Genomic DNA, 230,686 nt, shown 5'->3' with positions numbered 1-230,686 from the left:
CGGCCCCCGGCGCCCCGGCACCCAGTGCCCCGGCCACGCCGACTCCTGGCGAGCTGGACCAGTCGGCGGGAGCGGATTCCGCCGGCAAGCCGGACAAGCCCGGTAAGCCCGGCCCGGGTACCGGTGCGGGCATGGTCATCGGCGTCCTCGACACCGGCATCTGGCCGGAGAGCGCGTCGTTCGCCAAGAAGATGCCCGCCCCGGCGAACTGGCGCGGCACCTGCCAGACCGGTGTGGCCTTCGTGGCCGAGCACTGCAACGGCAAGATCGTCGGCGCGCGGTACTTCGCCGACTCGTGGCTGGCCTACGGCGGCACGGTGCCCGAGGGCGAGTTCCTCTCCCCCCGCGACCTGTCCGGACACGGCACGCACACCGCCTCCACCGCTGCCGGTCTGCCGCTGCCGAACGTCACGATCGACGGTCGCCGCTTCGGTCCCGTCTCCGGGGTGGCCCCGGACGCCCAGATCGCCGTCTACAAGGTGCTCTGGGGTGGCATGGGCTACGACGCCGACATCATCGCCGGCATCGACGCCGCCGTCGCCGACGGCGTGCAGGTCATCAACTTCTCGATCGGCTCCCAGCTCGGCGACTGGGAGGCCAACACCCCCATCGGTATCGCGTTCCTCAACGCCACGCTGGCCGGGGTCTTCGTGGCGGCGTCGGCGGGCAACACCGGCATCGTGAGCGGGGCGATCAGCAACGCGGCGCCGTGGGTGACCACTGTCGGCGCGGCGGTGACGAAGCTCGACGAGGCGACGGTCAAGCTGGGCGACGGCACGAAGCTCGTCGGCGGTTCGCTGGACGCCCTGCCCGGTGGCGACTCGCTGCCGATGGTCTTCGGTGACCAGGCCGGCTCGCCCGACCTGGGCGCGGTCTACTGCGAGCCCGGCAGCCTCGACCCTGCCAAGATCAAGGGCAAGGTCGTCGCCTGCGCGCTGTCCGACATGTTCGGCTCCGCCGCCGAGATCAAGGCCAAGGGCGGGGCGGCGATGGTGGTGTTCGACCCGGTCGGCAACTACCGGATCAACTCCATCTTCAACTTCCCGGTGGTCTACCTGCCGACCGAGAAGCAGGCCGGTGAACTCTTCAACTACCTGATGCGTCACCCCACCGACGCGACGGCATCGGTGCGCGCCGGCGGTGACGGCTCCAGCGTTCCGGGCCTGCCCAGCGTGGCGGACTTCTCCTCCACCGGCCCGGACAAGGTGACCCTCGGCGTCTTCAAGCCCGACCTGGTCGCGCCGGGATCGAACGTCATCGCGGCGGTCTCGCCGGCCGGCAACTTCGGGCGGAACTACGACGCGTACTCCGGCACCTCGATGGCCTCGCCGTACGTGGCCGGCGCGGCGGCGATCCTGCGCGCCACCCACCCGGACTGGTCACCGGGCACGGTCGCCTCCGCGCTGCGGACCACCGCCACCGACACCGTCGGCACCAGCGACCCGCTGGAGCAGGGCAGCGGCTTCATCAACCTGGCCAAGGCCACCGACCCCGGCCTGGTCATCCAACCGACGGCGAAGGAGCTGGTCACGTTCAGCGAGACGGCTCAGCCCGACGGCAAGGAACTCAACCTGCCGGCCATCTCGCTGCGCGAGTACGACGGCACCCGGCCGGTGAGCGTCACCCGCACCCTGACCAACGTGGGCAAGGCGAAGGAGACCTACCGGTCGTCGGTGTCCGGCCTGCCCGGCATGAAGGTCACCGTGTCCCCGGCATCGGTCACGTTGGCACCCGGAACCTCCGCGACGGTGACCATCACCGTGCGTCGGGGCAGCGCACCCTGGGACCGGTACGTGACCGGGTCGATCACCTGGCAGGGCAAGGCCCACAGCGCCCGGATCCCGGTCGCCGCCCGCCCGTGGGGCATCACCCCCCGGCCGTACGCCGACGACGGCGAGGAGTTCGGCCGGATGACCAACGGTGCGTTCGGCTCGCTGCAGCCCGGCTTCACCGGACCGTTCGCCGGCCGCAGCACCGGATACACGCCGATGCAGCGGACGTCGTACTCGATGCCGGCCGGCGTCTACGGCGGCGTCTTCGACCCGAAGGCCACCGGAGTGAAGAAGGTCGACTTCACAGTGCCGGCGAACTCCGCGGGCATCGTGGTCGAGACCACCACCGACGACCCGAACACGAACCTCGACCTGTACCTGTACAAGGGCGACAAGCTGATCTACAGCAGTGACAGGTACTGGACCAGCACGGAGCAGGCCTACAAGTTCCTGCCCGAGCCGGGGCGCTACACCGCGTACGTGTTCGCGCAGTACCCCGGTGGCCCGGTCGTCGACTTCCAACTCGGGCACGCCGTCATCGGTCGCAACGCCACGTACGCGGGTGCCAAGCTGGAGGCGCCCTCCACCGTGGAGCGCGGCCTGACGTACGGGTTCACGCTGAAGCCGAAGAAGCCGCTGGGCGACGGCGACTTCTGGGCGTACACCGAGTGGAACAGCAACGGCACGGTCATCCCCGGCAACCTCGTCTACACGCAGCGGGGTTCCTGGGAGTAGCCCGTCGTGAACCGTGGGGCGGTGCCGTCGCGCACCGCCCCACGGCCCGGGTCCAGAATCAGAGTGCCAGTCGTTCGACGAAGGCATGCCGCGAGCTGACGTCGCTCAGCGGCAGGGCCGTCAGCTCGTAGCCGAGCTGGGTGTAGGCGGCGACCATCGCGTCGTGGGTGCGTACCGCCTCGGTGAAGTCCTGGTGGCGCTCGTTGTCGTTGGCGTATATCTCCGGCCACGGCGGGGCGATGAAGACGCGCCGGTGGTAGCGGAACTGCCGCGCCGCCGCGAACACATGATCCGGCACCGGCCAGCCGAGCAGCAGGTGGTAGCCGACCAGGTCGGGAATTCCCCGATCGAAGAAGACCGGGCCGGTGTGCCGGCCGGCTTGGCGGTGAGAGCGGATCTCCCAGCTCAGCGTGATCTCGGCGTACAGCCGCGAATCCGCGCCGTGTCGAGCCCGACCGCCGATGCTGAGCTGGTCCTGGATGATCTGCCGGCCCGCCTCCTCGACACAGGCGTGCCCGGCACGCCGAAGACTGTCGAGCAGCGTGGTCTTGCCGGACCCCGGCCCACCCGTGATGACGACGTACCGATCGCTCATGCGGACTCCCGAAAACGGTGGACGAGGAGCTCGCGGCGCAGATCTTGGACAGTTTCCGTTACGCCAGAACGGAAACTGTCCAAGATCTCGGCTGTCGGCTCACCCCCCCCGGGCCCGGAGCGGCGGCGACGGGCGGGGTGGACCCCCGCCCGTCGCCGTCCGACGGTCAGTTGACCGTGATGGTCAGGTTGATCGAGCGGGTTTCCCCGCTCGTGTAGGTGGTGGTCACCCGAGCCGTGAACGTGCCCTTCCGGGGGTAGGTGTGGGCGATCGAGCGCAGCGTCGCCCCGTGCGTGATGGCGCTGTTGTCACCGAAGTCCCACGCGTAGTCGGTGATGCTCTGCCCGGACGGCGCTGCCGCGGTGGCGGTGAACGTGGTGTTCAGTGTCCCGGTGCCGCTGGCCGGGTTCGCGGCCAGGGACAACGACCCGCCCGGTTCCTGTTTGACGCCGGCGCCGTTGAACCGTAGCCAGTCCAATGCGAGCAGGTCAGGGGTGCCGCCGGTCTGGGCGGTGTTGACGAACTTCGCGTACAGGGTGGTGGTGCCGGTCGGCTTGTTGGTCAGCGTGACGGTGGGGGAGACCAGGTTGTCCCACCCGCCGGTGGAGCCGATGGCGGCCGAGCCGATGAGCGTGCCGGTCGGCGAGCCGGTGCGCAGCTCGATGGTGCCGCCGAGGCCGCCGTTGGTCACCCCGAGCGTCACGGAGCCGACGTTACGCAGGTCCACCGGCCCGTACGCGATCCAGTCGTTGTGGTCGACGTCGCCGAGCCGCTTCCCGGCGCGGGCGGTGGCCCGGTCGTTGACGGTGACGCCGGACTGGGCGCTGAAGTGTTCGGCCTCCTTGCTCTTGGGCTGCAACTGCACGCGGGTCGAGCCGGTCAACGCCGGTGCGCCGGTCGTGCCGCCGTCGGTGTACTGCGCGGTGATCAGGGTGTAGAGGTTCTGCCCCGGCCCGTGCCCGTCACCGGCGTCCGCCTCGGTGGAGAGCAGCCCCGAGCAGCCGGTGTAGACGTCCAGCGGGTGCGCGTGCGAGTCGTGGCCGAGCTGCGTCTGCACCGTCACCTTGGTGCAGTCGATCGTGGTGTCCTCCGGGTCGGTGACCGTCACCGCGAACGGGATCTTGTCGCCGAAGTCGAAGAAGCCGCCGTCGGGCACGTTGAGGGTCACCGTGGGTCGGGTGTTGCCGACCACCACGTCGGTGACCGCGGTGGCGGTCAACCCGTTACCGCTGTTGCGGACGGTCAGCCGGGCGGTGTGCTTACCGGCCGTGGGGTACGTGAAGGTCGGGTTGGCGGCGGTCGAGTCGGTGGTGCCGTCGTTGGTGAAGTCCCAGGCGTAGCTGAGGGCGGTGCCGTCACCCGCTGTCGTGCCGGCCGAGGAGAAGCTGACCGTCAACGGCGCGCGTCCGCTGTCCGGGGTGGCGGCGATCTTCGCGGTCGGTGGTCGACCGTTGGCCACGTAGTCGATCCGGTAGATGCCCGCGCCGGCGTTGCTGCCGCCGCGACCGCTGCCGGTGCCTTCGCCGAAGTCGATGACGTAGAGCGAACCGTCCGGGCCGAACTCCGCCTCGAAGGGCTGGATCCAGCTCATCGTGCCGAAGATGCCGTTGATCGACTGGAGGTCGCCGACGGCGGTCGGCCCGAAGCGCGCGTTGCTGAACGTCTGCGCCGTCTTGTGGATCGAGAGCGTCTTGAACCATCTGCGCGTCAGTTCGTAGGTGATCCACTTACCCTCGAAGTACTCCGGGAACTTCGTCGTGCGGGTGTTGGCCGGGTCGTAGTCGTAGACCGGGCCGCTCATCGGCCCGCCACCACCGGTGCCCAGTTCCGGGAACTGGGTGGACGCGGAGTACGCGTACCAGACCAGTGCCGACTTCGCCGCCGGCAGACTGGTCAGGCCGGTGTTGTTGGGGGAGTTGTTGACCGGCGCGGCGCAGTTGAACTTCGCCCCCGAGGTGTTGGTGGCGAAGTTGTAGTCGTTGAACGGGATGTTGTTGCCCACGCAGTACGGCCAACCGTAGTTGCCGGCCGTGGTGATCCGGTTGAACTCGACGGTCCCCTCCGGGCCGCGGTTGGCGTCGGCGGCGCGGGCGTCCGGGCCGTAGTCGGCCACCAGCACCGCGTTGGTCTGCGGCTCGACGGTGATCCGGAACGGGTTGCGCATGCCCATCGCGTAGATCTCCGGCCGGGTCCGCGCGGTGCCGGGGGCGAAGAGGTTGCCGCTGGGCACGGTGTACGTACCGTCGGACTGCGGGGTGATCCGCAGGATCTTGCCGCGCAGGTCGTTGGTGTTGCCGGCGGTGCCCTGGGCGTCCCAGGCGGCGCGGCCGGAGCGCTCGTCGATCGGGGTGTAGCCGCTGGACGCGAACGGGTCGGTGTTGTCGCCGATCGCCGCGTACAGCCGCCCGGCCCCGTCCATCGCCAGCGAGCCGCCCATGTGCGAGTTGGCCCGGCCCTCGCCCCGGTAGGTGGGGATGGTCAGCAGGCGTTTCTCCGAGGAGAGCGCGACGCTGTTGTTGGCGACCGTGAAGCGGGACAGGTTGAGCTGTTTGAGCGTCTTGTCCGACCAGAGCAGGTAGATCCAGCCGTTGCTCGCGAAGTTGCGGTCCAGGGTCATCCCGAGCAGCCCGTCGGACTGGTCGGTCATTGCCGAGGTGTACGCGAAGTCCAGCAGGGTGGTGACCTGGAGGGTGTCCTGATCGACCACCTTCAACGCGCCGGTGCGCTGGATGTAGTAGACCTTCCGGTCCGGGGCGACGGCCAGTTCGAACGGGTCGGCCAGGTTCTCGGTGACCAGACCAACCCGTTCGAAGTTGCTGCTCTTGGTGGCCGAGCAGTCGCCGGCTACCGCGCCGGCGGCCCACTCGATGCCGTAGCGCAGGTGCTCCAGGAAGGTCGCGCTGCTGAACTGCGCGCTGGCGTGCCCACCGGCGGTGAACCAGGACCGGCCGCCGTCGTAGCGCTGACACCAGGAGTACGCGTGGTCGACGCCCTCGTCCAGCCCGTTGATCCCGTCCCGCACCTTGATCTGGGCGAGAGTGTGCACGTTGCCGGTCGGGTTGGTCCGCCAGTTGTACCACTCCTCGCTCTGCTCCCAGAGCTCCGGCAGGTTGCGGGTGGAGGGGTGTGCCCGGTCGAGCACCTTGACGCGGCCGGGGAACGTGCCGCCGGTGGACGAGAAGTCGGGGTGGTAGTCGAAGATCGTGCCGACCAGGCCCTCGTACCACTGCCAGTCACGTTCGCTCGCCGACGCGGCGTGCAGGCCGGCCCAGCCGCCACCGTTGCGGATGAAGGTCTGCAACGCGGCCCGCTGGCTGGCGTTGAGCAGGTCACCCGAGGTCGGCAGCGAGTTGGTGTTGTTGAACACCAGGGCGTCGAAGGTGGCGAGGTTGGCGTCGGTGAACGCGGCGGCGTCGGTGGTGGCGACGACCTCGAAGTTGTGCGCGGTGCCGAGTTGCTGGATGGCGGCGATGCCGGCCGGGATCGAGTCGTGGTAGAAGTTCGTGATCTTGGAAAAGACCAGCACCCGGAAGCGGGGGGCGGCCTCGGCGGGCAGGGCGGTGGTGGTGCTCACCACGGCGATGACGGCGAGCAGGATGAGGCAGAGCGAACGGAGGTTTCGGGGCATGGGGGCGCTCCCTGTTGGACGGTGAGGGGCCGGAAAGCGCTTTCTCGCTGCCCGCATCACGGTACTGACAGCCAGTGACGAGCGTCAATAGCACGGAGGCAAGCGGTTTCCTGGCGCGGGGTCACCGCATCGGAGTTTCTCCCCTACGATCGGTGGCGGTCGACCTGGGGAGGTCACGTGACGACAGCATCGCCTTCGGACCGGATCGACACCAGCGTGGTGCATCCGGCTCGCCGCTACAACTACTGGCTCGGCGGCAAGGACAACTTCGCCGTCGACCGGGAGTCCGGGGACCAGATCGCCGCCGTCTACCCGGGAGTACGCACCCTCGCGCGGGAGAACCGGGCCTTCCTCGGGCGGGCGGTGCGGTTCCTCGCCCGGGAGGCCGGTGTCCGGCAGTTCCTCGACATCGGCACGGGCATCCCGAGCGCCGACAACACCCACGAGGCCGCCCAGTCCGTCGCCCCCGAGTCCCGGGTGGTCTACGTCGACAACGACCCGATGGTGCTGGTCCACGCCCGTGCCCTACTGACCAGCGATCCGTCCGGTGCCACCGCTTACCTCGACGCCGACCTGCGGGACCCGGAGAAGATCCTCGCCGACCCGCACCTGCACGCCACACTGGACCTGTCCCAGCCGGTGGCTCTGGTGCTGATCGCGGTGACGCACTTCCTCACCGACGACGACCGCCCGCACGAGCACGTCGCCCGGTTGCTCGACGCGCTGCCCTCAGGCAGTTGGCTGGCGCTGACCCACTTCACCACCGACCACATCCCCACCGAGATCGTCGAGCGGATGGAAGCCGAGTTCGCCTCCGGCCGGATGAAGCAGGACGCCGTCTCCCGCGACCGCGCCGAGTTCGCCCGCTTCTTCACCGGTCTGGAGCTGGCCGAGCCGGGCATCGTCCCGGTCACCGAGTGGCGCCCGCAGGTGCCACCGGAGCAACGACCACCGCTGGCCGACGCCTCCATCTACGGTGCGGTCGCCCGCAAGCCCTGATCGGGGCCGGGTTCCCCCCGGCGGGGGAGTCGGCACCACCGACGGCGGGAGGCGTCGTCGTGCCGGTCGCGCGAGGGTGCTCCCATGCCTGTTTCCACACGTCGTCAATGGGCGTACGGGGCCCTGGCGTGGTTGATCTTCTTCGTGGTGTCCCACGTGGTCCTGCTGCTCCTCCCCGGTGACGATCCGAGCGCCCACAACCCCGGCGGCACGAGGACCTACACGATCTTCAACCTCGTCCTCATCGCGATGTCGACCGCCGGGGCGGCCGTCCTCGTCGCGACGGTCCGCCCATGGGCGCGACTCCTGCCCCGGTGGTTGATCCTGACGCCGCTGTGGTTCGGGAGCGTCCTGCTCGTCGCCCGGGGCGTTCCGGGGATGGTCGAGAACCTGCTCATGGTGACGGGTGTCCGTCGCGGTGGCTTGGTGGGGGCCCAGGACATCTCCGCCGGTGAGTTCTGGGCCGGTCTCGCCATCAACACCTACGTCTTCTTGGGCGCGGTGTTGCTGGTCGGGGCAACGGTCTCCTACGTCCGCCGCTCGGCGGAGCTGGCGGAGTGATGCGCGAGGGCCGGGTGAACCCACCCATGGCCGACGCGCCCCGGCCCTCAGTGCGGGAACGCGCGGGGGATGCGGGTGATCCGGAGTTCCTCGCGGAGGGCGTGGATGCGCGTCCTGCTCACCGTCCCGCCGGTCGTTCGCGCGGGCGGTGATCTCCACACCCTGACCCACACATACGCCGACCGCAGGTAAGAACGCCGCTTGATCAACGGCTGCTTGATGGCGAACTGCCGGCAGATCGCCCGCATCTGCACCATCGCCTCAGGGGAAAGCTCGTGCTAGCCCTGCACGGTCAAGCGGATCCACCGTCGTAGGTCTACTAGGGATCCGCCGGGCGGCGGATGACGCCACCACGCCTGACACTTAACGTGACTCGACGGCTGCGAAGGGAGGTCCGTGTGGCGCAGCTCAACGCCCGGGAGATCGGCACCGTGATCCGCATATCCATGGTCGCGGCCATCATCGGCACACTGCTGGCCATCTGCACGGTAGGGGCGCTGCTGATACCTCTTTCGGGGGCCGACTTTCCGTCCAGTGGCGTTGCAGTGCACTCGCAGGGCCCGGACCAGCAGAATACCCACATCGAAGTTAAGCCTGAGTCGGAGCAGGACGAGTACATGAGCTCTCTCGTCACCGACCGTGCGGCCCTCTACAACGGCAACGCCTCCGCCCGGCTGCGGCAGCAGGCGGAAGTTGGCGAGTCGTTCCCCATCTCCATGCTTGTGTGTGCACCCAGCAAAGCCCCCTGCTCTAGCGCGCCGCCCACGGACAGCGACCGGCGGCCGGATTCGATCCTTCCGTCTGACATCCGCGATCTGGGCAGCGTGTCGGTGGGTGGCCGGGTGCAGACGGAACTGACCTGGTACGGCGTCGGCGCGACGGTCAGAGCCCTCAGCCCGACGGAGCAAGTCATCGCCGAACCTGGGGATGTCGCCGAGTGGCGGTGGTCAGTGCTGGTCGGCAAGGAGCCAGGGCGGCTGCATTTGCAGATCAGCGTGTCCAGCTTGCGGGGCGACAGTAACGTTTCGCTGTTCCCCACCCGATTCTTTGATCTTGATGTGGAGGTAATGGACACGGTTCGGAACCGCACCGACGTGATCGTGTCCGCCCTGAACAAGTTCGCGGTTGGCGCGGGTACGGGGATAGCGGCGCTCGCCGGCACGATCATCGCCTATTTGTCGTATCGGCGGGCACGCGGCGATCGGGCCGCCACGGAAGGGTCGGGTGTTGATCCGGTCGAGCGGCAGGCGGGCTCTTTTCGGGCGTTGAGGAAGCGGCGCCGCAGACGGAAGCCGGACAGAGGGTAGGGCTTGCGTTCGACACCGCCTGCCACCCTGAGGACCGCCGACGAGGGGAGCATCCCGATGAATGTGACTCAACAGCTCCTCACGGTGGGAGCCGTTCTCGCGGGCGCGGTCCTCTCGTTCCTGGGCACCGGGCTGAACGACCGGGCCCGGTTTCGCCGTGACCACGCGGCGAAGCTGTTCGAGCAGCGTTCCGCGGCCTACGCGGGCTACGGCCGCGCCATCAAGGCCTGTTACCAGTTGTCGAACAGAATCGCCGCAGGCAGGGGTCTGCATGCGCAAACCCCTGCGTTGTCCCCTGAGGACGGCTTGCCGCAGCTCGAAGCGGCCGCGGCCCAGCGGGAGCGCGACTGGGAGCACGTCCTCCTGCTGGGCGATCCCGCGACCGTGGAAGCGGCGCGAACCTGGCACCGGAGCGTTTGGCTCATGGAGTGGTACGCGCACGGTTGGATCGAGGAAGCCGATGCCGACGGCTGGGAGAGGGCGGTGGCCGATGCCAGCCGCGCGCGTACCGAATTCTATGCGGCAGCCCGGCAGAGTCTGAACATTCCGGACGCCAGGTTGACGGATGGCGTCTGGCCGGTCGAGTGGATGATGAGGCGAAAGCCCGCCACGGCTACGGACGTGGCGTCGCCCCGGGGTCACTGACCGGCCGGCGGACCGCTCTCGGCGGGCCGGCGTCGGTGCGCCGGCCCGCCGAGGGGTGTCAGCTTCCGGTGCAGGTGGCGGTGGTGCCGCTGCCGTTTCCGGTGCCCTGGAATCCGAAACTGGTGCCCTGACCGGCGGCCAGGCGTCCGTTGTAGCTCTGGTTCGCGACGGTGACGGTGCCGCTGCTGCCGCTGGCGACGCCGTTCCACAGCGAGGTGACCGCCGCTCCGCTCGGCAGGGTGAGGGTGACCCGCCAGCCGGTGAGGGCGGCGGTGCCGGCGGTGACGCTGACGTTGGCGACGAATCCGCCGTTCCACTGGTCCTGGACGGCGTAGACCGCGGTGCAGGCGCCACCGCTGGGCGGCGGGGTCGTCGGCGGCGGCGTCGTGGGCGGCGGCGTCGTGGGCGGCGGGGTGTCGTCGAGCGTCAGGTTCTTCTGCTGCACGGTCCACTGGGTGCGGCACAGGCCGCAGTTGGGGCCGACGAAGTTGGCACCGGCGGTGCTGTCACCCTTGAGGCGCCACTTGAGGTACAGCGTCGCGACCCGGCCGAACTCGCCGCCGTTGGTCTGGTCGTAGGTGCCGCCGTGCCCGACGTTCAGGTTGCCCATGAAAGCGGGCAGTCCGGCCGGCAGTTTGCCCCAGTCGTCCATGGCGTTCGGGTAGGCGATGTCGCTGGGCCCGCCGACGAAGTAGGCGATCGGCTTGGTCAGCCTCCGGAGCTGGTAGTCGTCGGCGTCGTTCAGCAGGCCGCTGCTGAAGATGCCGGTCGTGGTGACGCGCGGGTCGTTGGAGACGGCGTACGCCTCCAGTCCTCCGCAGGAGAAGCCGGCGACGGCGACCTTCGTGGTGTCGATCTTGTTGTAGTACTTGCTGCCCTGCCGGGAGTTCTCCGCGAAGGCCCAGTCGATGGACTGGGTGAGCATCTGCGACGTGGTGGAGCCGGAGCCGTTCGGGGCGCCGTTGGCGATGGCGAGGAAACCGTGGGAGGCGATCTCGCGCAGGAAGTTGCCCTGGGAGAGGCCGTTGCCGGAGCAGCCGCCGTTGCCCCACACGACGATGGGAAGGCGCTCGGCCGGCAGGGTCTGGGGCCGGAAGATGGTGTGGTTCGCCAGGCCGGCCGAGGTCTCGTAGTCGGCGGGGTAGGGCCCGGAGCCGCCGACCGCCGCACTGGCCGGTGCCACGCCGAGCGCCATCATCAGCGAGGTGACCGGGACGAGGATGGCCGCCAGGGCCACGTAGATCTTCGGTTTCCTTCTCATTCGCCCTCCAGCGGGTGTCGCGGCGGTGCTCCCGACGGCGGCGGTCGTCCGTCTGCGCCACGACCCCTGTGGTCGGCGCCGGCCGCGGGCCGGGTGGAGGTGGGCGGGGTCCACCACCCGGCGATCCGACGGGAGCTGTGTGCAGTTACTATCACCGTCGCAACGATAAGTGTCAATCTGAACGGCTCGAAGCCTGGAAGTGCGTGATCCACGAGGCGGCGTCCGGCCAGTGCGGAGTGGCCACCTCGACCAGACGCGCCTGGGCCGGCGAACCGAGCGCGGAGTGGATGTCCAGGAAGGTCTCCCTGGCCTGCCGGCGAGGCCAGGGCTGCGGCAGCAGATGCTCGGGCAGGTCCGGGTCGATGTCGGCGAACCTGCGCCAGGAGTCCATCGCCGAGGTCCGCGCCACCAGCGCCCCGGCCGGGTCCAGCGTCCCGTCGCGGGCGGCCGTCCGCACTCGCGCGTACCGCTCGACGAAATCCGAGTACGCCGAGGCGAGCGCGGCCAGGTCGTATGCGGAGGCCGGGCCGTGTGGCCCGGACTCCTCGTCGAACCGGACGTGCATGATCGACCATCGCGCGCCGGCCTCGTGGTGCAGCAGGTCGTCCAGCGCCTCCCGCGCCGGTGTGGCGTCGGAGCCCGGACGGATCCACACGCTGTCGTACAGGCCCACGAACCCCAGCGCGCTCAACGACCTGCGGACCGCGTGCCGCAACGCCTGGCCGGAACTCGGGATCGAGAAGGACGCCTGCACCCAGTCACCCGTCCAGCGCGGCGGGTGGGCGCCGAAGGTCAGGAAGTGCCGCATCCGGGAGCGATGCCGGGCGATCGCCCCCGGCGTGAGGTGGTAGACCGGCGGCCGCCCGTTGCCCCGGGTCGCGATCAGACCACGCTTGACCAGCCGGGACAGCGCGGAACGGGCGCTGGCCTCGCTGACTCCGAACTCCCGCAGGATCGCGATGACCGCCGCCGACGGCAGGTGGGCGTCCGAGGAGTCGAGATACTCGCCGAGCACCGTCGCCAGCAGGTGCTGCGGACTGGACCCGACCTGGGCCCGGGGCACCCGGACGTCGTCGGCGCGCTGGTGGACGCTCACCATCCCAGACTGCCTCACCGGGCGGTGACAAGGGGCGGGCGAATGTCCAGTCGCTTCGGGGGCACTATCGTTTCGGCGTGCACATCCGTTTCGACGTACCAGCCGATCCCGCCTATCCCGGCCGGGTGGCCGCCGCGCTCGGCGGTGTCCGGCTGCGCAGGTTCCGCTATATCGGCGCGGTGCTGGCGGCGGTCGGGGTGATCGGTTTCGCCGTCTCGCGGGGCTCCGCGACCGGCGAGCGGCTCACCTCGCTGTGGACGACCCTGGTCCTCGCCGGAGTGCTGTCGATGCTCTTCCTGCCGTGGGTGCGGTGGCGCGCCCGCCGCCGGTCCGGCGGGTACGCCGTCGACGGCTCCTACGACATCACCGACGACAACATCATGATGCGCAGCGGCTCGGAGTCCGGCGGCATCGCCTGGGACGGGGTCACCCGGGTGGAGGACACCCGGGACTTCTGGATCGTGTACGTCGACCGGATGCCGGCGACCGTGATCCCCCGCTGGCTGCTGACCGCCGAGGACGCCGAGACGCTGCGTATCCACCTGACCGAGCGCGGCCTGCTCAAGCCGCGCTGACCCGGTCACTCGTCGCGCGTCGCCGCCCCGACCAGCGCGTCCCGACGGCGCAGCAGCGCCGCCCTCGCCCGGCGCGCCGCCCACAGGTTCACCACCGCCACCACGCCCAGCGTGAGCACGACGGCCAGCAGCGACGGTGCGAGCCGGTGTCGCGGCACGGTGATGACCAACGCGCCGACGGTGAAGACCAGCCACGCGCCGAGGCCGAGCCATCCGGCGACCACCCGGTCCCGGGCGAACAACGAGGTCCTCCGGGTCACCGCCCAGGCGCCGAACACCGCCCAGCACAGCCCGATCGCCACCAGGACCGCGAAGGCCACCGCCGTACGCGGCGGTAACCCGGGCTCGGTGGCCCAGAGCAGGCTGATCAGGGCGCTCCCGGTGAGACCGGCGAGAGCCACGGCCGAGTAACCGACCCGTCGACGCAGCGACAGCGGCGCGTCCAGTCGCGCCAGCACTTCTTCCGGCGTCATGCCTCGTACCCCTTCCGGACCAGCTCGTTGCGTAACAACCTGCGGCCCCGGTTGAGCCGCGACTTGACCGTGCCGACCGGTACGGCGCAGATCTGCGCGCACGCCTCCAGCGACTGATCCTCGAGGTAGAAGAGGAGGAGCAGCTCCCGTTCCCGGGCGGGCAGCGCCGCCAGCGCGCCCGCCAGCGTCTCCCGGTTGACGATCTCCTCCGCCTCGTCGTCGCCCGGCAGGTCGTCGATCGGCTCCGGCTCCGGACGGCTGTACGCATCCCGCAGCCGGTTCATCACCGCCCGGCGGGCGATGGCGAACAGCCACGGAGCGAACCGGTCCGGCTGCCGCAGCTTCGGCAGGCCCCGGAAGACCGCCAACCAGATCTCCTGCACCACGTCGTCGTCGGACCCGCCGAGCATCCGCCCGACGTACCGCTCGACCGCCGGATGCCAGCCCTGCACCAGCTCGGCGAACGCCTCCCGCTCACCGAGCTGACAGCGGACCACCAGCAACTCATCGCTCATCGGCCCTCCTTCGCCTGTTCAGTCGGCGTGAGGGCCCGGCAGGTTCACGTCCGGCCACCACGATCGCAGGGCGCGGCGTCGGCGACCCGGGTGGGACCGCTCGGCGGCGTACCCTCGTCAGGCCAGCGGCACCTGGGCGGACCGGCCGCCGTCGTCGTCGGCCCGGACCCCGACGGGTGCCGTGATCGGAGCGGTGACGATGCGGCTGGGCAGCACCGGCGCGTCCCGACCGGTGCCCCGGTGGCCGTCGCCGCCGCCGGATTCCTCGTGGTAGTCCTGCTCCACGTTCACCGACCAGACGTCGTGTGTACTGCCGGTGGCGATGTTCTCGGCGGTGAGCATCGCGGTGAGCATCGAGTGGTCCTGGTTGTTGTAGCGGTGCATGCCGTTGCGGCCCACCGGGTGCACGTTCGGCACCGCCTCGGCCAGCCAGGCCCGGATCACGTCGACGTTGTGCTGGTAGCGCTCGTCGTACACCGGGTAGGCCTTCGGCATCCGCACGACGTAGCCGGCCTCCACCACGCCGGGTCGGACCAACCCCAACCGCTCCAGCTCCGCGGTCGCGAGGGCCACCAGCTCGGCATCGGGGGTACGCCACATGTCGTCGCCCTCGAACACGAAGTACTCCAGGCCCAGGCAGGTGCGGCCGTCCTTGACCAGGTACGGCGACCAGGAGCCGAAGTTCTGGATCCGGCCCACCCGCACTCCCGGGTCGTGCACGTAGATCCAGTTGTCCGGGAACGAGAACTCCGCCGGCACCACCAGCGCGACGGTCAGGAAGTCGCGGTAGCGCAGGTCGGCGGCGCAGGCCAGCACCTCCGGGGGCGCCGGCGGGCGCATCGCGGCCACCAGCTCCGAGATCGGCATGGACGAGATCACGTGATCCGCCGACTGGGTCCGCTGCCCGCCCGCGCCGTCGACGGTCACGCTGACGGCCCGCCGTCGCTTCGGATCCCGGTGTACGGCGGTGACCCAACTGCCGGTCGACAGGTGACCGCCACGGTTGCGGACCTGCTCGGCGCAGCGCTCCCACATCATGCCCGGCCCGAACTTCGGGTACTGGAACTGCTCGATCAGGCTGGTCACGTCGGTGCGCCGACGGCTGGGCAGCAGGGCGTTGCGGATCGCCGTCGCCAGCGACAGGTTCTTGATCCGCTGCGCGGCCCAGTCGGCCTGCAACCGGTCCGCCGGCATCCCCCAGACCTTCTCGGTGTACGTCTTGAAGAAGATCGAGTACAGCCGCCAGCCGAAGCGGGCCGATACCCAGCCCTCGAAGTGTGACTGGTCCCGTGGTGGACGCAGCCGGGCCCGGGCGTACGAGCCGAGACAGCGGGCGGCCTCCGGCAGCCCCAGGTTGCGCAGCGCGTTCATGGCGCTGAGCGGGTAGTCGAACAACGCGCCCCGGTAGAAGATCCGGCTCATTCGGGGCCGGGTCAGGAAGTCCTCGTCCGGCAGGATCTCGTGCCAGAACGCCTCCACCCGGGGCACCTTCGTGAAGAACCGGTGCCCGCCGATGTCGAACCGCCACCCGTCGCGCTCCACGGTCCGGCTGATCCCGCCGACCACCTCGTCGGCCTCGAAGACCTGGACCGGCAGACCGTGCCGGAGCAGCTCGTACGCTGCCGTGAGCCCGGCCGGCCCCGCACCGATGACCACTGTGCCGTGCTGCTCGCTCATGGTGCCGTGCTCCCTGCCCACCGTCATGGTTGAGGCGCCGCGCGTACCCGTTCTGCGAGGATTGTCACCCTTGTCTGGGTGGTTTTCGCGTCGGCGGGCCGCCCTGGGGCGTACAACGGGAGGGGCGACACCCCCGCGCGGCGGGTGGGCCGGCGGACCGGGGGAGCGGGGCGGATGCACCGGTGGCGAGGCGGCGCGGCCACGCTGGTCGCGGCCGGCCACGGCGCGGCCCGGCTGGCCCGTCGGGTGCCGCCGCCCTGGGCGTACGTGATCAGCCTGTTTCTCGGCGCGAAGCTGCTGCTCACCCTGCTCGGTCTGCTGGTCCTGCACGCCTGGGACGGCATCCCCGGCGCGCCCCCGGCGGACGAGGCGCTGATGTGGGCCCAGCAGCGGGACATCTCCGGGCACCGCTGGATCTCCTTCTGGTTCGCCTGGGATTCGCTGCTCTACCTGCGGCTGAGCGAGCTGCCCCTGACCGAGCCGTGGCGGGACTTCGGCTTCCCCCTGCTGTACCCGTTCCTGGCCCGCCCGGTCGGCGCGCTGCTCGGCGGCGACACCGCGCTCGCCCTGCTGTTGATCAGCAACGTCGCCTTCCTGCTGGCCCTCTGGTACGGCTACCGACTCGCCGAGCTGCTGCTCGGTGACGCGGACTCGGCTCGCCGGTTCACCAGGTACCTGGTGCTGCTGCCGACCGCGTTCCTGTTCCAGGCCGCGCTGACCGAGTCGCTGTTCGTCTGTCTCGCCCTGGCCGCCTTCTACCACGCCGAACGGCGCCGCTGGCTGCTCGTCGGCGTGATCGGCTACTTCCTGGCGATGAGCCGGTCCGTCGGCCTGCTCGTGGCGCTGCCGCTGGCGCTGGTGCTGCTGCGCCAGCACGACTGGCGGCTCGGTCCGCGCGCCCTGCTCGGCTACCTACGGATCGGCTGGCCGCTGCTGCTGCTTCCCGCCGGATGGTTCACCTTCATGGCGTACTGCCGGTGGCGCGGCGGCGACTGGTTCGCCTACCAGCACGCCCAGGAGACCGGGTGGGGGATCCGGGTGCAGAACCCGATCCCGGTGCTGTGGCACGGGCTGGTCGGAGAGCCGCGCGACGCCGCCCGGGTCTGGTTCGCCGTGGCCGTGCTGGTCGTGCTGGCCGCCGGGTTCCGCCGTCGGGAACTGCCCTACCTGGTGTACGGCGTGCTCATGGTGCTGGTGCCGCTGTCGATGGGCCCGGCGGTGTACAAGAGCCTGCTGCGCTACCTGCTCGCCGCGTTCCCGGTGGCGCTGGTGCTGGCCCGCTGGGCCCGCCAGGCCGGTGTCGACGTATGGCTGACCGTGACGCTCGCCGTGGTGCAGGGCGTGCTGTTCGTGCTCTGGCTCAGCTACTGGACCCACATGATCATCTGATGGGCCGAACGCCGGGCAGGCGGTGGTCTTCTGGGCCGGCGTTCCCCGGCGCGGGAGTGCCGTCGCGGGGCCCCGGTGCGGCGCGGACCGACGGGCCTGTGCGAGCCTGCAACCGACGATCTACGCGCACCTGACTGGAGGCCCGGTGTTCGCCCTGCCGCTGACCGAGGATGTCGAGCTGCGCCCGCTGGAGCCGTGGCGGGCCGAGGAGTTCCTCGCCCACATGGACCGCGCCCGCGAACACATCAAGCCCTGGGTGTCGCCGTCCTTCGCCGCCACCGACCTGGCCTCGGCGCGGGCGGTGCTGCAGCGGTACGCCGACCGCTGGGCCGGTGACAGCGGAGGCATGTGGGGGCTGTGGTGGCGGGGCACCCTCGTCGGCGGGGTCATCTTCGTGTCGTTCGACGCGGCCGGCGGCGCCTGCGAGGTCGGCTGCTGGGTGGAGCCGGCGGCCGAGGGCAGGGGCATGGTCGCACCGGCGATCCGCCGGATCGTCGACTGGGCGGTCCGCGAGCGCGGCATCCAGCGGGTGGAGTGGCGGACCAACGCCGACAACACCCGCAGCAAGGCCCTCGCGCGGAGGCTCGGTCTGCGCCTCGACGGCACGCTCCGCCAGCTCCGACCGGGTCCGCACGGCCGGATCGACCTCGAAATCTGGTCGGTGCTGGCCGACGAGTGGCTGTCCGCGGCGAGCGGATCGCCGGCCACCGTCCACTGACGACGGATTTCTGTCGTACCCGGTCGCCACCATGCATTCATGGCCGTCCCCGCGCTCACCCCTCATTCCGACCCGCCGCGTTCCGTGCCGCTGCGTGAGGCGCGCACCCGGTTCAGTCAGCTCGTCGCGCTGGCCGAGCTGACCGACGCGGTCACCGTCGTCACCCGCGACGGCGACCCCCGTCCGGTCGCCGCGATCGTCCCCGCCGCGGCCGCCCGCAGCGGCGCCCAGGCCCGCGCCGACGCCGACCGGCTCGCCGCCGTCACCGCCGGCTGGGCCCGTCGCCTCGACGAGCAGCACCGCCGCAGCAGTCAGCGGCACGCCGCCGAGTTGAGTGCGGTCCGGGCGGCGCTCGCCGAGGCATGGGCCGAGCTGGATCGCCGCGTCATCCCGGGCAGCGACCCCACGCTGGTCCGACTGCGTGCCGCGCACACCGACCTGCTCGCCGGCTGACCGCGTCCCCGCCGCCAGGTGGCGCAGGGATCGGCTCCGTCGCCGGCTACCTGGATCACCGCTTGACGTCGTAGACCAGCTTGAGGATCCCGTTCGGGTAGCTCTCCGACTCCCGCAGCGTCAGCATGTGCTTGTCCCGGTCGGCCCGGCCGAACAGGCTCTTGCCGGCACCGAGCAACACGGGGAAGACGAGCAGGTTGTACTGGTCGATCAGGCCCGCGTCGGACAGCCGCCGAGCCAACTCCGCGCTCCCGTGGATGAAGATCGCACCGCCGTCGCCCTCCTTGAGCGCGGCCACGTCCCCGGTCGAGCGCAGGATCGTGGTCGGCCCCCACCCGTCGACGATGGCGTCCTCGGACAGCGATGTCGACACCACGTACTTGGGCAGCTCCTTGTAGCCGGCGTGGTCCTCCGAGCCGGGCCAGACCGGCGCGAACGCCTCGTAGCTGCGACGGCCGAACATCAACGCCGTGGTGTCGGCGAGCTCCTCGCCCTTCAGCGACCAGGCTTCCGGCACGAACTCGAGGTCCTTGAACACCCACCCGCCGCTGCGGTGCTCCTCTGAAGGCCCGCCACCGGGCGAATCCACGACCCCGTCCAGCGACATGAAACCGGTGTAGACCAGGTTGCGCATCGTGCTGTCTCCTCATGCTCGGGCGAGCTGCCGGGTCCAGACTAGAGGGCGGACGCGATGGCCGTCTTGGACGAAAACGACAGCGGGTCCCACACCGCCGCGGCCGGCTCGTCGTCACTGTGACGTGTTCACGAGCCAGGTGGCCGGCAGCCCGGCGATCAGCCGTTGGCCGGGTAGGCGTGCGTCTCGGCCGCCTTGACCGCCACCCACACCCGCTGACCGGGGACCAGCCGCAGCTGGGCGACGGCGGCCGGCGTGACGTCGGCGGCCACCTCGATCGGCCCGTCCACCTGCACACGCAGGTTGTCGCCGTGCTGTTGGACACCGGCCACGGTTCCCGTCCAGGTGTTGCGCGGGCTGCCCTCCGGACGGCTCGGGTGCAGGGCCACCGCCGCCGGTCGGAACGCCACGAACGCCTCGCCGTCCAACCGGTCCGCGACGGCGAGGGTCAGGTCCGGCGCGACCCGTACCCCGAACCCGTCGGCCCTGCCCCGATAGAGGTTCAGCCCCACGAGCCGCGCGACGTAGTCGGTGCGCGGACGCGCGGTGACGCTCGGCCCGTCGCCCTCCTGGACCACCCGCCCGCCCTCGACGATGACCAGCCGGTCCGCCAACGCGAGGGCGTCCAGCGGATCGTGGGTGACCAGCAGCGTGGCGCCCGGGTGCGCGGACAGGTGGCGGTGCAGTTCGGCACGCGTGTCCAGCCGGGTGCGCGCGTCCAGGGCCGCGAGCGGCTCGTCCAACAGCAACAGCGACGGTACGAGGGCCAACGCTCGCGCCAGCGCCACCCGCTGTGCCTGACCGCCGGAGAGCTGCCGGGGGCGGCGGTGCGCGTGCCCGTCGAGCCCCACCCGGTCGAGCCAGCCACGCGCCGTGGCGCGGGCCGTCCTCCGGTCGACGCCGTGTCGACGCGGCCCGAAAGCCACGTTGTCCAGTGCGCTCAGGTGCGGAAAGAGCAGGTAGTCCTGGAAGACCACACCGATCGATCGGCGTTCGGTGGGCACCCAGTCGCGCGTCGCCGGACGGTCCAGGTCGACGCCGTCGAGCGTGACGTGGCCGTCGGTCAGCGGGTGCAACCCGGCCAGGGCACGCAGCGCGGTGGTCTTACCGGCACCGTTCGGGCCGAGCAGCGCGACGACCTCGCCGGGCGCCACCCGTAACGGCACGTCGAGTCGGAACGTCCCCCGGTCGGCGACGAGCCGGGCGTCGAGCAGCGGGCCGGTCATGCGCTGGTCATCCAGCGGTCGCGCAGCGCGACCAGGATGCCGACCGACACGACGAGCAGCACCAGGCTGAGCACGATCGCGGACTCCAGGTCGGTCTCCAACGCCAGGTAGACGGCGAGTGGCATGGTCTGCGTCCGGCCGGGATAGTTGCCGGCGAAGGTGATGGTGGCGCCGAACTCGCCGAGCGCCCGCGCCCAGCACAGCACCGCGCCGGCGGCCAGCCCGGGTGCCACCAGTGGCAACGTCACATGGGTGAAGGTGGTCCACCGGCTGGCGCCCAGCGTCGCGGCGGCCTCCTCGAAGCGGTGGTCGGCGGCACGGAGCGCCCCCTCCACCGCGATGACGAGGAACGGCATGGCCACGAACGACTCGGCCAGCACGACACCAGCGGTGGTGAAGGGCAGCGTGATGCCGAAGGTGGCGTCGAGCCACCCGCCGAGCAGCCCACGCCGACCGAAGACCAGCAACAACGCCACCCCACCGACCACCGGCGGTAGCACCAGCGGCACGGTGACCAGCGCGCGTACCAGTCGGCGGCCGGGGAAGTCGACCCGGGCCAGCATCCAGGCGAGCGGCACCCCGAGCAGCAGACAGAGGACGGTGGCCAGGGTCGCGGTCTGCACCGACAGCCGAAGAGCGGTCAGCGCGCCCGGCTCGGTGAGCCGCCCCGGCAGAGTCGTCCACGGTGCCCGGACCACCAGCCCGGCCAACGGCAGGACGAGGAAGAGCAGCCCCAGCCCGGCGGGGATCAGCAGCGCCGCCGGCACCCGCCCCCGCCGCCGGGCCGTAGCGTGATCGAGAGGCCGGCTCATGGAGCCTGAAAGCCGGCCGCGACGAGGACCGCCTGCGCCGACGCCGAGCGGACGTACGCGACGAACGCCCGCGCGGCGGTCGAGTTTGGTGCGTCCTTCAGCGCGACGATCAGGTAGTCGTTGACCGCCCGCGCCGACTCGGGGAACTCCACACCGGTCACGTCGGCGCTCGCCGCCCGCGCGTCGGTGCGATAGACCACGGCCGCGTCGACCTCACCGAGCTTCACCTTGGCGAGGGCGCCCTTGACGTCCTGCTCCAGGGTCGCCGGCGTCAGCGCGACACCGGCCGCGTCCAGGGCGGTACGCGCCGCCGCGCCGCAGGGCACCTGCGTGGCGCACACCGCCACCTTCACACCGGGCTTGCCGAGGTCGGCCAGACCGGTGACCCCCTCCGGGTTGCCCCGGGGCACCGCGATGACCAGCTGGTTGCGGGCGAAGATGCTCGGCGCGCCATCGGCGTTGCCGGCCTCGCTGACGGTGGCCATGTTCGCCGGGGCGGCCGAGGCGAACACGTCGGCCGGCGCGCCCTGGTTGATCTGGTTGGCCAGGGCGGAACTGCCGGCGACGTTGAGGGTCACCGTGCTGCCCGGATTGGCGGCCTCGAAGTCCTTCGCGATCCGGGTGAACGACTCGGTCAGCGACGCGGCCGCGAACACCGTGACCGCGCCGACGCCCCGGCCGTCCGCGTCACCGCCCGAGGCCCGGTCACCGCCCGCGCCGCAACCGGCAACCGCCAGTGCCACCAGTACGGCCACCGCCCGCCCCACCACCCGCAGGCGCATCATTCCCGCGCTCATCCGGGGCCTTCCGTGCGCTCATCCGCCGATTTCACTCGGTGGTCCTCCGCCGTGCTCACCCACCGGTCCTGCACCGTGCTCACCCACCGGTCCTGCACCGTGCTCACCGGGTGGCCTTGCCGCGCGCTCATCCGCGAGTGCTCCGCGCGTTCGCCCGGTGGCTCTCCCGCGCGCTCATCCATCGGTCCTTCGACGCGTTCATCCGCCTGCCCTTCCCCTGGTCGGGGTGGGTGCGGTCCGCTCCACCACCACGGTGGTCGACTTGATCACCGCGACCGCCACCGAACCAACGCGCAGGTCGAGTTCGTCGACCGCCTCCCGGCTCATCAACGACACGACGCGAAACGGGCCGGCCTGGATGTCGACCTGGGCCATCACCGTGTCTTTGCGGACGTCGACGACGATGCCGCGCAGCCGGTTGCGGGCGGAGGAGAACTCGGCGCCCGCATCCGGGTCGGCGGCCTGAGCGCGGGCGAACGAGGCCAGGTCGACGCCGTCGATGACGCGGTGGCCGTGTTCGTCGCGCCCGGCCGTCAGCCGCCCGGCGTCCACCCAGCGACGGATCGTGTCGGAGCTGACGCCGAGCAGGTCGGCCGCCTCTCCGATCCGGAAGGTCGTCACCGCCCGACCCTATCGCCCGCACCTGCAAGCGCGAAAGCCCCGAAGGGCCAGCATTCGCGCATGAAATAGCGCTTTGACGACAGCAATTGCGTTCAGCTGCCCAGTCTCGGCGCTCCACCAAGATCGCCCTCGATCCTTGATGTAGTGGTGTCGGCGCGCGGGTGAGGCCCCTACTTCCTGGATGTAGCGCGATCATCGCGCCGCCCACGCCCGCCGCCCGCGCCCGCCGCCCACGCCCGCGCCCGCGCCCGCCGCCCGCCGCCCGCGCCCGCCGCCCGCGCCCGCCGCACGCGCCCACCAAGATCCGCGCAACAACGGTGATGTTGCTGTTTCCCGCGTGTCGGAGGCAGCAACATCCCCGATGTTGTGCGGATCTTGGGCGTGGGGCGTGGGGCGTGGGGCGTGGGGCGTGGGGCGTGGGGCGTGAGGCGTGAGGCGTGAGGCGTGAGGCGTGAGACGTGAGACGTGAGACGTGGGGCGGGCCTTCGCGGGAGGGGCCGCGGCCCCGGAGGCGCGTGGGCGGAACCGGCTCAGACCCGGCGGGGGTGGCCTTTGAGGTGTCGGCCCAGTTCGCGGGCGATCTCCCGGTTGGCGTCCCGCTCGGCCAGCGTCTGCCGCTTGTCGTAGGAGCGTTTGCCCTTCGCCAGGGCGAGCTCGACCTTGGCGTAGCCGTTCTCGAAGTACATGGACAGGGGCACCATGGTCACCCCGCCCTCGCGGACCTTGTCGAGGATCCGGTCGATCTCGGCCCGGTGCAGCAGCAGTTTGCGGTTGCGTCGGGGTGCGTGGTTGGTCCACGTGCCGTACGCGTACTCGGCGATGTGCAGGCCGTACAGCACGATCTCGCCGTCCCGTTCGTGCGCGAACGCGTCCACCAGCGAGGCCCGTCCCTCGCGCAGCGACTTCACCTCGGTCCCGACCAGCACGATGCCCGCCTCGTAGGTGCGCAGCACCTCGTACTCGTGCCGGGCCTTCTTGTTCGAGGCGATCAGCCGACGTTCGGGCTGCTTGGACGGAGTCACCCGGCGACGATAGTCGGAGTCACCCGGCGACGGCATCCGATATCGGCGGTACCGGGCCGGTCGGCTCACTCGTGTGCCGGGTGTCCCCGGCGCAGCCGCCCGATCAGGTCCCGTTCGGCCTCGGTGAACGCCTCCTGCGACTCGCACGGCCAGTGTCCGAGGATCGGGGGCGGCACGCTGTCGCTGGGCGCGGGCACCACGTCGACCGGGTCGACCAGTCGGCGATCCACGGTCGCCGCCGGTCCGGTCAGTTCCTCCGCCCGGCCGGGCCGCTGGGAGGCGAAGATCCAGCCGCCGATCGGGTCGGTGTCGCGCCACAGGTTGAGCCACCGCCAACCGACCCGCTCGCCGATCTCCCGCAACGCCGGGTCGTCGGTGTACGCCGGGAACAGCCGTGAGTACAACCGTCCCAGTGGGGACCCGTAGGTCAGCAGGGCAACCCGGTCGGTGATCCGGGTGGGTAGCTGGAGCACGGTCGCGGCGAGCAGCACCGAACCGTGGCTGTGCCCGGCGAGCAGTACCCCGTGCCCCTGCTCCACCAGGTAGCTGACCCGCTTGGCCAACTCCGGTACGGCCCGTTCGGCGTAGCAGGGCGGGGCGAAGGGGTGCGCGGCCCGGGGCCAGAAGGTGCCCAGGTCCCACAGCACGCCCACGTACCGTCGGAATCCGGCCGTCCGGTAGGCGAAGATGCCGCCGATCACCAGCCCGAGCACGACCGCCGCGATGAGGTAGCTGCCGAACCCGATCAGGAAGTCGACCAGGCTCTCCGGGACTCCGACGTAGCGCTGCGCCTCGTCGCCGGGGAGCAGTTGGAGCAGGCCGAGTACGCTGGTGGACAGGCCGAGCGCCGCCAGGCCGGCGTACACCACCGATAGAGGTTCGAGTCGTTCGGTGAAGCGCGCCCGGGCCACCGCCTGCTCGACGCGGCGGAGTCGGCTCGCCGCCGACGGCGGGGCGTCCGGGAAGTCGGCGGCCACGATCGCCCGCGCGGCCCGCCGGCGTCCGGGTCTGGTCAGCCGGGTGACCAGACCGGCGACCAGCAGGGCGGTCACCATCGCCAAGAAGAAACCGAAAATCGCCCATTTGTACGCCAGGGGAGGGCTGGTTTCCAGGCTGTCCGCCGTGGTTCCGTTGCGGTCGAGCAGGTCCGCGCCCCGGTAGACCAGTTCGGCGGAGAAGGCCACCGCCAGTTCGGCGGCGACGGTGATGAAGACCGGCGCTCCCAACGCGCGGAGCGGCGCCCGTCGTTGCCCGCCACCGCGTCGCCGGAGCACCAGCGCGGCGAGGCTGACCACCAGTACCGTCTGACTGACGAACACCCAGGCCACGATGGCGCTGTAGCCGGGTAGCACGCCGCCCTGCGGCCACGGCGCCGGGCTGATGGCGATGTGCACGATGACCAGGATGGTCAGGCCGCAGGCGAGGGTGCGCAGGGTGCGGAAGAGGGTGTCGACGCGGGGTGACGGACTCGGTCGATCGATGCTCGGCACCATCGTGACCATGACCAGGCAGGTCAGCAGCACCGCCCCGGTGGCGGTCAGGAGTATCGCCATCGTCCACGAGGAGTGCTGGCTGGCCCGCGCGGCCAGCAGACTGCCGTCCAGCGTGGCGAACGCCGCCGCGACGTGGACCGAGCGCAGTCGACCCACCAGTGGGGCGCCGTCCCACTGGCCGACCGCGCTCAACCGGTGCTTAGACACCGGCGTCGACGGGGTCCGGAACGCGTCGAACGAGTGGCTCGGGCGGGAGCCCAGCCGCCACACGAGCCCGATGGCGGCGACCGGCACCAACGCCAGGAGAGCCAGGCGCAGCCCGGTCGGTCGCCCGCCGAGCCAGGACAACCAGCTCCGGCCGGCCAGGCATGCCGGGCTGCCCATGCAGCGCCAGGCGATGAGGTCCAGCGCCACGCCGACGATGGAGAGCACGTAGAGCATGGTGAGCGTGAGGGCGAGCACCCGGCACAGCGCCATGAAGCCGCGCTTCGAAGCGCTGTTCGCCGGACGCATCCACAACGCCACGTTGCAGAGCATGAACGGCAGCAGGAACACCAGCGACAGCGTCCGGACGGCCGTGCCGGACGGCAGGTCGCCCCAGCGGTACGCCTCCAGCGTCACCCCGTCGGTCCCGGTCGAGTCCGGGTAGCCGGGACGCGGTCGGTAGAACCCGCCGCTGCGGTCTCCGGCGACCTGGTGCACGTGCGGTCGGTCCAACACCTGGTCCGCCCCCGCGCCGGAGACGCCGTGCACCCGCAGCTCCACGATCGCGCCCGACGTCGTTCCTCGGGTCGGTGTCGCGTCCGCCATGGGCCCCCCGAAGTGTGCGCGGCAACCGGGCGGATAGCCGGGGTGCGGCCCGCGCGGCTCCCCGGCTTACCCATCCCGAGCCCGGTCAACCGTGCGGCGGACCTCACGCCCTGGTGCGGCGGACCCACGGCAGGTGGTTTCATGGCGCCATGGCGAACCCGGTGATCCTGACCGTCGACGACGATCCCGTGGTGTCCCGGGCGGTGGCCCGGGACGTCCGGCGCCGCTACGGCGACCGCTACCGGGTGCTGCGGGCCTCGTCGGGGCCGGAGGCGTTGGACGCGCTGCGGGAGGTCAAACTGCGCGGCGAGCAGGTGGCGCTGCTGCTGGCCGACCACCGGATGCCGGAGATGACCGGCGTGGAGTTCCTCGAGGCGGCCATGGACATCTTCCCGGCGGCGCGCCGGGTGCTGCTCACCGCGTACGCGGACACCGACGCCGCGATCGAGGCGATCAACGTGGTGGACCTGGACCACTACCTGCTCAAGCCGTGGCATCCGCCGGAGGAGAAGCTGTACCCGGTGGTGGACGGGCTGCTGGAGGCGTGGGCGGCCACCCCGGACGCGGCGAGTGCCGAGATCCGGGTGGTGGGGCACCGGTGGTCGGCGCCGTCGTTCAAGGTCCGCGACTTCCTGGCCCGCAACCTGGTGCCGTACCGCTGGTTGCTGTCCGACGACCCGGAGGGTGTCCGGTTGCTCGACGCGGCCGGGGCCACCGAGGCGGACGTACCCCTGGTGGTGACCCCGGAGGGCAAGGCGTTGATCGCCCCCAGTGAGGCCGAGCTGGCCGCGCTGGCCGGGTTGACCGTGGTGCCGGCGGCCGACTTCTACGACCTGGTGGTGATCGGCGGTGGCCCGGCCGGCCTCGGCTCGGCCGTGTACGGGGCGTCGGAGGGGCTGCGGACCGTGCTCGTCGAGCGGCGGGCGACCGGCGGGCAGGCCGGGCAGAGCAGCCGGATCGAGAACTACCTGGGCTTCCCGGACGGCGTCTCCGGCGCCCAGTTGACCGATCGGGCCCGGCGGCAGGCGGTGAAGTTCGGGGCGGAACTGCTCAGCGCCCGGGAGGTGGTCGGTCTCAGCGAGGCCGGCGGTGCCCGGCTGCTGCGCTTCGGCGACGGCAGCGAGATCGCGGCGCACACCGTGGTGCTGGCCACCGGCGTGTCGTACCGGGTGCTCGACGCACCCGGGTTGGCCGACTTCACCGGTCGGGGGGTGTTCTACGGTGCCGCTGCCACCGAGGCGCCGAGCTGCGTCGAGCAGGACGTCTACATCGTCGGCGGGGCCAACTCCGCCGGGCAGGCGGCGGTGCACTTCTCCCGGTACGCGTCGAGGGTGCACCTGCTGATCCGAGGCGCGGACCTGACCGCCTCGATGTCGCGGTACCTGATCGACCAGTTGGAACGGATCGACCGGATCACCGTGCACCCGCACACCGCCGTGGTCGGCGCGGCCGGGGAGGGGCACCTGGAACGGCTGACCCTCTGCGACACCCGCACCGGGGAGGCCCGTTCGGTCGACACCTCGTGGCTGTTCATCTTCATCGGTGCCGAGCCGCGCACCGAGTGGCTGGACGGGGTGCTGGTCCGCGACGGGCGCGGCTTCATCGTGACCGGTCCGGATCTGCTGGCCGGTGGGCGGCGGCCGGCGGGCTGGTCGTTGTCCCGCGACCCGTACCACCTGGAGACCAGCGTGCCGGGTGTGTTCGCCGCGGGTGACGTGCGGGCCGAGTCGGTCAAGCGGGTCGCCTCGGCCGTCGGCGAGGGCGCGATGGCCGTTTCGCTCGTGCACCGTTACCTGGAGGGCCAATGACCACCGAGTCCGACCGGCTGACACCGGCGCAGCTGCGTACCCTGTTCCTGTTCGAGGCCCTCGACGACGCGCAGCTCGACTGGCTGGCCGAGCACGGCCGGGTCGAGCAGCGCGCCGGGGGCACCCTCGTGTACGCCGAGGGCGAGCCCGCCACCTGTTTCTTCGTCCTGGTGCGCGGGGCGGTGGCGTTGAGTCGTCTGGTGCACGGCGACGACGTGGAGGTCAGCCGGACCGAGCAGCGTGGGGTGTATGGCGGGGCCACCCAGGCGTACCTGGGTGACCAGGTCGACCAGGTCTATCGCAACAGTCTGCGGGCGGTGACCGACGCGGACTTCTTCGTGCTGCCGGCGGAGGACTTCGCGTACGCCCTGCGGTCCTGGTTCCCGATGCCCATGCACCTGTTGGAGGGGCTGTTCTTCGGGATGCGGGACTCGCAGGCGATCGTCGGTGAACGGGAGCGGCTGCTGGCCCTGGGATCGCTGTCGGCGGGGTTGACGCACGAGCTGAACAACCCGGCCGCGGCGGCGGTGCGGGCGACGTCGGTGTTGCGGGACCGGGTCGCCGGGATGCGGCACAAGCTCGCGATGATCGCTGACGGTCGGCTCGACGGCAGCGCTCTGCACGGTCTCGTCTCGTTGCAGGAGGAGGCCGTCGCCCGGGTGGCGACCGCGCCGAAGCTGTCCCCGGTGGCCACCGCGGACGCCGAGGACACCCTCACCGACTGGCTGGAGGACCAGGGGGTCGAGGGTGCCTGGGACCTGGCGCCGATCCTGGTCGGTGGCGGCCTCGACACGGCCTGGCTGACGCAGGTGAAGGCGGCGGTCGGCCCGGCCGACCTGGAGGCGGCGGTGCGCTGGCTCACCTACACCGTCGACACCGAACTGTTGATGCGGGAGATCGGCGACGCGGTGACCCGGATCTCGGGCCTGGTGGGCGCCGCCAAGCAGTATTCGCAGCTGGACCGGGCGCCGCACCGGGTGGTGGACGTGCACGACCTGCTCGACGCCACGTTGGTGATGTTCAAGGGGAAGATCCCCGCCGAGGTCAAGCTGGTCCGCGAGTACGACCGTGGTCTTCCGCCGGTCCCGGCGTACGCGGCCGAGCTGAACCAGGTGTGGACCAACCTGATCGACAACGCGTTGGGCGCGATGGGTGAGAAGGGTGTGTTGACCGTCCGCACCGGACTCGTCGGCGACCTGCTGGCGGTGGAGATCACCGACACCGGACCGGGTATCCCGCCGGAGGTGCGGCCACGGATCTTCGAGCCGTTCTTCACCACCAAGCCGGTGGGGGCGGGCACCGGGTTGGGGCTGGACATCTCGTACCGGATCGTGGTGCACAAGCACCACGGCGACATCCGGGTGGAGACCGAGCCGGGGCGCACCACCTTCCGGGTGCTGCTGCCGATCGCGGAGGGTGCGCCGACCACCTAGAGAACGGTGGATGATCGACTCCACCTCGGCGAGGTGGCGCCGTCGCGCCGCTGTAACGCCCCCACATCGCCGACCTGGAGTCGATCACCCCCGTCGGTCGGGCTCAGACGCGGCCTTCCGCCGTGAGGAAGTCGGCCAGCGCCCGGGTGTGGGTGGAGAACGCCAGCTCGACCGGGTCGGTGAGCACCAGCCACTCGGTCGCCTCCTCGGTCGGCGCCGATGCCGGTAGGTCCTCGGCCCGCTGCTCGGGCAGCACCCCGAAGACCATCATGGTGCCGCCCGCCGGGGCGCCGTGCACCGCGAACAGCCGGGCGTCCTCGGCCGCCGCGACCAGGCCGGTCTCCTCCCGCAGCTCACGGACGAGCGCGTCGGACCACTCCTCGCCGTACTCGATGAAGCCGCCGGGCAGCGCGAGCAGGCCGCGGGCCGGCTCGATGTCCCGGCGGACCACCACCACGCCCAGGCCGTCGGCCGTGCGGACCGGCAGCACCGCGACCGCCACCGGCAGGGGATTGCGCCACACGGTCTCGCCGCAGGCCGCGCAGACCCGGGGCCAACCGGCGGCCGGCGGGTAGGCGGCGCCACAGTAGGAGCAGTGCGAGTACGGCGTGCCGGTCATGCCGCAGCACGCTACCCCGACGACCCCGGAACCTGCCGCGCCGCCGCCCGCGCTCAGACCTCCGGGGTGCCGGTGTAGAAGGCGGTGGTGCGCTCGGCGGCGGCCTTCGCCTCGTCGGCGTCGGTGCCGGCGGCGATGCTGGCCTCACCCCACAGGTGGCTGCTCAGCTCCATGGCCCGTCGCCCCTCGGGGGAGGCGGTCCACTCGGCGGCCTGGTCCGGGGTGATGCCGCTGCCGTCGCCGGCCAGGTGCGCGGCGAGCCCGAGCAGACCCAGGTCCCAGCCGACGCCGACGGCACCCGGCCCGAACTGCGCCCACCGGTCCTGGTCGACGTGCGCGATGTGGTCCAGGTCGAGGCGGGCCCGCTCGTCGCCGACCGCCGTGACGCGCACCTCGATCCAGCTCACCTCGTCGCCGTACTCCCAGGTGGCGGTGAACCGGTGCGGCGGCTCGCAGGTCTCGATGGTGCCGTGGGCGTTGCCCTGCAACTGGTACGTGCCGTGCAGCCGCAGGTCGCCGGAGATCGGCAGGAACCAGCGGGGGATGCGCTCGGCGTTGGTGCAGGCGTCCCACAGGTCGTCGGCCGTCGCCTGGTAGGTCTGGCTGATCGTGGTCACCCGAGCCTCGCCGGCTTCCAGGGTGCGGCTGCCGACCTTCCGCTGGACGGCGTTGATCTGCTCGGTGGCGTCGAACATCAGGTGTTCCTCTCGTCGGGTGGATCGGCGGGCTCGCGCAGCCGACGCTCGCGTCGACCTCGGGCCAGCTCGGTGGCGAGTGCCGCCAGAGGTGGGGCCCAGAACCGGCGGAAGTGCTCCAGCCAGCCGTCGACCTCGCGTAGTGGGCGTGGGTCGACCGCGTACAACCGCCGGGTGCCTTCCGGCCGCACGGTGGCGAAGCCGTTGTCCCGCAACACCTTGAGGTGCTGGGACACGGCGGGTTGGGAGATGCCGAACTCGTCGCCGATCACCGCGCTGACCGCACCGGCGGTCTGCTCGCCGTCGGCGAGCAGCTCCAGGATGCGGCGCCGGACCGGATCGCCCAGCACGTCGAAGGCGTGCACGACGACAGTTGTATCACTGACCGCTTATTTAAGCCAACTCTGATGATCCGATGAGCTTGTCGAGTCGGATCGGCAGCTCCCGGATCCGTACGCCGGTCGCGTGGTGCACCGCGTTGGCGATAGCCGCCGCGGTGCCGACGATGCCGATCTCACCGATGCCCTTCACCCCGGCCGGGTTCAGCTCGTCGTCGCGCTCGTCGAGCCAGTACGCCTCGATGGACTCGACGTCCGCGCAGCCGGTGATGTGGTACGTGGCCAGGTCGTGGTTGACCCAGTCGCCGTACCGCTCGTCGAGCAGCCCCTCCTCGTGCAGCGCCATCGACAGGCCCATCGTCATGCCGCCGATGAGTTGGCTGCGCGCCGTCGTCGGGTTCACCACCCGACCGGCGGCGAACACCCCGAGCATCCGGTTCACGCGTACCTCGCCGGTGTCGGCGTCCACCCGCACCTCGGCGAACTGCGCCCCGTACGCGTACCGGGGGAGCGCGGGTTGCCCGCCCACCTCGTCGGTGGTGTCCGCCTCGGCGGTCACCTCGCCGGGGTCGTCGCGCTGTTTCTCGCGCAGCGCCTGGCAGGCGCGGATGACCGCCCAGCTCCAGCTCGCGGTGCCCATCGATCCGCCGGCCAACGGGGCGGTCGGCAGCTCACTGTCCCCGATCTGGATCTCCACCCGCTCGGGCGGCACCCCGAGCGCGTCGGCGGCCACCTGCCAGATCGCCGTCCGGGCGCCGGTGCCGATGTCGGTGGCGTTGATCCGGACCAGGAAACGTCCGTCGGGTCGGGCGGTGGCGGTGGCCGTCGACGGCCGGGCCCGGGCCGGGTAGCTCGACCCGGCGACCCCGGTGCCGAGCAGCCAGCGCCCGTCGCGGCGGGCGCGGGGCGTCGGGTCCCGGTCGGTCCAGCCGAACCGCTGGGCGCCCTCGCGCAGGCAGGTCACCAGGTTGCGACTGGTGAACGGCCGCCCCTGATCCGGGTCGACAGCGGTGTCGTTGCGGATGCGCAGCTCCACCGGGTCGATGCCGACGGCGACGGCCAACTCGTCCATCGCGGACTCCAGCGCGTACGCGCCCGGGCACTCGCCGGGGGCGCGCATCCAGAACGGCGTGGGCACGTCGAGGCGGACCAGCCGATGCGTGGTGCGGCGGTGCGGCGCGGCGTACATGCTGCGGGTGTAGACGGCGGTCTGCTCGGCGAACTCCCGAATGGTCGAGGTCTGGCTGATCGCGTCGTGGCAGATCGCGGTGAGCCGTCCGTCGGTGTCGGCGGCGAGGCGGACCCGCTGGATGGTGGGGGTGCGGTAGCCGATCGGCCCGAACAGTTGCTGCCGGGTCAACGCCAGCTTGACCGGGCGGTCCACGTGCCGGGCGGCGAGGGCGGCCAACACCACCGCGGCCTTGGCGTACCCCTTGCTGCCGAAGCCGCCACCGACGTGTTCGGCGACGACCCGGATCGACTCCGGGGGCAGCTCGAACAACTCGGCGAGGGTGGCACGGACCGGCGACGCGCCCTGGGTGGAGTCGTGCACCAGCAGCCGTCCGTCGCGCCACTGCGCCGTCGTGGCGTGCGGCTCCATCGGGTTGTTGTGGTACGCCGGCGTCCGGTACGTGGCGTCCACCCGCACCGGGGCGGCCGCGTACCCGGCGTCGAAATCGCCCTCGGTGGTGTCCGTCGGATAGCTGGGGTTGACGTGGTCGGGCTGGTACAGGCCGGGGTGGTCGTCGGTGAGGACGGTGCTGTGCGGGCCGGCGTCGTAGTCGATCCGGACCAACCGAGCGCCCTCGCGGGCCGCCTCCAGGCTGGTGGCCACCACCACGGCGACGTACTGCCCCCGGTAGTGCACGACCGGCTCCTGCAACAGCCACAGCTCCCGCTCCGGGCCCGGCGCGAGCCGGGGCGCGTTGCCGTGGTGCAGCACGGCCAGCACGCCCGGCGACGCCAGCGCCTGGGCCGCGTCGACCCGCGTGATCCGGCCCCGGACCACCGCCGACGGCACCGCCCAGCCGTAGGTGACCCCGTCGACCGGGTACTCCACCGCGTACCGGGCCGCGCCGGTGACCTTCGCCGCGCCCTCCAACCGGGGGTACGCCCGCCCGACCGCCCCGCCGCTCACGACCCCGCCGGGTTCGCCGCCGCTCACGACCCCGCCGGGTTCGCCGCCGCTCACGACGCGGCCAGTTCGGTGAGCGCCCGCACGGTGATGGCCCGGGTCAGCGGCAGCTTGAAACCGTTGTGCCGCAGCGGGCGCGCCTCGGCCAGCTCCGCGTCGGCGGCCCGGGCCGCCAGCTCCGGGGTGAACGGGCGCCCCCGCAGCTCCTCCTCGGCCCGGTACGCCCGCCACGGCCGGTGCGCCACCGCCCCGTACGCCAACCGCACGTCGCGGACCGTGTCGCCGTCGAGGTCCAGCACGGCGGCCACCGAACCGGCGGCGAAGGCGAACGACGCCCGGTCGCGCACCTTGAGGTACGTCGAGCGGCGCGCGGCCGGCAGCGGTGGCAGCCGGACGGCGGTGATCAGCGCGCCCCGGGTGAGGGTGGTCTCCCGCTCCGGATGGGTGCCGGGGGAGCGGTAGAGGGCGGTGATCGGGATGTCGCGGGGGCCGTCGGCCTCGTGCACCTCGACCACCGTGTCGAGGGCGGTCAGCGCCACGGCCAGGTCGGACGGGTGGGTGGCCACGCACTGCTCGGACCAGTCCAGCACCGCCAGGTCGCGGTTCTGGCCGTGCAGGGCGGCGCAGCCGCTGCCCGGTTCCCGTTTGTTGCACGCCTTGCCGGTGTCCTGGAAGTAGACGCAGCGGGTGCGCTGCAACAGGTTTCCGCCGGTGGTGGCCATGTTGCGCAGCTGCCCGGAGGCGGCGGCGAGCAGGGCGCGGGCCAGCACCGGGTAGTCCCGGCGTACCAGCGGGTGGGCCGCGAGGTCGCTGTTGCGCACCGTCGCGCCGACCCGCAGCCCGCCGTCGGGCGACTCCTCGACCGTGTCCAGCGGCAGTCGGGTCACGTCCACCAGCACGTCCGGGCGCTGCACCCCGAGTTTCATCAGGTCCACCAGGTTGGTGCCGCCGCCCAGGTAGGCGGCTTGCGGCTCGGCGGTCAGCACGGCGACCGCGTCGGCCACGTCGGTGGGCCGGTGGTAGCGGAACGTCCTCACGTCGCCGCCGCCGTCTCGCGCACGGCCGCGACGATGTGGGGGTACGCGGCACAGCGGCACAGGTTGCCGGCCATCCGCTCGCGGATCTCCGCGTCGGTCAGCTCGGCCGGTGCACCGAGGTCGTCGGTGACCGCGCTGGGCCACCCCTTGGCCACCTCGTCGAGCATGCCCCGGGCGGAGCAGAGTTGCCCGGGGGTGCAGTAGCCGCACTGGAACGCGTCGTGGGCGACGAACGCGGCCTGCAAATCCGACAGCTCGTCCGGCCCGGCCAGACCTTCGACGGTGAGCACCGACCGGCCGTCCACGGTGACCGCGAAGATCAGGCAGCTCTTCACCCGGCGGCCGTCGAGCAGCACCGTGCAGGAGCCGCACTGGCCGTGGTCGCACCCCTTCTTCGCCCCGGTCAGGCCGAGGTGCTCGCGCAGCGTGTCGAGCAGGGTGGTCCGGTTGTCCACTGTCACCTCGCGCGACGCGCCGTTGACGTCGACCGTCACCCGGGACGAGTGCCGCTCGTCGGTCGTCGTCGTGTTCTCCGGTCCGTCTGGCACCGGGTCAGATTAGCCTTGTCGGCATATGTCGGTGCGAATAACGCAAAGCTCTTCAGGCCGGAGAGGACGACGGTGATCGCCGGACTGCTGCTCGCCGCGGGAGCCGGGCGGCGCTACGGCCGTCCGAAGGCGCTCGTCGAGGTGGACGGCGAGCCGCTGGTGCGGCGCGGGGTCAGGCTGTTGAGCGACGGTGGATGCGCGCCGGTGCACGTGGTGCTCGGCGCGGGCGCCGACGAGGTGCCCGAGCTTCCCGGCGCGGTGCCGGTGCGCCACGACCGCTGGCCCGACGGGCTGGGCTCGTCGCTGCTCCGGGGCCTGGCCTCGCTACCGGCCGACGTGCCGGCCGTGGTCGTGGTCCTCGTCGACCAGCCGCTGCTCAGCCCGGTCGCGGTTCGACGGGTACGCGCGGCGTACACCGTTGAAGGGATCGTGGTCGCCACCTACGGCGGTCGGCCGGGCCACCCGATCCTGCTGGGCCGACCGACCTGGCCGCTGCTGGACAGGTACGCCGTCGGCGACCGGGGTGCGCGTGAGCTGCTCCGCGACCGTCCGGACCTGGTGGTCGAGGTGCCCTGCGACGACGTGGGCGGACCCGTCGACGTGGACACCCCGGCCGACCTGCTCCGGCTGCGCCGCTCAGCGGCGTACGAGCCACCGGGGTAGCCCCTGGCTGGTCACCGCGTGATAGGTGATCATCACGATGACGGCGATCAGACCCAACAGCGGGTTGACGAACCAGCCGAGCAGGCCGCCGATCCCGTACAGGACGAGGCCGGTGACCGGTCGCAGTCGCTGCGCCCGCACGTACCCCGGGCCGACCCGGTTCTCCAGCAGCGCCGGGTGGCGGTGCAGGTAGCCGAAGAACACCAGCCAGGGGGCCGACATCAGCGCCGCCGACAACGCGTACAGGGCGACCGCCGCGCGCTGGTCGTCGATGTCGCCCCGGGTGAACGCGGACGCCAGCACGGCGGTGGGGAAGGGGATGATCACCGCGCCGAAGAGGATGCCCAGGTTGATCCAGCTCAACGCGAGGGTGGTCCGGCGGATCAGCCGCAGCAGCGCGTGGTGGTTGAGCCAGAGCACCCCGATGTAGACGAAGGACACCACGAAGGCGAGGTACGAGGGGCCTTCGTCCAGCAGACCGGTCAGCAGCTCACCCTCGTGGTACTCCGGCACCCGCAGGTCGATGACCAGCAGCGTGATGACGATGGCGAAGACACCGTCGCTGAAGGCGGTCATCCGGTCGGTGCCGGAGACCCGCCCGGTGGGCTCGGGATGGTCGACCTCGTCGGGTGCTGCGGACATTGCCGCAGGCTAGCCACTCGAGGCGGTGGCTCGCGGCGGTTTCGGCCGACCGGAACACGAACGGCCGCCCGGGGTCGCCCCGGGCGGCCGATCACACTGCCGTGTCTCAGGCCACCGGCGTCGCGGTGCCGGTCGCCCGTGCCGTCGCCTGGTGGGCGCGGATCACCTCGGCGTAGCGCAGACCGCTCGCCTTCATCGTCCGCCGCTGGGTGGCGTAGTCCACGTGCACCAACCCGAAGCGCTTGTCGTAGCCGTACGCCCACTCGAAGTTGTCCAGCAGCGACCAGACGAAGTAGCCGTCCAGCGGCACGCCCCGGGCCACCGCCGACGCGCACGCCGCCAGGTGCTGCTCCAGGTGGTCGGTGCGCTCCTTGTCCTCCACGGTGCCGTCCGCGGTGACCTCGTCCGGCCAGGCCGAACCGCTCTCGGTGACGATGATCCGGCCCGGTCGGTACTCCTCGTGCACGTCGACCAGCAGCCGCTCCAGCCCCGCCGGGTACACCTCCCAGCCCATCGCGGTCTCCACCGAGCCGGGCACCGGCACCTGCCGGGCGTACGGCGCCGCTCCGGTCGGGTCGTCGACCACCAACTGACGGAAGTAGTAGTTCACCCCGAGGAAGTCGGTGGGCGTGGCGATCACCGCCAGGTCGTCACCGCGTACCGGCGGCTCGACCCCGTAGGTGGCGATCATGTCGGCGGGGTAGCCGCGCCCGTGGATCGGGTCCAGCCACCACCTGTTGACGTGCCCGTCCGCCCGGCGGGCCGCCGCGACGTCCTCCGGCCGGTCGGTCGCCGCCTCGATCGGGCTGAGGTTGAGCACCAGGCCCACCGAGGCCGGCCGGGCGGCGTTGGCGCGGATCGCCTGGGTGGCGAGGCCGTGCCCGAGCAGCACGTGGTGCGAGGCGTGCACCGCGCGGGTGAGGTCCCGCTCGCCGGGGGCCATCCGCCCCTCCAGGTGCCCGATCCAGCACACGCAGAGCGGCTCGTTGACGGTGTTCCAGTCGGCCACCCGGTCACCGAGGCGGGCGGCCACCACCGCCGCGTACTCGGCGAACGCCTCGGCGGTGGCCCGCTCCGGCCAGCCGCCGCGGTCCTGCAGGGCCTGCGGCAGATCCCAGTGGTACAGCGTGACGAACGGCCGGATCCCGTCGGCGAGCAGCGTGTCGACGAGCCGGTCGTAGAAGTCCAGCCCGGCCGGGTTGACCCGGCCGACGCCCTCGGGCATCACCCGGGGCCAGGCCACCGAGAAACGGTACGCGTCCACGCCGAGCCGACGCAGCAGCGCCACGTCCTCCGGCCACCGGTGGTAGTGGTCGCAGGCCGCCGCGCCGGTGTCGCCGTTGTCGACGTTGCCGGGGGTCGCCGAGAAGGTGTCCCAGATGGACGGCGCCCGGCCGTCGACGTCGACGGCCCCCTCGATCTGGTACGCCGCCGTGGCGACACCCCAGAGGAAATCGGGTGGCAGCTTGGACAGGTCGGGCACGGGATGGTTCTCCTCTGGGATCGGATGACTCACTTGACCGCGCCGGCGGTGAGGCCGGCGACGAAGTACCGCTGCAGGGCCAGGAACCCGACGACGACCGGGATGCTGACCACCAGCGAGGCGGCCATGATCTGGTTCCAGTAGACGTTGAACTGGGTGGAGTAGCCCTGCAGGCCGACGGCCAGGGTGCGGCTGCCCTCGTCGGTCATCACCGACGCGAACAGCACCTCACCCCAGGCGGTCATGAACGCGTACACGGTGACCGCGACGACGCCGGGCACGGCGGCCGGCAGGATGACCTGGAACAGGGTGCGCAGCGGCCCGGCACCGTCGACCTGCGCCGCCTCGTCCAACCCTCGGGGGATCGAGTCGAAGTAGCCGACCAGCATCCAGATCGAGAACGGCAACGAGAACGTCAGGTACGTGATCACCAGGCCGGTACGGCTGGCGTACAGCTCGATGCCCGTGGCGTTGCCCAGGTTGACGTAGATGAGGAACAGCGGCAGCAGGAACAGGATGCCGGGGAACATCTGCGTGGACAGCACCGTCACCGTGAAGACGCCCCGGCCACGGAACCGGTACCGGCTCACCGCGAACGCGGCGAAGATGGCGATCGCCACCGAGCAGACCGCCGCGATGCTCGACACCACCAGGCTGTTCACCAGGTACCGAGCCAGCGGAACGGTGCTCCACATGTCGACGAACGGTTGCAGGGTGGGTCGGCTGGGCCACCAGGTGAAGCCGTTCTGCACGTCCTGCAACGGCTTCGCGGCCGAGGTGACCATCACGTAGAGCGGGATGACGACGAAGAGGGTGAGCAGGGTCAGCACGATGCGCCGACCCCAGCGCTCACCGGCGGTCTCACGCATGGTCGTCCCTCCGACGGTTGGTGATCAGCAGGTACGCGGCCGAGACGATCATCAGGAACAGCAGCAGCGCCACGGACATCGCCGAGCCGGAGCCGAAGTCCCAGGTCTTGAAGGAGCTGCGGTAGATGTGGATGGAGATCAGGTCGGCCTGCTCCGGGGCGGAGCCGCCGAACAGCACGAACGGGGTGTTGAAGTCGTTGAACGTCCACAGGAACAGCACCAGCAGCAGCACCAGGTTCACCGGCCGCAGCATGGGCAGGGTGACCGAGCGCAGCCGACGCCAGAACCCGGCGCCGTCGATCGCGGCGGCCTCGTACAGCTCGCCGGGCACGTTCTGCAGGCCGGCCATCAGGCACAGGAACGCGAACGGCCAGTTGCGCCACACCGACACCACCAGCAGCGACCAGAAGCTGTTGTCGCCGATCAGCCAGAACGGCCGCTCGCCCAGCAGCCCGAGCTGGTCGACGAGGACGTGGTTGACCAGGCCGGTGTCGCGTTGCAGCAGGAAACTCCAGGTGATCACCGCGGCGTAGACCGGCAGGGCGTACGGGGTGAGGAACAGCGCGCGCAGGATCGCCCGCCCCCGGAACGGTCGTTGCAGCACGACCGCCGCCGAGATGCCGAGCAGCCAGGCGAACCCGACCGAGAGCACGCTGTAGGCCAGGGTGATCCAGAACGAGTGCAGCAGTTCCTTGCCGGCGGCGCTGTTCAGGTCGAGCGTCGCCCGGTAGTTCTCCCACCCCACGAAGGGCGCGGTGGACCAGTCGCGGATGTGGAACTGGGTCAGCTCCAGCATGCTCATCCAGACCCCGACGACCATCGGGATCACGTGGATGGCGAGTTCCAGCACGATGGCCGGGGCGAGCAGCAGATACGGCAGGAGCGAGCGGCGCGGGCCGCGGGGCCGGCGGGCCGGCCCTCGTGCCGGTGACCCGGCCCGGGGTTCGCGCCGGGCAGCGTCCGGCGCGGTGGTGCTGGTTGCCATCGGGGTCCTCTCGGAGTCGGTGGCCGTGGTCGGGCTCAGCACCCGACCACGGCCACCGGTGACGCCTGGGTCAGCGCATCTTCTGCTGCGCGTCGGTCAGCTTCGCCTTCACCGATGCCTCGGTGACGGGCTTGCCGCTTGCCGCGTCCGCGAACAGTTCCTTCATCGCGGTGCCGACCAGGGTCTCGAAGGTGCTCTCCTCGGGCACCTGCGGCAGCGGGGCCGCCGTGGTGACCAGGGTCTCCTGGATGGTCTTCTGCTCCGGGGCGCTGAACGCCGGGTCGGCGCCCGCGGTCTTCACCGCCGGCAGCGAGCCGTACGTCTTGTTGAGGATCGTCTGCTCCTCGTCGCTGGTCATGAACTTCACGAAGCTCAGCGCGCCGTCCTTGTTCTTGGTGTGCTTGAAGACCGCCATGTTGATCCCGGCGACCATGCTGTTGACCTTCTTGCCGCCGGCCGGCGGGCTGGCCAGGAACGGCACCGGGGCCACCCCGTACGCGTCGGCGGGCATGTTCTGCGTCTTCAGGTTCGAGCCGGCGGACTGCCAGAGCAGCATCGCGGCCTTGCCGTTGGCGAAGTCGGAGACCGACTGGTTCTGCGCGTACTCCGCGTTGCTCGGGTTGGTGATCTTGTCGGCGGCCATGAAATCGATGTACCGCTTGATCGCCGACACGTTCTGCGGGGTGTCGAAGGTCGGCTTGCCGGCCGAGTCGAACCACTCACCGCCGTACTGCTGGCTGAAGGTGAAGGCGTGGTGCGCGTTCTCCGACGGGTTGGCCCCCTCGATCGCCAGGCCCCACTTGCCGCCGGTGCTCAGCTTCTTGCCGTACTCGACGACCTGTTCCCAGGTGGTCGGCGGCGCGGTGATGCCCGCGTCGGCGAACATCTTCTTGTTGTAGTACAGGCTGTACGCCATGGAGTAGAGCGGCACGGCGGCCGGCGGCTTGCCGGGGGCCCCGGCGGCGGCGAGCGCGGCGGGCACGATCCGGTCCTTGCCGCCGACGGCCTGCAGGGTGGCGTCGTCGAACTCGACGAGCGCGCCGGTGGCCTGCAACGACGCCGACCAGGTGTTGCCGATGTTGACCACGTCCGGGCCCTTGCCGGAGGTGGCGGCCGCGAGCAGCCGGTTGAGCAGGTCCGACCAGGGGACCACCTCGACGGTGACCTTGATCCCGGTCTGCTTCTCGAACTTGTCCAGCTCCGGCTGGAGGATCGTCTTGTCGGCCTCCAGGCTGGCGCCCTGGTTGCTGGCCCAGTAGGTGAGCGTCTTGGGCGACGCTGCGGAGTCGTCGCCGGAGCCGCCGCAGGCGGTCAGCGATGCTGCTGCCAGTACGGCGGCGGTGAATATCCCGAGGTGTCGTCTCGACACGGTCTGCCCTTCCGGTGCGTGGTGGGGGTCCGCCGACCTCCGTCGCCGATAGGGGTCGGGCGACGGGCGGCCGGCTGCGGACAGGGTTCGGGGGTGCGCCGTCGGGGGTCCGTCGGCGTTTCCCGGGAGTTACATCACGGCTTAATTTATGTCGTCATTAAAGTTGTTGGCCGGTGGGTCGTCAAGCACGAGGCGGTTACAGTCGCCTCGAACGGCCGACGGGAACGAGGTGACGAGTGGAGCTGGCGCGTGCCACCAACCGCAGCGTGCGGCTGCGCAACAGGTCCGCCCTGCTGACCAGGCTCTTCCTCGACGGCCCGCTCACGCGGCAGGACCTGGTGCGCAGCACCGGGCTGAGTCAGCCGGCGGTCAGCAACGTGGTGGCCGACCTGATCGACGAGGGGCTCGTCGCCGAGGCCGGGGCCGCCGAGTCCGACGGCGGTCGGCCCAGCATGCTGCTGCGCATCGCACCCCGCTTCGCCTTCCTGGTCGGCGTGGACGTCGGCGAGACCCGGGTCCGGGTGGAGCTGTTCGACTTCGCCATGACCCTGCTGGCCAGCGTCGAATACCCGCTCGACCCGGCGCGTACCGAACCGGACCTGGTCGCCGGGCACGTGCTGGCCGGCATCGACGCGGTGACCGGCACCGCCGGGGTGGCCGCCGCCGACGTGCTCGGCGTCGGCATCGGCGTCTCCGGCGTCGTCGAGCAGGGCACCGAGGCCGTCGTGCACGCCCAGGCCCTCGGCTGGGACCGGGTGCCACTGGAACGGCTGATCGGCGCCGGCACCGACCTGCCGCTGCACATCGACAACGGCGCCAAGACCCTCGGCCAGGCCGAGATGTGGTTCGGCGCCGGTCGGGGGGCCCGGAACGCCGTCTTCGCGCTGGTCGGCTCCGGTGTCGGCGCGTCGGTGGTGACCAACGGGGCCACCTACCGGGGCGCGTCCAGCAGCGCGGGGGAGTGGGGTCACACCACCCTGGTGTACGGCGGGCGGGCCTGCCGGTGTGGCGCGCGCGGCTGCCTGGAGGCGTACGTGGGCGCGGAGGCGATCATCGACCGCTACCGCGAGGCGCGCCGGGGTAGGCCGGTGCCGGGCGAGGACGAGGAGTCCCAGATCGCGGCCCTGGTCGACGCCGCCGCGACCTCCGCCACCGCCCGACGGGTCCTCGACGACACCGCCGGCTACCTCGGGGCCGGGGTCGCCAACCTGATCAACCTGTTCAACCCGGAGCGGGTGGTGCTCGGCGGCTGGGCGGCGATGGCGCTGGGTGACCTGCTCCCGGCCGTCCGGGAGGCCGCCGGCCGGCAGGCGCTGCGCCAGCCGTTCGGCCAGGCGTCGATCGAGCTGTGCCGACTCGGCGTCGACGCGGTGGCGCTCGGCGCGGCCACCCTCCCGATCGCCCGCTTCCTCACCGAGGGCGGCGTCCGCCGCCCCTGACCCACCCACCTTTGGTGATCAAGAGGTTTGCGTCATGCCGAGCCTGATTTCTGACGCAAACCTCTTGATCACCAGCACGGTGTCGGTCCGGCCTGCCGGTCGGGGAGGTGCGGCGGGGGTCGGTGACCGGGGGGTGGGGTCGGGAATTACACAAAAAGAATCCTCGGGATAAATAACGAAGTTATAGATCGATGTCTTGACGCCGTCGCAATCTCGCCGCAACACTCCTACGAGAGCGCTCTCCATCCCGCGGCGTCGCCTCGGCGGCACCATCCCCGGCGCTACGGGCGAGCCTGACCCCCATCCGTGCAGCAGTCCGTAGCCCTCTATCGACAGGCGATGTCATGACATCTCGCGCTACATCCGTACGCCCGCGTCCTCGGGTGGTGCGGCACCTGCTCGCCGGGCTCACCGTGGCCCTGGTCGCGGCGCTCACCCCGACCGGCACCACGGCACCCGCGCAGGCAGCCCCCGTCCTGCTGTCCCAGGGCCGCACGGCCACCGCCTCGTCCACCGAGAACGGTGGAACCCCCGCCGCCGCCGCTGTCGACGGCAACACCGGCACCCGCTGGTCCAGTGCGTTCAGCGACCCACAGTGGCTCCAGGTCGACCTGGGCGCCCGCGCCACCATCACCCAGGTCAACCTGCTCTGGGAGGCCGCCCACGGCCGGGCCTTCCAGCTCCAGACCTCCGACAACGGGTCCACCTGGACCACGATCTACTCGACCACCACCGGCACCGGCGGCACCCAGAACCTCACCGTCTCCGGCGCCGGCCGCTACGTCCGCATGTACGGCACCGTCCGGGGCACCGGCTACGGCTACTCGCTCTGGGAGTTCCAGGTCTACGGCGAGACCGACGGCGGCACCAACGAGCCCCCGGTGACGCCCACCGACCCGTACAACCCCAACCTCGGGTCGAACACGTTCGTCTTTGACCCGAGCACGCCCACGTCGACGATCCAGAGTCGACTGAACACCCTCTTCACCCAGCAGGAGACCAACCAGTTCGGCCCGCAGCGCTACGCGGTGCTCTTCAAGCCCGGCACCTACACCGCCGACGTCAACCTCGGCTTCTTCACCCAGGTCGCCGGCCTCGGGATGAGCCCGGACGACGTCAACCTCAACGGGCACGTCCGCACCGAGGCGTTCTGGTTCGGCGGCAACGCCACCCAGAACTTCTGGCGGGCCGCCGAGAACCTCTCGGTCACCCTGCCCGCCGGGCAGACCGTGGAGCGCTGGGCGGTGTCCCAGGCCGCCCCGTACCGGCGGATGCACCTGCGCGGCGCGCAGAACCAGATCCAGCTCTGGAACGGCGGCGACGGCTGGTCCAGCGGCGGCCTGATGGCGGACACCCGCATCGACGGGCTGGTCGTCTCCGGCTCGCAGCAGCAGTGGTACTCGCGCAACAGCGAGTTCGGCAACGGCTGGACCGGCTCGGTGTGGAACATGGTCTTCCAGGGCGTCACCGGTGCCCCCGCGCCGAGTTTCCCCAACCCGTCGCACACCGTCATCGGCCAGACCCCGCAGGTCCGGGAGAAGCCGTTCCTCTACGTGACGGGCAGCGGTGAGTACCGGGTGTTCGTGCCCGCGCTGCGCACCAACTCCACCGGCACCAGCTGGTACAACAAGACCCCGGCCGGTTCGTCCCTGTCGCTGTCGCAGTTCTTCGTCGTCCAGCCCGGCACCAGCGCCGTCACCATCAACGCGGCTCTCGCCCAGGGCAAGCACCTGCTCTTCACCCCGGGTGTGCACCGCATCACCGAGCCGATCCAGGTCAACCGGGCCGACACGGTGATCCTCGGTCTGGGCCTGGCCACCATCCAGGCCGACAACGGCACCGTGGGCATGCGGGTCGCCGACGTGGACGGCGTCAAGGTCGCCGGCATCATGTTCGAGGCCGGCACCACCAACTCGCCGGTGCTGATGGAGGTCGGGCCGTCCGGTTCGTCCGCCAGCCACGCCTCGAACCCGACCTCGCTGCACGACGTGTTCTTCCGCATCGGAGGCCCACACGTCGGCAAGGCCACCAACACGTTGACGGTCAACAGCGACAACGTGATCGGCGACCACATGTGGCTGTGGCGGGCCGACCATGCCGCCAGTGGCGTGCCCACCGGATGGACGCTGAACACCGCCGACACCGGGCTCACCGTCAACGGCGACAACGTCACCATGTACGGCCTCTTCGTCGAGCACTACCAGAAGTACCAGACCATCTGGAACGGCAACGGTGGCCGGACGTACTTCTACCAGAACGAACTGCCGTACGACCCGCCCAACCAGGCCGCCTGGATGAACGGGTCGACCCGGGGCTACGCCGCGTACAAGGTCGCCGACTCGGTGACCAGTCACCAGGCGTGGGGGCTGGGCAGCTACAGCTACTTCAACGTCAACCCCGCGGTGGTCGAGGAGCGGTCCTTCGAGGTGCCCGTCAACCCGAACGTGCGCTTCACGAACATGGTCACCGTCTCGCTCGGTGGCGTCGGCACCATCAACCGGGTGATCAACAACGCCGGAGGCACCGCGAACGCGGCCAACCAGACGGTGTACCTGACCACCTACCCCTGACCGGGGCGCCCGCGCCGGCCCGGTCGTCTCATCGGACCGGGTCGGCCGGGTGGCACCCAGGGCCGTGCCGGCCCGGTCCCGCCGAGACCGGGCCGGCTACGGTCGTGCCAGCACCTCGGCCGCCGCCCGCTCACCGGCGCGCACCGCGCCCTCCAGGTAGCCGGTCCAGCGGGTCGCGGTCTCGGTGCCCGCCCAGTGCACCCGGCCCACCGGCGTCCGCAGATGCGGCCCGTACGCGCCCCAGGACCCGGGGGTGAGCGCACCGCAGAAGCAGCCCCGCGTCCACTCCTCGGTCGACCAGTCGTACTCGACGAGGTCGACCGGGTCACCGGCGCGTGGCCCGACCACTGCGGCGAACGCCCCCAGCAGGCACCGCCGACGCTGCTCGGGAGACATCCCGCGCAGCACCGCGGCGTCCGAGGCGTAGCTGAACCCGGTCAACACGCCGAGCGGCGAGGTGGGTGTGGAGTTGTCGACCGTCTCGGTGAGCGGACCGGTGGTGCTGGTGGACACCCCGGAGAACCCGTCGGCACGCCAGAACGGCTCCGGGTAGACGGCGTGCACTTTCAGCGCCGAACCCATCGGCATCCGCTGGGTCAACCCGTCGCGCAACGCGGGCAGCGGCGGAGCGTACCGGATCCGGCCCGCCAGAGCCGGAGCCAGCGCGACCACCAGGAAGTCAGCGTTCACGCGGCCGGTGTCGGTCCACGCCGTCACCCCGTCGACGTTCTGTTCGACGGCCCGTACCGGTGCGGCCAACGTCAGCGCCCCCGGCGGCAGAGCGGCGGCCATCCGCTCGGCCAGCGCCGGTGGCCCGCCCACGATCCGGTCCTGCTGCGCGCCGCCCGCCATCCCCAGCAGGGGCCCGGTCCCGCCGGCGCTGCGCAGGTAGAACAGCAGGTGCAACAACGACACCTCGTCCGCGCCGGTGGCCAGCAGCCCGCCGGCGAGCAACCGCCCCAGATAGTCGGCGGTGTCGTCGTCCCCGGCCGTGGCACGCAACCAGCCGCCGAGGATCGTCCGGTCCCACTGTGCGGCCTCCGGGGCCTGCCAGGGCGCGGTCGGGTCCAGCCGGGCGGCGTACTCGTCGAGCAGGCCGAGGACCCGGGCGGCCCGCGCCGGCGGCTCGGCCCGGCGCGCACCGGCCCAGAGCACGGTGGGTGCGCCGAACGCCGCCGACGCGAACGTGGCCAGCCCGTGTTCGGCGACCAGCGCGTACATCCGATGCTGGGTCGGGCCGATCCACTGCGCGCCGAGGTCGAGTTGGGTGACGTCGGGTAGCCAGCGGGTCAACACCCGGCCGCCCACCCGGTCGCGGGCCTCCAGCAGCCGCACCTGGGCGCCGGCACGGCTGAGTGCCAGCGCGGCGGCGAGCCCGGAGAAGCCGGCGCCGACCACGACCACCCGCATGCCGTCGGCCACACCGGGGACTACCCACAACCGCCGCAGGCATGACAACCGGCTGCCTGTCGCGGCTGCTTGCTCCGGTCGGCTGGTTGCTCCGGTCGCGGCCGAGGCTCCGGCTCCGGCTGCGGCCGCCGGCGAACGTACCCCTGTCCTTCGTCCTTTGCTCTGCACCTGCGGAGGCACCACCCGGGCCGGCGCCCCCGTCGCATCCGTGGGTGCAGAGCAAAGGGCACACCACCACCCGGCCGGCCCGGCCGGCCGTGGGCGGCCTGGGCGGTCCGGCGGGCCTGGGCGGTCCGGGCGGTCAGGGTGCCTGGGCAGCCCGCCGGGCCGTCCATCCCGACCGGCCGCCGAGAATTTTCTGCCGGCCTGTCGATCCGGGCCGCTGCCGATCGTGTGGAGGATGAGAGGTCGGTGCGGAGCCGGCCGTCCCCGCGAGGAGGAACGATGACCTTGTACCTGCTCAGCCTTCACCAGCCGCAGGGTGAGCTGCCGCCGGACCCGGAGTTCCTGGCCGGGGTGATGCGCCGGCTCGCCGACTTCCGCGACGAGTTGACGTCCACCGGCTCGTGGGTGTTCGGGCAGGGCCTGCACGGCCCGGAGACCGCCACCGTGCTGCGTGCCCGCGAGGGCGGCGAGGTCCTGGTCACCGACGGGCCGTTCGCCGAGGGCAAGGAGTACCTGGGCGGCATCACCATCATCGACGTGCCGGACCTGGACGTCGCCCTGGAGTGGGGCCGCCGTTACGCGGTGGCCACCACGTTGCCGATCGAGGTCCGCCCCTTCCACGGCGGGGCCGGAGACTGACCGTGCCGGACGTCGAGGCGGTGTTCCGCGCGGAGTACGGGCGCGCGGTCGCCGTCCTGGTTCGCCTCCTCGGCGACATCGACCTCGCCGAGGAGGCCGTCCAGGACGCCTTCGCCATCGCGGTGGCGCGGTGGCCGACGAGTGGCCCGCCGCCCAGCCCGGCCGGTTGGATCATCACCACCGCCCGGAACCGGGCGATCGACCGGCTGCGCCGGGAGGCGTCCCGGGACGACCGGCACGCCCAGGCGTCCCTGTTGTTCGCCGCCGACGGACCCGTCGAGGAGGGACCTGTGCGCGACGACCGGCTCCGGCTGATCTTCACCTGCTGCCATCCGGCGCTCGCCCCGACCGCCCGGGTCGCCCTCACCCTGCGCCTGCTCGGCGGGCTGAGCACCGCCGAGATCGCCCGCGCCTTCCTGGTGCCGGAGCCGACCATGGCGCAGCGGCTGGTCCGCGCCAAGTCGAAGATCCGTCACGCCCGCATCCCGTACCGGGTGCCGCGCGACGCCGACCTGTCCGATCGGCTGCACGGCGTGCTCGCGGTGCTCTATCTGATCTTCAACGAGGGGCACACCGCCAGTGCCGGGCGGCATCTGGTCCGCGCCGAGCTGTGCGTGGAGGCGATCCGACTGACCCGGCTGCTCGTCGAGCTGATGCCGGACGAGCCGGAGGCCCTCGGTCTGCTGGCACTGATGTTGCTCACCGAATCACGCCGTGCCGCGCGGACCACACCCGACGGCGACCTCGTTCCGCTGCCCCGGCAGGACCGTCGCAGGTGGGACGCCGCGTTGATCGCCGAGGGGCAGACGCTGGTCCGCCGCTGCCTACAACGCGACCGGCCCGGGCCGTACCAGATCCAGGCCGCGATCGCCGCCGTGCACAGCGCCGCACCGCGCGCCGCCGACACCGACTGGGGTCAGATCCTTGCGTTGTACGACCACCTGACAGCCGTCGCGCCCAGTGCCGTCGTCGCGTTGAACCGGGCCGTCGCGCTCGCCGAGGTCGCCGGACCGGCGGTGGCGCTGACCGAGGTGGACCGGCTCGACCTGGACGGCTACCACGTACACCATGCGGTTCGGGCCGACCTGCTGGCCCGGCTCGGGCGGGACGCGGAGGCCGTCGACGCGTACCGGACCGCCGTCGCGCTGACCGACAACGCTGCCGAACGGGCCTTCCTCACCGCCCGCGCGACGGCCCTGGCGCCGCACTGACCCGCCCTGGGCGCGCTACTGGCCCGCCGCCGTCGACCGGCGCGTCGGCTGGCCGGGAACGGCCGGCGGGTCGGCGATGACACCGCCCATCACGTCCTCGACGTTGGGCACCTGGGCGAGCTCGCCCAGACCTTCGACGTAGCGCAGCAACCGCAGTTGCATGGCCGCCAGCTCCGCGCGGCACTGCGCGTCGTCCGGCCAGGCCGACTCGGGTTCGTCGGGGTTGGCCTGCTCCCACGCCCTCAGGCGCGGGTGCCAGGTGGCGAGGAACGGCCGAAGCTCGTTGTTGAGCATGGCGATCCCGAGGTGCTCGACCGTCGGGCGACCATTGGTCCGAATGGTCGGCGCCGCCTGGCTCAGCACCTCCCTGGTGATCGCGAACAACTGGTAGAGCGACGTCAACGCCTCCCGGACCAGACCCGTCCCGGTCGCCAGCGGCTGACCGGACACCCGGGTGACCGCCTCCACGAACAGCCGCCAGGCGGTCTGCTTGTTGTCCCGGGTGACCGCGAACCGCAGCTCGCTGAACTGCGGAACCGAGACGGTCACCTCCGCCAGCTGGAAGAACCGCGAGTATGCCGACGCCACCACGGCCGCGACGCCACCCGCCGTCGTACCGCAGAGGGCGAAGAGGGCGGGCCCGGTCAGTCGACTGGCCAGGTACACCGCCAGCCCCACGGCGGCACCCGCCACCAGGCCCAGGGCGATGTGGAACCACCGGGAACCACGCCAACGCATCAGCATTCCTGCATCGTCCCAGACATTCACCACTGTGTGTCGTCGGTGTCCGGTTCGCTCGACGGCGCGGCCACACCTGGCGGGCGCGTTTGCCGGCGGACGCGCCGGGAACCCGTGCGGCCCCGGCCACGGGTCCACCCGTGGCCGCAGTCGGATGGAGGCGGCCATGGCGTACCGTCCGACCGTCGCCGACAGGGTGCCCGACGTCTCCACCCTCACGCTCGGGGTGGAGGAGGAGTTCCTGCTGCTCGACCCGGACACCGGGCGCAACCTGCCGGTGGCCGACCGGGTGCTGGCCGCGCTGCGCGGCCCCGCCCGCGACCAGAGCCGCCAGGAGTTCCGGCACAGCATGGTGGAGATGGTCACGCCGGTCTGCGCCGACCTCAACGAACTGCGCACGCACCTGGTGTCGTTGCGTCACGCCGCCGCCGAGGCGGCCACGGCCGCGGGGGCCCGACTGGTGGCCGTCGGCGCCACCCCCGTGGCCGAACCGCACCTGACGGTGCCCGACCGGCCGCGCTACCACGCGATGTCGCGCCGGTACGGCCCGGTGGCGCACGACCCGGCGGTCTGCGGCTGTCACGTGCACGTCGGCCTGCCCGACCGGGAACTGGCCGTGCAGGTCTGCAACCACCTGCGTACCTGGCTGCCGGTGATCCAGGCGATCACCACCAACTCGCCGTTGCACGACGGGCGCGACACCGGCCACGCCAGCTGGCGGTCGATGCAGCTGGAACGCTGGCCCAGCATCGGTCCGACACCGTACTTCGACTCCGCCGCCGACTACGACCGGACCGTGGACGAGCTGATCGCCGCCGGTGTCATGCTCGACGCCGCGATGGTCTACTGGTACGCGCGGCCGTCGTCGGCGTACCCGACGGTGGAGGTGCGGGTCGGCGACGTCAGCTCGGACGTGGACGACACGGTGCTCGTCGCCGCACTGGTCCGGTCCCTCGTCGCCACCCTCGCCGACGACGTACGCGCCGGGGTGACCGCGCCGCACACCCGGGACTGCCTGGTCGCCGCCGCGCACTGGCGGGCCGCCCACCACGGCCTCGACGGTGAACTGATCGACCTGCGCGCCGGCGGCACCCGACCGGCCTGGGTGCTCGTCGACGAGCTGATGGCGGTGATCGCCCCGGCCCTGCTGCGCCACGGCGACCTCGGCTACGTGTTGGCGCATCTGGCCCGGCTGCGTCGCGACGGGACCGGCGCGGCCCGGCAGCGCCGGGTGCTGGAGCGTACCGGTGACCTGCGCGCCGTGATCGACGATCTGGCCGCCCGCACGGCCGCCGCCTGACGCGACTCAGTGGATGTCGTGCGTCTGCAGCCACAGCTCCAGCAGGCCGAGCTGCCACAGCTTGTTACTGCCGGCCGCCGCCTCGGCCCGGTCCGGCTCGGCGAGCAGGCGTGCCACGTACTCCGGTCGGAACAGCCCTCGGTCGCGCGCGACCGGCGCCTGCAACGCCTCGGCGACCAGCTCCCTCACCGGGCCGTCCACGTTGCGCAACGCCGGCACCGGAAAGTAGCCCTTGCGACGGTCGATCACCTCGGCGGGCAGCACCTGCCGGGCGACCTCCTTGAGGACGCCCTTACCGCCCTGCGCGACCTTGTGCTCCGGCGGGCAGTGCGCGGCCAGGGTGACCAGGTCCTGGTCGAGGAAGGGGGTGCGGACCTCCAGGCCCCACGCCATGCTCATGCTGTCCACCCGTTTGACCGGGTCGTCGGGGAGCATCAGGTGGGTGTCCAGGCGCAGCACGGCGTCCAGTGCGGTCTGCGCGCCCGGCGCGGCGAGGTGCCCGGTGAGCAGTTCCCTACTGGCGTCGTGCTCCAGCGCGTACTCCGCGCCGACGAGGTCGCGCAGCTCGTCGTGGTCGCGGTCGAAGAACGCGGCGGCGAACGTCTCGGCGGCGCTGTGCCGGGGCACCTCGGTGAGCGGCTGGTGGTAGCCGTAACCGGCGAACACCTCGTCGGCGCCCTGCCCGGACTGCGCCACCTTCACGTGCCGCGCCACCTGCTCGGACAGCAGGTGGAACGCGACCACGTCGTGACTGCCCATCGGCTCGGTCATCGCCAGCACGGCCCGTCGTACGGCGGGCACCAGGTCGTCGTCGGCCAGCCGGATCCGGTGGTGGTCGGTGTCGAACGCGCGGGCCACCAGGTCGGAGTAGTGGAACTCGTCGCCGGACTCGCCGTCGCGGCTGTCGAAGCCGATGCTGAACGTTCGCAGGTGCTGCTGGCCGGCCTCGGCGAGGAGCGCCACGATGAGGCTGGAGTCCAGACCACCGGAGAGCAGCACGCCGACCGGCACGTCGGCGACCAGCCGTCGGCGTACCGCCGCGCGCAGCGCGTCCCCGACGGCGGCCCGCCAGTCGGCGGCGTCCATCCCCGCGTCGGCGGGCTCCCGCACGTAGTCGGGCCGCCAGTACACCTCCTCGCGGCTGCGCCCGTCCGCCTCGATCACCCGCAGGGTGGCCGGCGGGAGCTTGCGCACGCCGCGTAGCACCGTCCGGGGCGCGGGCACGATGGAGTGCCAGGACAGGTAGTGGTGCAGGGCCACCGCGTCGATGCCGGTGTCGACGTCGCCGGCGGCCAGCAGCGCGGGTAGGGTGGAGGCGAACCGGAGCCGCCCAGGCGTCTCGGCGAGGTAGAGCGGTTTGATGCCGAGCCGGTCGCGGGCCAGGATCAGCCGCTGCCGGGCCCGGTCCACCAGGCCGATCGCGAACATGCCGACCAGGTGGTCGACGAAACGCTCGCCCCAGTGTGCGTACGCCACCAGGATCACCTCGGTGTCGCTGGTGGATCCGAAGGCGTATCCGGCGTTCTGCAACTCCTCGCGCAGCTGCGGGTAGTTGTAGACGCAGCCGTTGAAGACCAGCGCGAGGCCGAGGTCGTCGCGGACCATCGGCTGCCCGCCCGCGTCGGACAGGTCGATGATGGTCAGTCGGCGGTGCCCGAGGGTCACCCAGCCGTCGGCGAACAGGCCCTCGGCGTCCGGGCCACGGGAGCGCATCGCCTCGGTCATCCGGGTCACCGCCGCCGCGTCGGGCGACCGGCCGTCGAACCGGGCCTCCCCGCTGATCCCGCACATCAGGTGGGACGGTGCTGGTTCAGGGCGGACATGGCCCCTCCTGTCAGGTCTCCCCGACTGGTGGTGGCGGGGCCCGCGGTGGAAACGGGGCCGCTGGCTACCCGGGCGCGCGGGGGACAAACCCCGAGGGCTTGACGCCGTCTCAGCCGCGCAGGGTGCGCAGGATGCGGGCCAGTTCGGCACGGTCGGTGTCGTCGAGGTGTCCGAAGAAGCGGTCGGCCTCGGCCCGGCGGGCGGCCCGGATGGCGGTGCTGACCCGGTTGCCCTCGTCGGTCAGGGCGACAAGTGTGGCTCGCCGGTCGGCCGGATCGGGGCGGCGTTCGACGAGCCCACGGGTCTGCAGGTCGTCGATGACCTCGGTCGCCGAGCGGGGCGCGATGCGCAGGTGCTCGGCGAGGGTTCCGGGGCGTACCTCGCCGTGGCGGCCCAGGACGCCGAGCGCCCGGGACTGGCTGGGGGTGATGTCCCAGGGTGCCAGCGACTCCCGGGTCTGCCGGCGCAAACGGGACGCCACCGCCCAGAACGTCTCGGCAAGGCTGTCGTCAGTGGTGTCCTCGGTCACCGGAATACGGTAGCAGGAGATGTGGTTGTTCCCTCATGTTGAGGTAACCTCAGCATTGTCCTCGACTGAAAGGTGGTTCTCCTTGGAACCCACCCCCATGGGCCGCGACCGCGGCCACCGCACCGTCAGCGCCGACGAGAAGACGCAGGCCCGCCAGGTGTCGCTGCGTCGCATCGGCCGCCTGTTCACCAACCACCGGCCCGCGCTCGCCGCCGTCACCGCGATCATCGTGCTCTCCTCGATCATCGCGATGGCCAGCCCGTTCCTGCTGCGTGCCGTCATCGACCGGGCGCTGCCGCAGGGCGACGTGACCCTGCTGGTCTGGCTGGTCCTCGGCATGGTCGCCGTCGCCGCGGTGACCTCCGCCCTCGGCGTCGTGCAGACCTGGATCTCCACCCAGGTCGGCCAGCAGGTCATGCATCGGCTGCGCACCGACGTCTTCAGCCACCTCCAGCGCCAGTCGCTGGGCTTCTTCACCCGCACCCGCACCGGCGAGGTGCAGTCCCGGATCACCAACGACATCGGCGGCATGCAGTCGGTGGTCACCTCCACCGCGACCGCCGTCGCGGCCAACCTCACCACAGTGGTCGCCACCGCGGTCGCCATGGTCGCCCTCTCCTGGCAGCTCTCCCTCGTCTCGCTCGTGGTGCTGCCGCCCGCCGTCTGGCTGACCCGCCGGGTCGCCCGGATGCGCCGGGAGATCACCGCCCAGCGGCAACGCGAACTCGCCGACCTCAACGTCACCGTCGAGGAAGGGCTCTCGGTCAGCGGTGTGCAGTTGGCCAAGACCCTCGGCACCGGCCCGGCCCTCATCGAGCGGTTCAGCGCCTCCTCGGCCCGGCTGGTCGACCTGGAGCTGCGCAGCGAGCTGGCCGGCCGCTGGCGGATGGCCTCGATGAGCATCATCTTCGCCGCCGTACCGGCGGTCATCTACCTCGCCGCCGGGCTGCCCGGCACCGCCGGGACGCTCAGCATCGGCACCCTGGTCGCCTTCACGGCCCTGCAGGGTGGCCTGTTCCGGCCGCTGATGGGCCTGCTCAACGTGGGCGTCTCACTCACCGCGTCGCTGGCGCTGTTCGCCCGGATCTTCGAGTACCTGGACCTGCCGGTCGACGTGGCCGACCCCGCCGAGCCGGTCCGACTCGACCCCGCCCGGGTGCGCGGTCATCTGCGCCTGGAGGACGTCACCTTCGGCTATCCGGGCAGCGACACCGCAGCCCTCGCCGGGATCAGCCTGGACGTGCCCGCCGGCACCAGCCTCGCCCTGGTCGGCGAGACCGGGTCCGGCAAGAGCACCCTCGCCGGGCTGGTCAGCCGGCTGCACGACCCGACCGCCGGTCGGATCACCGTCGACGGCGTCGACCTGCGGGACCTGCGCCTTGCCGACCTGGCCGCGATCGTCGGCGTGGTCAGCCAGGAGACGTACCTGCTGCACACCACGGTGCGGGAGAACCTGCGTTACGCCCGGCCGGACGCCACCGACGCGGAGATCGAGGACGCCGCCCGCGCGGCCCAGATCCACGACCTGATCGCCGGGCTGCCCGACGGGTACGACACCATGGTCGGCTCCCGCGGTCACCGCTTCTCCGGCGGCGAGAAGCAGCGGCTCGCCATCGCCCGCACGTTGCTGCGCGACCCGCGCATCCTGGTCCTCGACGAGGCCACCAGCGCACTGGACACCGAGACCGAACGGGCCGTGCAACGCGCGTTCGACGTGCTGGCCGAGGGTCGCACCACGATCACCATCGCCCACCGGCTCTCCACCGTCCGCGACGCCGACCAGATCGCGGTGCTCGACCACGGCCGCATCGTCGAGGCCGGCACCCACGACAGCCTGCTGGACCGCAACGGCCGCTACGCCACGCTGGCGGCCTGAGCCTCCCGCTCACAACCGTCTCGAAATAGTCGCTAAACCCGTCTCATTATTCCGCGTCGAGGTGTCGGTAGACGGTGGCGCGCGAGACACCCAACGTCTCGGCGATGGCATCCACCGAGTGGGTGCCCGCCGCGTGCATCCGCCGGGCCGTCTCCACCTGCTCCCGACCGAGCGCCCGTGGTCGTCCCGGCCGTCGTCGGCTCCCGCTCGTCGGGGCCGCGTCCGGTGCGGTGCCGCGCGCCGGCGCCGGGCCCGCCGTGGTCCCGTCCCGCTCGGGTACGGCGGCGGTCGGCGTCAGCAGTCGGCGTACGCCGTCGAGCATGTCGGCGCGCAGCACCTCGTCGGACACGTCGACGAAGAAGACGATCGGATCGCTGCACGCCGCGACCGCCTGGGTCGCCAGCACCCGCTCCCGGCGTCCGGCGTCCGGCCCGGCGATGAGGTCGTTGGCCCGCATCGCGACCTCCATCAGACGGTGGTACGTGTCGCCACGGCCGACCAGCGCGATGTCGTGGAAGAGCATGCCGAGGGGTCGGCGGTGGGCGAGCATGACGTCCACCCAACCCTCCAGCACCGTCCACCGCGCCTGCTCGACGGGCTGCGTCCGCGCGGTGTCGAGCAACGCCTCCAGATCGGCCAACAACGGCTCGACCAGCGCGGAGAGCAGGTGTTCCTTGGCCGGGAAGTGGTACAGGATCGCGGTCTTGGTCAGCCGTAACCGCTCGCCGATCTGCCGCAGCGAGGTGCGTTGGTAACCGTGCTCGGCGAACAGGTCGAGCGCGGCGCGCAGGATCCGGGTGCGGGTGTCGTCCGCGGGATCGGCGGTCATGTCGGCAAGCCTAGCGACGTCCTGACCGGTGGCCGCCATCACCGTTGCATCGACTGACCGACGGTCAGTACAGTGGAGGGCGGTCGATGGCAGCCAACGGCAGGAGGGGCGATGCCCGTCATCTCGATCGGCAACCTGGTCAAGACGTTCGGGGCGATCCGGGCACTCGACGGGCTCGACCTGCGGGTCGAGCAGGGGGAGGTGCACGGCTTCCTCGGGCCCAACGGCTCCGGCAAGTCCACCACCATCCGCATCCTGCTCGGGCTGCTCCGCCGTGACTCCGGCGACGCCCAGGTGCTCGGCGCCGACCCGTGGCGCGACGCGGTCCGCCTGCACCGCCGACTGGCGTACGTGCCGGGCGACGTCAGCCTCTGGCCCAACCTCACCGGCGGAGAAGCCATCGACCTGTTCGGTCGGCTGCGCGGCGGCCTCGACCGGCGTCGCCGCGACGAGCTGTTGCAGCGCTTCGACCTGGACCCGACCCGCCGCTGCCGCACGTACTCCAAGGGCAACCGGCAGAAGGTCGCCATCGTCGCCGCCTTCGCCTCGGCGGTGGAGCTGTACGTGCTCGACGAGCCCACCTCCGGCCTCGACCCCCTGATGGAGGCGGTGTTCCAGGACGAGGTCCGGCGGGTCAAGCAGGCCGGTGCGACGGTGCTGCTCTCCAGCCACGTGCTCGCCGAGGTCGAAGCCCTCTGCGACCGGGTCAGCATCATCCGCGAGGGCCGCACCGTCGAGTCCGGCACCCTCGCCGAGCTGCGCCACCTCACCCGCACGGCGGTCACCGTCGAGACCGCCCGTCCGCTCACCGGTCTGGACGCGCTGCCCGGTGTGCACGACGTGCACGAGGTCGACGGGCGTACCCACCTGGAGGTGGAGCCGGCCCACCTCGACGAGCTGCTCGGTCAGCTCGTCCGCTCCGGCGTGCGTGCCCTGACCAGCACCCCGCCCACCCTGGAACAGCTCTTCCTGCGCCACTACGGCGACGACCCCGCCGCGTCGGCCGTCGGCGGCTCTGCCGGTGGTGGCTCGGCTGCCGGTGGCTCGCCCGGTGGTGGCTCCGCCAGTGGTGGCTCCGCTGGTGATGGCTCGGCCGGTCGTGCTCCGGCCCCCGGTGCTTCGGACGCCGACTCGCCGGCCGGCGCGCCGCAGGCCGGTGCCCGGTGAGCGCCCTCACCGGCACGGCCCTGCTGGCCCGGCTCGTGCTGCGTCGCGACCGGATCCGCCTCGCCATCTGGGTCCTCGGCACGCCGCTGCTCGGCTACGCCCTCGCCGGTAGCGTCGCCGGCATCTACCCCGACCAGGCGGCCCGCCAGGGCTACGCCACCACGTCGGCATCCAGCCTCGTCGCCCGCGCGTTCAACGGTCCGATCGCCGGCACCGACCTCGGTGCCGTGGTGGTCGCCGAGACGTACGTGACGCTGGCCCTGATCGTCGCCCTGCTGAGCACCTTCGCGGTGACCCGACACACCCGGCAGAACGAGGAGACCGGCCGGGCGGAGATGCTCGGTGCCTCCGTCGTCGGCCGGTACGCGCCGCTCACCGCCGCGCTGCTCGTCATCGTCACGGCGAACACTCTCGCCGCCGTGCTGCTCGCGTTCGCACTGGTCGGCGCCGGCCTACCGCTGGCCGGCTCGGTGGCGGCCGCCGCCGCGATCGGCGGTGTCGGTGTCGCCTTCACCGCGATCGCCGCGGTCACCGCCCAGCTCTCCGTCACCTCCCGGGGCGCCAACGCGCTCGCCGCCGCCACCGTCGGGATATCCTTCGTGCTGCGCGCCGCCGGTGACGTGCTCGGCGAGCAGAGCGCCGACGGCACCCGCGTGCAGAGCGCCTGGCCCTCGTGGATCTCCCCGCTCGGCTGGGGCAACCAGGTGCGCGCCTTCGGCGGTGAACGCTGGTGGACGCTCGCCCTCCCGGTCGCGCTGCTGCTCGCCGGAGTGGCCGTGGCGTACGCCCTCGCGGAGCGCCGCGACCAGGGCGCCGGGCTGATCGCGCCCCGACGCGGACCGGCCAACGCCGCGCCACGACTGCTCAGCCCCGCCGGACTGGCCTGGCGCATGCAACGCGGCACCCTGCTCGGCTGGGCGGTCGGCCTGGCCGTACTCGGGTTCTCCATGGGCATCGCCGCCGACGAGTTCAACGCCATGATCGACCAGAACCCGGCCGCCGCCGAGGCCATCAACGCGATGGGCGGCGGCGGGGTTCTCGTCGACGCGTACCTGGCCGCGATGCTCGGGCTCTTCGCGCTGACCATCGGGGCGTACGTGGTGCAGGCCCTCCTTCGGGTACGCGGCGACGAGGCCGACGGGGTGCTCGAAGCCGCCCTCGCCACCGCGGTCAGCCGTACCCGCTGGCTCGGCACCCAGGTGCTCGCCGCGACCCTCGGCGCGGTCGCGCTGCTGCTGCTCGCCGGGCTGACCACCGGCCTCGGCTACGGTCTCGTCACCGACGACCCGCTCGGCCAAGCCGTCGACCTGGGCGGTGCCGCGCTGCTGCGTCTGCCCGCCCTGCTCGTCGTGGCCGGGGTGGTGACCGCCCTGTTCGGACTGCTGCCCCGCTGGTCGGTCGTGCTGTCCTGGACGATCCTGCTGGTCTTCCTGCTGCTCGGGCAACTCGGTGCGGTGCTGAAGCTGCCCCAGGCCGCGCTCGACCTCTCGCCGTACACCCATGTGCCGTCCGTGCCCGCCGTCGACCCGGCGGCGCTGCCCCTGGTGGTGCTGACGGCGGTCGCCGCGGCGCTCCTCGCCGTCGGAGTGACGGCGTTCCGCCGCCGCGACGTGCCGAGCTGACGCGCTGTCGCGAGGTGCTTCCCATGATCGTTGGCAGTTCAGCAGGGCTGCGCTCGGCGTGTCGCCCTGCTGAACTGCCAACGATCGTCCTGGCTAGCGCAAAGTGCTCGGTGGTGGGGCACTGTCCACAGGCTGGGTGCTGTCCACAGGGGTGAGGCTGGGGCGGTTGCGGGGACCGGGGTCGCGCTTCACGGTTCGTGATGTGAATGTGGTGCTTCGGGAGCTGGTGGAGCTTGGCGGAGGGCTGGTGACGCTCGGGACGTCCCGGCAGCGGGTGCCGCAGTGGGCGTTGCAGCAGGCGTGCCGCAATGGTGAGCTGGTGCGCGTGCTGCCCGAGGTGTTCGTTGCGGCTTACCTGGTCGACAGTCGACCCGGCGCCCCCACCTTGAGTCGACTCGATCCGACCTGGGCCAGCGCGCGGCTCTGGCGTGGGCCGACGGCTGCGGTGCACTCAGTCACCTCAGCGCGCTCAGCGTGTGGGGGGTGCGCGCGCAGGCGGCCGGCGACCTGGTGCACCTGAGCACACCGACGAGCGCCAACCTGCGTAACCGACCCGGAGTGGTCGTGCACCGGCGCCGCAGCCTGCTCATTGAACCGCCGCACGTGGTGGTGCGACAAGGACTGACGGTCACACGACTTGAGCAGGCGCTCATCGACTCGTGGCCGACGATGCCGCCCGCCGAGCGGCGGGCACCAGTGATCCGGGCGGTCAACGAGTGGCTGACGACCCCCGAGAGGCTGGGAGTGGCCCTGGAGAGCACGCCGAAGCTGACCGATCGGGCGGCGCTGCGGACACTGCTGACGCGGCTCGCCGACGGCTGCCGGAGCCCGCTGGAGATCTGGGGACACGGACACGTCTTCACCGGCCCGGGAATGCCCACGTTCCGCCGACAGGTGCCGATCCGCGTCGGACGGCGCACGGTGTACCTCGACATGTTCGCCGAGCGGGAGCGGGTCGACATCGAACTCGACGGGGCCACCACCCACGGCGACCCACGCCAGAGAGAGATCGACCTGCGCCGTGACGCTCAATTGGCGAGTCTCGGAATCACGGTGGTCCGCTTCGCCCACCGTCGCCTGCTGCACGAGATCGACGCGGTACGCCGGGAAACCCTGGCCATCCTCGCGACCCGGCGGAGCTGACACCGCCGGCAGAGGCTGAGAAAGGTTGCTTGGTCCTGGCAGCCTCGGCTGCCTGGGCACGCTACCGACGCAGCTTCCGGTGCTCCTCAGCGTCCTGGTCGGGACAATGGGCACAATCCTCGCCACCTCGCTCACCGACCGTGCCCGGTGGCGGCGCAACCAGAGCGTCCGCCGGGACGTACGGCGCCGCTCGGGCTCGCGAAACTCGTCGACCTGCTGAGCCGCGGTACGTAGAAAGCATTCGTCCTTGAGCGTCGAGTCGCCCGACCGGTCCGAGCAAAGACGCGCTGCATCTTGCGATGTGGCGACATCCCGACAGATGAGTGTCACCAAGTTCCCCAGCCGAGAAGCCGCCCTACCCTGCTTCCCTGAGAAGGTGTCCGGTCGCGGGAGCGGAGAACGCGGTGGAGCAACGCGGGTACTGGCAGGAGTCGGGCGGGCGGATTTCTGCGGAGGAAGCCTGGAACACCTGGGCCAGCCACGGATACGACATCCTGGTCGCAGTCGCACGGAGCTACCACGGGCTCATCACCTACAAGGAGCTTGGTGAGCAGGTGCAGGCTAGTTCCGGCATCCGGACCTCGGCCCTCCTGCACAACTGGATCGGGTCTGTTCTCGGTCGCATCGTGCGGGAGGCACACCGACGGGGTGACCCGCCGCTGACCGCTCTGGTCGTCCATACGGATGACGGCAAGGTGGGAGCAGGATACAAAGAGGTTCTGGAGGTGGCGGGGGAGCCGCCGGTCGAGGACGAGATGGAGCGGGAGATGCACGCCGCCAACGCCCGCCTCACCTGTTACCGCCACTTCGAGGCGGCCGGCCTACCTCCGGACGGAGGCAGACTCGCACTGGCACCGAGGCTCGAGGTAGCGGTGGCGCGCCAACGCGCCCGCGCCCCGGAGCCTAGCCGGCCACTCTGTCCCACCTGTTATCTGCAACTCCCTACGACCGGTACCTGCGACACGTGCGGTTGACGCCGACGGACGCCAATGCGGGCGGCCTGCAGGACCCACGTCGAGGTGGCGGTCCTCGTTCCCTGCTGGCGGGCCCTAGGATCTCTGGAATGCAGGAGGGCCGGTGGACGACGATCACGCCGTCGCAGTTCGCGCACGAGCGGGAGGCGCTGGCGCACGTCCAGGCGCTGCTGCCGGACAGTGAGCCTTACCGGGCGTGGTCGAACTTCACCTTCACCGCCCAGACCGGGCACCCCTACGAGGTGGACCTGTTGGTCGCCGCGCCCGGCGGTCTCTACCTCATCGAGATCAAGAGCCTGAACGGCCGGCTCCGGTCCAGCGGCTCCAACTGGATCCTTCAGGGCCCGAACGGCACCCGCACCTTCGACAATCCGCTACATCTGGCCGATGCCAAGGCCAAGAAACTCAAGTCATTGCTCCAGGTGGCTGCCTCGCGGCGCAAAGGTCAGCAGGTCAGGATCCCGTTCGTGCAGGCGGCGGTGTTCCTGTCCAAGCCTGGCCTGCGGGTAGAGCTGTCGGAGCATCATCTGCACGGCATCTTCGGCCCGGAGCCGGCCCTGGGCCACGAACCAGGGCCGCTGCCGGCGATCACCTCGCTGCTGCAGCGTCCGCCGCAGGACGAACGGCAGCGGGTCACCAAGGAGATGTCGGCGGCATTACCGGACCTCCTCGACGCCGTGGGCATCGCCCGTAGTCGCCGCCACTACCAGATCGGCGCATGGGAGTTGGAGACTCGCCCGTTCGACGTCGGCCCCACCTGGCAGGACCACCAGGCTCGGCACCGAGACCTGGAGCGCGAACGTCGCCGGGTGAGGATCTACCTGGTCGAACGCAACGCCGTGCAGACCGAACGAGCCAGCATCGAGCGTGCCGCCAAACGCGAGATGCTCGCCCTGCACGGCATCAACCACCCCGGCATCGTGCAGGTCGACGCGATGGAGTCGCACGAGGCCGGCCCGGCGCTGATCTTCCGGTACGACCCCCGGTCGGTGCGTCTCGACCACTACATCGCCCAGTACGGCGACCGCCTTGACGCGCTGAGCCGACTCGCGATGATCCGACAGCTCGCCGAGACGGTGGCCTACGCACACGGTCGACGGCTGCACCACCGTGCGCTCTCTGCCCGCAGCGTGTTGGTGAACCCTGGCCGGAAGCGGCGTGGCGGCAGCGACGACGAGGCGTGGCTGACACCTCAACTACAGATCAGTGACTGGCAGGCAGCGACCCGAGGTGTGGATAGTGCCGGTGGCAGCAGCGGCCAGCCGGTGACTCTCTCCTCGCACGCGACAGCTCATATCGAACGGTCCGCCGAGGCGTACCTCGCGCCGGAGTTGACCGCGCCGACGCCGGACGCGGTGGCGATGGACGTCTTCGGCCTCGGCGCGCTGGCGTACCTGATCCTGACCGGTCAACCGCCGGCCACGAAGCGCCCCGAACTGTTGGCCCGACTGGCCCGGGACAACGGTCTGCGGGCCACCGCTGTCACCGACGGCATCAGCGAGTTCGCCGACGAGTTGATCCAAGCAGCAACCGCACCGGTACCGGCCCAGCGACTCACCACGGTCGCCGACTTCGTCGAGATGCTCCAGCTCGTCGAGGACGAGTTGACCAGCCCGCCACCGGGCTCCGTGCACCCGGAGGAGCCGGCGCCCGAGCAGCCCGACCCGCTGGAGGCCCGCGGTGGCGACCGAGTCGGCGAGTGGAAGATCGTCCGCCGCCTCGGCACCGGCTCGACCTGTCGGGCGTTCCTCGGCTTCAACGAGCGCACTCGTCGGGAAGAGGTCCTGAAGGTCGGGCTCTCCGACGAAAAGGGTGCCCGGCTGGCGCACGAGGCCCGCGTCCTCGGCCCGCTCACCGACTCCAGGGTGATCCGGCTGGCCCGGCCAGAGCCGTTGCAACTGGGCAACCGCACCGTCGTGGTGCTGGAGCACGCCGGCGACCGCACCCTGGCGCGCAAGCTGCGCGACGACGGTCGGCTCACGGTCGACGAGTTGGAGACGTACAGCGACTACCTTTTCGGCGCCCTCGACTATCTGGAGGGCGAGGGCGTCTACCACCGCGACATCAAGCCGGACAACATCGCCATCCGGGTGCGGCCCAACCGCACCAGGCAGTTGGTGCTCTTCGACTTCTCCCTGGCCGGAGTCTCGGTCAAGGAGATCATCGCCGGCACTCCCCGCTACCTGGACCCGTTCCTCGGCACCGCCAACCGTCCGGTCTACGACAAGCACGCCGAGTGGTACGCGCTCGCGGTCACCCTGCACGAGATGGCCTCCGGAGAGCTGCCGGTCTGGGGCGACGGCGGCACCGAACCGCAACTCACCGACGGCCCGCCGGTGCTGGCCGCCGAAGCGTTCGACCCGGCGATCCGCGACGGCCTCGTGGAGTTCTTCCAACGAGCGCTGCACCGCGACCACCGTCGGCGCCACGCGTCGCTGAAGGATCTGCGCGACGCCTGGCAAGAAGTGTTCCGTCGCTCGGACGCGAGCACCCCGGTCGGCACCGAGCACCCCGACGTCGACGAGCCGGACGAGCAGGTCGCCGCGGTGGCCCGCGACGAGGCCGCCGGCAAGGCCACCCGGGCCACCACGCTGGAGGCCGCCGGTCTCACCCCACGGGCGGTCTCGGCCGCCCACCGCCTGGAGGCCACCACCGTCGGTGAGCTGCTCTCGGTCGCGAACAAGCTCGCCCACCTGCCCGGTCTCGGGGCGAAGACCCGTCAGGAGTTGCAACGCCGGGTCAAGGAGTGGCGGCAGCGACTGGGGGAGCGGGAGACACTGCCCACCACGCCCGCCGCCCGCAAGGCGGCGAGCGAAGAGGCGGCCACCGAGACCTCCTCCGGTCACGGCGACACCGATCTGGTACGCGTCGGCCTGGACGCCATCGCCACACTGCTCATCCCGGCGAAGAACGGCCGCAACGCCACGGAGATCGAGGGCACCCGGCTGCTGCTGCACCTGCCGGACGAGTCAGGTGTGCTGCCGGCGTTGCAGCTCTGGCCGCAGCAGCCGCAGGTGGCCACCGCGCTGGGCGTCACCGCCGGTCGGGTCGCGCAGATCCTCGGCAAGCAACGCAAGCGCTGGCACGAGATCCCGGTGGTCGGCAGCGTGCGTACCCAGATCATCGAGCTGTTGCACGACGGCGGTCGGGTGATGGGCGTCGCCGAGTTGGCCGCGGCGCTGCTGAGCAGCCGTGGTTCGGTGCGCACCGGGGACGCCATGCGTCTCGCGGTGGCCGTCGCGGCGGTACGCGCGGCCGTGGAGGTGGACGCGCTCGCCGACGAGCCACGCCTTCTGCTGCGCCGGCACACCCGCGCCGACATCAACGGCAAGCCGCACCCGCGTGGTGACCGGTTGCTGGTGGCGCTGGAGGTCAGCGATGACGACGCCCCGGACACTCCGGCCGCACCGGCGCTGCTCGACTACGCCGACGCGCTCGGCAAGGCCGCCGACAAACTCGCCGCCAGCGAGGTGCTGCCCAGCCCGGCGACAGTGCTGCGTACCCTCGCGGCGGTGAGCGCGCCCGGCGGGGCGGCCGAGGCGTTCGACGAGCGGCGACGGGTTTTGCTCGCCGCGGTGGCCTCGGAGCGGGCCGCCGCCACCGCGCGGTTGGAGCTCTACCCGCGCGACCTCGACCCGGTGCGGGCGCTGCGGCTTGCCCAGGCGGGCGTGGTGCCCCCGACGAGCGCGTCTGATGGTCGGCGGGGCCTGACACCTACGCACGTCGCGGACCGGGTCACCGCGCGCTTCCCGGAGCTGGACCCGCTGCCAGGTCACCCCAAACTGGACCGGCTTCTGGCTGAGGCGGGTTTCGAGCTGCGCTGGGACCGGGACCGGTACGTCTCACCACCGCCCCGCGCGGCCTCGTCCTCGGTGTCAGTCATTCAACGCCGTCCCTCGGTGACGGCCGCTCCGAGCCGGTGGACTGCGGAGTCTCCGGAGCTGGCGGCGGCGATGCGCGCCGAGGAGCGGCTGGCCGGCGCGCGGTCCGCGGGCGGGTTCCGGGCGCTGACGGTACGCCTCAACCGCTACCACCTGGCCCGGGAGGAACTGGCGCGGCGCTTCGACGCCCGACCGGTCAACGTGGCGGCCCGCTTCATCGAGCACCTGCACGCCCTGGTCGACGCCCGCCCGAAGCCGACGTGGGAGACCGTGCTCACCGCTGACATCGCCCAGGAAGGGTCGCGGGCGGCGATCAAGCTGGGGGAGTACGTCGAGCAGGCGTGGCAGCTCACCGTGCCGTCGCTGCACGCCTCGCTGTCTGCCGCGGATGGGCCGGTGCTGCTGCACGACGCGGCGGTGCTGGCGCGGTACCGGGCGATGGGGCGGCTGCACGAGCTTGCTGACGCGGCGCGCGGCGGCGCGGGGGACGTGTGGTTGCTCTGCCCGATGGAGGACCCGGCGCTGCTGCCGAAGCTGGACGGTGAAGTGGTGCGGGTGGGCGACAACGAGTGGATCGCGCTACCGGACGCCTGGGTCGTCAACGCCCACCGCAGCACGGTGGCAGCCTCCTGACCAGTTGTCATTTGAGTGGCGGGAGGTCCCAGTGGCGGCACCTCGACGGTTACCGGAAGCGGACACGGCTCGTGTGCGCCGGTGGTGCGATCAGCGGGTCCCCGAGCGGGTCCGTGACCAGGTACGCATCGAGTGTGAGGAGGCGGCCCGTCACCTGACGATCGTCGAGTGTCGGGCCCCGTGGCGGGCCGAGTCGGGGTCGGAGTGGACTCGTCTTCCCGTCGCGCGCCTCGGGTACACCAGGAGCACGGGCACCTGGACGCTGTACTACCGAGACCGCACCCTTCGGTTCCGTCGGCACGACCTGATCCCGCCGACAACCAACCTGATGGAACTCCTCGACGAACTCGATCGGGACCCGACGGCGATCTTCTGGGGCTGACCGCTCGATTTCCCGACAGCGTTCGCAATTCCAACGGCGTACCGTCCGGGTCCACCTATGGGAGGAGTCGGATGAGTTTCCTGCGGCAGGCAGAGCAGTCCCCGGACACCGAGCGAATGTTCGACAGCGACACGAAGGCGATGGGCTATCTGCCCAACTACACCAGGTTGTTCGCTCACAGCCCGGCGGTGTATCTGGCATGGCAGCAGCTCAACGGTGCGGTGAAGGACGGGATGGAACTGCGCCGCTACGAGTTGGCGACCCTCGCCGCAGCCCGGGCCCTGAAATCCTCCTACTGCGGTCTGGCACACGGAAAGGTCCTACGCGACAAGTTCTTCGACGCGCCGACTGTGGCAGCCATCGCGTCGGACCATGGAAGCGCCGGTCTCTCCGCGCAGGAGGTCGCAGTCGTCAACTTCGCCGGAAAGGTCGCGGCCGATGCGAACTCCGTCACCGAGGCCGACGTCGCGGGCCTGCGCGGTCACGGCCTCGACGACACGGATATCTTCCGCGTGATCCTCGCGGTTGGCGCCAGATGCTTCTTCAGCACGGTCCTCAGCGCGGCCGGGGCCGAGCCCGATCCGCAGTACGAGGAGAGCCTGGACGTGGATCTGCGGCAGGCACTGAGCTTCGGCGGTTAGACCCGGCGAACGCTCCGGTAAGCCCGGACACGGATCGGTACGGCGCTTGTGGGCGTCGGCCTGCAGATCGCCTCAGCCATGTCCATCAGGAATCTGACACCATCAATAGAAGTGGGCGGCGCGCGCAGCCGCCTGGCAGCTGAGGAAGCTCGCTGGAGCGGCGGAATGCCGGATCTTCGGCCACAGGACCCGATTGGCAGCGCCCTGCCAGGAACTTAGGGTTATCGATGCTTCACCCCAAGCGACGGCGAGCCGATCGGCGGACTGCGGATGGCTGTGAACACGCATCGAGCGAATTGCGAGAACGCCAAGAATCCGGGCTGCAAGTGCTCAGGCTGCGGCGGATCCCTGCATGGCTGGGATGGTTGGGTGACGCTCGCCGTCGAGCGTCCGGCCGTACGCGACGAGAGGCGATGCGTGCTCAGCGGCAAGATCACGAAGAACTCCGCTGGCAAGCTGGGGTTCAACGCAAACAATCGGCAACAGTCGGTCGACCTCGCCCGTCTGGATCTAGCCGATCACCTGTGGATTACGGACCCTCGACCCAGGACCGAAGGCGGGCTTGAACGGGACTTCGACGTCTACGACAAGGCTGCGCTGTCGTTCGACAACGGCCGGATCAACATCCTCGCCAATGAGATCATGGCGCAAGCCGGGAAAGAGACCTCGGATGGCATCGACGATCTCGTTCGGAATGAGCAAGCCGCCCGGGAGATCAAGAAGCATCTGGCCAATCACGGCTGGTGCAGCCTGCTGGTCGCGCTGATCCAGTTGATCGAGGGGGTCAACACAGCCATCGGTATTGTCGCTGACGTGGCCAAGCAGGCCCTAAAGGATGCGCTGTCGAATCACCTCAACTACCGCGTCGCCGACCAGTTGAAGGACGCTGTCGTCGACCTCGTCGTCGACAAGGTGTGGTCGGCCCTGGCGCGGCTCCTGGACGCCCACTTTCCCCTCCTGGGTGCGGACACCGTGCGCGTCCTCCGGATGCTGGCCGTGTTCGCCTGCCCGTCGGTCGAACGACACCGGGGCGTCTACCAGCACGCTCTCGTGCCGCTCATGGGTGACGGCCAAGGGCTCGTCGCGGAGGAGGTCAAGGCCCAGGTGTCCACCCTGTTCACTGCGTGGTGGCAGCGGAAGGAGTCACCAACTGCCCCCTGATGCCGTCAGCTTCGGCCTGTGATCCTGAGCGCGATGGGCATCGCTCAGCGAATGCTTCCGAGGTCAACGCCCCGTCCGCCGCGAGTTGGTGCGACGGGCACGGCAGGGCGAAGGGCGGCGAGCTGGACGTAGATCTCACGTTTCGCGGTTGCGTCGCCTCGGCGGTTGATGACGTAGCCGGTCAGCCAGACCCAGCCCTCGTAGGTCGGCCGATCGCAGACCGAGACGACGCGGAAGGTCAGCGCGCGATTCCCGGCGAACTGCACCGAGGCTCGGCCGTCGATGACGAGCAGGTCGCCGGGGGACGGGCGCGTGGTCACCAGCGGCCGGAGTTGCGGCCCTGCTCCGGCGCTGACGAACACTCCCGCGCGTGCATGGTCTGCCAGTCGCGCAGCGCCCGCTTGATCCGGTCGTTCTCCTGACTGAGCAGCCGTACCGTCTCGTTGAGCGTGGCCAACTCGTCGCTGAGCCGGGCCTGGAACTCGCGTACCTCATCGGGGTCAACGCCGCGTCGACACGCGGCGAACTCGCGGGTCCGCACCTCGTGCGGCGTCAACCGGCCCGGGTAGCCGGCGGGGTAGGGGCGGCCACCTCGATACACCTGAGCCACGGCGATCCTTTCTGAGGGCAGGCGGGAGCACGGAAGGTCCCTGTGGTGGGTTGGGAAGGGCGGGCCGTCCGCGCGGGGGCCGCGGGCGACCCGCCCGCTCCGCTGACGCAGCCCCATTCGGCGGTACGACAGCAGAGCAATCCGGAGGGTCGGGACGGGCACACGCACCCGCCCCGACCAGGGGATGAGCCGAACTCGTTGCCACGCGAGGATCGACCTTGCCCAACATAACTAGGGAACACAGGGAAGTCAAAGAACATTGTTAAGACATTCGAGCTGTGATCGAATTCGGGTTGCCACGCGAGGAGTGACATGCCCGAATCAGCTGGATATCTACGCATCGCCGACGACGTGATGGCGGACGTGAGGTCGGGGAAGTTGAAGCCCGGCGACCGGTTGCCGTCGGTCTCCGAGACGCGCGCCGACTACGACGTCAGCTATGGGACTGTGCAGTTGGCGTACGTCCGACTCGAAGCGCTGCGGGTGATTCGACGACAGCAGGGCAAGGGTGTCTTCGTGACCGACCCGAAGACCTGGATGCGGGAGCCGTAGGTAGCGGGCCGGCTACCTATCCGAGCCTTTTGGGTACCCCCGTCCCGTCCACGGGACGACTAGAGTCGGCGCGTGATCGACCGGAAACTGCTCTTGTCCGACCTGCAGAAGCAGGTCAAGAACCTGGAAAAGGACCTGCGGGAGCAGGCCGAGTCGGTCGAGGAGGTGCGCCTCCGCCTGCGTGGCGAGTACGACCACGCCTTCAAGGTCGGACGCACCGCCGCCACCTGGACAGCGTGGCGCGACGAGCGGGTAACCCAGGCCGCCGTCGCCTGGGTGCTCGGCACCGTCTTCGTGCGCTTCTGCGAGGACAACGGCCTGCTGCCCGACCCCTACCTGGCTGGCCCGGGGGACCGCCTGGTCCTCGCCGAGGAGGCCGAGGCGCAGTTCTTCCGGAACCAGCCCGACAAGACGCTCCGCGACTGGCTGCACCAGGGCTACGACGCTATTGCCAGCACCCAGGCAGGCAGGTCGCTCTTCGACAAGCGGCACAACCCGCTGTATCAGATCCCGCTGTCGCACGACGAGGCTAAGAACCTCATCGCCTTCTGGCGTCGGCGTGGCGAGGCTGGCGGCCTGGTGCACGACTTCACCGACCCGGAGTGGGACACCCGCTTCCTCGGCGACCTCTACCAGGACCTCTCCGAGGCGGCTCGCAAGACCTACGCTCTGCTCCAGACGCCGGAGTTCGTCGAGGAGTTCATTCTCGACCTGACCTTGACCCCGGCGATCGCCGAGTTCGGCCACGACGTGGTCAAGATGATCGACCCCACCTGCGGCTCAGGCCACTTCGTCCTCGGCGCGTTCCACCGCCTGCTGAAAGAATGGGAGCAGCACGCCCCCAACCGTGACCCCCATGAGCGGGTTCGCCTCGCCCTCGACGCCGTCCACGGCGTCGACATCAACCCGTTCGGGGTAGCCATCGCCCGCTTCCGTCTTTTGGCCGCCGCCCTCCGCAACTGCGGTGTTAAGACCCTTATCGACTCGGCCGGGTCCGCCTTCCCGCTGCACCTCGCGGTCGGCGATTCACTTATCAAGGCCCGTCAGCTTCACCTGTTCGGGGACGGTTCCGACGAAGTTGCTGATCTCCAATACAGCACCGAGGATGTGCAGGACCATCCGGGGATCCTCGAGGAGGGTCGTTACCACGTCGTCGTCGGCAATCCGCCCTACATAACCGTGAAGGACAAGCGACTAAACGAGCTGTACCGTGAGATTTACAGTTCTTGTGCGGGCACGTACGCCCTGTCCGTGCCGTTCGCGCAGCGCTTTTTCGGCCTGACTAAGGCGGCCGATGCCGACGGCAGGGGTGCTGGCTATGTGGGTCAGATCACCGCCAACTCCTTCGTGAAGCGGGAGTTCGGCAAGAAGCTGATTGAGGACTATTTGGCGCACGAGACCGATCTGACCCATGTGATTGACACCTCAGGCGCTTACATCCCCGGTCACGGCACGCCGACCGTGATCCTGGTGGGCCGGCAGCGCAGAGGGCAGCGAGCCGAATTGGTGCGGACAGTGATGGGCATCAGAGGTGAGCCAAGCGCGCCGGCTGATCCGAGTTGGGGTCATGTCTGGCAGGCCATCCTCAAACAGGTGGACCAGCCCGGATCGGAGAGCGAGTGGATCAGCGTCGCCGACCTTGAGCGCCGCCGACTCGGCCGTCATCCCTGGAGTCTTGGTGGTGGTGGTGCCGCAGGTTGTTGCGAGGCGATTCAGGCTGCGACGGGTGAGACCCTTACAAGGGAGATCGAAGCGCCGGTCGGGCGAGCGATCCGTGCGGGAGCTGATGAAGTCTTTGCGCGTCCTCTGCGCGGTCTATCCAGAACGATGGCTGATCCAACCGCGCTGCGGCCGCTCATGGTTGGAGAGACCGTCCGTGACTGGAACGCCGACCCCGAGGACGCCATCTGGTATCCGTACGATCCCTCTCTGGGGCAGGCAGGGCTGGCCAATGAGCTGTGGCGGTGGCGGCGTCTCCTGCAAGAGCGGCGAACCTTCCATGGCGACATGCAGGATGCGGGCCTTCGGTGGTGGGACTATATGCAGCACACCGCTTCCGCTTACCGGACCCCTCTGTCAATTTCATTTGCTGAGGTCGCCACGCATAACCATTTCGTATTGGATCGCGGCGGTAAGGTATTTAAGCAAACTGCGCCCGTCATCAAGTTGCCCGACGGGGCGACCGAGGACGAGCACCTGCAACTGCTCGGAATGCTTAACAGTGCGACGGCCTGCTTCTGGCTTAAGCAGGTCTGCCAGAAAAAGGGCGGGAGCGCCGGATCTGGTGGGGGCGAGGCAGACCAGCCGTGGTCGTGGAGTTATCAGTTCAACGGAACCAATGTCGAACGGTTTCCGCTGCCGTCGGCGTACCCGCTTGAATTCAGTCGGGAGATCGACGGCCTGGCGCAGCGGCTTGCCGCGGTGAGCCCGGCGGCGGTCGCGGCCTCCGGTGTGCCCACTCGTGAACGGTTGGACCCTGCCGCCTACGAATGGCACATCACACGGGGTCAGATGATCTCCTTGCAGGAGGAGTTGGACTGGCAGGTCTACTCGCTGTACGGGCTGCTGGACGATGATCTCACCGCCCCGGAGAACGTCCGGCCGCCGATGCTGAGTCTCGGACAGCGGGCGTTCGAGATCGTGCTTGCTCGCAAGGTGGCCGCCGGTGAGGCGGAGACGCAGTGGTTCGCTCGGCACAAGTCGACGCCGATCACGGAGCTGCCGGCGCACTGGTCGGACGAGTACAAGGCGATCGTGGAGCGGCGGATCGCGGTCATCGAGGGCAACCGCAACATCGGGCTGATCGAGCGACCGGAGTGCAAGCGGCGCTGGGCCACCGAGGGCTGGGACGCCATGCAGCAGAAGGCGCTGCGCGACTGGCTGCTGGACCGGTGCGAGGCCCGGGAGCTGTGGTACCAGCACGTCGACGGCCTCGAACAGCCACGCCCATTGACCACCGCGCAGCTCGCCGACGAGCTGCGCCGCGACGACGACGTGCTCACCGTCGCCAACCTCTACGCGCCCGGTCAGGATCTCGGCAAGGTCATCGCCGACCTGGTCGCCGACGAGCATGTGCCGCACCTGGCCGCGCTGCGCTACAAGGACAGCGGCCTGGTCAAGCGCGCCGACTGGGAGCAGGTGTGGGACCTGCAGCGGCAGGAGGACGCGCTGCCCGACGAGGCGGCGAAGCGGGAGTTCCGCAAGGGCATCCCGGTGCCGCCGAAGTACACCTCGGCGGACTTCCTCAAGAGCAGCTTCTGGAAGCACCGGGGCAAGCTCGACGTACCCAAGGAGCGGTTCGTCTCGTACCCCGGTGCCAGCCGCGACGGTGATCCGTCGCTGCTGGTCGGCTGGGCCGGCTGGGACCACCGCGAGCAGGCCCAGGCCCTGGCCACCCTGATCGTGGCCCGCGAGCAGGAGGACGGCTGGGCCGACGACCGGCTGTTGCCGCTGGTCGCGGGGTTGCGCGAGATGCTTCCCTGGGTACGCCAGTGGCACGGCGAATTCGACCCGGAGTGGGGTGCGTCGCCCGCGGACATCTACGAGGGCTTCCTCGCCGAGACCACCAACCGGCTGCACCTCACCGACGAGGCACTGACCTCGTGGCGCCCGGCGAAAGCGACCCGCGGCCGCAAGGCCAAAGTGTGACGGCGGGCGAAGGCACAGCCAGTTGGTGGGATGCGGGTGATGTCAGCACACTGACCGTTCTCCTGGCCGGGCGCGGTCGCTCCCGCCTCTGGCAGCACGCCGACCCCGCCGAGGTGGCCAGGTGGGTTTTCGGTGCTCCCACGCCTGTCGCGTTGCATCCCGCGCCGGCACCCACGCCTGATGACTGGCGTGACGGGTTGGGTGAGCGGGAGCAACTGTCGTGGGTTTTGGCCGGCTGGTTCCTCCGGAGAGCGGTACCGGAGCCGCTGGCGACGGCGGGCAAGCATTGGTTGCTGTCTCGAAGGTGGGAGGACGGCGGGTGGCGACTTCGGCTCACCGTCGGCCCGGTCGCCCTGCTGCGCCTCAACGAACGCGGCAACGAGGTGCGACTCCGGCTGGCACTGGCTCCGCTTCACTCCGCGTTGAGCTTCGGTGCCCTGAGCGACGACGAGTGGGAGCAACGCGGCATTGAAATGCCGGTCGACACGACCAAAACCTTTGAGGATGAGAAGCTCCTGGTCCGTTGCCCGGATGTGGAGACCGCGCTCTGGTTGCTCGTCCAACCACCCGTCATGGTGGCTGCCCGGATGTTGGCAGCTCGCTTGGCCACCAGGGGCTTCTCATTCGAGCAGGACTATCGTCCAGAGGTCGCCGCGCGTGCCTGGGGCGCCAGCGAAGCACTACCTGTCGGTGTCAATGGAGCCTCAGGAGAGAAACGCGGTTTTGATCGCCCCTATACGAGGGCGGCAGCGAGTGCTGTGCTGCCGAGGCAACGTTCGTTCGACGCGGACGCCTACCGGGCTGGGCTGGGCGAGCACGATCGGCTCTGCCGCGAATTGATCGAGCGTCTCGGCCGCACGGGTCTGCAGGCTGGCGCTGGCCTACGCGGCCAGAACGTTGACGTGGCGTGGCGCGACGCCAGCGGGCGGCAGTTCATCGCCGAAGTGAAGAGCCTGGTCGACGGCAACCAGACCGAGCAGCTTCGCCTCGGCTTGGGGCAGCTGCTCGAATATCGGCACCGACTGGCCATCCTCGGCGTGCCGGTCACGGCCGTGCTGTTGGTGACCCACGTGCACGACCGGAGCTGGGGGCAGGTGTGTGCGGAGAACGGGATCATCCTCGTCGCTGCGGACGAGAACGTCGCCTGGCAATCCCTGGACTCCACTGCGATGACGGCCGGCCCCACGGCACCCTGACCACCTCCGACTCAGAGAGGACTCCTCATGGGCTTCCAGAGCGCGATCACGATTGCCGACGCCGTGCAGAAGATCCAGCGTCGGGAGCTGGTGCTGCCGGCGATCCAACGCTCGTTCGTTTGGAACGACGACCAGATGTGCCGCCTCTTCGACAGCATCCTGCGCGGATATCCGATCGGGTCGTTCCTGTCCTGGAAGGTGCAGGCAGAGACGTCCGCACAGTTCAAGTTCTATGAGTTCATGCGCGAATATCACGAGAAGGACAGCCGTCACAGCCGAGAACTCGACCTGCCCAGCGGGCAGGCGGTGGTTGCGGTGCTGGACGGGCAGCAACGACTGACGTCCCTGAACATGGCTCTGCGCGGCTCCTACGCGAGCAGGGTCCGCTACGGTCGGCGCGACCAGGCCAAATCGTTCCCCCGCAGGAAGTTGTACCTGAATGTGCTGCGCGACGCGGGCGAGAACGACCGCGGGATGAAGCACGACTTCCGGATGCTGGCGGAGCCGGTGACCCAGCCAGCAGACGGTTCTGCCTACTGGTTTCCGGTCTACCAGCTGTTCGAGATGGCGAACCTCGGGGCGCTGATGGGGGTGCTGGCCTCACATGGGCTCGGTAACAACGGGCATGCTGCCTCGGTGATCGGCAACCTGTACAGCGCCATCCACAGCAACCACACGCTTCACTTCTACGAGGAGTCCAGCCAGGACATCGACAAGGTTCTGGACATCTTCATCCGGGTCAACTCTGGTGGGACGGTTCTCTCGCAGAGCGACCTCCTTCTCAGCATCGCCACCGCTCAGTGGGACACGCGCGATGCACGTAAGGAGATTCAGTCGCTGGTAGACGCCCTGAACGGGCCGGATCAGCGCTTCTGGTTCAGCAAGGACGTGGTGTTGAAGAGCGGGTTGATGCTCACCGGTGTCGTGGACGTGGGTTTCAAGGTACGCAACTTCAACCGGGACAACATGGCTCGACTGGAGAAGCAGTGGGATGAAGTCAGCTCGGCGCTGACCGTCGCCGCCGGTTTGTTGGGCGACTTCGGTCTGTCCTCGGCCACCCTGACCGCCAACAGCGTTCTCATCCCGATCGCCTACTACGTCCATCGACGTGGTCTGGACGAGCGTTACCGTGACCGTCCGGCGGAGCGCCAGGACCGCTCCGCGATCCGGTCATGGGTGATCCGCAGCCTCTTGAAGTCTGGCGTTTGGGGATCCGGCCTGGACACCCTCCTCCGAGAGCTGCGCGACGTGATCGACAAGCATGGCGCGGACGCGTTCCCGGTGGAGCAGTTGGAAGCGCGGATGGCGGCCCGGGGCAAGGCACTGACCTTCAGCCCTGAGGAGGTCGAGGAACTCATGCACTGGCAGTACGGGGCAGTCGGCACCTTCCCCGTCCTGGCGATGCTCTTCCCACATGTCAACACGAGGAACGTCCACCACGTCGACCACGTATTCCCGCGCTCGCATTTGACGACCCAGAAGCTCAAGAAGAGCCACCTGTTCACTGACCATGAACTCGACGAGGCTGCCTGGTACCGGGACAGCCTCGCCAACCTTCAACTGCTCGAAGGCCCGGAGAACATCGCGAAGAAGGATCGCCTCCCCGATGAGTGGGCCCGGGCCACCATGAGCGCCGATGCTTACCAGGCGTACCTTCAGCTGAACGCGCTGCCCGACTTGCCGGCGACGCTGGATGACTACCTTGGTTGGTGCGAACGCCGCCACGAACTCCTCGGCCGACGTCTCGCCGAACTGCTGGGCACAACGTGGACTGGCGCGGAGGAGCCGCTAGGAGCAGACGATTGACGGATGTCACCGGCGTGGCGGGAAGCCAGCCATCTTGATCGGAGCGCGGAATCTTGACGCGCCTGTGGTCGACCCGTGGCTTGTTCGGCGGCAATTGATTGACCGGCGTCGCCGAGTCGACGACCATCAGCGGGCGTGTTTCGGTCGCATCGCACGTCATAGAGTGGGACCGCGAGATCGGTGCCGCCAAGCGCAAGCTTGAAGACCGCCCCGGTGAGGTCGACGATCTCCACGCCCGAGATGGGCTCACCAAGTTGGGCGAGGCGTTGCGGTAATCGGGGAGGTGAACAGCGGTGATGGATGCGGACGCGGCTGAGAACTGGGTGCGTTCCTGGTCTGCCTCGGTGAGTGAACGCGCCGCTCAGGCGCAGGAGATGTCGAGACAGGTGGCGGACCTGTCCGTCTCCGCGACGAGCGCCGACGGCGCGGTCCGGGTCACCGTCGCCGCCACCGGGGTGGTCACCGAACTGCGGTTGAGTGATCGGGTGCAGGGCTGGGCCGCCGCGCGGATCGCTGAGCAGATTATGAACACGATGCGGCTGGCGCAGGCCCAACTCGCTGAGGCGGTTGCCGACGTGGCAGCCCGGACGGTCGGCGAGGCTTCGGAGACCGGCCGCGCTGTGGTGGCCAGCTACACCGAGCGGTTCCCCGAGCCGCCTGAGAGTTCAGATGATGCTCGCTCTCGGCGGCGACAGGATGGCTGGTGACCGGCGGGTTCGAAGTCGACTCCCAGTCGCTGCGGGTCCACGCCTCGGCCGTCGACGACACCTCCCTCGCGATCGACGAGTGCCGTCGGGCAGCGTCCTCGATCGGGCTGGGCCGCGATGCGTACGGCCGGCTGTGCCAGCTGATACCCAGCCTGCTTCACCCAACGCAAGAGGCCGCCATCGACAGCTTCGGCGAGACGGTTCGGGCGTTGCAGGAGGCGGCTGACGGGTTGCGTGCGGTATCCGACCGGTATGAGCGGGGTGACGAACGCGCAGCCGCCCGGTTCGATGGAGCCACGTGGTGAACCAGCCGTCCCCGTTGATCGCCGCCCGCCAGGACAGCACGACCGCGTTCAGCGGCGTCTTCATCGCGGAGGACATCGACGCCCTGATGGCGGGCTACACCTCCGGTGGCTGGATCGATGTCGCGATCGGCGGTGTCGCGACCTCGATGGATGCCCTCGCCTTCGTCACGGATCCGCTCGGGCAACTGGTCGCGTGGGGAGTTGGTTGGCTGATCGAGCACGTCAAACCGCTGTCCGACGCGCTGGACGAGTTGGCCGGCGACCCAGATCAGATCACCGCGTACGCACAGACCTGGCGCAACGTCGCCAAGGCCACGGCCGAGGCGAGCACCGACTTCAGCGCCATGGTCGGCAGTCAGATCGCGGGCTGGAGCGGTGCCGCGGCCGACGCGTACCGCAGGAACAGTGACCGCCAAACCGCCGCAATGAACGCGCTCACCAGGGCTGCGGATGCCATGGCGGAGATCACCACAGGCGCCGGGTTGCTCGTCGCCATGGTCCGCGGGCTGGTTCGTGACCTCATCGCGGAGTTCGTGTCGGTGCTGGCGGTGCGGCTCTGGGAGTGGTTGGCCGAGGCAGGGCTGACGCTGGGCCTGGCGACCCCCTGGGTGATCACGCAGGTGACCGCCCTCGCCGGCAAGTGGGTAGCCCGGATCGCCCGACTGCTCCACGGGTTGATCGAGAGCCTGCGCCGGCTGGCGCCCATCCTGCGGCGTCTCGAGCAGCTCATCGCGGATCTGAAGGCCCTTGTCCGTGGCAGCACGCCGGGGGGAGTTGCGCGGCCAGACGCGCTTGATCGTGGCACCCATCTGTTTCACGCCGACGCCGATCCGCTTCGGAAGTGGGGTCCGGCGCGACAGACCCACCCCGAGGAGTGGGAGGCGGCGATCCAGGAGGCCCGGGCCCTGGATGTCGAGATCACCTTCCGCCCAGGTGCGCTGGCCTACGGTCCCGCCCCCGGGCCGGGCCGCCCCGGCCAACTCGTCCTCGACCCCGACGCGTCGTACGGGGCGCTGTTGCACGAGATGCAGCACCTGCGCGACGACCAGGCTGCCGGCTGGGCGGGCATGAGAGGCTGGTTCGAAGACCCGGTCGTGCGGTATGAGAACGAGGTGCGGGCGTACCAGAGGGAAATCGACTATGCCAACTCGATTGGTGACCACGAGTCCGTCGAACGCCTGAACCAGGCAATCCGCGAAGAGTATTCGAGAATCTTCGGAGTTGATCCGTGACCGTACCGCCCCCGCCGAATCTTCCGGTCCCACCCGTTCGGCAGATGTCAAACGCAGACTTGGCGGACCTGGCCGCTAGCGGGGGCCCGTACCGGGGCAAAGCGGTGTTTGAGCTGGTCGACCGGGCGAGTGCCGACGACGATGCCGTCAGGCGGCTTGAGCAGCTGAGCCGGCTAACGACCCTGCGTGAAGACCGGGCATTCCACCTCGTCTCCCTCGCCTGGGCGGCGATCATCGGCTTGTTGGCGACGGAGACTGCGCATGCGCGGGCGAGCGCCTACGCGGCGTTCGAGGCGCTGTCTCGCAGCGAACAGGCGGACTTCCTCGCGTATGTCCAAGCGGATCGCATCGAGGACGCACATCCCCGAATCTGACCAGCGTGGTTCGTGCTGTCGCGTTCAGGTGACGCCAGTGCGGGCGGCGAAGCTACGGAGGCCGGGTAGTGTCTGGCGGCGGTCGACGCTGAGCAGTGCGCCGGTGAGCTGCTGAGCCCAGGGCCGATATCGGACCTCCTGCGGAGCCGTCTGCTCCGCGGCCAGTAGCGCCCGGTACGCCTCGGCATGCGCGCCGCGGCCGAACAGGGCCAACGCTACGTCCTCCCAGTACCGCGCCCGCCGCTCCACATTGCCCAACCGCTCCGGACGCAGTGCACGGGCGTATTGGACCGCCGCACCGAAGTCACCCAGTGTCCGAGCGACACTGATTTTGTAGAGCGCGACGTCCACCCCTGCGAAGCCGCTGCCCGCGCCGGCCCGGCGGCTGGCCTCGTCCGCCTCTGACAGCAGCTCCCAAGCGGTGGCACGGCGGTCCGAAAGAGCGGCCGTGTATGCCGCTGTCGCGAGCAGTCGTCCGTAGGCGCAGCCCTGCTCAACCGAGGTCAACCCGGTCGCCGCGTCGAGGGCCTGGGCGGCGCTGACCACCGTCTGCTCTGCCCGGACCCGGTGCCGGGAGCGTCGTAACACGATGGCGGAGATCCGCGCCGTCTCGGCGGTCAGGAGTGGGTCGTCGGCTTCCCGGGCCGCCTGGCGGGCCCGGTCCATGGCCGACCACGCCATGCCGTCCTCATGCAGCTTGATGAGCACCTGCGTGGTCAGGTGATAAGTCTCGGCCAAGGTGCAGGCCGTCGTTGGCCGATCGTCGACGTTGGCGATGCTGTGCGCAGACGTGGCCATCGATACCAGCCCTGGCAGCCGTGACGATAATCGGGCGTAACGGCAGGCGTGGAAGTCGGACCAGGCGGTGCCGAGCGCCGCACGTAACCGAGCCGTGTCGACGGGGCCGGTCGGGGCCGGCGCATTCCCCAGGAGTGCGTCCTCCAGGCTGCTGACGACACGGCCGGGCATCGCAGCCGGTCCGTCATCCGTCACGGGAATGGCAGCGCCCACGATGCCTGCCAGGCCGCCGAGCACGTCACGTCGTCGCACCGGACCATCTCCCGCCTCGCGCGATGGCTCTTCATCGAGCACCCTATCCAGTGAGCCACCGAGACGGTTGAATCTGCGGCCGTCTCCAGTCGCGAGTCCGAACAGCTCCGGCGGAATGTCGAATATCTCGGCGAGGCGACGCAACACCGTGACGTCGGTCAGCGGTTGGCGGCCCCGCTCGATCCGGGAGAGGGTCGCTGCCGAGTAGCCGCAGCGCTGGCCGGCCTCCGCGAGGGTGAGCCGAGCCGCGGTAGGTGCCACCCGAAGCAGCGCGCCGAAGTCCCCCGTGGAGGCCGCCTGCCTGGCCTCCGGCAGCTCGTACCAGCGATGGTCCGCACCCATGGCGGCCTCCAGTCGGCCCCGATGTTGCCCCTGCCGACTGTGCTGCGTGAATGGCGTCTCACGCAAGGCTGTTTCGCAATACGACTCGCCGGGTGCCTGAACACCCACATCCCTGCTGCACTCAAGGCGATGGACGCTACTCGTTGGGAGTTGTGATGGATGAGTCGGAGAAGCGGACGCCGGGTGATCTGCCATCAGCCGTGGTGGGTCGTACCCTGGCAGTCGGCACGTCGGCCAGTGCGGTGCTTCTGGTGGTCGCGCTGAGCGGTCCTGAAGGCACGGCAACCGCTGCGGTCGCCGCGGTTGGGGCCATCGTCACCGCACTGGTCGGCCTCGCCGCCAGCCACTCTCGGCGGAATGACCGACAGTGATGCGAAGGAGTTCCGGCTCGCCTCAGGAACCTTCGTGTCGGTCGCTTTCCGCACTGCCGAGCCGCAGCAGCCGGACGACGAAGTCCGCGGCGTTTCGCGCCGCAGGCGCCTGAGGGGCGCTCGTCTTGTCCCGGCCCCAGTCGGAGATTCCCTTCACGAGAAGCCAGTCGGTCTTGGTGCGGGCCGCTGCGGCGTAGAGCCCAGCCAACTCCATCTCTCCGCCGATCGCCTCCTCGTCCTGGCGCTGCAGCCGAGCACGTTCCTCCGGGTCGTTGAGCAGGGTGTTGAGGGAGAGTACGGGCCCGAAGTGCACGGCGGGTCCGGTCCATCCGTACGTCGCGGCGCGCGCTCTACTCAGCAGCGGGATGGCAGGTTCGGGCCGGGGACCGCGGTTGATCTCGTGGCGCTCCCCGTCCACCACCGTCACCTTGCGGTGGTCGACCGCCCGCAGCTGTGTCGAGACGATCAGGTCGCCGAGTTCCTGCTCACCCCCGTCGTACCTGCGTGACTTCAGGCCGTAGCAGACGCCGGTGAGGATCACCACGTTAGGGGACAGGTGTTGGAGAAGTGCCCCGGCGGTGGTCGTCATCCCGTGGGAACTCACCGTGCCCTGTTCGCTGTGCGCAAGGACGATGTCGTTCGAGCCAAGGGTGCCGAGCCGGAAGACGGTGTGCAGGTCGACCTGGTCGGGTCTCGGGTCGGTGCAACCGGTTTGCTCGCAGACGGCCGCGATGACGGCGTCTCGTTCGGTTTCGTTGACCACGAACAGCAGGACCGTCGAGCGCGCTGTGCGCTCCGCATCAAGGTGGGCGTACATCATCTTCTTCCGTTCGTCCTGGTAGCGGAGGTGGCGCCGCAACCCGATGATCACGCATGCCAGCAGCACTGGCCCCAGAGCCATAGTCACCAGACCGAGAGCGCGGGATTGCCAGGTGACCGGCTCAAAGGATGAGGATTGCCAGCTGAGGCGGTGCAGTAGCCACTCCGCTGCCTGAAGGAACGTGACCGGCCGGCTCGGGCAGGTCGCGTCTTCGCAACTCTGCCGCTCGACGTCGGCAATGAATTGGGCCTGTACGCCGACTCCCACGACCGCGGTCAGGATCATCAACCGCACCGCGCTGATCGGTTCGATAGCGCTGGTGTTGGGCCGCCTGACCTTCCGGGCCGTACGGGTGACCCGCCAGTCGGATTCGCCAACCGCGATGAGCTGAGGGGCCGCGTTCAGCGCCTCCCGGGAGGCCGCAGTGGTCACACAGCGAGTGCTACAGGCCAGCAGGGTCGTGCCGTACGCAGCGTCGGCGGTCAGTTGTCCATCGAGGGCTGCGGCTCGCTTGACGGTCTGCTTCACCACGTCTTCAACGGCCTCGGGGTGAGGGCTGTGTAACAGCGTTATCACCCAGTGATAGCTGCTCAATTCGTCAGTAAGAAAGTCGCGACCGGTCCTGCGGTGGTAGTTGAATCGACGGATCAACAACCACGTCAGCCGTAGGACGCCGACGCTCATCTGAATCGCGACGTAGGCCACCGCCGACAGCAACATCACCAGTGCGACCTTGCGCCAGGGTGTGAGTGCGACCGGCACAGCCGCCGCCATGATCAGAGCTGGCGGTACGCCAAGGATCGCCAGATCCCACCAACGCACGACGAGCGCGAGCCATCGGAAGGCGTTTGGCCCCTCGGACCACTCCTGGGCGCGGGCGATTGGCGGCTCAACGACGGCGAATGCATCCTCCGACTCCCAGACGAGCCGACTCTCCCGTCCGGCCAGGTAGAGCAGCACTGACAGCGGTGGCCGGGAGCGATGCAAGCTCTGCCCTCGCGGCCTGATCACCCGAATGGCTTCGGTCGCCAACGGTGCCTCGCGGACCCTCCGGGCGGCGCGACGGCACTGCTTGAAGCTCGGGGGGTGAGGGGTCACCGCTCTTGCCGTTTCCAACCTGTCCGGCCTTGCGTCGCCGAGGAGAATGAAACCCGTCAAAGTGTAGACGGTTCAAGACTGGTGCCATGGCAATGGATCAGCTGTTACCCGCAGGTAGGAGGGTGTGCGTGGAGTTCCTCTGGGGAGTGCTCAGCTCACTCGTGGCCAGCCTGATCGGAGTGGTGGCCGTCTGGTTCGGCTCGCAGCGGGTGCGGGGCTGGCTGATCGCCTGGCTGTCTCGGCTGACAGGTGTCGGCGTCGTGCGGGTCTATGCGACTCAGTCGCTGGCCAACGGGGCGCTGGAGAATGATCTGCGGCGAGCCAGGTGGGTCCGCGCCTATGTCAGCCGGGGCAACGAGCTGACGAGAGACAGCTTTTCGGGACTCTGGGCGGGCGGTAGCAGGTCGGTCCAGATCGACCTGCTGCTGCCTGACCCTGAGGTTGCCGATGCGGACTCCTGGCTGGCCAGGCGCGACCTGGAGGTGGGCAACCATGACCCGGGCTTCGGCGGAGGGCTCCTGGCGCGTCAGGTAAGGGCGAACATCGACTATCTCCGTGCGCGGATCACCGGTCGGACCGAGGTCCAGATGCGGCTTTACAATCTGCCTCATCTCGGCCGGATTGTCGCTACGGACAATGTCGTCTATTTGACCGTCTACCAGGATTCCGAGCATGGCCGGAACTCGCCCTGTCTGGTGTTCCGGCGGTCGAGTCCGATGTATGACCTATGCCTGCGACTCTTTGCCCTTGCCTGGTCCGACGCGCGTGCTGCCTGATCAACAATACGGCTGGTCCTGGGCCACCGTGACGGTCGATTCTGTCGCGACTCCGGTGCCAGGGCCGCCGCAGTGGGTAGGTGGCCCGATACGGTATCCAGCATGTCTTCGCCCAGCCCCGCGCCGCTGCTTCGGGAGTTCATCCACATCCCGGAGCGCACGAGCCAGAGCGACTTCGTGCTCAAACTCGCCGACAGTGTTGCCGACGCCGATGCCACCCTAAGCGACTATGTCGTCACGGAGCGGCTGCTCGCCAACTTCGATGAGGCGCTCGGGCTCATTCGCTCCGCTGTCGAGGGGCACGCGTCCAAGGCCGCCTACCTGCACGGCTCCTTCGGTTCCGGTAAGTCGCACTTCATGGCGGTGCTGCACGCACTGCTGCGGGGCGAATCCGCCGCCCGCGGCCGCGACGAACTGGCCCCGCTGGTGGCGAAGCACAGCGTCTGGCTGGACGGGCGCAAGTTCCTGCTGATTCCGTACCACCTGCTCGACGCGCGTTCGTTGGAGCAGCGGGTGCTTGGCGGCTACGTCGACCGGGTCCGGGCGCTGCACCCCGACGCACCCATCCCGGCCGTGCACCGTACCGACGCGTTGCTGGAGCAGGCCGCTTCGCTGCGGGAAAAAATTGGCGACAAGCAGTTCGTCGACGGCCTGCCCGGCGGGGACGCCGAAGACGAGTGGGGCGACAGTGAGACGTTCTGGACGACGGAGCGCCTGGATGAGGCGTTCGGCGGCGCGTACTCCGACGAGCTGCGCCGCAAGCTGGTCAACGACCTGCTGACCAGCTGGAACGTCGGATTCTTCAGCAACGCCCGGGAAGATGCGGAAGCGTTCGTCTCGCTCGACCGGGGCCTGACCGAAATCAGCCGGCACGCAAAGGAGCTCGGCTACCACGGGTTGATCCTCTTCCTCGACGAGCTGATCCTCTGGTTGGCCAACTCGATCGGCGACCAGCAGTTCGTCTCCCGCGAAATCCAGAAGATCACCAACTTCGTCGAGGGCGGCGACACCCGCCGGCCGATCCCGGTGGTCAGCTTCATCGCCCGGCAGCGCGACCTGCGCGAGCTGGTCGGCGAAGAGGTCACCGGTGCCAACGAGCTGAGCTACCAGGACACCCTCAACCTGGCCAGCGGGCGGTTCGACGTGATCAAGCTGGAGGACCGCAACCTTCCCGAGATCGCTCGCCGCCGACTGCTCAAACCCCAGACCGTCGAGGCCGGCGCCGCCATCAACCGGGCCTTCGAGGCCACCACCAAGGTACGGCGAGAGGTGTTCGACACCCTGCTCGGCACCGACTCGGGCAGCGGCGCCGACATCGACGCCTTCCGGTCGACGTACCCGTTCAGCCCGGCGTTCCTCTCCACGCTGGTGCACGTCTCCAGCGCGTTGCAGCGCTCCCGGACGGCGCTTAAGCTGATGCGCCAGCTGCTGGTCGATCGCCGCGACACCTTGCGCCTCGGCCAACTGGTGCCCCTCGGCGACCTCTACGACGTCATCAGCACAGGTGGCGATCAGCCCTTCACCGAGAAGCTCAAGGCTGAGTTCGAGATGGCCCAGAAGCTCTACGACCTGAAACTGCGCCCTTACCTGCTCAGTCAGTACGACCTGACGGACGACGACCTGGACGCGGCGCGCCGGGGTGACACCCAGCCGACCGAGACGGCCGGACGTGTTCGCGCCTTCACCGGCGACGACCGGCTTATCAAGACGCTGCTGCTGGCCGCCCTGGCACCCAGCGTCCCGGCGCTGCGCAATCTCACCGCCCGACGGCTGTCGGCGCTCAACCACGGCAGCATCACCAGCCCGATCCCGGGAGGTGAGGTCGCCCAGGTCAACCGGAAGCTGACCGACTGGGCCGGCCGGTTCGCCGAGATCCGCATCGGCGAGGGCGACGACCCGATCGTGTCGCTGGAGTTGGTCGGCGTCGACGTCGACAGCGTGCTCGCCACCGCCAAACACTACGACAACGAGGGTGCCCGCAAGCACCTCGTGCAGCGACTGCTCTGGAAACAGCTCGGCGTGCCCTGGAGTGACTCATTCTTCGCCGAGGCCGGGCTGACCTGGCGGGGGAGTCGTCGCACGATCGAGCTGGTGTACGGCAACGTCCGCGACCCGCACGACATCAGGGACGAGGCATTCCCCCCGAACGACCCGACCGGCTGGCGTTTGATCGTCGATTATCCGTTCGACGACGGCAGTCACGGTCCGGCCGATGACCGGCAGCGGGTCCAGGAACTCAGCGGTCGGATGAGCCCTCGCACGGTCTGCTGGATTCCGGCGGCGTTGACCATTGAGCGCCGCACCGAGCTGGGCAAGCTCGCCATCATCGACAAGTTGCTGGAGGGCCAGCGTTTCGACAGTCACGCCGAGCACCTCAACCCCGACGACCGCCGGCGGGCACACGCGGCGCTGACCAACCAGCGCAGCGCACTGCTGAACAAGCTGCAGGCCGTGCTGCGGCAGGCGTACGGGCTGGCGGGCAAGCAGCCCTCGGACGTGCAGCTCGGCTTCGATGACCACCTGCAGTCGCTCACCCGTGCCTTGGAGCCGAAACTGCCCATGGGCGCGACGTTCGCTGACGCACTGCGCAGTCTCGGCGACCAGATGCTCGGCCAGCAGTTCCCTGCCCATCCTGACTTCGACCCCGACCGCAAGGGCGAGCCTCTGCGTCTGCCTGACGTGAAGGTCGTGCTCGACCACGTCCGGCGAGCGGTCGAGTCGCCTGAGGGACGCGTCGAGGTCGAGCGAGCACACCGCCAGACCATGCGCCGGATCGCCAATCCGCTCGGGCTCGGCACGATGCACGAGGCGGCTTTCGTCGTCGAGGGTCAGTGGGCACAGCACTTCCACCACCGGGCGGCCGCCGAGGGCGTCAGCGGTGAGCTACGCGTCGCCGACATCCTGCGCTGGATCGACGAACCCAGCGCGCGTGGTCTCGACCCGATCGTCGCGCAGCTTGTGGTGGCCACCTTCGCCGAACAGACCGACCGCGCATTCCACCTGCACGGAAGCGCGGTCACGCCCTCGCCTGAGCCTGGCAAGATCACGACCGACCACGCCCTGCGCGAGGAGCGGCTGCCCAGCGAGGAAGATTGGGCGGAGGCTCGGGCCCGAGCAGGGGCGATCTTCGGTGTGCACAACCTGAACTTGCGGCGGGGTCGGCTGGTGGCGATGTTCGGTCGCGACCTCAGCAACGAAGGCGCGCGATATCGAGAAGCGGCGCACGGCCTGACCGCCCGGCTCGAGCAGCACCACAAATGGCTGGGTATCGACCAGGCATCGCCATCAGGCCGGCTCGCCACCGCTCGCGCGGCCGCCGACCTGCTGGAACGGCTGGCGACCGGGCGTACGGCCGTGGAGACCATCGAGCGGTTGGCTCGGGCGGACCTCTCCGGACCGGCCGACCGGGTCGGAAAGAGCATCAAGAGCGCGGCCCAGGTGTCCGCCGAGCTGGCCCACGCGGCATGGGAGAATTTCGAGATCATCGCCGGCCTCGGTGAGCCGTACGCCGGGGAGGCGACGGCGATCCTCGCCGAGCTGCGCCGCGTCGGGCAGGCCGACGAGTTGACCGCGCCGTTGAGCCCGGCTCTGCGGCGCGCACAAGCTGACGCGGTGGCGCTCATCCGCCGGGCGACCCGCCGACGCGACGACCCCGATCGTCGTCGACCGGACGACAAGGACGTCGACCCACCCGTTGACAAGGTCGAGCCGGGCAGCGGAGAGCGGGCGAAGGCGCACCCGCAGGACCTGGTCGCTGTGCCCGCCGTCGAACTCGGCCGGGCGATGGAGAAGCTTCGGGCGTTCGCCGACGCCCACCCGGAAGCCACCATCGAGGTGACCTGGAGAATCGTTTCGTGACTCAGGCACCCGCCCCGGCTCAGGCGCTGCGGATCAGCCCCGTGGCGCTGCGACAGAAGGTGGCGCAGCAGCTCGAACGGCACCGTAACGGCGACGCGTACCCGGTGCTGGTGATGCGGGCTGAGCCGACGTGGCCGCACGACCCCACGGTGCTGTTACTGGACGGACGCCCGGTTCGAGTAGTGCCGTGCGTCTCGCCGCTGGCCGTGTGGGAGCATCTTGTCGCTGACCGTGACGAGGAGATTCTCGTCCTTTTGACCGACGTTCCAGAGTCGGTGCTGCACCACGGCGTGCGTAGCCGGGTGTTCCGCCAGCGCGTCATCAGCGTGGAGCCGTGGGACCTGGTCGTCGACGCATTCGGCGCGCAACTGCCGGACACCGCGCTGGAACGCGAGGCATGGGCTGGCGAGGCGTTGCTCGACGCCATGCCATCGGGCGGCTGGCCCGGGCTCGCCACGTCGGTGCTGACCCGCGACATGGCGCTGCGGCACCTCGCGGCGGTGCGGCTCGGTGTCGACCGGCAGGGCATCGGCCCGGACGACCTGGACGTGACGGCGCTACTGCGGTGGAGTGCCGAGCCAGGCGCCGTCGAGGCGTTTGGGCTGCTACGGGAGGCCGAGCGGAACGGACTCGCACGCTGGCTACTGGAACCGTTCGGCCGGCCGGCAAAGGCACTCTTCGCGCTGGTCGATGCTGGGCACGGCACCGACGCGTTGCCGCTGGGCCTGGTTTGCGATGCGCTGTGGAGCACCGAGAGCGCCGATTCCGTACGTGCTCAGGGGCGCATCGACCAATACTTCGGCAACCTTAACGACGACGACACCGTGCGTAGCTTCGCAGCAGCGGCCGTGCAAGTGGTCACCGCGCTGTTGAACGCACCGAGCGCCGCGGTTCGCCGGGACGGACACGCCATCCTCGACCGAGCGGAGCAGCTACTCATCCAGTTCTCCGCGGCCAGCAGCGCGGGCCACAGTCTGATCCTACGGACCGGCTTCGACAACCGCCTCGGTGCCGCGGCGGAAGCCCTGCTCGCCGGCCTGCAAGACCCCGCGAGCCCGGAACTAGACCTGGCGGTCGAACATCTCGGCGGTCATCGACTCGCCGAGACCGAGGCCGAGGCCGAACGGGTGCGCCGGGTCCGGATGGCACAGCGGCTGGTGCGGTGGCTCGGTACGACGGTGATGCCCCCGCAGAGCGTCGCGGACGGCGTGGACCGGCACATCGCCGAGTGGGGGTGGGTGGATCAGGCGCTCAACCACGTCTGGGCTGGCGACGAGGCGCATCCGCAGATGCAGCGGGCGTACCGGGAGATTCATGAGCTGGCGCAGCAGCGGCGGCGTGAACTCGACGGCGCGTTCGCCGGCCGGCTCGCGGCGTGGGCCACCGCTGGGCCGGCAGGCGACGGCGACCTGCTCACCGTCGAGAATCTTCTGCCGCGCGTGGTCGAACCACTGATCCGTGCCGGCCGCCCCGTGTTACTCGTCGTGCTCGACGGAATGAGCGCCGCAGTCGCGGTGCAGCTTGCGAACGAGTTGGCCCCGCACTGGGTGGAGTACGACCCGCTGGCAGGGTCGGGATCGGCCCGGCGCCGAGGGATCGTTGCCGCGTTGCCCACCCTCACGGCAGTTTCCCGGACGTCGCTCTTCGCCGGAGCATTGCGCGCCGGAAATCAGGACCTTGAGCGGAGGCTCTTCGCCGAGGGGCGATGGGGCCGGGACTCTCGAATCTTTCACAAGGGCCCGGCGCGTGGCGGTGCGGGCGAGGTCATCGCCGCCGAGTTGACCGATGCCGTGGCGAGCCCCGCTCCCGTGGTGGCCGTCGTGATCAACACGGTTGACGACTCGTTGACCCACGGCCGGGAGGGCGACGAAGCCGGGTGGCAACTCAACGATCTCGGCTTCCTGCGCAGCCTGCTCGACCAGGCCCGTCGCACTGGCCGAGCCGTCATCATCACCAGCGACCACGGACACATACTCGAGCGTGGCGGTCAGCACCTCAGGACACCGGACGCGGCATCCGCGCGACACCGCGTCGGGGCTGGTCCGGCAGGCCCGGGTGAGGTGGAACTGACCGGTCCGAGGGTCATTTCGGATGACAATCGCATCGTCGCGCTCTGGGACCCGCTGCTGCGTCACCGTCCGAGCCGGGCGGGTTACCACGGCGGTGCATCGTTGGCCGAGGTGACCATCCCGTTGTTGGCCTACCTATTGCCCAATGTGACCGATCCGCCAGCGGGCTGGACGCCCGTCGAGGAGCGCACACCGGAGTGGTGGCAAGCGGACGTTGCCGCGTCGGAGTCGAGCCCTCCGGCACGACCAACCACTGCGCCGAAGCCGCGCCGGAAGGCACCTGCCGTGGCCGGGGACGCGCTCTTCGAGGTACCGGAAGTGGCGGTCGAGCCGCGGGTGGCATCGCCGGCCAGTGACGGTGATCTCGTTGCGGCGCTCCTGACCACCGAACTGTTCGAGGCGCAGCACGGTCTGACGCCGCGCCGGGTGGAGCTGAAGAAGATCCAGGCGGCGCTGCGCGCACTTGTCGACGCCAAGGGCGTGCTGCCCGTTGCGGTTTTGGCGCAGCGGGCCGGTGAGGCACCGGTGCGGGCAGTCGGCTTCGCCACCACATTGCAACGGATCTTCAACGTGGACAACTATCCGGTGTTGTCGCTCACCGACAACGGTCGGACCGTCCGGCTGGACCTCCAACTACTTACGGAGCAGTTCCGCCTCCGAGGAGGGGAAGCGTGACGACGGTCAGCCCGGCGCGACGCCGCGAGGTGATCGACGCGCTGCGGCGCGGTGCCGTGCCATCGGCCGGGCTGGACCTTTTCGCGGTGGGGTTGGACCGCTTCGCCGGGGCCATCGGTGATGACCTGGACAGCGTCGCCGCTGGCAGCTCCGTCTTCAAGGCAGTTCGTGGTGAATACGGCTCCGGTAAGACGTTCTTCGCCCGGTGGATCGGCGAGCGAGCCAAGCAGGCGAACCTCGCCGTCGCGGAGGTGCAGATCTCCGAGAACGAGACGCCCTTACACAAGTTGGAGACCGTCTATCGTCGGCTCAGCGAGCGACTCACCACTTCGACGTTCCCGCCCAGCGCACTCCGTCCGATCGTGGACGGTTGGTTCTATGCGCTTGAAGAGGATGTCCTGGCGGTAGGGCAGGTCGCTGCGGATGACGTTGATGCTCTCGACGGCGCTGTTGCAGCTCTGCTCGACCAACGGCTGGCCCTGGTGAGTCGGAGCGCTCCCGCTTTCGCTGCCGCGTTGCGCGGCTACCGGGCTGCTGCCGCTGAGGGAGATGCGGCGACCGCAGACGCCGTGCTCGCCTGGCTCGGCGGGCAGCCGCACGTCGCGGCCGCTGCCCGTCGGGTAGCCGGTGTACGGGGCGATCTCGACCACTTCGCGGCACTCAGCTTCCTGCAAGGGCTGCTGGCTGTGCTCCGCGACAGTGGGCATCCGGGTCTGTTGCTGGTGCTCGACGAGGTGGAGACGCTGCAACGGGTCAGGTCGGACGCCCGGGACAAGGCGCTCAACGCCCTCCGGCAACTCATCGACGAGGTGCATTCTGGGCGGTTTCCGGGTCTTTATCTGGTCATTACTGGCACTCCGGCATTCTACGACGGTCCGCAGGGTGTCCAACGGCTCGCGCCACTGGCACAGCGCCTCGCCGTGGATTTCAACACTGATCCACGTTTCGACAATCCCCGTGCCGTTCAGATCCGACTGCCGGGCTTCACCGTCGATTCCCTCGTGGAACTCGGCGGTCGGGTGCGTGACCTCTACGCCGACGGATCTGCCTCGCCGCAGCGGTTGTCCACACTGGTCGACGATCGGTATCTCGGTGAGCTGGCACGAGCAGTCGCCGGTGGTCTCGGTGGCAAGGTTGGAGTGGCGCCGCGGTTATTTCTCAAGAAACTTGTGGGTGAAGTGCTCGACCGGGTGGATCAGTTTGCTGAGTTCGACCCTCGGCAGCACTATGCGCTCACCCTGTCCGCGGCCGAGATGACAGCGGTGGAGCGAAACGCCACGAGCGCCGACGAGATCTCGATCGAGATCTGAAGGGCGTCGACGTCATGGCGAGCGGTGCCGAACTGCTGCATCCAGTCGTACTGCATCACATCGTCAACTCGCTGCAGTGGCCGGCACTACGACCGTTGCAACAAGCCGCCGTGCAACCACTGCTGGCCGGCGAGGACGCACTTCTGCTGGCCCCCACCGCCGGCGGTAAGACCGAGGCGGCGGTGTTCCCGCTGCTCTCGCGGATGGCGCAGGAGAATTGGTCGGACACTTCCGTCCTCTACATCTGCCCACTGAAGGCGCTGCTCAACAATCTCCTGCCGCGGCTGGAGAGCTACGCGGCATGGCTCGGGCGCCGCGCGGCGCTCTGGCACGGCGATGTGACGATAGGTCGGCGACGCGCGATCCTCCGCGAGAGGCCCGACATCCTGCTGACCACTCCAGAGTCGCTGGAGTCGATGTTGGTCAGCAGCGTTGTCGACCACGACGTGTTCTTCAGCCGACTTCAGGTGATCGTGGTCGACGAAGTTCACGCCTTCGCGGGAGATGACCGAGGTTGGCACCTGCTGGCTGTGTTGGAACGCCTCGGCCGGGTGGCGGGACGACCGCTACAGCGGATCGGACTCTCGGCGACTGTGGGCAACCCGGACGAGTTGTTGGCCTGGTTGCAGGGCTCGGGTCACGGCCGGCGGTCCGCGTCCGTGGTGGCACCCGATCGTCATCCGGTGACGCCGGTGTCGCGCCCATCGGGTGAGGTTGAGCTGGACTATGTCGGGTCCGTGCACAACGCGGCGAAGGTCATCGCGGCACTGCATCACGGGCAGAAGCGTTTGGTCTTCTGCGATTCTCGGGCCCTGGTGGAGGATCTCGGCCAGCGGTTGCGCGCCCTCAATGTGACGACGTTCCTCTCCCACGCGTCGCTCTCGGTCGATGAGCGGCGTCGGGCCGAGGAGGCCTTCGCGCAGGAGCGGAACTGCGTCATCGTCGCCACCAGCACACTGGAGCTCGGCATCGACGTGGGTGACCTCGACCGTGTCATCCAGATCAACGCCCCACGGAGCGTCGCGGCATTCCTGCAGAGGATCGGCCGGACGGGCCGGCGCCCCGGCAGCAGTCGCAACTGCCTCTTCCTCGCCTTGGACGGGGAAGGCCTGCTGCATGCCGCTGGCTTGCTGAATCTATGGGCACAGGGTTGGGTCGAGGCGGTCGTACCTCCGCCTGAGCCGCGGCACATAGTGGCCCAGCAGATGCTGGCGCTCGCGCTCCAGAAGCACCGAATCGGTGACAACCTCTGGTCGCAGGAGTGGAACGGCCTGATGCCGTTCGACAACAGCGCGGATGTGATCGTTCGTCACCTCGTCAAGTGTGGTTTTCTCGATATCGACTCCGGGATGCTCTTCATCGGGCCAGAAGCTGAATCGCGCTTCGGGCATCGGCACTTCATGGACATGTTGGCGGTGTTCACCGCACCACCGCAGTTCACCGTGCTGGCTGGTCGTAGCGAGATCGGCCGGACCGATCCCGCACTGTTGACGGCCAAGGTGCTCGGTCCCCGGCTACTGCTACTCGCTGGCCGAAGCTGGCGCGTCACCCATGTCGACTGGAGGCGTCAACGCTGCTTCGTGGAGCCGGCCGAGGGCGGTGGAAGGGCCCTCTGGATGACCGACGGATCACCGCAGGGACTGTCGTTCCGGATGGTTCGGGCAATGCGGGATGTGCTGCTCGGTGCCGACCCGCCGGTCGCCCTCACCGGTCGGGCGAAGAGCAGACTCGCTGTTCTACGGGACGAGGCTGCCCCTGTCGTGCATCCCGCTGGCCCGGTGCTGGTCAGAGACGGCGACGGTGAGGTGCGTTGGTGGACCTGGGCAGGCTTTCGCGCCAATGCCACTTTGATCGCCACGTTGAGTGAACTCGCTGATCCGGGCCAACGGTACGACGACGCCTCCATCCGGCTGCGGCCGGATGTGGACCGCGCAATGGTGCATCAGGCCATGGCAGATGCGGCCGATCGGATCTGCCTGCCCGACGTGGCCGGTAAGGCGCTTGCCGGTCTCAAGTTCAGTGCCGCCTTGCCGGAGCGACTCGCCGTCGCCACCCTGGCCTCCCGACTGGCGGACATCCCGGCAGCCCAGGCAGTTCTCGCCGAACCTGTGCAGATGACGCATCTCTCCCCAGCCTGATCGGTCCTGACTGCGTACCCGGCTGTGTCAGCCTCCTCCGTATACCACAACCGCAGGGGCATCGGGCTGCCGTGCACAAGTGCGTTCGCTGTCCACAGCAGCCCTCGCCTTGATGGCGATCAGAGGCACGGTGGGCTCGTGGACGTTCGCTTGCAAGCCCTGCTTGATCGACGTGGCGGCCTTGCCATACGGCGCGAGATGCTCAGCGTGGCGCCGCCCTGGGTGCTTCAGGGCGCCTGCCGGGCCGGACGGCTGGTACGGGTGCTACCCGGGATCTACGTTGACGCCGCGTTGGTCCGTGAGGCGGACCCCGGCCTGCCGCCGCTGGCCCGGGTCGGGCCCGAGATGGCGCGACGGGCGGCGCTGGCGTACACCGGAGGGCGGGCGGCGTTGAGTCGCCTCACCGCGCTCGACGTGTGGGGACTCCGCTGCCAGGCGACCGGCGAGCCGGTGTATCTGGACCTGCCCAGCGGGGCGGGGCTACGGGGTCGCCCCCAACTCGTGGTGCGCCACCGGTCCGACTTCGCGGTGGCACCACCGTACGCGGTGACCCGGAACGGATTGCCGGTCACCCGGCTCGACCGGACCCTGGTGGACTGTTGGCCGCTGCTGCCGTCGGTCGACCGGTCGGGGCCGCTCATCCGTGCGGTCAACGACCGGCTCACCACCCCGCAGCGCCTGGTCACCGCGCTCGCGGAGGTGCCGAGGGTTCCCGACCGTGCGGCGCTGTGTGGTCTGCTGGACCGGCTCGCGGCGGGTTGCCGGAGCGCGCTGGAGATCTGGGGCCATGACCACGTCTTCACCGGCCCGGGGATGCCGACGTTCGCCCGGCAGGTGCGGGTGCAGGTCGGCGGCCGAACCTTCTACCTGGACCTGTTCGCCGAGGCGGAGCGGGTCGACATCGAGCTGGACGGCGCGACCAGCCATGGCGATCCGGCTGAACGTGAGATCGACCTGCGTCGAGATGCACTGCTTGCCACCATCGGAATCCTCGTTGTCCGGTTCACGCATCGCCGCCTCGTCACGGATCCGCTCCAGGTCCGTCAGGAGACCCTCGACATCCTCGCGGCCCGACGCCGTTGGCCCATGATCAAGTGATGAGAAAGAGCTCTGAGAGCGCCCCGAAACCTACTTTTCATCACTTGATCATGGAGGGGCGAGGGCGGGGGCGAGGGCGAGGGCGGGGGCGAGGAGCGACCGGGGCAGGGGTGACGGGTGCGGCTCAGTCGGTGGTGGGCGGGGCGGGGCCGGGCTGGGCAGGGATCGGGGGTGTGGTCGGCGGGTCTGGTGGGTGGTCGCCGTGGCGGCGGAGGAGGTCGGTGATCCAGCGGGCGGCTTCCCGTTGCGCCGTGAGCAGTTGGTCGCGGGCGTCGGCCACGTCCTGGTCGTCGGCGTCGTCGCTGAGGATGGTCGCCCACTGGCGGCTCAGGTGTTCGGCGTACCGGGCTTTGCGGAGTTGCTCCTCGAACTGGTATTCGAGTTCCACCATCCGGTCGACGTGCGGCTGGAGCGCCGGCATGATCCGCTCGTCGAGGCGGACGGCGGCGTCGGGGCGGCAGGTGATGACGATGTCGCCCCGCTGGTAGTGCCACCGGGGGTCTTCGGCCAGCGCCTGCTGCAACGCCACCTCCAGGTCAGCGGCCCGGTGTGGGGGCAGGTCCCGGGCGGCGTCGGCGGCGAGGCGGGTCAGCCGCTGGATCGCGTTGGGTTGGAAGTACTGCACGTACCAGCTCAGCACCTCCGCCCGCATGGTCGCCGGTGACGACCAGGCGAAGGTGGCGCGGACGTAGAACGAGTACACGTAGCCCTTGGCGGGCACGGCGATCAGTCGGGGCGCGTCGCGCTGCTCGATGAGGGGGCCGGACGGTGCCGGTGCGGCAGCGGGTCCGACGGGTGCCTCGTCCTGGAGCGCGGCGACAAGTCGATCCCAGCTCCGCGCCCACCACCGCCAACCGCGGACACTGCCGTCGCGGGCGGCGACCAGCGCGCGGGTGCCTCGGCGCCGCCACTGCACAGGGGGCCTCGGCCTGCCGTCGGGGGCGTCCGTCATGGCACCCCTCCACGGCCTCGGATCCGCGTCCCACGCTAACAACCAATGCCCGATATGCCCGTAGCCACGCCGTCGGCGGGCCGGGCCGGGAGCGCCGTCGACGACGAAGCCGCTACGACGACCACGCCGTCGGCGGGCCGGGCCGGGAGCGCCGTCGACGACGAAGCCGGTACGACACCACGCCGTCGTCTGGTGATCGTCGGGGCGTCGCGTGCCGGTCAGCCCGGGACGACATCCTGCCCGGGTGCGCACACTGCCGACCGTCTTCGCGTACCGGCTGCTCGGGGGCGTCGGTGCCACGCTGCTGTCCGGCGCCGGCCTGGCCGCCGGGGCGCTGCCCGTCGGCGCGCACTGGGCCTGGTGGAGCGCGCTGCGGCAGCTCGCCGGGCCGGGGCTGCTCTGCGGGTACGCCGGCCTGACCCTCCTCGTCGCCGCCTGGTGGTGGGCGGGGCGGCACCGGCACGCACCCGACGAGGTCGTGGACCGGCGGTCGGCCGCGCTCACCCTGGCCTGCTGGGCGGGGCCGCTGCTGGTGGCGCCGCCGTTGTTCAGTCGGGACGCGTACAGCTATCTGGCGCAGGGCGCCATGGTCCTCGCCGACATCGACGTGTACCGGCACGGGGTGGCCCAGTTGGGCGGCGCGTTGGCGGTGGAGGTGCCGCAGATGTGGCAGCAGACCCCCGCGCCGTACGGGCCGGTGTTCCTCGCGGTGGCGGCCGCGGTCAGCGGGGCGACCGGCGGTGAGCTGGTGCTGGGCGTGCTCGGCCTCCGGTTGGTGGCGGTGGCCGGGGTGGCGCTGCTGGTGGCGTACCTGCCCCGGCTGGCCCGGCACTGCGGTGTCGACCCGTCGGCGGCGCTCTGGCTGGGCGTGCTCAACCCTCTCGTACCGTTGCATCTCATCGCCGGGGCGCACAACGAGGCGGTGATGCTGGGGTTCCTGGTGGCCGGGCTCAGCCTCGCCTTCGAGCACCGCTACGGCGCGGCGACCGTGCTGGTCACCCTCGCCGCGCTGGTCAAGGTGCCGGCGGTGGTCGCGCTGCTGGTGGTCGTGTCGCTCGCCGCGCGGCACCGTGGACTGTCGACCTCGGTGGCGCGCACGGCCGGGGTCGCGGTGGGCACCGCCGCCGCGGTCACCTGGGCCACCGGCATCGGGTACGGGTGGGTCGGCGCGCTCGGCACTCCGATGTACCGGCACAGCTGGTCGGTGTCCAGCGCGCTCGGTCGGGTGGCGGTGCGGGCGGCCGGGCGGTCCGGTCTGCACCTGGGCGACGCCCCGATGCGGTTCTGCCTGGCGTTGGGGGTGGCCGCCGTACTGGCGGTGGCGGTCGCCGCGTGGTGCCATCGGCGGCGACTCGGCCCGGCGTACGCGCTGGGGTTGGTGCTGCTGGCGGCGGCGCTGCTCGGCCCGGCTACCCGGCCCTGGTACGCGCTCTGGGGTCTGGTCCTGGTCGCGGCGGCGGCCCACGGGCGGGCCCGACCGGTGGCGGCGTCGGGGGCGGTGGTGCTCGCGTTCGTGGCGCTGCCCAGTGGGTTCGGACCGGACGCGGGGCAGGCGATGCTGGCCGCCGCCGGGGTGCTGGTGGGGCTGCTCGCGGTCGGTTCACTGCGCCTGCTGGTGCCACCGGCCGCCGTGCGGGTGGTGCGATGAGCGCCGACCGGCGTCGGGCGGCCACGGTGGCGGTGCTGGCCGCCGTCCTCACGGTGGCCATCGCGGTGCTCCCCGGTCACCGGGGGTGGTTCGACGTCGGCGTCTACCACGGCGCGGTCGGGCACTGGGCGCGCGGCGGTGACCTGTACGAGTGGACCACCGGCAACGGTTACGGCTTCACCTACCCGCCGTTCGCCGCCGCGAGCATGCTGCCGATGGCGGCGCTGGCCTGGTACCCGACGATCGTGGCGAACCTGCTGCTCACCGCCCTGGCCGTCGCGTTCCTGCTGCACCTGCTCGTGGACCCGGTGGCCCGACGCCACGGGTGGAGTCGCTGGTACGCGCTCGCGCTGTCGTGCTGTCTGCTGGCCGGTCTGAACCCGGTGCGGGACACGGTCAGCTTCGGGCAGGTCAACCTGGTGCTGGTGGCGCTGGTCTACCTCGACCTGTGGTTGGTGGAGCGGGGCAGTCGGCTCGCCGGCGTCGGGACCGGGCTGGCCGCCGCGGTCAAGCTCACCCCGGCGGTCTACATCGGCTATCTGCTGGTCACCGGGCGCTGGCGGGCCGCCGCCACGGCCATCGGCACCGCCGTCACCGCGACCGCCGTCACGGCCGCGCTCGCGCCCGACGCCACCCGCACGTTCTTCACCGAGGCGCTGTGGGACACCGACCGGGTGGGCCGGTTGGCGTACGTGTCGAACCAGTCCCTGCTGGGCGTGGTCGCCCGGCTCGACCCGACGCACCCGGACCGGCGGCTGTGGGTGGCGCTGGTCGCCGTCGTGCTGGTGGTGTGGGCGACGCGGGTACGCCGGGCGGTGCGCCTCGGCGAGGAACGGGCCGGATTCGCCTTGACCGGTGTGGTCGCGTGCCTGGTCAGCCCGGTCACCTGGGTGCACCACCTGGTGTGGTTGGTGCCGGGGTTGGTGGTGCTCGCGGCGTCCACGCTGCCGTGGCCGCCGGTCGAGCCGAGCGCCCGTCGTCGGGCACGTGCGGGCGTCGCCGGGTACGTCGTGCTCTGCAGCGGGCTGGTCTGGGTCTTCGCCAACGGGTCGGCCGGGCCGCTGGGGTTCCTCGGCGCCAACGCGTACGTCTGGGTCGGCATCGGGATGCTCGTGCTGCTTCCGGTCGGGCACGCGAGCCCGGTCACCGCCGACAGCCTGATGCCACAGAGGCATCTTGATGCCGGAGTGGCATCAGGCTCGTCCGAGGACATGCCGCCCCTGCTCCGTTGACCGCGTGCTCAGTTCCCGACAGTCGGGGCGGTACGCGGGGCCGGTGACGGTGGTGGTGACGGTCGGGTGACGGGCTCTTCGCGATCCTCGTGCCGAGCCGGGCACTGTGCGTCGGCGCGGGCAACGGGGAGGCCGTGCGGTGGACTTCGTCGACGGGGTGCTGGTGCGGTTGGCCGACCCGGGCACCCGCGCGTCGCTCTTCGACGACGCGTCGCTGGCGCACCTGGTCGAGGCCGCGTACGACACCGAGGCGATGCCCGTCGCGCCGCCGTACGCGGCGGTCTTCGACGAGCTGACCCTCGGCTTCGCCGCCGCCCCCGTCACCGTGGCCGAGGGGGAGTGGCTGGGCTCCGGCGGCACCACCCGCACCGAACTGCGCGTACGCCTGCACGGCCTGGGCGGCTCGGCGCTGCGCATCGACGCGTTGTGGCGGGGCAGTCTGGTGGTGCGGTCCAGCGCCGCCCGGGACCGGGTCGAGGACCTCGACGTGGCGGTGCCCGCGTTCGACGTGGACCCGCAGATCATCGCCGACCTGGGCGCGTTGCCGACCGATCCGGCGCAGTTGGAGGCCGAGCGCCGCACGCGGCTGGTGACCCGGCTACGGGCCCGGCTGCACCAACCGGCCGCGTTCACCGACGCGCACCTGGACCGGCTGCTCGCGGGGATCGGCGCCACGAACGCCGGTGACCTGGTGACACGGATGCGCGGGCAGGCCGCCGGTGCCACCGTGAAGCTTCGCTACGCCGCGCCGTCGGCCGCTCCACCCACCCCGCGCCCACTGCCGTTCGCCGCCGCCGTGCTGGTCCGCGACAAGGGTTTCTCCCTGGCCGACCTGCTCGTCGAGACCCGCCTGGTGCGGGCCCGCGCCGAGGAGTCGGGGCTGGACGTGCCCGCGCCGGACGACGTCCGGCGACGACACCGGGTGGTCGCCGTCTGGGTGGTCCCGGTCGAGACGTTCGACGACGACGGGTGGCCCGGCGGCGACACCGGCACCGACGCACAGAAGCGGGCCGCCCGGTTCGCGAGGGCCGGCCAGTGGCTCGCCCGCAGCGGCATCGGGCTCGCCGCCGTCTCGACCTGAGAACTCAGACCAGTAGCGACATCGTCCGGGAGGACCCGTGGCACCGACAGCAGCATTCCCGTTCATCGAGGTCCGGATCGTGCCACCACCGGCCCCGCTGGCGCAGCGCTCCCCGGGCGTCATCGCCGTGGTGGGCAAGGCGCCGTCCACTGCCGACGGCGGCTCGGCGCCGACGAACACGCCGGTGCGGATCGAGACCCTCGACGACGCGGTCACCAACTTCGCCCGCCGGCAGGCCGGCAACGTGGTCCGCAACGCCCTCTACAACTCGCTGGAGTTGGCGTTCCTGCAGGATCCGCGCCCGGCCAAGGTGTACGGGGTCAAGGTCGCCGGTGACGACTACGCCGCCGCGCTCGGCGGTCTGGAGGCCGCCGACGACGTGACGATGGTGTCGCTGGCCAACGAGTCGAGCGTCGGCAACCCCGCCGGCGCGGGCGCACCCACCGGACTGCACGCCCTGAAGGCGCACGTGGAGACGATGTCCGCGGCCGGCCAACGGCGGATCGGCTTCGCCATGGTCAACCCGGCCACCGACAAGAGCCCCACCTACGTCACGGACGTCACGGCCACCGCGAACCCGCTCAAGAGCAGCACCAGCCGGATGGTGATGATCGCCGCCCGGGGCGCGGACGGCGACGCGGCCACCGCCGCGATGGCCGCCGTGGCCGGCCTGCCGGTGCACCACAGCATCGTGCTCAAGAAGATCCGCGGGGTCGCCATGCCGGTCGCCGAGCAGTACAGCCCGGCCGAGATCAAGGGCCTCTCCGAGGCCAACCTCACGCCGATCATCGATCCGACCCTGATCACCGGGGAGAGCCTGCACTTCGCCGACGGGCGACTGTTCACCTCCGACGCCAGCCTGCTGCACGTCGACCTGGTGCGCACCCTCGACCAGATCGAGTTCATGCTGCGCGCCGGCCTGATCGGCCTGGTCGGCGACGCGCGGATCACCAAGCCCGGCATGACGCTGCTGAAGACCCAGGTCGACGGCATCCTCGGCCCCCTCAAGCGGCAGGCGGTGATCGACGACTACACCATCGAGATCCCGGTGCTGGACATCCTCACCATCCCCGAGGTCGCGCGTACCGCCACCGACACCTCGATCGTCACCGCCGCCCGGGCCGACCGCACCGTCGACCTGGTCGTCACCGTCACGTACGGCCCGGCCGTGAGCCGCCTGCTGGTCACGCTCGTGGCCAAGTTCTGACCCGGAGGAACCAGACCATGGAGTGGAAGACCCGCCTCGCGGTGCAGTACACCAAGGGCACCGAGACGGTGCTGATCAGCCCCATCGACTCGTTCAGCCCGTCCTTCTCGCTCAACGTCGAGGCGTTGCACTCGTGCGAGGTGACGCACCTGGGTGTCATCCACGCGCCGGTGTCGATGAACTTCACCATGACCGTCAAGGCGATCGGGGACGTCGCCGGCCGGCTCACCAAGCTGGCCCTCGACGGGGAGTTGTTCGACATCGCGCTGCTGGAGCACACCGGCGACGACTGGGCGTTCTCGTCCTTCGTCCTACGGGACTGCCTGATCACCAGCGCCACCCCGACCACCGCCACCATCTCCGGCGCTCCGGCGGCGACCTTCAGCGGCTTCAGCCTGGCCGCCTCGGTCGACCCGAAGACCGGCGACCCGTCCGTCCTGCCGTAACCCCACCACGATCAACCGGAGGTAGCGAATGGCGACCGGTGCTGGCCGTGCCGCCCGGGTCACCCGTACCGGGCTGGCCCTGGTGCACGCGGGCGAGGTGGTGCTGCCGGCGGCCGGTAGCGAGGCCGAGGCCGAGCAGGTCGCCGAGGACGACCGCGCGGTCATCGCGTACCACTTCCCGGTGGAGATCGAGGTGGTCGCGGCCGGCGGCGCCCTCGACGCCGACGCGCTCGCCGACCTCGCGCTGGCCCGCCTCGCCGAGCACCTGGACGGGCGGTCCTGACGGTGGCCATCTCGGTGCACGTGCCGGTGCGGATCCGGCTGGACGCCCGGTCGGTGACCGAGCGGCCGGAGGCTGTGACCGAGGCGCTCGACGCGGCCATGGCCCGCGCGTTGGAACGCTCCCGCCGCGAGGTGGTCGCGCCCCGCGGCGGCTACCTGGAGGTACGCGCCGAAGCGCCGGAGTTCGGTTGGACCGGCGCGGGCGTGCAGGGGGTGTCCCCGGACGACCGGCGGGCGTTCGAGGCCCGGCTGCGCCGGCGCATCGACGAGGTGGTCACCGCGGCGCGACTGGACCCGGGCCTGCCGCCCGGGGTGGCCGTGCCGTTGAGTGAGCCGGCGGAGGAGCTGTTCGACCCGCAGCGGATGCGTCACCTCCTCGCGGTCTACCGGGTGCCGTCCTACGACGACGGTGGGGACGCCGCCGAGGTGCCGGTGGACGGCGACGAACCGCCTGCGGTCACCCACCAGTGGCTGTTGCGGCCGGTCACCCACCTCGTGGGTCACTTCGCCGAGCTGGCCCGGGAGGCGGTACGCCAGCACGGTGGCCTGCCGTCGGGCACCCCGCAGGGCGTCATCGCCCGGGTGATCGACCCCGGCGGCCGGCAGGTGTGGCTGGTCCTGGTGACCACCACGCCGTTGTCGTACCTGACCTTCGACTCGTTCGGTGAGACGGTGTTCCGGGCCACCCCGCAGCCGCACTTCGAGGTGGAGGCGCGGGTGCCCAGCCCGCAGCCCGGGACGGTGGAACGTCGGCCGGTCACCGACCGGGCCGGGCTGGTGGCCATGGTGGACGACGAGATCGGCGACGACATCCGGCGGCGGCTGCGGATCGCCCAACCACGCGGCGAGACGACAAGCGTCGAGGAGTACCGGGCGCAGGTCGAGCGGGCCGTCGACGTGGAGGTGGCCAGGCGGGTCGACGCGATCCTCGCCTCGGTGGGTGGGGCGCTGCCGACAAGCCTGGTGGTGGTTCGCGTCGGCGGGATGTCGCTGCTGCTGGTGGGCACCGAGGAGACCGACAGCACGCTGCACTGGACCGGTACGGCGAACCTGTTGCCGATCAGCGTCGAGCACCGACCGGCCACCCCACCCGATCCGAACGCGCCGTTCGGGGGAAGCATCGGCGACGGCAGCGGCGCGGGCGCGGGCAGTGGATCCGGCCCCGGCAGCGGACCCGGTGGTACGAGCAGCGGGCCAGGTGGCAGCGGGCCGGGTGGCCTGGGCACCGGCACCGGACCCGGCGGGGGTGCCGGTGGCAGCGGGGACGGCACCGGCGGGGCACGTCGGGGCGGGTTCGTCTTCGACCCGAGCACCCCCAGCGCCCCACCCGGCACCGACGGTCGACGGTTCCCCGCCGTCACCGGCGCACACTCCGAGATGCCGGCCTGCGCCCCCTTCAACGGCGAACCGGAACTGGCCGCGCTCGGCCCGGACGGCGACGAGCTGCGCCGACTGATGGACGACATCGCGTTCCGGCTCCAGATGGGCGAGCCCTGCCGGTATCCGGCGAACTTCTGCCTCCAGGCCGCCGCCATGCTGCGCGGTCGGGCCGCGGCGATCAGCCTGCTGGTCGGCTCGGCCGAGCGGGAGGCGTTCGCCCGACCCGTGCCGGAGGGCACCGGACGGCTCGGCCCGCTGGACTTCCGGCCGGTCGCCTCGCCCGCCGTGCAGTTCCTGCGCCACCTGGCCGGGGTGGTGCCCCGCCTGGACCGCCTCGCCCAACTCGTGATGGGCCGCTACAGCCGGCCCGAGCACTTCGCCCGGATCCAGGGCGGCTGGATCGACACGTCCGCGTCCTGGAACCTGCACTTCGTCCAGCCGTTCAGCGCGGCCGTGAAGGGCGCCGTCGGGCAGCTCTTCGTCGTCGGAAGCCAGGCGATGCTCGTGCAACTGCTGCTCAGCTCGCGGACCGGCATCGACGCGCGGATCACCAACTTCGACAGGTACGCCCCGATCTTCGAGCGGTTGATCGTCTCCCAGCTCACCGACTACGCCGAGTTGCAGGGGTTGCGGGAGCGGCTGCGCCGCCACGAGGCCGCCCGGTGGGTGTCTGCGCACACCGACCTCGGCGGCGGCGCCGTCGCCACGCTGAGCATGGCCAACCCGTCCACCGCCTGGTACGGGGCCGCCCGCGCCATCTCCAGCGCGTTCCTCGCCACCGAGGCCGCCCTGAGCAGCCCCGGCGCGGCCAGCGAGATCGTCGAACGTGACGGCACCACCCGGATCCGCGACTCGCACGCGGTGCTCTGGACCCTCGCGGAGATCGAACAGGCGCTGGTCATCCAGCGCGGCGAGGCCGAGGGCATCGACCCGCTGGTCAAGCAGATCACCGACCTGCCCGACGTGCTGGCCCGCTTCGCCGGTAACCGCGCAGCGATCCGCGACGAGCTGTGGCGGGTGCTGCAGGACATGCGGCGCAACAACACCGAGATGCTCGGCCGTGCTCGCACCGACGCCCGGTTCGCGTTCCGGTCCAGCCGGATCAGCGAACACATCCCGTCGGCGACGATCCCCGGCGGCCGGTTCGCGCTGCAGGGCATCCACCTGGTGACCCACCAGCAGATCGGCGAGTTCTTCGGCGGCAACCTCTACTACGCGACAGGCGTCGACGACCTGTTCAGCACGGAACTGGGCCGGGAGGCGCTGAGCGCCTTCGCCACCATGGTGGGGATCATCGCGCTGTCCGTCCTCTGCCCACCGCTGGGCTTCGTCGTCGGGGTGGCCGTCGCCGCCGTCGACGTGGCGCACGCCCACCAGCGCGAGCGCCTGTACGGCTCCATGCTCGACCCGGAGCTGGTGCTCACCCGCACCGAGGTCGAGGTCGAGCTGTTCGCCGCGTACCTCGGGCTGGCGATGTCGTTGATCCCGGAGGCCGGCACCATCGGCGGCGCGGCCGTGCGCGGCGGCCGGGTCGCCCTGCGCTTCGGCGTCCGCGCCGGGCTGCGCGCCGCCCGGGGGTACGTGGTACGCCGCGTCACCCGGCAGATCGTCGAGGCCGCGTCCCGCGACCTGCTCCAGAGCTTCCTCAGCGAGATCCTGCTCAACGAGGTGCTGGAACGGGTCGTGCAGAAGCTGATGGAGCCGATCCTCACGTACGTGGAACGCGAGGCGATGCTCAGCGGCGCGGTCGGCGGCCCGGAGGGCGCCCGGTTCATCCTCATGGTGCTCGACTCCCCGCCCGGTGGCGCCGCCGCCGGGCCGCGCGTACCGGTGGTGCGGCCGTGACCGGGCCGCGCCGGTTCCGCGCCGGCCGGTTCCTCGACGCCGCCGCCGTGCACGCCGCCGCCGACGCGAACCCCCGGCTGCGCCGCTTCATGCGCACCGTCGCGGAGCACAGCGAGGCCGGTGAGGTGCGCTCGCGGCGGCTGCTGGAGCACCTCATCCGCCGCATCGTGGACGACGTCGGTGACCTGCACCTGGGCAACGCGCTCAACCGGTTGGAACGCATCGCCGTGCTGCGCGACAACATCGCCGCGATCCTCGACCACGTGCTGGAGGGCGGCACCCTGCCCGAGGGAGTGCGGGTGGCCACCCTCGGCGAGTACTTCGACCAGCTCAGCACCGAGATGCGCGAGCTGAGCCGACCCCGCGACGGCATCGTCGGCGACGCACCGCTGCGGTTGGCCGACGACGCGGGCGCGTACGCCGACTCGCTGCTGCGCGAGTTCGACGCCGGCAGCGGCGCGGCCGGCCGGCACGTCGAGCCCGCCGCGATGGTCGGCGACGCGTTCCGGGCCATGCCGGCGGACCGGCAGGCCGCGCTGCGCCGCGCCGCCGAGCTGGAACCGGCCGCGCTGTGGCGCACGGTGGCCGCCGAGAGCGAGAGCGCCAAGCGGGCCGCCGTCGCGGACCTGGAGACCCGCCTCGGCGGACGGTTGACCCCCGACGAGCTGGCGCGGCTGCGAACCGCCGTCGACGACCTCGGTCGGGCCCGCTCCCGCGCCCTGCAGGTGAGCGACGCCCGGCTCGCCGAGGCCCTCGCCCGGATCGGGGACGCGGACCTGCGGGCGGTGGTGGCCGGCGGCGACGTCTGGCTCACCCAGCAACTCGCCCTGCACAACCCGGAGGCCCTGACCACCCTGTGGCGGCGTTTCCGCGACCGGGGTGGCCGCGCCGACGACGGCCCCGGCTTCCGCGCCTACCTGCGCCACGACATGGTCACCTACGGCCGGGGTGTCCTCGGCGAGTACAGCGCCGCGTTCTCACTGAGCAGCGTCGAGCTGTTCCTCAAGGGCCCGGACGCCAACGTCAAGGTCGCCGGCACCGACCTGGTCGGCATCGGGCACGACGGGTGGGTGTGGCTGATCGACGACAAGTCGCACCGGGCCACCAGCGTCACCGGGGTCAGCGCGCTCACCGACAACCTCGTCGCCAACCTGCGCCGAGACGCCGCCGACTTCCGCGACGCCATCACCCGGCTGCACCGCGACGACCCCGGGTTCACCCCCGACCCGCGGATCCTCGACGCGATCTCCCGGATGGAGGACGCCGCCGCCGAGATCGACCGGATCAACCGGCGCGGCTCCGCGTCCACCCGACCCGCGCGGATCAGCGCCGCGCTGGCCGAGCGTCGGCTGCGGCTTCGCGTCACCAGCGCCGCCGGTGAGGTACGCGAGATCACCCAGGCCCTGCGCGACCTCGGCCTGGCCGTCGAACCCACCGGTGCACCGGTGCCACTGCCACCCGTCGGAGGGCGCTGAGCATGGCCATCACCAGCAGCTTCATGCGGTACGGAACGGTGCCGTCGGCGATCATCAGCGACGGGGTGCTGCCGATCCCCCTGTGGGCGGTCACCGCCATCTCCCTCGCCCAGACGTACCACCTGCCGCCGATCGGCTCCACCGCGCACAAGGCCATCGTGGCCACCCACGACGACACCATCACGCTGACCGGCGTGCTCGTCGGCGCGGAACGCTACGCCTGGAAGTTCGCCCTGGAGACGATGGCCGAGGCGAGCAAACGCGGAACCGCCCTCGCCGCGTACTCCGGGGGGAAGTTCGGCGGGCTGATCCTGGTCACCTCGATGACCATCCGCACCGACATGCAGGTGCAGTCGTTGACCTTCAACGCCTCCGCCGCGCGCCGCGACGTCCTGGACACCACCATCACCCTCGTCCACGTGCCCCGTCCCAGCCTGCTCGGCAAGCTGCTCGACGTGGCCAGCATCGGAGTCGGCGCGCTCGCCGACGGGTTGGGCAACTGATGCCACCGTTCCCGATCGACCGCTACCTGCTGCCGGAGACACCAGTCGAGGTGCCCGACGGGTTCACCGAGGTACGGCAGAACCTCACCGCCGGCCTCCCGCACCGCGTCGAGCTGGGCGCCGGTGTGCACGCGGTGCTGATCCTGCCCACCGGGCTGGCCCGGCAGTGGCTCGCCACCGACCCGCTCGCCGTGGTGAGCAGCTCCGCCGACGACCTGGCCCCCCGGCCCGCGCCGCCGACCGCACCCCCGCCCCCGGCGCTGGTCGGCCGGGTGCCGCTGCGCCTCGTCGTCCGCCAGGGCACCCGGATCCTCGGCTCGGTGCCGCTCGCCGCCGGTCTGCGCCGGGTCTGCCCGGACGCCGGCACACCCGCCGACCCCACCGGGTCCGCCCCGGTCGCCGTCGAGGTGCTGGTGCTCGCCTGGCTGCTGCACGCCGGGACGGTACGCGGCTCCGGCGACTACGGCTCGTCCATCGTGCTGGCCTGGCGTCGGGCCGACCGCGCGGTGGACCAGTTCGGGCCGCCGCCGATCAACGAGTTCGTCTGGCGTCGCCGCCCACCCGCGCAGCGCGTCGAGTCCGAGCTGGGCCCGGCCCGGCTGCGCTACCGGTACCTGCTCGACAAGAAGCTGCGGAGGGTTCTGCGATGACGTTCACGCCGTTCCAGACCGGTCAGGTCCGCCAGGGCGCGGTCGGCAACGACGCCGGCTGGACCATCACCTTCCACCGGGAGACCCCGACCGGGCTCAGCCCCGACGTGGCGCTCACGCTGACCAGCGCCGACTACTACGCGGCCATCGACGCCGCCCTGCCCGACGGGCTGGGCCCGGGCGCGTACACGGTCACCGTGCAGGGGCTCATCGACGAGCACTTCGCCGCGCTGCGCACCGCCGAGGGGCAGCCGCCGCTGGTGGCGAAGCTGCACCTGTACTGGCGCGACGCCAACACCTCGGTCGGCGCGTTCTTCACCAACCTGGTCGGCGTCAACGCCGGCCCCACCCCGGCCGAGTTGACCCAGGCGCTGGTCGCCGTGCTGCGGGTGACGAAGATCCGCCGACTCACCGGCGAGCGGACCTACGACACCGAGTTGACCCTCGTCGAGCAGGCGTACGCCCGGCTCGGTCAGCGGGTCGCGGAACGCTTCGAGGCGGCCACCTTCAGCGCCGCGGTGTCGGCCATCGCCCGGCGCACCGGAGTGGACATCACCACCTGGGGCGCCGACCCGGACGGCACGATGACCTCCGGCGCCACCGAGGCGGCCGGGGACGAACGGGCCGCCTTCGGCGCCGGGCTGCTCTACCGGGCCGCGCTGGAGCGGATCGGCGGCGCGGTGCAGCAGTCGCTCAACGCGTACGGGCGGGGAATGCTGTTGATCCGCGACGGCACCGTGCACGTCGGAAAGCGGCCGATCCCGTACCCGGAGGGCGAACCGAAGCCGCTCACCCTCGCCACCGGCCTGCTGGCGTGCACCGAGAACGGCAGCCAGGACACCGACCCGTACGCGGCCACCGAATCCGGCGGCACCGCCGCGCCGCGCCGTAAGGCGTGGACGCTGACCCTCAAGGGCCGCCCCGACCTCAAGCCCGGCGACCTGGTGCGCTTCGACCCGCCCGCGACCGACGAGGCCACCACGCTGGGCAGCGTCGGCGCGGCCCTGCTCGGGTCGTTCGCCGCGCCGTTCGCCCCGTCGACCGGGGAGCTGGGCGCGGGGGCGAAACTGCTCTACCTCAGCGCCGCCCGGCACACAGTGTCGCGGACCGCCGGGTTCGTCACCGTGGTGCAGGGCGTCGAGGTGGCCTCCGGCGCGCAGGCGTGGGACAGCTGGAGTGACGCCTCCGGCGTGGCCGCCGCCGAGCCGGCCGGACCGGCGTCGTCGCCCGGTGTGGCCGCCGCCGAGGCGGTGCGCCGCGCCGCCCGGGCGGCCCGGGGCGAGACCCGCGGCCTGGAGATCGGCGAGGTACGCGCGGCGGCCACCAACGCCAGCGGGGCGGTCGAACCACCGGCGCAGACCGAGACGGTGTGGGAGGGCCTCGTTCGCCCGGACGGCCGCCCCAACGGCGCCCGCCGCCTGCCGGTCCGCCGGGAACAGCCCGCCCCGCTGCCCGGGGTGACCTACCTGACCCCGTTCGCCTGGGGTGGTTGCGGGCTCATCCTGCCCCGCTACCCGGGCACCCGGGTGGCGCTGGCCTACCGCAACGGCGCGCCGGACGACCCGGTGGAGGTGGGCGCGCTCTGGCCCACCGGGCACGCCCCGGTGTCCCAGCCGGGGGACTGGTGGTTGTCGCTGCCGGTCGGGGTGGCCACCAACCGTCGCTCGTCGATCGGCGACACGGTGGTGCCCGCCGACCACGACGGCAAGGTGGCGCACGACCTCACCGACGGCGACGGCAACCGGGTCATCGAGCTGGGCGAGCTGACCGTACGGGTGGGCCGAGCGCAGTTGAGGGGTCGCGGCCAGCGCCCGGCCCGGGCCGACGAGGCCGACAGCATCACCATCGAACACGCCGCCGGCGGGTCGTCGATCGTCATGAAGCAGGACGGCTCGATCACCATCACCGCCACCCAGATCGACCTGGACGCGGGCGACGGCCCGGTGAACATCAGCGGCGGCACCGTCAACATCGCCGCCGACGACGTCGACGTCCAGGTCGCCAACGCGATGAACGTCCACTGAGGAGACCGACATGGCCTTCGTGCTCACCACGTCGAGCGACGTGCACTGCCCCAGCCAGGGGAAGGTCTCCCCGGCCGGGCAGGGCACGGTGACAGTCAACCGCGTCCCGGTGGTCCGGTTGGACGGCATCACCGGCAAGTCGGTGGCCGGCTGCACCATCGCCACCAGCAACTCCACCAAGCAGTGCAGCACCGTGGTCTCGGCGACCGGAGCCGCCGGCAAGCTCACCGTGGGCGGGGTCGGGGTGGCACTGGGCTCGCTCAGCGGCGCCACCGACGGCAGCACCTCCGGCCTGGCCGCCACCGCCGGGCAGAGCAAGCTGAAGGCGGTCTGACATGGACCGGACCGAACGGGAACGGCAGGCCGCCCAGCGCCGCTACCTCGGCTGGGGCCTCGCCTTCGAACCCACCATGCCCGGTGTGGACCTGGCCCGCGACGTCGTCTTCGACGACGGCCCCAACGGCCGGGTGCTGGCGCTGGTCGCCGGCACCGACAACGTGGCCCAGAGCCTCGCGGTGGCGCTGACCACGCTGCGCGGCTCCAATGTCTTCGACGCCACCTTCGGCTTCGACGGTCTCAACGCCCTCGCCGAACAGATCGAGCCGAACCTGATCCGCGAACAGGTACGCATCGGCATCATCACCCTGCTCGACCGGGACCCGCGCGTCCGCAAGATCGTCGACGTGAACCTCGACGACGGTCGGCTGGGTGTCGGTGGCCCCGACAACGGCCAGAGCAGCGCCGACGGCGCTGCCGATGCGTCGCGGGCCGCGCTGCGCGCGTCGCGCACCCTCCAGGTCCAGGTCCAGTTCGAAACCATCACCGACGACCGGCTCTCGGTGCATCTCGGGGAGCTGCCCAATGTCTGATCAGACAATCCCGGCCGAGCTGGCCGACGTGCTGGCCGTCGACGCCGCCGCGCTGCGGTCCACCGGCTCGACCGGCTTCGGCATCGTCGAGAGCGGCTTCGTACCGAAGTCCTTCGCCCGGCTGCTCGCCGAGAAGCTGGCCACCGCCCGGCTGCTCTTCGGCGACGACATCGACCTCACCAGCGGCGCGGTGCTGCGCAAGGTCCTCGAACTGGCCGCGCTGGAGGACGCCCGGCTCTGGGCGGCGCTCGGCGCCGTCTACGACAACTCGTACGTGGTGTCCGCGACCGCCGACGCGCTGACCCGCCTCGGTGAGGAACTCGGCATCCCCCGCCCGTACCTGCCGGCGCGGGGCACGGTGAAGCTGAAACTGAAGGCCGCACTGCCCACCGGCCGCACGCAGCTCACCCTGCCCCGGGGTGCCCGACTGTCCACCCCCGGCGGGCACCACGTCGCCCTGGACGAGACGGTGGTGCTCTCCACCGCCGTGGCCGAACGGGTGCCGGCCGTCGCCGCCTTCTACCCGGGCCCCGCGCACAACCTCGACCCCGCACAACCCAACCAGAAGATCGACAGGTGGAACCGGGCCGACACCCTGCTGGCCGACCTGGACGACGCCGAACAGGCCGCCGGGTCGGAGCTGGTGGAGATCACCCACACCGTCGCGCTCACCGGGGGCGAACAGCAGGTTCCCGACGCCCGCTACCGGCAACTGCTGCTGGCCGCGCCCCGCTCCATCTGGACCGCCGAGGCGATCGGCCTCGCCGTGGCCACCGTGCCCGGCGTGCGTCAGGTGCAGGTCTTCGACGGCCGGGGCGGACTGGACCTCAACCAGTCCATCTTCGGCAACTTCAATTTCATCGAGCGGGTCTTCAGCACCGAACGCGACCTGGGCAACCCGTACTACGTCACGGTCCTCGTCGCGCCGACCGCCGCCGCCATCTGGGACGGCCCGGACGGTCTGCACGCCGCCGTCGAGTCGGTCATCGAGGACCTCCGCCCGGTGGGCATCTTCGCCTCGGTGGACCGCGCCGACGAGGTGGGCATCGGCGTCGAGGCCGACCTGGTGATCCGGGGCCTGCCGCTGCCCACCGGTTCGAAGGAGACGGTGAACGCGTCCACCGCCGCCGCCGAGCTGCGGGCCCGACTGCACGCCCGACTGCGCCGCTACGTCGACGAGTTGCCCTTCGGCGAGCCGGTCCGCGCCGCCGAGGTGATCTGGACGCTGATGAACGAGCCGGGCGTCGCCGACGTGCGCGACCTGCGGCTGGTCCGCTTCCCGGCCGACTCGGCGGTGGTGGTGACCGGCACCGCGCCCACCGGCGACGGCGTGCAGCGACTGCCGGTCGGCGACAACGCGGTACTCGCCGCGAACCAGGTGCCCGTCTACGTCGACCGGGACGACCCCCGGCCGTTCCGGATCGTCTGAGCGGGGGCCCGATGACCGACATCCGGGTACCGGTGGACGGCGCCGACCCGTCCGTCGAACGTAACCTCGTCGACCAGCTGGAAGGCCCCTACCCCGGAACGGTCCGGCGGGTGGTGGTGCCCCTCACCGGCACCGGCGCCGCGGTGCTGGACTGGACCAGCCGGCATCCGCTGCTCACCGTCGTGCTGCGCCGCGACCTGGCCGAGGAGACCGTGCGGGTGACCGTCACCGTCGACCCGGGTGGCGCGGGGGAGCGGGCGCTACCGCCGGTGGTCTTCGCGCCCTGGTCGGCGGCCGGGGCGTCGGTGCCCGCGTACGTCCCGGACACCACCGACGAGCCGCTGGTCGCCTCGTTCGCGGTAGCCGTCACGGCCGAGCGCGCTGTCGACGGTGCGGCCGCCACGGCGGTCACCGGCGCCGCGCTCACCGGGCTGGTCGAGCTGGCCGTGCTGGAGGGCAACCTGGGTCGGTTGCTCTACCTGGTGTCGTACGAGAAGCACCGGCTGCGCCGCGCGGCCCGGGAGGTGCACGCCTACCGCACCCTGGCGTACGCCCGGCGGGACGCGCTGGACCGGATCGGCGCGGACGTCGGGGTGGCCCGCTTCGTCGACGAGCTGGTGCACGAGCCGACCAACGGCGAGGTGTACGCCCGCCGGCTGGCCCCACCGGCCCGCGAGCCGGACGCCGCGTACGCCCACCGGCTCGGGCTCTACCGGCGGTTCCTGCTGCCCACCCCGGGCGCGGTACGCACGCTGCTCAACGGCCCCGGCGCGGACACCGACCCGAACACCGGGCTCTTCGCCGACCTGCCCGGTGGCGCACGGTTCACCCTGCGCGAGGACGACGACCGGTTCGCGGTGGCGATCCGGCTGGTCGCCGCCGGTGATCCGCAGCACCGCACGAACTTCCTCTCCCACCTGCGCCGGGACCGTCTCGTGCTGCCCGCGAACACCCCGCCGAACAACACGGTGCACGCCGGACGGGCGTTGCCCGCCAACCGACTGACCGAGATCACCGCGCTGCGGGCCAGCCTGCGCCAGTCGTACACCTTCGACAGCACGCACGGCATCGCGCCGCCGCTGGCCGCCGCGCTGGACCGGGCGGGGCGGGTCTGTCGGGCGCTCGGCTCGTCGATCGTGTGGCAGGTGACCCGGGCCCAGGACGACGCCGGTGGCAGCCGCTACGAGTTGGGTCTCGGCGTGGACGTGAGTTGGCCGACCCCCGCGCAGGCGACCGACCTGCGCAACCGGGTGCTGGACACCGGGCGTGCGGTCACCGCCGACCGGACCGCCGAGGCGCTGATCGCCGCCGCCCGCGCCGCCGGTGTGCCGACCGCGGCGGCCGACGGCGAGGTGGCGTGGCTGTGGCGGCTCTGCGGGCTGCCGACCACGCACCGGATCAGCACCACCCGGATGTACCTGTCGCACCTGCCCACCCGAGGGCTGGCGGTGACCGCGCCGCTGAGCGCGGCGGTCGGCGCGGACACGAACGTCGAGGCGCAGTTCCACGCGCCCGGCGACCCGGGCGGTAACGCGTTGCTGCTGGCCGGGCTGGCCGCGGCCGGGACGGCCTGGACCAGCGCCGGTGAGACGGCGTGGAACCCGCTGACCGACGCGGTGGCGCGCACCCGGTGGGCGGCCGTGCCGACCCGACCGGCCGGTCAACCGGTCGACGCGGTCCTGGCCGCCGCCGCTCTGCCGGCGGTACGGGACCCGGCGCCGGTGGTGGCCGCACTGAACCGCCTCCCCGACGAGCTGGTGGAGACCATCGAACTGCCGGCCGCGTTGGCCGCCGCGCTGATCGCGGGCCAGCCGGCCGCCGGTGACCGGCTCGCCCGGTTGGTCGGGTTGCTGCGCGACCAGCATCTCGCCGCCGCGCTGCCCCTCGTCGAGACGGGCAACCGGGTCCTGCTGGTGTGCAGCGTGATCGGCCTGCCGCAGGCCGGGCTGAACCTGGCCGAGCGCCGGGCCACCGGGTTCCGCTGGTACACGGTGGGGCTCGGCGGCGGCACCGCGGAGATCAAGGCGGTCGGCGCGCGGACCGTTTTGCGGCCCACCCACGCCGGGCTGGTCGCCGTGGTGGCGCTGTCCTACGTGCGGACCGGCCGGACCGACCCGTACGAGTTCCGGGTGGAGCTGCCCGACGGGGTGACGGTGAACCTGGAGCAGTACGAGCGGCTGATGAACGCGCTGTCGCGGGTCTGTCCGCTCGGCGTGGAGGTCAACACGTTCGGCATCCGTCGTGACCACGTCGACCTCGACGACGACGGCACCGCCGAGCCGCTGCGCCCGGCGGTGGCCCGGACCTTCCGCACCTTCCAGCAGCGCCGGCACCGCGGCGTGTACGACCAGCTCTGAGAGGGACACCACCATGGCGAGTGAGATCAACTACGACGGGGTGACCGTCACCGAGCTGTACGAGGCGTTCACCAAACACGGCATTCCGGCGTCCGACGCCAGCGTGCTGGTCTCGTCCTGGATCTACGAGAACGTGGGCACCGCGAAGCGGGTGTTCAGTTACGCCGAGTCGTTCCCGGCGGTGGAGCCGGGCTGCGCGCCGCCACCGTTCGCGCGTACCTTCGCGCACACCGACTGGGTCGACGGCGAGGACGTGGTGCAGGCCGGGCAGACCCCCGGTGAGCAGGGCTTCAACGAGCGGTTCCACCGCATCGAGCACGATCTGGACCACCTCGGCGCCGACCTGGCGAAGGCGTTCTCCTGTATGGCGGCCATGCGGGTCAGCCTGCGCCGGCTGCTCGACGAGATCCGCGCGGAGATCAACCGGCTGCACTCGACGGTGCACGAGAACAAGATCGTGCCCGGTCCGTACACCTTCGAGCAGATCCCCAACTACATCGGCGCGCTCGACTTCGGTAAGTACATGGGAACCACGATGTTCATGGACAAGAAGGTCAGCATCTGGCAGACCAAGGCCGGCACGATCGTGCTGCCCGCCGTGGAGACCCTCGGGGTGGACGTGGTGGTCGGCCCGAAGGTCCGTGGTGCCGCCCAACTCGCCCGGTACGCCGCCGAGCACGGTGACGTCCGGCAGCGCTTCCCGCGCGAGGTGAAGCTGGTGGAGTTCATCCGGTTCTTCGGCGAGGACGAGGTGGCCGACGGCCGGACCATCCGCGACGTGCTCAGGGTCCTCCCGGCCGAGACCAGCTACCCCAGCCTGGACGCGATGTTCGCGGAGGTGAGCGAGCGGGAGGCCGTCATCGTCCGCACGACGGTCGGCGCCCAGTCGGCGGTCTCCGCCGCGCTCGGCGTCGAAGCCGAGCTGGAGAACATCGCCGACGCCGACATCGCCATGCTCGCCGGAGTGCCGACCAAGGCCCGCGCCGCGCTGGCCCGCGCCGGGATCAGCACCCTCGGGAAGCTGGCCGACGCGCCCGCCGAGCAGGTGCTCGGCATCATGAAGGAGGCCGGGGTACGCGCCGACGTCGGCGACGCCGCCGAGTGGACCGGTTACGCCCAGACGCTGAGCAAGCTGCGATGAACGGCTGGCACCGACTCCGGCGAACGGTTGATCCACGCCGCTCGCCGGGTCGGTGTGACGACACTGCGCTGGTGTGACCATCGTCCACACCCGACCGTGGAACTCCCACGGGGCGATCGGGTGCGAAGGGCGCATGCATGGCTGTTCACGAGGTGACGCGGGACCATCGCACCGGGACACCCGAGACCGACACGGGGGTGCCTCCCCGGTACGCGTTACGGCTGCTCGGCGGGTTCGGGTTGGAACGCGACGGCCGGGCGGTGCCGGTGCCGCAGGGCGCCCGTCGACTGCTGGCCTACCTCGGCGTACGTCAGCGCTGTGCCCGGTCCGAAGCCGCCGGCACGCTCTGGCCCGGCTCGCACGAGGAGCGTGCCCGCGCCAACCTGCGCACCATGCTCTGGCGGCTGCACCGGGTGACCCCCGAACCGCTGGTGCGGGAGGACGACCGGCTGGCCCTGGCCCCCGGGGTCACCAGCGACGTGGCCGCCCTGGGCGCGGCGGCCACCGCCCTGCTGGCCGGTGGGTCACCGGCGGTCGGTGTCGGCCCCGGCGTGCCGGCGCTGGCGATCGGCGAGTTGCTGCCCGGCTGGTACGACGACTGGGTCCTGACCGAGCGGGAACGTCTGCGCCAAACCCGGCTGTACGCGCTGGAGGCCCTCGCCGAGCGGCTCACCACGCAGGGCCGGTACAGCGAGGCGGTGCAGGTGGCGCTGACCGCCGTGCACCTGGAGCCGCTGCGGGAGAGCGCCACCCGGGCGTTGATCGCCGTGCACCTGGCCGAGCGCAACATCAACGAGGCGGTACGGCGGTTCGAGCTGTTCCGCGCCGACCTGGGCCGGGAGTTGGGCGTCGCCCCGACACCCTGGCTGGAGCAGCTGGTCCGCGCCGGTGCGACCGGTGCGACAGTGCCGTCTCCGTAGCCGGCGCCTTCCCGGCCCCACACCTTCGCCCTCTCTCGGCCGTCCACAGCCGCGTCCCCCGGACACCTCCCTTCCGTCCTTTGCTCTGCACCCGCGGAGGCGACGGTCACCGTCTGTAGCTGGTGCGCCCATGGGTGCAGAGCAAAGGACGCGCACGAGGTGAGGTGAGCGAGGCGCGGTGGGGTGGGGGGCGCGGTGCGTCAGTCAGTGTGTCGCCGGTGGGATGCTCTGCTCGTACTGGAAGACGTTGTGCGGGTCGTACTTCGCCTTGATCCGGCGCAGCCGGTCGACGTTGCGTCCCCAGTAGGCGGTCTCCCATTCGGCCATCCCGACGTCGGGCACGTTGACGTAGGCCCCGTCCACGTAGGGCCGCAGTGCCTGGCTGAACTCGGCGATCCACGCCTGGGCGATCGGAGTGACGGCTCAGTTCGGGGCCGGCTGGTCCAGGATGGCGCTGAAGCGCTCCTCGGCCAGGTCGAGCTGGCCGAAGATGTGCCGCTTCACCGCGGGCGACAGCGGTGTGTCCGGTCGGCCGATCAGGTCCCGGAAGAGCGGCACCAGCGGCCGGTACTTGCGAGCCGAGGACACCACCTTCGGCCCGACCGTGTGGATCACCCCCACACCGTTGTCGGTGAAGTCCGACACCTTGATCACGCGGGCCCAGGGCTCCCGGTCCAGGCTGACCGCCAGGTGCTCCCGGTACTGCGCGTTGCGGTCGCGCTCAGGGTCGTACACCGGGTTGGTGACGGCGGCGACCAGGGTGGCCACCCGCGGCCCGAACCGTGCGGTGAGCGCGCTCAACGCGGCCCCGGTCGGGTCGGCCCCCGGGTCGCCGTCGGCCAACTCGGACGGGTGGTCCTCGACCGCGTCGTGCAGCAGGCCGGCGACGATGACGTCCACGTCCCGCACCTGGTAGTGGTGCATCAACCGGATCGCCACCCGCAACAGGTGGTTGAGGTAAGGCTCACGGACGCGTCGGTCGTGGCGGTGCAGGTCGGCGGCGAGATCGAGCGCGGCGGTCAACCGCGCCCGGGCGGCGTCGTCGAACTGCTGAACCTCCAACCGGAAGCGCTCCAGCAGACCCGGTTCGCCGTGGATCTCGGTGATCGCGTGCATCGGCATGCTGCCCAGGTGCGGCGGGAAATCCATGCGTCACTTATAGCCGATCTTCCCCACATCGATGAGCCCCTACGTCGCCGACCCGACCCGCACGTTCCGCCCCTCAGCCCGTCGATCATGGAGTTGTGGTGGGTGACAAAGTTCGCCGGTAATCCCAAACGGGTCACCACAACTCCATGATCGACGGGGGTGGGCGGGGTGATCAACGGGGTTGAGCGGGTCAGGTCGGTGGGCGGTCGGCGCCGGCTCGCGGGCCTACCAGGAGGGGGACCAGCGGGGTCGGGAGGACCGGGTCGCGGCGCAGGGTGGGCGTCCAGCCCGCGTCGGCGGAGAGGTCGGGATCGTGGGTCGCGTTGTACGCCGCCAGCAGGTCGACCGGTCGTGCCGGCCCGCCGCCCCGGCGTACCCAGCTGCCGCGTTCGGTCAACGCGGTGCCGCCCCAGTCGTAGATCAGGTCGCCCGGGTCGACCGCCGCGCCCAGCGTGAAGAAGTTGTTCTGCGCGTAGATCGCCGACTGCACGCCGACGCCGAGCGCGTACTGGAAGTCGTCCCCGCCGAGCCGGTAGTGGTTGTTGTAGACGTCGACCTGACCGAAGCGCACCCTCGGTAACCGTTGCAGCACGCCGTCGAAGAGGTTGTGGTGCACGGTGACCCGCAGTCGTCCCACGTCCGGGCCGACGGTGTTGGACGAGCCGATCAGCAGCAGCTTGTCCCGCCCCGTGAAACGGTTCCACGACGCGGTGACCAGGCTGGCGGTGTGCGTGATGTCCAGCGAGCCGTCGTGCACCTGGTAGGGCCGACCGAAGTGGACGGGTTGGGCGCTGTCCGGGTTGTCGCCGTCGGTGAAGGTGTTGTGGTCGATCCAGACGTTCTCGCTGCGGCGTACCGAGATCTGGTCGCACTGGCTGTTCCAGTTGCCGGCCTCGCCGTCGGTCGGGGACCAGGCCGGGAAGCAGTCCCGGGCGTCGACGAGGGTCAGGTTGCGGACGATCACGTTCGACACCCGGTCGATCATGAGTGTCAGCCCGGTCAACCGTGCGCCGCGCAGCCCGACGATCGTGGTGTTGGAGCCGACGTTGATCTGGGTCTGCCGGGTCTGGGCGGCCACCGAACGCACCCGGGCCTCCTCCAGCGGCCCGCTGGGGGCGACCCGCCCCCACACCGCCGGGTCGTAGGCCGCCAGGTAGGCATCCAGCCGGTACGCCGGGTCGGCCAGGTCGGCGCAGCTCAGCGCAGCGCCGTCGGGCCCTTCGAAGCCGTCGATGACGCCGTCGACGTAGACGAGCTTCGGTGTCGCGTCGGTGGCGTTGGTGGCGTTGTCGCCACCCAGGGCGGCGACCAGTTCCGCCCGGGTACGCGCCACGGTGGTCCGCTCCGGCGCGGCCGTCGAACCGCCGGTGGTGCCGGGGCCCTCGGCCGCCCAGCCGTCCCGCTCGGGCAGCACCTGCCGACCGAGGTGGCGGGCCGAGACGGAGAGCCGGTCGGTCGCCGGAGAGTCGGGGCGGGCAGCGAGGGCGACCGGGGCCTCCGGGCGGGGAGCGGCGGCGGCCGGGGCGGCGCCGAGCAGGAGGGCGACCATCGTCGCGCCGGTGAGGACTCTGCGCATGGCGCTCTCCGTTCACTGGGGGCGGGGGTGTGGGGTCCGGCTATCTGGTCAGTTCGGCGCGGTACGTGGCGACCGCCCAGGGCACCGCCAGTTCGCTCGGGAGCGCCCCCCGCTCGGCCGCCCGCCGCAGCACGTCGACGACGCCGCGCAGGTGACGGACCCGTTCCCCGCCCTCGCCGACGGTGGTCACCAGGTCACCGTCGAGCAGCCGGGGCTCCGGGGCGGCCCGCAACGCGTCCAGCAGCGCGGTGAACGGCGCGGTACGGGCCAGCGGCGCGATCAGCGGCACCCCGGCCGGGTCGGCCCGGTGCGCGAGCAGGTTCTCCAGCAGTCCCGACCGCCCCGGCACCCGGCGGGTCACCACGTCACCGGGCAGCCGCAGCCGGTCCGTCGGATACTCCAGGACCGCCTGCCCGGCCGTGCCGGTCACCACGACCTCGCCCGCCACGAACTCCTCGGCGGCCAGGGTCACCGCCACCAGCATCGGCGGGCCGGCGCGGAACCGGACCCGCAGCACGGCGGTGTCCTCCACCTCGATCGGGCGGACCCGGTAACGCTCCACCTCGATCGCCACCGGCCAGGGCGTCGCGCCGCCGAGCGCCTCGGCGATGGCCAGACACTGCATCACCGCGTGCGCGAGCGGATTGGCCAACGCGCCGTCCAGCACCGGCCGGCCGTCCAGGCTCCGACGGCCGGCCCAGGGGGAGCGGGCGTAGTAGGCGTCCGGCCGTTGCCACGCGGCCACCGTGGAGATGCCGGTGACGGTGCCCAGTCGACCCGCGGCGAGCGCGTCGGTCAGCGCGGTCAGGGCCGCCGAACCGAGCGCCTGGAAGCCGACCTGGGCCACCCGTCCGGCGGCGGCGAGAGCCCAGGTCAGCTCCTCGTGCTCGGCCAGCGACAGCACCGGGGGTTTCTCCACCAGCAGGTCCGCGCCGGTGGCCAGGGCATCGCGGGCGATCGCCAGGTGGGTGTGCGGCGGCGTGCAGATCACCACCACGTCCGGCCGGGTGGCGGCGAGCATCGCCCGGTGGTCGGTGAACACCTGGACGCCGGGAGGCACCGGCGCCGCCGGGTCGTCCTCCACCGGCCGGACGTCGACCAGGGCGACCAGTCGCAACCGGCCGTCGGCGTGCAGCGGCGCGATCGCCCGCCGATGCCACCGGCCGTGCCCGTTCGCCCCGATCACCGCCACCCGGGGCGGCGGCGTCGCCCCGTTCACCGCCCACCGGCCCGTGTCGGCTCGCTCATCGGACACCTGCCCGGTCCGCAGCCCCTGACCGGGCGCCGGCCGGTCCGCGGCCGCTCACCGCCCACCGGCCCGTGTCGGTCCGCTCATCGGGCACCGGCCACTGTCGCCTCGACGCCGTGCTGCTCCAGCGCGGTCAGCCAGGCGACCACGTCGGCGCGGACCTCGTCGTCCTCGGCGACCTCCACCGGGATGACCTCACGCAGCGCGAAGAGAGCGTCGACGGCGCCCGCCGGGCTCTGCCTGCCGGCGTCGAGCGCGGCGCGGATCGGCCCGGCGAGGGGGTCCTGGAACGGCAACGACCGGCCGTCGTCGGCGTACCCGAGCGCGAAGCGCAACCAGGACGCCACGACCAGCGCGCCCCAGCGCGCGGACCGTCCGGCCGCGCGCAGGTCGACGATGGTGTGCAGGACGCGCTGGGGCAGTTTCTGCGAGCCGTCCATCGCCACCTGGAGGGTGCGGTGGCGGATCGCCGGGTTCGCGAAACGGGCGAGGACCTGTTCGCCGTAGTCGACCACCCGGACCCCGTCCGGTGGGGTGAAGCTGGCGGCGACGTCCTCGGCGATCAACCGGCGCAGCACGTCGGCCAGGTGCGGGATCTCCAGCGCCTCGGCGACGGTCTCCCGACCGGCCAGCGCGCCCAGGTAGGCGGTGGCCGAGTGGACGCCGTTGAGGGCGCGCAGCTTCAACCGCTCCCACGGGCCGGCGTCGTCGGTGAGCACCGCCCCGGCGTGCTCCCAGCCCGGCCGACCGCCGGGGAAGTCGTCCTCGATCACCCACTGCGCGTACGGTTCGGCGGCGACCGCCGCCAGGTCGGTCACGCCGAGCGCCCGGCGTACCGCCTCGATCGTCTCCGGGGTGCTGGCCGGGACGATCCGGTCCACCATCGTGCCCGGGCAGGAGACGTTGGCGGCCACCCACTCGACCAGCCCGGCGGGCACCCCGGCGGCCCGTCCGACGGTCTGGTCGAGCATGCCCCGCAGCCGACGGCCGTTGGCGGGGAGGTTGTCGCAGCTGACCACTGCCACCGGCCCGGCGTCCGCGGCGGCCCGGGCGGCGAGCCCGCGCAGCAGCAGCCCCGGCACGGTGGTCGGCGGACGGCCCCCGGCCAGGTCCGCGGCGAGCGCCGAGTCCGGGGACAGGCGGCCGGTCACCGGGTCGAGTTGGTACGCCTTCTCGGTGACGGTCAGCGTCACCACCCGCACGGCCGGGTCGGCGAGCAGCGCCACCACGGCGTCCGGGTCGCCGGCCGCGTGCCGGACACCGCTCAGCGCGCCCACCACCCGGGTGGCACTGCCGGTCGCGGAGAGGGCGCTGACGGTGAACAGGTTGTCCTGGGCGGCGAGCGCCTCGACGACCGCGGTGCTGCGCGGCGCGACGGCCACGATGCCCCAGTCGCCGCCGGCCGCGCCGATCGCCGCCTCGGTGAAGACCGCCTGGTGGGCGCGGTGGAACGCGCCCAATCCCAGGTGTACGACGCCGGTCGGCACCGTACCGGGCCGGATCAGGGGGCGGGCCTCGACGGGGAGGTGGCGCACCATGCCCAGGCCGAGCCGGGAGGCGCCGACGGTCACCGCCACGCCGGACCGTCCGGGAAGCGGAACTCGGCGATCGACGCCGGTTTCATGGTGGCGCTGTATCCGGGCCGTTCGGGCAGGAGGTAACGGCCACCGCGGGTACGCACCGGGTCGACGAAGTGCTCGTGCAGGTGGTCGACGTACTCGACCATCCGACCGTCGAGCGCGGTGCCCACCCGCAGATAGTCGAAGATCGCCAGGTGTTGGACGTACTCGCAGAGGCCGACCCCACCGGCGTGCGGGCAGACCGGCACCCCGAACTTCGCCGCCAGCAGCAACTCGGCCAGGACCTCGTCGACGCCGCCGACCCGGCAGGCGTCGACCTGCATCACGCCGATCGCCTCGGCCTGCAACAACTGCTTGAAGATCACCCGGTTGGCGGCCACCTCGCCGGTGGCGACCCGGCACCGGCCGCCGGTCAGCTCGGTCACCGCGCGGGCGATCCGGGCGTGGCCGAGGATGTCGTCGGCGTGCGTCGGCTCCTCGATCCAGTACGGGTCGACCTCCGCGAGGGTGGTCATCGCGGTGATCGCCTCGTCGACGTCCCAGACCTGGTTGGCGTCCATCATCAGCAACGCGCCGGGGCCGATCTCCTCCCGGATGATCCGGGCCCGCCGCAGATCGTCGGCGAGCGGGCCGCCGACCTTCATCTTCATCGCCCGCCAACCGTCGTCGTACGCCTGCCGGGTCAGCGCCCGCACCTTGTCGTCCGGGTAGCCGAGCCAGCCGACCGAGGTGGTGTACGAGGGGAAACCGTCGCGTCGCAGCGTCGTCAACCGGTCGGCCAGGCCGTCGCGTCCCTTGTCGAGGATGGCCGCCGCGTCGTCCGGGGTGAGCGCGTCGCTGATGTGCTTGAAGTCGACGCTGGCGACGAGGTCGTCGGTGGGCAGGTCGGCGAGGAAGCGCCACATCGGCTTGCCGGCCACTGTCGCCCGCAGGTCCCACACCGCGTTGACCAGCGCACCGGTCGCCATGTGGATGACGCCCTTCTCCGGGCCCAGCCAGCGCAGCTGCACGTCGGCGCTGAGCGAGCGCCAGAACGCCACCGGTTCCGCCGCGATCTCCTCGACCGTGCGCCCCCGTACGTGGTGGGCCAGCGCGCGGACCGCCGCGCAGGTGATCTCGTTGCCCCGACCGTTGGTGAAGGTGAACCCCGCGCCGGTCGCCCCGACGTCGGTGCCCAACTCCACGTACGTCGCCGAGTAGTCGCCGCGGTTGATCGCGTCGGAGCCGTCTCCTCGCGCGGCGGTCGGGAACCGCACGTCGTGCACCTCGACGGAGGTGATGGTGATGCTCACTGAGCCTGCCTTTCGTTCGCGACTGCGGGGCTCCGCTGCGCTGCACTCCTCGCGCTCACTGGTCGCCGCCGAAGTTGAAGACCCGCTTGGGCAGTCGGTACGCCAGGTCGACGATGGTCTCGGCGGCCTCGTCCATCGGCAGCCGGTGCTCGGCGACCAGCCGGGCCAGGAAACCGGCGTCGACCCGGCGGGCCACGTCGTGGCGTACCGGGATGGAGCAGAACGCCCGGGTGTCGTCGACGAACCCGGCGGTGTTGTAGAAGCCGGCGCTCTCGGTGACCGTCTCCCGGAACCGGCGCAGCACCTCGGGGGAGTCCAGGAACCACCAGGGCGCGCCGAGCAGCAGGGCGGCGTACCCGCCGGCGAGGGGGGCCAACTCGCGGGTGAAGGTGTCCTCGTCCAGGGTGTAGAGCACGACCCGCAGTCGACTGTCGTTGCCGTAGCGCTCCAGTAGCGGGGCGAGCGCGTGCACGTACTCGGTGGCCTGCGGGACGTCGCCGCCGACGTCGCGACCGTGCCGGGCGTGCAGCCAGCGGTTGTGGTTGCGCACCGCGCCGGGGTGCAGCTGCATGACCAGGCCGTCGTCGAGCGACATCCGGGCGAACTCCACGAGCATGTGCGCGCGGAACGCCTCCGCGTCGGCGGCGTCGGCCTGGCCGCGCCGGCCCCGGTCGTACAGCCGCCCGGCCTCCTGCGGCGTCAGGTCCAGGGTGCGGGCGGTGGGGTGGCCGTGGTCGGAGGACGTCGCGCCGGCGGCGATGAACGCGGCGCGCCGGGCCCGCAGCGCGGCCAGATAACCGGTGTACGTGCCGGTGTCCTCGCCGGCCCGTTCGCCGAGCCGGTCCACGTTCGTCGACCAGCCCTCGAACTCCATGTCGACCACGTCGTCCGGACGGAAGGTGGTGACCACCCGCCCGCCCGGCCCGCCCCAGCCGTCGGCGGCGAGCTTGGCGTGCTGCCCGAGGTCGTCGAGCGGCGACTCGGTGGTGGCGAGGACCTCGATGCCGAACCGCTCGAACAGCGCCCGGGGCCGGAAGTCCGGCTCGGCGAGGCGGGCCGAGATCTCGTCGTAGAGGGCGTCGGCGGTGGCCGGGCGGAGCGGGGTGTGCACATCGAACACGGTGCGGAAGGTCTGCTCCAGCCAGAGCCGGGACGGGGTGCCCCGGAACAGGTGCCAGTGCGCGGCGAACCGTCGCCAGATCACCCGTCCGTCGGTCTCCACCGGGCTGCCGTCCCGGGTGGGCACGCCGAGGTCCGCCGGGGGTACGCCCTGACTGAGCAGCATCCGGGTCAGGTAGTGGTCGGGCACGATGAGCAACTGCGCCGGGTCTCCGAAGGGCCGGTCCTCGGCCAGCAGGGCCGGGTCGACGTGCCCGTGCGGCGAGATGATGGGTTGCTCCGCCGCGAGGGCGTACAGCTCCCGGGCCAGCGTGCGCTGGCCCGGTTCGGGCGGCAGGAGCAGGTCGGTGTGGTCGAACGTCGGCACGGGGATGGGCTCCTCGTCTCCTGGTCAGCGGGGGGTGAGCAGGTCGGCGACCCGGACCGGTTCGCCGGTCTCGAAGGACCGGTTGGCCGCCAGGCCGGTGAGCAGGGCCGACGCGCCGTCGTCGGCGGTCGCGGCGCGGTCCAGCGGGTCGGGTCGACCTCCGAGGAGCACGGCTGTCATCCGGGAGTCCGCGCCGCCGTGGCCGTGCCGGCTGCGACCCTCGACGGGGATCTGCCGGGGCGGTTGCCAGAACGGGCGCAGCGTGAGCGTCGCGCCACCACCCTCGGCCGGAGCCTCGGTGCCGTGCAGGGCGGCGCCCTTGACCGCGCCGGCGGTGCCCCGGTCGACGAAGTCGTTCTCGGTGACCTCCAGTTCGAGGCGGCCCCGGCTGCCGTTGACCATCACCCGGTAACCCTCCCAGGGCGCGTACGCGGTGAGGTGGTAGGTCATCGTGGCGCCGGTGGAGTAGCGGGCGAGTACCGCCATGTCGTCCTCGATGCTCACCCCGCCGGCGAAGACGTTGCGGTCGCGTTGGTAGCCGTCCTCGGCCTCGGCGTCGAGGTACAACTCCCGCAGCCGGGGGTGCGCGTCGAGTCGCAGCGCGAACGGGTCGTCGGCGGCGGCGGGGGAGCCGTACGCCCGGTCGTAGTCGCGGGCGTAGCCGTGCCGGCGGCCGTCCTCGCCGTAGAAGAAGAGCCGACCGGCCGCGTACACCTCGACGGGGGTGGCGGCCAGCCACCAGTTGACCAGATCGAAGTGGTGGCTGGCCTTGTGCACCATCAGCCCGCCGGAGCTGGCCTTGTCGCGGTGCCAGCGGCGGAAGTAGTCGGCGCCGTGGCGCACGTCGAGCAGCCACTCGAAGTGCACCGAGCCGATCTCGCCGACCGCGCCCTCGGCGAGCAGCCGGCGAACCTGTTCGTGCAGCGGGTTGTAGCGGTAGTTGAACGCGACGGTCACCCGACCACCGGTCTCGGCCACCGTGTCCAGGATGCGCCGGCAGCGCGGCACGTCCACCGTCATCGGTTTCTCGGTGACGACCTGCCGGCCGGCGCGCAGCGCGGCCACCACGTACTCGTCGTGGGTCACGTCGACGCTGGTGACCAGGACGACGTCGACGTGTTCGGCGTCCAGCATGGCCGCGAAGTCACCGGCCGGGTAGGTGGGCACCGGCGGGTGACCCAGCTCGGTCAGCCAGCGGTTGTGCGCGTCCATCCGGGCCTGGTTGACGTCGGCGAAGGCGACCAGCGCGGTGGTGTCGGCGTGGTCGAGCACCAGGGCGCGGACGAACATCTCGGCTCGCGCGCCGGTGCCCACGACGGCGTACCGGACCCGGCCGTCGGCTCTCGGTGACATGCGGTCGCCTCTCCGATCATGCTGCAAAGGTTTGCAATGAAGTAATCACGATCGATGCAATCACGTCAACGGCGACGATGCCAACGGTGATGAATGTCCGTATTTGTGAGGTGTTAGTTCACCAGGAGGAGTCCGGGTGCAACAGAACTGTAGCCATTGACCGTTGACACTGGCGCAACCGTTTGCATTAATGGGCCACACCCGCGTGACCGCCACCACATCGGACGAAGGGGCCGCCGTGCCAGTCACCATCCGGGACGTCGCCCGGGCGTCCGGTGTGCACATCTCCACCGTGTCCCGCACCTTCTCCGCTCCGCACCTGGTCAACCCGGAGACCCGGGTCCGGGTGCTGGCCTGCGCGGAGGACCTGGGCTACCGGCCGAACCGGGCCGCGCGGGCACTGATCACCGGACGTACGCACAACATCGGGCTGATCATCGCGGACATCGCGAACCCGTTCTTCCCGCCGCTGATCAAGGCGGCGGAGAGTCAGGCCCGGCACCGCGACTACCACGTGTTCGTGGCCGACACCAACGAGGACCCGACCGCCGAGGAGGAGCTGGTCCACGCGCTGGCCAAGCAGGTCGACGGGGTCCTGCTGTGCAGTCCACGGATGAGCAACAGCCTGATCGAACAGCTCAGCCGTGAGGTGCCGCTGGTGGTCGTGAACCGCCAGGTGACCGGCCTGCCCTGCGTGCTGATGGACGTCGGCCAGGGTGCCCGGTCGGCGATCGAGCACCTGATCGGCCTGGGACACCGCAGCATCGCGTTGCTCGGCGGCCCGCGCAGCTCGTGGACCAACCGGGAGATGCGCCGGGCCGCCGGCGCGGCCGCCCGGGCGGGCGGCGCCGAACTGACGGTGCTCGGCCCGAACGCGCCCACCGAGACCGGCGGATCCGCCGTCGCCGAGCAGGTGCGGCGCAGCGGCGTGTCGGCCGTGCTCGCCTACAACGACCTGATGGCGATCGGCCTCATCGAAGGGCTGGACGCACTCGGGGTCCGGGTGCCGCAGGAGGTGAGCGTCGTCGGGGTCGACGACATCACCCTGAGCCGGCTCACCCGCCCCAAACTGACGACGGTGGCCACACCCACCGGGGCCGCCGGCCGGACGGCCGTCGACATGCTGCTGCAACAGGACACCGAGTCACCGCGCGGCGCGCGAGGGCTGGGTGCCGGCACGGCGCTCGGCGTCCGTCGTACCACCGCACAGGTAATGCTCCAGACCGACCTGGTCATCCGCGACTCGACCGGCCCGGGCCCGCACGCCCGACCGGCACGTCCCCTGGCCGCGCCGCTGGGCCCGGACCCGCATTGCCCTGCGGGCCCGGGCATCCCGACCGCGGCCACCGGTGACGCCGTCGCCTCCTAATGCCGAGGAGTGAGCGCACATGCACCCCGCAACGCCCCCCACCACTGACGCGCCCGTCGGGCGCGCTCACCGTACCCCGCTGCCTCGGCGGCGCCTGCTGCGTGGCCTGCTGGCCGTGACGGTCGCCGCACCGCTCATGTTCGGAGCCGCCGCCTGCGGCGACGACGAGCCCGCCGCCGATCCGAACGCACCGGTCAAGCTCTCCATCTTCTGGTGGGGCGGCGACGCCCGGGCCAAGTTGACCGAAGACGCGCTGGCTCTCTACACCGAGAAGCACCCGAACGTGACCTTCGAGAAGACCTGGCAGGCCAACCAGGGCTACTTCGACAAGCTGGCCACGCTCACCGCCGGTGGCGACCCGCCGGACCTGTTCCAGATCGACGACAACTACCTGGCCGAGTACGCGGCCCGCAACACCACGCTGGACCTGACCCCGTACCAGAAGTCCGGCAAGCTGGACACCTCGAAGTTCCCCGAGAGCCTCTGGCAGTACGGCGTGGTGGACGGCAAGTTCGCCGGCCTCGCCGCCGGGGAGAACACCCAGGGCCTGGTCTACAACAAGACGCTGCTGACCAAGCACAACCTGCCCGAGCCGACCACCGGGATGACCTGGGAGCAGCACATCGCCTGGGCCGAGGAGGTGTCGAAGAAGACCGGCGTGCCCGGCACCCAGGACCCGAGCGCCGACTACAAGGCGCTCTGGGTGTGGCTGCGCCAGCAGGGCAAGGACCTCTACCAGGGCAAGGAGTTGGGCTTCACCGCCGAGGACGTGACCAAGTGGTTCGACCTGTGGAAGGGCGCCCGGGACCGCAAGGCCACCCCGACCGCCGACGTGATCCACGAGGGCAACTCCAGCGACGTCACCAAGCAGCTCGTGGTCACCGGCAAGTCGGCGACCTCCTGGGTCTGGGCCAACCAGATGCCGGACCTGAAGAAGAACACCAAGGACGAGCTGGGCGTGATCGCCTACCCCGGTGACCCCAGCGCGCAGTGGGCCCGGGCCTCGATGTACTGGTCGGTGTTCAAGGGCAGCAAGCACAAGGACGTCGCCGTCGACGTGATCAACTTCCTCAACAACGACCTGGAGGCCGTCAAGCTGCTCGGCACCGATCGAGGGCTGCCGTCCAACCTGGACCTGCGGCGGGTGGTCAGCGACGACACCACCGACCCGGCCATGAAGCAGTCCATCGCCGTCGAGGCCGAGCTGACCCAGAAGTTCGGCCCGTCGCCGCAGGTGCCGATCAAGGGGCACAGCAAGGTCAAGTCGGAGCTGATCAAGGCCGCCGAGAACGCGCAGTACGGCCGGGCCACCCCCGCCGAGGCCGCCGCCCAGTTCGTCGAGGCGTGCAAGTCCGCCATCGCCTGACCGCCGCACCTGGCGAGGAGAGGAGCTGTTCGTGGCGTTGACCACGGCGCCCGACCCGACCCGACGCGGCTCCGGAACCGGCCGGGCCCCCACCGACAGGCGTGGGCCCGGCCGCCTCCGGCACAGCGAAGGTCTGGCGGGGTACGTCTTCCTGTCGCCGTGGCTCATCGGGCTGATGGGTGTCACGGCGGTCCCCATGCTGTTGTCGCTCTACCTGAGCTTCACCGACTACGACATCCTCACCCCGTTCTCCGAGGTGCGGTGGGTGGGGCTGGCCAACTACGAGCGGATGTTCACCGCCGACCCGTCGTACTGGCACGCGGTCCGGGTGACAGTGACCTTCGCGTTGATCGCCGTGCCGCTGAAGCTCGCCGCCGCGCTCGGCGTGGCCCTGCTGCTCAACCGCGCCTGGCGCGGCGTCGGGCTGTTCCGGGGGCTGTTCTACCTGCCGTCGCTGCTCGGCGGCAGCGTCGCGCTGGCCATCGTCTGGGTCAACATGTTCAACCGCGACGGTGCGTTCAACTCGCTGTTGAGCCTCTTCGGCATCACCGGCAAACCGTGGGTCAACGACCCGGACTGGGCCCTGGAGACGCTGATGGTGCTGGCCATCTGGCAGTTCGGCGCACCGATGGTGATCTTCCTGGCCGGGCTCAAGCAGGTGCCCACCGAACTCTACGAGGCCGCCTCGGTCGACGGGGCCGGCCGGTTCCGCCAGTTCCGCAACGTCACCCTGCCGATGCTCTCCCCGGTCATCTTCTTCAACCTGGTGCTGGAGACCATCAACGGTTTCCAGGGCTTCACCGCCGCGTTCGTGCTCAGCAACGGCACCGGCGGCCCGGTCGACTCCACCCTGATGTACACGCTGAACCTCTACATCACCGGCTTCACCGACCTCGAGATGGGCTACGCCTCGGCGATGGCCTGGGTGTTCCTGCTCGCCATCGCGGTGATCACCGCGATCTTCTTCAGCACCGGGCGGTTCTGGGTGCACTACTCCGACGGGGAGGACCGGTGATGGCGACCCCGACCGCCGCGGCGCCACCGAGCCCACGCCGACGCCCCGGCGGTCGGCCCGTACTGCGGCTGCTGATCCTGCTGGCGATCGTCGCCGTGGTGCTCTACCCGTTGATCTGGATGATCGGCACCTCGGTGAAGTCCCAGGAGGAGATCGTCAACAACGTCGGGCTGCTGCCCGACCGCTTCACCCCCGGCAACTACACCGCCGGCTGGACCAACTTCGACGTCACCTTCGGCCGGTTCTTCCTCAACAGCACGATGGTCAGCCTGCTCACCGTGGTCGGCAACGGGCTCTCCTGCCTGCTCGCCGCGTACGCCTTCGCCCGGCTGCGGTTCCGGCTGCGCGGCATGTGGTTCGCCGTCATGATCGGCACGCTGCTGCTGCCCCAGCACGTCCTGATCGTGCCGCAGTACATCCTCTTCCGGACGCTCGGGCTGGTCGGCGGCGACTGGCCCTACCTGCCGCTGCTCATCCCGCAGTTCCTGGCCACCGAGGCGTTCTTCGTCTTCCTGATGGTGCAGTTCATGCGCGGCGTGCCGCGTGAGCTGGACGAGGCGGCCCGGATCGACGGCGCCGGCCCGTTCGGCATCTTCCGGCACATCATCCTGCCGCTGAGCCGCCCGGCGCTGGTCACCACGGCGATCTTCTCGTTCATCTGGACCTGGAACGACTTCTTCCGACAACTGGTCTTCCTGTCCCAACTGGAGGACTACACGGTGCCGGTCGCGCTGACCCTCTTCATCGACTCGACCAGCCAGAGCGCGGTCGGGCCGATGTTCGCCATGTCGGTGCTGTCACTGCTGCCGGTCTTCCTGTTCTTCGTCGCCTTCCAACGGATGCTCGTCGAGGGGATCAACACCAGTGGCATCAAGGGGTGAACCTGTCGACGCTGCCGGGCGGCGGGACTGGCGCGATGTCCTGCGCGACGCCGCCGACCTGGCGCTGCTCGGCATCCTGCTGACCCTCGCCGCCCTGCCGCTGCTCACCGCCGCCGCGGCGGTCGGCACGGCCAGTGCGGCGCTGCACGACTGGACGCGTACCGGCGGTTGGCCGTCGGCGGCCACGACAGTGCGCCGGTTCGGCCGTGCGGTGCTGCCCGGGGTGCCGGTCAGCCTGCTCGCGCTCGCCGTGGCCGGGCTGCTCGCCGCCGACCTGGCCGCGCTGGCCACCGGCCGGGTGCCCGGCGGCCCGGTGGCGCTGCTGGTGACGGCGCTGGTCGCGGTCGGCCTGACCGGGTACGCCGGGCTGGTCGTCGTCGAGGTGGGCGGCAACGGGGGCGGGCGGTGGCGGGTGTGCGCCCGCTCCGCCGCCCGCGCCTGCCTCGACGCACCCACCCGGTGGGTGGCGCTCACCGGGGTCGTCGCGTCGGCCGGGCTGCTCGCCGTCCTGGTCACCCCGGTCGCGGTGCCGATCCTCGCCGGATACACGCTGGCCGCCCTGCACGCCGTCGCCAACCGCCGGCCGATCACCGCGGCCCTTACCGGCCGCCCACCGGCCGCGCACCCGGAGTCGCCGTGAGCGGGGTGGCGGAGCCGGCGCGGCTGCTGGTCGACGGGACCGAGGTGGCCCGGTACGTCATCGACCCGAAGCTGGACGCACGGCACGGCCCTCGGCCGTACCTGCACCCGGTACGCACCCTCGGCGGCACGGTGGTCACCGACGCGCTCCCCGCCGACCACGTCTGGCACCTCGGCGCGTCCCTGGCCGTGCAGGACGTCAACGGCAGCAACCTCTGGGGTGGGCGCACCTATGTGCGCGACGTCGGCTACACCTGGCGCGACGACCACGGCGTCATGGCGCACACCGGTTGGTCGGAGCGCTCGACCCAGCGACTGGCCCACCGGCTGGAGTGGCGCGACGCGCGCGGCTCGGTGCTGCTCACCGAATGCCGCCGGCTCACCGCCGCCCCGTTGGCCGGTCAGGGGCCGGCCGGGGGGCTGCCGGCCTGGTGGCTGGCGGTGGACTACACGCTGACCGCCCCTGCCGGGCAGGACGTGCGACTTGGTAGCCCGGCCACCAACGGTCGCCCCGGCGGGGCCGGCTACGGTGGGTTCTTCTGGCGAGCCGTCTCGACCGGGCCGGCATCGGTGTTCAGCGCCTCGGCGACGGGGGAGGAGACGGTGAACGGCTCCGCCGAGCCGTGGGTTGCCCTGACCGGCACCGGGCCGGACGGTGGGGCGTACACCCTGGTCTTCGGCGGTCTCGGCGACGGCGACCGATGGTTCACGCGGACCGCGATGTACCCGGGTGTGGGGGTGGCGTTCGCGTTCGAACGGCCGGTCACCATCGCGGCCGGCACCGAACGGCGGGGTCGGCACACGGTGATCGTCGCCGACGGCTCCCTGGACCCCGCCGCCATCGCGGCGATGTCGGCGATTGTTTCGCGCAACCCGCAGGTCGGTTAAGAGACATAGGACTGTGCGAATGCTCGTCGGGTCGGCTGTGGCCTTGTGGCCATTGTGACCAGTCGATAGCCTCCTCGTGGACTATCGACGCTACACGGGGGTTCCATCAGTGAGACAGTCAATCCATCCTGCCCGAAAACAGCCGAGTCGCAGGCCATCCTTGCGGCGTAGGAGCACCGCGGGAGTCCTGGCTCTCCTCCTCATCGGGTCGGTCCTGGTTCCGGGCGCGCCGGCGTCCGCTGCGGACCAGCTGACGCACCGGGAGCAGGCAGTCGAGGACTTCGTCGAGGGTGGTCCCTCGACGCAACGCGCCGCAGAGGCCGCGCTGTTGGGCACCGAGGCCGACCTCACGACATATATCGAGTCAGGTCGGGACGCGGCCCAGCAGGCCGACGAGAGGGCAGCAGCACAGGTCCTGGCCGGAATGGACGGACCGGGCACCCGGGCCGCGGCGCTGGAGGCCCTCGCGGGATCGCGAGCGGCGGTCCAGAACTTCGTCAACGGCGGATGGGAGGTGCCGTTCACGGCGGACGAGCGACTGCGGGTCTATCGGGTGATCGAAGGGGCCGGTCCGACAACCAGGGCGGCAGCCGAGCGGGCGCTCGCGGGCACCCCACAGGACATCAGCGATTTCCTGTCCAACGGTCGAGACGCGGCCGCGATCGCCGACGATCGGTTGGCCGCGACACGGATGCTCACCGGTGGTGTCAACAACAGCGGTCCCGTTCTGGACTCCGCGGCACAGCAGGCGTTGGCGGGCACTCCGGCGGATCTTCGCGACTTCCTGGTGAGCGGTCAGTTCGTGGCCCGGGCTCGGGACGCCGAACTGGCCTCCATCAAGAGTCTGACCGAGCAGGCCAAGCAGGCCGGTGAGACGACGGCCCGTGAGTCGCTGGCCGCTTCGGAGGCATCGACCCGGGCGGTGAACGCGGCTGCGGAGGCGAAATCCGCGGCCCAGCGAGCAGAGGCGGAGACGCGGGCGGCCGGCGGCTCGGCGGCCAAGGCGTCCGCTGCGGCGGGGCGGGCGGCTGACGCTGCCGAGGGCGCCGCCGACGCCGCGCGTGACGCGATCGGTGCATCCAACGCGGCGATGCGAGCTGCGCGGGTTGCGGCGGACGCGGCTCGCCGCGCCACCACTGCCGCCTCACTGACTGCGCAGGCAGCCTCCCGCGCACAGCGCGCCGCCGCTGCCGCTCGCACCGACGCCGGTAAGGCGGCGGCGGCCCGGCAGGCTGCCGAGGCGGCACGAAACGCGGCAGCCAAGGCCCGTGAGCTGGAACAGGTGAAAGCAGAGCGGGATCGCGCGCTCGCCCAGGCCAAGGTCGCGTCCGAGGCGGCGAAGGGTGCGAGCGGCAACGCGGACGCCGCCGCAGCAGCAGCTGATCAGGCCGGCGGCCACGCGGGCGTCTCCGAGGCGCAGGCGGCGCGTTCGCGTAACGCCGCCGCTGAGGCCCGTGCGGCGGCTGCCGCAGCAGATCGGGCAGCCGACCGGGCGTACTCGTTCGCGCAGGCGGCTGCGAAGGCGTCAGACGAGGCCTTCCGGTTCGCCGCGCAGGCCGCTCAGCATGCCGAGCTTGCCGCTGCGGCGGCCGAAGCAGCCGCAGCCGCAGCCGGCCGTGCCGAGGTGGCAGCGGTGGAGTCGGCCAAACACGCCGCTGCCGCTGTGGAGGCGTCGAACCTGGCGGTCACGGCAGCCAACCAGGCGGTGACGCTGGAGCAGATGGCACGCGATGAGGACGCCGCCCGGCTGGTGAACGCCACCGAACAGGGTGTGCAGGCCGCGCGTGATGCGTCGACCGCTGAGGCGGCGACGAAGGCGCAGGGCGGGTTGCTCGCGCAGTGGAACAGGTCGCTTCAGTGGGACACCGCAGAGGAGGACCGCGTCGATTCGGGCACCCGTGCCCTGCTGGACGAGGCGACAGCCTCCGGTGCGTCCGCTGAGGTGGTCATCGACCGTGGTCGTCGGGCAGCGGTAGCGCTCGTACGGACGGGCGGAGACTGGACGAAGACCGCCGCCGAGGCCGCGCTGAGTGGCGGCGAGACGGAGTTGCGGTCGTGGCTCACCGAGGGGCGGCGCCTCGCGGTCGGGCAGGACGATCGTGCCCGAGTGTGGAACCTGGTCGACACGCTGCCTGACGGGGCGGAGAAAACTGCCGCGCAGGCCGCGTTGACCGGCGACGACACGGCGGTGCAGACCTTCCTGCGGACCCGAAACTACGTGGGCAAGGCTGCCAAGGACCGACAGACGGTCTACCAGATCATGGCGACCGCAGGTCCGAACGTGAAGGCCACGGCCACCGCCGCGCTCAACGGCAGCGCCGCCGACGTGCATCAGTTCCTGCGTTCGGGTCAGCACTCCGCGCGTACCGCGGACGAACGACTGGAGGTGTACCGGATCATCGAGACGGGCGGGCCGGAGGTCAAGGCGGCCGGTCAGGTCGCGCTGGCCGGTCCCCCTTCGTACATCTCCTACTTCCTCACCGCGTCGCGGTATCAGGCGGCGCAGCGGGATGCGGAGCAGAGTGCCCACGTCGCGGCGGTGCGGGCGCTCATCGCCCAAGCTCAGCAGTACGCGGAGACCGCCGTGGCGGACGCGGCGGAGGCCAACCGCGTCGCCGCCGTGGCGCGCGCGGCCGCCGACGAGGCCAACGGTTGGGCCACCAAGGCGGCCGAGGCGGCGAACAGGGCCGCCGGCTACGCGACCTCCGCCGCCCAGTCCGCCGCGGACGCCAAACGGTCCGCTGACCAGGCGGCGCAGTCGGCTACCACCGCGCGGGACGCGGCGAACTCGGCTCAGGCCAGCGCCGGTCAGGCCGCGAGGTCCGCAGCGACTGCTACCGCTGCCTCACGTCGTGCCCGGGACGACGCGAACGGCGCCTACGGCGCGGCCGCGCAGGCTCGCGCCGACGCGCAGGCTGCGGGCGCGGATGCCGCCGCCGCGGAACTGGCGGCGAAGGAGGCCAGCCAGACCTACACGAACCGGTTGCGGCAGGCCGAGGAGGCCCGTCGAAGTGCCGCGGCCGGCACGGGTGCCGACGGAACCGGAACGGCCGCCGGCGACTTCAAGACCTGGAGCTGTCTCGTTCCCGAGGACGCGTTGTCCAAGACGTGTCTGAGCACCTACAAGGACTTCGCCGGTGCGCTCGTCGATCCGGCCAAGTGCAGTGTGCCGGCGAACAACGGCACGGCTGGTTGCGCGATGCTCGCCGACATCAAGGGTTTCGTGGACCAGAACCCGGAACTGCTGCTGGACATGTTGCAGTTCGTTCTCGGCATGTGTGGTCTGATTCCAGGCGTCGGTGAGGCGTGTGACGCCGTCGACTCGGCCATCTCGTTCAAACGCGGCGACTGGGTCGGCGGTGTGCTCTCACTCGGTGCCACGGTACCCGTGGTGGGCTGGCTCGCCAGCGGCGCGAAGGGCGTGAAGAACGCGGACAAGCTGCGCAATATCAAGAACATCATCGGGCAGCTCGCCGATGCCTGCAAGAAGACCAGCAGCTTCACCGCCGGAACTCGGGTACTTCTCGCCAACGGCACCCGCCGGAGCATCGAGGACGTGGTCGTCGGTGACACCGTCCGGGCAACCGACCCCGCTACAGGTGTGACGGCGAACAAGGTGGTGACCGCCACGATCACCACGGTCGGTGTGAAGGCGCTGGTCGACCTCGTCGTCGACGTGGACGGTGAGGCCGGCTCGGCAACGGCGACGATCACGGCCACCAGCAACCACCCGATCTGGGTGCCAGCGCGCGACGCGTGGGTGGAGGCCGGATCGCTGACGGTCGGCGATGGGCTCATGAGCGACACCGGCTCGGCGGTGCGCGTCGAGCGGAGCACCTCGCGTAGCGAGGTCACCAGGGTCTACAACTTCAGCGTCGCCGACCTCAGCACGTACTACGTCGCGGTGGACCGCACGTCCGTACTGGTCCACAATGCTCCGCCGGAAGCCTGCCGGGTCACCTCCGCCCCGACGTCACCGCAGGCTACGAGCAAGACCGTGTGGATCACCAACGACGAGTCGATCCGGGTGGACGTGGAGAACCCCCGTCCGGGTGTCGACGGTACGGCAGCCTTCCACGTTCAGTTCAAGGGACGCGGCGCCGACACCACCAAGTACTACTACAATCCGAGCAACGGCAAATGGGTGTCCGAGGCGGGCGTCGAGCTCTCCAAGAAGGCAGCCAAGCAGATTCCACAGGAAGCCATCAACAAGGCATTCAGGTTCATGGGGATTCCACGTCCGTGATGAGGACCAACGCCGCCATGCGGAGCCTGCTCCGCATGGCGGCGTTCTCCGCAGACCAGCCGACTGTTCCAGAGATGGAACAGGACACGCTGGATGCCGGCTGGGTGGTGGAGCCCAGTGGTGCGCTCCTCGTGGCCGCGCATCGGCCGAAGGGCCTGCGCGACATCCCGGCGGACGCCCTGGGCGACGGCGAGTACGAGATCAACGACGTCCATGTCTCACTCGCCGACCTGGGTGGCGAGACTGACGACTTCCTGCCCAGGGCGGCATCCCGCGGCCTGCACTTCGCACGACGGATGCTGGCGGAGGCGCGTGGCCTGCCGGGCTCGGAAACGCTCCTGGCGACCGTCGCGATAAATGTCGACGTGGATGACGAGGACTTCTCGCTCCAGGGCGCCACGATTCGTTTCTTCAGCCGGCGGGGGTCTCATCCCCCCTGGTTCGACGAGTTGGAGACGTACACCCTGGAGGCCATCGCGGTGCTCGACATGTCCGACGTGTAGCGCCATCCCCGCTGATCGTCGCTGCGGTCGAGGGCAACGAGACGCGGTCAGCGGGAGCGGTCGATCAACTCGTGCACGGCACGCTGGTACGCGGCCTGCGTGTGGTAGGGCCAGTGCCGTTCGATCGGGGGTGGCACGGTGTCCGCCGGCTCGATGGTCAGGCTGCGGGGATCACGCAGTCGGCGGTCGACGTCTCCGAGCGGTCCGTCCGGGTCCTGCGGGAAGATCGGCCCGCCGATCGGGTCGGTGTCGCGCCACAGGTACGCGGGGTCGAGGCGGGCGTAGGTGCGCCGCAGCGGTGAACCGTAGGTCGGCAGAGAGACCCGGGCCAGCACGGACGGCGGTAGTCGCAGGATGGTGGCGGCGGCGAGCACCGAACCGCGGCGGTGTCCGGAGATGACCACCGGCCCGCGCGCGGCGAGGCCGGTGATCCGTTTCGCCAGCTCGGGGACGGCGCGAGCGGCGTAACAGGGCGGCGCGAACGGGTGGACCGTCCGGGGCCGGAAGGTGCCGAGGTCCCACAGCACCGCCACCGCCCGCCGGTCTAGGAGGACCGGTACGCGCGGAACCCGAGGACTACGAGGCAGATCACCAGCGGACTGATCACCCACACGCCGGCGTCGGCGACGTACGCGGCGAGCGCGGCCTACCAGTAGGCCACCGGCGGCTCCAGCGGGGCCGACGATCGGCGGGTCGGGCCGGATCGGGTCGGGGATCGCGCCGTGGTCGAGAGCGTCCGCGACGCGGTAGACCAGGGTCGCGGTGAAGGCCGCGCCGACGCTCACCGCCGACGCGGCCATGACCGGGGACGGTGAGGGTGCCGGCGAGCAGCCGGCACAGCACGCCGGGCAGCCCCACCGGTCGTGCTCCGGCGGTCGGAGCCAGATCGCCAGGTTGCTCAGCATGAACGGCAGCAGGAGCTCCACGGCCTCGCGTCCCGGCGTCCTGTCCACGCCGTCAGGGTCACCGACAATCCACGTGGGCGCTGCCGATACCGCGAACGTCAACGACCGGGCAGCGTGGCGGTGACCCGGACGGCCTTGACGATCGCCGGGATCGAACCGATCAGCAGCACCAGCCCCCAGATGATCGCGATGATCGCGAAGACCAGCGCCGCCACGTCGTCGACGATGCTGACCAGGATCACCGGCACCAGGTTGTGCAGGAACTCCAGCACGACGGTGCAGAGCAGGGTGGTGAGGATCAGCAGGACGAGGCCCTTGTTCTGCAGGAACCGGGGCTGGGCCAGCACCAGCAGCCCGGCCCACACCAGCTTGAGCAGCAGCACCAGCCCGAGCAGCACCGCCGCGTCGCCGACCGGGAAGAACCCCCACAGGGCCAGGTACGCCAGTGTCCCGAACGGGACGGCCAGGAACAGCGACACCATGATCATTAGTTCCACGAACGCGATGAGCAGCGCGATCAGCCCCACGATGATCAGGATGATCGAGAAGATCAGGCCGGCGACGCCCTGCACCCGGCCCTGGATCCGCTCCGGCAGCAGCAGACCCAGGCAGAACAGCCCGGTGCTCCAGACCGCCACCGCGTCGATCAACGCCAGGTAGCCGGTGCCCCGGCCGGACGGCTCGCTGACCCCGGACACGTCGTCGATCTGGACGTCCAACGAACCGGCGCTGTCCGCGAGGGCCGCACCGGCGTCACCGCCGCCGATCAGCAGCCCGGCGCCCAACTCCACGCCGATCGCCAGCACGATGGCGAGCATGGCCAGCAGCAGGAACGGTTTACGCAGGTCACCCACGGCGGAACCCTCCACTCAGCTCAGGACGTCGCCACGACGACAGTGCAGGAACCGAGGCCGGGACAGCGCACACCGACCACCGTGGCCTTGTCGACGGCGACGGTCGCCACCGCTCCGGTGCCGTCCGCGGCCGGTTCGACCTCGTCGCGGATGGTCAGGTCGGCGTCGCCCGGGGCCGGCGCGGTGACCGTGAACCGCGCCCCGCTGCGCAGCACCAGGGTGCGTAACCCACCGGGGTCGGCGATCCGCAACTCGCAACCGCCCGAGAAGACCAGCCGTCCGGGCTCCTCGACGCAGTCGGCGCTGACCGTGGCCGGGTCCACCGTGGCGTGCTCGCCGCCGAGCGCCCCCAACCGGTCGACCAGCCCGTGTCGGGCGCCCGGATCACCCCGGTCGTCGCGGCCCGCCCCGACCGCGACCACGAACAGCGCCACCAGCAGGACGGCGAGCACGCCCAGCAGCGCCTTCTGCCGGCCGCTCATCGCGCGGCGGCCGGTGACACGACCTCGCTGAACCGGAGCACGTCGACGCCGGCGAAGTAGCGGTTGGTGCCCTGCGTCTTGCCGACCACCAGCAGGGTGACCTGGTGCGCGCCCCTGGTGAGCTGGACCGTGCCGACGTCCAGGAAATCCGTCTTGCGCACCGTCGGCGTGAAGCCGAGGAACGTGCCGCCGACCTGGTTGCCGTCGATGACGAAGACGGTGTTGGCGTAGTCGAGGGCGGTGGTGCGCACCGCCGCGAACCGCCAGGTGCCGTCGGCCGGGATCTGCACCGTCACCGTCACCTTGTCGCCGATCGCCAGGCCCTGGAAGAACAGTTGCTCGCCGCCGGACCAGGTCACCTCACAGCAGTCCGGCTGCGCCGTCACCGTCGCCTTGCTCTTGCTCGGCGACTCCACGGTGGCGCCGTCGACCAGGCTCTCCGCCTCGACGGTGACCACCCGCGGCTCACCCGGGCCCGAGTCGCGGGTCAGCAGGACGACTCCCACGGTCACCACCACCAACACCAACGCCGCCGCGGCGGCGATCCACAACCAGGGGGTACGCCGCGGCGGCGCGACCGCCCGCACCTCGTAGGTGACCCGGCCGCTGGAGCGGGAACTCTCCTCCGGCGCGGTGTTCGCCGAGTACGCGAACCCGGTCATGTCGTAGCGCCGGGGGGCGGTGCCGGCCGGCACGGCGAGTTTGACCAGGAACGACACCGAGCCCTGCCCGGGTACCACCCGCTGCGGCTCGGCCACGGTGAACCACGCCCGCTGGGACCCGTCACCGGGGGCCACGTCGAACACCACGGTGTCCGGCGCGTTGCCCGGGTTGGAGACGGTGAACGTCAGCTCACCGCTGTTGCGCGGGTCGAGCGTGAACTGTTCGGCGGCGGCGACGACCGCCCACTCGGTGGTCATGACGACTCCTCTTCCAGGACGATCTCGACGGTCGTCGAGGCGGGCTTCTCCGCCTCGACGATGCGGGTGATCACGGCGAGTTGACCGGCGGCGGCCGCCGGCACCCGTACCACCACGTGGAAGGGCTGCTCGGCGGGCTCGTCGATCGTGAAACCCACCATTCCGGTGGCCAGTTCGAGGGCCCGGCGGATCCCGTACGGGGTGCCGCGCCACCGGGCCAGCAGCGCGGCGTCGGCCACCAGGTCCCGCAGCCGACCCACCGGCAGCGGCAGCGGGGTGTCCGGCCGGGGAGACGCCACCACGTGGTCCATCGCCACCCAGCCGGTCAATCGCACGACCAACCCGTCCGGCGCCCGGTACGGGTCGAACAGGGCGTCCACCTCGGCGAGGATCGCCTCGTCCGGGGCGTGCAGTGCCTCCATGACGTCCAGCAGTGTCCAGAGCACGCTGCCGGGCACGCAGGCGCGCTGGTAGGCGGCGGGCAACAGCCGTTCAATCGCCGAGCGTCGCATCCTGGCGCACCACCTCGATGTCGTGCTCGCCGGAGCAGAGCAGCCAGGTATCCGGAACGGTCACCACGTCGGCGGTGGCCTGGTTGGCGCTGGGCGTCCAGTCGACGGCCGTGGCACTGCGGTACACACCACGCTCACCACCGGCGAGGATCAACCGCTCCGCCGCACCGGAACCGCCGCCCCCGCCGGTCGCCGGACCGTTCACCGCGATGGCGTCGACCGGCACGAACCGGGTCCGGTCCCGCAGCGGCAGCCCGCAGTTGACCGACACCGGCTGCCACTGCGGCTGGGTGGCCAGGGTGTCCAGCCGCAGCACCCCGCCGCTCTGCGTGGCCGCCACCGCCAACGACCCGGCGAACGCCAGGTCCCGGCAGGTGCCACCGATCCAGCCGGACTGCGTCGACTGCCACTTCACGTCGGACTCGAACAGCCGGGTGCGATGACAGCCCTGGCCCGGCTTCTTCGGGTCCGGCTCACCGGCCCCGCTCCACAGCAGCGTGGCCGGGCCGTCGTACTGCACGGCGAGGACCCGGTTGTCCACGTTCGACAGCCCGACGTGGGTGAAGCTGCCGGGTCGGCCACCGGCCGTCGACAGGTACACCCCGAAGCTCGCCTGCGCGGCCACCGCGACGCCCGGCGCGCCCCGCTCCGAGACGAACGTGCGCACCGCGTAGAACCCCCGGTCGGCGTCGGACGGGTCGACCAGGATCTGCAACGGCACCGCCCCGGGCAGCAACGACACCTCGTACAGGCCGGTGTCGGTGGCCACCAGCAGCGCGCCCGCGCCGTCGCGGTCCAGCCAGGCCACGTCGGAGATCCGCGAGTCCAGGTCGGTGAGCAGGGACCACGTCTCGCCCAGGTCGGTGCTCAGGTGCACCCGGGAGCCGCCGGAGGCGCGCAGCGTCACCACGGCCACCGAGCCGGGACGCGCCACGATGCCCGGCCGGACCGGCGCGGGAGCGGGTGCCACCCGCAGCACCGTCTCGTCCTCGAAGCGGCCCGCCGGTTCCCACCCCGCGCCGCCGTTGCTGGAGCGGAACACCACCGGGCCGCGCCCCGCGTACCAGGTGCGCGGCTGGTACTGGTCCACGGCCAGGGCGCGGACCTCCGCGTCGGGGGCCTCGTCGACCACGAACCGGACCGACTCGACGTAGCGCACACCCGGCTCGGCGTGCTCCAGCAACCGGTACACGTTGGACGCCCGCAGCGGCTCTCCGAAGGGCCAACCCGTCGGGTTGAGCGCGGTCGGCAGCGGACTCAGCGTCTGGTGCAGCCGGTCGTGGATGCGGCTGCGGACGGCGTCCACGTCCTCCTCGCGCCGGACCACCACCCGGGCCCGCACCGACACCGCCTTGAAACGGGCCCAGGTCGCCCGGGACCGGATGCCGACCATCCGGCGTTCCTCCAGGTCCGCCTCGACCCGGTGCCGCGCCTCGGGCACCTCGTGCTCGCGCAGCACCGCCACCGGCAGGCGGCCGTTGGGGCGGGCCGTCGGCGGCACGTACGGCACCAGCACCACCTCGACCTCACCCGGCCGGGCGAAGCTGTACACCGCCGCGCGGGTGAAGGCCCGGGCCCGCGCCACCGCGCCGGAGCTGGTGGCGAGCACCTCGAAGTCGCGAGCGGTCACCGCCCGCTGTTGGGCGAAGAACTCGTACGGGCCGCGCAGCAGCACCGACTCCAACGCCTCCATCTCGCGGCCGCCGGCGGCCGGAGCCAGGTTGTCGACCTTCACCCCGGGCAGGGGGTCGCGCAGGCTGGTCAGGGTGCCCGCCGCCACGTTGCCGGTGGGCCCGCCGCCGGACCGGTACCAGAGCCGGACCTGCCGCCCGGCCGGGGGCACGGCCGCGACGGTCACCGGCGTCGGGGCGTCCGCCGGGGACGGTGCGGTGGCGTCGGGCGGCGCGGCGGGAGGTCGCAGGTCCAGGGCCGGGGCGAAGGTGACAGTGCCCGAGCAGCGGTCGACCAGGTACGCCTTCGACTGGGGGCCGAGCCCGGCGAAGCTGTCCACCGGCTGCCAGATCTCGAACGTGCGGCCGTCGTGCTCGCGGGCCGCCGCGCCCAACTCGACGGTGCCGGTCGGCACCTCCACGCCGAGCAGCAGGTCCAGCGGTTCGGCGGTGTGCGCCAACGGCGCGTGGGCGGCCCGCAGCACCTGACCCGGCTGGCCGGTGCCGACACCGAGCAGCTCCGCCTCGACCGTCTCGCAGTGGTGCATCCGTACCGTCACCGACGTCTCGTCGGCGGGCAGCAGCGCCGGTTCGGTGGTGACGAACACGACCGGCCGGGGGTCCGCCCCGCGAGCCGCCGCGACCCGCAGACCGGCGGGGATCCGGACCGCCGCGCGGTCGGTGCCGGTCCGGGTGAACCGGACGTCCGCCCAAGCGGCGGTGGGTGCGTGCCGGGCGACCCCGAGCAGGTTCAGGAACGAGACGTACGCCTTCTCCGGCAACTGGTTCAGCCGGTAGATCATGACCTCGGTCAGGTGCGCGAACGCCTCCACCAGCGCCATGCCGGGGTCGTGCGCCGACAGGTCGGTCCAGGCCGGGCAGGACTGCCGGATCCGTTCCCGGGCCTCGCTGACCAGGTCGAGGAAGCCGCGATCGTCCAGGTGCGGCACGGGCAGTGTCATGAGGGTCCTCCCTGGGCGGGCTCGTCGGCCGGGAGCAGGTCCACGGAGAAGACCAACTGCCCGGGTGTGAGGCTGGTCCGCACGCGGTAGTCCAACCGGATCACCAGCCGCCACGCGTCGTCCGGGTCCGGCCCGGCGTCCACGTCGATCACCTCGACCCGGGGCTCCCACCGGGCGATGGCCTGCCGGACGTAGTGGATGGCCAGCCCGGCCGTGGTGTCGTCGTTGGGCGCGAAGACCAGGCGGTGCAACCGGGACCCGTACCCGGGTCGCATCAGCCGCTCGCCCGGCGTGGTCGACAAAAGCAGGAACAGCGCCTGGCGTACGCTCTCGTCGCCCTCGGTCATCGCCAGGCCACCGGCCGCGGTGAGCGCCAACCCGCCGGTCCGGCCGGCGTCGAAGCCGGCGCCGACGAAGCGGAAGGCCCTCACCGGTCCGCTCCCAGGAACTGTTGGCGCGGGTCCCGCACGGTGTGCTTGACCAGACCCGGTGGCGTGCCGTTGGTGAACCCCGACAGGTGGGAGAGCACCACCCGGTGCCCGTCGACGCGGACCCAGTCGCTGTAGCCGACCCGGACGGTCAGCGTCGTCGTGCACGGCTTGATGGTCGGGCCGTAGTTCGGGCAGGCGACGATGTCGCGTCCCTCCGGGTCGTCGTCGACCAGCACCGGAACGCCGGTGACCGTCACCCACTCCCGCGACGGTCGGTTCTCGACCCGGCCGTCGTGGTCGCAGGTGATCACGGAGTCACGGTGGATCCAGCGCATCAGCCACCTCCTTCGTGGTGGGCGCGGGCGAGGGAACGGGCCTGCTCCGCCGCCGTCGCCGGGGTCTCGGTCGACTCGGCGTGCAGGAAGTCCACGCTGCGGGCGCGCACCACCATCGCCCGGCCGGGTGCGGAGATCACCAGGTCGGACGCCGCGTGCAACGTGGCCAGATCCGGGGTCAGTTCCAGGAAGCTGCCGCCCTCGGTGGCGAGCCGCAGACTGCGGTTCACGTCGTCGACGACTATCGACTGCCCCCCGGCGGTCCGCATCGTCCACCGGCGTGCCCGCCCGTCGTCGATGCCCGCGTCGTACGGCTCGACGGCGCCGAACAACGAACCGAGCACGATGCCCGAGGCCGGCTCGCCACCGGGCAGCACCACCAGCACGGTGTCGTCCGGGTCGGGGAGCGCCACCAGGCCCTTGCCCCGCCCCGCGCCGGGGCAGAGCACGGCGAGCCAGCCGGCGTCCAGGTCCCCGTACGCGGGCAGGGTCAACCGGACCCGCCCCAACCCGTCCGGGTCGGCGACGTCGGTGACCGAGCCCAGGGTGACCACCGCGCCGCCGGTCGGAGCCGGTGGCGGCACCGGTGGCATCGTGGAGAACCGGGTCAGGTGCCCGTCGCCGTCCACCGTGTGGATCACCTCGGTCAGCACGTACGCCCCGGCGACCGGGTCCGGCACACCACTCAGGTCGATCCGCCGGCCCGGCCGTAGCGCCGGATCGCCCTCGGCCACCCCCTCGGCGGTGACCAGTGCCGCCGCCCGGGTGTCCAGCCGGGCCTGGGCCAACGCCGCCAACTCGTCGTCGCTGCGGCCGGGCTGGTCCACGGCGGTACGCACCCCACCGGCGCCCACGTCGGCCGGGTCCGGGCGGTCGTCGGCGGACCGGCCGCAGCGCGCCTCGTCGGCCTGCTGGCTGATCACCTCGGCCCGCTGCGGGTGCCAGCCCAGCGCCACGCTCGCGCCACCGGCCTGGTCGGCGTTCGTGGACAGTCGCAGCGTGTGCACGCCCGCGCCGAGGGTCAACGCGACCGGCTCCCCGTAACCGGCGAGCGTGACCAACCGGACCCCGTCACCGTCGGCGGCCAGGTGCAGCCCGGCCCGCCCGGCCACCTCCCGCAGCAGCTCCAGATCGCTGTGCCGGTGCTGCGCCAGCCGTTCCACCCGTGGCCCGTCGACGTCGGCGGTCACCGTCAGCCCCACCTCGTCGCACAACTCCCGGGCCAGCTCCACGGCGGTGACCGCGGTGAACACCCGCAACCCCTGGCGCTTGCGCAGCCGGTGCAGCCGGTCGTACGCGCGCAGCCGCAGCAGCGCGGCACCGTCCGCCGCGTAGTCGACCTCCACCGCGGTGACCTCCCCGCCGAACAGGGCATCGGCGTGATCGGCCAGCCGCACGTCGAGCGTCGTGCCGGGACGGACCGCCGGGTCGAACGCGCCGGCCCCGGGGGTCGTGGCGAGCACCAGCTCGGCCTGGGTGGGCTGGTCGAGGCGTGCCGCCACACGCAGCGAGCGGATCCGCTGACGGGCCGCGTCGGTCAGCTCGACGCCGTCGAGGCTGACCGTCAACGCCCGGGGCGCGACGCTCGTCACGGCGTACCCCCGGTCGGCGTGGGGCCGGTCGCCGCACCCCAGGCGGCAGGCGCGGTGGCGATCGACGCTCCGACGAACGCCGCGCCGGCACCCACCGCCCCGGCCAGCGCCCGCGCGGCCCCGGTCACCGCCGTCGCCGTCGCGGCGGTCGGTGCCGGTGGTGGGACCGCCAGGGTCGTACCGGCTGGAACGGCGAGGGGGTCGGTGATCCGGTTGTGTTCGGCGAGCAGACGCCAGCGCAGCGGCGAGCCGAGCGCGTCGTTGGCCAGCAGGTCGAAGCGCACCCCGGAACGGCCCGGCTCGGCCGCGCCGTCGCCGGCGGCGATCACCGCGCTGCCCGGCGCGGCGGTCGGTGTGCTCGCCGCGGCCAACTCCTCCTCGAAGCCGGCCTGCGCCTGGTCGGCCGACTCGGCGGCGCGGACCAGCTTCAGCCGCAGCCAGGATCGCCGGGGCGACCCGGTGCCGGTGAACGCGTCGAACCGCTCCGCGACCGCGACGATCACGCCGGGCACGTTCCAGGTCTTGCCCCAGACCAACCGCACCAGCGGAGGTCGCAGCCAGCCATGCTCGACGGCGGAGTTCTCCGCCAGCATCCACAGCGGGCGGGTCAGCACCCGCACGTCGGCCGGACGGACCTGCGCCTCCACGAAGTCGACGTCGAAGAGCAGGTCGAGCACCAGCTCGGTCCGGCCGCCGCCGGTGAAGACCAGCGGGTCGTCGGCCAGCCCGGACCCAGTGAGCTGCCCGCCGGCGGCACCCCGACGGCGTACGCCGGCGAGTCGGGTCACCTGCACGGTCTCCGGATTGAGCAGGCAGTCCACCCGCTCCCCGGAGGAGTCGATGAGGAAGGCCACCCGTTCCATCAGTCGCCCGCCTGTTCCCGGTCCAGCCGATCCAGATGGGCGGCGTCCAGCGGGTCACCCGGCACCGTCCACACCGCCCCGTCGTCCGGCAGCGACGGCCACGGGTCGCCTGCTTCGGACGACCGGAACGCGGTGCTCACCGGCCAGTGCCCGCCGCCCGGGTCACGCGCGATGCCGTCGAGCGTTGTGCTGTCGCTGCCCCGCCACCCGTCCGGCCGAAGAGCGTGCCGCCCGAACCGCTGGTCGGCCGCCTGGTCGGGAGGTCGCTGGTCGGACCGGCCCGGTTCGCCGGGTAGGGCCGGCCACTGACCGTCGACCCCGACCGCCGTACGCCCGAACCGCCCGACGTCGCCGACGGCCGCAGGAGTGGGTCGGGAACGGCGACCCTGTCCGAAGAGGTCGACGTTCGCGATCCCGCCGGAGGCGACGGTGGGGGAGTAGCCCGACGGGTTCCACCCGTCCGCGGTGTCACCCCGTGGCGTCGACCCGTGGGGTGTGACCGGTCCGGTCGCCGCACTTCGCCCGAAGGGCGAGTCGAGCCGATCGATCCGCGCCCGGCCCGGTCCGCGCCCGTCCGGCTCAGCGAGGCGCCGGCCGAAAGCTCCCGGGTCGTCCGGGGTGTGGCCGCCGGCGTGGCCGGGCGCCGGGCCGCCAACCTGGCCGGGCGCCGGGCCGCCGGCGTGGCCGGGCGCCGGGCCGCCGGTCGGGCCGCTCGACCCGGCGGTCTCGCCTGCTGACCACGAACCGGCCGACCGCCCGGCCCCGCCCACCGGGCGTGACCCGTCGCCGTAGGTCCCGGTGATGCCGTGAATCCCCGCGATGCCGGAACTGCCCGCCACGCCGGGATCGCCGACCTCCCCGCGACGGCCCGGCGCCCCGAGGCCGCCGGCCGTCCCGTGGACGCCCGCCGTTCCGTGGTCGTCTGCCGTTCCGTGGTCGTCTGCCGTTCCGTGGTCGGTTGCGGTGCTGTGGTCGGTCCCGGTTCCCCCGTCGGCCACCGGGACGGGGCCGACCCCGGTCGCGGCGCCACCCGGCGTCGCGGTGCCGTGCGGTGCGGTGCGGCCGCCCCTCCCGTCGGGCGGCCGGCGGCGACCACCGGTTTGAGCCGAGGACCTGGTGCCGATGGTGTCGCCGAACCCGCCGTCGGTCCCGACGGCACGACGTCCGGCGGACGGCCGGGACCACTCGCCGACCGAGCCGCCGGGCCAGTCCGCGGTCGACGATCGGCTCGGCCCGTCCGGCACCGCGCCGTCGGTGCCGGGTCCGCGCGTCCGGTCGTCGCCGACCAGGGCCCGTCCGGCGTCGGCCGGGGAGGTGTCGAGGTCCAGGTCGCGCAGCAGGCCGGGGGCGTGCGCGGCGACCAGGTCCAGCCAGTGCTGCGGGGGCTCCCCGAAGCGGCGTGGCGGGTCCGGCGGGGGCTCCGGACGGGTTCGCCCGGCGGGCTCGACCCGTCCGGCGAGGCGCTGGACCGCGCCGGCGGCCGAGCGCAGCCGCCCGGCCAGCCAGCTACGCGGGTGCCGGCGCGGCGGCACCGCCGGTCTCCAGCTCCAGGCCCTCGTAGCGCAGGGTCAACGAGGCGATGGCGATCTCGTGGCTGAGGGTGTTGAGGTGCGCGCCACGCCACCGGGTGGGCCAGGCGTCGATCAGGTTCCAGCGCAGCACCTCCGCGGTGCCGACCGAGTCGAGCAGCACCACGGAGACGTTGCGGCGGTTGAGGGTGCCCTGCGCGGTGGCGTTCACCCAGTCCCACAGCTCGCGGGAGGCGGTGAGGCCGAAGTGCAACGTCACCGGCTCGTACTCGGCCTGCCCGGGCACCATCCGCATCCGGCCCAGGCCGTGCTCCCGGTACGGCTGCCCGGGGATGTTCACCTCCAGGCCGGTCATCTCGGTGAAGTGGCCGTTCGTGACCCCGTTGATGAGCAGCCGGAAGTTGTACGCCCGGTACGGGTCGACCGGCGCGCCGGGCTGCTGCGGGGTGGCTGGGGTGGGCATGTCAGCCTCCGATCGTCTCGGTCTCGGTGCCGCCGGCCCACTGGCTCAGCTTGAACACCACGAATTCGGCGGGCTTGACGACGGCGATGCCGATGTGGGCGATGACCATGCCGGCGTCGCGTACGTCGGGCGGGTTGGTCTCCTCGTCGCACTTGACGAAGAACGCCTCCTCGGGGCTGCGCCCCAGCAGCGCGCCGTCGCGCCAGACCCGGGTGAGGAACGCCCCGATGTCGCGCCGGATCGAGCGCCAGAGGGTGAAGTCGTTGGGCTCGAACACCATCCACCGGGTGCCGTTGGCGATGGCCTGTTCGATGGCGATGCTCAGCCGCCGTACGTTGAGGTAGCGCCACTCGCTGGCCTCGGCGGCGAGCGTACGGGCACCCCAGACGCGGATGCCCTCGCCGGCGAAGTACCGGATCACGTTGACGCCCTTGGGGTTGAGCACGTCGTGTTCCGGTCGGGTGACCAGGTAGCCCAGGTCGACGGCGCCGCGTACGGGTTCGTTGGCCGGTGCCTTGTGCACGCCCCGCAGGGCGTCGGTGCGGGCCCAGATGCCCGCCAGGTGCCCGCTCGGCGGCGTCAGCTCCAACTCGCCGCTGATCGGGTCGCGTACCCGCAGCCACGGGTAGTAGAAGGCCCCGAACTCCGACTGCCGTGGCCGGTACGCCGCCCCCTCGTGCCCGCCGGAGCCGCCCGGCTGGGCCGAGCCGCCGCCGGAGCCGCCCGCGCCGCCGCCCGTACCCCCGTCGGGCTTGGGGGGTTTGCCGGAGGACGGTGTGGCGACCCGGGTCAACGCGGAGATGTCGTCGATGTCCGGCGCCGGGTCGCAGATCGCCACCATGGTGCGGGTGCGTTCGGCCATGCTCAGCAGCGCCTCGTGCGACACCGGGTCGTGGAAGCCGGGGGCGGCGATGATGGAGATCTCGTCGACGGCTTCCAGCAGTTGCAGGCCACCGCGTTTCTGCCCGGTGCCGGTGATCGCGCCGCCCTCGCCGACGTTGACCACCCAGCAGCGGGCGCCCCCGTTGTCCAGGAAGCCGAACACCGCCCGGGCCAGCGGGGTGCTCTCCACCCGCTCACCACCGGCGAAGAGCCGCAGGAACTCCGTCCAGTTGTTGACCGGCACCGCCTTGCCCAGGTGGGCGGAGCGGTCCGGGGCGACGCCGACGAACGCGGCGATGCTGGTGCTCGCCGGGCCGATCGGTCGGGCGCCGCTGGGGACCTCCTCGACATAGATGCCGGGGGAGAAGTAGCTGGGCATCGGTCCTCCTGTGCGGTGGGCGTCAGTGGGTCGGTGGCGCGCAGACGATGACGAGGTCGGGTTCGGTGGGGTCGACGTCGGCGGTGAGGACGAGGCCGCGGCCGGTCAGCCGGAGCCGGACCGGACCCGGGTGCTCGGGGTCGTGGGGGACGCCGACGATCAGGAACCGGCCGTCGGGGTCGGTGCGGGTGGCGGACCCGGTGGCCGCGAGTTCGACCCGCATCGCGGCGAGGGGTTGGTCCTCGGGGCCGACCACCCGGCCGGTGAGGGAGTGCACCCCGAGTTGCCGCAGTCGCAACGGTTGCCGGACCGGCGGCGCGGACGGGGTCGGGTGGTCCACCTGCGCGGGCACGTCGATCAGCAGCGCCGGGCGGGGCGCCGCGCCGAACGCGGTCCAGAGTGGTGGGTCACCGGCCTCCAGGACGACTGCGTAACCACCCTCGGTGGTGGCGGCGGTGAGCACCCGGTCCAGCCGGGGCAACCCGGCCGGACCGGTCGCGCAGATCAGGTAGCGGACCGTGAACCGGTACGGTTCGCGGACCGCGCCGCTGGACCGGGTCTGCCGGGCCGGGCGTAACTCCAGCGGCCAGACGGTGAGCCCGGGAGCGTCACCGTCGGTGCGGGGCGGGCCGACCGGGACGGGCTCTCCCACCGCGCTGGTGAGCCAGGAGGCCAACTCGGCGGTGGCCGTCTCGATCGGACCGCGCCCATCGGTGCTCATCGCGGCGGCGTCCCCTGGATCCGGTACGCGATGGCCTCGTTCCACACGTGCGGGTAGACACCGATCTCGAAGTACCTGGTGAACCGGTTGATCGGGGCGTTGGTGTGGTCGTGGTAGAGCAACCACACCGGGGCGATGGTGAACAGCACGTAGTTCGCCAGGACCAGCGGGATGTAGAACGGCCCGAGCAGGCGGCCCTGGAAGATGTGCACGTCCTCGTGCCGTTGGATGCTCGAGCTGGCACCGGCGCAGACGGTGCCGATGGTGGTGGCGTAGCGGGGCGAGACCCCCTCCACCACGCAGATCCGCCCGCTGCCGGCCGAGGTGGGCCGGTCCAGCGAGTGCCCGAAGATCAGGTGTGCGGCCAGGTAGACGGCCCCGACGACCGTGTTGAGCAGGCTCCAGGTGTGGTCGACGACGAAGAGGAAGATGCCGCGCGCGTCCGGCGCGTACACCCCGGCGGAGGTCACCGCCCAGCCGAAGACCGCGCCGACCAGCGCGCCGACGGCCGCGCCGATCAGCAGCCCGATCGGGCCGCCGGCGAGGAAGCCGAAGAGGGCGCCGAGAACGACCTGGACCGCCGCGCTGAGGATTCCGAAGACCATGACGTCACCTCTCAGACCCAGGAGCGGATGAAACGGGGTTCGCGGTTCTGCGCGACCTGGGTCGGCGACGCCTGGGTCGCCTGCCGGTTGCCGGGCGGGAACTGGTTGACGCCGAGTGCGGCGGAGAAGATGACCAGCGCGTTGAAGAACGCGATGATCCACTTCTCGCCGCCGGCGTCGTCGGCGAACGCCGCGGTCACGTAGGACAGCAGCAACGCGATGCCGATGGCGATCCACTTGCGAAGCTTGTCTCCGCTGGGCCCGATGAGCCCGCCGATGACGTTGGTGGCCAGCAGGGTCGCGGCACTGGCACCGGCCAGGCTGCCCAGGGCTGCCCAGGTGAAGAGATCGTTCATGGCGATCCCCCTTTTCTGCGATGGTGCGACCGGGATGTGGTGGTGGTGAGGTGCGGTGCTCCCACCGGGAGCACCGGGGCCGGTCGCCGTCGTCTCGGGGGCGGCCGGAGCCGGGCGCGGCCGGCGGTGCCGGCCACCGGGTGGATCAGCCGGGCCCCGGGGCGCCGGCGGGCGGGCCCGGCGGGGTCGGCCCGGGCGCAGCCGGCGCGGTGGGCTGACGGCGGCGCAACAGGAGTACGCCCACCGCGGCGAGCAGCAGCAGAAGGAGTACGCCGCCACCGACCAGCAACCAGGGGAACCCGCTGTCGTCGCCGGCGGCGGCCGGCGAGGCGGACGGTCGAGGTGGCGCCTCGGCCACGGCCCGCAGCTCGGTCGGCTTGTCCTGGTTGGCGTCGACCTTCCAGCTCACCGAACGGCCGTTGACAGTGCCGTTGCTGTCGATCACGCGGCCGGGAAATGTCACCGAGATCTCGAACGACATGAGTTTGAGGAACGCCTGCTGTTGCTGCGGATTCTGTTGCGTGACCTTTGCGCCGTATTTCTTCGGATCCAGTGGCAGTGTGAAACGGTAGAGATCGCCGTCCCGGACCAGTTTCACGCTCTCCGTGTCGAAACCGGCCAGCGGTGCCCTGCGGTAACTGATCTGCGAGCCGTAGAAAGTGTCGTCCTGGTAAATGGTCTCTTCTCCGGCCGGCAGCGCGGGAATGCTCTGCCGCAGCTCCGCGAAGGCGGCCGGGACGTTCTTGTTCCGCGCGCTCAACACCTGCTTCTGGGCCGTCAGCAGCAGTTGACCGTCGACCGTGTCGTCGGCGTTGACGGTGAGACCCATGTTGAGTTGCATGCAACCGCTGAGCGCGGCGAGCAGAATGAGACACACCGCGACGCGGAGTGCCTTACCGCGGTTGACTCTCCTGTTCATGGGCTCAGTGTGTGTGATCGCTTTCACACCGGCAGTCAGCGATCGGTCACAAGACAGTCGCCGATTGTACGGGCGCGCTGTCGCCTTCGAATGATGCCGCCGACGGCCCCGATGAATATTCTGGAGTGTTGCGCCACCATTGTTGATCAATTCCTCGCCGCCGCCGTGATGTGCCGCGACGGCGGTCGGCCGGACGGCCACGGGTCGGCTCAGCCCGCCGGAGGTCTCCAGTCGGCGTAACGGGCCATGCTCCGCAGGGCGGCTCGGGCCGGGGTGAGCCGCAACGCGCCGTCCCGGACCGCGACGGCCAGTGGGTTGCGCAGTTGCTGACCGAAACGGCCGGCGGTGAAGGAGGCCCGGGCGACGCTCTGACTGCGCGGCCGACGCTGCTCGTCGTACGCGGCCAGCGCGGCGGGCACCGTGGCGGCGCCGTCGGCGCAGACGGCACCCAGCACCACCGCGTCCTCGATGGCCTGCCCGGCGCCCTGCCCGAGGTTGGGTGTCATCGCGTGGGCGGCGTCGCCGAGGAGCGCGACGCGTCCCCGCACGTACGTGGGCAGCGGCACGGCCAGGTGATGGATGTCGTTGCGCAGGACGACTCCGGGTGGGGTCGCCGCCATCAGCGCCGGGATGGGGGCGTGCCAGTCGCCGAAGCGCTCCCGCACAGCCGCCAACTCGTCGGGGGCGTGGCCGCCGGGTGGCGCGTTCACCGCGGCGTACCAGTAGAGCCGCCCGTCGCCGATCGGCACCATGCCGAACTCGGCGCCCGGTCCCCAGGTGATGGCGGCCGGGACCGGGTCGGGAAACTCGATGGCCGCCCGCCAGGCGGTCGAGCCCGCGTACACCGGGCCGGGGTGTCGCGGCCACAGCTGGGCGCGGACCCGGCTGCGGAGGCCGTCGGCCCCGACCACCAGGTCGGCGCGGAGGGTGTGCGAGCCGTCGGGCCGCCGGTAGCGGACCTCGGCCTGGTCCGGGTCGGTCTCGACGTGCTCCACGGTGGCGTCGGTGTGCAGGGACGCGGCGGGCAGGGCCTCGCGCAGGGTGCGGTGCAGCGTGGCCCGGTGCACGCCGAGCGCCGTGGTGCCCAATTGTCGGACCATCTCGCCGGCGTCCACCCGGGACAGCCACCGCCCGTGCCGGTCGCGGATCCCGCCGGGTGCCTCGCCGTGCCCGCCGTCGCGCAGGGCCGGGCCGAGGCCGAGGGCGTCCAGCCCCCGCACGGCGTTGGCCATCAGGCTCAGGCCGGCGCCGACCTCGCGCAGCTCGGCGGCGCGTTCCAGCACGGTGACCCGCCAGCCGCGCCGGTGCAGGGCGAGGGCCGCGCTCAACCCGCCGATGCCGCCGCCCACCACCACCGCGTGTGAGTCGTCCATCTCGTTCCACCTTTCTACACCTGTAGAAGGAGGATACTACCTGCGGACCTCGGAGAAGGGGGAGTGCCGTGACGGCCCGGACGAACCGGATCGCGCTGCTGACCGACGCGGCCATCGAGCTGATCGCCGACGGTGGCATGCGAGCGCTGACCCACCGGGCGGTCGACGGCCGCGCTGGAATGCCCCCCGGCACCACCTCCGCGTACCTGCGCACCCGACAGGCGCTGATCGAGGCGGTGGTGGGGAGGCTCGCCGACCGGGACCGGGCCGACCTGGCGGCGTACGACCTGCCGACCGAACCGCCGCCCCCGACGCCCGGGCCCCGGCTCGACAGCGCCGCCCTCGACGCGCTCGCCGCCGGCGTCGCCGAGGTGCTCGACAGGTGGCTGAGCGTCGGGCGCAGTCGGACCCTGGCCCGGTACGCCTGCCTGTTGGAGGCGGTGCACCGGCCCGAGCTGCGGGGCATCCTGCACCACGGCACCGGTCAGCGGGTGCAGGCCCGGGACCTGCTGGCCCGGGCCGGGGCGACCGACCCCGACCGGCAGGGCGACCAGTTCGTCGCGTTCGTGGACGGGTTGCTCTTCGACCGGCTGGTCGGCGCCGGCGCGCTCACCGCCCCACCGCCCGGCAGTGCGGCCAGCCGCGCCGATCTGGGCACCGCCGTCCGTACGCTGCTGCGCGCCCTGACCGGAAGCTGACCCGACCGGCGCGCGGGCGTGGCTGCGCGGGCGTGGCGGGTGCGCCGGCCTGTCGGCGCGCGGGCCGGTCAGGTCCACCCGGCGCGGCCTGGTGGGCCCGGTGAGAACATCGGCGCGCTGGCCCCGGGAAAGCGCGCCGTGGAGCCCGGTGAGCAGGCTGGGAGACGATCACCCTTGGAACGCCGTGGGCGGCCGGTGTGGTGCTGCGGTTCGGCCCTCTGGAGCTGAATCGTTTACGACATCGCGCCCGATGCGTTCGCGGCACGCGCGCGATTCGTTTGCGGCATCAGCTCCAAAGGCGGAGCGGGCGGCAGGGTGCGGGGTGCGGGCGGGGTGCGGGCGGCAGGGTACGGGGTGCGGATGCGGGCGGCAGGGTGCGGGGCGAGTGGCACGGTGCGGGGGCGAGCTGTGGGGTGGCGTGCGTTGGCGGTGGCGCCGGGGATTGACGGCACCCTGTCGTGCGGTTGCGGCGGGCCGGCGACGTGCGGTTCAGGCCGGGGTGCGGCGGGCCGGTCGGCATGGGTAGGAGAGATCGGGTGATGATGCGGTTCAGGGGCCTGCGGACGGCCGGCGGGCGGCTGCGACACGGTTGGCGGCCAGTGCTGGAGGCCACCGTCGCGGCGACGGTGGCCTGGCTGCTGGCCACCCGGTTGCTCGGGCACCCGCAACCCTTCTTCGCACCGGCCGCCGCGCTGATCGTTCTCGGTCAGGCCCGGGGGCAGCGCATTCGTCGGGCCGTCGAGGTCGTCCTCGGTGTCGCCGCCGGGGTGCTCGTCGCGGACCTGGTGGTGCAGGCGCTCGGCCCGGGCAGCACGTGGACGGTCTTCACCGTCATCCTGCTCACCGTCCTCCTCGCGGTGGCCTTCGGCGCCACCGGCGTGACGCTCGTGCAGGCCGCGGTCTCGGCGCTCTACCTGGTGGTGGTCGCCCCACCGGACGGGACGTTGGTGCCGTTCCGCTTCGTCGACGCGTTGATCGGGGGCGCGGTCGCGCTCGCGGCCAGCCTGCTGGTCGACGCCCGCCACCCCCTCGCTCCGCTGGTCGCCGAGGTGCGGCGGACCTTCGACGAGCTGGCCGGGCTGCTGGGCGGGATCGCCGACGCCCTCGACCACGGTGACGAGGCCGCCGCCGTCGCCGCCCTGCGGCGGGCGCGGGGCATGGACGCCCGGGTGGACGGTCTGCGCGACGGGGTGCTGGCCGCCGGGGAGGCGCTGCGACTGCACGTCCGCCGACGTCGGCACATCGGCCGGTTGCGGTCGGTGGACGAGTCGATCCGCCAGACCGACTACGCGGTCCGCAACGTCCGGGTGCTGGCCCGTGCGGGCGTCACCCTCAGCCGCCTGCACACGTCGACGCCGCCCGAACTGGGCGCCGCCCTACGATCGCTCGCCGAGGCGGTCCGGCAGGCCGGCGCCGCACTCGCCGCCGACCTGGACGGGCAGGCGGAGGTCGCCGTCCGGCACGCCGCCCGGGCCGACGAGTCGGCGCTCGCCGCCGTGCACATTGCCGGGCAGCTCTTCGGCACCGCACAGACCCTCCCGCTCGCGATGATCATCGGGCAGGTCCGGGCCACAGCCATCGACCTGCTGCGCGGCGTCAACCCGGAGGACGACGCCGCCGTCCTGGCCCGCGTCGACGAAGCCCTCGGCCTTCCCGCCGTCTGACCAGGCCCGCCGAGCCACCGTGCCGCTGCCTCGCCGGTCGCTGACCCGCGGAGCCGCCGACCCGTCGACCAGGGCCCGCCGAGCCCGCCGACCCGTCGACCAGGGCCCGCCGAGCCCGCCGACCCGTTGACCAGGGCCCGCCGAGCCCACCGACCCGTTGACCAGGGCCCGCCGGTCAGGCGCTGGCCCGGGCCACCAGGTCGGACGGGAAGAGGGTCACCGGCGCGGCCGGTCGTCCGTCCAGCAGGGCGGCGGCCGCGGCGGCGGCGATCCGCCGCACCGGGTGGCTGGCCGTGGTCAGCGCCGGGGCGGTCAGTCCGGCCAGGGGGATGTCGTCGAAACCGGCCACCGCGACGTCGTCGGGCACCCGCACACCGGCGTCCCGCAGACCCGCGATCACACCGAGCGCGGTGTCGTCGCTGATCGCGTAGATCGCGTCGACGTCCGGCCACCGACGCAGCGCCGCGTCGGCCGCCGCCCGGCCGCAGGACGCCGTGAAGTCCCCGGGCAGCACCCGCTCCGGCAGGCCGGCCTGCCGCATCAGCCGCCGGTACGTCTCCACGGGGCGCTGGGCGCAGGGCAACCACCGGGGACCGGCCACCATGGCGATCCGGCGTCGGCCCGTGGCGTAGAGGTGGCGTAGCACCGCCCCGGACCCGGCCACGTTGTCCACGTCGAACGACGGCACGCTCGCCGAGCCGACGCCGATCGAGACCACCCGGCCACGCAACGACCGGGGCACCGCCTCCAGCAAGTCCTCGGTGGTATTGACCAGGATGACCCCGCACACGCTGCGATCGTCGAGCTGGGCCAGCCCGCCCGGGTCGCCGAGCGGCAGCCACTGCAACGCCACGCCGACACCGGCGGGCGTGCACACCCGCGCGGCCGAACCGACGACCTGTTGCACGTACGGGTCGTCCAGCACCGCCGCGCTGGTGCCCAGCACCGCCACGACCATCCGTACGCCGCCACCGCGCACCAGTGCCCGGGCCGCCGGATTGGGTACGTAGCCGAGCTGGTCGACCGCCGCCGCGACCAGCTCCCGGGCCGACGGCGAGGCGAACCCCGTCCCGGCGATCACCCGCGACGCGGTGGACCGGGACACCCCGGCGACCCGCGCGACGTCCTCGAGAGTTGCCGGCCGCTGTGCCGCTGCCGTCATCGTCGCCTCCCCGCGGCGGCCCGCCCGGTCGGACAAACGCCTGCTCACATCATGCCCCGCCGGGCACACCGGCGGTAAGGGGCGGTCGCCGGTTGCGGTGGTAGCGCTCTCAGGTGTGCGATGTGCCAGGAGATCACCCCGAGGAAGAGGACCACCCCCGTGAGCGCCCCCACCAGTCGACCCGTAGCCCCGGCCGCCGCACCACCGTCCGCACGGGCGGTGCTGCTCGCCCGCAACGGCGTCGCGGTCACCTTCACCCTCAACGGGCTCGCCGTCGGCAGTTGGTTCTCCCGGGTGCCGGCGGTCCGCGAGGCGTTGGACCTCTCCGCCGGCCGGCTCGGGCTGCTGCTGCTGGCGATGAGCGTCGGCGCGCTGCTCGCCATGCCCACCGCCGGGCTGCTCGCCCAGCGACTCGGCGCGGCCCGCACCGTCGCCCTGGCGACCGGGGTGGTCGCTGTCGGCCTGACCGTGGCGGGGCTGGGCGCCACGATGACCGGGTCGTTCGCCGTCGTCGCCGTGGGCCTCGTCGCCTTCGGCTACGGCTCCGGCGCCTGCGACGTGGCGATGAACGTCGAGGGCGCGGCGGTGGAGCGGCGGCTGGGCCGCACGATCATGCCTCGCTTCCACGCGGGGTGGAGCCTCGGCTCGGTGGCGGGAGCGGCGCTCGGGGCCGGGGCGGCCCGCTTCGACGTGCCGGTCGGCACGCACCTCGTCGCGGTGGCGGTCGTCGTGTTGGTCGGCACGGTGCTCGCCGCCCGGACGTACCTGCCCCTGGGCGTCGACCCCACCGGCGACCCGGCGGACGCCACCCCGGCTGCCCGCCGTCGGGCGCAACTCGCCGCCTGGCGGGAGCCGCGCACCCTGCTGATCGGGCTGTTCGTGCTGGTGGCGGCGTTCACCGAGGGAGCCGCCAACGACTGGCTGGCCGTCGCGTTCATCGACGGACGAGACCTGAGCGAGGCCGCCGGCGCGGCGGTCTTCGCGGTCTTCGTCGTGGGCATGACCGTCGGGCGCACCGTCGGCACCATCGCGCTGGACCGGTGGGGGCGGGTGCCGGTGCTCAGCGGCACCATCGGGCTCGCCGTGGTCGGCGCCGGCCTGGCCGTACTGGCCGGCTCCGGACCGGTGGCCGTCGTCGGCGTCGCGCTGTGGGGCCTCGGCGCGTCGCTGGGCTTCCCGGTCGGAATGAGCGCCGCCGCCGACGACGAGGCGCACGCGGCGGTGCGGGTGAGCGTCGTCGCGGTGATCGGCTACACCGCGTTCCTCGGTGGCCCTCCGCTGCTGGGCCTGCTCGGCGACCAGGTCGGGACCCTGCGGGCGCTGCTGGTGGTGCCGCTGCTGCTGCTGCCGACCCTGCTGCTGGTGCCGGTGCTGCGCCCGCCGCACGCCGTTGCGTCCGCCAGTGAAAACTAACCCAGCACGCCGTCGAGCGGTATCGGGTGCGTGGCCGACTGCGCCGTGTACCCGGGCTGGTTAGGGTCGCCCGATGCCAACCGACGAGATCACCGCCGCAGCCGCGGGCACCTGGGCACTGGGCGACCGCACCGTGCGCCGGATGGGCTTCGGTTCCATGCGGATCACCGCCGACCCCGACCCGGCCCGGGCCGTCGCGCTGCTGCGCCGCGCCGTCGAGCTGGGCGTCGACCACATCGACACGGCCGCGTTCTACGTCTCGCCCGGCGGAACCCTGCGGGTCGGCACCGGCCCGGCCCGCTACGCCACCGAGCTGATCCGCGCGGCGCTCGCCCCGTACCCCGAGGATCTGGTCATCGCCACCAAGGTCGGCTTCGGGTACGACCCGGAGGCGGGCTTCACCGAGGCGTTCACCCCGGCGCAGTTGCGCGCCCAGGTGGAGGAGAATCTGCGTCGGCTCGGTCGCGACCACCTCGACGTGGTCAACCTGCGCCTGGGGCGGGGGCCCGGCGAGGTGCCGCCGGCCGACCGGTTCGGCGCGCTGGCCGACCTGCGTGCCGCCGGGCTGATCCGGCACCTCGGGCTCTCCAACGTCCGGCCCGAGCAGCTCGACGAGGTGGCGGGCATCGCGCCGGTGGTCTGCGTGCAGAACAACTACGGGGTGGACGCCTACCGGGAGCAGGACGACGTCGTTCGGCTCTGCGGTGAGCGGGGCATCGCCTACGTGCCGTTCTTCGCACTCGCCGGCACCGGCCGGGAGGCGGGCGCGAGCGCCGCGCAGACCGCTGCGGTCGAGGCCGTCGCCCGCGCGCACGGCGTCACCGGGCACCAGGTACGCCTGGCGTGGACCCTGCACCAGGGCCCACACGTGCTGGCCATCCCCGGCACCGCGGACCCACACCACCTGGAACAGAACATCGCCGCCGGAGCCCTGCGCCTCACCCCCGAAGACCTGACCCGTCTCCCTTGACCGTCCACCCCCTCAGCCTCGTCGATCGTGAAGTTGGCGTCACCGATTACGACGTTTCGTACCGCTAACTTCATGATCAACGAGGTGGGGCGGGGCGGGGATCAGTCGTTGACCCAGACCCGTAGCGGGCCGGTGGGGAGGAAGCCTGCCTGCCGGGCGGGGGTCAGGTCCGGGGTGGTTTCGTAGCCGACCAGCGGCGCGTCGGGCACTGTGGCGCACACCGCGCGCCAGACGGCCCGGGGGTCGTCGGCGTGGGTGAACAGGTTGGAGACGCCGTAGACGCCCCCGTCGCCGCTGAGTACCGCGCCGCCGGTGATCACGCCGCTGTCGTCGGGACGGGCGAGCACCCGTACCCGCGGGTGGTCCAGGAGTGCGGGGCGGAACAGGTCCCCGCCGCCGTGAGCTGCCGCCCAGGCCACCAACTCGTCGGGCGTGGTGACCGGGGTGAGGGCGGCCTCGGCCGGCCGTTCCGCCGCAGGGCGGTGGATCCACTGGGCGTCGAAGAGCACCCGGAAGCCGTACCCGGACAGGTCGAGGTCGGCGAAGCTGTCCTTCACCGTCGCGCCGGGCCCCGCGTCGATGCGGGCCAGCAGGGCCTCGGCGTCGACGCCCGGCCGCACCGTGACCGCGTCCGGGTACCACGGCGGCGAGCGGCGGGGGACCGACCAGGCGTCACCGTCGGTACGGCCGGTCAGCCCGTGGCTGCGGCAGACGATGTCGCACCACCCGGCGTTGTCGCGGGCCGCCGCCGCCCGTGGGTCCTTCAGCACGCCCGGCAGCCTAGGCGGCCCGTGCGTTCACGGCGCGTAGACCAGGTTCATCGTGTCGGTGTGCCCGGACCAGCGCAGGTCGAGGCGCCAGCAACCGGCCTGGGGCACGTCGATGATCGACGGACCGGGCCCGCCGGCGACCTCACGGGTGACAGTGGTGTCGGTGCCGTCCAGCGTCGCGGTGATCACCAGCGTGGCCGGTGCCGTCGGGTCGGGCGAGATCGTGGAGGCCTGGGCCACCCACAGGATCTTGTTGTTCGACCCGTCCTCGCGGTGCTGCCGCAGCGGGTGGGCGAACAGCACCGCCACGATGTCACCCTTCGCCCCGAAGACGTGCGGGACCCGTGCGTCCCCGCTGAAACCGGCGTCCGCCCAGTCCGGCAGCGACCCCGTCTCGACCCGCGTCGCGCAGGCCCTCGCCGCGGTGGCGTCGGCGCTCGTCGGCGCGGCCGTTCCGCCGCTGCTCGTGGTCGTGCACCCCACCAGCAGGACCACCGACGCCGCCACCATCAACCTGTCCTGTGCACCCATCTCACCCCTCCAGTGCGCGTCGACTCGTCGCATGTTCAGGACACCGGCCGGGCCCGCCGGGTTCCTACCGCAGTGAGCGGGCGATCTCGATCGCGTCGGCCTTGCTGAGCGACCCTTCGAGCCGGTAGCTCACGTCGGCGTCCTGCCAGATCAGCGTCGAGGCGGCCAGTCGGGCGGTCTCCTCGCGGACCTCGCCCGTGCGGTCCACGTACGACAGCACGTGTGGCCCGTCGACCCAGACGGCGAAGTCACCGTCGACCTGCGTCCACTCCGCCCCCGGCGGGGTGACCTCCTTGTGGAAGGCCAGGTTGAGGCGACCGTCGAACGCGTCGACCCGCAGCGTGCCCCCGTCGTAGAGCAGCGTCGCCACCCGGCAGACGCCCGCCGCGTCGGGGTCGGCCACCAGCACCTGCTCGGGCGTACCCAACGACGCCGGCAGGCGGATCGGGAACCGCACCGCCCGTTGGGCTTCCGCCAGGTCCGCGGTCCGCTGCGCGGGCAACGGCGACGGGGTGCCGCCGGGCAGCGTCGGGGCGGGTGAGGTGGCGATGCCGACCCCGGCGAAACGCAGCAGCCCGGCGACGGCGTCCGCGACGGCGGCCCGGGTCGGCGGCACCAGCGCGACCAGGAGGGCGACCGACGCCGCCGCGGCGAGCGGGCGCCACCGCCACCGGGGCCGGTCGAGCCGTACGCGGACACCGCCGGTCACGTCGGGCGGCTCGGGTGTGTCCAGCCAGGCGGACAGCTCGCGCAACTCCCGTTCGAGGTCACCCATGTCGGACCTCCTCCCGGTCGAGAAGGCCGCGAAGCTTCGCCAACGCCCGGGATGTACGTGACTTCACCGTCCCCCGGGGCCAACCCAGTGCCGCCACCGTCTCCTCCTCGCTGAGATCGAGGAAGAACCGGCACACGATCACCTCACGGTCCCGTACCGGCAGTCGCCGCAGCGCCCGTACCAGTGCCTCCCGGCGCTCCCCGGCGAGGACCGCGCCGACCGCTTCGTCCTCGGCGACCTCGGACGTCGGGTCCGCCGCCGCCGCCCGCAGGACGAGCCCGTCGCGTCGGCCCCGGGACCGGTGCAGGTTGCGGGTCTCGTTGGCGACGATCGCGAGCAGCCACGACCGGAAGGACGACTCGCCCCGGTAACGGGACAGCTTGCGGTACGCCTTCACGAACGCCTCCTGCGTGACGTCCTCGGAGTCCGAACCCGCACCGAGCAGCACCGCCGTCCGGTACGCGGACGCGGTGTGCCGGGCGACCAGGAGGTCGTACGCCTCCAGGTCACCGGCCCGAGCGCGGGTGACGAGAGTGTCGTCGTCCAGGGGAGCCTCCGTTCGGATCACCCTCATGACACCGCTCACGCGTCGCGGGTTCCACCCGGCGCGGGTCAGGTTGCTCCCATCGGACGTGCAGCGTATTGCCAGGATCCGGTGCTGCACTGGAGGAGGTGTCGAGGAGAGGGGCTGGACATGGGCTGGTTCAACCGCCGGGCACGGGGTGCCGGGACGACTCCGACGAAGCTGGACCGGGAGGCGACCCGCGAGGACCTCGCGGCGCTGGAGGCGTTCGTCGTCGACAAGCGGGGCGTGGAGTTCTACCTGGAGCCGGAGACCACCGCGACGGACACCACGGTGGTGGCGATCGCGCACGACGGTGAGTGGATCCGCCGTCGCACCGGTACGCCTCGCGCGGCGGGGGCGATCGCCCGCAAGCACGCGGTGCCGCTGTACGAGGCGGCGCGCACCGGCTACCCGGAACGGATGCGGACCTGGAGCAGGGCCCACCCGGAGCGCCACGCCCGCTGAGACCCGCCGGCTCAGGCGTCCCCGACGGCTGAGCGGGCCTGCTCGGCGGTCATCGGCTCGGCGTGGCTGGAGACGTACCAGAGGTAGCCGTCGTCGAGTAGTCGGCGGACCAGGCCCAGGTCGGGGCCGTCTTCGGGTCGGCGCAGGTGTGCCGGTGGCGGGTAGAAGCAGTCGCCCAACAGCATGACGCCCGAGTCGGGCACGAGAACGACTGTCGAGTCCGGCGCGTGCCCACCCCCGACGTGCCGCAGGTGCACCCCCACCGGCAACTCCTCGACGTCGGTGAAGGTCCGGGTGGGTGGCAGGACGGTGAAGTCCTCCCAGGAGGCCACCGCCCGTGCCCGCGCCCGGAAGCTCGGGCCGAGGCGAGGGTCGGCGCGTACCTGCTCGTCCAGGTAGTGGTGGCTCCACGGCCGGGCGGCCTCGGCGCGCAGCAGCGGCACGGCCGCCTCGTGCCCGACGATCTCCACGTCGGGCCACGCGCAGGCGCCCCAGACGTGGTCCCAGTGGTGGTGGGTGTAGACGAGCCAGCGTGGCCGCGGTAGCCCGGCCGCGGCGAGCGCGGCCTGGATCTCGCGGGCGTGCGAGGGGCTCTGCCCAGCGTCGATCATCACACTGCCGCGTTCGTCGGCCACGAGGGCGACGCTCGCCTGGACCGCATCCGGGTCGGGATCGCCCGGACAGAGCCAGACCCGGCCGGCCAGGTGGTGGAACTGCGGCGCGACCATGGTGATCGACCTCCGGGATTGATCGCGGACGCTGGTGTGGCGTCCGCCGATCCTAGGCGAGCGGGTCGCCCAGCGCCGTCCCGCCGGACGATCGGCGCAGGCCAGGGCAGGTACGGCCGTCCTTTGCTCTGCATATCCATATGCGCCGGTGACGCTCCGTGCCCGGTGCCTATAGGTATGCAGAGCAAAGGACGCGAAGCATTGATCCGAGGTACTGAAACGCGCGTAGCCGCGGCCCCGGTGATCGCCGAATGTCGATCTGCGCAGCCCGCCGGGCGGGTCTGGACCGGCGTTGACCCGCGGCGGAGGGGTGTGGCAGCATTCGCGGCCTGACGGCAGTGAAGGAAGTCGGTGCGATTCCGACGCGGTCCCGCCACTGTCACCGGGGAGTGATCCCCCCTCGTGAGTCACGGCCGTGTGTCTGCGGTTGGAAGGCCGGGGGAGAGCGTCGATCCGGAAGCCAGGATACTTCGGCCGTCGGGACGTACCCCAGGGCGTGGACACCCGAGGAGGACCCGATGACGCACGGCGTCTCATTCATCGACGACTGTCGTCGTAACCCGCGCGGTGGGAGCTTCGCCGCGCCCGCGACCGGTCACGCCCCGCTGAGCTGAGCACCCGCCGCCGGCCGGGCCCGCCGCTCGCGCTCGCGAGCCGACCGCCCCGCCGGCGTACCGGCTGACGCCGCACCCCCCCCCGCATCGTCGCGGTCACCCACGTGGTGGCCGGGGCGTCACTCACCGGAGCCTGCCGTGCGCATCCTGTTGCTATCCACCGCCGACACCGACCTGCTGGCCGCCCGCGCCAGCGGCGCCGACTACCGGCTGGCCAACCCCGCCCGGGTCGCCGCCGACGACGTGCCCGCCCTGCTCGACGGCGTGAACCTCGTCGTCGTACGCCTGCTCGGCGGTCGACAGGCGTGGCCGGACGGTCTCGCGGCGGTGCTCGAAACCGGCGTGCCGACCGTCGTGCTCGGCGGTGAGGCGCTGCCCGACGCGGAGCTGATGGCCGTCTCCACAGTGCCGTCCGGGGTGGTCACGCAGGCGCTGGCGTACCTGGTCGAGGGCGGCCCGGGCAACCTGGGGCAGCTGGCCCGGTTCCTCTCCGACACGGTGCTGCTCACCGGTGAGGGGTTCGCCCCGCCCGCACCCACCCCGACGTACGGCGTCCACCGTGAGTACCCCACGAATCCGGAGCAGCCCACCGTCGGGATCGTCTTCTACCGGGCGCACGCCCTCGCCGGTAACACCGGATTCGTCGACGTGCTCGCGGACGCGGTCCGCGCGGCCGGCGGCAACCCGCTGCCGATCTTCTGCGGCTCGCTGCGCGGGCTGACCACCGGGGCCGGCCCGCTCGGGCTCTTCGCCCGCTGCGACGCCCTGCTGGTCACCGTCCTCGCGGCGGGCGGCGCCGTCGCCGCGGACGCGTCCGGGGGCGGCGACGAGGACGCCTGGGACGTCGGGGCCCTGGCCGCCCTGGAGGTGCCGATCATCCAGGCGCTCTGCCTGACCAGCACCCGGAAGCAGTGGGCCGACAGCGACGCCGGGCTGTCCCCGTTGGACGCCGCGATGCAGGTGGCCATCCCCGAGTTCGACGGCCGGATCATCACCGTGCCGTTCTCGTTCAAGCAGATCGACTCGGACGGCCTCTCGGTCTACGCCGCCGATCCCGAGCGAGCCGCCCGGGTCGCCGGGATCGCGGTGCGTCACGCCCGGCTGCGGTACCTGCCCAACCCGGACAAGCGGGTCGCCGTGGTGCTCAGCTCGTACCCCACGAAGCACTCCCGGGTCGGCAACGCGGTCGGGCTGGACACCCCGGTCTCGGCGGTCCGGCTGCTCGCCGCGCTGGCCGAGGACGGCTACGACCTGGGCGACGCGCCGCCGCCCACCGACGGGGACGCGTTGATCCACGCGCTGATCGCCGCCGGTGGGCACGACGTGGAGTGGCTCACCCCGGAGCAGTTGGCCGCCGCCGAGGCCCGCATACCGGGGGACACGTACCGGCGGTGGTTCGACCAGGTCCCGACCGAGCTGCGCGAGCGGATGCGGGAACACTGGGGTGAGCCGCCCGGCGAGCTGTACACCGACGGCGGGGACATCGTGCTCGCCGGTCTGCGCTTCGGCAACGTGGTGCTGCTGATCCAGCCGCCACGCGGGTTCGGGGAGAACCCGATCGCCATCTACCACGACCCGGACCTGCCGCCGAGTCACCACTACCTGGCCGCGTACCGCTGGTTGGCCGCGCCCGTCGCCGACGGCGGCTTCGGCGCGGACGCCGTGGTGCACCTGGGCAAGCACGGCACCCTCGAATGGCTGCCCGGCAAGGGCCTCGGTCTGGCCGCCGACTGCGCGCCCGACGCGGTCCTCGGCGACCTGCCGCTGGTCTACCCGTTCATCGTCAACGACCCCGGCGAGGGCACCCAGGCCAAGCGGCGGGCGCACGCCGTGGTCATCGACCACCTGGTGCCGCCGATGGCCCGCGCCGAGACCTACGGCGACCTGGCCAAACTGGAACAACTGCTCGACGAGTACGCGACGGTGCAGGCCCTCGACCCGGCCAAGGTGCCCACCGTGCGGGCCCAGATCTGGGACCTGGTGCGTACCGCCGAACTGCACCACGACCTGCACGCCGAGGCGATGCCCGACGCGGACGACTTCGACGACTTCGTGCTGCACCTCGACGGGTACCTGTGCGAGGTCAAGGACGTGCAGATCCGCGACGGCCTGCACATCCTCGCCGACGCGCCCACCGGGGAGCCCCGCGTCAACCTCGTCCTCGCCGTGCTGCGCGCCCCCCAGATCTGGGGCGGCGCCCACGCCCTGCCCGGCCTGCGGCAGGCCCTCGCCGCCGCCTACTCCCTCGACGAACAGGAGCTGCTCGCGTCACCGGGACAGCGGCTGGCGCTGCCCAGCGCGCTGACCGACACGGTGGACGGACCGGCCGGCACCGCCGCCGACGCGGTCGACCTGCTCGAGGCCCTCGCCCGGCGGCTGGTCGTCGGCATGGAGACGCTCGGCTGGGACGCCGACACCGCCGACGCGGTGGTCGCGGAGGTGACCGGCCGGCCGATCCCGGACGTCGCCGCGGTGCTGCGCTTCGCCGCCACCGAACTGGTGCCCCGGCTGGACCGCACCACCGACGAGCTGACCAACACCCTCGGCGCGCTGGACGGCCGGTTCGTGCCGCCCGGCCCGTCCGGTTCACCCACCCGGGGCCTGGTCAACGTGCTGCCCACCGGCCGCAACTTCTACTCCGTCGACCCGAAGGCCATCCCCAGCCGCAACGCCTGGGACGTCGGGGTGGCCCTCGCGGACTCCCTGCTGGCCCGGCACCTCGCCGACACCGGCGCGTACCCCCGCTCGGTGGGGTTGACCGTGTGGGGCACCAGCGCGATGCGCACCCAGGGCGACGACATCGCCGAGGTGCTCGCGCTGCTGGGCTGCCGCCCGGTCTGGGACGACCGGTCCCGGCGGGTCACCGGCGTCGAGGTGGTGCCCACCGCCGAGCTGGGTCGGCCCCGCGTCGACGTCACGGTGCGCATCTCCGGCTTCTTCCGCGACGCGTTCCCGCACGTGGTGGCGTTGCTCGACGACGCCGTGCGGCGGGTCGCGGCCCTGGACGAGCCGGACGAGGACAACTACCTGCGTGCGCACGTCGCCGCCGACCTCGCCGAGCACGGCGACGAGCGGCGGGCCACCGCCCGGATCTTCGGGTCGAAGCCCGGGGCGTACGGCGCCGGGCTGCTGCCGTTGATCGACGCCCGGACCTGGCGCAGCGACGCGGACCTCGCCGAGGTGTACGCGGTGTGGGGCGGCTACGCCTACGGCCGGGGCCTGGACGGGCGGGAGGCGCGCGCCGACATGGAACGCTCCTTCGCCCGGATCGCGGTGGCGGTGAAGAACCAGGACACCCGCGAGCACGACATCGTCGACTCCGACGACTACTTCCAGTACCACGGCGGGATGGTGGCCATGGTCCGCCACCTCACCGGCGCGGCACCGCAGGCGTACGTGGGTGACTCGGCGATGCCGCACGACGTGCGGACCCGCACCCTGGGCGAGGAGACCCGGCGGGTGTTCCGGGCCCGGGTGGTCAACCCGAAGTGGATCGCCGCGATGCGCCGGCACGGCTACAAGGGCGCGTTCGAGCTGGCGGCCACCGTGGACTACCTGTTCGGCTACGACGCCACGGCCGGTGTGGTCGACGACTGGATGTACGAGCACCTGGCCGCCGCGTACCTGTTCGACGAGACCACCCGGGAGTTCCTGGAGCAGTCCAACCCGTGGGCGCTGCGCGGCATCACCGAGCGGCTGTTGGAGGCCGCCGACCGGGGGCTGTGGGCGAAACCCGAACCGGCCACCCTGGACCGGCTGCGCGACACGTATCTGGCCAGCGAGGGCGACCTGGAGGACCGGCTGTGAGCGCGAGGAGTGAGCCGGTTTTGCGAGCCCCGCAGTCGCGAACGAAAGAAGGCCCAGTGCGGAGCTACCCGTTCAGCGCGGTCCTCGGCATGGCGGACATGCGGTTGGCGTTGCTGCTCAACGCGGTGTCCCCGGCGATCGGCGGGGTGCTGGTGCGGGGGGAGAAGGGCACCGCCAAGTCCACCGCCGTTCGCGCGCTCGCCGCGCTGCTGCCCCCGGTGCGCCGGGTCGCGGGCTGCCGGTTCGGCTGTGACCCGGCCGAGCCGGACCCGGCCTGCCCGGACGGCCCGCACCCGGTCGACGCGACCGCCGAGACCCGTCCGGCCCGCCTGGTCGAGCTGCCGGTGGGTGCCGCCGAGGACCGGGTGGTCGGCTCACTGGACCTGGAGAAGGCCATCGGTGAGGGGGTCCGCGCGTTCGAGCCGGGTCTGCTCGCCGCTGCGCACCGGGGCGTGCTCTACGTCGACGAGGTGAACCTGCTGCACGACCACCTCGTGGACCTGCTGTTGGACGCGGCGGCGATGGGTCGCAGCCACGTCGAGCGGGAGGGTGTCTCGGTCAGCCACGCCGCCCGGTTCCTGCTGGTGGGCACGATGAACCCGGAGGAGGGGGAGTTGCGCCCCCAGCTTCTCGACCGGTTCGGGTTGACCGTCGAGGTGGGCGCCAGCCGCGATCCGGAGGTCCGGGTCGAGGTGGTCCGCCGTCGGCTCGCCGCCGACGCCGACCCGGCCGGGTTCGCCGCCCGCTGGGCCGACGCCGACGCGGAGATCGCCGCCCAGGTTGCCGCCGCCCGCCGTCGACTGTCCGGGGTACGCCTGCCGGACGCCGCGTTGCGGCAGATCGCCGAGGTGTGCGCGGCGTTCGACGTGGACGGGATGCGCGCCGACATCGTCACCGCGCGGACCGCCCTCGCCCACGCCGCCTGGCACGGCCGGGACCGGGTCACCGTCGACGACGTACGGGTGGCGGCTCGGTTGGCCCTGCCGCACCGTCGTCGCCGCGACCCGTTCGACACCCCCGGGTTGGACGAGAAGCGCCTGGACGAGGCGTTGCAGCGCGCCCAGGAGGCCCACCCCGACGACCCGGACGACGACGGCCCGAACGACAGCGGCCCGAACGACAGTGGCCCTGACGACAGTGGCCCGAACGGCGGCGGCCCGGCCGGTCCCGGCGGTCCGAACGGCGGCGACAGCAGCGGTGACGGCAGGGACCACTGTGAACCCGGGCGCTCGGCGGCGCGCGACGGCACCGGCCCGGACGGGCGTGCGGACGGCGTCGATGACTGGCCGCAGCGCCGACCCGGCGACCATGACGACGGTCGGTCGCAGCGCTCGGCGGACGACCGGGGAGGCGACGACCGGGGGCCGGGCAGCCGCGACGGCCGAGGAGCGGCGGCCGGTGCCGACCACCCGGCGAGCGGCGGCGGGGACGCGCAGCCGGTGGCCGTACCCCGGGGTGGGTTGACCGCGCGGCTGCTCACCGCGCCCGGCGTGGGCGACGGGGTGCCCGGGCGACGGTCGCGGGCCCGCACCGGGCGGGGGCGCACCACCGGGGCCCGGGTGCCGCACGGCCGGGTCGCCGCGCTGCACCTGCCGGCGACCGTCCGCGCCGCCGCACCGCACCAGGCGTCGCGGGGACGGTCGACCGGCCCGCTGCGGTTGCGTCCGGGCGACGTGCGCGAGGCGGTCCGCGAGGGGCGCGAGGGCAACCTGGTGCTGTTCGTGGTGGACGCCAGCGGCTCGATGGGTGCCCGGCAGCGGATGACCGCCGTGAAGGACGCGGTCCTCGCCCTGCTCACCGACGCGTACCAGCGGCGGGACAAGGTGGCCGTGATCGCCTTCCGGGGCGCCGACGCGCGCACGTTGCTGCCCGCCACCTCGTCGGTGCTGGCCGCCTCGACCCGGCTGACCGAGCTGCCGACCGGTGGGCGTACGCCGCTGGCCGAGGGGCTGCTCGCGGCGGCCGACCTGCTGCGGGTGGAGCGGCTGCGCGACCCGAGGCGGCGTCCCCTCGTCCTCGTCGTCACCGACGGCCGGGCCACGGCGGGGCACCGCCCGCTGGACCGCGCGGCGGGAGCGGCGGCGGTGCTGGCGGCGACCGGCGCTCCCTGCGTCGTCGTGGACTGCGAGAGCGGCCCGGTACGCCTGAACCTGGCGCGTCGCCTGGCGACGCAGTTGAACGCGCCGCACCACCCGCTGGCCGCCCTCACCCACCCGCACGCCCACGCTGCCGCGCTGCCGGTCGCGGCGTGACGGGAGCACCGATGGCGGGCCGAGACCGCAGGATCGCGCGAAGGGGAGATCGCTGATGCCGCAGGGACAGCCGAGTGTGGTGCCCGCCGACGGGTTGACGACCCGGCAGCGGCGGCACCGGCCGCTACTGATGGTCCACACCGGGCAGATGAAGGGGAAGTCGACGGCCGCGTTCGGGTTGGCGCTGCGCGCCTGGACGGCCGGGCTGCCGATCGGCGTGTTCCAGTTCGTGAAGAGCGCCAAGTGGCGGGTGGGGGAGGAGAACGCCTTCCGGGCCCTCGGCGAGGTGCACGAGCGTACCGGCCAGGGCGCACCGGTGGCCTGGCACAAGATGGGTGAGGGCTGGTCCTGGATCCAGCGCGGCGGCGACGCCGACCACGCCGCCGACGCCCTGGAGGGGTGGCGGCAGATCCAGCGTGACCTGGCCGCCGAGCGCTACGGATTGTACGTGCTGGACGAGTTCACCTACCCGATGAAGTGGGGCTGGGTGGACGTGGACGAGGTGGTCGCCACCCTGGCCGACCGGCCCGGCTTCCAACACGTCGTCGTCACCGGCCGCGACGCCGACCCGCGCCTGGTCGCCGCCGCCGACCTGGTGGCCGAACTGACCAAGGTCAAGCACCCGATGGACGCCGGGCAGAAGGGCCAGAAGGGCATCGAGTGGTGAACGAACCCTGGCCGCTGCCCCGGGTGGTGGTCGCCGCGCCGGCCAGCGGCCACGGCAAGACGACGATCGCCACCGGGTTGCTCGCCGCGCTGCGCCGTCGCGGCCTCGCCGTCAGCCCACACAAGGTCGGCCCGGACTACATCGACCCCGGCTACCACGCCCTCGCCGCCGGTCGGGCCGGTCGCAACCTCGACCCGTTCCTGGTCGGCGCCGAGCGGATCGCCGGTCTGCTGCGGCACGGCGCGAGCGTTCCCACGTCCGCCGACGTCGCGGTCGTGGAGGGCGTCATGGGCCTGCACGACGGCGCGGTGGGTCGCCGCGACTTCGCCTCCACCGCGCACGTCGCCCGGCTGATCGACGCGCCCGTGCTGCTGGTGCTCGATACCACCGCGCAGGGTCGCTCGGCCGCCGCGCTGACGCTGGGCATGGCCGCGTTCGATCCGGCCGTACGGATCGGCGGGGTGATCCTCAACCGGGTCGGCTCGTCCCGGCACGAGACGCTGCTGCGCGACGCTCTCGGCGAGGTGGGCGTACCGGTGCTCGGGGCGGTCACCCGGGCCGCCGAGGTGACCGCGCCGGCCCGACACCTCGGCTTGGTGCCGGTCGCCGAGCGGGCGCCCGAGTCCCTCGCCATCGTCAGCGCGCTCGCCGAGCTGGTCGAGGCCACCGTGGACCTGGACGCCGTGCTCGCCCTGGCCCGCAGCGCCGGACCGCTGACCGCCCCGGCGTGGGACCCGGTCGCGGCCGTCGGCGGGCCGGCCGACGCGGGGCGGCCACGGGTCGCGCTCGCCGGGGGTCCGGCCTTCACCTTCTCGTACGCGGAGACCACCGAACTGCTCACCGCCGCCGGTGCGGACGTGGTCACCGTCGACCCGCTGCGCGACCCGGCGCTGCCCAGCGGCACCCGTGCGGTGGTGATCGGGGGAGGCTTCCCCGAGGCGTACGCGGAGGCGCTGGCCGGGAACGGTGCGTTGCGCGCCGAGCTGGCCGACTTCGACGGGCCGATCGTGGCCGAGTGCGCCGGGCTGCTCTACCTCGGGCGGTCCCTGGACGGCGTACCCATGTGCGGCCGACTGGACCTGACCGCCCGGATGACCGGCCGCCTCACCCTCGGCTACCGCGAGGCCGTCGCCGTCACCGACTCCCCGGTGGCCCGGGTCGGCGAGCCGGTACGCGGACACGAGTTCCACCGCACCACCACCGACCCGGGGCACGGCGACCGTCCGGCGTGGCGCTGGAACGACACCGCGCACGGCTTCGTGGCCGGTCGGGTGCACGCCTCCTACCTGCACACCCACTGGGCCGGTCAGCCGGAGGCGGCCCGCCGGCTGGTCGAGGCGTGCCGATGACCGCCACGCTGACCGGGGTGGGTGTCGGCCCCGGCGACCCGGAACTGCTCACCGTCAAGGCGGTGCGGGTGCTGCGCGAGGCCGACGTGGTCTTCGTACCCGTGATGGCGGACCGACCCGAACCGGACGCCGGGCGGGCCGAGACGACGGTGCGCGACCACGTCCCGGCGAACCGGCTGCGGCGGCTGCCGTTCGCCCTGGACGACCGGGGCGGGGTGACGGCCCGCCGGGCGGCGGCGTGGGACGACGCCGCCCGCGCGGTCGTCGAGGCGGTCGACGCGGGCGCGCGGTCCCTCGCGTTCGCCACCATCGGCGACCCGAACGTCTACTCCACCTTCGGCTACCTGGCGCAGAGCGTGCGGGCCCGGCGCCCGGCGGTGCGGGTCGCGACCGTCCCGGGCGTCACCGCGATGCAGGAGCTGGCCTCCCGCAGCGGCACCCCGCTCTGCGAGGGACGCGAACCGCTGACCCTGCTCCCGGCCACCGCCGGGTCGGCGCTGTTCGCCGACGCCCTCGCCGGGCCGGGCAGCGTCGTCGTCTACAAGGGCTGGCGGCGGCACCCGGACCTGCTCGCCGAGCTGCGCCGACAGGGCCGCCTCACCGACGCGGTCCTCGGCCGCAGCCTCGGGCTGCCCGGCGAACGGATCGGCCCGGTCGGCGACGCCGACCACGACCTGCCGTACCTGTCGACGCTGCTGGTCCCGGCCCGCCGCGACCACCGAGGAGGAAAACTGTGACCAGCGACGGCACCGTGTGGTTCGTCGGCGCCGGACCGGGCGCCGCCGACCTGCTGACCCTGCGGGCCGCCCGGGTGATCGCCGAGGCGGACATCGTGATCTGGGCGGCCAGCCTGGTGCACGCCGACGTGCTCGGCCACGCCCGCCCCGACGCGGAGATCGTCGACTCGTCGCAGCTGCCCATCGAGGGCGTGCTGCCGCTCTACCAGCGGGCCGCCGAGCAGGGGCTGACCGTGGCCCGGATCCACTCCGGCGACCCGGCGCTGTGGGGCGCGGTGCAGGAGCAACTGGACCTGTGCCGGGCGCTCGGCCTGGCCGTCGAGATCGTGCCCGGGGTGTCGTCGTTCACCGCCGTCGCGGCGATCGTCGGGCGGGAACTGACAGTGCCCGAGGTGGCCCAGTCGGTGATCCTCACCCGCCTCGAAGGCGGCAAGACCCCGATGCCGCCCGGCGAGCGGGTCCGGGACTTCGCCCGGCACGGCACCACAATGGCGCTGTTCCTCTCCGCCGCCCGCTCCGGTCAGGTGCAGGCCGAGCTGCTGGCCGGCGGCTACCCGGAGGACACCCCGGCCGTGGTGGCGTACCAGGCGACCTGGCCCGACGAGCTGGTGGTGCGCTGCACGGTCGGCACCCTGGAGGCCACCGTCAAGCAGCACCGGCTCTGGAAGCACACCCTGTTCCTGGTCGGGCCGGCCCTCGCCGCCGAAGGCACTCGTTCGCACCTCTACCACCCCGGGCACTTCCACACCTTCCGCAGGGCGGAGCCCGCCGCCCGCGCCGAGCTGCGCCGCCGGAGCGGCACCCGGGCCGGGGGAACCGGCACACCATGACGTACCCCGAGCCGCCGCTGCGCGAGCCGGACCTGCCGCGTACCGCGAAGGTCCGGCCCACCGCGCTGCGCACCGGCTGGACCACCGGCGCGTGCGCGACGGCGGCGGCCAAGGCCGCGGTCACCGCGCTGGTCACCGGGGAGATCCAGCCCGACGTGGAGATCGGCCTGCCCGCCGGACGACGGGTGCGGTTCCCGGTCGAACGGTGCGAGGTGACCGGCGACCCCCCGGTGCGCGCCGAGGCGGTCGTGGTCAAGGACGCCGGGGACGACCCGGACGTCACCCACGGCGCGGAGCTGACCGCCAGCGTGGGCTGGACCGACGTGCCCGGCCTGCGACTCGCCGGTGGCGACGGCGTCGGCACCGTCACCAAGCCCGGCCTCGGGCTCGCGGTCGGCGGCCCGGCCATCAACGACACCCCCCGTCGGATGATCGGCGAGGCGGTGGCCGAGGTGGTCGACCTCACCGAGGTCGGCGTGCGCGTCGTGATCAGCGTGCCGAGGGGCGAGATCATGGCCCGCAAGACCACCAACCGGCGGCTCGGCATCCTCGGCGGCATCTCGATCCTCGGCACCACCGGGATCGTCCGCCCCTTCTCCACCGCCTCCTGGCGGGCCAGTGTCGTGCAGGCGGTGCACGTGATGGCCGCCCAGGGGGAGCGGACCGTGGTGCTCTGCACCGGTGGGCGTACCGAGCGGGCCGCCCGCGCGCTCCTGCCCGACCTGCCCGAGGTGTGCTTCGTCGAGGTCGGCGACTTCACCGGCGCGGCGGTGACCGCCGCCGTGGACGACGGCATGACCGGTGTCGTCTTCGTCGGCATGGCCGGCAAACTCGCCAAACTCGCCGCCGGCATCCTGATGACCCACTACACGCGCTCCAGGGTGGACCTCTCGCTGCTCGGCGCGGTGACCGCCGAGGCCGGCGGTGACGCGGCCCTCGTCGCCGCCGTGACCGAGGCGAACACCGGGCGGCACGCGTACGAGCTGTGGGAGGGCGCCGGGCTGCTCGGACCGGCCGGTGACGTGCTCTGCCGGCGGGTCCGTCAGGTGCTGCGGCGCTTCGCGGGGCCGACGGTCACCGTGGACGTGGCGATGGTCGACTTCGCCGGGGCGCACGTCGTCGCCTCCTCCGGGCGGTGGCCCCGATGACCCGGCCGGCGCCGATGCCCCCGGAGCCGTCGGCGAGCCCGGAACCGTCGGCGAGTCCGGAACCGTCGGCGAGTCCGGAACCGTCGTCGATCCCGGTGAGCGTGGTCGGCCTCGACGCTGCGGGCGCTGCGCCGCACCCCGCGCTCGCGCCGGTGCTGTCCGCCGCCGGGCTGGTCGTCGGGGCCGCGCGGCATCTGGCGGCGGTGCCCGTACCGGCCGGTGCGGACACCGTCACCCTCGGACCGCTCGCCCCGGCCCTGCACCGGCTCGCCGAGGCTGTCGCCGCCGGGGTGCCGTCCGTCGTGCTGGCCAGCGGTGACCCCGGCCTGTTCGGCATCGTCCGGCGGCTGCGCGCGGCCGGGCTGCCGCTACGGGTGGTGCCGGCGGTGTCCAGTGTGGCCGCCGCGTTCGCCCGCGCCGGCCTGCCCTGGGACGGCGCCGCCGTGGTCACCGCGCACGGCCGTGACCTCCGACCGGCGCTGAACGCCTGCCGGGCGCTGCCACTGGTCGCGGTGCTCACCGCACCCGGCGCGGGTGCCGCCGAGCTGGGCGCGGGCCTGGTCGGCTGGCCCCGCCGCCTGCTGGTCGGAGAGCACCTGGGCACCGACGTCGAACGCGTCCGCCAGGTGACCCCCGAGCAGGCCGCCACCGAGACCTGGGCCGACCCGCACGTGATCCTCAGCCTCGCCGACGCCGCGCTTGCCCAGGCGTCCACCGACGCCGCGCTTGCCCAGGCGTCCACCGACGCCGCGCTTGCCCAGGCGTCCACCGACGCCGCGCTTGCCCAGACGGCTGCCGACCGCGCACCGGATCCGGTCGCCGTCGGCGGGATGCGCGTCGACAACCAGCCGGCCGCCGCGCCGGTCGGCGGTTGGGCGCTTCCGGAGACCCGCTACGCCCACCGCGATTCGATGATCACCAAGTCGGAGGTGCGGGCTCTGGTCGTCGCCCGGTTGCGCCCCCGGCTGGGTCGGCTGATCTGGGACGTCGGCGCGGGCAGCGGTTCGGTCGGCATCGAGTGCGCGCTGCTCGGCGCTGCCGTGCTCGCCGTCGAACAGGCCCCCGACGCAGGCGCGACCATCCGGGCCAACGCCACCGCGCACGCGGTCACCGTCCGGCTCGTCGTCGGCCGGGCACCGCAGGCGCTGGCCGGGCTGCCCGACCCGGACGCCGTCTTCGTCGGCGGTGGCGGCCACGGCACCCTCGCCGCCGTGGTGGCCCGCCGCCCCGAACGGGTGGTGCTGACCCTGGCCGCGCTGGACCGGGTCGCACCGGCGGTGGGTCTGCTGCGGGCCGCCGGCTACACGGTCGAGGGCAGTCAGCTCTCCGCCGCCCGCCTCGCCGACCTGCCCGGCGGGTCGATCCGACTCGCGGCCACCAATCCGGTGGTCGTCCTCACCGGGGAGCGCCAGTGACCGACCCGACAGTGCCCACCCGCATCGGACTGGTGGCCGCCACCGCCGCCGGTCGCCGGCACGCCGACACCGTGGCCGCCGCCTGGCCGCACGCCCGACTGGTCGAGGGGGACACCGTGGCCGCCGCGCTGCGGTCCGCCTGGGCCGGGTGCGACGCGGTGGTGGCGTTCCTGGCCACCGGCGCGGTGGTACGGATCCTCGCTCCGCTGCTCGGCGACAAGCACAGCGACCCGGCCGTGGTCGTCGTCGACGAGGCGGCCCGGCACGCCGTGGCGCTGCTCGGCGGGCACGCCGGTGGCGGCAACGACCTCGCCGAGCAGGTCGGCGCACTGCTGGACGCCCGCCCGGTGGTCACCACCGCCACCGACGCGGTCGGTCTGCCCGGGCTGGACACCCTCGGCTGGCCCGTGCAGGGCGCGGTCGCCGGGGTGTCCCGGGCCATCCTGGACGGCGAACCCGTCGAGCTGATCGCCGACGCCGACTGGCCGCTGCCCGCCCTGCCACCGAACGTCCAACCGCCACCCGCCGGCAGCGAGGCCGACGCGGGCTACCGGCTGCTGGTCACCGACCGGGTGGTCCCGCTCGACGAGCGGACCGCCGTGCTGCGCCCACCGTCGTTGGTCGCCGGGGTGGGGGCGAGTCGGGGCGTACCCGCCGAGGAGGTGGCCGAGCTGCTGCACCGGGTGCTGACCGACGCCGGGCTCGACCGGGCGAGCCTGCGCTGCCTCGCCAGCGCCGACGTGAAGGCCGACGAGGCAGGCATCCGCAGTACCGCCGACGCCCTCGGCGTACCCCTGGTGACCTGGCCGGCGACGCGCCTGGCGGCGATCGACGTGCCGCACCCCAGCGAGGTGGTCCGCGCCGCCGTCGGCACACCGAGTGTCGCGGAGGCCGCGGCCCTGCTCGGCGCGGACGGTCGGGCCGACGACGCCACGCTGCTGGTGGGGAAGACCGCGACGGCGATGGCCACCGTCGCGGTGGCCCGGCACGCGCCGCGCGGTCGGTTGGCCGTCGTCGGCCTCGGGCCGGGCGCGCCCGACCTGCGCACCCCCCGCGCGGTGGCCGAGCTGCGCCGCGCCTCCGTCGTGGTCGGCCTGGACCAGTACCTCGACCAGGTCCGCGACGTGTTCCGCCCGGGCACCCGGGTCCTGTCCAGCGGGTTGGGCGCGGAGGAGGCACGGGCCCGGGCCGCCGTCGCCGAGGCCGCCGCCGGCCGGGCGGTCGCGCTGGTCGGGTCCGGCGACGCCGGGGTGTACGCGATGGCCAGCCCCGCCCTGGAGTACGCCGACCAACGCATCGACGTGGTGGGCGTGCCCGGGGTGACCGCCGCCCTCGCCGCCGGCGCGGTGCTCGGCGCGCCGCTCGGCCACGACCACGCCTACCTGAGTCTGTCCGACCTGCACACGCCGTGGGAGGTCATCGAGCGGCGGGTGACCGCCGCCGCCGAAGGTGACTTCGTGACGGTGTTCTACAACCCGCGCAGCCGGGCCCGGGACTGGCAGCTCGGCAAGGCGCTCGGCGTCCTCGCCGCGCACCGGTCGCCGGACACCCCGGTCGGGGTGGTGCGCAACGCCAGCCGCCCCGGCGAGCGGGTGCACCTGGCGACGGTGGCCACCCTCGACCCGGCGGTGGTGGACATGTACAGCGTCGTCGTGGTCGGCAACAGCGACACCCGGCTGGTCGCCGGCCGGATGGTCACACCCCGGGGGTACCGGTGGCGGTCGTGACGATCGACGCGTGCCAGGGCTGCGGCGCGTGCCTGCTCACCTGCCCCACCCACGCCATCCGACCGGTGCCCGGCGGCCTGACGGTGCGCGCCGACCGTTGCACCGGCTGCCTGGAATGCCTGGAGATCTGCCCCGTCGACGCGATCCGCGTCGCCGCGTCCGACCCTTCCGAAGGAGCCCGATGAGCCGGGTCGTGCACCCGATCGAGGTCGAGTCGTACCGCATCCTGCGCGAGCGCGTCGACCTGTCGCACCTGCCGCCGCTGACCCGGGCGGTGACCGAGCGGGTGGTGCACGCCAGCGCCGACCTCGCGTACGTCGACGACCTCGTGTGCGACGAGGCCGCCCTGGAATCCGGGCTGGCCGCGCTGCGGGCGGGCGTACCCGTGGTCACCGACGTGGCGATGGTCGCCGCCGGGATCACCCGCGCGGACCTGGAGCTGGTGTGCCCGGTCGCCGAGCCGGCCGCCGCCGAGCTGGGCCGCTCGGCCGGGATCACCCGCTCGGCGGCGGCCGTACGGATCGCACTGGACCGGGTCGGCCCCGGCGCGGTCTGGGTGGTCGGCTGCGCCCCGACCGCCCTTGTCGAACTGCTCACAGTGGACGCCGCTCCGGCGCTGGTCGTCGGCCTGCCGGTCGGTTTCGTGGGGGCCGCCGAGTCGAAGGCGGCGCTGCGCGCCAGCGGCCTGCCCGGGGTGTCCAACGTGGGCGAGAAGGGTGGTTCGGCGGTCGCCGCCGCCGCCCTCAACGCCCTGCTCTACGTCGAGGAGAAGTCATGACCGGATTGGTCATCGTCGGGCACGGTACGCGCAGCGCGGCCGGGGTCGACCAGTTCGCCGCACTGGTGGAGCGGGTTCGCCGTCGCGGTGACATCGGGGACGTCGAGGGCGGCTTCATCGAGCTGTCCCGCCCGCCGCTGACCGACGCGGTCGGCGCGCTCGTCGGGCGCGGGCACCGCGCGCTGGTGGCGTTGCCGCTGGTGCTCACCGGCGCCGGGCACGGCAAGGGCGACATCCCCGCCGCGATGGCCCGGGAACAGGAGCGCCACCCCGGGCTGAGCTACCGCTACGGGCGTCCGCTCGGCCCGCATCCGCTGCTGCACACCGCCCTCGAAGAACGCATCGACGCCGCGCTGGCCGGTGCCGACCGGGCCGGCACGGAGCCGGCGGGTGCCGACCGGGCCGGCACGGAGCCGGCGGGTGCCGACCGGGCCGGCACGTGGGTCGCGTTGATCGGGCGGGGGTCCACCGACCCGGACGCCAACGCCGAGGTCGCCAAGGTCGCCCGGCTGCTCTGGGAGGGACGCGGCTACGCCGGCGTCGAGCCGGGCTTCATCTCCCTCGCCCAACCGTCGGTCCCGGCGGTGCTGGAGCGGCTGCGCCGCCTCGGCGCGCGGCGGATCGTCGTCGCGCCGTACTTCCTGTTCGCCGGGGTGCTGCCGGACCGCATCGTCGCCCAGTCGGCCGAGTTCGCCGCCGCCCACCCCGACCTCGACGTGCGGGTGGCCGACGTGATCGGCGACTGCGACGCCCTGGCCGACCTGGTGCGGGAGCGCTACGCCGAGGCGCTGGGCGGCGACATCCGGATGAACTGCGACACCTGCGCGTACCGGGTGCTGATGCCCGGCTTCGCCGACAAGGTCGGTCGCCCGCAACGCCCGCACGACCACCCCGACGACCCGGTCGGCCACCACCATCACCATCACCACGACCACCACCACGACCACGGGTCGGTCGCGGTGGTCGGTGGCGGCCCGGGCGCCGACGACCTGATCACGGTACGCGGGAAGGCGCTGCTCGACGCCGCGGACGTCGTGGTGGTCGACCGGTTGGCCCCGCAGGGGCTGCTCGCCGGGCTGCGCCCCGACGTGCTGGTGGTCGACGCCGCCAAGGTGCCCCGCGGCCCGTCGATGGCCCAGGAGGCGATCAACGCGGCCCTGGTGTCGCACGCCAAGGCCGGTCGGCGGGTGGTCCGGCTCAAGGGCGGCGACCCGTACGTCTTCGGGCGCGGCCACGAGGAGGTGCAGGCCTGCGCGGCGGCCGGGGTGCCGGTGACGGTGGTGCCCGGGGTGAGCAGCGCGATCGCCGCACCGGCTCTCGCCGGTGTGCCGGTCACCCACCGGGGGGTGGCGCACGACCTCACCGTCGTGTCCGGGCACCTGCCGCCCGGGCACCCCGACTCGCTCGTGGACTGGGCGGCGGCGGCCCGCGCCCGGGGCACCGTCGTCCTGTTGATGGCCGTCGACACCATCGCCAAGATCGCGGCGGTGCTGATCGAGCACGGCCGGGCCCCGGAGACCCCGGTGCTCGCCGTGCAGGACGCCGGCCTAACCGCCCAGCGATCGGTGGCCGCCCGGTTGGACGAGATCGGCGCGGTCGCCGCCCGGGAGGAGATCCGTCCGCCCGCCGTCTTCGTCGTCGGCCCGGTGGTCGCCGTCCCGACCACCGGGCCCACCGGCTGACGATCACTCGCTGCGGGCGGTCTCCGGGCCGGTGACGCGTTCCAGCAGCGGCAGTGTGGAGGCGATGACACCCAGGCAGGCGGCCAACCCGACGACCACGATCACGTAGAACCGTGGCTCCGGCGCGACGAGCGTGTAACCCATCTGCGCGCGCAGGAACAGGTGCGCGGCGAGCAGGCCCATCCCGATGGCGACGGCGGCGACGGCGAGCATCGGTACGGCGCTCTCCAACGCGACCACCCGGCGCAGGACCCGCACCGGTGCACCGCTGAGGCGCAGCAGGCTGAACGGGCGTCGGCGCTCGGTGAGACCACCGATCACGCTGACCGCGAGACTGCACCCGCCCAGCGCCAGGCTGGCGATGATGATGACGTTCGCCAACTGTTCCCAGCCGCGCAGCGTGTCGGCGAAGTCCGACTCGAAGTCGCCGGGCACGTTCGGCCCCACCCAGAACGTCGGGTAGGCGATCTCCAACACGGTGCGGGTGCGTTCGACGGCGGCGGCGGACCCGTCCGTGCCGACCACGATCGACACCACCGGAAGCCGCTGGAGTTCGTCGAGGGTGAGCGACGCGGCGGGCCAGACCGTCGCGGGCGACGCCGACTCCCGCCATCGGCTGAGCCCCATCGGCACCTCGACGACGCTCGCCCCCTCGGCGCACCGGCCGTACGTGCCCGGCAGGTCGGTGCACGCGATCACTCCGGTCTCGCCGCCGTTCATGAGGTTCGGGTTCTCGCGGATGGCGGTCGCGGACCGCACCCCGGCGATCGCGCGCAGGTCGGTGAAGAGCGTGTCGGGCACCGACGCCGCCTTCTCGTCGAAGACGGTGGTCACCGTGCCCGCGTCGGTCGAGCCGACCGGGGCCGGGCCGCGGTTGTCGACGATCGTGGTGATCACGCCGACGGCGACGCTCGTGACGAACAGCGCGAGCATGATCCCGCTGATCGCCCGGAAGCCCGCCTTCGGGTTGTCGGCCAGGCGGCGCGCGGCGATGAGGGTGGCGGGGCGGCTGGCGTACCGGGCCATGACCCGGGCGCCGACCATCGTCAACCACGGGCCGGCGAAGACCAGGCCGGCCATGATGAGCAGCAGGGCGGGCAGGAACACAGCGGTCTGGCCGTCGGACGTCGCGGGCCGGAAGCCGATGGCGGAGAACAGCACCACCACGCCGATCGCGATCGGGATCAGCCGGTACGCGCGCGGTGCCCGTGGGGTGACCCGTCGGGTGACGCCCAGCGGCGAGATCCGTACCCGGCGCAGCGAGACCTGGGCCGCCATCGCCGCGCCGGCCGGTACGCCGAGCGCGACGATTAGCACGTCCAGCAGGCCCAGGGACATGTCGCTGGGGAAGAACGGCATGCCGGTGAACGGGATGCCGGCGAGCGGGCCCCGGAACGCGTAGAACAGGGCGAAGCCCACGGCGGTGCCGACGACGGCCGCGGCGGTCGCCTCCACGGCGGCGACGGTTGAGATCTGTCGGGGCGTCGCGCCGACCAGGCGCATGGCGGCGAATCGTTGCTCCCGCCGCGCGGCGCTGAGCCGGGTGGCCGTGCCGATGAAGATCAGCACCGGGAACAGCAGCCCGCCCGCGATCACGCCCAGGATGAGGTTCACCGTGGCCTCGGGGAGCGCCGGTACGTCACCGACGCTGCCGACCTGCCGGGCGTTGGGCAGCTTGCCGACGCTGTCCGGGGTGCCGCCCACGACGGCGAGCAGAGTGTCCGGTGAGGTCAGCCCGGCCGGGCCGACGGTGCCGAGGTCGCGCCCCGGGTAACGGTCGGCCAGGTGGTCGGCCGGGTACGCCGCGAACAGTTCCCGCAACGCGGGCGAGGCGTAGTACTCCCCGGGGCCCGGAATGGTCGGGATGCCGGCCGGGGTGTCCGACCTCGGCCCGGTCGCGGCGACGTCGATGCGGATGATCTGTGTGCCGTGGAAGTAGTCGTCCCGGGTCGACCACCACAGCGGGTCGACGTCGCCGCCCGTCGAGGCGTTGGGGTAGATCGACGCGTACCGGGTGAGCTGGGAGTTGACCGCGTTGACCCCGGCCAGTGTGGTCAGGAGCAGCCCACTGCCGATCGCGACGGCGGCGGCGATGACGAGCAGGCGGGTGAGCGCCTCACGGCCGCCGGCCACGGCGAGGCGGAGCCCGAAGCCGATCACGAGGCGACCCGGTCCGGCGCGTTCACGCGCCCGTCGCGGACCATGACCTCACGGTCGGCGTACGCGGCGATCCTGGCCTCGTGGGTCACCAGGATGACGGTGGTGTTCTGTTCGCGGGCGACGCCGACCAACAGGTCCATGACCTGCTCGCCGGTGAGCGAGTCGAGCGCGCCGGTCGGCTCGTCGGCGAAGAGCACCCGCGGCTCGGCGACCAGGCCGCGGGCGAGGGCGACGCGTTGCGCCTGCCCGCCGGACAGCTCACCGGAGCGGCGCTGCTCCAACCCGTCCAGGCCGAGGCGCTCGAACCAGCCGCGCGCGGTGCGCAGCGCCGCCGTCCGGCGTACGCCGTTGAGCAGCAGCGGCAGGGCGACGTTCTCCACAGCGGTCAGCTCGGGGACGAGCTGACCGAACTGGAACACGAAGCCGAAGCGGTCGCGTCGCAGGCCGCTGCGTCCGCTCTCGGGCAGGGTGTCGATTCGGGCGCCGTCGAAGAGGACCTCGCCGGAGTCGGGCACGAGGATGCCGGCCAGGCAGTGCAGCAGGGTGGACTTGCCCGAGCCGCTGGGGCCCATGATGGCGAGGATCTCACCCGCGTCCACGGCGATTCCGGCCCCGCGCAGGGCGGGCGTCTGACCGAAGGAGAACTCCACGTCGCGGGCCTCGATGATGACGCTCATCGCCGCACCTCCTTGCGTAGGGCGTCCAGCCGGGCGCTGGTCATCTCGATCCACCGGAGGTCCGCCTCCAGGTGGTACAGGCCGTGGTCGGCGAGCAGCGCGTCGACCAGGTTGCCGGCCCGTTTGATCTCGGTGAGTTCGCGCATCCGCTGCAGATGCGAGCTGCGCTGCATGTCGAGGTACTCGTCGGCGGGGCGGTCGAGCATCAGCGCGAGCACGACCTTGGCGAAGAGCACCGTCTGCAGGTGTGGCTCCGGCTCGACCGGCTGGGTGAGCCACTGCTCGACCTCGGTCGCGCCCAGGTCGGTGATGATGTAGCGCTTGCGGTCCGGCCCGGCGCCGGGGGCGACGTCGCTGATCACCACTTTGCCGTCCCGGGCCAGGCGGCTGAGGGTGGAGTAGACCTGGCCGAACGGCAGCGGCTTGCCGCGCCCGAAGAAGGCGTCGTAGTCGCGTTTCAGGTCGTACCCGTGGCTGGGCTCTCGTTCGAGGAGGCCGAGGAGGGTCAGTGGCACGCTCATGCCAGGAGACTACACCGAGGGTATACCCCGCGTATATAGACTCGGTGTATGAGGGGGAGACATCGCGCGGCGAGGGTGGATGTTCAGCCGTGCAGGGCGCGGGCCAGGGCGTAGCCGACGGTGGCCGCGACGAGCCCGGCCGCGACGCTGCCCAGCACGTAGGCGCTCGCGAGGAACCGGTTTCCGCCCCGGGCGAGTCGCAACGTCTCGTAGCTGAAGGTGGAGTAGGTGGTCAACGCGCCGCAGAATCCGGTGCCCAGTGCGGCGGTGGCCGCCGGGCCGACCGGCCACCCGACCAGCGCGCCGAGCAGCAGTGACCCGACCACGTTGACGGTCAGCGTGCCCCAGGGGAACGCCGAGTCGTGCCGGGACTGCACGGCCCGGTCGGTGAGGTAGCGCAACGGGGCACCGACGGCCGCCCCCAGGGCGATGAGCAGGACGGTCACCGCGCCGCCCTCCGTCGCAGGGCTCGGGTGGTCACGGCGTCGCCCAACCCCACCGCGGCGAGCGCCCCGAGCAGCGTCGCGGCCAGGTAGGCCAGCGCGGTACCTGGGGCGCCCGCGACCAGTGCCTGCTGGATGTCGACCGCGTAGGCGGAGAACGTGGTGAACCCGCCGAGCACCCCGACCCCGAGGAACGGGCGAGCCAGGGGAGGCCCCCCGTCGAGATGCCCGAGCACCGCCATCAGCACGCCGATCAGCAGGCACCCGGACGTGTTGATGCCGAAGGTCGCCCACGGGAAGCCCGTCGGTGAGTGGGGCGCGGCGTGTTGCAGGCCGGCCCGGGCCAGCGCGCCGAGCACCCCGCCGACCGCGATGGCGGCGAGGGTCGTCGCGGGGTGCGCGGTCAGCTCGCCCCGGTCGGCGGGGACCCGGAGATCGACGTCCGGGTCGGTACGCGGGTCCAGCGGCTCTGCCACGGGTCCCCAGCGTAGTGCCGTCGACAGGCCCCGAGTGCGCTGCCTGCGTCAGCGCACTGCCGCGACGGCGGCGTCCGCGCCGCCCCGCCACACCGTGCCGACCTCGCCGAACCCGGCGGCGGTGAGCGCGGCGAGGTGCCAGGACACCGGCGGGCTCCACTCCGGGCTGTGCCCGGTCGGGTAGATGGCCTGTCGTTCCCGCACCGACGGGGACAGCGCGGGGTCCGCGCCGGCCCGGTCCCACCAGTCCGACCAGGACAGCATCGTGCCGGCCGCGTACCGGGCGTTACGCCGGTCCCGGGCCCGGTCCATCAGCCGCTTGGTCAGCTCCGGCAGGCCGTCGTCCGGCATGTGGTCGGCGTTGACGAAGACCGCTCCCGGTCGTAGCACGTCGCGCAGTTCGGCGTAGAGCCGGCCGAGCCGGTCGGCCGGCACCCAGTGCAGGGCGGTGGCGGTGAGCACGGCGTCGTACTCGCGGTGCGGCAATGCGGAGCGCCAGTCCGGGGTGCCGAGGTCGGCAGCGACGATGGTGGCCCGGTCGCCCAGTGAGGCGCGGGCGATGGCGAGCAGCGCCGGGTCGAGGTCCAGCAGTGTCGCCTCCGCGTCGGGGAAGCGCGCCAGTGTCCGCAGCGAGATGCTGCCGGTGCCACCGGCCAGGTCGAGCACGCGCGGCGGCCGGCCGTCGCGAACCGCGTCGACGGTGTCCAGCATGGCGGTGAACCGGTGTTCGCGGTCCGGCATGAACGCCTCCTGCTGGCGGTCCCAGCTCTCCTGCCACGCCCACGGATCCGTGATGTAAGGACTCATGGAGGGAAGGCTAGTTACGACGCGACGGTGTTGTCCAGACCTTGTTGCACATAATTTGCAACTGCGAGAGGATGGCGGGGCGATGATCAGAGTGACGCCGGGTCGGGCCTCCGCCCGGCCCGGCGTACTCCTCCCGGCGGCTCAGGCCGCCGTCTCGACCAGGTCCGCGTCGGTCTGCGTCGGCTCGCCGCGACGGGCCAGGCGCAGCGCCCCGAGCAGGACGCCCAGCCCGGCCAGCGTGAGCGCCGCGCCGGCCCAGATCGGCGAGGTGTAGCCGAGCCCGGCGGCGATGGTCACACCGCCGATCCAGGCGCCCAGCGCGTTGCCGAGGTTGAACGCGGCGATGTTCGCCCCGGACGCCAGGGTCGGCGCCTGGTGCGCGTAGTGCATGATCCGCATTTGCAGCGGCGGCACGGTGGCGAAACCGAACCCACCCATCAGCACCAGCGAGACGATCGTCAGCGCCGGGCTCGTCGCGGTCAGCGCGAAGCCGACGAGCACGACGGTGAGCGCGGCCAGGACGATGACCAGGGTGCGGGACAGGGACCGGTCCGCCGCCCGGCCGCCGAGCAGGTTGCCGGCGAAGAGCCCCACTCCGAAGAGGACGAGCAGCCACGGCACGGTCCCGGCGGCGAAGCCGCTGACGTCGGTCAGCGTGAACGCGATGTAGGTGAACGCGCCGAACATCCCGCCGAAGCCCAGGACGGTGATCACCAGGGAGAGCCAGACCTGCGAGTGGGTGAAGGCGCGCAGCTCACCGCGCAGCCCGGCGGCCGGACGGTCGGCGGAGGCGGTGTCGCGAGCCGGGATGAGCAGGGCCAACCCGATCAGCGCGACGAGGCCGATGCCGGTGATCGCCCAGAACGTCGACCGCCAGCCGAAGTGCTGCCCGAGGAAGGTGCCGAAGGGGACACCGAGGACGTTGGCGATGGTCAGGCCGGCGAACATCATGGCGATGGCGCCCGCCCGGCGGGCCGGCGCGACCAGGTTGGCGGCCACCACGGCGCCGATGCCGAAGAACGCGCCGTGGCAGAGCGCGGCGACGATCCGACCGGCCATCATCACGGCGTAGTCGCCGGCGACGGCGGAGAGCAGGTTGCCGATGATGAAGAGCACCATCAGGCCGAGCAGCACCGGCTTGCGGGGCAGCCGGGTGACCGCCGCGGTGAGGGCGACCCCGCCGACGGCCACGCTGAGCGCGTAGCCGGAGATGAGCCAGCCGGCCACCGGCTCGGTGACCGCGAAGTCGGCGGCCACCTCGGGCAGCAAACCCATGATCACGAACTCGGTGAGCCCGATGCCGAAGGCGCCGATGGCCAGCGCGATCAGGCCGGGCGGCAGGGACTGTTGGCGTACGGACATGGTCTTCCCATCGGGGAGGGGTCAGATGGAAGGCGCGTGCAACTACACGCGTCAGCAACGAAATACTTGCACGCGCTTTATATCGGCGCAAGCGTGGTAGCCTTGGGCCGTCCAGGTCACACCAAGGAGGGCCGGCATGGGCATCGCCGACGACGCCGTCGAGATCCGCGCGCAGGGTTGGCGCACCCTCGCCGCCCTGCACGGGCTGATCGAGACGTCCCTGGAGCGGGCGTTGCAGGCCGGTCACGACCTGTCCGTCGTCGAATACACGGTCCTCGACGCGCTCTCGCGCCAGCACGGTTGGCACATGCGGATGAGTCAGCTCGCCCGCGCCGCCGCGCTCTCCGGCAGCGCGACCACCCGCCTGGTCACCCGCCTGGAGCAGCGCGGCCTGCTCACCCGCATCCTCTGCGCCGACGACCGGCGCGGCATCTACACCGAGCTGACCCCGGCCGGCTCCGAGCTGCTCGACCAGGCCCGGCCCACCCACGACCGGGTGCTCGGCGACGCGCTCGCCGACGCGGCGGCCACCCCCGAGCTGGCCCCCCTGGTCGACGCCCTGCACCGGCTGCCGGCCGTTCGCTGACCACCGCGTCAACCTGCCCCCGGACGGGCGGGGCGTACGGTACCCGCAGCCCCACCGGGACCGCCGTACCAAGGAGGCACGCGATGCACGACCGCACCCCTCGTCCGGAGGAGCTGGAGCCGATCGAGCGCGCCGCCGTCGATGAGCTGCGCGCGCTGCAACGCGAACGGCTGCGCTGGTCACTGCGGCACGCGTACGACAACGTGCCGCACTACCGCCGGGCGTTCGAGGCGGCCGGGGTGCACCCCGACGACTGTCGTGACCTCGACGACCTGGCCCGCTTCCCGTTCACCGGCAAGGCCGAGCTGCGGGAGAACTACCCGTTCGGCATGTTCGCCGTCCCCCGGGAGCAGGTCGCCCGGCTGCACGCCTCCTCCGGCACCACCGGACGGCCGACGGTGGTCGGCTACACCCGCGACGACCTGCGTACCTGGGCGCGGCTGATGGCCCGGTCGATCCGGGCCTCCGGCGGCCGCCCCGGCGACCGCGTGCACGTCGCGTACGGCTACGGGCTCTTCACCGGCGGCCTGGGCGCGCACTACGGCGCGGAGGAGCTGGGCTGCACCGTCATCCCGGTCTCCGGCGGCATGACCGAACGGCAGGTCATGCTGATCCGCGACTTCGAACCCGAGGTCATCATGGTCACGCCCAGCTACATGCTCGCCATCGCCGACGAGATGCAGCGCCAGGGCCTCGACCCGCGTGCCACCTCGCTGCGGGTGGGGATCTTCGGCGCGGAGCCGTGGACCGAGGACATGCGCCGGGAGATGGAGCAGCGCCTGGACATCCACGCGGTGGACATCTACGGGCTCTCCGAGGTGATGGGCCCCGGCGTGGCCACCGAGTGCGTCGAAACCAAGGACGGGCTGCACGTCTGGGAGGACCACTTCTACCCGGAGATCATCGACCCGGTCACCGGGGCGGTGCTGCCCGACGGTGAACGGGGTGAGCTGGTGCTGACCTCGCTGACCAAGGAGGCGATGCCGGTCGTGCGCTACCGCACCCGCGACCTGACCCGGCTGCTGCCCGGCACCGCCCGCCCGATGCGCCGGATCGAGAAGATCACCGGCCGCACGGACGACATGATGATCGTGCGCGGGGTGAACGTCTTCCCCACCCAGATCGAGGAGCTGATCCTGCGGACGCCGCAGTTGTCGCCGCACTTCCAGTGCGTACTCGATCGGCAGGCTCGGTTGGACACCCTGACGGTGCGGGTGGAGCGGCGGGCCGAGGTCACCGCGGACGCGGCCGAGCGGGCCGGCGCGACGCTCGTCGACCTGGTGAAGAACACCATCGGGGTGAGCGTGGCCGTCGACGTCCTCGACCCGGACACGGTGGAACGCTCGATGGGCAAGATGCGCCGCATCGTCGACCAACGACCGGCGGCGGTCTGACGGCCGGCACCGCGATGGGCCGGTGCCGTCCCCGGTAGAGCTGCTCCTTCGGGGCCCCGCCGGGCGCAGGTGGCGACATAGGATCCTGCCCATGCGCGTGCTGGTGGTCTCCGCCCCGCTCGTCGGGCACGTCTTCCCGCTGGTGCCGCTCGCGGTCGCGCTGCGCGACGCCGGCCACGACGTGCTGCTGGCCACCGGCGGCGGCGGTCTGGCCGCCGCCGACGCCGGGCTGGCCGTCCACGACATCGCACCGGGCTTCGACTTCGGCCGGATCGCGCTGCGCGTCTTCCCCCGCCACCCGCTGATCGCCCGCGCCGAAATGGCCGGCACCGCCGGCACCCGGGGCGCCGGCCTGCTCTTCGGCGCGCTCAACGACCAGCTCACCGATCCGGTGGTCGCACTGGCCGCCCGCTGGCGGCCGGATCTGGTGCTGCACGAACCGTTCGCGGTCGCCGGCGCGGTGGCCGCCGCTCGCCTCGACGTGCCGGCCGTACGCCAGGAGAACGCCCTCTTCGACGGCCGCGACCTGGTCCGCGCGACCACCGCCCGGCTCGGCGCCGCACTGCGCCGACACGGTCTGACCGAACTGCCGCCACCCGCCGCCGCCCTCGCCGTGGCCCCTCCCAGCGTCGCCACCCAGGCCGGTTGGCCGATGCGGTACGACTCCTACATCGGCGGCGGCGAGCTGCCGACCTGGCTGCGCGAGCCGGGCGACCGGCCCCGGATCCTGGTCACCCGCAGCACCCTGACCGGCCCCGGCGACCGGGGGCCGATGCCCGCCGTGGTGGCCGCCGCCGCCCAGGTCGACGCCGAGATCGTGCTGGTCCGACCGGACGAGCGGTCGGCCCGTTCGCTGCCCGGCAACGTGCGGGTGGTCGACTGGATCCCGCTCGACGCGGCAATACCGGCGAGCGCGGCGCTGGTCCACCACGGTGGGGCGGGCAGCGTCTTCGGCGCCCTCGCCGCAGGTCTGCCCCAGCTCGCCACCGTCGGTGCGGGGGACCGGCGGCACAACGCCGAGCTGGTCGCCCGCCGCGGCGCCGGTCTGGCGCTGCACCCCCGGGACATCACCGCGCAGGCGCTGACCCGCCTGCTCACCGACGACGCCCTGCGCACCGCCGCCGGGCAGGTCAGTCGGGAGATCGCCGCGATGCCGCCGCCGGCCGACCTCGTCGCGCGGCTGGCGGCGTTGGTCTGACCGCCGTCCCGCGCGCTTGGCGGCGTTGGTCTGACCGCCGCCCCGCGTGGCCACCCTTGGTATGCGGCCGGTTGCGGCAGGATGACGTGATGCGACACGTCGTGCTCTTCCACTCCGTGTACGGGCTGCGGCCCGCCGTGCGCGCCGCCGCCGACCGGCTGCGCGCCGCCGGGCACCAGGTCAGCACCCCCGACCTGTACGGCGTCCCGGCCGTCGACACCGTCGAGGAGGGCTTCGCGCTGCTCGACAAGGTCGGTCAGGAGGTGGTGCTGGACCGGGCCCGGGCCGCCCTGCGGGACCTGCCACCCGAGACGGTTCTCGCCGGCTTCTCGATGGGCGCCGGCGTGGCCGGGGCGCTGCTGGCCGAGCGACCCGACGCGGGCGGGCTGCTCCTGCTGCACGGCACCGGCGGCGCGCCGGACGCGGTCCGGTCCGGGTTGCCGGTGCAGCTGCACCTCGCCCATCCCGACCCGTACGACACCCCGGACGAGGTCGACGAGTGGCAACAGGCGATGACCGGCGCCGGCGCCGACCTGGTGGTCTTCCGCTACCCCGGTGTGGGTCACCTGTTCACCGACCCGGAAGCCGGTGAATACTCCCCGGACGCCAGCGCGGCGACCTGGCCCAGGGTGCTGGCCTTCCTGGCCGCCCGGTGAGCATCGAGGTCTGCGGAGCAGCACGACCGTCGATGGTTGCCGCGCCTGCCTAGCCTGACGACAGGCTCCCCTCATCGAAGGGCACAGGCGTGAACGAGACGGTCCTGAACGTCATCGGTCTGATGCTGGTCGCGATATCGCTGTGCTTCTCCGCGCTGCAGACCCGAGAGGTGGCGAGGCAGAGCCGGATCAACAACGGCATCGGCTCGGCCACCGCGCTCGTCGAGGTCAACAACCTCATCCGTTCCTGGCATGAACGCCTGCTCCAGGACCCGTCGGCGCGGCCGTACTTCTTCGACGGGAAGCCCTGCGCGCCGGACGACGCGGAGCGGCCGACGGTGTTGATCTTCGCGGAACTCCTCGGCGACGTGCTCGAGTGCAATCTTCAGATGGCCTCGCTGCTGCCCGCCTTCGACTTCGCCCACTCGTGGCATCACTGGCCGGCCGAGATGCTGCGGCAGAGCCCGATTCTCGACGAGGTGGTGGCGGGTCACCCCGAGTGGTGGCCGACGCTCCACCTGCTCCAGCAGCAGATTCGCGCCGGCGTACCGCAGGCCCATCCCCTCCTGCGCAGGCCCCCATCCCGGTGGCGACCGTCGCGCTCCCGGGGCGGGGCAGGCGTCCGTCTGGACCGCGACGCCCTCGCCGGGACGGTCGTCCCGGCGGGCGACGAGGCCGCGATCCCGTCGCAACGATGAGGCCCGGGGCCGGGCTCCCGCGCGATGTGCGACGGCGCCGCCCGCACGGGGTGACCGAGCCCGGCAGGCCCGACGTCGGGTCGGATCGTCAGGCCTGTCGGGTCGGTTGTCGACCTCGCTCAGCGGGCCCCGGCGCCGATGCGCGGGGGAGTGGCGGTGCCGTGCACCCGCTTGGCGTGGCTGGCGAACAGTCGGGGTCCGATGATCGGCATGAGCAGCCGGGCCGGCAGCGGGGCGTGGGCCAGCACCGCCTTGATCACCTCGGGGTCGCCCTCGTACATCGCCAGGCCGAAGGCCAGCGGCAGCTGCTTCTTCGGAGAGTTGCTCATGCCGTGCTCGCCGAGTTGCATCCACTCCCGGGCGGTGACGTGCCGTTGCGCCAGGGGCAGGATCTCGGCCTCCTCCATGGCCATGTGCTCGATCAGCGCGGCGCGCAGGTGCTCGAACGCGTCAGCGAGCTGGTCACCGCCGCGCCCGGTACGCCGCCAGCCGGGCAGCAGGGCGACCACCGCCGCGTGGGCCTCCTCGATGGCGTGGTGTTGCTTCTCCATCGTGGGCACGATCGCCGCCGCCTCCTCGCCGCCGCGCTCGACGAGCCGCGGCCACAGCAGCAGATCCTCCCCCTCGTGGTGCAGGTGCAGCATGTGGCAGAGCAGCTCGGCGTGGGCGCCGACGACCTCCGCTCGCTTGGCGTCACCGGGTGCGACGTCGCGGACGAGCTGCGGCAGCAGGCTGAACTCGCGACGGAACGTCGTGTGGGCCATGTACATGTCGCGCACGTCGGCCATGGCTTCGCGGTGGTTCTGGTTCACGGTGACCTTTCCGAGGATCAACTGGCACAGATTCGTCGATCATGCCCGGTGCCACTTGGAACCGACTTGGAATCCACCGACCGCGACGGTCAGTCCGCCAGTGCCGCCGTCGCCGCGGCCAGCCAGTGCGGCGACTCCCACCGGCGGGCCACCCCGGCCGCCAGTGTGAAGTGCCGCGTCGCCTCCTCGGTGCGCCCCAGCAGGCGGAACAGCTCCCCGAGCGTCAACGCGACCGGCCGTACCACGGCCGCGGTGGTGGCGAAACCGGCCAGTTGGTCGCGTACCGGGAGCAGGGCGTCGATCACCGGTTGGGCCAGGTCCCGTCGGCCCAGCGCCACGATGACCATCCCGCGTACGCTCAGCAGCGCCGACTCGAAGTAGTCGGGGCGGTAGGTGTGCCGCCCGAGCGGCATGGCCCGCGCCTCGTCCACCCGCCCGCTGTCGATCAGCGCCAGCGCCAGCAGGTCGTCCACGATCGGCCCCAACGACTCGCGTACCCGCAGGGTGGCCTCCACGTGCTCACCGAAGCGTCCCTGGCTGATCAGCAGGGTCGCCACGGAGAAGTAGTGGAAGGCCTCGGCGTGCAGCGAACCCTGCCGCCGCATCTGCACGGCGACCTCGTCGTAGTGTCGCCGCGCCGCGACGAAGTCACCGGCGACGTGCGCGATGGCACCCAGGGCGCACAGGTGGATGACCTGCGCCTCGTTGAGTTGGTACGTGTCGGCCAGCCACCCGTGGCGGGCGACACTGGCGCGGAGCTCGCCCGGCTCGTTGAGCGCGGCGGCGCAGTGGCCGAGCACCTGCTCGGCGACCGAGCGGTACGTCACCAGCCCGTGCTCGTCGGCGAGGTCGCGCAGCTCCAAAGCCAGGTCCCGACGGTGCCGTGCTTCCCGTTCGTAGCTCATGGTGCGGACCCGCGCGGCCAGCCCGAGCGCGCGCAGTTCGGGATCGTCCAGCCGCCGTGACAACGCCAGCGCCTCCCGCCCGGACGCCGCGCCCCGAGGGTCCGCCTCGCCGTCCAGCTCGGTGGCGAGCGCGTCGAGCAGTCGACAGCGGGCGACCGGGTCCAGGTCGCCGGTCCGCAGGAGCCGGGTGAGCAGCTCCACGACCCGGTGGTCCACCACGCCGTACGCGTGCGTCAGCCACGGCGTCGGGACGGTCCACGCGGTGAACGCCGCGACCAGCAGGTCGTCCCGACCGGACGCGGCGGCGACGTCGATCGCCCGGGCGCGGGTCGCCCGGGCGGCGGCCACCGCACCGGCGCGGGCCTGGGCGCGCAGCAGTCGGCCGAGCAGATCGACCCGCAGCGCGTCGCGGTCCCCGGCGACCGTCGCGGCGGCGTCGAGCGCGTGGCCCAGCACCTCGATCGCGGTGTCGTACGCGTACCGCCGCTCGGCCAGCTCGGCGGCGCGGACGGCGTAGTCGACGGCGAGCGCTGCGGTGTCGGCCGACGCGGCGCGGGCGTAGTGGTGGGCCAGCGACGGGTAGTCCTCGGGTGCCAGTCGGCGGGTGGCGTCGGCGACCCGGGCGTGCAGGCGGGTCCGGCGCAGGTGGGACAGGTCGGTGTAGACGGTGTCGCGGACCAGGCCGTGCACGAAGCGCACCCGCCCGGGCGCCGGTTCGGTGAGCAGGCCGGCGGTCAACCCGACCTCCACGGCTTCGAGGGTCGACGCCTCGTCGGTGTCGGAGGCGTCGACGAGTGTCCGCAGGTCCGCCTCCCGCCCCAGGGTGGCGGCGAGGCGCAGCACCGAGACCGCCGACGGCGGCAGGCGGGTGAGTCGGCGGCGCAGCACGTCGCGTACCCCCTCCGGCACCTCGGAGGTGGCGACGAGCGTGCCCTCGGCGGCGAGCAGCCGGGCCGACTCGCGTACGTAGAACGGGTTTCCCCCGGTGCGTTCGGTCAGCGCGGCGACCGTGTCGGAGTCGAGGGCGGTCCGGGCCAGCGCGCCGAGCATCCGCTCGACCTGGGCCGTGGTCAGGCCGCCCAACTGGATCCGGTGGGGTGACCGCCGGGCCAGGACGGCCATCGTGTCGGCGAGCCGCTCGCGGTTGTCGGTGGGCCGCATCGCCGCGACGAACAGCACGGCGCCGGTGGTCATCTCGGTGGCGCTGTTCAGCAGGAGCAGCGTCTCGGCGTCGGCGGCGTGCAGGTCGTCCAGGACGACCGCGACCGGTCGTCCGGCCGCGGCCTCGCCCAACCACGCGCCGACCGCGCGGTGCAGGCGGAACCGGCCCGCGGCGACGTCACCACCCGCCTCGCCGTCGCCGCCGCCGAGCAGCGGCGCGAGCGCCGGTGCGAGCTCTCCCGGCGGCACCTGCTCGGCGAGCTGCCGCAGCGCCTCGACCCACGGCCAGGCCGGTGGAGCGCCCTCGACCTCCGGGCAGCGGCCGACGGTGACCAGCCAGCCGCGGGAGCCGAGCTCCTCCCGGAACCGGGCGAGCAGCGTCGTCTTGCCCGCGCCGGCCTCGCCGCTGACGAGCGCGACGCGCGGCCCGTTCGTCGCGGCCTCGGTGGCCGCCCGCCCGAGGGCGGCCAGCTCGGTCTCCCGTCCGACGAACACCTCCTCGCTCGCCGGGGCGGCGACGCGTGCCGCCGTCGCGGCCACCGGCGCAAGCAGGTCGACACGCTGACCCAGGATCGCGGACTCCAGCTCGACCAGGGACGGACCCGGGTCCAGGCCGAGCTGGTCGGCCAGCGTCGCCCGGGCGCGACGCAGCGCGGCGAGGGCGTCGCCCTGCCGACCGGTACGCCACAACGCCAGCGCCAACAGCCGCCAACTCTCCTCCCGCAGTGGTGCCTGCCGGGTGAGCACCTCCGCCTCCGGCACCGCCTCGGCCGCGCCGCCCCCACGCACGCGCACGTCGACGAGCAGCTCCCGCGCGGCGAGGCGCAGCTCCTCCAGCCGCAGCACCTCCGGCTGGGCCCACGGCTCCTCGGCGAACTCGGCGTACGCGGGCCCGCGCCACAGGTCGAGCCCGGCGTCCAGCAGCCGCCGTGCGTGGCCCGGCTCGGCGGCGCTGACCGCCCGTGCCTCGGCGAGAGGCGCCTCGAACCGGCCGGCGTCCACGGCGTCGGTGGGCACCCGGATCGCGTAGCCGGGCGGCGCGGTCACCAGGACCCGCGCCGGTGCCCGGCGTTCCCGGGCGGGTTCCAACAGGCGGCGCAGGTGCGAGACGTACGCCTGCAGGGAGGCGATCGCCCGGGGCGGAGGGTCACCCCGCCACAGATCCTCGATCATCCGACCGACGGGGACGACCTCGCCTCGGGCCGCCAGCAGCAGCGCGAGCACGGCGCGTTGACGGGGGCCGCCGAGGTCGACCGGTCCGCCTGTGTCGACCTCGACCTCAAGCGGTCCCAGCACCCGTAGCAGCATGACTGGGTCGATCCTAGTCGTCCCGTCGGCGCCCCACCGCTCGTCGTGGGCAACGAACGACCAGGCCACCCGGGGGACCGCGGCGTCCCGTCGGTGCGCGGGGCGCTCGGGGAGACATCCCGTTCGATATCGTGGCACCACCATCAAGATCGTTGAGGGGTACGGGCGATGACGACGACTGCCTACGACGAGTACGTGCGGTCGCACTGGTCCGGGCGGGCTGCCGCGTACGACCGCAGCCTCGCCGGGCTCTGCGCTCATCCGGCACCAGCGCTGTTGGACGCCGCGCACGTCGGTGCGGGCACGCGGGTGCTCGATGCCGGCACCGGATCCGGGACCGTGGCCGGGTTGGCGAGCGCCCGTGGCGCGGCCGTCGTCGCCGTCGACGCCGAGCCCAGCATGGTGGAGTTGACGCGCAGCCGTGTCCCGTCGGCCGAGGAGGTCCGCCTCGCGGCACTGCCGCGCCTCCCGTTCGCCTCCGGATCCTTCGACGCGGCGGTGGCGAACTTCGTGATCAACCACGTGGGTGATCCGCTCGCCGCGCTGGACGAGCTGCGACGGGTCGTCCGGTCGGGCGGCCGGATCGCGGTGACGGTGTGGCCGGACCCCACGCCCGAGGCGCAGAGCCTGTGGGGGACGGTCTTCGACACCGCCGGGGTCGACCGTCCGACCGACGTGCCGACTGTCGACGAGGACCGCGATTTTCCCCGTACCCCCGACGGGTTCACGGGGTTGCTCGACAGGGCCGGCCTCGGCGACGTGCGGTGCGACGTGATCACCTGGGTGCATCGCACCGACCCCGAGGCGTGGTGGAGCGGTCCCGCCAACGGCATCAGCAAACCCGGCCTCGTGTTGGCTGCCCAACCGGCGGACGCGCTGGTCCGCATCCGTGCCGCGTACGACGAGGTGACCGCTCCCTACCGCGACTCGGACGGTCTGCTCGCACTGCCCACCGCGGCGCTGCTGGCCTCGGCGACCGTGCCCTAGCCGGGCCCGCCGGGCCCGTCGGTCCGCAGGGCGGGCCCGCCTCGATATCGTGCGGCATGGAGTTCCTGTGCTACCACCGCGACCGACCCGGCTCGGGGGAGTTGCGCGACGAGTTGTCGGCCGAGCACTGGTCCTACATGGACCGGTTCGCGAGGGAGATGATCGCTCGCGGTCCGACCCTGTCCGGCGACACCGCCACCGGCAGTGTGCACATCGTCGATCTGCCCGACCCGGCCGCCGCGCGGGCGTTCGCCTTCGACGAGCCCAACTACCAGGCCGGCGTCTACCGGGACGTGCTGGTGCGCCGATGGCGCAACACGCTGGGCCGCACGATGTGGGACTTCCCGGGCGGTCGCACCGGCGGTGACAGGTATCTGGTGCTCGGTCTCGGAGCGGGGGAGGCCGTCGACCTGGCCGTGCCATCCGACCCGGACGAGCTGATCGCGTACGGGCCGCTGCTGTCCGACGACGGCGGCACGTGGTTGGGCACCGCCGCGCTGCTCCGGGCGCCGTCCCGGGACGCGGCCCGTGCCCTCCTGACCGCGAACCGGTACGCCGACGTCGAGGTGCACGACTGGCGGTTCGGTGGGCGACCCACCTGACCCCGCTCCGACCCGTCTGCTCGGCTCGGTCGTGGCAGCCGGGCAGGGCGGTGCTCGGCGTGTCGAGGTGCTCGGCTGCCGACGATCGAGGGACGAGGCCGGGACGGCGCCTCAGGCGCAGCTAGCCAGGCCGTCCGACCATCGGGCCACCGGAGGGGGCGGCAGGGCGCGCACCGCCCCGGGTGGACCCCCGACGGCGGCGGCGTGCTGGGCCGACCCCGGCACCGCCGGCACGACGCGGACCGACGCCGAACCCCGGTCGCCGGCGGCGGCCCGACGACCGCCCGCGTGGTTCGGCGTCGCGGACCCGCGCGTCGGCGGCACGTCGCCCGCCGACGCGACGGCTCGGAGCCGGCGGGAGCCCGGCGCTCGGGTCGTCCCAGCGCCGTCCCGTCGGCCGGTGAGGACACTGACCGGGCGCTGGACGGGCGCGGCCGGTACGGTGCCCACTGCCGGGCGGGACGGATGTCGGCGCGGCCCGGCCGAGGGCGACGCCGTGAACACCGCCCCGGGACGGCTGTTCCCGACGCGAGCGGCGTCGAGGCCGCTGTTCCCGACGCGAGCGGCGTCGAGGCCGCCGCGCCCGACGCGACCGGCGTCGAGGGGCACCACCTCGGCCCGTCGTGCGGCCGAGCCGACGGCGGCAGCACGACCGGCACCCGGTCGGCCGCCGGCCAGGTCGCCGCGAGCGCGGTCACCGGATTCGACGGCGTCGAGACGCACGACGTCGCCGACGCGGTGGACGAAGACGGCCCGTAGCGCGCGGGGCAGCCGCTCGGCGGCGACCTGACGCAGCGCGGGCGCGGCGAACGCGTACCCACCGACACGGCGGGGGAGCAGCAGCCCGGCGGCGACCAACGCCCGCAAGGCGGGCGCGGACCGACCGGGCGGCCAGCCGAGGGCCCGGTCGACGGCGTCGCCGCAGATCACACCGCCGAGGGTGGCGGCGGCCATCAGCACCGCCCGCCGTTCACCGTCGAGGGTGTCCAGTTCGGCGCCGACGACCCGGCGTAGCGCCTCGGGCAGGGGGAGCGCCACCGGGTCGGCGCCGTCCACGAGCGACGTGACGTACGCGGCCGCGTGCCCGGGTCGGCCTCCCACCAGTGGCAGCAGCCGGCCGACCAGGGTCACCGGCTGTCCGGCCCGGGTGAGCAGGTGGCGCAGCAGCCGCCCGGACTGCACCGTGGCCAGTGGTCCGATCGTCATCCGTCGCGCCGGGCTGGGCCGGGTGTCGGCCCACTGCGGTTGGTGCAGGGTGATCAGGGCGAGCGGCAGACCGCGCGCCGTCGCCGCGGTGAACAGCGCGTGCAGGAACCGGCTCATCGCGGGCGCCGCCCGGTCCACGTCGTCCACGGCGACGACGAGCGGTTGGTGCGCGGCCAGGCGCAGCAGGACGTCGCGGCAGACCGCCGCCCCCGCCAGCGCGGCCGACGAGCGGTCCGGGCTGGTCAGGAACCGCTGCAGGGCCGGGATCGCCGCCGCGACGCGCTCCGGCGGGAACAGCGACGTCAGGGCGGCGACCAACCGGTCGTGGACCACCGCCGGGCCGTCGCCGTGCCGCACCCCGGCGAGGTCGCGGAGCAGCTCGGCGGCGGGTGCCAGAGCCTGATCGGGGTACGGCTGGCAGGTCGCCACACACCAGCGCACCGGCCGGCCGTCCACGGTGGTCAGCCCACGGGTCATCTCGTGCAGCAGGCGGCTGCGGCCACTGCCGGTAGGGCCGACCAGCGACAGCCACCTCGGACTCTGCTCGCGGACGGCCCGGCTCACCTGGTCGCGAATGGTGGCCAGTTCGCGGCGACGACCGATCAGCGGGCCGTCGTGGCGGTCGGTGCCGGGGCGTACCGGGCCGACCGCGTGCCAGACCGGCATCGGGGGCACCCGGCCGGCCACCGACACCGCCACCAGCTGACGTTGGGTGATCAGGCCGGCGGTGGCGCGTGCGGTGGCCGCGCAGAGCGCCACCGCGCCGGGCTCCGCGTACTCCTGCAGACGGGCGGCGGTGGTGATCACCGCGCCGCTGGCCACCCCGTGCCCGCCACTGACGGCACCGCCCAGGTCGACGACGACCTCACCGGTGGCGACCCCGACGCGCACGCGCAGTTTGATGTCGTCGACCATCGGCCGGCGGTCCAGCGCGGCCTGGATCTCGAGCCCGGCGCGCACCGCGCGGTACGCGTCGAAGCCGTCCGAGTGCCGAGCGCCGAAGAGGGCCATCACCGCGTCGCCGACGTACTTCTCCACGACACCCTGCCAGCGGTGCAGCACGCCGGCGACGGCGTCGAAGTAGGCCCGTTGCAGGGCGCGGACGTCCTCCGGGTCGAGCCGGTCCACCAGGCCGGTGGAACCGACGATGTCCGCGAAGAGGACGGTGACGATGCGTCTCTCCACCGTCACCGGCCAGTGTCCGGTGCCGGTCCGTCGCGGGTCGACGACGACGATGCTGCTGGTCATGGGTATCGCACCGGCCCTTCTCCGCGTTCTCTGCCTGATGACCTCCGGAGATTGGCATCCCTGGGCTCCCGGGGGATCTGCAGAACGACGTATGTCGGCCACCCGCAACCTTTAGTCGCAAAGTCGACGCGAGGAGTACCACAAGCGGCGGGCGGCCGTAGAACGGTGCGGGGCACTGTGATTAGGCTGCGTGCCATGGCCAGCGATGTGGACACCGCACCGCTCGTGGGTCGGGCCGAGCTGGTGCGGTCGGTTCGGTCCGCGTTGCTCGGTGACGCGGCGCACGGGCAGACCGCCGCCGTCTTCCTGACCGGTGAGAGTGGTGTGGGCAAGACCCGGCTGCTGGGTGAGATCGGTGACCGGCTGCGTGACCAGGGCGCCGTGGTGCTCACCGGCAGCTGTCTGGACATCGGCGACGCCTCCCCGCTGCACCCGCTGTTGCAGGCGCTCCGCCGCTACGACGCGGACCTGTCCGCCGCCCGCGCGCGCAGCTCCTCGGCGGTGCGGGGGCTGTTGCAGATGGTCGCCGACGAGACCGCCGGCCCGGACGGCGCGGGCGCGTTGCTGGAGCGGGTGTCGCGTGGGCTGCACCTGATCGCCGAGGGCAGACCGTTGGTGTTGATCCTCGACGATCTCCAGTGGGTCGACCGCAGCACCCGGCAACTGCTGCTCTACCTGTTGGCCGGTCTGGGCGATCTCCAGCTCTCGGTGCTGGCGGCGGTGCGCGCCGAGTCGTTGCAGGGCGCGCACCCACTGCGCCGGGTGCTCACCGAGCTGCGTCGTCTGCGGACGGTGCGGGTGCTCGACCTGGCGCCGCTGGGCCGGGCCGAGACGGAGGAGCTCGCCGCCGCGGTGGTCGGCCGCGCCCTGTCCGCGGACGCCGCCGAGCAGGTGTGGCAGCGCAGCGGTGGCAACCCGTTCGTCATCGAGGAGTTGGCCCGCGACCTGCGTGACGGCCGCGACGGCCTGTCCGAGACGCTGCGGGAGATCTTCCTCGACCGGGTCGACGCGCTGCCGCAGCACGCGCACGCGGTGGTGCACGCGGTGGCCGCCGGCGTCGAGCCGGTGCAGCACTGGCTGCTGGCCGAGGTGCTGCGCTTGCCCGAGGACGAGCTGATCGACGCGGCCCGCGCGGCGGTGGCACACCGGCTGCTGGTCGGCGCGGACGACGGCTACCGGCTGCGGCACCGCCTCGTCGCCGAGGTGCTGGCGCACGAGTTGCTGCCGGCCGAGCGTTCCGGGCTGCACCGCCGCTACGCCGAGGCGCTGACCTCGGCGCCCGGTGAGCTGCACCAGGCCCGACTGGCACACCACTGGCGGCTGGCCGGTGACCCGGCGCGCGCCCTGCCGGCGGCGGTGGCCGCCGCGCAGGAGGCCGAGCGGCTGGGCGGCTACGCCGAGGCCCACCGCCACTGGTCGGTGGCGTTGCAGCTCGCCGCCGACTCGGGCCCTCTCGCGGTGGACCGCGTCGAGCTGCTCGGGAACGCCGCCGAGGCCGCCCACCACAGTGGGGAGCACGCCCGCGCGTTGGCCCTACTGGAGGAGCTGGCCACGCTCCAGGGTGGTGAGCCGAGCTGCGCGTTGCACATCCGCCGGGCCCGTTACCTGGCCGCCGCCGGTCGCTCCGCGTTGGCCGAGGAGGAGTACCAGCGGGCGTTGAAGGCGGCGGACTGCTCCCCGCGCGACCGCGCCGCGGCCGCCGCGCGCCTGGCCGAGTTGTTGCTGCACCTGGGCCGGTACGCCGATGCCGGTGACCGGGCACGCGAGGCGCTGGCGCTGGCCGAGAACGTGGAGGGGTCCGTCACCGAGGTCGTGCTCGCCAGTTCGGCGCTGGGCTTCAGCGACGCCTTCCTGGAGGATCCGGACGCCGGCCTGGCGGTCATGCGCGACGCCCTCGACACCGCCGAACGCGCCGGCCGTCCCGAGGACGTGGCCTGCGCGTACCTGCACCTGGCGGAGTTGCTGACCGGGCCGCTGAACATCCTCGAAGAGGGTGTGGTGGTGGCCCGGCGGGGTGCCGAACGGGTGGCCGAGCTGGGGTTGGGCCGCACCTGGGGCACCCGGCTGTTGGCCATCGCCATCAACGGGTTGTTCCGGGTCGGTCAGTGGGCCGAGGCGGAGAAGGTCGTCGCCGTGGCGTTGCGGCAGCGACCGTCCGGTGCGGACGCCGTCGAGTTGCTGCTCGCCCGGTGCCGGCTCTCGGTGGGCTACGGCGACATCGAGGCCGCCGGTCGGGACCTGGACGCCGTGGCGACCCTGCTCGCCGGCGGCGGGGCGCGGCACGTCATCCCGCTGCTCACCCTGCGCTCCGGGCTGGCCATGTGGGAGGGCCGGCACGACGTGGCGCGGCTGGCGGTGCAGCGCGGCCTCACCGAGAGCCGCTCCGACGACGTGATGATCCTGTCCGCCCTGGTCTGGCACGGCCTGCGCGCCGAGGCGGAGGCGCACGCCAGCCGCACCCTGGAGGTGGACCCGACGGCGGTGCGCCGACTACGCGACGTCGCCGACCGGATGGCCCGCAAGAGCGCCGGCGCGGCCCGACCGGTGCGCTCGGTCGTGGAGGGGTTCCTGGCGCTCTGCGCCGCCGAGGTGAGCCGCCTCGACGGCAGTGACCCGGAGCTGTGGGCGACCTCGGTCGCCGAGTGGGACCGGCGTAACCACCCCTATCCGGCGGCGTACTCGCGGCTGCGGCAGGCCGAGGCGTTGTTGGCTCGGCGCAGTCGGCTGGCGACCGCCGGCAAGCTGTTGCGCGAGGCGTACGAGGTGGCGCAGGGGTTGGGCGCGGTGCCGTTGACCTCGGAGATCCGCGAGCTGGCCGGGCGGGCCCGGGTGTCGCTGGAGGAGAGCGACACCACCGCCGGGGCCACCCGGGGGGCACCGGCCCAGGCATCCGACGACGAGTTGGCGGCGCTGACCGCGCGGGAGCGGGAAGTGCTCGCGTTGGTCGCGGAGGGGCTGACCAACAAGGAGATCGGGCAGCGGCTGTTCATCAGCGAGCGGACCATCGGGGTGCACGTCTCGCACATCTTCGACAAGTTGCAGGTCCGCACCCGCGTTCAGGCCAGCGCGATCCAGCTGCGTAACCACCGGGGCTGACCGACCACGACGTATCCCGGCGCGCCTGTGCGCGCCGGGATACGTCGTTCTACTGATCCGGTCGACAGGTGCGGGCTGAAAGGCTGTGCCGCGTCGACGACGGCACGGGGGATGCCGCCGACCACCATGGAGGAGAGATGACCGAACCGGTCTGGGGGCCCGTTCACCGGGACATCGTCGACTTGCTCGCCGACCATCCCGCGGACGTGCCGGCCGTCGTCGATCATCTCACCAAACTCCAGGATCTGCTGGTGCGGCTTCCTCCGTTGGAGGAGAGCTGCCCCCTCGCCGACTTCAACAAGCTCTACCTGACCATCACCAGCAGCGTCCTCGACGGGCTGTACGACGACCGCTTCGTCGACCCGGCGTTCCTGTCCCGGCTCGACGTGGAGTTCGCCGCGCGGTACTTCGACGCGATGCGGTTGTGGACCGATTCCAGCCCGGGCACCCCGAAGGCGTGGTCGTGTCTCTTCGAACGGATGCGGGGGCCGGACGCCCGCCCGCTGCCCTCGGCGGCGGCCGGGGTGAACGCGCACATCAACTTCGACCTGCCGTTCGCGTTGGTGACCACGTTCGATCACCTGGAGTCGGAGCCGGTCGACGGTAGCGACCAGCACCGCGACTACCTGGAGATCAACAACATCTTCGCCGACAAGATCCCCGGCCTGCGCCGCGGCTATCTGGAGCGGTGGCAGTTGCTCATCGACATGCTCAACGGCGACATCGACGACTGGTACCAGGGGGAACTGGTCGAGTACACCCGCGATGTCGCCTGGCGCAACGCACAGAGGATCTGGCGGTGCCGGCACGATCCGGACGCCCACGAGTGTGAGCGCACGCGGTTGGACGACAACGCCGCCGCGCTCGGCCGGCTGTTGCTCTCGCCCCTCGGGGCGTTCCTGCAGTAGCCGGGACGGGGGGCTCCCGCGCTCCGCCCCGTGGGGGGCGGCGGAGCGCGGGAGCGCGTCCCACCAGCTCCACCCACCCCACGGGGTCGGCCGAGGTCTGGTCGACCCAGGGGGTGCAGCCGGTCGGCCCGGGGGGTGTCGACCGTCTGCCACCGTCGGCCGGCCCGGGGGGTGTCGGCCGGCGGTGGGGCACTGGAGTCGGCGGTGCGAGATTCCCGGGTGTCGGCGGGCGCGTAACGGGTACGCCCGCGCCATGACCGTCCTGGCCCGGCGGCGGCCCGCCGCCCGACCCCGGCCCGCGCGACCCGGGCCCCTGCGACCGGGCGGCCCGGTGTCCCGACCCACCGCCCGACCGGGCGCGCGATGACCGACGTCGCGACACGGTTCCCGTTCCGCTTCGATCCGGCGTTCCGCCCGGTGTTGGCGCTGGTGGGCGTCCGCCCGGCGACGGCCTGGGTCGCGGTGACAGACCAGGACCTGGTGATCCGGTACGGGCCGTGGCGGCTGCGCACCCGCCGGGACAACGTGACGGCCGTCGAGGTGAGTGGCCCGTACCGCTGGTGGCGGGTGATCGGGCCGCACGTGTCGATGGTCGACCGGGGCGTGAGCTTCGGCAGTAGCACGGCCGGCGGCGTCTGTCTGCGGTTCGGCGCGCCGGTGCCGGCCCTGGTGCCCGGCGGGCTGGTCCGCCACCCGGCGGCCACGGTGACCGTCGCCGACCCGCCCGCGCTGGCCCGACTGCTCGCCCTCCCGGACCTGCCCTGAGCAGCGCGTTCACGTCCCCGGTTCGGCAGGCTGGGCACCCGGCTACCGCCTACCGTCGGGTCAGGACCTGTGAGGGTGGGGACTGACGATGGGTGACGAGCACCGGGGGAGAGCACGACGCTGGGGTGGACGCCGCCACGCGCCGACCGGACCGGACCCGGCGTTGCGGGCGGCGCGTGACCCGGCCCGCCCGCACGCGGGTGGCCGGCCGGGGGTCGTGGTGCCCGATCGGGTGGCCAGCCCGGCCCGGTCGGCGCCGCCGGCCAGCCCGCTGCGCCGGTGGCTCTTCCAGCACCAGGTGCAGCCGCCGGGGCCGGAGACGGCCGAGGGGCAGAACCGCAGGCACGCCTGGTGGCAGGTGATGTGTCTGACCGGGGTGGACTACTTCTCCACGCTGTCGTACCTGCCGGGCATCGCCGCGGTGGCCGCCGGTGCGCTGTCCCCGCTGGCGACGCTCCTGATCGTCGCGCTGACCCTGTTCGGCATGCTGCCGATGTACCGGCGGGTGGCCCACGACAGCCCGCACGGTCAGGGTTCGGTGGCGATGCTGGAGCGGCTGTTGCCGTTCTGGCGCGGGAAGATCTTCGTCCTGGTGCTGCTCGGCTTCGTGGCGACCTCGTGGATCATCACGATCACGCTGTCCTCGGCCGACGCCACAGTGCACCTGTTGGAGAACCCGTACCTGCCGGACGTCCCGCACGGCGCCCTGGTGCCGGTCGTGGTCACCGTCGTGCTGCTGCTCATCCTCGGCGGGGTGTTCCTGCTCGGGTTCCGCGAGGCGGTGGTCGTCGCCATCCCCCTCGTCGCGATCTTCCTGGTGCTCAACGCGGTGATCGTCGGGGTGGCGGTGGCCCGGATCGTCGAGAACCCGGACATCGTGTCGGACTGGACGGCCGCGTTGACCGCCACCGGTGGCGGGCCGGGCCACGTGCTGTTCACCGCCGTGTTGGCCTTCCCGCTGCTGGTGCTGGGGTTGTCCGGTTTCGAGACCGGGGTCAGCATGATGCCGTTGATCTCGGCCGACGGGCCGGACAAGCAGGCCCGCCTCGCCGCCCGGATCCGCAACACGCGTCGGTTGCTCACCACCGCCGCCCTGATCATGTCGGTGTACCTGATCTCGACCACGTTCGTGACCACGGCGCTCATCCCGGCGGAGGAGTTCCGCCCGGGTGGTAGCGCGAACGGGCGGGCGCTGGCGTTCCTGGCGCACACCTATCTGGGTGAGGCATTCGGCACTGTCTACGACGTGAGCAGCGTGCTCATCCTCTGGTTCGCCGGCGCGTCCGCGATGGCCGGGTTGATCAACATCGTGCCGCGTTACCTGCCCTCGTACGGCATGGCGCCGGAGTGGGCGAGGGCGGTGCGCCCGGTGGTGATCGTCTACACCGTCGTCAGCGTCGCCATCACGATCGCGTTCCGGGCCGACGTCAACGCCCAGGCCGGCGCGTACGCCACCGGCATCCTGGCGATGATGGTCTCCGGCGCGGTGGCGGTGACCATCGCGGCCGCCCGCCGCCACCAGCGCGTCGGCGCGACCGGCTTCACGGCGCTGACGCTGGTGCTGCTGTACGCGCTGGTGGAGAACGTCATCGAGCAGCCGGACGGGATCACCATCTCGGCGTTGTTCATCCTCGGCATCATCGCCGTCTCGCTGGTGTCCCGGGTCACCCGGACCACCGAGCTGCGGGCCGAGCGGATCGAGTTCGACGAGCCGGCCCGTCGGTTCATCACCGAGTCGCTGGCCCACGACGGGCAGTTGCACCTGATCGCGAACAAGCGGCAGAAGGGCTCGGTGAAGGAGTACACGGTCAAGGAACGGGCGCAGCGCGGGATGAACCCGGTGCCCGGGGCCGCGGACGTGCTGTTCCTGGAGATCGACGTGGTCGACCCGTCGGAGTTCAGTCAGGTGCTGCGGGTGCACGGGATCGAGGTGAGTGGCTTCCGGGTGCTGCGGGCCAGCAGCCCGGCCGCGCCCAACGCCATCGCCGCGATCCTGCTGGCCCTGCGGGACGCCACCGGCGTACGGCCGCACGCGCACTTCGAGTGGTCGGAGGGGAGCCCGATCGCGCACCTGGCGCGCTATCTCATCCTCGGCCGTGGGGACACCCCGCCGGTGGTACGGGAGATCATCCGCCGGACCGAGCGCGACCCGCTTCGACGTCCCGGGATCCACGTCGGCGGATGATCGCTGGCGCCCCGTTTGGTGGGTTCCGAAGATGAATAAGGGCACTATTCACGTTCACACCTTCCTGTCCGTATTGCGGACTTATCGTGACGTCTGGTGGTCGGCGGTACGTCGAGCGCCCCGCGCCCGGATCGGCGCGCGGTCACGGAAGTAGGCAGGAAGGTAGGCATTCTTGATGTCCACGTACCCAGGAGGAGGCCGCGCGACCCGACCCAGGCGCCGGTCCCGATGGTTCCTAGCCAGCGGTTTCCTGGCGGGGAGCCTGGTTGTGGGGGCGGCCGGAGCGGCCGGCGTGGCCGCCGCCGCCGACCGGGCCCTCGCCCTTCCCGGTCTGGGCCGGCTCACCACGGCCGGTGGCGACGACGACCGGCGGGCCGACGACCGGCGCGGCGAGGACCGCGAACAGGGCGATGGCGAGCGGGATCGCCCGAGCACCCCGGGCACCGGCAAGCGGGGCGTCGTGTCGGTGCCCTGCGACGCCGCGAAGCTGGTGGCGGCGCTGGTGACGGCCAACGCCGAGGGCGGCGCGGAACTTCGTCTCGCGCCCAAGTGCCGCTACGTCCTCACCGAGGCGTTCCACGAGAAGGACCAGTACGACGGCGGGATCCGCGACGCGCGGGAGGCCGCCGACGCCGCGGAGACCCCTGGTGACGCCGAGGCGCCTCCGCGCAACCCGGCCGACGACACCGCCGGTCTGCCGGTGATCTACCAACCCATCACCATCGACGGCGCCGGGGCGACCATCGCCCGCGACGCCCAGGCCGCCGCCTTCCGGTTCTTCACCGTCCGCGACGGCGGCGAGCTGACCCTGCGCGACGTGGAACTGCACAACGGTCGCTCGGCGATCGAGGGTGGCAGCGTGCACGTGGTGCACGGCGCGACGGCGCTGGTGGAGCGGGTGACCGTCTCGCAGAGCACGTCGCTGTCGCCCGAGGGCGGCGGCGGGGGCATCTTCAACGACGGCAACCTGGTGGTCACCGACTCCACGTTCGTCGGCAACAGCGCCTCCGGCGCCGCGGGCAAGGGCGGGGGCCTGCTCAACGGTGGCGTGCTGACGCTGAAGCGCTCCGAGTTCCACCGCAACAGCGCCAACGCGTACGGCGGCGGGCTCGGCAACTACCGGGGCGCGGCCGAGGTGGAGAGCGTCTCGTTCACCCAGAACAGCGCCGCGCAGGGTGGCGGTCTGGCCAGCTTCTCGGCCCGGACCAAGGTCTCCGACACCGAGCTGCTGAACAACACCGCGCAGGTCGGCGGCGGTGCGGCGAACTCCGACGCGGTGCTGGTGATGCGCAAGATGACCATCCGTGGCAACACGTCGACGGTCAACGGCGGCGGCATCTCGACGGTCAAGGGCCTGACGCCGCTCGACGACAGCGTGGTCGACGGCAACACCACCCACGGCCTCGGCGCCGGCATCTACGCCGAGAAGGCGAACCTGCTGGTCCGCGGCAGTGACGTGACCCGCAACGAGGCGGTCGGTGCCACCTCCACGGGCGGTGGCATCTACGCGACGGCGGGCTCGGTCGCGGTCTACACCAGCAAGATCACCCACAACGCCTCGACGGTGAAGCCCGGTGGGGTCTTCGCCTCGCACGCCCAGGTCAAGATCGACGACGAGAGTGTGATCGTCGAGAACGAGCCCACCAACTGCGAGGGCAGCCAGGTGCCCGTCGCGCACTGCTTCCGCTGAGCACACCGCGCCCATCCCGAACGCGCAGCGAGCCGCCCCGACGACCGGTCGGGGCGGCTCGGCGCTTCCCACCCTTCGGGCGCCCGGTTCAGCTCGGCGCGCGCAGGCGGCCGGAGAGGTCGCCGGCGAAGAAGTCCAGGAACCCGTCCGGATCGGGGCCGGCGTTCTGCAGGACGATGTGGTCGAAGCCCGCGTCGACGTACGAGCGGACCTTGGCGACGTACGGCTCCGGGTCGGGGCCGACGGCGAAGAGTTGGCGGATGTGCTTCTCCTCGACGTGTGCGCTGGCCGCGTCGAAGTTGACCGGGTTCGGCAGTTCGCTCATCACCTTCCAGCCGGTGACCATCCACCGGCTGGTCTGCAACACCGCCTGCACCGCCTGCTGCTCGTCGGTGGCCCAGGCCAGCGGAACCTCGGCGTAGCGGGGGCCCGAGCCGTTCGCGCGCCGGTAGTGCTCGACTATCGACGCGTCCGGTTCGGTGGCGAACAGCCCGTCGCCCAGTTCGGCGGCGAGCCGGGCCGACGCCTCGCCGCTGGCCGCCACGGCGATCACCGGCGGGGTGTCCGGCAGGTCGAAGACCCGGGCGTCCTCCAGGTGCAGGTGCCGACCCTCGTAGGACTGGTAGCCGCCCTGCCAGAGCAGCCGGATGATCTCCAGTGCCTCGCGGAGCCGCTCGTGCCGTCCTCGTACGCTGGGGAAACCCTGCCCGACGACGTGCTCGTTGAGCCGTTCACCGGCCCCCACGCCGAGGGTGAACCGTCCGTCGGAGACCAGTGCCATGGTCGCCGCCGCCTGCGCGATGATCGCCGGGTGGTAGCGGACGGTCGGGCAGGTGACACCGGTGGCCAGCCGCAGGGTGCTGGTCTTGGCCGCGATGGCTCCGAGCACGCTCCAGGTGAACGACGAGTGCCCCTGTGCGTCGAGCCAGGGGTGGTAGTGGTCGCTCATCTCGACGAAGTCGAAACCGGCCTGCTCGGCCAGGACGGCCTGCCGGATGATCTCCTGGGGGCCGTACCCCTCCGAGGCCAGCTTGTAGCCGATCTGCATGCCATGCTCCCGACGCCGTCCGCGTGACTGACGCCGGGTCGGTTCCCGGCGGGAGTACCGACAAACGCAGGGGAGACCGCAGACCAGCCTCCTAGGACGCCGTACGGGGTGTGGCGGTCGAATCGCAGTGGCACCCCCGGGCACGCGAGTCCTGATTCGTCGCCCTCCGATCGCCCCCTGCCGTGCGGGAGCCGATGACGTGCGACGTGGGTCAGGCCGAGTCGGGCCGATCGGCGGGTTGAAACAGTTCGACGAGGTTGCCGGCGGGGTCGGTGAGCAGGATTTGGCGTCCACCGGGGCCGGCGATCACGTCGCTGCGGAAGGAGAGCCCGGTGGCCCGCAGTCGGTCGATCTCGGCATCCAGGTCATCGACTGTCAGGTGGATCCGATTGCGTCCGGCGTCGGTTGCGTCGTCGGGGGTGGCGCGGGCGCCGGAGCTGGCCGGCCCGGACAGCAGCAGTCGCAGCGGGCCGCGTACGACGTCGGCGAAGGCTGGTGCCGCGCTCGTGTTGACGACGAAACCGAGACGCGTGGTGTAGAAGTCGACGGCCGCCTGGACGTCATCGACGATGTAGCGGACGCTGGCGTACCGGTCGGGCGTTGTCATGGCGGTTCCCTCCTTCAGGGGCGGGTGGGCGTGAGGGCGGGCAGCAGGTGTCTGACGCGGGTGTCGATGTCGGCGGCCGCGCGCTGGAACGCGGAGTAGCCGGCCTGGCCGGTGCCCGCGGCCGTGCCGGGGTCGGGGATGCTCCAGTGCGATCGCCGGGGACGGTCGGGAAAGTCGGGGCATGCCTCGCGGGCCCTGTCGCACAGGCTGATGACGTAGTCGAACCGGTCGCCGGTCAGCGTGTCCCAGTGCCGGGGGCGTTGGTCGGTGATCCACCACGACCGAAGCGCGCCGGCCCAGGCTCCCGCCGGGAGCCTGGGCCGGTGAGCGTCCGTCCTACTTGGACGGCTCGGGCAGCTTGCAGTCGACCTTGGGGTTGGCGCCGATGTAGTTCAACGGCCCGGCCACGATGGTGACCAGGATCGTGCCGGCCTCGGCGCAGTTGGTGTCGTCGCCGCTGTAGTAACCGCGCTGACCGGCGGCGACCGCGCCGATCAACAACCAGATCACGACGATGACTCCGAGTATCGAGGTGCCGCGCATCGCTGCCTCCTGAGGAATGTGGTGGATTGCTGAGGTGCAGGCGTTGTACCCAATCGGGTCACGCGGCTAACTGTCGCCGCCCACCACCCACCGAATCGTCCGTCCGGCCGATGCGGTCCACCGGTGAGTACCGTCCACGCATCGGCCGCCCGCCTCGGGTCGCCCCGGCGCGCTATCGGATCGCCGACCGACCTCGCCGCCGTACCGGCCGGTGGACGTAGAACTGCCTCACGGCCCCCGCCGAGGAGGACTCATGGACGCCCCGACACCGCCCCTGTACATCGACCGCCCCGAGGACGTCGCGGTCGCGGCCCGCGCGCTCGCCGGCGGTGCGGTCGTCGCGGCGGCGTTCGCCAACTTCTACGCCATCGTCACCCGTCCCGACGCGGCCACCGTGCGCCGCGTCAACCTGGCCAAGGGTCGTCCGGCCCACCACGTCGGCAGTATCACCACAGCCGTCGGACGCATCCCCGGGATGTACGACTGGACGCGGATCTCACCGCGGTTGCCGGTCGGACGGGTGCGCGCGTTGATGGACACCCTCTACGGGGCCGGTCCGTTCGGCTTCCGGGGGCCGGCGGCGGAACGGCTTCCCGAGCACCTCGTGCAGGTCGACCAGGGGTTGCGAACCACACAGGTCATCGCACCCGGTCTCACCTGCCCGTCCAACGCGTTCTTCGAGCGGGCGCTCGCCGAGACGGGGACGGATCACCTCTACATCACCTCGGCGAACCGGTCGCGACACCTCACCGGCGCGGCCGAGGAACCGGCGCACTGGAAGGCCGGGGCACTCGCCGCCGACTTCGCCCACCTCGACGACCTGGTGGTGCTCTCGCACCCGGACGAGGCGGCGGCCCGCGCCGCGTACCCGGGCTATCTCACCACCTCGGTCACCCTGCTGTCCTTCCACGCACCCGTCGGTGAACTCGAAGAGCCCCCGGTGCTCACCGTGGACCGGCACGGATCGCTGCACCTCGACGACGTCCGCCGGGCCGCCGCCCCGCTGGGCCTGCAGGTGCGTCTGGGCGGCACCGCCGGGCGGCGGTTGCAGGTCCGGGGGTACGCCGGGGCGCTGGTGTGAGCGGCAGCCGTCGCGGGCCGGCGGCGGCGTCGCGCTCGCGGCCGGCTCAGTGCGGTGGGCTGGGAGTCTCCGGCGGCTTGCCGTGGCTGCGCCGGTGGTCCGCGTACGCCACCCCGGCAAGCACCAGCAGGGCCCCCAGTGACGCGATCATCGGCGGCACGTACAACGCGACGGGTGCGATGGTCAGCAGCGCCAGGATGCCTCCCGGACGCGACCAGGACACCCGGCTGAACACCTCGTACTCGAAGGAGGCCCGGCCGGCCAGGAACAGCGCCGGGCCGCCGAAGAAGACCGCCAGCCAGGCCGGCGGGGTCTCCCCGGTCGGCTCGTGCAGCACCAGATGGAAGCCGGCCGCCGTGGTCACCACGCCGGAGATCATCAACAGATGGGTGTACGGCGCGGTGAACAGGAACTTGCCCGGCGACTTGGCCGCCTGGATGGCGCTGGGCAGCAACTCGCCGGACTTGTGCACGTAGATCCGCCAGAGCAGCAGGGTGGTCAGGAACGCCACCGCGAACGCCGCGATGTTCTCGGCCTCGTTGTGCTCCAGGCTGAACATGGTGCCGATGGTCAGGATGCAGTCGCCGAGGGCGATGATGAAGAACTGCTGGTAGCGCTCGGACAGATGCTCCGCGGTGACGTTGCGCTGCTTCTCCGGCACCACCCCGAGGCCGGGCACCGGGTACGCGAGCCGGAAACCGACGTAGTCGATGGCGAGCGCGATCGTCCAGCAGATGATCCGGGCGTCCCCGCCGACGAACGCGCCGACGAGCCACGGGATCGCCGACACCAGGAACCAGGCGAAGATGCGCGCCGCGCGACGTTGGGTCTGCGGTTGACGCCGTACCGCGGGCATCAGGAACAACCCGCGCCCGAGGTGGATCGTCACGTAGGTGCCGGCGAAGACGAGCCCCCGGTCGTCGAACGCCTCCGGTATCGCCGTGGTCATCAGCAGCGCGCCGAACATCACCGCGCTGATCAGCAGCTTGATCTCGGTGCGTTCCGGGTCGTACAGGTCGGTGACGAGGGTGGTGATCGCCCAGGTCCACCAGACGGCGGCCAGCATGATCAGTGCTTGACCGGCGCTGTGCCAGTCGAGCTGCTCGACCATCGTCCGGGAGATGAGGGCCAGCGCGACCACGTACACCAGGTCGAAGAAGAGTTCGAGGAGGGTCACCCGGCGCGGGCCCTCCGGGTCTCGCACCGGAGGGCCGCTGGCCTGCGGCGACGCAGGCTCCGGCGCGGGGAGGTGCACGGGTCACTCCTGCGGAACCGCTCGACTCGACGGACCCGTCCGGCCCACCTCAACGGACGGTAACGACCGGCCGACCGTACGGGCCGGTATTCGCCTCGTCTTCCCCCGACCGGGTCGACCGACGCGGCTCTGGGGACGTCCGGCCCGGATGGTCACCTCGGTTCCCGGGATGTCGGGCCGATCGCCGGACGGCCGGCACCGGAGTCGTCCCGCCCCTGGAACGAGCAGGTCCCCGGCCGGTCGTCGCGGTGGACGACCGGCCGGGGACCAGAGGTCGGGCGGTCAGGCCTGGTTGCCGTTCGGCAGCGCGGCGGCCATCTCGTCGGCGGCACCGGCGAGCACGCGGGCCTGCTGCGGCCAGCTGGCCAGGCCGGGTGCGGCGCGGAGACCGGCGGCCCGGATCAGGTCGCGCAGCGCCGGCTCGTCCAGGTCACCGAGCTGGCCGTAGGTGCGCACGCCGGCGTCCTGCAACGCCGCCGCCATCTTCGGCCCGATCCCCTGGATACGGCGGAAGTCGTCGGCCGGACCCGTCGGGTCGCCCGGGTAGCCGGTGATGTCGGTGTCCTCGGCCGCAGGGGACGTGGCGGCGGCCGGTCGGACCGGAGGGGTGGCCACGGCCGGCCGTGCCACCTCAGCGTCCACCGGGTCGGCGGCCACCGGCTCCGCGTTCGCCGAGTCGGTGGTCACCGGCTCCGCGTCGGCGTGGTGAGCGTCCACCGGGTCGGTGTGCGCCGCGTCGGTGGTCACCACCGCCGGCTCGGCCGACGAGGGCGTGGCCTCCGCGTCGTGGGCCGGGTCGGCGGCGATCCGGTCGTCCGCGTCGGTGGCCGCTACCGGCTCCGCTGCCGAAACGGCGCCGACCGGCTCGTCGGCAGGGGTGGTGTCGGCCGGGGTGGTGTCGGCCGGGGTGGTGTCGATCGGCGTGGCGTTCGCGGGCGGGAGGTCGTCCGCAGGCCGGCGCGGGGCCACCACGGTGGCCGAGGTGCGCTGCTCGTCGGCCGCGACCGGCTCAGGAGTGGACTCGACGGCGGGCTCCGGCCGCAGCTCGTTCGCGTCGGATTCGGCCGACGGCACGGGCGGCGGGGGCTCGGTCAGCGCCATGTCGCCCGGGTCGACGGTGCTCGGCGCTTCCGCCGGGACGGGCGTCGGGGCGTGGTCGTCCGTGGCGGTCACCGCAGCGGGCGCGCTGACCGTGTCCACCGGGACCGGCTCGTCGGCGACGGCGGTCGGGGCCGGGTCGACGGCGGCGGCGGGCCGGGGCTCGTCGGTGGTGGCAGCCGGCGTCGGCGTGGAGATCACGGCCAGTCCGGCGACGGGGTCACCATCCACAATCGAGCTGCCCTGACCACCCCGCCGTCCGCGCAGCAGCCACCCGGCGGCCAGTCCCAGCAACAGTGCCAGTACCACTATCAGCGAGTGTCCGATAGACCACGTCACGGCGAACCTCCCTCTCACCTCGTTGGAAAAGTCACGAGAAAAACTCGCCGCAGCTTCGCACACGCCTGTTACCGACGAGAGAGAGGATCGGCCAGGGGCGTCGTGGGTGGCCCGCTCACCTCAGCCGGTGCTCGTCGGGTGACAGAGCGTCGCCCCGACCAGCACACAAAGCAGCCCGGCGCGGCGAGACCGTGGCCCGGCACGGCACGGCGCGACCCGGGCCCGGCGGGGTACGCCGAGCCCGGGCCGACGGGCCGTCGCCCGATTCAGTCCCGATCGCCCTCGTAGGTGTGGAAGTCGTCGACGAACCGTTGACGCAGCCGCGGCACCCGACTGGTCACTCCGAAGTAGCCACGCGCGCCGAGCAGCGCGAGCCGACCCACCACCGGCCGGTACATCCGGTCGTCGCCGCTGGTGCCGCTGCGGTTCAACGACTCGGCGACCCGCGCGAAGCCGTACGGCGCCATCGCCGCCTCGTAGTCCGCGACCGCCTGGAGCAGGGTCTTGTCACCGGCGGTGGCCCGGGTGAGTTGCTCGCAGAGCAGGCGGGCGTCGCGCAGGGCGGTGTTCGCGCCGACACCGCGACCGGGGGTCATGGTGTGGATGGCGTCGCCGAGCAACGTGACGGTGCTGCTCTTCCAGGGAGGCACCGGCTCGGAGGTCGACACCTTGATCGGCAGGGCGCTGGCCGGCTCCGCCCGGGTCAGCAACTCCCGCAGGTCGGGGTGCCAGTTGGTGGTGAGGCCGAGGGCGACCCGTACGAGGTCCTCGCCGCGACGCTCCATCACGTCGGCCGGGAACCGGCGGGCCGCACTCCAGATGATGAGGTTGATGTTGTCGGTGGTGGTGTCCTGGGACAGGCCGGGCCAGTTCTTCAACAGCCGGGCGTCCGCGTCGCCGACGCCGGGTTTGATCGCCCGGCTGGCGTCCCACTTGAACTCCATCACGTGCAGCACGCCCATGATCCCGCCGATGCCGAAGATCAGTGAGATGCCCTGAGCGACGCGTTCGGGGACGAGAGCGCGGGTGCGCGCGGTCAGCGGGATGCGGGTGGCGATGTTGATGGTGCCGGCGTCGCGGGTGACGGCGTGCGGCAGGTACTGCCGGCGTACCGCCGAGTGGGTGCCGTCCGCCCCGACCAGCAGGTCCCCGGTGGCGGTGGTGCCGTCGGAGAAGTGCGCGGTGACCGTGCCGTCGTCACGTTGCTCGTAGTGGGTGAAGGTCTTGTCGAAGTGCACCACGTCGTCGAGGCCGGTCAGCAGCACGTGGCGCAGCACCATCCGGGCCACCGAGTGTTCGGTGTGCACCGGCTCGGCGTTCGGCCGCAGGGGGAACGACGCCGTCTGGCGCAGCCCCTGGGTGACCACGTTGAAGTAGTGCGGGGGCCGGGCGCAGGTGGCGAGGAAGGTGGCGAACAACTCCGGTGGCAGGCACTCGCGTAGCGCTCGACTGCCGGTCGGGCCGATGCCGACCCGATAGCCGAGCAGCCCGTCGGCGCGGTCGCGGTGCCGTTCGTAGACGGCGACGGTGATCCCGGCCCGGCGCAGGCCGTGCGCCAGGCACAGCCCGCCGGTGCCGGCGCCGATGATCAGGACGTGCGGTGGCGCGCCGCCCATGTCAACCAGCCGGGTGCGCCGCAGGCGCGTCGGTGCCCGCCGGGCGCGCGGCGGGTAGGTCGGCGGCGCCCGGCCGCGCGGTGGGCGCGTCGGTGCCGGCTGGCCGCGCGGTGGGCGCGTCGGTGGCGTCCCATCGGTAGAAGCAGCCGGCGATCGCGTCCCGGGGGGAGCGCCAGGTCGGCAGGTACGGCGATGTGTGCGCGGAGAGCCGCTCGTTGACCTGCTGGAAGAGCGGGTGGTTGCGGGCCGCCGCGAGGGCGTCCGGGTCGACGTCCGAGGTTTCCATCACGTGTACGCACAGGTCGTGCAGGCAGTACAGCGAACGGTGCGTGACGCCGGTCAGGCCGGGCAGTTCGGTGGCGTCGGATTCGGCGAAGATCTGCGCCACCCGCCCCTCCGCGCCCGGGATGATCCGGCTGACGATCAGTAGACGACTCATGGGACCCCTTCCGCCGGTGGCCTTCCCGACCCTCGGATCGGTGCCACGTGCTCTGTGCGCCCCACCGTGCCGTAGCGCCTGTCACGTCACCGTCACGCAGGCCGAGCAGTCGGTGACGGGCCGCGCCGTCACGGGCACTGCCCGGCGATGTCGGACGGTGTCGTCGTCACGCACGTCGCCCGGCTGGTGACGGACGATCGGCGACGGGCTCCCGGCTGGCCTGGCGGATCGGGGCGAGGGTGTCGTCGAGCAGGGCGCTCATCGCCGGGCTCGGTTCCAGGCGCAACTCTCGGCGCAGCAGGTCCCGGTAGACGTAGAAGGCGTGCACGGCTTCGAAGGCGTTGCCCTCGGCCAGGTGGATGCGGACGACCAGCCGGTGAGGGGTCTCCCGTAACGGCTCGGCGGCCATCGCCTCCAGTGCGGCTTCGAGGGCCTCGCCGTGCCGCCCCGCGGTGAGGTGGTGCCCGGCCACCTCTTCCAGCATGTGCAGGCGGAGCTGGCGCAGCCTCTCCCGGTCCAGCAGCACCCAGTCGTCATACCACCCGGGCAGGAGGTCGTGCCGGCCGGCGGCGAGCGCCCCGGCGGCGGTACGCGGGTCGTCGCCGTCGCGGACCCGGGCCGCGGTGCCGACCAGGTCGTCCACGTCGAGCCGGACCGCCGGGTCGAGCCGTACGGTGTCGCCGGCCACGGTCATCGGACAGCACGGGTCCTGACGCAGTCGCCACAGCGCGGTGCGCAGGGAGGACAGCGCCCGCTCCTCGGACGCGTCGGGCCACAGCAGCCCCGCGAGCTGGCTGCGGGTGGCGCCGGGACGCAGCCCGATCAACGCGATCACCCGTTGCAGCCCGCGCGGCACCACGATCGGCGTCGCGTCGCGCAGCAGTCGGAAGCCGCCGAGCAGGTGGAGTGAGACGCCCTCCTCGGGCGGGCCCCCGGCGGTCGGCACGGTCGGATCAGCGGCCACGGCGGCACCCCCTGCGGAACGCTCGTCCCGACTGTCTGCTGCGTCCTGGATCGGCTGCCCGTGACGCCTCTGTCGACCCCGACGATGGGGGCGCGACCCTGGCTGCCGGGCGCGGCCCCACCCGCCGGGGCGGCCGGGCTGACCACCGTGAAGATTATCAATTACGGTCACGGTGCGTCAATGTCGCTGTAGGCGCTCTATTCGCGACAGTTTACCTGAGATCGGTTCTGAACTGCTCAAACATCAGATCGATCGCGCGCTGCACGCATGGCCGACGCATAGCTGATGCACAGCTTGCGTCAACGCAGCGTCACGAAGGTGCGTCGCTGGTCAGTCCTGTGTGGTGACGCCGCCGTGACGAGGACTGCCGCATCGTGTGGGCAGTCGTCCAGTGCGTCCGGGGGCCACCCGTCGCCGGCCGGACGCCGTGGGGGGAGGCCCAGTATGGACCGATCGCTGATCGTCGCGAAGGTGGATCCGGCCGCTGCGGAGCGGGTCGCCGAGATCTTCGCCGAGTCGGACGCGACGGAGTTGCCGCGCCTGGTCGGCGTCCGGCACCGCTCGCTGTACCGCCTGCACGACCTCTACGTGCACCTGCTCGAAACCGAGCAGCCGGCGGAGGGCGCGGTCGAGGCAGCCCGTGGGCACCCGGAGTTCATCCGGGTCAGCGACCGCCTGCGTCCGTACGTCTCGCCGTACCTGTCGACCTGGCGGTCACCGCGCGACGCGATGGCGCAGTGCTTCTACCGGTTCGACGCCCCGGACACCGGAGGGCGGTCGTGACGGCCACCGCGCCGCGCGAGGAGCAGCTCTGGTCCCGCTGTGCCGGCTGCGCCAGCCTGCTCTACCGCAAACGGTTACGCCGCAACCTGGACGTCTGCCCGGAGTGCGGCGAGCACGCTCGCCTCGGCGCGCCGGAACGCCTGCGCCAACTCGTCGACCCCGGATCGCTGCGCCCGCTGGCCGACCGGCTGCCGGAGGCGGACCCGATCGACTTCGTCGACGTGGTGCCGTACCCGCACCGGCTCACCGCCGCGCGGGCCAGCACCGGCCTGGTCGAAGCCGTCGTCTGTGCCACGGCCACCATCGGCGGACACCCGGTCGTGATGGCGGTGATGGACTTCCGCTTCCTCGGCGGCAGCCTGGGTTGCGCCGTCGGCGAGCTGATCACCCGGGCGGCCGAACGGGCACTCGACGACCGGGTCCCGCTCGTCCTGGTGACCGCCTCCGGCGGAGCGCGGATGCAGGAGGGCGTGCTGTCGTTGATGCAGATGGCCACCGTCAGCCAGGCCATCGCCGCGCTACGCGAGGCGGGTCTGCTCACCGTCAGCGTCCTGACCGACCCGACCTACGGTGGCGTGGCCGCGTCGTTCGCCACCAACACCGACCTGGTGCTCGCCGAGAGCGGCGCGCGGATGGGCTTCGCCGGCCCCCGGGTGATCCGTCAGGTGACCGGTCGTGCGCTTCCGGAGGGTTTCCAGACCGCCGACTTCCTGCTCCGGCACGGGCAGGTGGACATGGTGGTGCAGCGCCGGTCACTGCGCGGGCGGCTGATGGCGCTGCTCGCCGCGACCCGCGCCGGCCGTCCGGCCCGCCCGTCCGTACCCCGGCAGGAGCCGCCGCCGCACCGCGAGCGCCTCGCCGAGGAGGAGCCCTCGCCGCCGACCACGGAAGCCGACGGAACCCCGGCGGTACGTGACGCGTGGGACACCGTCCGGATGGCCCGGCACCCCGGCCGACCGACCACACTGGACTACCTCGACTCCGTCTTCGACGGCTTCGTGGAGCTGCACGGTGACCGGCTCGGCGGGGACTGCCCGGCCATCGTGGGCGGTGTGGCCCGGTTGGCCGGCCGGCACGTGATGGTCATCGGCCACCAGAAGGGGCACACCACCGCCGAGCTGGTGGCTCGCAACTTCGGCATGGCCAGCCCGGCCGGGCATCGCAAGGCGTTGCGCCTGATGCGCCTGGCCGCCCGCCTCGGACTTCCGGTGGTGACGCTCGTGGACACCCCCGGTGCCGACCCCGGGGTGAGCGCCGAGGAGCACGGCCAGGCGGCGGCCATCGCGGAGAACATCCTCACCCTCACCGTGCTGCCCACCCCCGTGCTGGCGGTCATCACCGGAGAGGGCGGCAGCGGCGGCGCGCTGGCCCTGGCCGTCGCCGACCGGGTCCTGATGCTGGAGAACGCGGTCTACTCGGTGATCAGCCCCGAAGGCTGTGCGGCGATCCTCTGGCCGGACCGTTCGGCGGCGCCGCAGGCCGCCCGGGCGCTGCGACTCAGCGCCCCCGACCTGCGCCGCCTCGGCGTGGTCGACGAGGTGGTGCCGGAGCCGCCGGCCGCCGCGCACGACGACCCGGCGGAGACCGCGCTGCGGTTGCGGGCCGCCCTGGTGGCGAATCTGCTGCCGCTTCTGGACGTGCCACCGGCCATGCTCGTCCGGCTCCGCCGGCAGCGGTTCCGGCGGTTCGGCGCGACCCGTGCCGGTCAGCGGGCAGGTGCCCGGTGAGCGCCGAGAACGGGACGGTGTCGACGGTCGAGGTGCCCGAGGACACCGAGGTCGGCGAGGAGGAGGCACTGGCCGGACTGCGCCGGCAGGCGCAGCACCTGATCGCCGAGCTGGCCGGGCCGGTGCGCCGGATCCGGCTGCGCAACGGCCCGGCGGTCCTCGAGGTCGAGTGGCATCCGGAGACCGTGACCCGAGCGGACGTACCCCCTGCGCCGACCGGGGTGCCGGCGTCGCCGGCACCCGAGGAACCGGCGGCGTCGGCCCCACCGTCGGTGCCCGGTCGCGCCGCGGTGCGGGCGCCGATCGTCGGCACCTTCTACCGGTCGCCGGAGCCCGGCGCCAGACCGTTCGTCACGGTCGGGGACCTGGTCCGCCCGGGACAGCCGGTGGCCATCGTCGAGGCGATGAAGCTGATGAACGAGGTGACCGCCGACCGCGCGGGTCGGGTGGTGGCGGTCCTCGTCGAGGACGGCCAGTCGGTGGAGTACGACCAGCCGCTGGTCGAGCTGGACCCGGCGTGACGGCGCAGGGTGGTTGACGATGTTCGAGACCGTGCTGATCGCCAACCGGGGCGAGATCGCGTTGCGGGTGCTGCGCGCCTGCCGCGAGTTGGGCGTGCGGACGGCGGTGGTCTACTCGGCCGCCGACGCCGACTCGGCGGCGGTCCGCCTCGCCGACCAGGCGATCCGGATCGGGCCCGCGTCGAGCCGGCGCAGCTACCTCAACGCCGCCGCGATCGTGGAGGCGGCCCGGCAGGTGGGTGCGCAGGCAGTGCACCCCGGGTACGGCTTCCTCTCCGAGGACGCCGACTTCGCCGAGATCTGCGCGGACAACGGGCTGACCTTCATCGGCCCACCACCGGCGGTGATGGCCGCGTTGGCCGACAAGTCCTCGGCGCGCGCCCTGATGAGCCGCGCCGGTCTGCCGCTGTCGCCGGGCAGCGTCGCGCCGGTGCCGACCGCCGCCGCGGCCGCCGAGGTGGCCGAGGCCGTCGGCTATCCGGTGATCGTGAAGGCCGCCGCCGGGGGCGGTGGCCGGGGAATGACGGTGGTCCGCACCCCGGGCGAGCTGCGTCGGGCGTACACCCGCACGCGGGCCGCCGCCCAGGCCGCCTTCGGCGACGACCGGGTGTACGTCGAGCGCTACCTCACCGAGGCCCGGCACGTCGAGGTGCAGGTGCTGTGCGATTCGCACGGCAACGGGGTGCACCTGGGCACCCGGGACTGCTCGGTGCAGCGCCGGCACCAGAAGCTGGTGGAGGAGGCGCCCGCCCCGGCGCTGCCCGCCGCCGTCCTGGACACCATCGCCGAGACGGCGCTGCGGGGCGCGTTGGACGTCGGCTTCGTCGGGGCCGGCACCCTGGAGTTCCTCGTCGACGCCGAGGAACAGTTCCACTTCCTGGAGATCAACTGCCGGATCCAGGTCGAGCATCCGGTGACCGAGATGGTCACCGGGATCGACCTGGTGCACGAGCAACTGCACATCGCCGCCGGAGTGCCGCTGCGCTGGCGGCAGGAGGAGATCCGCCTGCGCGGCGTGGCGGTGGAGTGCCGGGTCAACACCGAGGACCCCGAGCGCGGCTTCACGCCCACCCCCGGCCGGTTGGAACGTTTCACTCCGCCCGGCGGCCCGTTCACCCGAGTGGACACCCACGCCAGCGCCGGCTGTGTGATCGGCCCCTGGTACGACTCGTTGCTGGCCAAGGTCGTCGTCTGGGCGCCCGATCGGGAGTCGGCCCTCAACCGGCTGGAACGGGCCCTCGACGAGTTCGACGTCGCCGGTCCGGGCGTGCACACCACCATCCCGTTCGTGCGGCGGGTGCTCGACGACGCCGCTTTCCGCAAGGGCCGCTACACCACGGGCCTGGTCGACCGTCTGCTCGGTGTGCCCGGTGGGCCGCCCGCGCAGCGGCCGACGTCCACCCCCGCACCGCGCTCCGCGTCCGCCGCGACGCCCGAGGTAACCCACAGGAGGACCCGATGACCGTCACCCATGGTCGCCCGCTGACCGCCGAGATCACCGACATCCTGGTGGCGCACTGCGGGCTGGACGCCGACGCCGCGGCGCGGGCGCCCGCCGCGTCACTGGAGGAGCTGGGCATGGACTCGCTCGCCCTGCTGGAACTCTCCGCCGTCGTCGCCGACCGGTGGCAGGTGACCATCCCCGAGGAGGCCGGGCAGCTGAGCATCTCGGCGGTGGCCGACCTGGTCGCCGACCGCGCCGACCCGCCCGGACACACCGAGAACACCGTGGTCATCGACGCGCCGCTCCCGGTCGTCTGGGAGGTCACCAACGACGTCGCGAACTGGACCGAGCTGTTCACCGAGTACGCCGTGGTGGAGATCCTGCACCGCGACGGGCACACGGTGCGGTTCCGGCTCACCATGTACCCCGACGAGAACGGGGTGGCCTGGAGCTGGGTCAGTGAACGCACCGCCGACCCGGTGAGCCGCCAGGTGCGGGCCCACCGGGTGGAGACCGGGCCGTTCGAGTACATGCGGATCCACTGGCGTTACACCGAGGAGGCCGGCGGCACCCGGATGACCTGGACGCAGGACTTCGCGATGAAGCCGACCGCACCCGTCGACAACGCCGCGATGACCGAGCGGATCAACACCAACAGCGTCATCCAACTCGCAGTGATCAAGGACCGGGTGGAGCGGATCGCCCGGCAGCGCGCCGAGCAGGGCCACCCGGCGGCGGGCGACGAGTCGACGGGAGCCGACGATGAGTGACCTGAGCACCCGGCCGATCGCCGCCCGGGACGTGCCCGCCGACCGGCGGCGCGGCGGGGAGCTGCGGGTCCTGCTGGGCCCCCGCACCGTCGGGAGCACCTCCGGGTTCCTCGGGGTGGCGACGCTCGCGCCGGGGGAGCGGATCGCCGAGCACTACCACCCGTACAGCGAGGAGTTCCTGTACCTGGTTCGCGGCGCGATCACCGTCGACCTGGACGACCAGCCGACGCTGCTGGCCACCGGCGAGGGCCTGTTCGTCCCGGTGAACGTGCGGCACCGGTTGCGCAACACCGGCGTCGAGCCGGCCGAGGTGGTCTTCCACCTGGGTCCGCTCGCCCCGCGCCCCGAGTTGGGGCACGTCGACACCGAGTTGGTCGAACAGCGAGGCGGGTCGTGAGCGCGAGGAGTGAGCCGGTTCTGCGAGCCCCGCAGTCGCGAACAGAGGTGGCGCGATGACCAGGCGCCGCACGGTGGTGACCGGGGTGGGGGTGGTCGCCCCGGGCGGCGCGAGCCGGGATCGGTTCTGGAAGACCATCACCGAGGGGCGGACCGCCACCCGGCGGATCAGTTTCTTCGACCCGTCGCCGTTCCGGTCGCAGATCGCCGCGGAGTGTGACTTCGATCCGGTCGCGGCGGGCCTCAGCGAGGTCGAGCGTCGGCGGGCCGACCGGTACGTGCAGTTCGCGCTGGCCTGCTCCGCCGAGGCGGTCGCCGACGCCCAACTGGTGTTGACCGACGCGGAGCGGGACCGGGCGGGGGTGGTGCTGGGCACCGCTGTGGGCGGCACGATGGCGCTGGAGCAGGAGTACGTCACGGTCAGCGAGCACGGCCGGCGGTGGCTGGTCGACGCGGCGCGCGGTGGCCCGTACCTCTATCAGGCGTTGGTGCCCAGCAGCCTCGCCGCCGACGTGGCCTGCCGGCACGGCTGGCACGGTCCGGCGCAGGTGGTGTCGACCGGTTGCACCTCGGGCATCGACGCCATCGGGTACGCCCACCAGATGATCGTGGACGGTGAGGCGGACGTGATGCTGGCCGGTGCGTCGGACTCGCCGATATCGCCGGTCACCGTGGCGTCGTTCGACGCGATCAAGGCGACCAGCCCGGACAACGACGACCCGGCGCACGCCTCGCGTCCGTTCGACGCGGACCGGCACGGGTTCGTGCTGGCCGAGGGTGGGGCGGTGCTGGTGTTGGAGGAGGCCGGGCACGCCCTGCGGCGTGGGGCGCACATCTACTGCGAGGTGGCCGGGTACGCCAGCCGCAGCAACGGTTACCACATGACCGGGTTGCGGCCGGACGGGTTGGAGATGAGTCTGGCCGTGACCGATGCGCTCGGACAGGGGCGGATAATTCCGGAGCAGGTGTCCTACATCAGCGCGCACGGGTCGGGCACCCGGCAGAACGACAGGCACGAGACGGCCGCGTTCAAGCGGGCGCTGGGTCAGCGCGCATACCAGGTGCCGATCAGCTCGATCAAGTCGATGGTGGGGCACTCGCTGGGTGCGATCGGGTCGATCGAGATGGCCGCGTGTGCCCTCGCGATCGAGTTCGGTGTGGTGCCGCCGACGGCCAACTGGAGCACCCGGGACCCGGAGTGCGACCTGGACTACGTGCCGAACGAGGCGCGGGAGGTCCCGGTGGACGTGGCCCTGTCGGTGGGCAGCGGGTTCGGCGGGTTCCAGTCGGCGATGGTGTTCCGTCGACTGCCCGGGAAGGTGGCGGCGTGAGCGCCGCGGACCGGCGCGACGGCGCTCATGCCGCGGAGCTGCACGAGGGCGTGGGCGCCCCGCGGCAGCGCGACGGTGTGAGCGCGCCCGCGGGCCGGGCGGTGGTGACCGGGATCGGTGTGGTCGCGCCCAGTGGTGTCGGCGCGGACGCGCACTGGCGTACGGTGTTGACCGGCACCCGCCGGACCGGGCCGATCACGTTGTTCGACCCGTCCGGCTACCCGACCCGCAACGGCGGGGAGGTGCCCGGCTTCACCCCCGACTCCTATGCGGACAGTCGACAGTTGGTGCAGACCGACAGGTGGACGCATCTCGGTTTCGCGGCCACCCGGCTGGCGCTGGCCGACGCGGGTCTGCCCGAGCGGGCACCCGACCCGTACGGGTACGCGGTGACCCTGGCCAGCTCGTCCGGGGGCAACCTGTTCGGTCAGCGGGAGTTGCAACGGCTGTGGGGTGGGGCGTCGCGGACGGTGGGGGCGTACCAGTCGATCGCCTGGTTCTACGCGGCCAGCGTGGGGCAGCTCTCCATCCACCACCAGTTCAAGGGTCCGAGCGGGGTGTTGGTGGCGGAGACGGCAGGCGGGTTGGACAGCCTCGCGCACGCGGCCCGCGCGGTGCGCCGGGGCACTCCGGTGGTGATCGCCGGGGCGACCGAGTGCCCGCTCAGCCCGTACGCGTTGGCGTGCCAGTTGCGGTCCGGCCTGCTCAGTGAGGCGACCGACCCGGAGCGGGCGTACCTGCCGTTCGACGCGGCGGCCAGCGGCTACCTGCCGGCCGAGGGGGGTGCGGTGTTCGTGGTGGAGGAGTTGGGGCACGCGGTGGCCCGGGGCGCCCGGGTCTACGGCGAGGTGAGTGGTTGGGGTTCCACCCACGACGCCGCGCACACCACGGCGGACAGCGCCGGCGATGTGGCCCAGTACGCGCGGGCGATGCGGCTGGCCCTGGACCGGGCCGGCGTCGCGGCGGCCGACGTCGACGTGGTGCTGCCCGACGCGCTCGGGGTGCCCCGCTACGACCGCAGCGAGGCCGAGGCCCTGCGGGCGGTGTTCGGCGACCGACCGCCTCCGGTGACGACGCAGAAGCCGCTGACCGGGCGGGCGTACCAGGGTGGGTCCGCGTTGGACGTGGCGACCGCGCTGCTCGCCTTCGCGCACGACACGCTGCCGGCGTCGGCGGGTCCGGGCGAGGTGGCCGACGGGTGCGACCTGGACTTCCTGCGGGAGCACCGCCGGCCGGGCAACCGCCTCGCGCTGGTCTGCGCGCGTGGCTTCGACGGCTTCAACAGCACGCTGGTCCTGCGCGGGGCCGCGCCGACGAAGGGGGAAACGTCATGACCGAGCAGCGGGCCCGGGTGGTCTTCCTGGTGCGGGTGCCGGTGCCGCGTACCGAGGCGTTCCTGGAGGCGTACGAGCAGGTGCGGCACCTGGTGGCCGACGGCGTGCCGGGACACCTGGTCGACCAGGTGTGCCGGTCGTCGACCGACCCGGAACAGTGGTTGATCACCAGTGAGTGGGCGAGCCTGGCCGACTTCGAGACCTGGGAACGCAGCCCGGAGCACCGGGACCTGGTACGCCCGATGCGGGAGTGCTTCACCGACGCCCGTTCGCTGCGGTTCCACATCCACGCCCAGACACCCGCCCTGGCCTGACGGGTCGGCGCTGCTGACAAGATCCGCGCACCATCGCTGATGGTGCTGCCTCCCGCGAATCGGAGACAGCACCATCCCCGATGGTGCGCGGATCTTTGGTGTCGAGGGCGGGTGGCGGCGGGTGGAGAGTCGCCATCGGCCGTCCGGCTGAGGGCGCGCGACGGTGGTACGAGGCGTCATGCCACGGTGACGCTGTGCCGAGGCGCGCGCCTGATCCTGCCCGCCGAACGGGCTGTCGGCAATCCGGCTGGCCGCTCCTTTTGATCCATCCATTTGCATCTAGCAATGGTCCTGTGCGCGCCGTATGGTTCCCCGCAGCACCCCGACAAGCGTACGTGATGGGCGGATTCGCCCTCTTTCATGCTGGGCGGTGAACGGCAGTGACGGCAGAAGATCCTACGGCGACGGACCCCGGATGGGTGGACGAAGTCCTGTTCGCCGGCCGATCGACCGACATTTGTCTCCGTCTGCCCGAGCCGATCGACCGGGCCACCCTGCACCGGTTGGTCACCGCCGCGCAGGGTCGGCTCGTCACGGCCGGACTGCGGCCCGGCGGTGCCGCCGCGCTGCGGCTACCGCCGTCGCTGGCGTACGTGGTGAACCTGCTGGCCACCTGGCGCGCCGGGGCGCAGGCGATCCTGCTCGACCACCGGCTGACCGACCACGAGGTGGACCGCGCCCTGGCCCGGCTCACCCCGCAGGTGGTGGTCGCGCCCCTCCGCAGCGGCGGCGGCGCGTTGAGGATCTTCGTCGACGTCACCGAGGGTGTCACCCCGCACGCCGACCGACCGGCGGTCAGCGGTCACGCCGTGATCCAACTCAGCTCCGGCTCCACCGGACCGTCCAAGGTGATCGGCCGCACGGCACCGGACCTGGTCGCCGAGGTGCGCCGCTACACGCAGATCGACGGCGTCGCCCTGCCCGGCGAGCGGATCATCCTGCTGCCCTCGATGGTGCACGTGCTCGGCCTGGTCGGTGGCCTGCTCTACGGGCTGCACGCCGGGGTCGAGCTGGTGCCGCCGCAGCGGCTCAGCGGCGACGCGGTGCTGGCCGCGGTCGCCGCCGACGCGACGCCGGCCACCGTGTTGGGCGTGCCCTTCCACATCGGACTGCTCGCCTCCACCCGCCCAGCCGGTCCGTTGCCGCAGCTGCGGCGGATGACCACCGGCGGCGAGCTGGTGCCGGCCGCGGTCGCCCGGGCGTTCACCGACCGGTACGGGGTGCCGCTGGGCAACATGTACGGGATGACCGAGGTCGGCGTGATCGGCACCGACCTGCACGGGGCACACCGACCGTCGATCGCCCCCGCCCCCGGCATCGAGGTCCGCGAGTCCGACGGCGAGCTGTGGGTGTCCTGCCCGGCGTCACCGTACGTCGGGTTGAGTGACCCGACCCGCTGGGCCGACGGCTGGCTGCACACCCGCGACGCCGGCACCGTCGACCCGGACACCGGTCTGGTCACCGTGCGCGGGCGACTCGACTCGCAGGTCTCCGTCGGCGGTATGAAGGTCGACCTGTCCGAGGTGGAGGCGAGCATCGCCGAGCTGCCCGGCGTGGCCGCCACGGTGGTCGTGTGGGACGACGGCATCACCGCGTACGTCCAGCCGGACGGCCCCCTGTCGGAGGAGACGCTGGACAAGCTCCTCGCCGAGCGGTTGGCCGGCTACAAGCGCCCTCGGGTGCTGCGGCTGCTCGACCGGTTGCCCCGCACCAACACCGGCAAACTGGTCCGCTCGACGGACGCGCTGCGGTCGGCGGCGTCGTCGTGACCGGGCCACTGCACCACCTCGACCCCGACCTGGGTCGTCGCGCGCACCGCGACGGCGAGAACGACACGCTCGTCCAGCACGGGGTGGCCGACCCACACGGCGTCGGCGCCGGGCACCCGTCGCAACGGCCGGTCCGAGGGCGGCATCTCCCGGAGCAACCCGCCGCCGCGCAGGCCCCGCCCGAGCGTCTTGCCCACCGCCTCCTTGGCGGTCCACAGCCGCAGGAAGTCCACCGCCCGCCCGGCCTCCGGTCGGCCGGTCAACCAGGTCGACTCGGCCGGCGGGAACCAGCGGCGGGCCAGCGCGAGCGCGGGCAGCGGCCGGATCCGTTCCACGTCCACCCCGACCGCGCCACAGCGGCGGGCGGCGACCACGACCAGCCCGGCGGTTCGGCTGACGCTGACCGGCAGGCGCACCGACCGGGCCGTGCGGAGCACCGGCCGTCCGTCGCGCTCGTGCGTCAGCACCAGCTCGGCGGCCGGACGGTCGAGCAGCAGAGCGCCCGCCCGGCGCAGCAGTTCAGCGGCCGGATCCGGCTGACCGCCGGTGTGCCGACCGACCCACACGTAGGCGGTGTCCCGACCGGACTCCGTCAGCTGGCCCACCCAGAGAGGTTATCCATGAGAGCCGAGGTCCGCGCCTTCGTCGTCGAGCAGCTCGCCGACATGAACTACGACGTCGAGGGGCTCGACGACGACACCACGCTCGGCCCCGCCGGCGTCGACCTGGAGTCGCTCGCCCTGGCCGACCTGTCCGTCCGGGTGGAGGACCGGTACGGCGTGACGTTCGCCGACGACGAGTCCGAGCAGCTCGCCCTGATGACGGTCGGCGAGTTCACCACGATGGTCGCCGACCGCGTCGCCGAGACGACGAGCGGTGCAGCGACGGCGAGCGGTGCGGCGACGAGCGGCGCGGCGACGAGCGGTGCGGCGGCGACGAGCGACGAAGCCTGATGGGCGGTCAGCCCGACCTGGGGCGAGCTGACCTGCTGACCATGCTCGCCGAACTCACCGCGAAACCGGCTGCCGAGGTGTCCGACCGGGTCGGCTCGATGGAGCTCGCCTGGCTGGTGCACCTCGTCGAGCAGCGTTACGACCGGCGGCTCGACCTCACCGACGACGAGCTGGCCCGAATCCGTACCGTCGACGACGCGCTGGCGGTGTTCCGGGCGTCCCTGACGACCTCCGCAGATGACTGAGCGGCGCGGCGCGCAGCTCACCGGCGTACACGCGGTCAGTGCCCTGGGTCGGGGCGCCGAGGCGCAGCTCGCCGGCGCGCTGGCCGGCGTCCCGGCGTTCGCCGCGGTACACCGTTTCGACACCACCGCCCGCCGGGTCACCGTGGCGGCCACCCTGCCCGACGTCGGTACGCTCCCCGACGAACTGGCCGCCGCGGTCGACGCGGCCTGCGGCGCGGCCGGGCTGACCGGTGCGCAGCGCGCCGGGTGTGCCCTGCTGCTCGCCGTGCACGGCGGACCGACGGGGCCCGGTCCGGCTCCGGGCGCGCTCGCCGACCGGCTCGCCGAACACTGTGGACTGTCCGGGCACACCCGCGTCTACACCAGCGCGTGCGTGTCGGCGAGCACGGCGGTGGCCGACGCGGCGACACTGATCGCCCGGGGCGACGTCGACCGGGTGGTGGTCGCCGCCGGCTACCTGGTGGAGTCCGACCAGTTCGCGCTCTTCGACGCGGGCCGAGCCCTCGCGGCCGACGGGGCGGTCCGCCCGTTCAGCGCCGGCCGTCGAGGGCTGTTGCTCGGCGACGGGGTGGCCGCCGTGGTCCTCGAATCGTCGGACGGGCGTCGGGGCGGGGCCGAACCGCTGGCCGCCGTGGCCGGATGGGGACGGGCCGGGGACGCCTTCCACCCGTGCCAGCCGGACCCGACCGGGGGCGGGCTGGCCCGCGCGATCGACGCCGCGCTGCGCCGAGCGGGCCTACCACCGCAGGCCGTCGGTTACGTCAACGCCAACGCCACCGGCACCCCGCAGAGCGACGCCGCCGAGGCGGCGGCCCTGCACCGAGCCCTCGGCGGACACGCGGCGCAGGTGCCGGTCAGCTCCACCAAATCGGTGCACGGGCACGCGTTGGAGGCGTCCGGGCTGCTCGAACTGGTGGTCACCGCGCTCGCGCTCCGGGACGGCGCGCTGCCGGTCAACGCCGGTTGGCTGGCCCCGGACGAGGGCTGCGCCGTGGACGTCATCGTCGACCGGCCCCGCCGGACGGCCGCGACCCACGCGTTGACACTGAACGCGGCGTTCGGCGGCGCCAACACCGCCCTCCTGGTCGGCGTGCCGTGACCGCCCCCGAGGTCCAGCGACCGTCCGGCGTCCGCACCGACGACCCCGACCGGGTGAGCGGGTCCAGTAGCCAGCCGGGCGTGTCGGCACGGGCACGCTGGCCGGAGACGGGAGACGACGACCAGCCACCGGGAGTCGCCGGGTTCGTGTTCTCGCCGTTCGCTCCCGTGGTGGTGGCGGTGGCGGAGCGGTGCCTGCGGCGGCGGTACCCGACGGCGGAGGTACCGGTCGGGGTGCGGACCGGAATCGTGTTGGTCAGCGCCAGCGGCGACCGGGTCAGCGCGGAGCACGTCCGGGCGAGCGTCGCTGCCGGTGCACGGGTCGGACCGCTGTTCTTCTTCCAGTCCGTGCCGAACAGCGTCGCCGGGCACGTCGCGGCGCGCTGGGGGCTGCGCGGCCCGGTGGTCTGCCTGAGCCCGACCGGTGACCCGTACGCCGACGGCGTCGCCGAGGCGAACCTGCTGCGCGACGACGGCGACGCCGACGAGGTGTTGCTGATCCTGATCGAACAGGCACCCGACGGGCCGACCGAGGCGGTCGCGGTGCTGCTGGGGGGAGAGGGACGACAATGAGGAGACGAGGACTACGCGCCGCGTTGGCCGCCGACCCCGAGGTGGGCGCGGGCAACGTGCTGGCCCGGGTGCTGGCGCACGGCTCCGACCCGGACGGGCCCGGCCTGACCTTCGACACCGCCGTCGACGGGCACCCGGCCGAGGTGCCACTCACGCTCGGCCGGCTCGACGAGCGGGTCGCCGCCCGCGCCGCCTGGCTGCACGAGCACGGGGTACGCCCCCGCGACCCGGTCGCCGTCTGGGCCACCGCCGCCGCCGACATGGTGCTCAGCTTCCTGGCGCTGACCCGCCTCGGGGCGATTCCGGCGCTGATGAACGGCAAGCTCCGCCCGGAGATCGCCGCCGAGTACATCCGCCGGCTGCGGGGCGCCGGTGTGCTCGCCGACGACGCGCACACCGCGTCGCTGGCCGGGCACGACCTGGGCGTACCGCTGCTCGGCACCCCCGCGCAGGCCGGCACGGGCGACCCGTCCGTCGCCCCGGCGCACTACCGGCACCACCCGGACGACCCGATCGTGATCACCCACACCTCGGGGACGACCGGGGTGCCCAAGGCGGTGCTGCACTCCCACGCCAGCCTCTTCGCCGCCACCCGGCACCTGCTCACCATGCCCCAGGCGCAGGGCACCCACCGGATCCTCAACGCGTTGCCCGCCCCGCACACCGCGACGGTGTTGATGGTCAACCAGGCGCTGGGCAACTCGGCGGAGATGTTCCTGCTGTCCGAGCAGGACGGCGCACGGGTGCTCGACGCGATCCAACGCTGGCACCCGGACGGTGTCTTCGGCTTCTCGGTCACCTGGGCCGAGTTGGCCCGCTTCGACCTGTCCGGGTACGACCTGGACTCGGTGCGACTGTGGTTCAACACCGGCGACGCCTCGCACGAGCCGCACATCCGCCGCCTCGTCGCCGTCGGCTGGCACGACACCGTCACCCGCGACGGGGTGGCGAAGGTGCCCGGCTCGGTGTTCATCGACGGGCTGGGCTCCAGCGAGATGGGGCACTCGATGTTCCACATCACCCACCGCGCCGACACCGACCGGTACGGCCGCTGCATCGGCCGCCCGTACCGGTTCGCCACGGTCGCGGTGCTCGACGCCGACGGCGAACCGGTGCCGACAGGTGAGGTGGGTTTCCTCGGCATCGACTCGCCGTCGCTGTTCCGCGGCTACTGGAACGACTCGGCCACCACGTACCGGTTCCGCCAGCGCGGCTGGTATCTCACCGGCGACCTGGTCCGCGCCGACGCCGACGGCCGCTACTACCACCTGGACCGGGCGGTGGACGCGGTCGACGCCGGTGACGGTCGACGCTTCTACACCGCGCTGAGCGAGGAGCGCATCCTCGCCGCCTGCCCGGACGTCACCGACTGCACCGTGGTGATCGTCGCCGAGGCCGGCGAGGTGGTGACCGACGTGTTGCTGGAGTTGGCCGCCGGCGCCGACGAGGCCGAGGACCGCACCGAGCGGGTCCGGGCGGCCCTCGGCCCGGACGTCGGCGCGACGGTGCGCCGGGTCGTGCCGGTGCGCTCGGCCGACATCCCGGTCACGGTGACCGGGAAGGTCCGCAAGGTGGCCCTGCGGGAGCGCTATCTGACCGAGGCGATCTCGTGAGCGAGCGAATCGGGCAGCTCAGCAGCGTGGAGTCACACGCCGACGCGGAGCGAAGCGGAGTGGCGGCGTGAGCGCCCTGATCACCGGGATGGGTCTGTTCACCCCGGTCGGGCGGGGTGTCGAGGAGACCTTCGACGCGCTGACCACCGGCCGGTCCGGGCTGACCCGCCCTCCCGACGGGCACCCGGCGGCACAGTCGCTGGACGTCGCCGGTCTGCTGCCCGACGTCGACCCGCGCACCGTGACGTCCGGGCCGGAGACCCGGGTGCTGGACCGGATCGTGGTGCTCGCCCTGCTCGCCGCCGCCGACGCGCTCGCCGACGCCGGCATCGAGGTGGGCCGCGACGTCGACCCCGAGCGGATCGGGGTGATCGTCGGAGGGGTCGGCGGGATGGCCACACTGGAGGCTCAGGTCCTGGCCCGCGCCGACCGGGGCCGGGCGGCGGTCAGCCCGTACCTGCTCACCGGGATCCTGCCGAACATGCCGGCGGCGCGGATCGCCATCGCGCACGGCATCCGGGGCTACAGCTCGTCGGTCGGCACCGCCTGCGCGTCCGGGGCGCAGGCGGTCGCCGACGCGGTCCGGCTGATCGCGACCGGCGAGGCCGACGTGGTGCTCTGCGGGGCCAGTGAGGCACCGCTCTTCCCGACCTTCGCCGACACCTTCGGCAACGCGCGGGCCCTGGCCCGCGCCGGGACCGACCCGGCCCGCGCCAGCCGGCCGTTCGACACCTCCCGCAGCGGTTTCGTCCTGGCCGAGGGTGCCGCGCTGCTGGTCCTCGAGAACGCCGAACACGCCGCCGCGCGGGGGGTGAGCGGGTACGCCGAGGTGGCC

General features: G+C 72.2%; 192 protein-coding genes, 5 pseudogenes and 1 riboswitch (2 of these 198 cut by a window edge). Of the genes and pseudogenes, 111 read left to right on the top strand and 86 right to left on the bottom strand.

The window, feature by feature from the left end; translation table 11 throughout:
- On the top strand, nucleotides 1–2,507 hold the 3' portion of the coding sequence (locus O7616_RS22570; RefSeq protein ID WP_282303813.1) for a S8 family peptidase. It extends 553 nt beyond the left edge of the window; 2,507 of the gene's 3,060 nt are visible here — the last part of the coding sequence; the start codon falls outside the window, past its left edge; its stop codon occupies nucleotides 2,505–2,507.
- Nucleotides 2,508–2,565: 58 nt separating this feature from the next.
- Here the strand turns inward: O7616_RS22570 and O7616_RS22565 are convergent, their stop codons facing one another.
- Together O7616_RS22565 and O7616_RS22560 are read right to left on the bottom strand one after the other, a co-directional pair.
- Complete coding sequence (locus tag O7616_RS22565; RefSeq protein WP_282303812.1) at nucleotides 2,566–3,102, bottom strand: AAA family ATPase; 537 nt, start codon at nucleotides 3,100–3,102, stop codon at nucleotides 2,566–2,568.
- A gap of 166 nt (nucleotides 3,103–3,268) precedes the next feature.
- Nucleotides 3,269–6,730, bottom strand: a complete 3,462-nt coding sequence (locus O7616_RS22560) for a ThuA domain-containing protein (RefSeq protein ID WP_282303811.1) — start codon at nucleotides 6,728–6,730, stop codon at nucleotides 3,269–3,271.
- A 177-nt stretch (nucleotides 6,731–6,907) separates the two neighbouring features.
- On the opposite strand from O7616_RS22560, the gene O7616_RS22555 reads away from it, so the two are divergent.
- The 4 genes from O7616_RS22555 to O7616_RS22540 all read left to right on the top strand — a co-directional run bounded on the left by O7616_RS22555 (nucleotide 6,908) and on the right by O7616_RS22540 (nucleotide 10,242).
- Nucleotides 6,908–7,729, top strand: a complete 822-nt coding sequence (locus O7616_RS22555) for an SAM-dependent methyltransferase (RefSeq protein WP_282303810.1) — start codon at nucleotides 6,908–6,910, stop codon at nucleotides 7,727–7,729.
- Between the two features lie 84 nt (nucleotides 7,730–7,813).
- Nucleotides 7,814–8,290: a hypothetical protein gene (locus O7616_RS22550; protein WP_282303809.1), complete on the top strand. Its 477-nt coding sequence runs from the start codon at nucleotides 7,814–7,816 to the stop codon at nucleotides 8,288–8,290.
- Between the two features lie 398 nt (nucleotides 8,291–8,688).
- A complete protein-coding gene (locus O7616_RS22545; RefSeq protein WP_282303808.1) occupies nucleotides 8,689–9,597 on the top strand; it encodes a hypothetical protein in 909 nt (302 codons plus the stop codon).
- A gap of 57 nt (nucleotides 9,598–9,654) precedes the next feature.
- Complete coding sequence (locus tag O7616_RS22540) at nucleotides 9,655–10,242, top strand: hypothetical protein (protein ID WP_282303807.1); 588 nt, start codon at nucleotides 9,655–9,657, stop codon at nucleotides 10,240–10,242.
- A 58-nt stretch (nucleotides 10,243–10,300) separates the two neighbouring features.
- Here the strand turns inward: O7616_RS22540 and O7616_RS22535 are convergent, their stop codons facing one another.
- Both O7616_RS22535 and O7616_RS22530 read right to left on the bottom strand, forming a co-directional pair.
- Nucleotides 10,301–11,503 carry a cellulose binding domain-containing protein gene (locus tag O7616_RS22535; protein ID WP_282303806.1) on the bottom strand — a complete coding sequence of 401 codons (1,203 nt, stop codon included), beginning with the start codon at nucleotides 11,501–11,503 and terminating at the stop codon, nucleotides 10,301–10,303.
- 172 nt (nucleotides 11,504–11,675) lie between these two features.
- Nucleotides 11,676–12,599 carry a PaaX family transcriptional regulator C-terminal domain-containing protein gene (locus O7616_RS22530; protein WP_282303805.1) on the bottom strand — a complete coding sequence of 308 codons (924 nt, stop codon included), beginning with the start codon at nucleotides 12,597–12,599 and terminating at the stop codon, nucleotides 11,676–11,678.
- A 77-nt stretch (nucleotides 12,600–12,676) separates the two neighbouring features.
- Between O7616_RS22530 and O7616_RS22525 the strand changes: the two genes are divergently transcribed.
- Nucleotides 12,677–13,174, top strand: coding sequence for a YcxB family protein (locus tag O7616_RS22525; protein WP_282303804.1), 498 nt, complete (start codon nucleotides 12,677–12,679; stop codon nucleotides 13,172–13,174).
- Nucleotides 13,175–13,179: 5 nt separating this feature from the next.
- On the opposite strand, the gene O7616_RS22520 is transcribed toward O7616_RS22525, so the two are convergent.
- From O7616_RS22520 to O7616_RS22510, 3 genes are all read right to left on the bottom strand, one after another.
- Nucleotides 13,180–13,647 carry a hypothetical protein gene (locus O7616_RS22520; protein WP_282303803.1) on the bottom strand — a complete coding sequence of 156 codons (468 nt, stop codon included), beginning with the start codon at nucleotides 13,645–13,647 and terminating at the stop codon, nucleotides 13,180–13,182.
- Nucleotides 13,644–14,162 carry a sigma-70 family RNA polymerase sigma factor gene (locus tag O7616_RS22515; protein ID WP_282303802.1) on the bottom strand — a complete coding sequence of 173 codons (519 nt, stop codon included), beginning with the start codon at nucleotides 14,160–14,162 and terminating at the stop codon, nucleotides 13,644–13,646. The genes O7616_RS22520 and O7616_RS22515 overlap by 4 nt, the downstream gene beginning before the upstream one ends.
- Nucleotides 14,163–14,279: 117 nt before the next feature.
- Nucleotides 14,280–15,839: an NAD(P)/FAD-dependent oxidoreductase gene (locus O7616_RS22510; RefSeq protein ID WP_282303801.1), complete on the bottom strand. Its 1,560-nt coding sequence runs from the start codon at nucleotides 15,837–15,839 to the stop codon at nucleotides 14,280–14,282.
- 174 nt (nucleotides 15,840–16,013) lie between these two features.
- On the opposite strand from O7616_RS22510, the gene O7616_RS22505 reads away from it, so the two are divergent.
- From O7616_RS22505 to O7616_RS22495, 3 genes are all read left to right on the top strand, one after another.
- On the top strand, nucleotides 16,014–17,228 hold the full coding sequence (locus O7616_RS22505; RefSeq protein WP_282303800.1) for a hypothetical protein: 1,215 nt from the start codon (nucleotides 16,014–16,016) through the stop codon (nucleotides 17,226–17,228).
- A 145-nt stretch (nucleotides 17,229–17,373) separates the two neighbouring features.
- Complete coding sequence (locus tag O7616_RS22500) at nucleotides 17,374–17,946, top strand: GNAT family protein (protein WP_282303798.1); 573 nt, start codon at nucleotides 17,374–17,376, stop codon at nucleotides 17,944–17,946.
- A 39-nt stretch (nucleotides 17,947–17,985) separates the two neighbouring features.
- Nucleotides 17,986–18,399 (top strand): type II toxin-antitoxin system Phd/YefM family antitoxin, encoded by a 414-nt coding sequence (locus tag O7616_RS22495; RefSeq protein ID WP_282259112.1) that lies wholly within the window; start codon nucleotides 17,986–17,988, stop codon nucleotides 18,397–18,399.
- 55 nt (nucleotides 18,400–18,454) lie between these two features.
- On the opposite strand, the gene O7616_RS22490 is transcribed toward O7616_RS22495, so the two are convergent.
- From O7616_RS22490 to O7616_RS22460, 7 genes are all read right to left on the bottom strand, one after another.
- Nucleotides 18,455–19,033, bottom strand: a complete 579-nt coding sequence (locus tag O7616_RS22490; RefSeq protein WP_282303797.1) for a dihydrofolate reductase family protein — start codon at nucleotides 19,031–19,033, stop codon at nucleotides 18,455–18,457.
- A 158-nt stretch (nucleotides 19,034–19,191) separates the two neighbouring features.
- Complete coding sequence (locus O7616_RS22485; RefSeq protein WP_282303796.1) at nucleotides 19,192–20,259, bottom strand: ABC transporter ATP-binding protein; 1,068 nt, start codon at nucleotides 20,257–20,259, stop codon at nucleotides 19,192–19,194.
- A complete protein-coding gene (locus O7616_RS22480; protein WP_282303795.1) occupies nucleotides 20,256–21,071 on the bottom strand; it encodes an ABC transporter permease in 816 nt (271 codons plus the stop codon). The genes O7616_RS22485 and O7616_RS22480 overlap by 4 nt, the downstream gene beginning before the upstream one ends.
- The gene (gene modA / locus O7616_RS22475; RefSeq protein ID WP_282303794.1) at nucleotides 21,068–21,868 is read right to left on the bottom strand and encodes a molybdate ABC transporter substrate-binding protein; all 801 of its coding nucleotides are present in this window, start codon (nucleotides 21,866–21,868) and stop codon (nucleotides 21,068–21,070) included. Before modA ends, O7616_RS22480 begins: the two co-directional genes overlap by 4 nt.
- Before the next feature lie 198 nt (nucleotides 21,869–22,066).
- Nucleotides 22,067–22,489, bottom strand: a complete 423-nt coding sequence (locus O7616_RS22470; RefSeq protein WP_282303793.1) for a TOBE domain-containing protein — start codon at nucleotides 22,487–22,489, stop codon at nucleotides 22,067–22,069.
- A gap of 530 nt (nucleotides 22,490–23,019) precedes the next feature.
- On the bottom strand, nucleotides 23,020–23,511 hold the full coding sequence (smpB, locus tag O7616_RS22465) for an SsrA-binding protein SmpB (RefSeq protein WP_282303792.1): 492 nt from the start codon (nucleotides 23,509–23,511) through the stop codon (nucleotides 23,020–23,022).
- A gap of 65 nt (nucleotides 23,512–23,576) precedes the next feature.
- Nucleotides 23,577–25,814, bottom strand: a complete 2,238-nt coding sequence (locus tag O7616_RS22460) for a hypothetical protein (protein WP_282303791.1) — start codon at nucleotides 25,812–25,814, stop codon at nucleotides 23,577–23,579.
- Between the two features lie 149 nt (nucleotides 25,815–25,963).
- On the opposite strand from O7616_RS22460, the gene O7616_RS22455 reads away from it, so the two are divergent.
- Together O7616_RS22455 and O7616_RS22450 are read left to right on the top strand one after the other, a co-directional pair.
- Entirely contained in the window at nucleotides 25,964–27,622 is a 1,659-nt protein-coding gene (locus O7616_RS22455; protein ID WP_282303790.1) for an FAD-dependent oxidoreductase, read from the top strand.
- Nucleotides 27,619–29,055 carry an ATP-binding protein gene (locus tag O7616_RS22450; protein WP_282303789.1) on the top strand — a complete coding sequence of 479 codons (1,437 nt, stop codon included), beginning with the start codon at nucleotides 27,619–27,621 and terminating at the stop codon, nucleotides 29,053–29,055. The genes O7616_RS22455 and O7616_RS22450 overlap by 4 nt, the downstream gene beginning before the upstream one ends.
- A 103-nt stretch (nucleotides 29,056–29,158) precedes the next feature.
- On the opposite strand, the gene O7616_RS22445 is transcribed toward O7616_RS22450, so the two are convergent.
- The 6 genes from O7616_RS22445 to O7616_RS22420 are packed head-to-tail and all read right to left on the bottom strand — an operon-like array spanning nucleotide 29,159 to nucleotide 34,372.
- Nucleotides 29,159–29,674 carry an NUDIX domain-containing protein gene (locus O7616_RS22445; RefSeq protein WP_282303788.1) on the bottom strand — a complete coding sequence of 172 codons (516 nt, stop codon included), beginning with the start codon at nucleotides 29,672–29,674 and terminating at the stop codon, nucleotides 29,159–29,161.
- A gap of 53 nt (nucleotides 29,675–29,727) precedes the next feature.
- Complete coding sequence (locus O7616_RS22440) at nucleotides 29,728–30,369, bottom strand: SRPBCC domain-containing protein (protein ID WP_282303786.1); 642 nt, start codon at nucleotides 30,367–30,369, stop codon at nucleotides 29,728–29,730.
- The gene (locus O7616_RS22435) at nucleotides 30,369–30,734 is read right to left on the bottom strand and encodes a metalloregulator ArsR/SmtB family transcription factor (RefSeq protein ID WP_282259133.1); all 366 of its coding nucleotides are present in this window, start codon (nucleotides 30,732–30,734) and stop codon (nucleotides 30,369–30,371) included. Before O7616_RS22435 ends, O7616_RS22440 begins: the two co-directional genes overlap by 1 nt.
- A 28-nt stretch (nucleotides 30,735–30,762) precedes the next feature.
- Nucleotides 30,763–32,871, bottom strand: coding sequence for a xanthine dehydrogenase family protein molybdopterin-binding subunit (locus tag O7616_RS22430; RefSeq protein ID WP_282303784.1), 2,109 nt, complete (start codon nucleotides 32,869–32,871; stop codon nucleotides 30,763–30,765).
- A gap of 23 nt (nucleotides 32,872–32,894) precedes the next feature.
- Nucleotides 32,895–33,878 carry a xanthine dehydrogenase family protein subunit M gene (locus O7616_RS22425; protein ID WP_282303783.1) on the bottom strand — a complete coding sequence of 328 codons (984 nt, stop codon included), beginning with the start codon at nucleotides 33,876–33,878 and terminating at the stop codon, nucleotides 32,895–32,897.
- Nucleotides 33,875–34,372, bottom strand: coding sequence for a 2Fe-2S iron-sulfur cluster-binding protein (locus tag O7616_RS22420; RefSeq protein ID WP_282307696.1), 498 nt, complete (start codon nucleotides 34,370–34,372; stop codon nucleotides 33,875–33,877). The genes O7616_RS22425 and O7616_RS22420 overlap by 4 nt, the downstream gene beginning before the upstream one ends.
- A gap of 126 nt (nucleotides 34,373–34,498) precedes the next feature.
- Between O7616_RS22420 and O7616_RS22415 the strand changes: the two genes are divergently transcribed.
- Nucleotides 34,499–35,089: a nucleotidyltransferase family protein gene (locus O7616_RS22415; RefSeq protein WP_282303782.1), complete on the top strand. Its 591-nt coding sequence runs from the start codon at nucleotides 34,499–34,501 to the stop codon at nucleotides 35,087–35,089.
- Here the strand turns inward: O7616_RS22415 and O7616_RS22410 are convergent.
- The 5 genes from O7616_RS22410 to O7616_RS22390 all read right to left on the bottom strand — a co-directional run bounded on the left by O7616_RS22410 (nucleotide 35,063) and on the right by O7616_RS22390 (nucleotide 40,437).
- The gene (locus tag O7616_RS22410; protein WP_282259138.1) at nucleotides 35,063–35,731 is read right to left on the bottom strand and encodes a TMEM175 family protein; all 669 of its coding nucleotides are present in this window, start codon (nucleotides 35,729–35,731) and stop codon (nucleotides 35,063–35,065) included. The genes O7616_RS22415 and O7616_RS22410 overlap by 27 nt on opposite strands.
- A gap of 106 nt (nucleotides 35,732–35,837) precedes the next feature.
- Nucleotides 35,838–37,214 carry a GH1 family beta-glucosidase gene (locus tag O7616_RS22405; protein WP_282303781.1) on the bottom strand — a complete coding sequence of 459 codons (1,377 nt, stop codon included), beginning with the start codon at nucleotides 37,212–37,214 and terminating at the stop codon, nucleotides 35,838–35,840.
- A 29-nt stretch (nucleotides 37,215–37,243) separates the two neighbouring features.
- Nucleotides 37,244–38,083, bottom strand: a complete 840-nt coding sequence (locus O7616_RS22400; RefSeq protein ID WP_145781198.1) for a carbohydrate ABC transporter permease — start codon at nucleotides 38,081–38,083, stop codon at nucleotides 37,244–37,246.
- A complete protein-coding gene (locus tag O7616_RS22395; RefSeq protein ID WP_282303780.1) occupies nucleotides 38,076–39,068 on the bottom strand; it encodes a sugar ABC transporter permease in 993 nt (330 codons plus the stop codon). Before O7616_RS22395 ends, O7616_RS22400 begins: the two co-directional genes overlap by 8 nt.
- 70 nt (nucleotides 39,069–39,138) lie before the next feature.
- Nucleotides 39,139–40,437, bottom strand: coding sequence for a sugar ABC transporter substrate-binding protein (locus O7616_RS22390; protein ID WP_282259141.1), 1,299 nt, complete (start codon nucleotides 40,435–40,437; stop codon nucleotides 39,139–39,141).
- 236 nt (nucleotides 40,438–40,673) lie between these two features.
- Between O7616_RS22390 and O7616_RS22385 the strand changes: the two genes are divergently transcribed.
- Both O7616_RS22385 and O7616_RS22380 read left to right on the top strand, forming a co-directional pair.
- Nucleotides 40,674–41,876, top strand: a complete 1,203-nt coding sequence (locus O7616_RS22385; RefSeq protein ID WP_282303779.1) for an ROK family transcriptional regulator — start codon at nucleotides 40,674–40,676, stop codon at nucleotides 41,874–41,876.
- 344 nt (nucleotides 41,877–42,220) lie between these two features.
- The gene (locus O7616_RS22380) at nucleotides 42,221–44,446 is read left to right on the top strand and encodes a discoidin domain-containing protein (protein WP_282303778.1); all 2,226 of its coding nucleotides are present in this window, start codon (nucleotides 42,221–42,223) and stop codon (nucleotides 44,444–44,446) included.
- A gap of 96 nt (nucleotides 44,447–44,542) precedes the next feature.
- Here O7616_RS22380 and O7616_RS22375 read toward each other — a convergent pair whose 3' ends face one another.
- Nucleotides 44,543–45,868 (bottom strand): FAD-dependent oxidoreductase, encoded by a 1,326-nt coding sequence (locus O7616_RS22375; protein ID WP_282303777.1) that lies wholly within the window; start codon nucleotides 45,866–45,868, stop codon nucleotides 44,543–44,545.
- Nucleotides 45,869–46,300: 432 nt separating this feature from the next.
- Between O7616_RS22375 and O7616_RS22370 the strand changes: the two genes are divergently transcribed.
- Together O7616_RS22370 and O7616_RS22365 are read left to right on the top strand one after the other, a co-directional pair.
- Nucleotides 46,301–46,660 carry a YciI family protein gene (locus O7616_RS22370; RefSeq protein WP_282303776.1) on the top strand — a complete coding sequence of 120 codons (360 nt, stop codon included), beginning with the start codon at nucleotides 46,301–46,303 and terminating at the stop codon, nucleotides 46,658–46,660.
- Between the two features lie 2 nt (nucleotides 46,661–46,662).
- Nucleotides 46,663–47,871 carry an RNA polymerase sigma factor gene (locus O7616_RS22365; protein WP_282303775.1) on the top strand — a complete coding sequence of 403 codons (1,209 nt, stop codon included), beginning with the start codon at nucleotides 46,663–46,665 and terminating at the stop codon, nucleotides 47,869–47,871.
- Nucleotides 47,872–47,886: 15 nt separating this feature from the next.
- Here O7616_RS22365 and O7616_RS22360 read toward each other — a convergent pair whose 3' ends face one another.
- Nucleotides 47,887–48,615: a hypothetical protein gene (locus O7616_RS22360; RefSeq protein WP_282303774.1), complete on the bottom strand. Its 729-nt coding sequence runs from the start codon at nucleotides 48,613–48,615 to the stop codon at nucleotides 47,887–47,889.
- Between the two features lie 160 nt (nucleotides 48,616–48,775).
- Here O7616_RS22360 and O7616_RS22355 point away from each other — a divergent pair, with 160 nt between their 5' ends.
- Nucleotides 48,776–49,909 (top strand): glutamate--cysteine ligase, encoded by a 1,134-nt coding sequence (locus O7616_RS22355; protein ID WP_282259148.1) that lies wholly within the window; start codon nucleotides 48,776–48,778, stop codon nucleotides 49,907–49,909.
- 6 nt (nucleotides 49,910–49,915) lie between these two features.
- Here O7616_RS22355 and O7616_RS22350 read toward each other — a convergent pair whose 3' ends face one another.
- Nucleotides 49,916–51,700, bottom strand: coding sequence for an N-acetylglutaminylglutamine amidotransferase (locus O7616_RS22350; protein ID WP_282303773.1), 1,785 nt, complete (start codon nucleotides 51,698–51,700; stop codon nucleotides 49,916–49,918).
- 142 nt (nucleotides 51,701–51,842) lie between these two features.
- Complete coding sequence (locus tag O7616_RS22345) at nucleotides 51,843–52,262, bottom strand: MarR family winged helix-turn-helix transcriptional regulator (protein ID WP_282303772.1); 420 nt, start codon at nucleotides 52,260–52,262, stop codon at nucleotides 51,843–51,845.
- A 97-nt stretch (nucleotides 52,263–52,359) separates the two neighbouring features.
- Here O7616_RS22345 and O7616_RS22340 point away from each other — a divergent pair, with 97 nt between their 5' ends.
- Nucleotides 52,360–54,138: an ABC transporter ATP-binding protein gene (locus O7616_RS22340; RefSeq protein WP_282307695.1), complete on the top strand. Its 1,779-nt coding sequence runs from the start codon at nucleotides 52,360–52,362 to the stop codon at nucleotides 54,136–54,138.
- Nucleotides 54,139–54,184: 46 nt separating this feature from the next.
- Here the strand turns inward: O7616_RS22340 and O7616_RS22335 are convergent, their stop codons facing one another.
- Nucleotides 54,185–54,967, bottom strand: a complete 783-nt coding sequence (locus tag O7616_RS22335) for a TetR family transcriptional regulator (protein ID WP_282303771.1) — start codon at nucleotides 54,965–54,967, stop codon at nucleotides 54,185–54,187.
- A 111-nt stretch (nucleotides 54,968–55,078) separates the two neighbouring features.
- On the opposite strand from O7616_RS22335, the pseudogene O7616_RS22330 reads away from it, so the two are divergent.
- The 7 genes and pseudogenes from O7616_RS22330 to O7616_RS22300 all read left to right on the top strand — a co-directional run.
- Nucleotides 55,079–55,948, top strand: a pseudogene (locus O7616_RS22330) (ABC transporter ATP-binding protein); the annotation flags it as partial.
- Nucleotides 55,949–56,130: 182 nt separating this feature from the next.
- Nucleotides 56,131–57,756 carry an anibiotic ABC transporter gene (locus tag O7616_RS22325; RefSeq protein ID WP_282303770.1) on the top strand — a complete coding sequence of 542 codons (1,626 nt, stop codon included), beginning with the start codon at nucleotides 56,131–56,133 and terminating at the stop codon, nucleotides 57,754–57,756.
- A gap of 483 nt (nucleotides 57,757–58,239) precedes the next feature.
- Nucleotides 58,240–58,899, top strand: coding sequence for a DUF559 domain-containing protein (locus O7616_RS22320; RefSeq protein ID WP_282303769.1), 660 nt, complete (start codon nucleotides 58,240–58,242; stop codon nucleotides 58,897–58,899).
- Nucleotides 58,900–59,303: 404 nt separating this feature from the next.
- Nucleotides 59,304–59,873 carry a hypothetical protein gene (locus tag O7616_RS22315; protein ID WP_282303768.1) on the top strand — a complete coding sequence of 190 codons (570 nt, stop codon included), beginning with the start codon at nucleotides 59,304–59,306 and terminating at the stop codon, nucleotides 59,871–59,873.
- An 89-nt stretch (nucleotides 59,874–59,962) separates the two neighbouring features.
- Nucleotides 59,963–64,387: a BREX system serine/threonine kinase PglW gene (gene pglW / locus O7616_RS22310; protein ID WP_282303767.1), complete on the top strand. Its 4,425-nt coding sequence runs from the start codon at nucleotides 59,963–59,965 to the stop codon at nucleotides 64,385–64,387.
- A gap of 453 nt (nucleotides 64,388–64,840) precedes the next feature.
- Nucleotides 64,841–65,410, top strand: coding sequence for a carboxymuconolactone decarboxylase family protein (locus O7616_RS22305; RefSeq protein ID WP_282303766.1), 570 nt, complete (start codon nucleotides 64,841–64,843; stop codon nucleotides 65,408–65,410).
- 369 nt (nucleotides 65,411–65,779) lie between these two features.
- Nucleotides 65,780–66,571, top strand: a complete 792-nt coding sequence (locus tag O7616_RS22300; protein ID WP_282303765.1) for a hypothetical protein — start codon at nucleotides 65,780–65,782, stop codon at nucleotides 66,569–66,571.
- A 44-nt stretch (nucleotides 66,572–66,615) separates the two neighbouring features.
- On the opposite strand, the gene O7616_RS22295 is transcribed toward O7616_RS22300, so the two are convergent.
- Both O7616_RS22295 and O7616_RS22290 read right to left on the bottom strand, forming a co-directional pair.
- A complete protein-coding gene (locus tag O7616_RS22295; protein ID WP_282303764.1) occupies nucleotides 66,616–66,891 on the bottom strand; it encodes a hypothetical protein in 276 nt (91 codons plus the stop codon).
- Complete coding sequence (locus O7616_RS22290; protein ID WP_348773886.1) at nucleotides 66,888–67,127, bottom strand: DivIVA domain-containing protein; 240 nt, start codon at nucleotides 67,125–67,127, stop codon at nucleotides 66,888–66,890. The genes O7616_RS22295 and O7616_RS22290 overlap by 4 nt, the downstream gene beginning before the upstream one ends.
- Nucleotides 67,128–67,493: 366 nt before the next feature.
- On the opposite strand from O7616_RS22290, the gene O7616_RS22285 reads away from it, so the two are divergent.
- The 8 genes from O7616_RS22285 to O7616_RS22250 all read left to right on the top strand — a co-directional run bounded on the left by O7616_RS22285 (nucleotide 67,494) and on the right by O7616_RS22250 (nucleotide 77,001).
- Nucleotides 67,494–67,733: a winged helix-turn-helix domain-containing protein gene (locus O7616_RS22285; RefSeq protein ID WP_282303762.1), complete on the top strand. Its 240-nt coding sequence runs from the start codon at nucleotides 67,494–67,496 to the stop codon at nucleotides 67,731–67,733.
- A gap of 72 nt (nucleotides 67,734–67,805) precedes the next feature.
- On the top strand, nucleotides 67,806–71,381 hold the full coding sequence (gene pglX / locus O7616_RS22280; RefSeq protein ID WP_282303761.1) for a BREX-2 system adenine-specific DNA-methyltransferase PglX: 3,576 nt from the start codon (nucleotides 67,806–67,808) through the stop codon (nucleotides 71,379–71,381).
- Nucleotides 71,378–72,577, top strand: a complete 1,200-nt coding sequence (locus tag O7616_RS22275) for a hypothetical protein (RefSeq protein WP_282303760.1) — start codon at nucleotides 71,378–71,380, stop codon at nucleotides 72,575–72,577. Before pglX ends, O7616_RS22275 begins: the two co-directional genes overlap by 4 nt.
- 27 nt (nucleotides 72,578–72,604) lie before the next feature.
- Nucleotides 72,605–74,383 carry a DUF262 domain-containing protein gene (locus O7616_RS22270; protein WP_282303759.1) on the top strand — a complete coding sequence of 593 codons (1,779 nt, stop codon included), beginning with the start codon at nucleotides 72,605–72,607 and terminating at the stop codon, nucleotides 74,381–74,383.
- Nucleotides 74,384–74,727: 344 nt separating this feature from the next.
- A complete protein-coding gene (locus O7616_RS22265) occupies nucleotides 74,728–75,090 on the top strand; it encodes a YbaB/EbfC family nucleoid-associated protein (RefSeq protein ID WP_282303758.1) in 363 nt (120 codons plus the stop codon).
- Nucleotides 75,087–75,395, top strand: coding sequence for a type VII secretion target (locus O7616_RS22260; RefSeq protein WP_282303757.1), 309 nt, complete (start codon nucleotides 75,087–75,089; stop codon nucleotides 75,393–75,395). The genes O7616_RS22265 and O7616_RS22260 overlap by 4 nt, the downstream gene beginning before the upstream one ends.
- Nucleotides 75,392–76,627 (top strand): WXG100 family type VII secretion target, encoded by a 1,236-nt coding sequence (locus O7616_RS22255; protein WP_282303756.1) that lies wholly within the window; start codon nucleotides 75,392–75,394, stop codon nucleotides 76,625–76,627. The genes O7616_RS22260 and O7616_RS22255 overlap by 4 nt, the downstream gene beginning before the upstream one ends.
- Before the next feature lie 104 nt (nucleotides 76,628–76,731).
- Nucleotides 76,732–77,001: a hypothetical protein gene (locus tag O7616_RS22250; RefSeq protein ID WP_282303755.1), complete on the top strand. Its 270-nt coding sequence runs from the start codon at nucleotides 76,732–76,734 to the stop codon at nucleotides 76,999–77,001.
- 24 nt (nucleotides 77,002–77,025) lie between these two features.
- Here the strand turns inward: O7616_RS22250 and O7616_RS22245 are convergent, their stop codons facing one another.
- Nucleotides 77,026–78,501, bottom strand: a complete 1,476-nt coding sequence (locus O7616_RS22245) for a helix-turn-helix transcriptional regulator (RefSeq protein WP_282303754.1) — start codon at nucleotides 78,499–78,501, stop codon at nucleotides 77,026–77,028.
- A gap of 47 nt (nucleotides 78,502–78,548) precedes the next feature.
- Here O7616_RS22245 and O7616_RS22240 point away from each other — a divergent pair, with 47 nt between their 5' ends.
- Nucleotides 78,549–78,764 (top strand): hypothetical protein, encoded by a 216-nt coding sequence (locus O7616_RS22240; RefSeq protein WP_282303753.1) that lies wholly within the window; start codon nucleotides 78,549–78,551, stop codon nucleotides 78,762–78,764.
- 22 nt (nucleotides 78,765–78,786) lie between these two features.
- On the opposite strand, the gene O7616_RS22235 is transcribed toward O7616_RS22240, so the two are convergent.
- On the bottom strand, nucleotides 78,787–80,544 hold the full coding sequence (locus O7616_RS22235) for a hypothetical protein (RefSeq protein WP_282303752.1): 1,758 nt from the start codon (nucleotides 80,542–80,544) through the stop codon (nucleotides 78,787–78,789).
- A 266-nt stretch (nucleotides 80,545–80,810) separates the two neighbouring features.
- Between O7616_RS22235 and O7616_RS22230 the strand changes: the two genes are divergently transcribed.
- The 6 genes from O7616_RS22230 to O7616_RS22205 all read left to right on the top strand — a co-directional run bounded on the left by O7616_RS22230 (nucleotide 80,811) and on the right by O7616_RS22205 (nucleotide 92,606).
- Nucleotides 80,811–81,458: a hypothetical protein gene (locus O7616_RS22230; RefSeq protein WP_282303751.1), complete on the top strand. Its 648-nt coding sequence runs from the start codon at nucleotides 80,811–80,813 to the stop codon at nucleotides 81,456–81,458.
- Nucleotides 81,459–81,560: 102 nt separating this feature from the next.
- Entirely contained in the window at nucleotides 81,561–85,316 is a 3,756-nt protein-coding gene (locus O7616_RS22225; protein WP_282303750.1) for a hypothetical protein, read from the top strand.
- Nucleotides 85,313–88,060: a BREX-2 system phosphatase PglZ gene (pglZ, locus tag O7616_RS22220; RefSeq protein ID WP_282303749.1), complete on the top strand. Its 2,748-nt coding sequence runs from the start codon at nucleotides 85,313–85,315 to the stop codon at nucleotides 88,058–88,060. Before O7616_RS22225 ends, pglZ begins: the two co-directional genes overlap by 4 nt.
- Nucleotides 88,057–89,370 carry a BREX system ATP-binding protein BrxD gene (gene brxD / locus O7616_RS22215; RefSeq protein ID WP_282303748.1) on the top strand — a complete coding sequence of 438 codons (1,314 nt, stop codon included), beginning with the start codon at nucleotides 88,057–88,059 and terminating at the stop codon, nucleotides 89,368–89,370. The genes pglZ and brxD overlap by 4 nt, the downstream gene beginning before the upstream one ends.
- Before the next feature lie 14 nt (nucleotides 89,371–89,384).
- On the top strand, nucleotides 89,385–91,508 hold the full coding sequence (locus tag O7616_RS22210; protein ID WP_282303747.1) for a DEAD/DEAH box helicase: 2,124 nt from the start codon (nucleotides 89,385–89,387) through the stop codon (nucleotides 91,506–91,508).
- Nucleotides 91,509–91,706: 198 nt separating this feature from the next.
- Complete coding sequence (locus tag O7616_RS22205; protein ID WP_282303746.1) at nucleotides 91,707–92,606, top strand: DUF559 domain-containing protein; 900 nt, start codon at nucleotides 91,707–91,709, stop codon at nucleotides 92,604–92,606.
- Nucleotides 92,607–92,730: 124 nt separating this feature from the next.
- Here the strand turns inward: O7616_RS22205 and O7616_RS22200 are convergent, their stop codons facing one another.
- A complete protein-coding gene (locus tag O7616_RS22200; protein WP_282303745.1) occupies nucleotides 92,731–93,558 on the bottom strand; it encodes a hypothetical protein in 828 nt (275 codons plus the stop codon).
- 244 nt (nucleotides 93,559–93,802) lie between these two features.
- On the opposite strand from O7616_RS22200, the gene mptB reads away from it, so the two are divergent.
- The 17 genes from mptB to O7616_RS22115 all read left to right on the top strand — a co-directional run bounded on the left by mptB (nucleotide 93,803) and on the right by O7616_RS22115 (nucleotide 114,047).
- On the top strand, nucleotides 93,803–95,206 hold the full coding sequence (gene mptB, locus O7616_RS22195; protein ID WP_282303744.1) for a polyprenol phosphomannose-dependent alpha 1,6 mannosyltransferase MptB: 1,404 nt from the start codon (nucleotides 93,803–93,805) through the stop codon (nucleotides 95,204–95,206).
- The gene (locus O7616_RS22190) at nucleotides 95,203–96,438 is read left to right on the top strand and encodes a glycosyltransferase 87 family protein (RefSeq protein WP_282303743.1); all 1,236 of its coding nucleotides are present in this window, start codon (nucleotides 95,203–95,205) and stop codon (nucleotides 96,436–96,438) included. Before mptB ends, O7616_RS22190 begins: the two co-directional genes overlap by 4 nt.
- A gap of 139 nt (nucleotides 96,439–96,577) precedes the next feature.
- Nucleotides 96,578–97,519, top strand: a complete 942-nt coding sequence (locus tag O7616_RS22185) for a hypothetical protein (protein WP_282303742.1) — start codon at nucleotides 96,578–96,580, stop codon at nucleotides 97,517–97,519.
- 37 nt (nucleotides 97,520–97,556) lie between these two features.
- The gene (locus O7616_RS22180; RefSeq protein ID WP_282303741.1) at nucleotides 97,557–98,726 is read left to right on the top strand and encodes a hypothetical protein; all 1,170 of its coding nucleotides are present in this window, start codon (nucleotides 97,557–97,559) and stop codon (nucleotides 98,724–98,726) included.
- A 17-nt stretch (nucleotides 98,727–98,743) separates the two neighbouring features.
- Nucleotides 98,744–99,172: a hypothetical protein gene (locus O7616_RS22175; protein WP_282303740.1), complete on the top strand. Its 429-nt coding sequence runs from the start codon at nucleotides 98,744–98,746 to the stop codon at nucleotides 99,170–99,172.
- Between the two features lie 28 nt (nucleotides 99,173–99,200).
- The gene (locus O7616_RS22170; protein ID WP_282303739.1) at nucleotides 99,201–99,455 is read left to right on the top strand and encodes a hypothetical protein; all 255 of its coding nucleotides are present in this window, start codon (nucleotides 99,201–99,203) and stop codon (nucleotides 99,453–99,455) included.
- Between the two features lie 2 nt (nucleotides 99,456–99,457).
- Complete coding sequence (locus O7616_RS22165) at nucleotides 99,458–102,679, top strand: hypothetical protein (protein WP_282303738.1); 3,222 nt, start codon at nucleotides 99,458–99,460, stop codon at nucleotides 102,677–102,679.
- Nucleotides 102,676–104,154 carry a hypothetical protein gene (locus O7616_RS22160; RefSeq protein WP_282303737.1) on the top strand — a complete coding sequence of 493 codons (1,479 nt, stop codon included), beginning with the start codon at nucleotides 102,676–102,678 and terminating at the stop codon, nucleotides 104,152–104,154. The genes O7616_RS22165 and O7616_RS22160 overlap by 4 nt, the downstream gene beginning before the upstream one ends.
- Nucleotides 104,155–104,156: 2 nt before the next feature.
- Nucleotides 104,157–104,657: a hypothetical protein gene (locus tag O7616_RS22155; protein WP_053659787.1), complete on the top strand. Its 501-nt coding sequence runs from the start codon at nucleotides 104,157–104,159 to the stop codon at nucleotides 104,655–104,657.
- The gene (locus O7616_RS22150) at nucleotides 104,657–105,307 is read left to right on the top strand and encodes a hypothetical protein (protein ID WP_282303736.1); all 651 of its coding nucleotides are present in this window, start codon (nucleotides 104,657–104,659) and stop codon (nucleotides 105,305–105,307) included. The genes O7616_RS22155 and O7616_RS22150 overlap by 1 nt, the downstream gene beginning before the upstream one ends.
- Nucleotides 105,304–107,331 (top strand): hypothetical protein, encoded by a 2,028-nt coding sequence (locus tag O7616_RS22145; RefSeq protein ID WP_282303735.1) that lies wholly within the window; start codon nucleotides 105,304–105,306, stop codon nucleotides 107,329–107,331. Before O7616_RS22150 ends, O7616_RS22145 begins: the two co-directional genes overlap by 4 nt.
- A gap of 10 nt (nucleotides 107,332–107,341) precedes the next feature.
- A complete protein-coding gene (locus O7616_RS22140; protein WP_282303734.1) occupies nucleotides 107,342–107,665 on the top strand; it encodes a hypothetical protein in 324 nt (107 codons plus the stop codon).
- 1 nt (nucleotide 107,666) lies between these two features.
- Entirely contained in the window at nucleotides 107,667–108,200 is a 534-nt protein-coding gene (locus O7616_RS22135) for a hypothetical protein (RefSeq protein ID WP_282303733.1), read from the top strand.
- Nucleotides 108,193–109,629 carry a baseplate J/gp47 family protein gene (locus O7616_RS22130; RefSeq protein ID WP_282303732.1) on the top strand — a complete coding sequence of 479 codons (1,437 nt, stop codon included), beginning with the start codon at nucleotides 108,193–108,195 and terminating at the stop codon, nucleotides 109,627–109,629. The genes O7616_RS22135 and O7616_RS22130 overlap by 8 nt, the downstream gene beginning before the upstream one ends.
- An 11-nt stretch (nucleotides 109,630–109,640) precedes the next feature.
- The gene (locus O7616_RS22125) at nucleotides 109,641–111,986 is read left to right on the top strand and encodes a hypothetical protein (RefSeq protein ID WP_282303731.1); all 2,346 of its coding nucleotides are present in this window, start codon (nucleotides 109,641–109,643) and stop codon (nucleotides 111,984–111,986) included.
- A gap of 13 nt (nucleotides 111,987–111,999) precedes the next feature.
- Nucleotides 112,000–113,127 carry a hypothetical protein gene (locus tag O7616_RS22120; RefSeq protein ID WP_282303730.1) on the top strand — a complete coding sequence of 376 codons (1,128 nt, stop codon included), beginning with the start codon at nucleotides 112,000–112,002 and terminating at the stop codon, nucleotides 113,125–113,127.
- Between the two features lie 137 nt (nucleotides 113,128–113,264).
- Nucleotides 113,265–114,047, top strand: coding sequence for a BTAD domain-containing putative transcriptional regulator (locus O7616_RS22115; protein ID WP_282303729.1), 783 nt, complete (start codon nucleotides 113,265–113,267; stop codon nucleotides 114,045–114,047).
- 204 nt (nucleotides 114,048–114,251) lie between these two features.
- Here O7616_RS22115 and O7616_RS22110 read toward each other — a convergent pair.
- From O7616_RS22110 to O7616_RS22075, 8 genes and pseudogenes are all read right to left on the bottom strand, one after another.
- Nucleotides 114,252–114,449: pseudogene (locus O7616_RS22110) on the bottom strand (BBE domain-containing protein); the annotation flags it as partial.
- A 21-nt stretch (nucleotides 114,450–114,470) separates the two neighbouring features.
- Nucleotides 114,471–115,196, bottom strand: a complete 726-nt coding sequence (locus O7616_RS22105; protein WP_282303728.1) for an HD domain-containing protein — start codon at nucleotides 115,194–115,196, stop codon at nucleotides 114,471–114,473.
- Between the two features lie 190 nt (nucleotides 115,197–115,386).
- Nucleotides 115,387–116,772, bottom strand: coding sequence for a polysaccharide lyase family 1 protein (locus O7616_RS22100; RefSeq protein WP_282303727.1), 1,386 nt, complete (start codon nucleotides 116,770–116,772; stop codon nucleotides 115,387–115,389).
- A gap of 40 nt (nucleotides 116,773–116,812) precedes the next feature.
- Complete coding sequence (locus O7616_RS22095) at nucleotides 116,813–118,027, bottom strand: Gfo/Idh/MocA family oxidoreductase (protein ID WP_282303726.1); 1,215 nt, start codon at nucleotides 118,025–118,027, stop codon at nucleotides 116,813–116,815.
- A 77-nt stretch (nucleotides 118,028–118,104) separates the two neighbouring features.
- Nucleotides 118,105–119,598 carry a mannitol dehydrogenase family protein gene (locus O7616_RS22090; protein WP_282303725.1) on the bottom strand — a complete coding sequence of 498 codons (1,494 nt, stop codon included), beginning with the start codon at nucleotides 119,596–119,598 and terminating at the stop codon, nucleotides 118,105–118,107.
- Nucleotides 119,589–120,893: an enolase C-terminal domain-like protein gene (locus O7616_RS22085; protein WP_282303724.1), complete on the bottom strand. Its 1,305-nt coding sequence runs from the start codon at nucleotides 120,891–120,893 to the stop codon at nucleotides 119,589–119,591. Before O7616_RS22085 ends, O7616_RS22090 begins: the two co-directional genes overlap by 10 nt.
- A gap of 55 nt (nucleotides 120,894–120,948) precedes the next feature.
- Nucleotides 120,949–122,379: a glucuronate isomerase gene (uxaC, locus tag O7616_RS22080; RefSeq protein ID WP_282303723.1), complete on the bottom strand. Its 1,431-nt coding sequence runs from the start codon at nucleotides 122,377–122,379 to the stop codon at nucleotides 120,949–120,951.
- A 24-nt stretch (nucleotides 122,380–122,403) separates the two neighbouring features.
- The gene (locus tag O7616_RS22075; RefSeq protein ID WP_282303722.1) at nucleotides 122,404–123,732 is read right to left on the bottom strand and encodes a Gfo/Idh/MocA family oxidoreductase; all 1,329 of its coding nucleotides are present in this window, start codon (nucleotides 123,730–123,732) and stop codon (nucleotides 122,404–122,406) included.
- A gap of 238 nt (nucleotides 123,733–123,970) precedes the next feature.
- Between O7616_RS22075 and O7616_RS22070 the strand changes: the two genes are divergently transcribed.
- From O7616_RS22070 to O7616_RS22035, 8 genes are all read left to right on the top strand, one after another.
- Nucleotides 123,971–125,101: a LacI family DNA-binding transcriptional regulator gene (locus O7616_RS22070; protein WP_282259186.1), complete on the top strand. Its 1,131-nt coding sequence runs from the start codon at nucleotides 123,971–123,973 to the stop codon at nucleotides 125,099–125,101.
- Between the two features lie 19 nt (nucleotides 125,102–125,120).
- Complete coding sequence (locus O7616_RS22065; protein ID WP_282303721.1) at nucleotides 125,121–126,467, top strand: extracellular solute-binding protein; 1,347 nt, start codon at nucleotides 125,121–125,123, stop codon at nucleotides 126,465–126,467.
- A gap of 31 nt (nucleotides 126,468–126,498) precedes the next feature.
- The gene (locus tag O7616_RS22060) at nucleotides 126,499–127,482 is read left to right on the top strand and encodes a sugar ABC transporter permease (protein WP_282303720.1); all 984 of its coding nucleotides are present in this window, start codon (nucleotides 126,499–126,501) and stop codon (nucleotides 127,480–127,482) included.
- The gene (locus tag O7616_RS22055) at nucleotides 127,482–128,363 is read left to right on the top strand and encodes a carbohydrate ABC transporter permease (RefSeq protein ID WP_282303719.1); all 882 of its coding nucleotides are present in this window, start codon (nucleotides 127,482–127,484) and stop codon (nucleotides 128,361–128,363) included. Before O7616_RS22060 ends, O7616_RS22055 begins: the two co-directional genes overlap by 1 nt.
- The gene (locus O7616_RS22050) at nucleotides 128,347–129,003 is read left to right on the top strand and encodes a hypothetical protein (RefSeq protein WP_282303718.1); all 657 of its coding nucleotides are present in this window, start codon (nucleotides 128,347–128,349) and stop codon (nucleotides 129,001–129,003) included. The genes O7616_RS22055 and O7616_RS22050 overlap by 17 nt, the downstream gene beginning before the upstream one ends.
- Nucleotides 129,000–129,890, top strand: coding sequence for a PmoA family protein (locus tag O7616_RS22045; protein WP_282303717.1), 891 nt, complete (start codon nucleotides 129,000–129,002; stop codon nucleotides 129,888–129,890). Before O7616_RS22050 ends, O7616_RS22045 begins: the two co-directional genes overlap by 4 nt.
- Before the next feature lie 160 nt (nucleotides 129,891–130,050).
- Nucleotides 130,051–134,136: a polymorphic toxin-type HINT domain-containing protein gene (locus O7616_RS22040; protein WP_282303716.1), complete on the top strand. Its 4,086-nt coding sequence runs from the start codon at nucleotides 130,051–130,053 to the stop codon at nucleotides 134,134–134,136.
- Nucleotides 134,137–134,171: 35 nt separating this feature from the next.
- On the top strand, nucleotides 134,172–134,639 hold the full coding sequence (locus O7616_RS22035; protein ID WP_282303715.1) for a hypothetical protein: 468 nt from the start codon (nucleotides 134,172–134,174) through the stop codon (nucleotides 134,637–134,639).
- Nucleotides 134,640–134,686: 47 nt separating this feature from the next.
- Here O7616_RS22035 and O7616_RS22030 read toward each other — a convergent pair whose 3' ends face one another.
- From O7616_RS22030 to O7616_RS21945, 18 genes are all read right to left on the bottom strand, one after another.
- The gene (locus tag O7616_RS22030; RefSeq protein WP_348773829.1) at nucleotides 134,687–135,592 is read right to left on the bottom strand and encodes a hypothetical protein; all 906 of its coding nucleotides are present in this window, start codon (nucleotides 135,590–135,592) and stop codon (nucleotides 134,687–134,689) included.
- 50 nt (nucleotides 135,593–135,642) lie between these two features.
- Nucleotides 135,643–136,398, bottom strand: a complete 756-nt coding sequence (locus O7616_RS22025) for a hypothetical protein (RefSeq protein WP_282303714.1) — start codon at nucleotides 136,396–136,398, stop codon at nucleotides 135,643–135,645.
- Nucleotides 136,399–136,418: 20 nt separating this feature from the next.
- A complete protein-coding gene (locus tag O7616_RS22020) occupies nucleotides 136,419–136,880 on the bottom strand; it encodes a hypothetical protein (RefSeq protein ID WP_282303713.1) in 462 nt (153 codons plus the stop codon).
- Nucleotides 136,877–137,800 (bottom strand): hypothetical protein, encoded by a 924-nt coding sequence (locus O7616_RS22015; RefSeq protein WP_282303712.1) that lies wholly within the window; start codon nucleotides 137,798–137,800, stop codon nucleotides 136,877–136,879. The genes O7616_RS22020 and O7616_RS22015 overlap by 4 nt, the downstream gene beginning before the upstream one ends.
- Nucleotides 137,797–138,312, bottom strand: a complete 516-nt coding sequence (locus tag O7616_RS22010) for a phage tail protein (protein WP_282259199.1) — start codon at nucleotides 138,310–138,312, stop codon at nucleotides 137,797–137,799. Before O7616_RS22010 ends, O7616_RS22015 begins: the two co-directional genes overlap by 4 nt.
- Nucleotides 138,293–140,944 carry a putative baseplate assembly protein gene (locus O7616_RS22005; protein WP_282303711.1) on the bottom strand — a complete coding sequence of 884 codons (2,652 nt, stop codon included), beginning with the start codon at nucleotides 140,942–140,944 and terminating at the stop codon, nucleotides 138,293–138,295. Before O7616_RS22005 ends, O7616_RS22010 begins: the two co-directional genes overlap by 20 nt.
- Nucleotides 140,941–141,375 (bottom strand): GPW/gp25 family protein, encoded by a 435-nt coding sequence (locus tag O7616_RS22000; RefSeq protein ID WP_282303710.1) that lies wholly within the window; start codon nucleotides 141,373–141,375, stop codon nucleotides 140,941–140,943. The genes O7616_RS22005 and O7616_RS22000 overlap by 4 nt, the downstream gene beginning before the upstream one ends.
- Entirely contained in the window at nucleotides 141,372–141,710 is a 339-nt protein-coding gene (locus tag O7616_RS21995) for a hypothetical protein (protein ID WP_282259202.1), read from the bottom strand. The genes O7616_RS22000 and O7616_RS21995 overlap by 4 nt, the downstream gene beginning before the upstream one ends.
- The gene (locus O7616_RS21990) at nucleotides 141,710–143,302 is read right to left on the bottom strand and encodes a contractile injection system protein, VgrG/Pvc8 family (protein WP_282303709.1); all 1,593 of its coding nucleotides are present in this window, start codon (nucleotides 143,300–143,302) and stop codon (nucleotides 141,710–141,712) included. Before O7616_RS21990 ends, O7616_RS21995 begins: the two co-directional genes overlap by 1 nt.
- Nucleotides 143,299–144,165 carry a hypothetical protein gene (locus tag O7616_RS21985; protein ID WP_282303708.1) on the bottom strand — a complete coding sequence of 289 codons (867 nt, stop codon included), beginning with the start codon at nucleotides 144,163–144,165 and terminating at the stop codon, nucleotides 143,299–143,301. Before O7616_RS21985 ends, O7616_RS21990 begins: the two co-directional genes overlap by 4 nt.
- Nucleotides 144,165–145,697 (bottom strand): hypothetical protein, encoded by a 1,533-nt coding sequence (locus O7616_RS21980; RefSeq protein ID WP_282303707.1) that lies wholly within the window; start codon nucleotides 145,695–145,697, stop codon nucleotides 144,165–144,167. The genes O7616_RS21985 and O7616_RS21980 overlap by 1 nt, the downstream gene beginning before the upstream one ends.
- Complete coding sequence (locus tag O7616_RS21975; RefSeq protein WP_282259210.1) at nucleotides 145,672–146,157, bottom strand: phage tail protein; 486 nt, start codon at nucleotides 146,155–146,157, stop codon at nucleotides 145,672–145,674. The genes O7616_RS21980 and O7616_RS21975 overlap by 26 nt, the downstream gene beginning before the upstream one ends.
- 1 nt (nucleotide 146,158) lies before the next feature.
- Nucleotides 146,159–147,418: a phage tail sheath subtilisin-like domain-containing protein gene (locus tag O7616_RS21970; RefSeq protein ID WP_282259211.1), complete on the bottom strand. Its 1,260-nt coding sequence runs from the start codon at nucleotides 147,416–147,418 to the stop codon at nucleotides 146,159–146,161.
- 22 nt (nucleotides 147,419–147,440) lie between these two features.
- Nucleotides 147,441–148,139 (bottom strand): carboxypeptidase-like regulatory domain-containing protein, encoded by a 699-nt coding sequence (locus O7616_RS21965; RefSeq protein WP_282303706.1) that lies wholly within the window; start codon nucleotides 148,137–148,139, stop codon nucleotides 147,441–147,443.
- Nucleotides 148,136–148,744 carry a glycine zipper family protein gene (locus tag O7616_RS21960; protein ID WP_282303705.1) on the bottom strand — a complete coding sequence of 203 codons (609 nt, stop codon included), beginning with the start codon at nucleotides 148,742–148,744 and terminating at the stop codon, nucleotides 148,136–148,138. Before O7616_RS21960 ends, O7616_RS21965 begins: the two co-directional genes overlap by 4 nt.
- Nucleotides 148,745–148,755: 11 nt before the next feature.
- Entirely contained in the window at nucleotides 148,756–149,100 is a 345-nt protein-coding gene (locus O7616_RS21955; protein ID WP_282259214.1) for a hypothetical protein, read from the bottom strand.
- A gap of 145 nt (nucleotides 149,101–149,245) precedes the next feature.
- Complete coding sequence (locus tag O7616_RS21950) at nucleotides 149,246–150,019, bottom strand: DUF3153 domain-containing protein (RefSeq protein WP_282303704.1); 774 nt, start codon at nucleotides 150,017–150,019, stop codon at nucleotides 149,246–149,248.
- A gap of 209 nt (nucleotides 150,020–150,228) precedes the next feature.
- Nucleotides 150,229–151,392, bottom strand: a complete 1,164-nt coding sequence (locus O7616_RS21945; RefSeq protein ID WP_282303703.1) for an FAD-dependent oxidoreductase — start codon at nucleotides 151,390–151,392, stop codon at nucleotides 150,229–150,231.
- 68 nt (nucleotides 151,393–151,460) lie between these two features.
- On the opposite strand from O7616_RS21945, the gene O7616_RS21940 reads away from it, so the two are divergent.
- Complete coding sequence (locus O7616_RS21940) at nucleotides 151,461–152,090, top strand: TetR/AcrR family transcriptional regulator (RefSeq protein WP_282303702.1); 630 nt, start codon at nucleotides 151,461–151,463, stop codon at nucleotides 152,088–152,090.
- 539 nt (nucleotides 152,091–152,629) lie between these two features.
- Nucleotides 152,630–153,754 carry an FUSC family protein gene (locus O7616_RS21935; RefSeq protein WP_282303701.1) on the top strand — a complete coding sequence of 375 codons (1,125 nt, stop codon included), beginning with the start codon at nucleotides 152,630–152,632 and terminating at the stop codon, nucleotides 153,752–153,754.
- 175 nt (nucleotides 153,755–153,929) lie between these two features.
- On the opposite strand, the gene O7616_RS21930 is transcribed toward O7616_RS21935, so the two are convergent.
- Nucleotides 153,930–154,916 (bottom strand): LacI family DNA-binding transcriptional regulator, encoded by a 987-nt coding sequence (locus O7616_RS21930; protein WP_282303700.1) that lies wholly within the window; start codon nucleotides 154,914–154,916, stop codon nucleotides 153,930–153,932.
- Between the two features lie 120 nt (nucleotides 154,917–155,036).
- Here O7616_RS21930 and O7616_RS21925 point away from each other — a divergent pair, with 120 nt between their 5' ends.
- Both O7616_RS21925 and O7616_RS21920 read left to right on the top strand, forming a co-directional pair.
- On the top strand, nucleotides 155,037–156,329 hold the full coding sequence (locus O7616_RS21925; protein WP_282303699.1) for an MFS transporter: 1,293 nt from the start codon (nucleotides 155,037–155,039) through the stop codon (nucleotides 156,327–156,329).
- Nucleotides 156,330–156,402: 73 nt separating this feature from the next.
- Nucleotides 156,403–157,299, top strand: a complete 897-nt coding sequence (locus tag O7616_RS21920) for an aldo/keto reductase (RefSeq protein WP_282303698.1) — start codon at nucleotides 156,403–156,405, stop codon at nucleotides 157,297–157,299.
- Nucleotides 157,300–157,400: 101 nt separating this feature from the next.
- Here O7616_RS21920 and O7616_RS21915 read toward each other — a convergent pair whose 3' ends face one another.
- The 4 genes from O7616_RS21915 to O7616_RS21900 form a co-directional block, all read right to left on the bottom strand.
- Complete coding sequence (locus O7616_RS21915; protein WP_282303697.1) at nucleotides 157,401–158,069, bottom strand: hypothetical protein; 669 nt, start codon at nucleotides 158,067–158,069, stop codon at nucleotides 157,401–157,403.
- 27 nt (nucleotides 158,070–158,096) lie between these two features.
- On the bottom strand, nucleotides 158,097–158,600 hold the full coding sequence (locus tag O7616_RS21910) for a hypothetical protein (RefSeq protein WP_282303696.1): 504 nt from the start codon (nucleotides 158,598–158,600) through the stop codon (nucleotides 158,097–158,099).
- A gap of 64 nt (nucleotides 158,601–158,664) precedes the next feature.
- On the bottom strand, nucleotides 158,665–159,375 hold the full coding sequence (locus O7616_RS21905; protein ID WP_282303695.1) for a hypothetical protein: 711 nt from the start codon (nucleotides 159,373–159,375) through the stop codon (nucleotides 158,665–158,667).
- Nucleotides 159,368–159,943 (bottom strand): RNA polymerase sigma factor, encoded by a 576-nt coding sequence (locus O7616_RS21900; protein WP_282303694.1) that lies wholly within the window; start codon nucleotides 159,941–159,943, stop codon nucleotides 159,368–159,370. The genes O7616_RS21905 and O7616_RS21900 overlap by 8 nt, the downstream gene beginning before the upstream one ends.
- 126 nt (nucleotides 159,944–160,069) lie before the next feature.
- On the opposite strand from O7616_RS21900, the gene O7616_RS21895 reads away from it, so the two are divergent.
- The gene (locus O7616_RS21895; RefSeq protein WP_282303693.1) at nucleotides 160,070–160,405 is read left to right on the top strand and encodes a hypothetical protein; all 336 of its coding nucleotides are present in this window, start codon (nucleotides 160,070–160,072) and stop codon (nucleotides 160,403–160,405) included.
- Between the two features lie 11 nt (nucleotides 160,406–160,416).
- On the opposite strand, the gene O7616_RS21890 is transcribed toward O7616_RS21895, so the two are convergent.
- Nucleotides 160,417–161,133: an MBL fold metallo-hydrolase gene (locus O7616_RS21890; RefSeq protein WP_282303692.1), complete on the bottom strand. Its 717-nt coding sequence runs from the start codon at nucleotides 161,131–161,133 to the stop codon at nucleotides 160,417–160,419.
- A 341-nt stretch (nucleotides 161,134–161,474) separates the two neighbouring features.
- A riboswitch (cobalamin riboswitch) is annotated at nucleotides 161,475–161,604 on the top strand.
- Nucleotides 161,605–161,885: 281 nt separating this feature from the next.
- On the opposite strand from O7616_RS21890, the gene cobN reads away from it, so the two are divergent.
- From cobN to cobA, 12 genes are read left to right on the top strand one after another with little or no spacing between them, the layout of a single operon-like run.
- Entirely contained in the window at nucleotides 161,886–165,554 is a 3,669-nt protein-coding gene (cobN, locus tag O7616_RS21885; RefSeq protein WP_282303691.1) for a cobaltochelatase subunit CobN, read from the top strand.
- A gap of 20 nt (nucleotides 165,555–165,574) precedes the next feature.
- Nucleotides 165,575–167,806 carry a putative cobaltochelatase gene (locus tag O7616_RS21880; protein ID WP_282307694.1) on the top strand — a complete coding sequence of 744 codons (2,232 nt, stop codon included), beginning with the start codon at nucleotides 165,575–165,577 and terminating at the stop codon, nucleotides 167,804–167,806.
- A gap of 55 nt (nucleotides 167,807–167,861) precedes the next feature.
- A complete protein-coding gene (cobO, locus tag O7616_RS21875; protein WP_282303690.1) occupies nucleotides 167,862–168,473 on the top strand; it encodes a cob(I)yrinic acid a,c-diamide adenosyltransferase in 612 nt (203 codons plus the stop codon).
- On the top strand, nucleotides 168,467–169,822 hold the full coding sequence (locus O7616_RS21870; protein WP_282303689.1) for a cobyrinate a,c-diamide synthase: 1,356 nt from the start codon (nucleotides 168,467–168,469) through the stop codon (nucleotides 169,820–169,822). The genes cobO and O7616_RS21870 overlap by 7 nt, the downstream gene beginning before the upstream one ends.
- Nucleotides 169,819–170,559: a precorrin-2 C(20)-methyltransferase gene (gene cobI, locus O7616_RS21865; RefSeq protein ID WP_282303688.1), complete on the top strand. Its 741-nt coding sequence runs from the start codon at nucleotides 169,819–169,821 to the stop codon at nucleotides 170,557–170,559. The genes O7616_RS21870 and cobI overlap by 4 nt, the downstream gene beginning before the upstream one ends.
- Nucleotides 170,556–171,389 (top strand): precorrin-4 C(11)-methyltransferase, encoded by an 834-nt coding sequence (gene cobM / locus O7616_RS21860; protein ID WP_282303687.1) that lies wholly within the window; start codon nucleotides 170,556–170,558, stop codon nucleotides 171,387–171,389. Before cobI ends, cobM begins: the two co-directional genes overlap by 4 nt.
- Nucleotides 171,386–172,537 carry a cobalt-precorrin-5B (C(1))-methyltransferase gene (locus tag O7616_RS21855; RefSeq protein WP_282303686.1) on the top strand — a complete coding sequence of 384 codons (1,152 nt, stop codon included), beginning with the start codon at nucleotides 171,386–171,388 and terminating at the stop codon, nucleotides 172,535–172,537. Before cobM ends, O7616_RS21855 begins: the two co-directional genes overlap by 4 nt.
- Nucleotides 172,534–173,952, top strand: coding sequence for a precorrin-6y C5,15-methyltransferase (decarboxylating) subunit CbiE (gene cbiE / locus O7616_RS21850; RefSeq protein WP_348773828.1), 1,419 nt, complete (start codon nucleotides 172,534–172,536; stop codon nucleotides 173,950–173,952). The genes O7616_RS21855 and cbiE overlap by 4 nt, the downstream gene beginning before the upstream one ends.
- The gene (cobJ, locus tag O7616_RS21845; protein ID WP_282303685.1) at nucleotides 173,949–175,679 is read left to right on the top strand and encodes a precorrin-3B C(17)-methyltransferase; all 1,731 of its coding nucleotides are present in this window, start codon (nucleotides 173,949–173,951) and stop codon (nucleotides 175,677–175,679) included. Before cbiE ends, cobJ begins: the two co-directional genes overlap by 4 nt.
- Nucleotides 175,667–175,864, top strand: coding sequence for a 4Fe-4S binding protein (locus tag O7616_RS21840; protein ID WP_282259246.1), 198 nt, complete (start codon nucleotides 175,667–175,669; stop codon nucleotides 175,862–175,864). The genes cobJ and O7616_RS21840 overlap by 13 nt, the downstream gene beginning before the upstream one ends.
- The gene (locus O7616_RS21835) at nucleotides 175,861–176,457 is read left to right on the top strand and encodes a precorrin-8X methylmutase (RefSeq protein WP_282303684.1); all 597 of its coding nucleotides are present in this window, start codon (nucleotides 175,861–175,863) and stop codon (nucleotides 176,455–176,457) included. Before O7616_RS21840 ends, O7616_RS21835 begins: the two co-directional genes overlap by 4 nt.
- Nucleotides 176,454–178,139: a uroporphyrinogen-III C-methyltransferase gene (cobA, locus tag O7616_RS21830; protein WP_282303683.1), complete on the top strand. Its 1,686-nt coding sequence runs from the start codon at nucleotides 176,454–176,456 to the stop codon at nucleotides 178,137–178,139. The genes O7616_RS21835 and cobA overlap by 4 nt, the downstream gene beginning before the upstream one ends.
- Nucleotides 178,140–178,142: 3 nt before the next feature.
- On the opposite strand, the gene O7616_RS21825 is transcribed toward cobA, so the two are convergent.
- From O7616_RS21825 to O7616_RS21795, 7 genes are all read right to left on the bottom strand, one after another.
- The gene (locus O7616_RS21825; RefSeq protein WP_282303682.1) at nucleotides 178,143–180,299 is read right to left on the bottom strand and encodes an FtsX-like permease family protein; all 2,157 of its coding nucleotides are present in this window, start codon (nucleotides 180,297–180,299) and stop codon (nucleotides 178,143–178,145) included.
- Nucleotides 180,296–180,976, bottom strand: a complete 681-nt coding sequence (locus O7616_RS21820; protein WP_282259251.1) for an ABC transporter ATP-binding protein — start codon at nucleotides 180,974–180,976, stop codon at nucleotides 180,296–180,298. Before O7616_RS21820 ends, O7616_RS21825 begins: the two co-directional genes overlap by 4 nt.
- Nucleotides 180,973–181,497, bottom strand: coding sequence for a PadR family transcriptional regulator (locus tag O7616_RS21815; protein ID WP_282303681.1), 525 nt, complete (start codon nucleotides 181,495–181,497; stop codon nucleotides 180,973–180,975). The genes O7616_RS21820 and O7616_RS21815 overlap by 4 nt, the downstream gene beginning before the upstream one ends.
- A gap of 83 nt (nucleotides 181,498–181,580) precedes the next feature.
- The gene (gene crcB / locus O7616_RS21810) at nucleotides 181,581–181,943 is read right to left on the bottom strand and encodes a fluoride efflux transporter CrcB (RefSeq protein ID WP_282303680.1); all 363 of its coding nucleotides are present in this window, start codon (nucleotides 181,941–181,943) and stop codon (nucleotides 181,581–181,583) included.
- Nucleotides 181,940–182,416 (bottom strand): CrcB family protein, encoded by a 477-nt coding sequence (locus O7616_RS21805; RefSeq protein ID WP_282259254.1) that lies wholly within the window; start codon nucleotides 182,414–182,416, stop codon nucleotides 181,940–181,942. The genes crcB and O7616_RS21805 overlap by 4 nt, the downstream gene beginning before the upstream one ends.
- Nucleotides 182,417–182,464: 48 nt before the next feature.
- Nucleotides 182,465–183,223 carry a class I SAM-dependent methyltransferase gene (locus O7616_RS21800; RefSeq protein WP_282303679.1) on the bottom strand — a complete coding sequence of 253 codons (759 nt, stop codon included), beginning with the start codon at nucleotides 183,221–183,223 and terminating at the stop codon, nucleotides 182,465–182,467.
- A gap of 141 nt (nucleotides 183,224–183,364) precedes the next feature.
- Entirely contained in the window at nucleotides 183,365–184,585 is a 1,221-nt protein-coding gene (locus O7616_RS21795) for an MFS transporter (protein WP_282303678.1), read from the bottom strand.
- A 136-nt stretch (nucleotides 184,586–184,721) separates the two neighbouring features.
- Here O7616_RS21795 and O7616_RS21790 point away from each other — a divergent pair, with 136 nt between their 5' ends.
- The 5 genes from O7616_RS21790 to O7616_RS21770 all read left to right on the top strand — a co-directional run bounded on the left by O7616_RS21790 (nucleotide 184,722) and on the right by O7616_RS21770 (nucleotide 189,117).
- The gene (locus tag O7616_RS21790) at nucleotides 184,722–185,171 is read left to right on the top strand and encodes a MarR family transcriptional regulator (protein ID WP_282303677.1); all 450 of its coding nucleotides are present in this window, start codon (nucleotides 184,722–184,724) and stop codon (nucleotides 185,169–185,171) included.
- An 83-nt stretch (nucleotides 185,172–185,254) separates the two neighbouring features.
- Nucleotides 185,255–186,565: a phenylacetate--CoA ligase PaaK gene (gene paaK, locus O7616_RS21785; RefSeq protein ID WP_282303676.1), complete on the top strand. Its 1,311-nt coding sequence runs from the start codon at nucleotides 185,255–185,257 to the stop codon at nucleotides 186,563–186,565.
- A gap of 91 nt (nucleotides 186,566–186,656) precedes the next feature.
- Complete coding sequence (locus tag O7616_RS21780; RefSeq protein ID WP_282303675.1) at nucleotides 186,657–187,763, top strand: nucleotide disphospho-sugar-binding domain-containing protein; 1,107 nt, start codon at nucleotides 186,657–186,659, stop codon at nucleotides 187,761–187,763.
- An 89-nt stretch (nucleotides 187,764–187,852) separates the two neighbouring features.
- On the top strand, nucleotides 187,853–188,419 hold the full coding sequence (locus tag O7616_RS21775; protein ID WP_282303674.1) for a dienelactone hydrolase family protein: 567 nt from the start codon (nucleotides 187,853–187,855) through the stop codon (nucleotides 188,417–188,419).
- A gap of 89 nt (nucleotides 188,420–188,508) precedes the next feature.
- Entirely contained in the window at nucleotides 188,509–189,117 is a 609-nt protein-coding gene (locus O7616_RS21770) for a hypothetical protein (protein ID WP_282303673.1), read from the top strand.
- A gap of 119 nt (nucleotides 189,118–189,236) precedes the next feature.
- Here the strand turns inward: O7616_RS21770 and O7616_RS21765 are convergent, their stop codons facing one another.
- Both O7616_RS21765 and O7616_RS21760 read right to left on the bottom strand, forming a co-directional pair.
- Nucleotides 189,237–189,950 carry a hemerythrin domain-containing protein gene (locus O7616_RS21765; protein WP_282303672.1) on the bottom strand — a complete coding sequence of 238 codons (714 nt, stop codon included), beginning with the start codon at nucleotides 189,948–189,950 and terminating at the stop codon, nucleotides 189,237–189,239.
- A 68-nt stretch (nucleotides 189,951–190,018) separates the two neighbouring features.
- Nucleotides 190,019–193,291: a BTAD domain-containing putative transcriptional regulator gene (locus O7616_RS21760; protein WP_282303671.1), complete on the bottom strand. Its 3,273-nt coding sequence runs from the start codon at nucleotides 193,289–193,291 to the stop codon at nucleotides 190,019–190,021.
- Nucleotides 193,292–193,471: 180 nt separating this feature from the next.
- Here O7616_RS21760 and O7616_RS21755 point away from each other — a divergent pair, with 180 nt between their 5' ends.
- Complete coding sequence (locus O7616_RS21755; protein WP_282303670.1) at nucleotides 193,472–194,290, top strand: class I SAM-dependent methyltransferase; 819 nt, start codon at nucleotides 193,472–193,474, stop codon at nucleotides 194,288–194,290.
- Between the two features lie 56 nt (nucleotides 194,291–194,346).
- Nucleotides 194,347–194,892 carry a YciI family protein gene (locus O7616_RS21750; RefSeq protein ID WP_282303669.1) on the top strand — a complete coding sequence of 182 codons (546 nt, stop codon included), beginning with the start codon at nucleotides 194,347–194,349 and terminating at the stop codon, nucleotides 194,890–194,892.
- A 111-nt stretch (nucleotides 194,893–195,003) separates the two neighbouring features.
- Here the strand turns inward: O7616_RS21750 and O7616_RS21745 are convergent, their stop codons facing one another.
- Nucleotides 195,004–197,346, bottom strand: a complete 2,343-nt coding sequence (locus tag O7616_RS21745) for an adenylate/guanylate cyclase domain-containing protein (protein ID WP_282303668.1) — start codon at nucleotides 197,344–197,346, stop codon at nucleotides 195,004–195,006.
- 195 nt (nucleotides 197,347–197,541) lie between these two features.
- Between O7616_RS21745 and O7616_RS21740 the strand changes: the two genes are divergently transcribed.
- The 5 genes from O7616_RS21740 to O7616_RS21720 all read left to right on the top strand — a co-directional run bounded on the left by O7616_RS21740 (nucleotide 197,542) and on the right by O7616_RS21720 (nucleotide 205,990).
- Complete coding sequence (locus O7616_RS21740) at nucleotides 197,542–200,442, top strand: LuxR family transcriptional regulator (RefSeq protein ID WP_282303667.1); 2,901 nt, start codon at nucleotides 197,542–197,544, stop codon at nucleotides 200,440–200,442.
- A 137-nt stretch (nucleotides 200,443–200,579) separates the two neighbouring features.
- Nucleotides 200,580–201,350 carry a DUF5995 family protein gene (locus O7616_RS21735; RefSeq protein WP_282259266.1) on the top strand — a complete coding sequence of 257 codons (771 nt, stop codon included), beginning with the start codon at nucleotides 200,580–200,582 and terminating at the stop codon, nucleotides 201,348–201,350.
- 363 nt (nucleotides 201,351–201,713) lie between these two features.
- Nucleotides 201,714–202,115 (top strand): hypothetical protein, encoded by a 402-nt coding sequence (locus O7616_RS21730; protein WP_282303666.1) that lies wholly within the window; start codon nucleotides 201,714–201,716, stop codon nucleotides 202,113–202,115.
- 88 nt (nucleotides 202,116–202,203) lie between these two features.
- Nucleotides 202,204–204,300, top strand: a complete 2,097-nt coding sequence (locus O7616_RS21725; protein WP_282303665.1) for an amino acid transporter — start codon at nucleotides 202,204–202,206, stop codon at nucleotides 204,298–204,300.
- A 175-nt stretch (nucleotides 204,301–204,475) separates the two neighbouring features.
- On the top strand, nucleotides 204,476–205,990 hold the full coding sequence (locus O7616_RS21720) for a hypothetical protein (RefSeq protein WP_282303664.1): 1,515 nt from the start codon (nucleotides 204,476–204,478) through the stop codon (nucleotides 205,988–205,990).
- An 88-nt stretch (nucleotides 205,991–206,078) separates the two neighbouring features.
- Here O7616_RS21720 and O7616_RS21715 read toward each other — a convergent pair whose 3' ends face one another.
- The 3 genes from O7616_RS21715 to O7616_RS21705 all read right to left on the bottom strand — a co-directional run bounded on the left by O7616_RS21715 (nucleotide 206,079) and on the right by O7616_RS21705 (nucleotide 208,188).
- Nucleotides 206,079–207,038 carry a TIGR03557 family F420-dependent LLM class oxidoreductase gene (locus tag O7616_RS21715; protein ID WP_282303663.1) on the bottom strand — a complete coding sequence of 320 codons (960 nt, stop codon included), beginning with the start codon at nucleotides 207,036–207,038 and terminating at the stop codon, nucleotides 206,079–206,081.
- A gap of 211 nt (nucleotides 207,039–207,249) precedes the next feature.
- The gene (locus tag O7616_RS21710; RefSeq protein ID WP_282303662.1) at nucleotides 207,250–207,645 is read right to left on the bottom strand and encodes a VOC family protein; all 396 of its coding nucleotides are present in this window, start codon (nucleotides 207,643–207,645) and stop codon (nucleotides 207,250–207,252) included.
- Between the two features lie 336 nt (nucleotides 207,646–207,981).
- Complete coding sequence (locus tag O7616_RS21705) at nucleotides 207,982–208,188, bottom strand: hypothetical protein (RefSeq protein WP_088989422.1); 207 nt, start codon at nucleotides 208,186–208,188, stop codon at nucleotides 207,982–207,984.
- A gap of 253 nt (nucleotides 208,189–208,441) precedes the next feature.
- Between O7616_RS21705 and O7616_RS21700 the strand changes: the two genes are divergently transcribed.
- The gene (locus O7616_RS21700; RefSeq protein WP_282303661.1) at nucleotides 208,442–209,269 is read left to right on the top strand and encodes a hypothetical protein; all 828 of its coding nucleotides are present in this window, start codon (nucleotides 208,442–208,444) and stop codon (nucleotides 209,267–209,269) included.
- A 46-nt stretch (nucleotides 209,270–209,315) separates the two neighbouring features.
- Here O7616_RS21700 and O7616_RS21695 read toward each other — a convergent pair whose 3' ends face one another.
- The 5 genes and pseudogenes from O7616_RS21695 to O7616_RS21675 form a co-directional block, all read right to left on the bottom strand.
- On the bottom strand, nucleotides 209,316–210,524 hold the full coding sequence (locus tag O7616_RS21695) for a low temperature requirement protein A (RefSeq protein ID WP_282303660.1): 1,209 nt from the start codon (nucleotides 210,522–210,524) through the stop codon (nucleotides 209,316–209,318).
- A 282-nt stretch (nucleotides 210,525–210,806) separates the two neighbouring features.
- A pseudogene (locus O7616_RS31175) lies at nucleotides 210,807–211,067 on the bottom strand (hypothetical protein); the annotation flags it as partial.
- Between the two features lie 1,160 nt (nucleotides 211,068–212,227).
- Nucleotides 212,228–213,577 carry an NAD(P)/FAD-dependent oxidoreductase gene (locus O7616_RS21685; RefSeq protein ID WP_282303658.1) on the bottom strand — a complete coding sequence of 450 codons (1,350 nt, stop codon included), beginning with the start codon at nucleotides 213,575–213,577 and terminating at the stop codon, nucleotides 212,228–212,230.
- Between the two features lie 124 nt (nucleotides 213,578–213,701).
- Nucleotides 213,702–214,016, bottom strand: a pseudogene (locus tag O7616_RS21680) (TcmI family type II polyketide cyclase); the annotation flags it as partial.
- Nucleotides 214,017–214,182: 166 nt separating this feature from the next.
- Nucleotides 214,183–214,980: a BTAD domain-containing putative transcriptional regulator gene (locus O7616_RS21675; protein WP_282303657.1), complete on the bottom strand. Its 798-nt coding sequence runs from the start codon at nucleotides 214,978–214,980 to the stop codon at nucleotides 214,183–214,185.
- Nucleotides 214,981–215,424: 444 nt separating this feature from the next.
- Here O7616_RS21675 and O7616_RS21670 point away from each other — a divergent pair, with 444 nt between their 5' ends.
- The 10 genes from O7616_RS21670 (at nucleotide 215,425) to O7616_RS21625 (ending at nucleotide 225,369) form a co-directional block, all read left to right on the top strand.
- Nucleotides 215,425–215,763, top strand: coding sequence for a TcmI family type II polyketide cyclase (locus O7616_RS21670; RefSeq protein ID WP_282259277.1), 339 nt, complete (start codon nucleotides 215,425–215,427; stop codon nucleotides 215,761–215,763).
- Complete coding sequence (locus O7616_RS21665) at nucleotides 215,760–217,490, top strand: acetyl-CoA carboxylase carboxyltransferase subunit alpha (protein WP_282303656.1); 1,731 nt, start codon at nucleotides 215,760–215,762, stop codon at nucleotides 217,488–217,490. The genes O7616_RS21670 and O7616_RS21665 overlap by 4 nt, the downstream gene beginning before the upstream one ends.
- A gap of 17 nt (nucleotides 217,491–217,507) precedes the next feature.
- Nucleotides 217,508–218,011, top strand: a complete 504-nt coding sequence (gene accB / locus O7616_RS21660) for an acetyl-CoA carboxylase biotin carboxyl carrier protein (protein ID WP_282307692.1) — start codon at nucleotides 217,508–217,510, stop codon at nucleotides 218,009–218,011.
- A 19-nt stretch (nucleotides 218,012–218,030) separates the two neighbouring features.
- Entirely contained in the window at nucleotides 218,031–219,473 is a 1,443-nt protein-coding gene (locus tag O7616_RS21655) for an acetyl-CoA carboxylase biotin carboxylase subunit (RefSeq protein WP_282303655.1), read from the top strand.
- Nucleotides 219,470–220,225, top strand: a complete 756-nt coding sequence (locus O7616_RS21650) for an SRPBCC family protein (RefSeq protein ID WP_282303654.1) — start codon at nucleotides 219,470–219,472, stop codon at nucleotides 220,223–220,225. Before O7616_RS21655 ends, O7616_RS21650 begins: the two co-directional genes overlap by 4 nt.
- Complete coding sequence (locus tag O7616_RS21645) at nucleotides 220,218–220,622, top strand: cupin domain-containing protein (RefSeq protein WP_282259282.1); 405 nt, start codon at nucleotides 220,218–220,220, stop codon at nucleotides 220,620–220,622. Before O7616_RS21650 ends, O7616_RS21645 begins: the two co-directional genes overlap by 8 nt.
- Before the next feature lie 55 nt (nucleotides 220,623–220,677).
- On the top strand, nucleotides 220,678–221,952 hold the full coding sequence (locus O7616_RS21640) for a beta-ketoacyl-[acyl-carrier-protein] synthase family protein (RefSeq protein WP_282303653.1): 1,275 nt from the start codon (nucleotides 220,678–220,680) through the stop codon (nucleotides 221,950–221,952).
- A gap of 77 nt (nucleotides 221,953–222,029) precedes the next feature.
- Nucleotides 222,030–223,286, top strand: a complete 1,257-nt coding sequence (locus O7616_RS21635) for a beta-ketoacyl synthase N-terminal-like domain-containing protein (protein ID WP_282307691.1) — start codon at nucleotides 222,030–222,032, stop codon at nucleotides 223,284–223,286.
- Nucleotides 223,283–223,600, top strand: coding sequence for an antibiotic biosynthesis monooxygenase family protein (locus O7616_RS21630; protein WP_282259286.1), 318 nt, complete (start codon nucleotides 223,283–223,285; stop codon nucleotides 223,598–223,600). Before O7616_RS21635 ends, O7616_RS21630 begins: the two co-directional genes overlap by 4 nt.
- Before the next feature lie 380 nt (nucleotides 223,601–223,980).
- Nucleotides 223,981–225,369, top strand: a complete 1,389-nt coding sequence (locus O7616_RS21625; protein WP_282303652.1) for a class I adenylate-forming enzyme family protein — start codon at nucleotides 223,981–223,983, stop codon at nucleotides 225,367–225,369.
- Here O7616_RS21625 and O7616_RS21620 read toward each other — a convergent pair.
- Nucleotides 225,264–225,974, bottom strand: coding sequence for a 4'-phosphopantetheinyl transferase superfamily protein (locus tag O7616_RS21620; protein ID WP_282303651.1), 711 nt, complete (start codon nucleotides 225,972–225,974; stop codon nucleotides 225,264–225,266). The two genes, O7616_RS21625 and O7616_RS21620, sit on opposite strands and share 106 nt — an antisense overlap.
- Nucleotides 225,975–225,989: 15 nt before the next feature.
- Between O7616_RS21620 and O7616_RS21615 the strand changes: the two are divergent.
- The 6 genes and pseudogenes from O7616_RS21615 to O7616_RS21590 all read left to right on the top strand — a co-directional run.
- A pseudogene (locus tag O7616_RS21615) lies at nucleotides 225,990–226,232 on the top strand (acyl carrier protein); the annotation flags it as partial.
- An 89-nt stretch (nucleotides 226,233–226,321) separates the two neighbouring features.
- Nucleotides 226,322–226,567 (top strand): acyl carrier protein, encoded by a 246-nt coding sequence (locus tag O7616_RS21610; RefSeq protein ID WP_282259291.1) that lies wholly within the window; start codon nucleotides 226,322–226,324, stop codon nucleotides 226,565–226,567.
- On the top strand, nucleotides 226,560–227,666 hold the full coding sequence (locus O7616_RS21605; protein ID WP_282303650.1) for a beta-ketoacyl synthase N-terminal-like domain-containing protein: 1,107 nt from the start codon (nucleotides 226,560–226,562) through the stop codon (nucleotides 227,664–227,666). Before O7616_RS21610 ends, O7616_RS21605 begins: the two co-directional genes overlap by 8 nt.
- 53 nt (nucleotides 227,667–227,719) lie before the next feature.
- Entirely contained in the window at nucleotides 227,720–228,238 is a 519-nt protein-coding gene (locus O7616_RS21600; RefSeq protein WP_282307690.1) for a beta-ketoacyl synthase chain length factor, read from the top strand.
- Nucleotides 228,235–229,851, top strand: a complete 1,617-nt coding sequence (locus O7616_RS21595) for a class I adenylate-forming enzyme family protein (RefSeq protein ID WP_282303649.1) — start codon at nucleotides 228,235–228,237, stop codon at nucleotides 229,849–229,851. The genes O7616_RS21600 and O7616_RS21595 overlap by 4 nt, the downstream gene beginning before the upstream one ends.
- Before the next feature lie 67 nt (nucleotides 229,852–229,918).
- Nucleotides 229,919–230,686, top strand: the 5' portion of a protein-coding gene (locus O7616_RS21590; RefSeq protein WP_282303648.1) for a beta-ketoacyl-[acyl-carrier-protein] synthase family protein. The gene runs 471 nt beyond the window's last position; only the first 768 of its 1,239 coding nucleotides appear in the window; the start codon lies at nucleotides 229,919–229,921; its stop codon lies beyond the right edge, outside the window.

This window comes from Micromonospora sp. WMMD964, from assembly GCF_029581455.1.
Taxonomy (GTDB): Bacteria; Actinomycetota; Actinomycetes; order Mycobacteriales; family Micromonosporaceae; genus Micromonospora.
Note: the sequence above shows the minus strand (reverse complement) of the source record. Positions and strands in the feature narration are given on the sequence as shown.

What these genes read in the sequence shown, in the direction of transcription:
- O7616_RS22565 (WP_282303812.1), bottom strand. Translation starts at nt 3,102, where the DNA reads ATGAGCGATCGGTACGTCGTCATCACGGGTGGGCCGGGGTCCGGCAAG.
- O7616_RS22560 (WP_282303811.1), bottom strand. Translation starts at nt 6,730, where the DNA reads ATGCCCCGAAACCTCCGTTCGCTCTGCCTCATCCTGCTCGCCGTCATC.
- O7616_RS22550 (WP_282303809.1), top strand. Translation starts at nt 7,814, where the DNA reads ATGCCTGTTTCCACACGTCGTCAATGGGCGTACGGGGCCCTGGCGTGG.
- O7616_RS22540 (WP_282303807.1), top strand. Translation starts at nt 9,655, where the DNA reads ATGAATGTGACTCAACAGCTCCTCACGGTGGGAGCCGTTCTCGCGGGC.
- O7616_RS22535 (WP_282303806.1), bottom strand. Translation starts at nt 11,503, where the DNA reads ATGAGAAGGAAACCGAAGATCTACGTGGCCCTGGCGGCCATCCTCGTC.
- O7616_RS22520 (WP_282303803.1), bottom strand. Translation starts at nt 13,647, where the DNA reads ATGACGCCGGAAGAAGTGCTGGCGCGACTGGACGCGCCGCTGTCGCTG.
- O7616_RS22515 (WP_282303802.1), bottom strand. Translation starts at nt 14,162, where the DNA reads ATGAGCGATGAGTTGCTGGTGGTCCGCTGTCAGCTCGGTGAGCGGGAG.
- O7616_RS22510 (WP_282303801.1), bottom strand. Translation starts at nt 15,839, where the DNA reads ATGAGCGAGCAGCACGGCACAGTGGTCATCGGTGCGGGGCCGGCCGGG.
- O7616_RS22505 (WP_282303800.1), top strand. Translation starts at nt 16,014, where the DNA reads ATGCACCGGTGGCGAGGCGGCGCGGCCACGCTGGTCGCGGCCGGCCAC.
- O7616_RS22495 (WP_282259112.1), top strand. Translation starts at nt 17,986, where the DNA reads ATGGCCGTCCCCGCGCTCACCCCTCATTCCGACCCGCCGCGTTCCGTG.
- O7616_RS22490 (WP_282303797.1), bottom strand. Translation starts at nt 19,033, where the DNA reads ATGCGCAACCTGGTCTACACCGGTTTCATGTCGCTGGACGGGGTCGTG.
- O7616_RS22485 (WP_282303796.1), bottom strand. Translation starts at nt 20,259, where the DNA reads ATGACCGGCCCGCTGCTCGACGCCCGGCTCGTCGCCGACCGGGGGACG.
- O7616_RS22480 (WP_282303795.1), bottom strand. Translation starts at nt 21,071, where the DNA reads ATGAGCCGGCCTCTCGATCACGCTACGGCCCGGCGGCGGGGGCGGGTG.
- modA (WP_282303794.1), bottom strand. Translation starts at nt 21,868, where the DNA reads ATGAGCGCGGGAATGATGCGCCTGCGGGTGGTGGGGCGGGCGGTGGCC.
- O7616_RS22460 (WP_282303791.1), bottom strand. Translation starts at nt 25,814, where the DNA reads ATGGCGGACGCGACACCGACCCGAGGAACGACGTCGGGCGCGATCGTG.
- O7616_RS22455 (WP_282303790.1), top strand. Translation starts at nt 25,964, where the DNA reads ATGGCGAACCCGGTGATCCTGACCGTCGACGACGATCCCGTGGTGTCC.
- O7616_RS22450 (WP_282303789.1), top strand. Translation starts at nt 27,619, where the DNA reads ATGACCACCGAGTCCGACCGGCTGACACCGGCGCAGCTGCGTACCCTG.
- O7616_RS22445 (WP_282303788.1), bottom strand. Translation starts at nt 29,674, where the DNA reads ATGACCGGCACGCCGTACTCGCACTGCTCCTACTGTGGCGCCGCCTAC.
- O7616_RS22440 (WP_282303786.1), bottom strand. Translation starts at nt 30,369, where the DNA reads ATGTTCGACGCCACCGAGCAGATCAACGCCGTCCAGCGGAAGGTCGGC.
- O7616_RS22410 (WP_282259138.1), bottom strand. Translation starts at nt 35,731, where the DNA reads ATGTCCGCAGCACCCGACGAGGTCGACCATCCCGAGCCCACCGGGCGG.
- O7616_RS22400 (WP_145781198.1), bottom strand. Translation starts at nt 38,083, where the DNA reads ATGCGTGAGACCGCCGGTGAGCGCTGGGGTCGGCGCATCGTGCTGACC.
- O7616_RS22395 (WP_282303780.1), bottom strand. Translation starts at nt 39,068, where the DNA reads ATGGCAACCAGCACCACCGCGCCGGACGCTGCCCGGCGCGAACCCCGG.
- O7616_RS22380 (WP_282303778.1), top strand. Translation starts at nt 42,221, where the DNA reads ATGACATCTCGCGCTACATCCGTACGCCCGCGTCCTCGGGTGGTGCGG.
- O7616_RS22370 (WP_282303776.1), top strand. Translation starts at nt 46,301, where the DNA reads ATGACCTTGTACCTGCTCAGCCTTCACCAGCCGCAGGGTGAGCTGCCG.
- O7616_RS22360 (WP_282303774.1), bottom strand. Translation starts at nt 48,615, where the DNA reads ATGCTGATGCGTTGGCGTGGTTCCCGGTGGTTCCACATCGCCCTGGGC.
- O7616_RS22355 (WP_282259148.1), top strand. Translation starts at nt 48,776, where the DNA reads ATGGCGTACCGTCCGACCGTCGCCGACAGGGTGCCCGACGTCTCCACC.
- O7616_RS22350 (WP_282303773.1), bottom strand. Translation starts at nt 51,700, where the DNA reads ATGTGCGGGATCAGCGGGGAGGCCCGGTTCGACGGCCGGTCGCCCGAC.
- O7616_RS22340 (WP_282307695.1), top strand. Translation starts at nt 52,360, where the DNA reads ATGGGCCGCGACCGCGGCCACCGCACCGTCAGCGCCGACGAGAAGACG.
- O7616_RS22335 (WP_282303771.1), bottom strand. Translation starts at nt 54,967, where the DNA reads ATGACCGCCGATCCCGCGGACGACACCCGCACCCGGATCCTGCGCGCC.
- pglW (WP_282303767.1), top strand. Translation starts at nt 59,963, where the DNA reads ATGCAGGAGGGCCGGTGGACGACGATCACGCCGTCGCAGTTCGCGCAC.
- O7616_RS22305 (WP_282303766.1), top strand. Translation starts at nt 64,841, where the DNA reads ATGAGTTTCCTGCGGCAGGCAGAGCAGTCCCCGGACACCGAGCGAATG.
- O7616_RS22285 (WP_282303762.1), top strand. Translation starts at nt 67,494, where the DNA reads ATGCCCGAATCAGCTGGATATCTACGCATCGCCGACGACGTGATGGCG.
- O7616_RS22270 (WP_282303759.1), top strand. Translation starts at nt 72,605, where the DNA reads ATGGGCTTCCAGAGCGCGATCACGATTGCCGACGCCGTGCAGAAGATC.
- O7616_RS22240 (WP_282303753.1), top strand. Translation starts at nt 78,549, where the DNA reads ATGGATGAGTCGGAGAAGCGGACGCCGGGTGATCTGCCATCAGCCGTG.
- O7616_RS22225 (WP_282303750.1), top strand. Translation starts at nt 81,561, where the DNA reads ATGTCTTCGCCCAGCCCCGCGCCGCTGCTTCGGGAGTTCATCCACATC.
- O7616_RS22210 (WP_282303747.1), top strand. Translation starts at nt 89,385, where the DNA reads ATGGCGAGCGGTGCCGAACTGCTGCATCCAGTCGTACTGCATCACATC.
- O7616_RS22205 (WP_282303746.1), top strand. Translation starts at nt 91,707, where the DNA reads ATGCTCAGCGTGGCGCCGCCCTGGGTGCTTCAGGGCGCCTGCCGGGCC.
- O7616_RS22200 (WP_282303745.1), bottom strand. Translation starts at nt 93,558, where the DNA reads ATGACGGACGCCCCCGACGGCAGGCCGAGGCCCCCTGTGCAGTGGCGG.
- O7616_RS22190 (WP_282303743.1), top strand. Translation starts at nt 95,203, where the DNA reads ATGAGCGCCGACCGGCGTCGGGCGGCCACGGTGGCGGTGCTGGCCGCC.
- O7616_RS22175 (WP_282303740.1), top strand. Translation starts at nt 98,744, where the DNA reads ATGGAGTGGAAGACCCGCCTCGCGGTGCAGTACACCAAGGGCACCGAG.
- O7616_RS22170 (WP_282303739.1), top strand. Translation starts at nt 99,201, where the DNA reads ATGGCGACCGGTGCTGGCCGTGCCGCCCGGGTCACCCGTACCGGGCTG.
- O7616_RS22155 (WP_053659787.1), top strand. Translation starts at nt 104,157, where the DNA reads ATGGCCATCACCAGCAGCTTCATGCGGTACGGAACGGTGCCGTCGGCG.
- O7616_RS22150 (WP_282303736.1), top strand. Translation starts at nt 104,657, where the DNA reads ATGCCACCGTTCCCGATCGACCGCTACCTGCTGCCGGAGACACCAGTC.
- O7616_RS22145 (WP_282303735.1), top strand. Translation starts at nt 105,304, where the DNA reads ATGACGTTCACGCCGTTCCAGACCGGTCAGGTCCGCCAGGGCGCGGTC.
- O7616_RS22140 (WP_282303734.1), top strand. Translation starts at nt 107,342, where the DNA reads ATGGCCTTCGTGCTCACCACGTCGAGCGACGTGCACTGCCCCAGCCAG.
- O7616_RS22135 (WP_282303733.1), top strand. Translation starts at nt 107,667, where the DNA reads ATGGACCGGACCGAACGGGAACGGCAGGCCGCCCAGCGCCGCTACCTC.
- O7616_RS22130 (WP_282303732.1), top strand. Translation starts at nt 108,193, where the DNA reads ATGTCTGATCAGACAATCCCGGCCGAGCTGGCCGACGTGCTGGCCGTC.
- O7616_RS22125 (WP_282303731.1), top strand. Translation starts at nt 109,641, where the DNA reads ATGACCGACATCCGGGTACCGGTGGACGGCGCCGACCCGTCCGTCGAA.
- O7616_RS22120 (WP_282303730.1), top strand. Translation starts at nt 112,000, where the DNA reads ATGGCGAGTGAGATCAACTACGACGGGGTGACCGTCACCGAGCTGTAC.
- O7616_RS22115 (WP_282303729.1), top strand. Translation starts at nt 113,265, where the DNA reads ATGGCTGTTCACGAGGTGACGCGGGACCATCGCACCGGGACACCCGAG.
- O7616_RS22105 (WP_282303728.1), bottom strand. Translation starts at nt 115,196, where the DNA reads ATGGATTTCCCGCCGCACCTGGGCAGCATGCCGATGCACGCGATCACC.
- O7616_RS22100 (WP_282303727.1), bottom strand. Translation starts at nt 116,772, where the DNA reads ATGCGCAGAGTCCTCACCGGCGCGACGATGGTCGCCCTCCTGCTCGGC.
- O7616_RS22075 (WP_282303722.1), bottom strand. Translation starts at nt 123,732, where the DNA reads ATGTCACCGAGAGCCGACGGCCGGGTCCGGTACGCCGTCGTGGGCACC.
- O7616_RS22065 (WP_282303721.1), top strand. Translation starts at nt 125,121, where the DNA reads ATGCACCCCGCAACGCCCCCCACCACTGACGCGCCCGTCGGGCGCGCT.
- O7616_RS22055 (WP_282303719.1), top strand. Translation starts at nt 127,482, where the DNA reads ATGGCGACCCCGACCGCCGCGGCGCCACCGAGCCCACGCCGACGCCCC.
- O7616_RS22035 (WP_282303715.1), top strand. Translation starts at nt 134,172, where the DNA reads ATGGCGGCGTTCTCCGCAGACCAGCCGACTGTTCCAGAGATGGAACAG.
- O7616_RS22020 (WP_282303713.1), bottom strand. Translation starts at nt 136,880, where the DNA reads ATGAGCGGCCGGCAGAAGGCGCTGCTGGGCGTGCTCGCCGTCCTGCTG.
- O7616_RS22015 (WP_282303712.1), bottom strand. Translation starts at nt 137,800, where the DNA reads ATGACCACCGAGTGGGCGGTCGTCGCCGCCGCCGAACAGTTCACGCTC.
- O7616_RS22010 (WP_282259199.1), bottom strand. Translation starts at nt 138,312, where the DNA reads ATGCGACGCTCGGCGATTGAACGGCTGTTGCCCGCCGCCTACCAGCGC.
- O7616_RS22005 (WP_282303711.1), bottom strand. Translation starts at nt 140,944, where the DNA reads ATGACACTGCCCGTGCCGCACCTGGACGATCGCGGCTTCCTCGACCTG.
- O7616_RS21995 (WP_282259202.1), bottom strand. Translation starts at nt 141,710, where the DNA reads ATGCGCTGGATCCACCGTGACTCCGTGATCACCTGCGACCACGACGGC.
- O7616_RS21985 (WP_282303708.1), bottom strand. Translation starts at nt 144,165, where the DNA reads ATGGAACGGGTGGCCTTCCTCATCGACTCCTCCGGGGAGCGGGTGGAC.
- O7616_RS21975 (WP_282259210.1), bottom strand. Translation starts at nt 146,157, where the DNA reads ATGCCCACCCCAGCCACCCCGCAGCAGCCCGGCGCGCCGGTCGACCCG.
- O7616_RS21970 (WP_282259211.1), bottom strand. Translation starts at nt 147,418, where the DNA reads ATGCCCAGCTACTTCTCCCCCGGCATCTATGTCGAGGAGGTCCCCAGC.
- O7616_RS21965 (WP_282303706.1), bottom strand. Translation starts at nt 148,139, where the DNA reads ATGAGCACCGATGGGCGCGGTCCGATCGAGACGGCCACCGCCGAGTTG.
- O7616_RS21960 (WP_282303705.1), bottom strand. Translation starts at nt 148,744, where the DNA reads ATGGTCTTCGGAATCCTCAGCGCGGCGGTCCAGGTCGTTCTCGGCGCC.
- O7616_RS21955 (WP_282259214.1), bottom strand. Translation starts at nt 149,100, where the DNA reads ATGAACGATCTCTTCACCTGGGCAGCCCTGGGCAGCCTGGCCGGTGCC.
- O7616_RS21950 (WP_282303704.1), bottom strand. Translation starts at nt 150,019, where the DNA reads ATGAACAGGAGAGTCAACCGCGGTAAGGCACTCCGCGTCGCGGTGTGT.
- O7616_RS21945 (WP_282303703.1), bottom strand. Translation starts at nt 151,392, where the DNA reads ATGGACGACTCACACGCGGTGGTGGTGGGCGGCGGCATCGGCGGGTTG.
- O7616_RS21935 (WP_282303701.1), top strand. Translation starts at nt 152,630, where the DNA reads ATGATGCGGTTCAGGGGCCTGCGGACGGCCGGCGGGCGGCTGCGACAC.
- O7616_RS21930 (WP_282303700.1), bottom strand. Translation starts at nt 154,916, where the DNA reads ATGACGGCAGCGGCACAGCGGCCGGCAACTCTCGAGGACGTCGCGCGG.
- O7616_RS21925 (WP_282303699.1), top strand. Translation starts at nt 155,037, where the DNA reads ATGTGCCAGGAGATCACCCCGAGGAAGAGGACCACCCCCGTGAGCGCC.
- O7616_RS21920 (WP_282303698.1), top strand. Translation starts at nt 156,403, where the DNA reads ATGCCAACCGACGAGATCACCGCCGCAGCCGCGGGCACCTGGGCACTG.
- O7616_RS21910 (WP_282303696.1), bottom strand. Translation starts at nt 158,600, where the DNA reads ATGGGTGCACAGGACAGGTTGATGGTGGCGGCGTCGGTGGTCCTGCTG.
- O7616_RS21905 (WP_282303695.1), bottom strand. Translation starts at nt 159,375, where the DNA reads ATGGGTGACCTCGAACGGGAGTTGCGCGAGCTGTCCGCCTGGCTGGAC.
- O7616_RS21895 (WP_282303693.1), top strand. Translation starts at nt 160,070, where the DNA reads ATGGGCTGGTTCAACCGCCGGGCACGGGGTGCCGGGACGACTCCGACG.
- O7616_RS21890 (WP_282303692.1), bottom strand. Translation starts at nt 161,133, where the DNA reads ATGGTCGCGCCGCAGTTCCACCACCTGGCCGGCCGGGTCTGGCTCTGT.
- cobO (WP_282303690.1), top strand. Translation starts at nt 167,862, where the DNA reads ATGCCGCAGGGACAGCCGAGTGTGGTGCCCGCCGACGGGTTGACGACC.
- cobI (WP_282303688.1), top strand. Translation starts at nt 169,819, where the DNA reads ATGACCGCCACGCTGACCGGGGTGGGTGTCGGCCCCGGCGACCCGGAA.
- O7616_RS21855 (WP_282303686.1), top strand. Translation starts at nt 171,386, where the DNA reads ATGACGTACCCCGAGCCGCCGCTGCGCGAGCCGGACCTGCCGCGTACC.
- cbiE (WP_348773828.1), top strand. Translation starts at nt 172,534, where the DNA reads ATGACCCGGCCGGCGCCGATGCCCCCGGAGCCGTCGGCGAGCCCGGAA.
- O7616_RS21835 (WP_282303684.1), top strand. Translation starts at nt 175,861, where the DNA reads ATGAGCCGGGTCGTGCACCCGATCGAGGTCGAGTCGTACCGCATCCTG.
- cobA (WP_282303683.1), top strand. Translation starts at nt 176,454, where the DNA reads ATGACCGGATTGGTCATCGTCGGGCACGGTACGCGCAGCGCGGCCGGG.
- O7616_RS21820 (WP_282259251.1), bottom strand. Translation starts at nt 180,976, where the DNA reads ATGAGCGTCATCATCGAGGCCCGCGACGTGGAGTTCTCCTTCGGTCAG.
- O7616_RS21815 (WP_282303681.1), bottom strand. Translation starts at nt 181,497, where the DNA reads ATGAGCGTGCCACTGACCCTCCTCGGCCTCCTCGAACGAGAGCCCAGC.
- O7616_RS21800 (WP_282303679.1), bottom strand. Translation starts at nt 183,223, where the DNA reads ATGAGTCCTTACATCACGGATCCGTGGGCGTGGCAGGAGAGCTGGGAC.
- O7616_RS21795 (WP_282303678.1), bottom strand. Translation starts at nt 184,585, where the DNA reads ATGTCCGTACGCCAACAGTCCCTGCCGCCCGGCCTGATCGCGCTGGCC.
- O7616_RS21790 (WP_282303677.1), top strand. Translation starts at nt 184,722, where the DNA reads ATGGGCATCGCCGACGACGCCGTCGAGATCCGCGCGCAGGGTTGGCGC.
- paaK (WP_282303676.1), top strand. Translation starts at nt 185,255, where the DNA reads ATGCACGACCGCACCCCTCGTCCGGAGGAGCTGGAGCCGATCGAGCGC.
- O7616_RS21780 (WP_282303675.1), top strand. Translation starts at nt 186,657, where the DNA reads ATGCGCGTGCTGGTGGTCTCCGCCCCGCTCGTCGGGCACGTCTTCCCG.
- O7616_RS21775 (WP_282303674.1), top strand. Translation starts at nt 187,853, where the DNA reads ATGCGACACGTCGTGCTCTTCCACTCCGTGTACGGGCTGCGGCCCGCC.
- O7616_RS21755 (WP_282303670.1), top strand. Translation starts at nt 193,472, where the DNA reads ATGACGACGACTGCCTACGACGAGTACGTGCGGTCGCACTGGTCCGGG.
- O7616_RS21750 (WP_282303669.1), top strand. Translation starts at nt 194,347, where the DNA reads ATGGAGTTCCTGTGCTACCACCGCGACCGACCCGGCTCGGGGGAGTTG.
- O7616_RS21745 (WP_282303668.1), bottom strand. Translation starts at nt 197,346, where the DNA reads ATGACCAGCAGCATCGTCGTCGTCGACCCGCGACGGACCGGCACCGGA.
- O7616_RS21740 (WP_282303667.1), top strand. Translation starts at nt 197,542, where the DNA reads ATGGCCAGCGATGTGGACACCGCACCGCTCGTGGGTCGGGCCGAGCTG.
- O7616_RS21735 (WP_282259266.1), top strand. Translation starts at nt 200,580, where the DNA reads ATGACCGAACCGGTCTGGGGGCCCGTTCACCGGGACATCGTCGACTTG.
- O7616_RS21730 (WP_282303666.1), top strand. Translation starts at nt 201,714, where the DNA reads ATGACCGACGTCGCGACACGGTTCCCGTTCCGCTTCGATCCGGCGTTC.
- O7616_RS21725 (WP_282303665.1), top strand. Translation starts at nt 202,204, where the DNA reads ATGGGTGACGAGCACCGGGGGAGAGCACGACGCTGGGGTGGACGCCGC.
- O7616_RS21720 (WP_282303664.1), top strand. Translation starts at nt 204,476, where the DNA reads ATGTCCACGTACCCAGGAGGAGGCCGCGCGACCCGACCCAGGCGCCGG.
- O7616_RS21715 (WP_282303663.1), bottom strand. Translation starts at nt 207,038, where the DNA reads ATGCAGATCGGCTACAAGCTGGCCTCGGAGGGGTACGGCCCCCAGGAG.
- O7616_RS21710 (WP_282303662.1), bottom strand. Translation starts at nt 207,645, where the DNA reads ATGACAACGCCCGACCGGTACGCCAGCGTCCGCTACATCGTCGATGAC.
- O7616_RS21705 (WP_088989422.1), bottom strand. Translation starts at nt 208,188, where the DNA reads ATGCGCGGCACCTCGATACTCGGAGTCATCGTCGTGATCTGGTTGTTG.
- O7616_RS21700 (WP_282303661.1), top strand. Translation starts at nt 208,442, where the DNA reads ATGGACGCCCCGACACCGCCCCTGTACATCGACCGCCCCGAGGACGTC.
- O7616_RS21685 (WP_282303658.1), bottom strand. Translation starts at nt 213,577, where the DNA reads ATGGGCGGCGCGCCACCGCACGTCCTGATCATCGGCGCCGGCACCGGC.
- O7616_RS21670 (WP_282259277.1), top strand. Translation starts at nt 215,425, where the DNA reads ATGGACCGATCGCTGATCGTCGCGAAGGTGGATCCGGCCGCTGCGGAG.
- O7616_RS21655 (WP_282303655.1), top strand. Translation starts at nt 218,031, where the DNA reads ATGTTCGAGACCGTGCTGATCGCCAACCGGGGCGAGATCGCGTTGCGG.
- O7616_RS21650 (WP_282303654.1), top strand. Translation starts at nt 219,470, where the DNA reads ATGACCGTCACCCATGGTCGCCCGCTGACCGCCGAGATCACCGACATC.
- O7616_RS21645 (WP_282259282.1), top strand. Translation starts at nt 220,218, where the DNA reads ATGAGTGACCTGAGCACCCGGCCGATCGCCGCCCGGGACGTGCCCGCC.
- O7616_RS21640 (WP_282303653.1), top strand. Translation starts at nt 220,678, where the DNA reads ATGACCAGGCGCCGCACGGTGGTGACCGGGGTGGGGGTGGTCGCCCCG.
- O7616_RS21630 (WP_282259286.1), top strand. Translation starts at nt 223,283, where the DNA reads ATGACCGAGCAGCGGGCCCGGGTGGTCTTCCTGGTGCGGGTGCCGGTG.
- O7616_RS21610 (WP_282259291.1), top strand. Translation starts at nt 226,322, where the DNA reads ATGGGCGGTCAGCCCGACCTGGGGCGAGCTGACCTGCTGACCATGCTC.
- O7616_RS21605 (WP_282303650.1), top strand. Translation starts at nt 226,560, where the DNA reads ATGACTGAGCGGCGCGGCGCGCAGCTCACCGGCGTACACGCGGTCAGT.
- O7616_RS21595 (WP_282303649.1), top strand. Translation starts at nt 228,235, where the DNA reads ATGAGGAGACGAGGACTACGCGCCGCGTTGGCCGCCGACCCCGAGGTG.